Source organism: Streptomyces viridifaciens (assembly GCF_001888885.2).
GTDB classification, from domain to species: Bacteria; Actinomycetota; Actinomycetes; order Streptomycetales; family Streptomycetaceae; genus Kitasatospora; species Kitasatospora aureofaciens.
Window position 1 is genome coordinate 4976942 of record NZ_CP090841.1, and the last position, 227348, is coordinate 5204289.

At 72.6% G+C, this 227348-nt stretch carries 205 protein-coding genes, 9 tRNA genes and 2 pseudogenes (2 of these 216 running past the window's edge); 127 read left to right on the top strand and 89 right to left on the bottom strand.

Going from position 1 to position 227348, the window contains the following annotated elements:
- Positions 1-1916, bottom strand: the 5' portion of a protein-coding gene (gene pepN, locus BOQ63_RS29385) for an aminopeptidase N (protein ID WP_030283735.1). Its footprint begins 649 nt before the window's first position; 1916 of the gene's 2565 nt are visible here — the first part of the coding sequence; its start codon is at positions 1914-1916; its stop codon lies off the left edge, out of view.
- Between the two features lie 241 nt (positions 1917-2157).
- Here pepN and BOQ63_RS29390 point away from each other — a divergent pair, with 241 nt between their 5' ends.
- Positions 2158-2790, top strand: a complete 633-nt coding sequence (locus BOQ63_RS29390; RefSeq protein WP_030283737.1) for a DsbA family protein — start codon at positions 2158-2160, stop codon at positions 2788-2790.
- 95 nt (positions 2791-2885) lie between these two features.
- Here the strand turns inward: BOQ63_RS29390 and BOQ63_RS29395 are convergent, their stop codons facing one another.
- On the bottom strand, positions 2886-4298 hold the full coding sequence (locus BOQ63_RS29395) for an amino acid permease (RefSeq protein ID WP_030558000.1): 1413 nt from the start codon (positions 4296-4298) through the stop codon (positions 2886-2888).
- A 267-nt stretch (positions 4299-4565) separates the two neighbouring features.
- Between BOQ63_RS29395 and BOQ63_RS29400 the strand changes: the two genes are divergently transcribed.
- The 4 genes from BOQ63_RS29400 (at position 4566) to BOQ63_RS29415 (ending at position 8040) form a co-directional block, all read left to right on the top strand.
- Positions 4566-5165 carry a biotin transporter BioY gene (locus tag BOQ63_RS29400; protein WP_030283741.1) on the top strand — a complete coding sequence of 200 codons (600 nt, stop codon included), beginning with the start codon at positions 4566-4568 and terminating at the stop codon, positions 5163-5165.
- A gap of 53 nt (positions 5166-5218) precedes the next feature.
- Positions 5219-5704, top strand: coding sequence for a ribose-5-phosphate isomerase (locus BOQ63_RS29405; protein ID WP_030283744.1), 486 nt, complete (start codon positions 5219-5221; stop codon positions 5702-5704).
- Positions 5705-6002: 298 nt separating this feature from the next.
- A complete protein-coding gene (locus BOQ63_RS29410) occupies positions 6003-7229 on the top strand; it encodes a PP2C family protein-serine/threonine phosphatase (protein ID WP_078656767.1) in 1227 nt (408 codons plus the stop codon).
- Between the two features lie 613 nt (positions 7230-7842).
- Positions 7843-8040, top strand: a complete 198-nt coding sequence (locus tag BOQ63_RS29415; protein WP_030283748.1) for a hypothetical protein — start codon at positions 7843-7845, stop codon at positions 8038-8040.
- A gap of 67 nt (positions 8041-8107) precedes the next feature.
- Here BOQ63_RS29415 and BOQ63_RS29420 read toward each other — a convergent pair whose 3' ends face one another.
- Positions 8108-8902, bottom strand: a complete 795-nt coding sequence (locus BOQ63_RS29420; protein WP_030557942.1) for a DUF6348 family protein — start codon at positions 8900-8902, stop codon at positions 8108-8110.
- 190 nt (positions 8903-9092) lie between these two features.
- Between BOQ63_RS29420 and BOQ63_RS29425 the strand changes: the two genes are divergently transcribed.
- Positions 9093-9671, top strand: coding sequence for a DUF6197 family protein (locus BOQ63_RS29425; RefSeq protein WP_050366790.1), 579 nt, complete (start codon positions 9093-9095; stop codon positions 9669-9671).
- Between the two features lie 47 nt (positions 9672-9718).
- Here the strand turns inward: BOQ63_RS29425 and BOQ63_RS29430 are convergent.
- Positions 9719-9789 (bottom strand) — tRNA-Gly (locus tag BOQ63_RS29430).
- 158 nt (positions 9790-9947) lie between these two features.
- Between BOQ63_RS29430 and BOQ63_RS29435 the strand changes: the two genes are divergently transcribed.
- The 5 genes from BOQ63_RS29435 to clpX all read left to right on the top strand — a co-directional run bounded on the left by BOQ63_RS29435 (position 9948) and on the right by clpX (position 14858).
- A tRNA-Pro gene (locus BOQ63_RS29435) sits at positions 9948-10021 on the top strand.
- Positions 10022-10313: 292 nt separating this feature from the next.
- The gene (gene tig / locus BOQ63_RS29440) at positions 10314-11717 is read left to right on the top strand and encodes a trigger factor (RefSeq protein ID WP_072655228.1); all 1404 of its coding nucleotides are present in this window, start codon (positions 10314-10316) and stop codon (positions 11715-11717) included.
- Positions 11718-11984: 267 nt separating this feature from the next.
- Positions 11985-12602, top strand: a complete 618-nt coding sequence (locus BOQ63_RS29445; RefSeq protein ID WP_046386806.1) for an ATP-dependent Clp protease proteolytic subunit — start codon at positions 11985-11987, stop codon at positions 12600-12602.
- A gap of 56 nt (positions 12603-12658) precedes the next feature.
- On the top strand, positions 12659-13321 hold the full coding sequence (locus BOQ63_RS29450) for an ATP-dependent Clp protease proteolytic subunit (protein ID WP_030283759.1): 663 nt from the start codon (positions 12659-12661) through the stop codon (positions 13319-13321).
- Between the two features lie 247 nt (positions 13322-13568).
- A complete protein-coding gene (gene clpX / locus BOQ63_RS29455) occupies positions 13569-14858 on the top strand; it encodes an ATP-dependent Clp protease ATP-binding subunit ClpX (protein ID WP_030283761.1) in 1290 nt (429 codons plus the stop codon).
- A gap of 72 nt (positions 14859-14930) precedes the next feature.
- Here the strand turns inward: clpX and BOQ63_RS29460 are convergent, their stop codons facing one another.
- Both BOQ63_RS29460 and BOQ63_RS29465 read right to left on the bottom strand, forming a co-directional pair.
- On the bottom strand, positions 14931-15734 hold the full coding sequence (locus BOQ63_RS29460) for a hypothetical protein (protein WP_030557945.1): 804 nt from the start codon (positions 15732-15734) through the stop codon (positions 14931-14933).
- 91 nt (positions 15735-15825) lie between these two features.
- Positions 15826-16650 carry a hypothetical protein gene (locus tag BOQ63_RS29465; protein ID WP_030283765.1) on the bottom strand — a complete coding sequence of 275 codons (825 nt, stop codon included), beginning with the start codon at positions 16648-16650 and terminating at the stop codon, positions 15826-15828.
- Between the two features lie 189 nt (positions 16651-16839).
- Between BOQ63_RS29465 and BOQ63_RS29470 the strand changes: the two genes are divergently transcribed.
- The gene (locus tag BOQ63_RS29470) at positions 16840-19476 is read left to right on the top strand and encodes a valine--tRNA ligase (RefSeq protein ID WP_030283768.1); all 2637 of its coding nucleotides are present in this window, start codon (positions 16840-16842) and stop codon (positions 19474-19476) included.
- 712 nt (positions 19477-20188) lie between these two features.
- Here BOQ63_RS29470 and BOQ63_RS29475 read toward each other — a convergent pair.
- Positions 20189-21337 carry a UDP-N-acetylglucosamine 2-epimerase gene (locus tag BOQ63_RS29475; protein WP_150476167.1) on the bottom strand — a complete coding sequence of 383 codons (1149 nt, stop codon included), beginning with the start codon at positions 21335-21337 and terminating at the stop codon, positions 20189-20191.
- Between the two features lie 233 nt (positions 21338-21570).
- Between BOQ63_RS29475 and folC the strand changes: the two genes are divergently transcribed.
- From folC to rodA, 8 genes are all read left to right on the top strand, one after another.
- Positions 21571-22962, top strand: coding sequence for a bifunctional tetrahydrofolate synthase/dihydrofolate synthase (folC, locus tag BOQ63_RS29480; protein ID WP_030283773.1), 1392 nt, complete (start codon positions 21571-21573; stop codon positions 22960-22962).
- A gap of 1 nt (position 22963) precedes the next feature.
- Positions 22964-23308, top strand: coding sequence for a DUF4233 domain-containing protein (locus BOQ63_RS29485; protein ID WP_030283774.1), 345 nt, complete (start codon positions 22964-22966; stop codon positions 23306-23308).
- 106 nt (positions 23309-23414) lie between these two features.
- A complete protein-coding gene (ndk, locus tag BOQ63_RS29490; protein WP_030283775.1) occupies positions 23415-23828 on the top strand; it encodes a nucleoside-diphosphate kinase in 414 nt (137 codons plus the stop codon).
- A gap of 321 nt (positions 23829-24149) precedes the next feature.
- A complete protein-coding gene (locus BOQ63_RS29495) occupies positions 24150-25175 on the top strand; it encodes a rod shape-determining protein (RefSeq protein ID WP_030283777.1) in 1026 nt (341 codons plus the stop codon).
- 100 nt (positions 25176-25275) lie between these two features.
- Positions 25276-26229: a rod shape-determining protein MreC gene (mreC, locus tag BOQ63_RS29500; protein ID WP_030283779.1), complete on the top strand. Its 954-nt coding sequence runs from the start codon at positions 25276-25278 to the stop codon at positions 26227-26229.
- 3 nt (positions 26230-26232) lie between these two features.
- On the top strand, positions 26233-26871 hold the full coding sequence (gene mreD / locus BOQ63_RS29505; RefSeq protein WP_030597871.1) for a rod shape-determining protein MreD: 639 nt from the start codon (positions 26233-26235) through the stop codon (positions 26869-26871).
- Between the two features lie 57 nt (positions 26872-26928).
- Positions 26929-29298 carry a penicillin-binding protein 2 gene (mrdA, locus tag BOQ63_RS29510; protein ID WP_078867301.1) on the top strand — a complete coding sequence of 790 codons (2370 nt, stop codon included), beginning with the start codon at positions 26929-26931 and terminating at the stop codon, positions 29296-29298.
- Positions 29295-30494 carry a rod shape-determining protein RodA gene (rodA, locus tag BOQ63_RS29515; RefSeq protein ID WP_030283785.1) on the top strand — a complete coding sequence of 400 codons (1200 nt, stop codon included), beginning with the start codon at positions 29295-29297 and terminating at the stop codon, positions 30492-30494. The genes mrdA and rodA overlap by 4 nt, the downstream gene beginning before the upstream one ends.
- 80 nt (positions 30495-30574) lie before the next feature.
- On the opposite strand, the gene BOQ63_RS29520 is transcribed toward rodA, so the two are convergent.
- The gene (locus tag BOQ63_RS29520) at positions 30575-31882 is read right to left on the bottom strand and encodes a M14 family zinc carboxypeptidase (protein ID WP_051746852.1); all 1308 of its coding nucleotides are present in this window, start codon (positions 31880-31882) and stop codon (positions 30575-30577) included.
- A 451-nt stretch (positions 31883-32333) separates the two neighbouring features.
- Here BOQ63_RS29520 and BOQ63_RS29525 point away from each other — a divergent pair, with 451 nt between their 5' ends.
- From BOQ63_RS29525 to obgE, 6 genes are all read left to right on the top strand, one after another.
- On the top strand, positions 32334-34262 hold the full coding sequence (locus BOQ63_RS29525; protein WP_072655233.1) for a TIGR03960 family B12-binding radical SAM protein: 1929 nt from the start codon (positions 32334-32336) through the stop codon (positions 34260-34262).
- 287 nt (positions 34263-34549) lie between these two features.
- A complete protein-coding gene (locus tag BOQ63_RS29530; protein ID WP_030283823.1) occupies positions 34550-35311 on the top strand; it encodes a TIGR03936 family radical SAM-associated protein in 762 nt (253 codons plus the stop codon).
- A gap of 435 nt (positions 35312-35746) precedes the next feature.
- On the top strand, positions 35747-39271 hold the full coding sequence (locus tag BOQ63_RS29535; RefSeq protein WP_150476168.1) for an Rne/Rng family ribonuclease: 3525 nt from the start codon (positions 35747-35749) through the stop codon (positions 39269-39271).
- Between the two features lie 229 nt (positions 39272-39500).
- Positions 39501-39818 carry a 50S ribosomal protein L21 gene (rplU, locus tag BOQ63_RS29540; protein ID WP_030233759.1) on the top strand — a complete coding sequence of 106 codons (318 nt, stop codon included), beginning with the start codon at positions 39501-39503 and terminating at the stop codon, positions 39816-39818.
- A 14-nt stretch (positions 39819-39832) separates the two neighbouring features.
- Entirely contained in the window at positions 39833-40090 is a 258-nt protein-coding gene (gene rpmA, locus BOQ63_RS29545) for a 50S ribosomal protein L27 (protein ID WP_030058248.1), read from the top strand.
- A gap of 119 nt (positions 40091-40209) precedes the next feature.
- Entirely contained in the window at positions 40210-41688 is a 1479-nt protein-coding gene (gene obgE, locus BOQ63_RS29550; protein WP_030283827.1) for a GTPase ObgE, read from the top strand.
- A gap of 100 nt (positions 41689-41788) precedes the next feature.
- Here the strand turns inward: obgE and BOQ63_RS29555 are convergent, their stop codons facing one another.
- Positions 41789-42583: a hypothetical protein gene (locus BOQ63_RS29555; RefSeq protein ID WP_150476169.1), complete on the bottom strand. Its 795-nt coding sequence runs from the start codon at positions 42581-42583 to the stop codon at positions 41789-41791.
- Between the two features lie 309 nt (positions 42584-42892).
- On the opposite strand from BOQ63_RS29555, the gene proB reads away from it, so the two are divergent.
- From proB to BOQ63_RS29580, 5 genes are all read left to right on the top strand, one after another.
- A complete protein-coding gene (gene proB, locus BOQ63_RS29560; protein ID WP_046385975.1) occupies positions 42893-44029 on the top strand; it encodes a glutamate 5-kinase in 1137 nt (378 codons plus the stop codon).
- A 166-nt stretch (positions 44030-44195) separates the two neighbouring features.
- Positions 44196-44720, top strand: a complete 525-nt coding sequence (locus tag BOQ63_RS29565; RefSeq protein ID WP_033351368.1) for a DUF8830 family protein — start codon at positions 44196-44198, stop codon at positions 44718-44720.
- Between the two features lie 64 nt (positions 44721-44784).
- Positions 44785-46068: a glutamate-5-semialdehyde dehydrogenase gene (locus BOQ63_RS29570; protein ID WP_030283836.1), complete on the top strand. Its 1284-nt coding sequence runs from the start codon at positions 44785-44787 to the stop codon at positions 46066-46068.
- A 108-nt stretch (positions 46069-46176) separates the two neighbouring features.
- Positions 46177-46758, top strand: a complete 582-nt coding sequence (locus BOQ63_RS29575) for an SCO2584 family spore wall biosynthesis protein (protein ID WP_030597867.1) — start codon at positions 46177-46179, stop codon at positions 46756-46758.
- 102 nt (positions 46759-46860) lie between these two features.
- On the top strand, positions 46861-47922 hold the full coding sequence (locus BOQ63_RS29580) for an SCO2583 family membrane protein (protein ID WP_030557590.1): 1062 nt from the start codon (positions 46861-46863) through the stop codon (positions 47920-47922).
- Between the two features lie 72 nt (positions 47923-47994).
- Here BOQ63_RS29580 and BOQ63_RS29585 read toward each other — a convergent pair whose 3' ends face one another.
- Positions 47995-49065 carry a M48 family metallopeptidase gene (locus BOQ63_RS29585; protein ID WP_030283843.1) on the bottom strand — a complete coding sequence of 357 codons (1071 nt, stop codon included), beginning with the start codon at positions 49063-49065 and terminating at the stop codon, positions 47995-47997.
- Positions 49066-49326: 261 nt separating this feature from the next.
- Between BOQ63_RS29585 and BOQ63_RS29590 the strand changes: the two genes are divergently transcribed.
- The 8 genes from BOQ63_RS29590 to BOQ63_RS29625 all read left to right on the top strand — a co-directional run bounded on the left by BOQ63_RS29590 (position 49327) and on the right by BOQ63_RS29625 (position 54030).
- Positions 49327-49473 carry a hypothetical protein gene (locus BOQ63_RS29590; protein WP_157846575.1) on the top strand — a complete coding sequence of 49 codons (147 nt, stop codon included), beginning with the start codon at positions 49327-49329 and terminating at the stop codon, positions 49471-49473.
- A gap of 153 nt (positions 49474-49626) precedes the next feature.
- Entirely contained in the window at positions 49627-49782 is a 156-nt protein-coding gene (locus tag BOQ63_RS29595; protein WP_167344932.1) for a hypothetical protein, read from the top strand.
- Positions 49783-49906: 124 nt separating this feature from the next.
- Positions 49907-50539: a nicotinate-nucleotide adenylyltransferase gene (gene nadD / locus BOQ63_RS29600; RefSeq protein ID WP_030283845.1), complete on the top strand. Its 633-nt coding sequence runs from the start codon at positions 49907-49909 to the stop codon at positions 50537-50539.
- A 13-nt stretch (positions 50540-50552) separates the two neighbouring features.
- Positions 50553-52403: an LCP family protein gene (locus tag BOQ63_RS29605; RefSeq protein WP_150476170.1), complete on the top strand. Its 1851-nt coding sequence runs from the start codon at positions 50553-50555 to the stop codon at positions 52401-52403.
- Between the two features lie 171 nt (positions 52404-52574).
- Positions 52575-53033, top strand: coding sequence for a ribosome silencing factor (gene rsfS, locus BOQ63_RS29610; RefSeq protein ID WP_030597865.1), 459 nt, complete (start codon positions 52575-52577; stop codon positions 53031-53033).
- A complete protein-coding gene (locus BOQ63_RS29615) occupies positions 53030-53677 on the top strand; it encodes a histidine phosphatase family protein (RefSeq protein ID WP_030283851.1) in 648 nt (215 codons plus the stop codon). The genes rsfS and BOQ63_RS29615 overlap by 4 nt, the downstream gene beginning before the upstream one ends.
- Before the next feature lie 150 nt (positions 53678-53827).
- Positions 53828-53900, top strand: a tRNA-Ala gene (locus tag BOQ63_RS29620).
- A 57-nt stretch (positions 53901-53957) separates the two neighbouring features.
- A tRNA-Ala gene (locus BOQ63_RS29625) sits at positions 53958-54030 on the top strand.
- Positions 54031-54132: 102 nt separating this feature from the next.
- Here the strand turns inward: BOQ63_RS29625 and BOQ63_RS29630 are convergent.
- Complete coding sequence (locus tag BOQ63_RS29630; RefSeq protein WP_046385974.1) at positions 54133-55032, bottom strand: helix-turn-helix transcriptional regulator; 900 nt, start codon at positions 55030-55032, stop codon at positions 54133-54135.
- A 103-nt stretch (positions 55033-55135) separates the two neighbouring features.
- Here BOQ63_RS29630 and BOQ63_RS29635 point away from each other — a divergent pair, with 103 nt between their 5' ends.
- The 8 genes from BOQ63_RS29635 (at position 55136) to BOQ63_RS29670 (ending at position 67492) form a co-directional block, all read left to right on the top strand.
- Entirely contained in the window at positions 55136-56575 is a 1440-nt protein-coding gene (locus BOQ63_RS29635; RefSeq protein WP_030597859.1) for an MFS transporter, read from the top strand.
- 234 nt (positions 56576-56809) lie between these two features.
- Positions 56810-56882 (top strand) — tRNA-Ala (locus BOQ63_RS29640).
- Between the two features lie 97 nt (positions 56883-56979).
- A complete protein-coding gene (locus BOQ63_RS29645) occupies positions 56980-58275 on the top strand; it encodes an NsdA family TPR-like regulatory protein (protein WP_030283857.1) in 1296 nt (431 codons plus the stop codon).
- Between the two features lie 353 nt (positions 58276-58628).
- Positions 58629-61526, top strand: a complete 2898-nt coding sequence (gene leuS / locus BOQ63_RS29650; protein ID WP_030283859.1) for a leucine--tRNA ligase — start codon at positions 58629-58631, stop codon at positions 61524-61526.
- A gap of 363 nt (positions 61527-61889) precedes the next feature.
- Positions 61890-62729, top strand: a complete 840-nt coding sequence (locus BOQ63_RS29655) for a hypothetical protein (RefSeq protein ID WP_072655238.1) — start codon at positions 61890-61892, stop codon at positions 62727-62729.
- Between the two features lie 32 nt (positions 62730-62761).
- Positions 62762-63607 (top strand): DegV family protein, encoded by an 846-nt coding sequence (locus tag BOQ63_RS29660; RefSeq protein WP_030283864.1) that lies wholly within the window; start codon positions 62762-62764, stop codon positions 63605-63607.
- A 218-nt stretch (positions 63608-63825) separates the two neighbouring features.
- Positions 63826-64812, top strand: a complete 987-nt coding sequence (locus tag BOQ63_RS29665; RefSeq protein WP_079183807.1) for a ComEA family DNA-binding protein — start codon at positions 63826-63828, stop codon at positions 64810-64812.
- 82 nt (positions 64813-64894) lie between these two features.
- The gene (locus tag BOQ63_RS29670) at positions 64895-67492 is read left to right on the top strand and encodes a ComEC/Rec2 family competence protein (RefSeq protein WP_150476171.1); all 2598 of its coding nucleotides are present in this window, start codon (positions 64895-64897) and stop codon (positions 67490-67492) included.
- Positions 67493-67687: 195 nt separating this feature from the next.
- Here the strand turns inward: BOQ63_RS29670 and BOQ63_RS29675 are convergent, their stop codons facing one another.
- From BOQ63_RS29675 to BOQ63_RS29685, 3 genes are all read right to left on the bottom strand, one after another.
- The gene (locus BOQ63_RS29675) at positions 67688-68812 is read right to left on the bottom strand and encodes a DUF4185 domain-containing protein (protein WP_030283870.1); all 1125 of its coding nucleotides are present in this window, start codon (positions 68810-68812) and stop codon (positions 67688-67690) included.
- 460 nt (positions 68813-69272) lie between these two features.
- Complete coding sequence (locus BOQ63_RS29680; RefSeq protein ID WP_030283872.1) at positions 69273-69872, bottom strand: cysteine hydrolase family protein; 600 nt, start codon at positions 69870-69872, stop codon at positions 69273-69275.
- Positions 69873-69949: 77 nt separating this feature from the next.
- Positions 69950-71242: an MFS transporter gene (locus BOQ63_RS29685; protein ID WP_191093599.1), complete on the bottom strand. Its 1293-nt coding sequence runs from the start codon at positions 71240-71242 to the stop codon at positions 69950-69952.
- A 137-nt stretch (positions 71243-71379) separates the two neighbouring features.
- On the opposite strand from BOQ63_RS29685, the gene BOQ63_RS29690 reads away from it, so the two are divergent.
- Complete coding sequence (locus BOQ63_RS29690) at positions 71380-72315, top strand: LysR family transcriptional regulator (protein WP_030283875.1); 936 nt, start codon at positions 71380-71382, stop codon at positions 72313-72315.
- A 47-nt stretch (positions 72316-72362) separates the two neighbouring features.
- On the opposite strand, the gene BOQ63_RS29695 is transcribed toward BOQ63_RS29690, so the two are convergent.
- Positions 72363-72656, bottom strand: coding sequence for a hypothetical protein (locus BOQ63_RS29695; protein ID WP_030558037.1), 294 nt, complete (start codon positions 72654-72656; stop codon positions 72363-72365).
- A 155-nt stretch (positions 72657-72811) separates the two neighbouring features.
- Here BOQ63_RS29695 and holA point away from each other — a divergent pair, with 155 nt between their 5' ends.
- Positions 72812-73810, top strand: a complete 999-nt coding sequence (gene holA, locus BOQ63_RS29700) for a DNA polymerase III subunit delta (RefSeq protein ID WP_030283877.1) — start codon at positions 72812-72814, stop codon at positions 73808-73810.
- A gap of 78 nt (positions 73811-73888) precedes the next feature.
- On the opposite strand, the gene BOQ63_RS29705 is transcribed toward holA, so the two are convergent.
- The 3 genes from BOQ63_RS29705 to BOQ63_RS29715 all read right to left on the bottom strand — a co-directional run bounded on the left by BOQ63_RS29705 (position 73889) and on the right by BOQ63_RS29715 (position 75792).
- Positions 73889-74752: a hypothetical protein gene (locus BOQ63_RS29705; RefSeq protein ID WP_107488568.1), complete on the bottom strand. Its 864-nt coding sequence runs from the start codon at positions 74750-74752 to the stop codon at positions 73889-73891.
- 268 nt (positions 74753-75020) lie between these two features.
- Positions 75021-75290 (bottom strand): 30S ribosomal protein S20, encoded by a 270-nt coding sequence (rpsT, locus tag BOQ63_RS29710; protein ID WP_030283880.1) that lies wholly within the window; start codon positions 75288-75290, stop codon positions 75021-75023.
- A gap of 196 nt (positions 75291-75486) precedes the next feature.
- Positions 75487-75792, bottom strand: a complete 306-nt coding sequence (locus BOQ63_RS29715) for an antibiotic biosynthesis monooxygenase family protein (RefSeq protein WP_030283882.1) — start codon at positions 75790-75792, stop codon at positions 75487-75489.
- A gap of 202 nt (positions 75793-75994) precedes the next feature.
- On the opposite strand from BOQ63_RS29715, the gene lepA reads away from it, so the two are divergent.
- Positions 75995-77863: a translation elongation factor 4 gene (lepA, locus tag BOQ63_RS29720; protein WP_030283884.1), complete on the top strand. Its 1869-nt coding sequence runs from the start codon at positions 75995-75997 to the stop codon at positions 77861-77863.
- 67 nt (positions 77864-77930) lie between these two features.
- On the opposite strand, the gene BOQ63_RS29725 is transcribed toward lepA, so the two are convergent.
- Both BOQ63_RS29725 and BOQ63_RS29730 read right to left on the bottom strand, forming a co-directional pair.
- A complete protein-coding gene (locus BOQ63_RS29725; protein WP_191093675.1) occupies positions 77931-79829 on the bottom strand; it encodes an ABC transporter ATP-binding protein in 1899 nt (632 codons plus the stop codon).
- Positions 79830-79987: 158 nt separating this feature from the next.
- Entirely contained in the window at positions 79988-81721 is a 1734-nt protein-coding gene (locus tag BOQ63_RS29730; RefSeq protein ID WP_030283888.1) for an ABC transporter ATP-binding protein, read from the bottom strand.
- Positions 81722-82032: 311 nt separating this feature from the next.
- Here BOQ63_RS29730 and BOQ63_RS29735 point away from each other — a divergent pair, with 311 nt between their 5' ends.
- The 3 genes from BOQ63_RS29735 to BOQ63_RS29745 are packed head-to-tail and all read left to right on the top strand — an operon-like array spanning position 82033 to position 85856.
- Positions 82033-83970 (top strand): AMP-dependent synthetase/ligase, encoded by a 1938-nt coding sequence (locus BOQ63_RS29735; RefSeq protein WP_072655243.1) that lies wholly within the window; start codon positions 82033-82035, stop codon positions 83968-83970.
- Between the two features lie 57 nt (positions 83971-84027).
- Positions 84028-85257 carry a radical SAM family heme chaperone HemW gene (hemW, locus tag BOQ63_RS29740; RefSeq protein WP_030283892.1) on the top strand — a complete coding sequence of 410 codons (1230 nt, stop codon included), beginning with the start codon at positions 84028-84030 and terminating at the stop codon, positions 85255-85257.
- A gap of 41 nt (positions 85258-85298) precedes the next feature.
- Entirely contained in the window at positions 85299-85856 is a 558-nt protein-coding gene (locus BOQ63_RS29745) for a Uma2 family endonuclease (protein ID WP_030283894.1), read from the top strand.
- On the opposite strand, the gene BOQ63_RS29750 is transcribed toward BOQ63_RS29745, so the two are convergent.
- The 3 genes from BOQ63_RS29750 to htpX are packed head-to-tail and all read right to left on the bottom strand — an operon-like array spanning position 85847 to position 88238.
- A complete protein-coding gene (locus tag BOQ63_RS29750; RefSeq protein ID WP_030283896.1) occupies positions 85847-86680 on the bottom strand; it encodes a DUF3097 domain-containing protein in 834 nt (277 codons plus the stop codon). The two genes, BOQ63_RS29745 and BOQ63_RS29750, sit on opposite strands and share 10 nt — an antisense overlap.
- Positions 86681-86703: 23 nt before the next feature.
- On the bottom strand, positions 86704-87288 hold the full coding sequence (gene pspAB / locus BOQ63_RS29755) for a PspA-associated protein PspAB (protein WP_030558031.1): 585 nt from the start codon (positions 87286-87288) through the stop codon (positions 86704-86706).
- A gap of 29 nt (positions 87289-87317) precedes the next feature.
- Positions 87318-88238: a zinc metalloprotease HtpX gene (gene htpX, locus BOQ63_RS29760; protein WP_030283903.1), complete on the bottom strand. Its 921-nt coding sequence runs from the start codon at positions 88236-88238 to the stop codon at positions 87318-87320.
- A gap of 270 nt (positions 88239-88508) precedes the next feature.
- Between htpX and hrcA the strand changes: the two genes are divergently transcribed.
- The 15 genes from hrcA (at position 88509) to era (ending at position 102817) form a co-directional block, all read left to right on the top strand.
- A complete protein-coding gene (hrcA, locus tag BOQ63_RS29765; RefSeq protein WP_030283905.1) occupies positions 88509-89543 on the top strand; it encodes a heat-inducible transcriptional repressor HrcA in 1035 nt (344 codons plus the stop codon).
- Between the two features lie 75 nt (positions 89544-89618).
- Positions 89619-90761, top strand: a complete 1143-nt coding sequence (gene dnaJ, locus BOQ63_RS29770) for a molecular chaperone DnaJ (RefSeq protein WP_030283907.1) — start codon at positions 89619-89621, stop codon at positions 90759-90761.
- Between the two features lie 93 nt (positions 90762-90854).
- A complete protein-coding gene (locus BOQ63_RS29775) occupies positions 90855-91604 on the top strand; it encodes a 16S rRNA (uracil(1498)-N(3))-methyltransferase (protein WP_030283910.1) in 750 nt (249 codons plus the stop codon).
- A 120-nt stretch (positions 91605-91724) separates the two neighbouring features.
- Positions 91725-94961 carry a S41 family peptidase gene (locus BOQ63_RS29780; protein WP_223886072.1) on the top strand — a complete coding sequence of 1079 codons (3237 nt, stop codon included), beginning with the start codon at positions 91725-91727 and terminating at the stop codon, positions 94959-94961.
- Between the two features lie 122 nt (positions 94962-95083).
- Positions 95084-95827, top strand: coding sequence for an RDD family protein (locus BOQ63_RS29785; RefSeq protein WP_072655245.1), 744 nt, complete (start codon positions 95084-95086; stop codon positions 95825-95827).
- A gap of 56 nt (positions 95828-95883) precedes the next feature.
- On the top strand, positions 95884-96237 hold the full coding sequence (locus BOQ63_RS29790) for a histidine triad nucleotide-binding protein (protein ID WP_030290760.1): 354 nt from the start codon (positions 95884-95886) through the stop codon (positions 96235-96237).
- 6 nt (positions 96238-96243) lie between these two features.
- Complete coding sequence (locus tag BOQ63_RS29795; protein ID WP_030290761.1) at positions 96244-97167, top strand: ribonuclease Z; 924 nt, start codon at positions 96244-96246, stop codon at positions 97165-97167.
- A 198-nt stretch (positions 97168-97365) separates the two neighbouring features.
- Positions 97366-98493 (top strand): PhoH family protein, encoded by a 1128-nt coding sequence (locus BOQ63_RS29800; RefSeq protein ID WP_030290762.1) that lies wholly within the window; start codon positions 97366-97368, stop codon positions 98491-98493.
- A gap of 14 nt (positions 98494-98507) precedes the next feature.
- Positions 98508-99002 (top strand): rRNA maturation RNase YbeY, encoded by a 495-nt coding sequence (gene ybeY, locus BOQ63_RS29805; RefSeq protein ID WP_030061268.1) that lies wholly within the window; start codon positions 98508-98510, stop codon positions 99000-99002.
- 19 nt (positions 99003-99021) lie between these two features.
- Positions 99022-100344 carry a hemolysin family protein gene (locus BOQ63_RS29810; protein WP_030290763.1) on the top strand — a complete coding sequence of 441 codons (1323 nt, stop codon included), beginning with the start codon at positions 99022-99024 and terminating at the stop codon, positions 100342-100344.
- A gap of 33 nt (positions 100345-100377) precedes the next feature.
- Entirely contained in the window at positions 100378-100614 is a 237-nt protein-coding gene (locus BOQ63_RS29815; protein WP_030290765.1) for a hypothetical protein, read from the top strand.
- Positions 100615-100656: 42 nt separating this feature from the next.
- Complete coding sequence (locus tag BOQ63_RS29820) at positions 100657-101205, top strand: DUF4383 domain-containing protein (RefSeq protein ID WP_030290767.1); 549 nt, start codon at positions 100657-100659, stop codon at positions 101203-101205.
- 23 nt (positions 101206-101228) lie between these two features.
- Positions 101229-101594 (top strand): cytidine deaminase-like protein, encoded by a 366-nt coding sequence (locus BOQ63_RS29825; protein WP_030290769.1) that lies wholly within the window; start codon positions 101229-101231, stop codon positions 101592-101594.
- Positions 101595-101647: 53 nt separating this feature from the next.
- Positions 101648-101830 (top strand): hypothetical protein, encoded by a 183-nt coding sequence (locus BOQ63_RS29830; protein ID WP_141763866.1) that lies wholly within the window; start codon positions 101648-101650, stop codon positions 101828-101830.
- A gap of 57 nt (positions 101831-101887) precedes the next feature.
- Positions 101888-102817, top strand: a complete 930-nt coding sequence (gene era, locus BOQ63_RS29835; RefSeq protein ID WP_030290771.1) for a GTPase Era — start codon at positions 101888-101890, stop codon at positions 102815-102817.
- A gap of 61 nt (positions 102818-102878) precedes the next feature.
- Here era and BOQ63_RS29840 read toward each other — a convergent pair whose 3' ends face one another.
- Together BOQ63_RS29840 and BOQ63_RS29845 are read right to left on the bottom strand one after the other, a co-directional pair.
- Complete coding sequence (locus BOQ63_RS29840; RefSeq protein ID WP_030290773.1) at positions 102879-103145, bottom strand: protealysin inhibitor emfourin; 267 nt, start codon at positions 103143-103145, stop codon at positions 102879-102881.
- A gap of 79 nt (positions 103146-103224) precedes the next feature.
- Positions 103225-104247 (bottom strand): M4 family metallopeptidase, encoded by a 1023-nt coding sequence (locus tag BOQ63_RS29845; protein ID WP_030290774.1) that lies wholly within the window; start codon positions 104245-104247, stop codon positions 103225-103227.
- 334 nt (positions 104248-104581) lie between these two features.
- On the opposite strand from BOQ63_RS29845, the gene leuA reads away from it, so the two are divergent.
- The 4 genes from leuA (at position 104582) to BOQ63_RS29865 (ending at position 109114) form a co-directional block, all read left to right on the top strand.
- Entirely contained in the window at positions 104582-106378 is a 1797-nt protein-coding gene (leuA, locus tag BOQ63_RS29850; protein ID WP_030290775.1) for a 2-isopropylmalate synthase, read from the top strand.
- A gap of 239 nt (positions 106379-106617) precedes the next feature.
- Complete coding sequence (locus BOQ63_RS29855; protein WP_078867760.1) at positions 106618-107319, top strand: TerB family tellurite resistance protein; 702 nt, start codon at positions 106618-106620, stop codon at positions 107317-107319.
- A 204-nt stretch (positions 107320-107523) separates the two neighbouring features.
- Positions 107524-108270 (top strand): DNA repair protein RecO, encoded by a 747-nt coding sequence (recO, locus tag BOQ63_RS29860; RefSeq protein ID WP_030290777.1) that lies wholly within the window; start codon positions 107524-107526, stop codon positions 108268-108270.
- A 4-nt stretch (positions 108271-108274) separates the two neighbouring features.
- Complete coding sequence (locus BOQ63_RS29865) at positions 108275-109114, top strand: isoprenyl transferase (protein ID WP_030290779.1); 840 nt, start codon at positions 108275-108277, stop codon at positions 109112-109114.
- Positions 109115-109240: 126 nt separating this feature from the next.
- Here the strand turns inward: BOQ63_RS29865 and BOQ63_RS29870 are convergent, their stop codons facing one another.
- The 4 genes from BOQ63_RS29870 to BOQ63_RS29885 are packed head-to-tail and all read right to left on the bottom strand — an operon-like array spanning position 109241 to position 112400.
- A complete protein-coding gene (locus BOQ63_RS29870; protein WP_030290780.1) occupies positions 109241-109651 on the bottom strand; it encodes a Fur family transcriptional regulator in 411 nt (136 codons plus the stop codon).
- Positions 109652-109686: 35 nt separating this feature from the next.
- Positions 109687-110646, bottom strand: a complete 960-nt coding sequence (locus BOQ63_RS29875) for a metal ABC transporter permease (protein WP_078867761.1) — start codon at positions 110644-110646, stop codon at positions 109687-109689.
- Entirely contained in the window at positions 110643-111407 is a 765-nt protein-coding gene (locus BOQ63_RS29880) for a metal ABC transporter ATP-binding protein (RefSeq protein ID WP_030290783.1), read from the bottom strand. Before BOQ63_RS29880 ends, BOQ63_RS29875 begins: the two co-directional genes overlap by 4 nt.
- A gap of 12 nt (positions 111408-111419) precedes the next feature.
- Positions 111420-112400: a metal ABC transporter substrate-binding protein gene (locus BOQ63_RS29885; protein WP_223886073.1), complete on the bottom strand. Its 981-nt coding sequence runs from the start codon at positions 112398-112400 to the stop codon at positions 111420-111422.
- 191 nt (positions 112401-112591) lie between these two features.
- Between BOQ63_RS29885 and BOQ63_RS29890 the strand changes: the two genes are divergently transcribed.
- On the top strand, positions 112592-113974 hold the full coding sequence (locus BOQ63_RS29890) for a glycine--tRNA ligase (RefSeq protein ID WP_030290785.1): 1383 nt from the start codon (positions 112592-112594) through the stop codon (positions 113972-113974).
- A gap of 73 nt (positions 113975-114047) precedes the next feature.
- Here the strand turns inward: BOQ63_RS29890 and BOQ63_RS29895 are convergent, their stop codons facing one another.
- The 3 genes from BOQ63_RS29895 to BOQ63_RS29905 form a co-directional block, all read right to left on the bottom strand.
- Positions 114048-115175, bottom strand: a complete 1128-nt coding sequence (locus BOQ63_RS29895; RefSeq protein ID WP_191093600.1) for a hypothetical protein — start codon at positions 115173-115175, stop codon at positions 114048-114050.
- A 233-nt stretch (positions 115176-115408) separates the two neighbouring features.
- Positions 115409-115987: a riboflavin biosynthesis intermediates N-glycosidase gene (ybiA, locus tag BOQ63_RS29900; RefSeq protein WP_030553477.1), complete on the bottom strand. Its 579-nt coding sequence runs from the start codon at positions 115985-115987 to the stop codon at positions 115409-115411.
- Between the two features lie 72 nt (positions 115988-116059).
- Positions 116060-117193: a threonine aldolase family protein gene (locus BOQ63_RS29905; RefSeq protein ID WP_030597927.1), complete on the bottom strand. Its 1134-nt coding sequence runs from the start codon at positions 117191-117193 to the stop codon at positions 116060-116062.
- 337 nt (positions 117194-117530) lie between these two features.
- On the opposite strand from BOQ63_RS29905, the gene BOQ63_RS29910 reads away from it, so the two are divergent.
- Positions 117531-118469, top strand: coding sequence for an alpha/beta hydrolase (locus BOQ63_RS29910; RefSeq protein WP_030287657.1), 939 nt, complete (start codon positions 117531-117533; stop codon positions 118467-118469).
- A gap of 10 nt (positions 118470-118479) precedes the next feature.
- Entirely contained in the window at positions 118480-119220 is a 741-nt protein-coding gene (locus BOQ63_RS29915; protein WP_030287655.1) for a helix-turn-helix transcriptional regulator, read from the top strand.
- A 7-nt stretch (positions 119221-119227) separates the two neighbouring features.
- Here BOQ63_RS29915 and BOQ63_RS29920 read toward each other — a convergent pair whose 3' ends face one another.
- Both BOQ63_RS29920 and BOQ63_RS29925 read right to left on the bottom strand, forming a co-directional pair.
- Positions 119228-120088 (bottom strand): DUF3626 domain-containing protein, encoded by an 861-nt coding sequence (locus BOQ63_RS29920; protein WP_030287653.1) that lies wholly within the window; start codon positions 120086-120088, stop codon positions 119228-119230.
- 63 nt (positions 120089-120151) lie between these two features.
- Positions 120152-120385: a hypothetical protein gene (locus BOQ63_RS29925; protein WP_030287651.1), complete on the bottom strand. Its 234-nt coding sequence runs from the start codon at positions 120383-120385 to the stop codon at positions 120152-120154.
- A 95-nt stretch (positions 120386-120480) separates the two neighbouring features.
- Between BOQ63_RS29925 and BOQ63_RS29930 the strand changes: the two genes are divergently transcribed.
- Entirely contained in the window at positions 120481-121749 is a 1269-nt protein-coding gene (locus BOQ63_RS29930; RefSeq protein WP_072655247.1) for an MFS transporter, read from the top strand.
- A gap of 50 nt (positions 121750-121799) precedes the next feature.
- Positions 121800-122411 (top strand): alpha/beta hydrolase, encoded by a 612-nt coding sequence (locus tag BOQ63_RS29935; protein WP_072655248.1) that lies wholly within the window; start codon positions 121800-121802, stop codon positions 122409-122411.
- 6 nt (positions 122412-122417) lie between these two features.
- Here BOQ63_RS29935 and BOQ63_RS29940 read toward each other — a convergent pair whose 3' ends face one another.
- The 3 genes from BOQ63_RS29940 to BOQ63_RS29950 form a co-directional block, all read right to left on the bottom strand.
- Positions 122418-122852: a type II toxin-antitoxin system VapC family toxin gene (locus tag BOQ63_RS29940; RefSeq protein WP_072655249.1), complete on the bottom strand. Its 435-nt coding sequence runs from the start codon at positions 122850-122852 to the stop codon at positions 122418-122420.
- A complete protein-coding gene (locus BOQ63_RS29945) occupies positions 122849-123142 on the bottom strand; it encodes a type II toxin-antitoxin system Phd/YefM family antitoxin (protein ID WP_030597929.1) in 294 nt (97 codons plus the stop codon). The genes BOQ63_RS29940 and BOQ63_RS29945 overlap by 4 nt, the downstream gene beginning before the upstream one ends.
- A gap of 212 nt (positions 123143-123354) precedes the next feature.
- On the bottom strand, positions 123355-124800 hold the full coding sequence (locus tag BOQ63_RS29950; RefSeq protein ID WP_037830581.1) for an MFS transporter: 1446 nt from the start codon (positions 124798-124800) through the stop codon (positions 123355-123357).
- Positions 124801-124911: 111 nt separating this feature from the next.
- Between BOQ63_RS29950 and BOQ63_RS29955 the strand changes: the two genes are divergently transcribed.
- A complete protein-coding gene (locus BOQ63_RS29955) occupies positions 124912-125790 on the top strand; it encodes a helix-turn-helix transcriptional regulator (protein ID WP_030287644.1) in 879 nt (292 codons plus the stop codon).
- 21 nt (positions 125791-125811) lie between these two features.
- On the opposite strand, the gene BOQ63_RS29960 is transcribed toward BOQ63_RS29955, so the two are convergent.
- Entirely contained in the window at positions 125812-126189 is a 378-nt protein-coding gene (locus BOQ63_RS29960; RefSeq protein WP_043388503.1) for a hypothetical protein, read from the bottom strand.
- Positions 126186-126743, bottom strand: coding sequence for a hypothetical protein (locus BOQ63_RS29965; RefSeq protein WP_030287641.1), 558 nt, complete (start codon positions 126741-126743; stop codon positions 126186-126188). The genes BOQ63_RS29960 and BOQ63_RS29965 overlap by 4 nt, the downstream gene beginning before the upstream one ends.
- A 134-nt stretch (positions 126744-126877) precedes the next feature.
- Here BOQ63_RS29965 and BOQ63_RS29970 point away from each other — a divergent pair, with 134 nt between their 5' ends.
- The 8 genes from BOQ63_RS29970 to BOQ63_RS30005 all read left to right on the top strand — a co-directional run bounded on the left by BOQ63_RS29970 (position 126878) and on the right by BOQ63_RS30005 (position 135665).
- A complete protein-coding gene (locus BOQ63_RS29970; RefSeq protein ID WP_030287639.1) occupies positions 126878-128107 on the top strand; it encodes a sensor histidine kinase in 1230 nt (409 codons plus the stop codon).
- Complete coding sequence (locus BOQ63_RS29975; protein ID WP_072655252.1) at positions 128095-128739, top strand: response regulator; 645 nt, start codon at positions 128095-128097, stop codon at positions 128737-128739. The genes BOQ63_RS29970 and BOQ63_RS29975 overlap by 13 nt, the downstream gene beginning before the upstream one ends.
- Positions 128736-129509 carry a DUF4097 family beta strand repeat-containing protein gene (locus BOQ63_RS29980; RefSeq protein ID WP_050366800.1) on the top strand — a complete coding sequence of 258 codons (774 nt, stop codon included), beginning with the start codon at positions 128736-128738 and terminating at the stop codon, positions 129507-129509. The genes BOQ63_RS29975 and BOQ63_RS29980 overlap by 4 nt, the downstream gene beginning before the upstream one ends.
- 66 nt (positions 129510-129575) lie before the next feature.
- Positions 129576-130787 carry a tRNA dihydrouridine synthase DusB gene (gene dusB, locus BOQ63_RS29985; protein WP_223886074.1) on the top strand — a complete coding sequence of 404 codons (1212 nt, stop codon included), beginning with the start codon at positions 129576-129578 and terminating at the stop codon, positions 130785-130787.
- 563 nt (positions 130788-131350) lie between these two features.
- On the top strand, positions 131351-134059 hold the full coding sequence (ppdK, locus tag BOQ63_RS29990) for a pyruvate, phosphate dikinase (protein ID WP_030287631.1): 2709 nt from the start codon (positions 131351-131353) through the stop codon (positions 134057-134059).
- A gap of 248 nt (positions 134060-134307) precedes the next feature.
- Positions 134308-134799 (top strand): ribonuclease, encoded by a 492-nt coding sequence (locus tag BOQ63_RS29995; RefSeq protein WP_072656383.1) that lies wholly within the window; start codon positions 134308-134310, stop codon positions 134797-134799.
- Positions 134800-134880: 81 nt separating this feature from the next.
- Positions 134881-135354, top strand: coding sequence for a hypothetical protein (locus tag BOQ63_RS30000; protein ID WP_030287627.1), 474 nt, complete (start codon positions 134881-134883; stop codon positions 135352-135354).
- A complete protein-coding gene (locus BOQ63_RS30005) occupies positions 135354-135665 on the top strand; it encodes a transcriptional regulator (protein WP_030287625.1) in 312 nt (103 codons plus the stop codon). The genes BOQ63_RS30000 and BOQ63_RS30005 overlap by 1 nt, the downstream gene beginning before the upstream one ends.
- Positions 135666-135678: 13 nt before the next feature.
- On the opposite strand, the gene BOQ63_RS30010 is transcribed toward BOQ63_RS30005, so the two are convergent.
- Positions 135679-136674 (bottom strand): putative endonuclease domain-containing protein, encoded by a 996-nt coding sequence (locus BOQ63_RS30010; protein ID WP_051747105.1) that lies wholly within the window; start codon positions 136672-136674, stop codon positions 135679-135681.
- Between the two features lie 125 nt (positions 136675-136799).
- On the opposite strand from BOQ63_RS30010, the gene BOQ63_RS30015 reads away from it, so the two are divergent.
- Positions 136800-138065, top strand: coding sequence for an ADP-ribosylglycohydrolase family protein (locus BOQ63_RS30015; RefSeq protein ID WP_072655254.1), 1266 nt, complete (start codon positions 136800-136802; stop codon positions 138063-138065).
- Here the strand turns inward: BOQ63_RS30015 and BOQ63_RS30020 are convergent.
- A complete protein-coding gene (locus BOQ63_RS30020) occupies positions 138055-138789 on the bottom strand; it encodes a GNAT family N-acetyltransferase (RefSeq protein ID WP_033348951.1) in 735 nt (244 codons plus the stop codon). The genes BOQ63_RS30015 and BOQ63_RS30020 overlap by 11 nt on opposite strands.
- 678 nt (positions 138790-139467) lie before the next feature.
- Here BOQ63_RS30020 and BOQ63_RS30025 point away from each other — a divergent pair.
- From BOQ63_RS30025 to BOQ63_RS30045, 5 genes are all read left to right on the top strand, one after another.
- A complete protein-coding gene (locus BOQ63_RS30025; protein WP_030287616.1) occupies positions 139468-140412 on the top strand; it encodes a PAC2 family protein in 945 nt (314 codons plus the stop codon).
- A gap of 163 nt (positions 140413-140575) precedes the next feature.
- Positions 140576-141586: an SGNH/GDSL hydrolase family protein gene (locus tag BOQ63_RS30030; protein ID WP_051747104.1), complete on the top strand. Its 1011-nt coding sequence runs from the start codon at positions 140576-140578 to the stop codon at positions 141584-141586.
- A 196-nt stretch (positions 141587-141782) separates the two neighbouring features.
- A complete protein-coding gene (locus BOQ63_RS30035; protein WP_072655255.1) occupies positions 141783-143093 on the top strand; it encodes a deoxyguanosinetriphosphate triphosphohydrolase in 1311 nt (436 codons plus the stop codon).
- Between the two features lie 79 nt (positions 143094-143172).
- The gene (dnaG, locus tag BOQ63_RS30040; RefSeq protein WP_072655256.1) at positions 143173-145089 is read left to right on the top strand and encodes a DNA primase; all 1917 of its coding nucleotides are present in this window, start codon (positions 143173-143175) and stop codon (positions 145087-145089) included.
- 145 nt (positions 145090-145234) lie between these two features.
- A complete protein-coding gene (locus BOQ63_RS30045) occupies positions 145235-146443 on the top strand; it encodes an RNA polymerase sigma factor (protein ID WP_078867500.1) in 1209 nt (402 codons plus the stop codon).
- Positions 146444-146450: 7 nt separating this feature from the next.
- Here the strand turns inward: BOQ63_RS30045 and BOQ63_RS30050 are convergent, their stop codons facing one another.
- The 3 genes from BOQ63_RS30050 to BOQ63_RS30060 form a co-directional block, all read right to left on the bottom strand.
- Entirely contained in the window at positions 146451-147533 is a 1083-nt protein-coding gene (locus BOQ63_RS30050) for a helix-turn-helix domain-containing protein (RefSeq protein WP_072655257.1), read from the bottom strand.
- A gap of 430 nt (positions 147534-147963) precedes the next feature.
- Positions 147964-149400: an FGGY family carbohydrate kinase gene (locus BOQ63_RS30055; RefSeq protein WP_030287604.1), complete on the bottom strand. Its 1437-nt coding sequence runs from the start codon at positions 149398-149400 to the stop codon at positions 147964-147966.
- Between the two features lie 107 nt (positions 149401-149507).
- The gene (locus tag BOQ63_RS30060; RefSeq protein ID WP_033349027.1) at positions 149508-149804 is read right to left on the bottom strand and encodes a hypothetical protein; all 297 of its coding nucleotides are present in this window, start codon (positions 149802-149804) and stop codon (positions 149508-149510) included.
- A 240-nt stretch (positions 149805-150044) separates the two neighbouring features.
- On the opposite strand from BOQ63_RS30060, the gene BOQ63_RS30065 reads away from it, so the two are divergent.
- Together BOQ63_RS30065 and BOQ63_RS30070 are read left to right on the top strand one after the other, a co-directional pair.
- Positions 150045-150117 (top strand) — tRNA-Asn (locus BOQ63_RS30065).
- A 63-nt stretch (positions 150118-150180) separates the two neighbouring features.
- A tRNA-Asn gene (locus BOQ63_RS30070) sits at positions 150181-150253 on the top strand.
- Positions 150254-150378: 125 nt separating this feature from the next.
- Here BOQ63_RS30070 and BOQ63_RS30075 read toward each other — a convergent pair.
- Positions 150379-151128: a trypsin-like serine peptidase gene (locus BOQ63_RS30075; RefSeq protein ID WP_050366802.1), complete on the bottom strand. Its 750-nt coding sequence runs from the start codon at positions 151126-151128 to the stop codon at positions 150379-150381.
- Between the two features lie 128 nt (positions 151129-151256).
- A complete protein-coding gene (locus tag BOQ63_RS30080) occupies positions 151257-152105 on the bottom strand; it encodes a trypsin-like serine peptidase (protein WP_072655258.1) in 849 nt (282 codons plus the stop codon).
- A gap of 189 nt (positions 152106-152294) precedes the next feature.
- Between BOQ63_RS30080 and BOQ63_RS30085 the strand changes: the two genes are divergently transcribed.
- The 5 genes from BOQ63_RS30085 to BOQ63_RS30105 all read left to right on the top strand — a co-directional run bounded on the left by BOQ63_RS30085 (position 152295) and on the right by BOQ63_RS30105 (position 155865).
- Positions 152295-152368 (top strand) — tRNA-Ile (locus tag BOQ63_RS30085).
- A gap of 483 nt (positions 152369-152851) precedes the next feature.
- Positions 152852-153799 (top strand): SPFH domain-containing protein, encoded by a 948-nt coding sequence (locus BOQ63_RS30090; protein ID WP_197697996.1) that lies wholly within the window; start codon positions 152852-152854, stop codon positions 153797-153799.
- 9 nt (positions 153800-153808) lie between these two features.
- A complete protein-coding gene (locus BOQ63_RS30095; protein ID WP_030287590.1) occupies positions 153809-154036 on the top strand; it encodes a type II toxin-antitoxin system antitoxin in 228 nt (75 codons plus the stop codon).
- 60 nt (positions 154037-154096) lie between these two features.
- On the top strand, positions 154097-154765 hold the full coding sequence (locus BOQ63_RS30100; RefSeq protein ID WP_030287588.1) for a GOLPH3/VPS74 family protein: 669 nt from the start codon (positions 154097-154099) through the stop codon (positions 154763-154765).
- A 191-nt stretch (positions 154766-154956) separates the two neighbouring features.
- The gene (locus tag BOQ63_RS30105; RefSeq protein WP_030553436.1) at positions 154957-155865 is read left to right on the top strand and encodes a 1-aminocyclopropane-1-carboxylate deaminase/D-cysteine desulfhydrase; all 909 of its coding nucleotides are present in this window, start codon (positions 154957-154959) and stop codon (positions 155863-155865) included.
- 6 nt (positions 155866-155871) lie between these two features.
- On the opposite strand, the gene BOQ63_RS30110 is transcribed toward BOQ63_RS30105, so the two are convergent.
- Positions 155872-157386, bottom strand: a complete 1515-nt coding sequence (locus tag BOQ63_RS30110; RefSeq protein WP_030553434.1) for an LCP family protein — start codon at positions 157384-157386, stop codon at positions 155872-155874.
- A 118-nt stretch (positions 157387-157504) separates the two neighbouring features.
- Positions 157505-157969, bottom strand: coding sequence for a MarR family winged helix-turn-helix transcriptional regulator (locus tag BOQ63_RS30115; protein WP_030287583.1), 465 nt, complete (start codon positions 157967-157969; stop codon positions 157505-157507).
- Positions 157970-158075: 106 nt separating this feature from the next.
- Here BOQ63_RS30115 and BOQ63_RS30120 point away from each other — a divergent pair, with 106 nt between their 5' ends.
- On the top strand, positions 158076-159101 hold the full coding sequence (locus tag BOQ63_RS30120) for an NADP-dependent oxidoreductase (RefSeq protein ID WP_030287581.1): 1026 nt from the start codon (positions 158076-158078) through the stop codon (positions 159099-159101).
- A gap of 354 nt (positions 159102-159455) precedes the next feature.
- Positions 159456-159950 (top strand): DUF3145 domain-containing protein, encoded by a 495-nt coding sequence (locus tag BOQ63_RS30125; protein ID WP_030287579.1) that lies wholly within the window; start codon positions 159456-159458, stop codon positions 159948-159950.
- A 131-nt stretch (positions 159951-160081) separates the two neighbouring features.
- Here the strand turns inward: BOQ63_RS30125 and fabF are convergent, their stop codons facing one another.
- The 5 genes from fabF to BOQ63_RS30150 form a co-directional block, all read right to left on the bottom strand.
- Complete coding sequence (gene fabF / locus BOQ63_RS30130; protein ID WP_030287577.1) at positions 160082-161344, bottom strand: beta-ketoacyl-ACP synthase II; 1263 nt, start codon at positions 161342-161344, stop codon at positions 160082-160084.
- Positions 161345-161525: 181 nt separating this feature from the next.
- A complete protein-coding gene (locus BOQ63_RS30135; RefSeq protein WP_030287575.1) occupies positions 161526-161771 on the bottom strand; it encodes an acyl carrier protein in 246 nt (81 codons plus the stop codon).
- Positions 161772-161852: 81 nt separating this feature from the next.
- On the bottom strand, positions 161853-162884 hold the full coding sequence (locus BOQ63_RS30140; protein WP_030287573.1) for a beta-ketoacyl-ACP synthase III: 1032 nt from the start codon (positions 162882-162884) through the stop codon (positions 161853-161855).
- Positions 162881-163831 (bottom strand): ACP S-malonyltransferase, encoded by a 951-nt coding sequence (locus BOQ63_RS30145; RefSeq protein ID WP_030287572.1) that lies wholly within the window; start codon positions 163829-163831, stop codon positions 162881-162883. The genes BOQ63_RS30140 and BOQ63_RS30145 overlap by 4 nt, the downstream gene beginning before the upstream one ends.
- A 79-nt stretch (positions 163832-163910) precedes the next feature.
- Positions 163911-165119: a PucR family transcriptional regulator gene (locus BOQ63_RS30150; RefSeq protein ID WP_046386013.1), complete on the bottom strand. Its 1209-nt coding sequence runs from the start codon at positions 165117-165119 to the stop codon at positions 163911-163913.
- 207 nt (positions 165120-165326) lie between these two features.
- Between BOQ63_RS30150 and BOQ63_RS30155 the strand changes: the two genes are divergently transcribed.
- Positions 165327-166103: a pirin family protein gene (locus tag BOQ63_RS30155; RefSeq protein ID WP_030553429.1), complete on the top strand. Its 777-nt coding sequence runs from the start codon at positions 165327-165329 to the stop codon at positions 166101-166103.
- A gap of 4 nt (positions 166104-166107) precedes the next feature.
- Here the strand turns inward: BOQ63_RS30155 and BOQ63_RS30160 are convergent, their stop codons facing one another.
- On the bottom strand, positions 166108-166950 hold the full coding sequence (locus BOQ63_RS30160; protein ID WP_072655262.1) for a serine hydrolase domain-containing protein: 843 nt from the start codon (positions 166948-166950) through the stop codon (positions 166108-166110).
- 118 nt (positions 166951-167068) lie between these two features.
- Between BOQ63_RS30160 and BOQ63_RS30165 the strand changes: the two genes are divergently transcribed.
- Both BOQ63_RS30165 and BOQ63_RS30170 read left to right on the top strand, forming a co-directional pair.
- Positions 167069-167572 carry a MerR family transcriptional regulator gene (locus tag BOQ63_RS30165; protein WP_063737966.1) on the top strand — a complete coding sequence of 168 codons (504 nt, stop codon included), beginning with the start codon at positions 167069-167071 and terminating at the stop codon, positions 167570-167572.
- Positions 167569-168582 (top strand): aldo/keto reductase, encoded by a 1014-nt coding sequence (locus BOQ63_RS30170; RefSeq protein WP_072655263.1) that lies wholly within the window; start codon positions 167569-167571, stop codon positions 168580-168582. Before BOQ63_RS30165 ends, BOQ63_RS30170 begins: the two co-directional genes overlap by 4 nt.
- Positions 168583-168638: 56 nt before the next feature.
- Here BOQ63_RS30170 and BOQ63_RS30175 read toward each other — a convergent pair whose 3' ends face one another.
- Positions 168639-169217 (bottom strand): TIGR03086 family metal-binding protein, encoded by a 579-nt coding sequence (locus BOQ63_RS30175; RefSeq protein ID WP_030287560.1) that lies wholly within the window; start codon positions 169215-169217, stop codon positions 168639-168641.
- A gap of 114 nt (positions 169218-169331) precedes the next feature.
- Between BOQ63_RS30175 and BOQ63_RS30180 the strand changes: the two genes are divergently transcribed.
- On the top strand, positions 169332-170324 hold the full coding sequence (locus BOQ63_RS30180; RefSeq protein ID WP_030287558.1) for a helix-turn-helix transcriptional regulator: 993 nt from the start codon (positions 169332-169334) through the stop codon (positions 170322-170324).
- On the opposite strand, the gene BOQ63_RS30185 is transcribed toward BOQ63_RS30180, so the two are convergent.
- From BOQ63_RS30185 to BOQ63_RS30215, 7 genes are all read right to left on the bottom strand, one after another.
- Positions 170321-171535 (bottom strand): alpha/beta hydrolase, encoded by a 1215-nt coding sequence (locus BOQ63_RS30185; RefSeq protein ID WP_030287556.1) that lies wholly within the window; start codon positions 171533-171535, stop codon positions 170321-170323. The two genes, BOQ63_RS30180 and BOQ63_RS30185, sit on opposite strands and share 4 nt — an antisense overlap.
- Positions 171536-171667: 132 nt before the next feature.
- Positions 171668-172069, bottom strand: coding sequence for an MmcQ/YjbR family DNA-binding protein (locus BOQ63_RS30190; protein ID WP_046387369.1), 402 nt, complete (start codon positions 172067-172069; stop codon positions 171668-171670).
- Between the two features lie 75 nt (positions 172070-172144).
- The gene (locus BOQ63_RS30195; RefSeq protein WP_030287552.1) at positions 172145-173374 is read right to left on the bottom strand and encodes an acyltransferase family protein; all 1230 of its coding nucleotides are present in this window, start codon (positions 173372-173374) and stop codon (positions 172145-172147) included.
- Between the two features lie 117 nt (positions 173375-173491).
- Positions 173492-174613, bottom strand: coding sequence for an alpha/beta hydrolase (locus tag BOQ63_RS30200; protein ID WP_079183811.1), 1122 nt, complete (start codon positions 174611-174613; stop codon positions 173492-173494).
- Between the two features lie 143 nt (positions 174614-174756).
- Positions 174757-175431 carry a response regulator gene (locus tag BOQ63_RS30205; protein WP_030553420.1) on the bottom strand — a complete coding sequence of 225 codons (675 nt, stop codon included), beginning with the start codon at positions 175429-175431 and terminating at the stop codon, positions 174757-174759.
- Complete coding sequence (locus BOQ63_RS30210; protein ID WP_046386994.1) at positions 175428-176750, bottom strand: sensor histidine kinase; 1323 nt, start codon at positions 176748-176750, stop codon at positions 175428-175430. Before BOQ63_RS30210 ends, BOQ63_RS30205 begins: the two co-directional genes overlap by 4 nt.
- 105 nt (positions 176751-176855) lie before the next feature.
- A complete protein-coding gene (locus tag BOQ63_RS30215) occupies positions 176856-177536 on the bottom strand; it encodes a TetR/AcrR family transcriptional regulator (protein WP_051747101.1) in 681 nt (226 codons plus the stop codon).
- Between the two features lie 218 nt (positions 177537-177754).
- Here BOQ63_RS30215 and BOQ63_RS30220 point away from each other — a divergent pair, with 218 nt between their 5' ends.
- Positions 177755-179359 (top strand): MFS transporter, encoded by a 1605-nt coding sequence (locus BOQ63_RS30220; protein ID WP_030287542.1) that lies wholly within the window; start codon positions 177755-177757, stop codon positions 179357-179359.
- Between the two features lie 77 nt (positions 179360-179436).
- On the opposite strand, the gene aceE is transcribed toward BOQ63_RS30220, so the two are convergent.
- Positions 179437-182187: a pyruvate dehydrogenase (acetyl-transferring), homodimeric type gene (gene aceE, locus BOQ63_RS30225; RefSeq protein WP_030287539.1), complete on the bottom strand. Its 2751-nt coding sequence runs from the start codon at positions 182185-182187 to the stop codon at positions 179437-179439.
- A 518-nt stretch (positions 182188-182705) separates the two neighbouring features.
- Here aceE and BOQ63_RS30230 point away from each other — a divergent pair.
- From BOQ63_RS30230 to BOQ63_RS30250, 5 genes are all read left to right on the top strand, one after another.
- A complete protein-coding gene (locus BOQ63_RS30230) occupies positions 182706-183146 on the top strand; it encodes a DUF3052 domain-containing protein (RefSeq protein WP_030287538.1) in 441 nt (146 codons plus the stop codon).
- Positions 183147-183447: 301 nt separating this feature from the next.
- Positions 183448-183906, top strand: a complete 459-nt coding sequence (locus tag BOQ63_RS30235) for a peroxiredoxin (protein ID WP_030287537.1) — start codon at positions 183448-183450, stop codon at positions 183904-183906.
- A gap of 235 nt (positions 183907-184141) precedes the next feature.
- Complete coding sequence (locus BOQ63_RS30240) at positions 184142-184717, top strand: TerD family protein (protein ID WP_030287535.1); 576 nt, start codon at positions 184142-184144, stop codon at positions 184715-184717.
- 205 nt (positions 184718-184922) lie between these two features.
- Positions 184923-185501 carry a TerD family protein gene (locus BOQ63_RS30245; protein WP_030287533.1) on the top strand — a complete coding sequence of 193 codons (579 nt, stop codon included), beginning with the start codon at positions 184923-184925 and terminating at the stop codon, positions 185499-185501.
- Positions 185502-185662: 161 nt separating this feature from the next.
- Positions 185663-186757 carry a DUF475 domain-containing protein gene (locus BOQ63_RS30250; RefSeq protein WP_030287531.1) on the top strand — a complete coding sequence of 365 codons (1095 nt, stop codon included), beginning with the start codon at positions 185663-185665 and terminating at the stop codon, positions 186755-186757.
- 83 nt (positions 186758-186840) lie between these two features.
- On the opposite strand, the gene BOQ63_RS30255 is transcribed toward BOQ63_RS30250, so the two are convergent.
- Positions 186841-188016: a DUF2637 domain-containing protein gene (locus BOQ63_RS30255; RefSeq protein ID WP_030287529.1), complete on the bottom strand. Its 1176-nt coding sequence runs from the start codon at positions 188014-188016 to the stop codon at positions 186841-186843.
- A gap of 373 nt (positions 188017-188389) precedes the next feature.
- Here BOQ63_RS30255 and BOQ63_RS30260 point away from each other — a divergent pair, with 373 nt between their 5' ends.
- Positions 188390-189145, top strand: coding sequence for a Tellurium resistance (locus BOQ63_RS30260; RefSeq protein ID WP_030287527.1), 756 nt, complete (start codon positions 188390-188392; stop codon positions 189143-189145).
- A 51-nt stretch (positions 189146-189196) separates the two neighbouring features.
- Here the strand turns inward: BOQ63_RS30260 and BOQ63_RS30265 are convergent, their stop codons facing one another.
- On the bottom strand, positions 189197-190480 hold the full coding sequence (locus BOQ63_RS30265) for a TerD family protein (protein ID WP_150476174.1): 1284 nt from the start codon (positions 190478-190480) through the stop codon (positions 189197-189199).
- Between the two features lie 318 nt (positions 190481-190798).
- Here BOQ63_RS30265 and BOQ63_RS30270 point away from each other — a divergent pair, with 318 nt between their 5' ends.
- The 3 genes from BOQ63_RS30270 to BOQ63_RS30280 all read left to right on the top strand — a co-directional run bounded on the left by BOQ63_RS30270 (position 190799) and on the right by BOQ63_RS30280 (position 195456).
- Entirely contained in the window at positions 190799-191992 is a 1194-nt protein-coding gene (locus BOQ63_RS30270) for an HpcH/HpaI aldolase/citrate lyase family protein (protein ID WP_030555509.1), read from the top strand.
- Positions 191993-192130: 138 nt separating this feature from the next.
- Entirely contained in the window at positions 192131-194644 is a 2514-nt protein-coding gene (locus BOQ63_RS30275; protein WP_030288780.1) for a phosphoribosyltransferase, read from the top strand.
- Positions 194644-195456 carry a hypothetical protein gene (locus BOQ63_RS30280; protein WP_030288777.1) on the top strand — a complete coding sequence of 271 codons (813 nt, stop codon included), beginning with the start codon at positions 194644-194646 and terminating at the stop codon, positions 195454-195456. The genes BOQ63_RS30275 and BOQ63_RS30280 overlap by 1 nt, the downstream gene beginning before the upstream one ends.
- A gap of 100 nt (positions 195457-195556) precedes the next feature.
- On the opposite strand, the gene BOQ63_RS30285 is transcribed toward BOQ63_RS30280, so the two are convergent.
- Both BOQ63_RS30285 and BOQ63_RS30290 read right to left on the bottom strand, forming a co-directional pair.
- Positions 195557-195787, bottom strand: coding sequence for an FmdB family zinc ribbon protein (locus tag BOQ63_RS30285; protein WP_030288775.1), 231 nt, complete (start codon positions 195785-195787; stop codon positions 195557-195559).
- A gap of 22 nt (positions 195788-195809) precedes the next feature.
- Positions 195810-197183 carry a hypothetical protein gene (locus BOQ63_RS30290; RefSeq protein ID WP_223886075.1) on the bottom strand — a complete coding sequence of 458 codons (1374 nt, stop codon included), beginning with the start codon at positions 197181-197183 and terminating at the stop codon, positions 195810-195812.
- A gap of 148 nt (positions 197184-197331) precedes the next feature.
- Between BOQ63_RS30290 and BOQ63_RS30295 the strand changes: the two genes are divergently transcribed.
- A tRNA-Val gene (locus BOQ63_RS30295) sits at positions 197332-197406 on the top strand.
- Between the two features lie 68 nt (positions 197407-197474).
- On the opposite strand, the pseudogene BOQ63_RS30300 reads toward BOQ63_RS30295, so the two are convergent.
- The 3 genes and pseudogenes from BOQ63_RS30300 to BOQ63_RS30310 form a co-directional block, all read right to left on the bottom strand.
- Positions 197475-197763, bottom strand: a pseudogene (locus tag BOQ63_RS30300) (tyrosine-type recombinase/integrase); the annotation flags it as partial.
- Positions 197764-197947: 184 nt separating this feature from the next.
- Positions 197948-198688, bottom strand: coding sequence for a hypothetical protein (locus BOQ63_RS30305; protein WP_223886338.1), 741 nt, complete (start codon positions 198686-198688; stop codon positions 197948-197950).
- 294 nt (positions 198689-198982) lie between these two features.
- Positions 198983-199312: pseudogene (locus BOQ63_RS30310) on the bottom strand (helix-turn-helix domain-containing protein); the annotation flags it as partial.
- Between the two features lie 206 nt (positions 199313-199518).
- Between BOQ63_RS30310 and BOQ63_RS30315 the strand changes: the two are divergent.
- Together BOQ63_RS30315 and BOQ63_RS30320 are read left to right on the top strand one after the other, a co-directional pair.
- A complete protein-coding gene (locus tag BOQ63_RS30315; RefSeq protein WP_051747173.1) occupies positions 199519-200787 on the top strand; it encodes a L,D-transpeptidase in 1269 nt (422 codons plus the stop codon).
- A gap of 510 nt (positions 200788-201297) precedes the next feature.
- Entirely contained in the window at positions 201298-201753 is a 456-nt protein-coding gene (locus BOQ63_RS30320; RefSeq protein ID WP_223886076.1) for a hypothetical protein, read from the top strand.
- A 35-nt stretch (positions 201754-201788) separates the two neighbouring features.
- On the opposite strand, the gene BOQ63_RS30325 is transcribed toward BOQ63_RS30320, so the two are convergent.
- The 15 genes from BOQ63_RS30325 to BOQ63_RS30395 all read right to left on the bottom strand — a co-directional run bounded on the left by BOQ63_RS30325 (position 201789) and on the right by BOQ63_RS30395 (position 214300).
- Complete coding sequence (locus tag BOQ63_RS30325; protein WP_030555513.1) at positions 201789-202106, bottom strand: winged helix-turn-helix domain-containing protein; 318 nt, start codon at positions 202104-202106, stop codon at positions 201789-201791.
- Positions 202103-202567: a hypothetical protein gene (locus BOQ63_RS30330; RefSeq protein WP_030288764.1), complete on the bottom strand. Its 465-nt coding sequence runs from the start codon at positions 202565-202567 to the stop codon at positions 202103-202105. Before BOQ63_RS30330 ends, BOQ63_RS30325 begins: the two co-directional genes overlap by 4 nt.
- 40 nt (positions 202568-202607) lie before the next feature.
- A complete protein-coding gene (locus BOQ63_RS30335; protein WP_197697997.1) occupies positions 202608-203372 on the bottom strand; it encodes an ABC transporter permease in 765 nt (254 codons plus the stop codon).
- On the bottom strand, positions 203369-204379 hold the full coding sequence (locus BOQ63_RS30340; protein WP_072655268.1) for an ABC transporter ATP-binding protein: 1011 nt from the start codon (positions 204377-204379) through the stop codon (positions 203369-203371). The genes BOQ63_RS30335 and BOQ63_RS30340 overlap by 4 nt, the downstream gene beginning before the upstream one ends.
- A gap of 170 nt (positions 204380-204549) precedes the next feature.
- The gene (locus BOQ63_RS30345; RefSeq protein WP_143174801.1) at positions 204550-205398 is read right to left on the bottom strand and encodes a thiopeptide-type bacteriocin biosynthesis protein; all 849 of its coding nucleotides are present in this window, start codon (positions 205396-205398) and stop codon (positions 204550-204552) included.
- Complete coding sequence (locus BOQ63_RS30350; RefSeq protein WP_072655269.1) at positions 205395-207824, bottom strand: lantibiotic dehydratase family protein; 2430 nt, start codon at positions 207822-207824, stop codon at positions 205395-205397. The genes BOQ63_RS30345 and BOQ63_RS30350 overlap by 4 nt, the downstream gene beginning before the upstream one ends.
- Positions 207821-208918 (bottom strand): zinc metalloprotease, encoded by a 1098-nt coding sequence (locus BOQ63_RS30355; protein ID WP_050366804.1) that lies wholly within the window; start codon positions 208916-208918, stop codon positions 207821-207823. Before BOQ63_RS30355 ends, BOQ63_RS30350 begins: the two co-directional genes overlap by 4 nt.
- Positions 208919-209129: 211 nt before the next feature.
- On the bottom strand, positions 209130-209309 hold the full coding sequence (locus BOQ63_RS30360; RefSeq protein WP_030288756.1) for a thiocillin family RiPP: 180 nt from the start codon (positions 209307-209309) through the stop codon (positions 209130-209132).
- Positions 209310-209355: 46 nt separating this feature from the next.
- Entirely contained in the window at positions 209356-209535 is a 180-nt protein-coding gene (locus BOQ63_RS30365; RefSeq protein WP_030288754.1) for a thiocillin family RiPP, read from the bottom strand.
- A 37-nt stretch (positions 209536-209572) separates the two neighbouring features.
- Positions 209573-209743, bottom strand: a complete 171-nt coding sequence (locus BOQ63_RS30370) for a thiocillin family RiPP (RefSeq protein WP_106973767.1) — start codon at positions 209741-209743, stop codon at positions 209573-209575.
- Positions 209744-209765: 22 nt separating this feature from the next.
- Positions 209766-209951: a thiocillin family RiPP gene (locus tag BOQ63_RS30375; RefSeq protein ID WP_030288753.1), complete on the bottom strand. Its 186-nt coding sequence runs from the start codon at positions 209949-209951 to the stop codon at positions 209766-209768.
- Between the two features lie 31 nt (positions 209952-209982).
- Positions 209983-210714 (bottom strand): nitroreductase family protein, encoded by a 732-nt coding sequence (locus BOQ63_RS30380; RefSeq protein WP_050366805.1) that lies wholly within the window; start codon positions 210712-210714, stop codon positions 209983-209985.
- Positions 210711-212327: a hypothetical protein gene (locus BOQ63_RS30385; protein ID WP_030288749.1), complete on the bottom strand. Its 1617-nt coding sequence runs from the start codon at positions 212325-212327 to the stop codon at positions 210711-210713. The genes BOQ63_RS30380 and BOQ63_RS30385 overlap by 4 nt, the downstream gene beginning before the upstream one ends.
- A 53-nt stretch (positions 212328-212380) precedes the next feature.
- On the bottom strand, positions 212381-212992 hold the full coding sequence (locus BOQ63_RS30390) for a TOMM precursor leader peptide-binding protein (RefSeq protein WP_072655271.1): 612 nt from the start codon (positions 212990-212992) through the stop codon (positions 212381-212383).
- A 9-nt stretch (positions 212993-213001) separates the two neighbouring features.
- Positions 213002-214300 carry a YcaO-like family protein gene (locus BOQ63_RS30395; RefSeq protein WP_051747171.1) on the bottom strand — a complete coding sequence of 433 codons (1299 nt, stop codon included), beginning with the start codon at positions 214298-214300 and terminating at the stop codon, positions 213002-213004.
- A 396-nt stretch (positions 214301-214696) separates the two neighbouring features.
- Here BOQ63_RS30395 and BOQ63_RS30400 point away from each other — a divergent pair, with 396 nt between their 5' ends.
- The gene (locus tag BOQ63_RS30400; protein ID WP_094743019.1) at positions 214697-215209 is read left to right on the top strand and encodes a SigE family RNA polymerase sigma factor; all 513 of its coding nucleotides are present in this window, start codon (positions 214697-214699) and stop codon (positions 215207-215209) included.
- Between the two features lie 190 nt (positions 215210-215399).
- On the opposite strand, the gene BOQ63_RS30405 is transcribed toward BOQ63_RS30400, so the two are convergent.
- Positions 215400-215585 carry a hypothetical protein gene (locus BOQ63_RS30405; protein ID WP_033348160.1) on the bottom strand — a complete coding sequence of 62 codons (186 nt, stop codon included), beginning with the start codon at positions 215583-215585 and terminating at the stop codon, positions 215400-215402.
- 293 nt (positions 215586-215878) lie between these two features.
- Between BOQ63_RS30405 and BOQ63_RS30410 the strand changes: the two genes are divergently transcribed.
- From BOQ63_RS30410 to BOQ63_RS30440, 7 genes are all read left to right on the top strand, one after another.
- Positions 215879-216583, top strand: a complete 705-nt coding sequence (locus BOQ63_RS30410) for a VIT1/CCC1 transporter family protein (protein WP_030288744.1) — start codon at positions 215879-215881, stop codon at positions 216581-216583.
- Positions 216584-216747: 164 nt separating this feature from the next.
- Positions 216748-219306 carry an ATP-dependent Clp protease ATP-binding subunit gene (locus BOQ63_RS30415; protein WP_370863331.1) on the top strand — a complete coding sequence of 853 codons (2559 nt, stop codon included), beginning with the start codon at positions 216748-216750 and terminating at the stop codon, positions 219304-219306.
- A gap of 154 nt (positions 219307-219460) precedes the next feature.
- Positions 219461-220753, top strand: a complete 1293-nt coding sequence (locus BOQ63_RS30420) for a sensor histidine kinase (protein ID WP_499504593.1) — start codon at positions 219461-219463, stop codon at positions 220751-220753.
- Entirely contained in the window at positions 220750-221427 is a 678-nt protein-coding gene (locus BOQ63_RS30425) for a response regulator (RefSeq protein ID WP_072655272.1), read from the top strand. The genes BOQ63_RS30420 and BOQ63_RS30425 overlap by 4 nt, the downstream gene beginning before the upstream one ends.
- 205 nt (positions 221428-221632) lie before the next feature.
- Positions 221633-221935 carry an SHOCT domain-containing protein gene (locus tag BOQ63_RS30430; RefSeq protein WP_030288734.1) on the top strand — a complete coding sequence of 101 codons (303 nt, stop codon included), beginning with the start codon at positions 221633-221635 and terminating at the stop codon, positions 221933-221935.
- Positions 221932-222687: an ABC transporter ATP-binding protein gene (locus BOQ63_RS30435; protein WP_030288732.1), complete on the top strand. Its 756-nt coding sequence runs from the start codon at positions 221932-221934 to the stop codon at positions 222685-222687. The genes BOQ63_RS30430 and BOQ63_RS30435 overlap by 4 nt, the downstream gene beginning before the upstream one ends.
- On the top strand, positions 222684-225257 hold the full coding sequence (locus BOQ63_RS30440; RefSeq protein ID WP_150476175.1) for an ABC transporter permease: 2574 nt from the start codon (positions 222684-222686) through the stop codon (positions 225255-225257). The genes BOQ63_RS30435 and BOQ63_RS30440 overlap by 4 nt, the downstream gene beginning before the upstream one ends.
- A 63-nt stretch (positions 225258-225320) precedes the next feature.
- On the opposite strand, the gene BOQ63_RS30445 is transcribed toward BOQ63_RS30440, so the two are convergent.
- The 3 genes from BOQ63_RS30445 to BOQ63_RS30455 form a co-directional block, all read right to left on the bottom strand.
- Complete coding sequence (locus tag BOQ63_RS30445) at positions 225321-226211, bottom strand: metallophosphoesterase family protein (RefSeq protein WP_094743017.1); 891 nt, start codon at positions 226209-226211, stop codon at positions 225321-225323.
- A 160-nt stretch (positions 226212-226371) separates the two neighbouring features.
- Positions 226372-226671, bottom strand: coding sequence for a hypothetical protein (locus tag BOQ63_RS30450; protein WP_046386699.1), 300 nt, complete (start codon positions 226669-226671; stop codon positions 226372-226374).
- A gap of 50 nt (positions 226672-226721) precedes the next feature.
- Positions 226722-226877, bottom strand: coding sequence for a hypothetical protein (locus BOQ63_RS30455; RefSeq protein ID WP_157846532.1), 156 nt, complete (start codon positions 226875-226877; stop codon positions 226722-226724).
- A 120-nt stretch (positions 226878-226997) separates the two neighbouring features.
- Here BOQ63_RS30455 and BOQ63_RS30460 point away from each other — a divergent pair, with 120 nt between their 5' ends.
- Positions 226998-227348, top strand: the 5' portion of a protein-coding gene (locus tag BOQ63_RS30460; protein ID WP_030288724.1) for a TetR family transcriptional regulator. 282 nt of this gene lie beyond the right edge of the window; only the first 351 of its 633 coding nucleotides appear in the window; its start codon is at positions 226998-227000; its stop codon lies beyond the right edge, outside the window.

A 227348-nucleotide genomic window follows, 5' to 3' on the forward strand; every position in this document is an offset into this window, starting at 1 on the left:
AGGGCGCCGTCGGCGAGCTTCCGCGCGCCCTCGGCGCGCCACTCGGGGGCGGCGTACAGGTCGACGGCGGTCTTGGACTGGGCGTGCAGCGACTGCAGCACGCCGATGTTGCCCTCCTGGCCGGCGAAACGCAGCACCAGGGCGACGTAGTCGCGGGCCGGCATCAGGCCGTCCCGGGTGAGGTTCCAGACGGCGGACCAGGCGAGCGCCCGGGCCAGTTCGTCGCGGATGTCGCCGAGGCCGGTGCGCAGGGTCTCCAGCGAGTCGGCGTCGAAGCGGATCTTGCAGTAGGTGAGGTCCTCGTCGTTGAGCAGGACCAGGTCCGGGCGGCGGCGGCCGACGGCCTCGGCGACGACGGTGCGGGCGCCGGTGACGTCCAGCTCGATCCGCTCGGTGCACAGCAGGGCGCCGTCGGCGTCCCGGTCGTACAGGCCGACCGCGATCCGGTGCGGGCGCGGTACCTCGCCGTCCTGGAGGACGGCCAGTTCGGTGATCCGGCCCTCGGCGTCGGTGGTGACCTGCGGGGTGAGCGCGTTGACGCCGGCGGTCTGCAGCCAGGCGGCGGCCCAGCTCTTCAGGTCGCGCCCGCTGGTCTCCTCCAGGACGTCCAGCAGGTCGCCCAGTTCGGTGTTGCCGAAGGCGTGGCGCTTGAAGTAGCGGCGGGCGCCCTCGAAGAAGGCCTCCGAGCCGACGTACGCGACCAGCTGCTTGAGGACGGAGGCGCCCTTGGCGTAGGTGATGCCGTCGAAGTTGAGCTTGGCGTCCTCGAGGTCGCGGATGTCGGCGGTGATCGGGTGGGTGGTGGGGAACTGGTCCTGCCGGTAGGCCCAGGCCTTGCGCTGGTTGGCGAAGGTGACCCAGGCGGAGGAGTACCGGGTGCGGGCGCCGATCAGGGCGTAGGAGCCCATGAAGTCGGCGAAGGACTCCTTCAGCCACAGGTCGTCCCACCAGCGCGGGGTGACCAGGTCGCCGAACCACATGTGCGCCATCTCGTGCAGCACGACGTTGGCGCGCGCCTCGTAGGCGGCGTCGGTCACCTTCGAGCGGAAGACGAACTCCTCCTTGAAGGTCACGCAGCCGGGGTTCTCCATCGCGCCGATGTTGTACTCGGGGACGAAGGCCTGGTCGTACTTGCCGAAGGGGTACGGGTAGTCGAACTCCTCGTGGAAGAAGTCCAGTCCGAGCTTGGTGACGCCGAGGATCTCCTCCGCGTCGAAGTGCGGGGCCAGCGACTTGCGGCACAGCGCGGCGAGCGGGATCTCCAGGGCGGTGCCGTCGGGGAGTTCGCGGCTGTAGTGGTCGTTCACGACGTGGTACGGGCCGGCCACCACGGCGGTGAGGTAGGTGGAGATCGGCGCGGTCGGCGCGAACTCCCAGGTGCGGGTGCCGCCTTCGGTGCGGACCGCCTCGTGCGCGGCGTTGGAGCGCACGTCCCAGGCGGCCGGGGCGGTCACGGTGAAGGTGAACGGGGCCTTCAGGTCGGGCTGTTCGAAGTTGGCGAAGACCCGGCGGGCGTCGGCCGGCTCGTAGTGGGTGTACAGGTAGGTCTCGCCGTCCACCGGGTCGACGAAGCGGTGCAGGCCCTCGCCGGTGCGGCTGTAGGCGCAGTCGGCCTCGACGGTGAGGACGTTCTCGGCGGCCAGGCCGTCGACGTGTACCCGGGCGCCGTCGTAGGCGGTGGCCGGGTCGAGTTCGCGGCCGTTGAGGGTGACGGAGCGGACGGCGGGGGCGAGCAGGTCGAGGAAGGTGCCGGCGCCGGGCTGGGAGCAGCGGAAGGTGATCGTGGTGGTGGAGCGGAAGGTGGCGGCGGCCGGGTCGGGGGCCGAGGTCACGTCCAGCCGGACCAGGTAGCCGTCGACGGCCAGGACGCCGGCTCGCTGTTGTGCTTCCTCGCGGCTCAGGTTCTTGCCCGGCACGGCGGTACTCCTTTGTCCGGCTCGCACGGTGGTGCGCGTGTGGGTGGTGCGTGTGTGGGTGGTGCGGGTCCGCGCGCGGGGTGCCTCGCGCACGCAGGGGCATCCTTTCACGGCCTCCCCGGCCGGTACCATTGCACAGGCCGCCGCGTCCGGGCCGGAATCAGCGGCGGCGCGCGGGTGTTGGGGTTCGGATGGGGCTGTGCCCCGCCGCCTCGGAACACCTCACGAAGGACGAGACCCAGTGACGACTGCCGCTGAGCGCAAGACCGCCGACTTCTGGTTCGACCCGGCCTGCCCCTGGGCCTGGATGACGTCCCGCTGGCTGATCGAGGTCCAGCAGCTGCGCCCGGTCGACGTGAACTGGCACGTGATGAGCCTGTCGGTGCTCAACGAGCACCGTGACCTGCCGCAGAACTACCGCGAGCTGCTGGACAACGCCTGGGGCGCGGTGCGGGTGTGCATCGCGGCCGCCCAGCAGCACGGCGAGGAGGTGCTGGGCCGCCTCTACACCGAGCTGGGCCTGCGCTTCCACAACCAGGGCCTGCCGCAGAACCGGGAGACGGTCGAGGCCGCCCTGGTGGCCGCGGGCCTGCCCGTCGAGCTGGCGGACGCGGCGGACACCGACGCGTACGACGAGGCCCTGCGCGCCTCCCACAAGGAGGGCATCACCCTGGTCGGCGAGGACGTCGGCACCCCGGTGATCGCGGTCGAGGGCGCGGACGGCGAGCGGGTCGCCTTCTTCGGCCCGGTGGTCACCCCGGCGCCCAAGGGCGAGGCCGCGGCCCGGCTGTGGGACGGCACCCTGCTGGTGGCCTCCACCCCGGGCTTCTACGAGATCAAGCGCACCCGTACGGCGGGCCCCTCCTTCGAGTAGGCCCGGAGGAGTCGGCCCGGAGGAGTGGGCCGGGACGAACGCGGAAGGGGCCCGGAACCGAGTGGTTCCGGGCCCCTTCCGCGTTCCCGCCGGGGTCAGCCCGCGGCCGCGTCCCGGCGCTGCTTGAGCAGGCCGCCCGTGATGAGCAGGGCTACCAGCACCCCGGCCGCGTACAGCTGCTGGCGGTTGCCCTCGGTGGTGGTCATCAGCGCGAGGATGCCGGCCACCGCGGCCATGGCGATCCAGGTCAGGTACGGGTAGCCCCACATCTTCACGGTGAGCAGCTCGGGCGCCTCGCGCTCCAGCCGGCGGCGCATCCGCAGCTGGACGATGCAGATGAACAGCCAGACCACCAGGATCGCGACGCCGGTGGTGTTCATCAGCCAGGTGAACACGGTGGCGGGCCAGAACTTGGCGGCCAGCACGGCGCCGAAGCCGAACAGGCAGGAGGCGAGCACGGCCCGGCGCGGCACCCCGCCGCCGACCTTGGCCAGTGCCTTGGGCCCCTGGCCGCGGCCGACCAGCGAGTACGCCATCCGGGAGGCGCCGTAGATGTTGGCGTTCATCGCGGACAGCAGCGCGACCAGCACCACCACCTCCATGATCGCCCCGGCCCCGGGGACCCCGAGGTGGCGCAGCACAGTGACGTACGGGCCGTCGGCGACGACCGCCGGGTCCGTCCAGGAGACCAGGGTGACCACCAGGGCCATCGAGCCGATGTAGAAGATCGCGATCCGCCACACCGCCGTGCGCACCGCGTTGGCGACGTTCCGCTTGGGGTCGTCGGACTCGGCCGCGGCGATGGTCACGGTCTCCAGGCCGCCGTACGCGAAGACCGAGGCGAGCAGGCCGACGATCAGTCCGCTGACGCCGTTGGGCAGGAAGCCGCCGTGGCCGGTGAGGTTGGTGGCGCCGGGGGCGCCGGGGCCGATCACGCCGGCGATGCCGAGCCCGCCGAGGACCAGGAAGGTGACGATCGCGGCGACCTTGACGGCGGCGAACCAGAACTCGAACTCGCCGAAGTTCTTCACCGCGGTCAGGTTGCTGGCGCAGAAGAAGACCATGAACAGGCCGACCCAGACCCAGGAGGAGACCCCGGGTATCCAGCCGTTGACGATCTTCCCGGCTGCGGTGGCCTCGGCGGCGACGCCGCAGCAGAGCATCACCCAGTACATCCAGCCCGCCGTGATCCCGGCCCAGGGGCCGATCTCCTTCTCGGCGTGGACCGAGAAGGAGCCGGAGGCCGGACGGGCGGCGGACATCTCGCCGAGCATCCGCATGATCAGCATGACCAGCAGGCCGGAGAGGGTGAAGGCGAGGATGATCGCCGGACCGGCGGCGGCGATGCCCGCCCCGGAGCCCACGAACAGGCCGGCGCCGATGACGCCGCCGAGGGCGATCATCGACAGGTGGCGCTGCTTGAGCCCGTGGCTGAGCTGCTGGCCACCGGACGCCTGTGGGCTGCTGTCGGTGGTCCCGGGTGCCGGGGGCGCGGGAGTGGGGGCCATAGGGCTGGATCCAGACTGTGCGGTATGCGGCATGAGTTGTCCAATATCCGGGGCCCCGCCGCCCATGCCAAGGGTGCCCGCCCCGGCGCCCACCATGCGGACCGGCCGGCCACCGTACGGGTCGGTATGTTGACGGAACGTCGCTCTGGGCCGGTTCCGACAACGCCCGGGGGCGCTGCTTTGTCCGAAACCGTGGCGGCGGCGCAGTGGATCACCACGTAAGTTCACAGTTGTTCACTCACCTGGACCCTTACCGAGGAGCCCCCGATGGCCACTGCCACCACCCCGATAGCGCGCCGCGCCGTCCTCGCCGACCTGCTGCCCACCGCCTCCACCCGCCTCGGCGCCCAGGCCCGCGACCTGGCCCTGGTGGCCGGCGGCGCCGCGCTGACCGGCGTGGCCGCCCAGCTGTCGGTGAACATCCCCGGCTCGCCGGTGCCGGTCACCGGCCAGACCTTCGCCGCCCTGCTGGTCGGCACCGCGCTCGGCGCTCGCCGCGGCGTCGCCTCGCTCGCGCTCTACCTGCTGGCCGGCATGGCGGGCCTGCCCTGGTTCGCCGAGGGCACCTCCGGCTGGGCCATGCCCTCCCTCGGCTACGTGCTCGGCTTCGTCCTCGCCGCCGCCCTGACCGGCGCGCTCGCCCGCCGCGGCGCCGACCGCACCCCGGTGAACACCGCCGTCACCATGGTCCTGGGCAGCCTCGCCATCTACGCGGTCGGCGTCCCGTACCTGGCCCTCAGCCTGCACGTGTCGCTCGCCCGCGCCGCCGAGCTGGGCCTCTACCCGTACCTGGTCGGCGACGCGCTCAAGGCCGCCTTCGCCGCCGGCGCCCTGCCGCTCGCCTGGAAGCTGCTCGGCCGGCGCTGACACCGGCGCCCCCGTTGTCGGGCCCGGGCGCGCCCGCATGCCACACTCATGGCATGCGCGTGTACCTGGGCTCCGACCATGCCGGATACGAACTGAAGAACCACCTGGTGGAGTGGCTGAAGGGGGCCGGCCACGAGCCGGTCGACTGCGGGCCGCACATCTACGACGCCGAGGACGACTACCCGCCGTTCTGCCTGCGCGCCGCCGAGCGCACCGCCGCCGACGAGGACGCCCTGGGCATCGTGATCGGCGGCTCGGGCAACGGTGAGGCGATCGCCGCCAACAAGGTCAAGGGCGTCCGCGCGGCGCTGGCCTGGAGCGTGCAGACCGCCGAGCTCGGCCGGCAGCACAACAACGCCAACGTGATCTCCATCGGCGGGCGGATGCACACGGTCGAGGAGGCCACCAAGTTCGTCGAGGTCTTCCTCAACACCCCCTACAGCGGCGAGGCCCGGCACACCCGCCGGATCGAGATGCTCAGCGAGTACGAGACCACCGGCGAGCTCCCGCCGATCCCGGCCCACCACCCCCAGGGCTGACCCCGCCACCCACCACTCACCGACGGCCGGCCGCACCCTCCGTGCGGCCGGCCGCCGTCGTCCCCGGCCCCCGCGCCACCTGTGGGATCGGCCACAGGCCCCGGCGCACCCGTGTCCCCGCACGCGGGGCGCACGCTCCGCCCGCAGGCTCCCTACGCCCAACCGGCGCACGCCTCCTGACGCCGTGCCCGCCACCTCCCCGATCGGCCGAAACCCGCCGAGCGGTCCGCGCCCCCGCGCCACCGCCCGCCCCCGGCCCGTCGACGCCGGGCCGCACCCGTGGATAGGGTCGGACCCCATGGCTGGCAGACCGCCGGGCGCACCGCCCCAGACGACTGCGACGAGGCCCGGCGCCGCCCCGGCGTCCGAGCCCGTGACGGCCCGGCTGCGCAAGAGGCTCCGCCGGGCCCGCCGAAGGCTGCGCACGGCAGGGGTCGACTACTTCCGCGGCGGCGCCGCCGACTGGCCGGTGCTCTGCGCGCTGGCCCTGCTCGTCCCGCTGATGATCGTGCTCAACATCTGGATCCCCGACTGGGCCCCGCCCACCGCCCTGGTCCTGCCGATCCTGGCCGGCGCGCTGCTGCTGCGCCCCGGCAGCCTGGTGGTGCTCTACGCGCTGGCCGCCCTCGGGCTGTCCGCCGAGTCCGTGATCCACACCGGCCAGCGGGTCGCCAGCGAGAACCCCGAGGCCTACGTCTACGGCGTGACCCCCGGCGCCGCCCTGGTGGTCGGCGCCGCCGGGGTGGGCGGCCTGCTGCTGGCCCAGTTCCGGGCCCGGGTCGGCGTCCCCTGGTGGGGCGGCTCCACCATGCTGTTCGACCTGCGCGAGCGGCTGAGGGTGCAGAGCCGGGTGCCCGCGCTGCCGGCCGGCTGGCACGCGGACATGGCGCTGCGCCCGGCCGGCGGCCAGTCCTTCTCCGGCGACTTCGTGGTGGCCGCCCGCACCGGCCCCGGCCAGCGGCTGCTGGAGGTGGTCCTCGCGGACGTCTCCGGCAAGGGCATGGACGCGGGCTCGCGGGCGCTGCTGCTGTCCGGCGCCTTCGGCGGGCTGGTCGGCTCGCTGCCCGCGCACGACTTCCTGCCCGCCGCCAACGGCTACCTGCTGCGCCAGTCCTGGGAGGAGGGCTTCGCCACCGCCGTCCACCTGGTGCTCGACCTGGACACCGGCGAGTACGAACTGCTCTCGGCCGGGCACCTGCCCGGCATGCAACGCCTGGCCGGCGCCGGGCGCTGGGAGGTCAAGGAGGCCGAGGGCCCGCTGCTCGGCATCTACGACGGCGCCAAGTTCGATGGCGTGCGCGGCCGGCTGAACCGGGGCGACGTGCTGATGCTGTGCACCGACGGAATGGTCGAGGCACCCGGCCGGGACCTCGCCGAGGGCATGGACCGGCTGATGGGGGAGGCCGACCGGCTGGTCCCCGGCGGAGCCCCGGGCAGCGGCGCGGGCGCGGCGGCCGCACTGATCGAGACGGTGGCCCGGGACATCAACGACGACCGCGCCGTCCTGCTGCTCTGGCGCGACTGATACTCACCCGCTCGCCTCCGGGCGGTGACTCGCCCGCTCGCCTCCGGGGCGCTCCGACCCGGTGCCGACGGTCGGCGCTCCCCCGCTTCTCCCTTTCGGCACCGGCGCCCCCCTTCGGCTCGGGGCGGTGACTCGCCCGCCCGCCCGCGAGGGGCACATGCCGCAGGCAGTCGCTGTCAAGCCTGGCAGCTGATCTTCGGCCATATCGGACGCCCCGTCGGCTGACCGGATCAGCGGCTTCCGTTCCCTGCTCCCGGGCGTTTCCCGGCCGCTCAGCACCGCCCCGCCGATGATTCGTCAGAACGGCTCCGCTATCGTCCCGGTCGGCGGAAACTCGTCTCGCATCGCAGGATGTCGGCGCTGGGCCGACAGTCAGACCTTTACGCAATCGGCACGGTCGACCACACTGAGTCCGGGCGGGACTGTTCAGGATTCGGGGGATGGGGGGCGACACGTGCGACACACCACACGGCTGGCCGACGCGGGCCCCCTCACCGGCGCTGCGCCGGACGGTCCGCGATTCCGCCTCGGGACCGTCGGACAGGCCGGGGTCCGGCTTCGCAGGTGCCGCCGGGCGGCGGCACCACGCTATGAAACGAGGAAGTGAGTCCGGGTGGCACTCTCCGTCTCCGCGCTGGTCCTGTTCGCGATCCTGTGCATCATCTTCATCCGGAACAAGCAGATGAAGATCCCGCACGCGATCGTCGCCGCCCTGTTCGGCTTCATGCTGCACGAGACCACGATGGCGACCTCGATCAACTCGCTGCTGGCCAACCTGGCGCACAGCATCTCCAGCATCACCGGCGGCTGACCGGGTACGGGCCGACGGTCGGCCCCGCCCGCCCTTCGGCTCGAAGCGTGCGGACGAACAACCGCCGTTACCGGCCGGCCCGCCTGGCCTCCCGCCAGCGAGCGAACAGACCCCGGGGGCGCGCCGCCGCCGGGGCGGGGGGACGTACCGGAACGGGTGCCACGGCGCCCGCCGGCGCGGCCGCGAACGGTGCTGCCCGCTCCGCCGTCAGCAGTACGAACAGCCGCGCCCAGCACAGCCGTTCGCCGCGCGGCCAGTCCAGCGCGCGCAGCGCCGCGGAGGCCGCCTCCGACACCTCGCCGTCCACCCGGACCTCGGCGACGTCGTCGCCTGCCTTGCCGCCCAGGAAGAGCTTCACCCCGACCGGTCCCGGCCCGGCCAGTTCCCCGCGCAGCGCCGGCGCCAGCGCGGGCAGCACCCGGTGCTCGGCGAGCCAGGCCGCCAGGTGCTCGTTGCCGAAGCCGAACACCGCCGCCGGCCCCTGCACCGCCCGCCAGCCCGGGAGTTGCGGCAGGTCGGGGCGGTCGGCGTGCACGCCGTGCCCGTCCGCCAGCTCGACCAGCACCGAGGCGGTGGTGGTCGCCCACATCTTCACCGCGTTGGCGAGCTTCTCCTCCTCGGTCTTGCCGAGGCCGGCCGCGCAGTCCCACACCACCGGTGCGTCCGCCCGGCCCAGCTGCAGCACGAAGCCGAGGTCCACGTGCCCGGCGCCGCCGTCGTCCCCGGGGTGCTCGCGCACCGCCACCGCCGTGCTGCCCGGTCCGCGCACCACCTCGCCGTCCGGAAGGAACACCTGGCCCAGCCGTGCCATCTCCCGGATCACACAGCGCTGTATGACGGCCAGTCGCTCCTGCGGACCCACCGGGACTCCTCCACCTCGGGAGCGCGGCGCGTGAGGTCGCGCTCGAACTGCGCTCGAACGCCGCCGAGGCTATCGGCCCGACCGCCGTGCGGGAAACCGCGCGCGCAGTCCGAACCTCCGGTCGCGGAAATGTTCTGAATGCCCCACTTTGGGGAGCGGAAACCGAAGGCCGCCCGCCTGGAGAACCCGCATGCCCCGCCCCGCCGCGACACCCCGCCCCGCGCCGACATCCCGCCCGGCGCCGACGCCACCTCCGCCGTTCCCGCCCCTCCTCCCGGACGGTTCCGGCCTGGTCGCCGAGATCGAGGCCTACCTGGCCTCGCTGCCCGCCCCCGCCCGCACCCCCGGGCCGTACGTCTGTCCGTACGGGAGCACCCCGAGCCCGTGGCACGCCGGCCACCCGGCGCCCCGGGCCACCCTGCTCGACCGGGCCCTGCGCCGCCCCGCCCGGCCCGTCCCGGTCACCGCCGCCGACCACCTGCGGCTCGCCTCCCGCTACATCGGCGCCCACGGCTGGCTGCAGGGCGCGATGTGGGACGCGGCCGGCCGGGTCTGCCTGCTCGGCGCCCAGGCCGCCGTCCTGGCGTACGGCTACGGCACCCCGGCGACCGTGCGCACCGCGCGGGTCCAGCTGATGGAGGTGCTGCACGCCACCGGCCGCCCGGCGCGCTCCCCGGACGAGTACAACGACCGCCCCACCACCCGGGAGGGTGACGTGCACCAGCTGCTCGACCGGGCCGCCGCCCGGGCCGCCCGGCTCGGGCTCTGAACGACGACGGCCCCGGTGCGCTGGGCGCACCGGGGCCGGTCTGTCGGAGCGGGCGACGAGAATCGAACTCGCGTGACTAGTTTGGAAGACTAGGGCTCTACCATTGAGCTACGCCCGCGCGACCCCCCAGCCGTCTCCGGCCGGAAGTTCGGGAGACAGCGTACCTGCTCCGGCCGCTTCCGTGCACACCGCATTCCCCGGGATCCCTCTTCCGCCGCGCCCCGAATAACTCGGCGAGCCGTACAGGCCCGGCGTGTACGCTTCCTCTCGGCACCACGGGGTGTGGCGCAGTTTGGTAGCGCGTCCGCTTTGGGAGCGGAAGGCCGTCGGTTCGAATCCGGTCACCCCGACAGTGCGGCAGGGTCTCGCCCACCGGGGCGGGGCCCTGTTCTGTTGGGCGGTACGGTGGCGTCTGGCGTCCGCCTTTCGTGCTACCGGTAGGATGGGGCGCTGGCGGTAGTCCCTGTGGCGTCCACCCAGGTCAACCGCACGAGGGCGAGGAGTCAAGCTCACCGTCCACCCACACGGGAGATGCAGCTCCAACCGCCCATCGCCCGTCTCGCCCGACCCATCCGTTCCGGCTCCGGCCGGGCCGAGGGACGGGCGGAGGCAACCGACCGCAAGCCCATAGGAGACCTAACCGTGAAGAGCGCCGTCGAGACTCTGAACCCGACCCGGGTTCGACTCACCGTCGAGGTGCCCTTCGAGGAGCTCAAGCCCAGCCTCGACGCGGCGTACAAGAAGATCAACCAGCAGGTCACGGTTCCGGGCTTCCGCAAGGGCAAGATCCCGGCTCGCGTCATCGACCAGCGCTTCGGCCGTGGTGCCGTGCTGGAGGAGGCCGTCAACGACGCCCTGCCGCGCTTCTACACGCAGGCCGTCGACGAGGGCAAGATCGAGGTCCTCGGCCAGCCCGACATCACCAACATCGAGGGTGTCGAGACGATCGCCGACGGCGGTGACCTGAAGTTCACCGCCGAGGTGGACATCCGCCCGGAGATCACCCTGCCGGAGTTCTCCTCCATCGAGGTGACCGTCGACCCGATCGCCGTCTCCGACGAGGACATCGAGAAGTCGCTGGAGCAGCTGCGCGAGCGCTTCTCGTCGGTCAAGGACGTCGAGCGCGCCGCGGCCGCCGGTGACATCGTGGTCGTCGACCTCGTCGCCAAGGTCGACGGTGAGGTGCCGGAGGACGGCACCGCCACCGGCGTCAGCTACGAGATCGGCTCGGGCCGCCTCATCGACGGCATCGACGAGGCCGTGACCGGCCTGTCCGCCGGCGAGGAGAAGACCTTCGAGACCGAGCTCAAGGGTGGCACCCAGGCCGGCAAGACCTCGGAGGTCACCGTCACCGTCACGGCCGTCCAGGAGAAGGAGCTGCCGGAGCTGGACGACGAGTTCGCCCAGCTGGCCAGCGAGTTCGACACCCTGGAGGACCTGCGTGCCGACTCCCGCAAGCGCCTGGAGCGCATGAAGGAGTACGACCAGGCCACCCAGGCCCAGGAGAAGGTCCTCGACGCGCTGCTCGCCCTGGTTGAGATCGAGTACCCCGAGAAGCTCCTGAAGGACGAGATCGAGACCCGCAAGCACAACGTCGAGCACCACCAGCTCGAGCCGATGGGCCTCAACCTCGAGACCTACCTGGAGACCCAGGGCAAGACCCGCGAGGAGTGGGACGCGGAGATCGAGGAGCAGGCGAAGAAGGGCATCAAGACCCAGTTCGTCCTGGACCAGATCGTCGCCAACGAGGAGCTGGGTGTTAACCAGGAGGAGCTCACCGAGCACCTCATCCGCCGCGCCGCCGGCTCGGGCCTCACCCCGGACCAGTTCGCGCAGCAGGTCGTCCAGGGCGGCCAGGTTCCGCTGCTGGTCGGCGAGGTCGCCCGCGGCAAGGCTCTGGCCACCGTGGTCGAGGCCGCCAAGGTCGTCGACACCGAGGGCAACGAGATCAACTTCGACGACGACGAGGACGAGACGGCCGAGACCGTCGACGCCTCCGCCGCCGAGACCGTCGAGGACAAGGCCGAGGAGGGCACCGAGGCCTGAGCGCCCCGGTAGCCCCTCGAGGCGACACAGCGGGCCCGGACGCCGTACGGTGTCCGGGCCCGCTGTCGTCCCCCGCGCGCGACGCGACCCTGCGCTCACAGCGAACAGTTCTGCGTGAGGGATTCTGCGGCCGGGCCTGCGCGTTAGGGTCCTTGGACAGCAACAATCACGACGTGATACCCGGAAGCTGTGCGACACCGTGAGAGCCGTGGAGCGGCCCTCCAAATCGACTGAGCAGGTGGCTAAGTGACGTTCCCGCAGATGCAGATGCCTGGCCCGATGGCGCCGCACGCCGCCGCTGGTGACGTGCTCGGCGGCCTTGGCGACCAGGTCTACAACCGGCTGCTCAACGAGCGGATCATCTTCCTCGGCCAGCAGGTCGACGACGACATCGCCAACAAGATCACCGCCCAGCTGCTGCTGCTGGCCGCGGACCCCGAGAAGGACATCTTCCTCTACATCAACTCCCCGGGTGGCTCGATCTCGGCGGGCATGGCGATCTACGACACCATGCAGTACATCAAGAACGACGTCGTCACCATCGCGATGGGCATGGCCGCCTCGATGGGCCAGTTCCTGCTGACCGCCGGCGCCAAGGGCAAGCGCTTCTCGCTGCCGAACGCCAACATCCTGATGCACCAGCCCTCCGCGGGCCTCGGCGGTTCCGCCACCGACATCCGCATCCAGGCCGAGCAGCTGCTCCGCACCAAGAAGCGGATGTCCGAGCTGATCGCGTTCCACAGCGGCCAGTCCTTCGAGCAGATCACCCGGGACTCGGACCGCGACCGCTGGTTCACCCCGGAGGAGGCCCTGGAGTACGGCCTCATCGACGCGATCATGCACAGCGCCGCGGACGTCCCCGGCGGCGGCGGCACGGGCGCCTGAGCCTCGGCCCGGCCCACGAGACCACAGCCACAACGCCCCGGAGGACAAGAACCCCCATGAACATCCCCAGCCTGTCGGCCGCGAAGGCCCGCGTCGAGGACATGCGCGCCGAGGGCCGCTACATCGTCCCGCGCTTCGTCGAGCGCACCACGCAGGGCATCCGCGAGTACGACCCGTACGCCAAGCTGTTCGAGGAGCGCATCATCTTCCTCGGCTCGCAGGTGGACGACGTCTCGGCGAACGACATCATGGCGCAGCTGCTGTGCCTGGAGTCGATGGACCCGGACCGCGAGATCCAGATGTACATCAACTCGCCCGGCGGCTCGTTCACGGCCCTGACGGCCATCTACGACACCATGCAGTACGTCAAGCCGGACATCACCACGGTCTGCATGGGCCAGGCGGCCTCCGCCGCGGCCGTGCTGCTCGCCGCCGGCACCCCCGGCAAGCGGATGGCGCTGCCGAACGCCCGCATCCTGATCCACCAGCCGTACACCGAGACCGGCCGCGGCCAGGTGTCCGACCTGGAGATCCAGGCCAAGGAGATCTTCCGGATGCGCGAGCAGCTGGAGGAGATGCTCTCCAAGCACTCCAACAAGTCGGTGGAGCAGGTGCGCGACGACATCGAGCGCGACAAGATCCTGACCGCCGAGGAGGCCGTCGAGTACGGCCTGGTCGACCAGATCATCTCCACCCGCAAGACCTCGCTGACCTCCTGAGGCCGGCACCGACGGGGCGGGGCGCGCACCCGGTTGCGCGGCCCGCCCCGACCCGTCGGCGGGTTCTGCCACGGCATCTGTTCGGTATCAATTCGCCCAGGGCGTAGGGCAGACCCGGCGAAGAGGACGGAATCACGGGCCGGGCAGAGTACCGTCGGATAGCGAGACCGAGCGCCGTCGGCGCTGACGGTCCACAGCACCAGGCCCCGGAACCGCTGCGGGGCCCCTGGCGAAGGGGAAGCACCTCGTGGCACGCATCGGAGACGGTGGCGACCTGCTCAAGTGCTCGTTCTGCGGCAAGTCCCAGAAGCAGGTGAAGAAGCTGATCGCCGGCCCAGGCGTGTACATCTGCGACGAGTGCATCGACCTGTGCAACGAGATCATCGAGGAGGAACTCGCCGAGACCTCCGAGGTGCGCTTCGAGGAGCTCCCGAAGCCGCGTGAGATCTACGAGTTCCTCGACCAGTACGTGGTCGGCCAGGACCTCGCCAAGAAGGCCCTGTCGGTGGCCGTCTACAACCACTACAAGCGCGTCCAGGCGGGCGAGGCCGGTCGCAGCGGCGGCAACGGCCGCGAGGACGCCATCGAGCTGGCCAAGTCGAACATCCTGCTGCTGGGCCCCACCGGCTCCGGCAAGACGCTGCTGGCGCAGACCCTGGCCCGGATGCTGAACGTGCCGTTCGCGATCGCGGACGCCACCGCGCTGACCGAGGCCGGTTACGTCGGCGAGGACGTCGAGAACATCCTGCTCAAGTTGATCCAGGCGGCCGACTACGACGTCAAGAAGGCCGAGACCGGGATCATCTACATCGACGAGATCGACAAGGTCGCGCGCAAGAGCGAGAACCCGTCGATCACCCGTGACGTCTCCGGCGAGGGCGTGCAGCAGGCGCTGCTGAAGATCCTGGAGGGCACCACCGCCTCGGTGCCGCCGCAGGGCGGGCGCAAGCACCCGCACCAGGAGTTCATCCAGATCGACACCACCAACGTGCTGTTCATCGTCGGCGGCGCGTTCGCCGGCCTGGAGCGGATCATCGAGGGCCGGGCGGGTGCCAAGGGCATCGGCTTCGGCGCCAACATCCGCTCCAAGCGGGAGTCGGACGCCAGCGACCACTTCCGCCAGGTGATGCCCGAGGACCTGGTGAAGTTCGGCATGATCCCCGAGTTCATCGGCCGTCTCCCGGTGATCACCAGCGTGCACAACCTCGACCGCGAGGCGCTGCTGCAGATCCTCACCGAGCCGAAGAACGCGCTGGTCAAGCAGTACCGCAAGCTCTTCGAACTGGACGGCGTGGAGCTGGAGTTCTCCCGGGACGCGCTGGAGGCGATCGCCGACCAGGCGATCCTGCGCGGCACCGGCGCGCGTGGTCTGCGGGCCATCATGGAGGAGGTGCTGATGTCCGTGATGTACGAGGTCCCCTCGCGCCAGGACGTCGCCCGCGTGGTGGTCACCGGGGACGTGGTCTCCAAGCACGCCATCCCCACCCTGGTCCCGCGCGACATGATCAAGCGCGAGCGGCGCGACAAGAGCGCCTGACACCGAGGAAGTACGAAGGGGCCCCGCACCGGATCCGGTGCGGGGCCCCTTCGTCACGTCGGGGGCCGCTGCCTACTTCGCCACCTCGGCGACCGCGCGCAGGTCGCGGGTGTCGGCGGCGAGCTTGTCCACGTCGGGCTGGCTGCCGTCGTCGGAGCCCTTCAGCACCATGACGACGCTGCTGTTGTCGGCCCAGGCGCAGAGGGCGAGCTTGCTCTCGCCGTCCTCGGACGTGGCGCAGTCCATCTGACCGCCCTTGGGGCCCGGGTCGACCGAGTGCCGGTCGGTGACCTTGGCGCCCGCGCCGGTGAAGCCGCTGAACATCTGGTCCAGCTCCTGCTTGGGCAGCAGCACCTTGCCGTAGACGCCCACCGCGATCAGCTGGGGGTTGGAGTCGGAGTCCTGGTAGACCCCGGCGACGCCGGTGGGCTTCCAGTTTCCGTCGCCCTGGCCGATCTTCGAGGTGAGCTCGTCCTGGATCTTCCCGGTCACCGCCGGGTCGTCGTTGGCCTTGAGGTCCTTGAAGGTCGCCGGGAAGACGATCTTCTGGGTGCCGGCGTTGCTGGTCGTGTCCCAGATGAAGTAGCCGAGGGCTCCGCCGACGATCACCAGCACGGCGGCGATGGTGCCGAGCACGATCCACAGCGTCCTGCGGGACTTGCGCGGCGGCACCGGCGCGTACCCGCCGTAGCCGGGGTAGGCCCCGGGCGCCGCCTCCGCGTACCCCGGGTAGCCGTCGGCCCCGGGCGCGCCGGGCGCGGGGTAGCCGGGCGGCGGGGCCTGCGGCGGGACGGCGCCGTAGCCGGGGGCGGCCGGCGGCGGCGTCGCCGGGTAGCCGGGCTGCGGCGGGGGCCCGTACGGGTTCTGATCGGACATGCGAGGCCCTTTCTGGGACGTCACGCGTGGATGCCGCCGGAAGTTCCGGCGGTGCGGTGGTGCTGCGGCATGCCCCGGGTGCGGGCCCGGGTTACTTGGCGACCTTCATGGCGTCGCGGACGGCGCGGGTCTTGTCCGCGGCCTGGGCGGGGGTGAGGGCGGTGCCGCCGCCCCCGGTGAGGCTCGCGTTGGTGAAGGTCACACGGGCGTAGGTGGACTTGTCCGCCCAGATGCACACGGTGGACTGGGCCTTGCCGGCGAGCAGCGAGAAGACGCCGCAGCTGAGCCGGCCCGAGGAGCTGTGGCTGTCCTGGGCCGGGAAGTCGGCCAGCGGGGTGGACCAGGTGAGGCCGCTCCCGCCCTTCTTGGAGTCCTCGATGATCTGGTCGGGGCTGTTGATCGTCCCGTAGAAGCCGGCCACGGAGAGGCCGGCCGTCACGTCGCCGGCCTTGGAGTAGGTGGCGACCACGACGGTGAGGTTGCTGCCGTACTTGTCGGCGTCCTTGGCCTCCGGCTTGGAGGTGTCGACCGCCTCCTCCTTGGCCGTCTTCTGGGTGTAGCCGTCGGGGAGGGTCTGCGGCGTGGAGATCTTGTAGCTGCCGCCCGAGTCGCTGCCCGCGCCGAGGAACTTCCACGCGGCGAAACCGCCGCCACCGAGCACCAGGGCGCCGATGACCAGGCCGATCACCAGACCGCCCTTGCCCTTGCGCGGCGGCGCCGGGTAGCCCGGCTGGCCGTACGGGCCCTGCGGGGGCACGCCGTACTGGGGCTGCGGGGCGCCGTAGGGCTGCTGGGGCGGGTAGCCGTACTGGGGCTGCGGGGCGCCGTACGGCTGCTGCGGCGGCGGTGCGCCGTACGGCTGCCCCCCGTAGGGCTGTCCCTGCTGCGGATACTGCTGCTGCCCCTGGCCGTACATCAGTCCTCGTGCTCCCCCCGCCGCGCCCGCGGCCGATCTGGTGGTGGTAGTTCCGTGCACGTCCGGTCACCCGGACGAGTGCCCGGGCACGCTACCGCACTGCGCCCGCCCCGGCGGTGTCCGGGCGGGGGAGCCAGCGGACCGAAAGCGGTTCGTAACCAGCGCCCCCGGTTACGTAAACTGTGCGTCGTGACCGACACGACGAACCAGCGCCCCGTGAGCACCACCGGGGACGATGCGGCAACCCTCCCGACGACCTACACCCCCGCGGACGTAGAGGGCGAGCTGTACGAGCGCTGGGTGGAGCGTGGGTACTTCACCGCGGACGCGAAGAGCGACAAGCCCGCGTACACGATCGTCATCCCCCCGCCGAACGTCACCGGCGTCCTGCACCTGGGCCACGCCTTCCAGCACACGCTGATGGACGCGCTGACCCGCCGCAAGCGCATGCAGGGCTTCGAGACGCTCTGGCTGCCCGGCATGGACCACGCCGGAATCGCGACCCAGAACAAGGTCGAGCAGCAGCTCGCCGAGGCCGGCCTGTCCCGGCACGACCTGGGCCGCGAGGCCTTCGTCGAGAAGGTCTGGGAGTGGAAGAAGAGCTACGGCGGCCGCATCCTCGGCCAGATGCGCCGCCTCGGTGACGGCGTGGACTGGTCGCGCGAGCGCTTCACCATGGACGAGGGCCTGTCCCAGGCCGTCCAGACCATCTTCAAGCGCCTGTTCGACGACGGCCTGATCTACCGCGCCGAGCGCATCATCAACTGGTGCCCGCGCTGCCTCACCGCGCTCTCCGACATCGAGGTGGAGCACGAGGACGTGCCCGGCGAGCTGGTCTCGATCCGCTACGGCGAGGGCGAGGACTCCATCGTCGTCGCCACCACCCGGGCCGAGACGATGCTGGGCGACACCGCCGTGGCCGTCCACCCGGACGACGAGCGGTACAAGCACCTGGTCGGTCGGACCATCAAGCTGCCGCTGACGGACCGGGAGATCCCGGTCGTCGCGGACGAGCACGTCGACCCGGAGTTCGGCACCGGCGCCGTCAAGGTGACGCCCGCGCACGACCCGAACGACTTCGCCATCGGCCAGCGCCACAACCTGCCGAACCTGACGGTGATGGACGACCACGGCGCGATCACCGTGCACGGCCCCTTCCTCGGCATGGACCGGCTGGAGGCCCGCTCGGCCGTCGTCGGCGCGCTGCGCGAGCAGGGCCGGATCGTCGCCGAGAAGCGCCCGTACATGCACGCCGTCGGCCACTGCTCGCGCTGCCACACCGTGGTCGAGCCGCGGCTGTCGTTGCAGTGGTGGGTCAAGGTCGAGCCGCTGGCCAAGGCCGCCGGCGACGCCGTCCGCGACGGCAAGGTGGAGATCCACCCGAAGGAGCTGGAGCGCCGCTACTTCGACTGGGTCGACAACATGTACGACTGGTGCATCTCGCGCCAGCTCTGGTGGGGCCACCGGATCCCGGTCTGGTACGGCCCCGAGGGCGAGGTCGTCTGCGTCGGACCGGACGAGCAGCCGCCGACGGGCGAGGGCTGGCACCAGGACCCGGACGTCCTGGACACCTGGTTCTCCTCCGGCCTGTGGCCGTTCTCCACGCTCGGCTGGCCGGAGCAGACCGCCGACCTGGAGAAGTTCTATCCGACCGACGTCCTGCTGACGGGCCACGACATCATCTTCTTCTGGGTCGCCCGGATGATGATGTTCAGTCTGTACGCGATGGACGGCCAGGCGCCTTTCAAGACCGTCGCCCTGACCGGTCTGGTGCGCGACGAGTTCGGCAAGAAGATGTCGAAGTCCTCCGGCACCGCCGTGGACCCGCTGGACTGGATGGACGCCTACGGCGCCGACGCCGTCCGCTTCACCCTGGCCGGCGGCGCCAACCCGGGCGCCGACGTGCCGATCGGCGAGGACTGGGTCAAGGGCTCGCGCAACTTCTGCAACAAGATCTGGAACGCGACCCGCTTCGCGCTGATGAACGGCGCCACCGTCGAGGGCCCGCTGCCCGCGCCGGAGGAGATGACCGCGGTCGACCGCTGGATCCTGTCGCGGCTGAACACCACCGTCGCCAAGGCGGACGCGCTGTACGACGACTTCCAGTTCGCCAAGGTCTCGGACGCGCTGTACCACTTCGCCTGGGACGAGGTCTTCGACTGGTACGTCGAGCTCTCCAAGACCACCCTGGGCAAGGGCGGCCCGCAGGCGGACGCCTCGCGCCGGGTGCTGGGCGAGGTCCTGGACGTCACCCTGCGGATGCTGCACCCGATCGTCCCGTTCGTCACCGAGGCCCTGTGGACGGCGCTCACCGGCGCCGAGTCGCTGGTCGTCGCCGAGTGGCCGAAGGACAGCGGCTACCGTGACGCGGCCGCCGAGGCCGAGATCGCCACGCTGCAGCAGGTGGTCACCGAGGTCCGCCGGTTCCGTTCGGACCAGGGCCTGCAGCCCGCGCAGCGCGTCCCGGCCCAGCTGGAGCTGGCCGGCACCGTGCTGGCCGTCCACGAGGACGCGATCCGCTCGCTGCTGCGGCTGACCGTCCCCGAGGAGGGCTTCGCGGCCACCGCCTCGCTGCCGGTCGCCGGTGCCACGGTCGCGCTGGACCTCTCCGGGACCATCGACGTCGCGGCGGAGCGCAAGCGCCTCGCCAAGGACCTTGCGGCCGCCGAGAAGGAGAAGGCCCAGACCACCGCCAAGCTCGGCAACGAGGCCTTCCTGGCCAAGGCACCGGACGAGGTGGTCGCCAAGATCCGGACCCGCCAGGAGGCCGCCGAGGCCGACATCGCCCGGATCACCGCCCAGCTCGCGGCCCTGCCGCAGGGCTGAGCCGCCCGTAGGCCGAGGAAGGGCCGCACCCCGCGACGCGAGGGGTGCGGCCCTTCGGGTTTTCCGGCGCGCGCGCCGGGTGTGTGCTCTTCGGTGTCCTCTTCCTGCGACTAATAGGGAAGCTGCTACGCCTAATAGAGCAGCAACATTGCTCCCTTCCGGCGAATATTCATCCTGGACCGGGTGTGGTCTTATCCGAGCGAATTGATTCCGGTCTTGCCCGCGCGCGTTCGCAGAAGTTTCCAGGTCGGATGTGTACGGTGTGTACGGAGTTTCCGAAGGCATTTCCGCTGAGCGTTCTCGCTGAGCGGCGGACGGGAGGGCATGGCGTGGTGGTGACCGAGGAGTTGGCCCAGGAACTGCCTGCCGAGGCGGTCGAGGAGGCCAAGGCCAGGGCGGCGACACTGCTGCTCGCCTTCCGGCACGGGAACCAGCTCGCTTTCGACCACGAGCTGGACCTGCTGCTGGCGGAGAACGTCGAGCGGGAGGTGACCACCCTGCTCACCTGGATCGCCGCCGAGGCCGTCCGCAAGGCCTACGCGCCGGAGGTCGGCGACCGGGTGCTGCGGGCGATGGCCCGGCGGGCCCCGCAGGACAGCGCGGCGGTCCAGGTGGACGAGGAGACCGCGAACGCCGCCCAGCTGATCGAGGCGGTCGCGGGTGGCCGGGTGAACGAGGTCCGCGGCCTGGTCGCCGCGACGGCGGACACCACCTACCTGCTCGGCGGTCTGCTGCAGGGCGTCGCGATGATGCTGCCGCTGCTGCCCGAGGGCGAACTGGCCGAGATCACCGCGGAGTTGCGCCGCCGGCACGGCGGCACCGCGCACGTCCCGGAGGCCCGGGCCGGGGTCTGACCCCCACGCCCGGCCGCCCGAACGGCCGCCGCGGCCAGCGGCACCACGGGCTCCGCGCCGCGCCCGGCCAGTGCGGCGGTCAGCGCGGCGATCCGGGCCGAGGCCAGGCCGTCGCCGTACGGGCTCGGGGTGGCGGCCAGCCGGGCCAGTCGTTCGGGGGTGTCGGACAGCCAGGCGCGGGCCAGCCCGCCCAGCTCCTCGCCGGGCTGCACCAGGGCGGCGAAGCCGGCCTCCATGGCCTCCGGGCGCTCGGTGGAGCGGCGCACCACCAGCAGCGGACGGCCGAGCACGGTGCACTCCTCCTGCACCCCGCCGGAGTCGGAGACCAGCAGCGCGGCGTGGTTCGCCAGGCCCAGGAAGTCGCCGTAGCCGACCGGTTCGGTGACGGCCAGACGCTCCAGCAGGCCGGCCAGCCCGAACCGCTCGACGGCGGCCCGGGTGCGCGGGTGCATCGGGAACAGCACCGGGGTGCCGGCCCGGGCGATCCGGTCCAGCTCGGCGAGCACGGCCCCGAGCGCCTCGGCGGTGTCGGTGTTCTCCGGGCGGTGGACGGTGGCCAGCACGTACCCGTCCGGGCGCAGCCCGTGCGCGGCGAGCAGCGCGGCGCCCTTGCCGATCCGGGCGTGCGGGCGGCGGCGCTGGACGAGGTGGACGCGCGGGTCGCGGGCCGCGGCGGCGAGGACGAGTTCGCGGGTGGCGTCCTCGCTGTCGTCGTCGATCACCCACAGGTGGGCCTCGGGCGCGGCGGCCCGCAGGCCGTCCAGGGTCTGGGTGACCACGGCCTCCTCGTCGCGGCAGGGGATGACCAGGTGCCACTGGAAGGCGGACGGGTCGCCGGGCTCGGCAGGCCGGTTGTGCCGGAAGGCGTGGCGGGAGCCGGCCCAGTACACGAGGAAGCGTCCGAAGACGAAGGCCATGTAGCCGACGAGCGCCAGGGAGATCAGTCCGGCGAACCAGACGACGGCGTCCTGGTGGAGCACGATCCGGTCGTGCAGGGCGTCGGGCATCGCGCAGCTCTCCTCGTTAACTGGGCCTCATGATCAAAGGCTGTCAGCTCCTGAAATTCGCGAATCGATGATTCATTGCCGTCCAAACTTGCTAAATCAATAGTAAAGGGAGCAAACTGGACCTTGAGGCAAAGCCGGGGCAAAGTGGCCGTTCTCACCCTGGCGACCGTCGTGTTCGCGCCATGACACTCACCCTGTGAGGCCGGGCCGCCACCGCTCCGTAGACTGTGGTCGTGAGCGACAAGGCCGACCCGAACCCGTACACCCTCCGCCCCGCCGAGGGCGACACCGGCGACGCCCTGCGCGACGTCGAACTCGAACTCTCCAAGCGCTGGCCGGAGAACAAGCTGGAGCCCTCGCTCGACCGGATCGAGGCGCTGATGGACATCCTGGGCCAGCCCCAGCGGGCCTTCCCGTCCATCCACATCACCGGCACCAACGGCAAGACCTCCACCGCCCGGATGATCGAGCAGCTGCTCAACACCTTCGAGCTGCGCACCGGCCGCTACACCAGCCCGCACGTGGAGACCGTCACCGAGCGGATCAGCCTGGACGGCGCCCCGATCAGCCCCGAGCGCTTCGTCGAGGTCTACCGCGACATCGAGCCCTACGTGCAGATGGTCGACGCCGCCCAGCCGGTGCCGATGTCCTTCTTCGAGGTGCTCACCGGCATGGCCTACGCGGCCTTCGCCGACGCGCCGGTGGACGTCGCGGTGGTCGAGGTCGGCATGGGCGGCTCCTGGGACGCCACCAACGTCATCGACGCCGCCGTCGCCGTGATCACCCCGATCGGGCTGGACCACACCGACAAGCTCGGCGAGACCACCGGCGCCATCGCGGTCGAGAAGTCCGGGATCATCAAGTCCGGCGCCGTCGCCGTGGTCGCCCAGCAGCAGCTGGACGCCGCCGAGACCATCCTGCGCCGGGCCGTCGAGGTGGACGCCACCGTGGCCCGCGAGGGCATGGAGTTCGGCGTGATCCGCCGTGAGCTCGCCGTCGGCGGCCAGCTGGTGACGCTGCGCGGACTCGGCGGCGAGGAGTACGAGGACGTCTTCATCCCGCTGCACGGCGAGCACCAGGCGCACAACGCGGCGCTGGCGCTGGCCGCGGTCGAGGCCTTCTTCGGCGTCGGCGGCGCCCGCGGCGGCCAGCTGGACGCCGACAAGGTCCGCCAGGGCTTCTCCGGCGTCTCCTCGCCCGGCCGCCTCGAGGTCGTCCGCCGCAGTCCCACGATCATCCTGGACGCCGCGCACAACCCGCACGGCGCCCGGGCCACCGTCGCCGCGATCTCCGAGTCCTTCGGCTTCACCCGCCTGGTCGGCGTGATCGGCACCTCGGGGGACAAGGACGTGGCCGGCGTGCTGGAGGCCTTCGAGCCGATCCTGGCCGAGGTCGTCGTGACCCGGAACTCCACCCACCGCGCGATGGACGTGGACGCGCTCGCGGCCCTGGCCGTCGAGGTCTTCGGCGAGGACCGGGTCCAGGTCGAGCCGCGGCTCGACGACGCCATCGCCGCCGCGGTCACCCTGGCCGAGGAGGAGGGCGACCTCGGCGGCGCCGGGGTGCTGGTCACCGGTTCGGTCATCACGGTGGGCGAGGCCCGCCTGCTGCTCGGGAGGAAGTGACATGAGGACGCTCTGTTCGTCGACGCTGATCGGCGAGGCGCTGCTGATCATGTTCGCGGCGCTGGTCGCGATGCAGCTCTCCAGCGTCTCGACGGCCACGGTGTGGATCGTCAGCGGCATCGCGATGGCGCTGTGCGTCGCGCTCTGCGGCATGATCAACCGCCCCGGCGCGGTGCAGATCGGCTGGGCGCTGCAGATCGGCCTGATCGCCAGCGGCTTCGTCCTGCCGACCATGTTCGGCCTCGGCGTGGTCTTCGCCGGCCTGTGGTGGTGCTCGGTGCACTACGGCCGCAAGGTCGACGAGTTCAAGGCCGCCCGTGCGGCGGCCGAGGCCCAGGCCGCCTGACGGCTCGGCCGGCCGCCCGCCGGGACGGGCGGAACCGACCGGTCGTTCACGCAAGGTAACCTCTGCCCCGTACCGCATGCCGCACCAAATCCCCAGGAGACGCACCGTGTCCCAGCGCACTCTCGTCCTGCTCAAGCCCGACGCCGTCCGCCGCGGCCTGGCGGGCGAGATCATCAGCCGCATCGAGCGCAAGGCCGGCTGGCAGCTGACCGCCGTCGAGCTGCGCACCTTCGACCGGGAGACCCTGGAGCACCACTACGCCGAGCACGTCGGCCGCCCGTTCTACGAGCCGCTGCTGGAGTTCATGACCTCCGGCCCGTCGATCGCGATGATCGTCGAGGGCGAGGAGGTCGTGAAGGGCATCCGCATGCTGGCCGGCGCCACCAACCCGCTGGAGGCCGGCTCCGGCACCATCCGCGGCGACTACGCGACCATCACCCGTGAGAACCTGATCCACGCTTCCGACTCCCCGGAGTCCGCCGAGCGCGAGATCAAGATCTTCTTCCCCGCGCACGCCTGACCCCGGCGGGCGACGCGCCCGGCAGGACGTTCGTGCCGCCCCGGTCGGGACCATTGACCCGGCCGGGGCATTCTTATCGTGAAATAGGGAACTGGGGAGGCCGACACGGCGTCCCAATCCTGGGAGAAGCGATCACGCTCCGGACAATGGACGTCATGCCCCCACGTCAACGTCCGTACCGCACGGCGTGACTACGATGGACGCGACTCAAGGGCCCGGTAAGGCAGCTCAGCTGGTCTCCGCCCAAGCGTGGGCGCACGCATCCGTCCACCCCCATGAACTCCGAGCCCGGGAAGGCACCCACACCCCATGGCGAGCAACCTGTCGTTCATCGGCCGCGACTTGGCGATCGACCTCGGAACAGCCAACACGCTGGTGTACGTCAGGGGCAAGGGGATCGTCCTCAACGAGCCGTCAGTGGTGGCGGTCAACACCAACACCGGCGGCATCCTGGCGGTCGGCGCCGAGGCCAAGAAGATGATCGGCCGAACCCCCGGCAACATCGTCGCCATCCGCCCGCTCAAGGACGGCGTGATCGCCGACTTCGAGATCACCGAGCGGATGCTGCGCTACTTCATCCTCAAGATCCACCGGCGCCGCTACCTCGCCCGCCCGCGCGTGGTGGTCTGCGTGCCCTCCGGCATCACCGGGGTCGAGCGCCGCGCCGTCATCGAGGCCTCCTCGCAGGCCGGCGCCCGCCAGGTGCACATCATCGAGGAACCGATGGCCGCCGCGATCGGCGCCGGACTGCCCGTCCACGAGGCCACCGGCAACATGGTCGTCGACATCGGCGGCGGCACCACCGAGGTCGCCGTCATCTCCCTCGGCGGCATCGTCACCGCCCAGTCCATCCGGGTGGCCGGCGACGAGCTGGACAACGCCATCGTCCAGCACATCAAGAAGGAGTACTCCCTCCTCCTCGGTGAGCGCAGCGCCGAACAGATCAAGATGAGCATCGGCAGCGCCTACGGCCTCGAGGGCGAGAAGGACGAGCACGCCGAGATCCGCGGCCGCGACCTGGTCAGCGGCCTGCCCAAGACCGTGGTCATCTCCGCCGCCGAGGTCCGCGCCGCCATCGACGAGCCGGTCAACTCGATCATCGACGCCGTCAAGACCACCCTGGACCAGTGCCCGCCCGAGCTGGCCGGCGACGTCATGGACCGCGGCATCGTGCTCACCGGCGGCGGAGCCCTGCTGCGCGGCCTGGACGAGCGGCTGCGCCGCGAGACCGGCATGCCGATCCACATCGCCGAGAACCCGCTCGACTCCGTCGCACTCGGCTCCGGCAAGTGCGTCGAGGAGTTCGAGGCGCTCCAGCAGGTACTGGACGCCTCCCCGCGCCGTTAGCACCAGCACAGCGAAGATTCCGACACTCAACTGAACGGGCCGCCGCCCGGGCCCCACGGCCCCGGGCGGCCGCCGGGTACGAAGGGGCAGTACCAGCACCGTGAGGGACACACGAGAGAGCCGGCTGCTGCTCATCCTGCTGGTGGCCGTCGCCTTCGCACTGATCACCGTGGACATCAAGGGCGGTGAGGACTCCCCGCTCGGCCCGGCCCGGCACGCGGCCGCCGACGTCCTCGGACCGGTCGAGCGCGGCGCCGCCAGCGTCGTCAACCCGGTCGCCAACACCGTCCGCGCCTTCCGCGACACCGCCACCAACAGCGGCCGCACCGACCAGCTCGCCCGCGAGAACACCGAACTGCGGCAGAAGCTGGCCTCCTCCGACATGGCCGCCGGGCGCACCAAGCAGCTGGACGACCTGCTGCGCACCGCCGGCGCCGGCGGATACACCGTCAAGGCCGCCCAGGTCATCGCGATCGGCCCGGCCCAGGGCTTCTCCTGGACCATCACCATCGACGCCGGCAGCGACGACGGTCTCACCCGCGACATGACGGTCGTCAACGGCCAGGGCCTGGTCGGCCGGGTCACCACCGTCGCCCCGACCACCGCCACCGTGCTGCTCGCCTCCGACCCCGGCTTCTCGGCCGGCACCCGGCTGGAGGGCAGCGGCGAGATCGGCTTCGCCTCCGGCGGCGGAGACAGCCCGATGAAGGTCTCCCTGCTCAACGGCAAGGCGCAGGTGAAGAACGGCGACCGGCTGGTCACCTTCGGCTCGCAGAGCGGCCGCCCCTTCGTGCCCGGCGTCCCGGTCGGCAAGGTCGTCGAGGTCCAGGCCAACGCCGGCCAGCTGACCAAGACCGTCCTGGTCGAGCCCTTCGTCCAGTTCACCCGGCTCGACCTGGTCGGCGTGGTCGTCGTGCCGCCGCGCACCGACCCGCGCGACGCCGTGCTGCCGCCCGCCCCCACCCCGGGGCAGAGCCAGACCCCGGCCACGTCCGCCCAGCCGTCGGCCACCGCGCCCGCCGCCCCGCCCGCCAAGCCCAATGGGGGGAACTGAGCCATGCGCCTCGCCCGCATCCCCGTCTCCGCCGCGCTGATCCTGCTCGGCCTGATCCTCCAGGTCAGCGTCTTCGGCCGGCTCCAGCTCCCGGGAGCCACCCCGGACATACTGCTGCTCATCGTGGTCGGCCTGGCCATGGTGTACGGGCCGGCCGGCGGCTGCCTGGTCGGCTTCGCGGGCGGACTGCTGGCCGACCTCGCACCGCCCTCCGACCACGCGATCGGCCGCTACGCCCTGGTGCTCTGCCTGATGGGCTACGCCGCCGGGCTGCTGCGCCCCGAGCACGGCCGCCAGCGCTCCGTCTCCAGCGCGCTGCTGGTGGTCGGCGCCGCGGCGATCGCCTCCACCCTGCTGTACGCGGTGGTCGGCGCCCTGGTCGGCGACACCGCGGCCCGGCACGTCGGCCTCAGCGGCCTGGTGATCAGCGCCCTGCTGTACGACCTGCTGCTGGCCCCGTTCGTGGTGCCGCTGGTGATGCTGCTCGGCCGCCGCTTCGGGCGCGACCCGGTGGCCGCCAGCGACGACGACCAGAACGGCCCGGGACTGGGCACGCTGGCCCGCTACCGCACCACTCGTGAGGTCTCGGCCGGCCCGTCCTACAAGAAGCGGCGCATCCCCGGCTTCGCGCGGCGCCCGTAACGACCCGTCGAGGCACCTGACCTCCTGACCCTCCCGCATCCCTGGAGCGCACGAGACGTGAGCAACATCCCCGAGACCGGCCGTACCCGGCGGGTGACGATCCGTCTGGTGGTGCTGCAGATCCTGGTGCTGTCGCTGCTCGCCACCCTCGGCGGACGGCTGTGGTACCTGCAGATCCGCAACGCCAAGGAGTACACCGCCAAGGCGACCGGCAACCACATCCGCGAGGTGGTCGAACCGGCCGTCCGCGGCGAGATCCTGGACGCCTCCGGGCGGATCCTGGCCGGCAACGAGACCCGGCTGGTGGTCTCCGTCAGCCGCACCTCGCTGCTCCAGCAGAAGGACGGCGGCAAGGCGGTGCTGGGCCGGCTGGCCGAGGTGCTCGGGATGCCCGCCAAGGACGTGCAGGAGAAGGTCCGGCTCTGCGACGCCAAGACGCCGCAGCCGTGCTGGAACGGTTCGCCGTACCAGCCGATCCCGGTCACCAAGGAAGCGACCACCCAGCAGGCGATGCAGATAATGGAGCGCCGCGAGGACTTCCCCGGGATCACCGCGCAGCCCACCGCCGTGCGCCGCTACACCGGCGCCGAGGGCGCCAACATGGCCCAGGTGCTCGGCTACCTCTCGCCGGTCACCGACGACGAGGTCAGCAAGACCGCCGACAAGACCGGCCTGGACCGCTACCTGCCGGCCGACCAGATCGGCCGGGCCGGCCTGGAGTCGGTCTACGACCGCGACCTGCGCGGCACGGCCGGCATCACCAAGCTGGAGGTGGACAACCTCGGCCGGGTGATCGGCAACGCCGGCACCGTCGCCCCTCAGACCGGCAACAACCTGGTCACCAGCATCGACGCCCGGGTGCAGAAGGTCGTCGAGGACAACCTGGCGCAGGCCATGAGCGACGCCCGGAACACCTTCGACAAGGTCACCAACCGCAACTACGAGGCCGACTCCGGCGCCGCCGTCGTGATGGACGTGCACACCGGCCGGATCATCGCGATGGCCAGCGCCCCGACCTACGACCCCAACCTGTGGGTGGGCGGCATCAGCGGCAAGGACTACCAGTCGCTGACCAGCAAGGACTCCAACTTCCCGCTGCTGAACAGGGCCATACAGGGTCAGTCCGCCCCCGGCTCGACCTTCAAGGTCGTCTCCACCACCGCCGCCGTGCAGGCCGGCTACTCGCTGGACGGCACCTACCCGTGCCCGAAGGCCATGACCATCGGCGGCCGTGAGTTCAAGAACTTCGAGAGCGAGAGCTTCGGTTCCATCTCCCTGGAGAAGGCGCTGGAGGTCTCCTGCGACACCGTCTTCTACGGCCTGGCGTACGACCAGTGGATGAAGGACGGCGGCATCAAGCCGAAGAAGGACGCGGCCGACTGGTTCTTCAAGACCGCCCACGAGTTCGGCCTCGGCGCCAAGACCGGCATCGACCTGCCCTCCGAGGTGCCCGGCCGGGTGCCGGACCGGCAGTGGAAGCAGTCCTTCTACGACAACAACAAGGACGCCTGGTGCGCGCAGGCGCAGAAGGGCGGCAACAGCTTCTCCGACCAGATCGCCAAGGAGAACTGCGTCGACGGCTACCAGATGCGCGCCGGTGACGCGGTCAACTACGCGATCGGCCAGGGCGACACCCTCGTCACCCCGGTCCAGATGGCCCGGATCTACTCGGCGCTGGCCAACGGCGGCACCTTCTACCGGCCGACCATCGCCAAGGCCGTGATAAGCCCGAGCGGGGACCTCGTCCGCGAGATCGCCCCGCACGCGGACGCCAAGTTCCCCGGCGACCAGAAGCTCCTCAGCTACATTGACCAGGCCACCGCCGGGGTCATCACCAGCGGTACCGCCGCCTGGAAGTTCAACGGCTGGCCGCAGGACAAGATCGCGCTGCACGCCAAGACCGGCACCGCCGAGGTCGAGGGCAAGCAGACCACCTCCTGGCTGGACACGTACAGCAAGGACTACGCGGTCGTCATGACGATCAGCCAGGGCGGCACCGGCTCCGGCGGCTCCGGCGACGCCATCCGCCGGATCTACCAGGCGCTGTACGGCGTGGACGACAAGGGCAACATCGACAACGGCAAGGCGCTGCTGCCGGCGCCGCAGGCCGACCTGCCGAAGTTCAACCCCGACGGCACCGCGATCATCAAGCCGGCCGCCTACACCGTCGACCCGGCGCAGGGCTCCGTCGCTCAGGCTCCGGCGCCGGCCGCGGCTCCGGCGTTCGCTCCGGCCCCGGCGTTGACCCCGGTTCCGGCGTTGGCCCCGGCCGCGGCCCCGGCTCCGTCGGACGCCGCCGCGGCGGTGGCCTGGGACGCCTCGGCGACCTTCCTCGACCCGGCACCGCCGGCCGGCAGCCCGGCCCCCTACACCGCGGTCGACACCGCGCTCGAACCGACCAACCGCCAGGGAAGGGGACGGGCATGAGCTCCTACGGCTCGTACCGGCAGCTGCGGCTGACCCCCCAGCGCAGCGGGGTCTCCAAGGCCCTGGCCAAGGACTCCCCGCTCTGGCGGCTGGACTGGATACTGCTGCTGGCCGGGCTGGCCCTGTCGGCCGGCAGCTCGATGCTGGTGTGGTCGGCCACCCGCGGGCGCGACAACCTCACCCACGGGGACCCGCAGTACTTCCTCTACCGCCACCTGACGAACTTCGTCATCGGCCTGGTGCTGTGCGCCGTGGTGATAGGGATAGGAGCACGGCGGGTCCGCACCCTGGTGCCCTTCGTCTACGTCGGCGTGATCGTGCTGCTGCTGGCGACGCTCAGCCCGGTCGGCTCGACCGTCAACGGCGCCCACTCGTGGATCCAGCTCGGCGGCGGCTTCTCCGTCCAGCCGGCCGAGTTCGCGAAGATCGCCATCCTGCTGGCGATGGCCGTCGTGCTGTCGGACCAGGTCGACGCGGGGGAGCGGGAGGTCCCCTCGCACCGGGCGGTGTTCCGGGGCCTGTTCTGGGCCTGCCTGCCGATGGGCCTGGTCCTGCTGATGCCGGACGCCGGGTCGGTCATGGTGATGTCCGCCGTCGTGCTGGGCATCCTGCTGGGCTCCGGCGCCGCCAACCGCTGGGTACTCGGCATCCTCGCGCTCGGCGTCGGCGGCAGCATCGCGATCTGGAAGCTCGGACTGCTGAGCCAGTACCAGATCGACCGCTTCGCGGCCTTCGCCAACCCCCAGCTCGACCCCAACGGCGTCGGCTACAACACCGCGCAGGCCCGGATCGCGATCGGCTCGGGCGGGCTGACCGGCAAGGGGCTGTTCCACGGCACCCAGACCGTCGGGCAGTTCGTGCCGGAGCAGCAGACCGACTTCGTGTTCACCGTCGCCGGCGAGGAACTCGGCTTCGTCGGGGCGCTCGCGATAATCGCGCTGGTCGGCGTGATCCTGTGGCGCGCCTGCCGGATCGCCCGCCAGGCGACCGACCTGTACGGGACGATCGTGGCGGCCGGGATCATCGCCTGGTTCTCCTTCCAGGCCTTCGAGAACATAGGGATGTGCCTGGGCATCATGCCGGTCGCCGGCATCCCGCTGCCCTTCGTCTCCTACGGCGGATCCTCGATGTTCGCGGTCTGGATCGGCATCGGTCTGCTCCAGGCGGTGCGCAGCCAACGGCCGGTAGCGGCCTGAGGGTTCGGCGGTCAGGGCCGGTCCGGGGAGTCCCCCCGGACCGGCTCTTTTCCTTGCGGTGGAGTCAGGTTGACGAGACGTCAGATCGGTAGCAACAGGCAGTCGGCGGTGCTGAGGATCGCCCGGGTCTGGTGGGCCAGCTGCTCCTGGACCGGGACCCAGCGGGCGCCGAAGCGGTTGCGCAGCCGGTCCAGGCTGTCCGCCACGACGGCCCGGGCGCGCTCCCGGGCGGCCTCGGCGGCCGGGCCGCGGGAGTCGGCGAGCAGCCGCAGCAGGATCGAGGCGACCCGCAGCGGCAGCCGGGCCGCGACCAGCCCGGCGGTGGTCGCCCGGGCGGCGCTCAGCGGCCCCGGACACCACAGCTCCAGCCACTCGGCGGCCACCCGCGGGGCCACCGCCAGGTTGAACTCGGCGGTGCGCGCCAGCGGTCCGTACGCCTCACGGGCCTGCGCCGGGACGCGGGCCAGCAGGGCGGTGAGCTCCTCGGAGCGGGTGGTGAGGTCGCGCGCGGCCTCGCCGACGGCCAGCGGCCCGGCCGGGTGGGTACGGGCGTCGCCGACCGCGTCCACCGCCCACATCGGCACCTCCAGGACGGCGGTCACCGCGCCGCGGCGGGCCGCGTAGGACCAGGTGGACAGCTCGGGCTCGTCCGGCAGCGCCCGGGAGGTGCCGGGGCTGCCGGGCGCCGGCATCAGATAGGTGCCGGGGGCCGGGCTGGTCCAGCCGACGGCGTCGTAGGAGTCCACGTCGAGCGGGATGCCGGCCCGGTCCGCGGAGCGGGCGAAGCGCTCGGCCAGGCCGCCGACCGGGCCGGTCAGCTGGACGAAGGCGCCGCCGAAGTCCACCCCGTGCAGCGAGCACTGGAGGAACGGGCGCAGCTCGTCGATCAGTCCGGTCAGCGCCACGCTCTCCGGCATCGGCGGGCGGCCGGAGCCGGGGGCGGGCAGCAGCTCGGGCTGCTCCTCGAAGGAGGGGCGGAAGAAGTGCTCGTAGTGGCGGCGCATGGTGAGCGGTCCGTCCAGCCAGCCGGCGTTGAGCGCGGCGCCGTCCGGGTCCAGGCACAGCAGCAGGTGCCAGGACAGGCCGGGCCGGGCCGGGCGCTCCAGCAGCACCTCGGCCAGCCGGACGGCGGCGGCGGTGCCGATCGGCTCGTTCGGGTGCGGGCCGCCGACCACCAGCACGGCGCGCGGTCCGCGGTCCACCGAGAGCAGCAGCAGCGGGCGACCGGCCCGCGAGCGGCCCACTTCGCGCAGTCGGCAGCGGTCCGGGTGGCGCAGGGCGAGCCGCCGGGCGGCGCACTCGGCCTGGGCCGGGGTGGGGTAGCGGGCCGGCCGGGCGTCGAGGGTCCGCGGGGACAGGGGCCGGACCCGCCGACCGGTGTCGGTCATGGTTCTCCTTGCGACCGGTCGTACGGCCGCCGGGGCGCGGGCGTGCTGCGCCGCCGGCCGCGGCCGGCGGGCCGGGGACGGGCTCTGCGGGGCCGGGGGGAGGGGGCCTCGCGGGGGGACGGGGAGGGCGTGCTGGGGCGAGCGGGCCGCCGGGGGAGTCGGCGTTGGCCGAGCGTACGACCCAACTCCCGTCTCGGGAAGGGGTACAGGCCTTGGGCAGGGCCCTGTCAGTAGCGCACGGGCCGTCCGGGGGTGTCAACGGCGGACGGCGCCGGGCGGCGGGCGCGCACCGCGCGTGCCGGGGCGGTCACCGGCGGGTGCGGATCGCGCCGGAGCGTGCGGGGGCCGGCTCCGGCGCAGACGGGTCGATCCCCGGATTGGGCTACCCTTGAGGGTCACCCCTCCCGTGCCGGCTCGCGGCACCGAATCACGTCGTAAGGGTTCCTAGTACATGACTGTCGAATCGGTCTTCCCACGCCTGGAGGCACTCCTCCCGCACGTCCAGAAGCCGATCCAGTACGTCGGCGGCGAGCTCAACTCGACCGTCAAGGACTGGGACGCCTGCGACGTCCGCTGGGCGCTGATGTACCCCGACGCCTACGAGGTCGGGCTGCCCAACCAGGGCGTCATGATCCTCTACGAGGTGCTGAACGAGCGCGAGGGCGTGCTGGCCGAGCGCACCTACAGCGTCTGGCCGGACCTCGAGGCGCTCATGCGCGAGCACCGCGTCCCGCAGTTCACGGTGGACGCCCACCGGCCGGTGAAGGCCTTCGACGTGTTCGGGCTGTCCTTCTCCACCGAGCTCGGCTACACCAACATGCTGACCGCGCTCGACCTGGCCGGCATCCCGCTGGAGGCCAAGGACCGCACCGACGAGGACCCGATCGTCCTCGCCGGCGGCCACGCGGCCTTCAACCCGGAGCCGATCGCGGACTTCCTGGACTGCGCCGTGATCGGCGACGGCGAGCAGGCCGTCCTCGACATCACGGAGATCATCCGCGCCTGGAAGGCCGAGGGCCGTCCGGGCGGCCGTGACGAGCTGCTGCTGCGCCTGGCCCGCACCGGCGGGGTGTACGTGCCCAAGTTCTACGACGTGGAGTACCTGGCCGACGGCCGGATCGGCCGCGTCGTGCCGAACGCCCCGGGCGTGCCGTGGCGGGTGTCCAAGCACACCGTGATGGACCTCGACGAGTGGCCGTACCCGAAGCAGCCGCTCGTCCCGCTCGCCGAGACGGTGCACGAGCGGATGTCCGTGGAGATCTTCCGCGGCTGCACCCGCGGCTGCCGCTTCTGCCAGGCCGGCATGATCACGCGCCCCGTGCGGGAGCGAAGCATCACCGGCATCGGCGAGATGGTCGAGCGCGGGCTCAAGGCGACCGGCTTCGAGGAGGTCGGCCTGCTGTCGCTGTCCAGCGCCGACCACACCGAGATCGGCGACATCGCCAAGGGTCTGGCCGACCGCTACACCGAGGACAAGATCGGCCTGTCGCTGCCGTCCACCCGCGTCGACGCCTTCAACATCGACCTCGCCAACGAGCTGTCCCGCAACGGGCGCCGCTCGGGCCTCACCTTCGCCCCCGAGGGCGGCAGCGAGCGCATGCGCAAGGTGATCAACAAGATGGTGTCGGAGGAGGACCTGATCCGCACCGTCGCCACCGCGTACGGCAACGGCTGGCGCCAGGTGAAGCTGTACTTCATGTGCGGCCTGCCCACCGAGACCGACGAGGACGTGCTCCAGATCGGCGAGATGGCGAAGAACGTCATCCAGAAGGGCCGCGAGGTCACGGGCCAGAACGACATCCGCTGCACCGTCTCCATCGGCGGGTTCGTGCCCAAGCCGCACACCCCGTTCCAGTGGGCCCCGCAGCTGTCCGCCGAGGCCACCGACGCCCGCCTGGCCAAGCTGCGCGACTCGATCCGCGGCGACCGCAAGTACGGCAAGAACATCGGCTACCGCTACCACGACGGCAAGCCCGGCATCGTCGAGGGCCTGCTCTCCCGCGGTGACCGCCGCGTCGGCGCGGTCATCCGCGCGGTCTACGAGGACGGCGGCCGCTTCGACGGCTGGCGCGAGTACTTCTCGTACGACCGCTGGATGGCCTCCGCCGAGAAGGGCCTGGCCGGCACCGGCGTCGACGTCGACTGGTACACCACCCGCGAGCGCTCCTACGAGGAGGTGCTGCCCTGGGACCACCTGGACAGCGGCCTCGACAAGGACTGGCTGTGGGAGGACTGGCAGGACGCCCTGGAGGAGGTCGAGGTCGACGACTGCCGCTGGACGCCGTGCTTCGACTGCGGCGTGTGCCCCCAGATGGACACCCACATCCAGGTCGGTCCGACGGGCAAGAAGCTGCTGCCGCTGACGGTCGTTAACAAGTAGGCGAACTGTGTGACGTAGTTCACGGCCCCGGGGGACTCGGGGTCGGTGCGGAGCCCTTCCCGGCGTTGTCGGGGAGGGCTTCCGTGTTGGGGGTGGGGAGGCGGCGCTGGGGGTTCCGGTGGGGGCTGACCAGGGGCGGAGCGAGGGGGGTGGCGGGGCGCGTACCCTTTGAGGTGACAGAGTCCGGACAGTGGCGGGAAAGCGCCGCGCCGGACGGGGACAATTGACTAAAGGACTGAGCGACCCTGGCACGCCGTACGCCCGATGGTCCGCCGCCCGCGCCGACGGTGCAGCGGATCCGTCTCCGCTACACCAAGCGCGGCCGGCTCCGCTTCACCAGCCACCGTGACTTCCAGCGCGCCTTCGAGCGCGCCCTGCGCCGGTCCGCCGTTCCGATGGCCTACTCGGCCGGCTTCACCCCGCACCCGAAGGTGTCCTACGCCAACGCCGCCCCGACCGGGGTGGCGAGTGAGGCGGAGTACCTGGAGATCGGCCTGGCCGCCGTGCGCGACCCTGAGCAGCTGCGGGCGCAGCTGGACGAGTCGCTGCCCGCCGGCCTGGACGTGATCGACGCGGTCGAGGTCCGGACGCCGAACTTCGTGGAGCGGCTGGAGGCCTCCGAGTGGCTGGTGCGCCTGGACGGTGTCGAGCCGGACCAGGCGGCCAAGGCGGTCCGCACGTTCCTCGCCGAGGAAAAGGTCGAGGTCGAGCGCCGGACCAAGAACGGCGTGCGGGTCTTCGACGCGCGCGGTGCGGTGGCGGCGCTCGAAGCCGTCGAGCCGCAGGTCGACGGTGGTACGGACACGGCCGCCGGAACCGACCGCGATGTTCGGACCGGCCGTCCCTGTGCGATACTGCGCCTGGTAGTACGACACGCCACACCCGCCGTACGACCCGACGACGTATTGTCCGGTCTCCGTGCGACGGCCGACCTGGCGCCGCCGGTCCCCGCAGAGGTGACCAGGCTGGCGCAGGGGCCGCTCGACGAGGAGTCGGGCACGGTGACCGACCCGCTGGCGCTCGACCGCGCCGCGGCCCCGGCCGGCTGAGAAACGGCCGCCGGGCCGCGCGCTACGCGTCCGCCTAGGGGGCGGAGGCCGGGTTCAGTGCCTCACTGGACCCGACGGTCCTCCAGGGTTCCCGCGGCTCCCCAGGGGAGCGAGCGTCGTCGCAGCACAGGCCGGCCTCTCGGGGCCCGCCGGCCAGGACGGTCGGTGGGCCCGGGACCCCCTCCGGGAGCCACCCGGGGTTGGGGGACGGCTCAGCTTGGGAAAACCTCAGAAGACTGGTCAGACCAGAAGACTTTTCGACACCCCGCGGAACGCGGGGCGCCGAGCGAGACTACGAGCCCCTGTGCGGCCTCGCGTCCGCACGGCGGCACCGTCAAAGGGTCCGGCCCGAGCATCCTCGCGATGCCGGCCGCCCACTGGTGCCGCGCCGTGCCCGGATGCGGAGCCCGGGGGCCTGACGGGAGATCCACCCGCATGCTCGATAACACCGATCCGCAGCAGCCTGCGGCCACGGAACAGAACGGAACCGCCGGGACCGGTGGCGAGGGCGCGTCCGCCGCGCCGCCGCGCCGTCGTCGCCGCGCGGTTTCCCGCCCGGCGGGCACCCCGCAGGGTGCGGCCGCCGAGGCGGCCGAGACGGTCGTCCCGGTCGAGACGACGGTCGTTCCGGCCGAGGCGCCCGCCGAGACCGCCCCGGCCGCCGAGAAGCCGGTCCGGGCCCGCCGGACCCGCAAGCGTGCCGAGGCCCCGGCCGGTGCTCCCGAGGAGAGCGCCATCGTGGTCACCGGGCCGGAGGCCGAGGTGTCGAAGACGGAGGCACCGCAGGCCGAGGAGAAGGCGGAGAAGCCCGCTCGGGCCCGCCGGGCCCGCAAGAAGGCCGAGGCCCCGGTCGAGGAGCCCGCGGTCGAGGCCGCCGCTCCCGTCGAAGCCCCCGCCGCCGCCGAGCCGGTGGCCGAGGAGGCCCCGGCCGCCCCGGCCCGCCGCACCCGCCGCCGTCGCGTGGCCGAGGCCGCGCCGGTGGTCGAGGCCCCGGTCGGGGAGCCGGTGACCACCGAGGAGCCCGCCGTCGAGGAGGAGGCCGTCGAGGCCGCCGCCGAGGCTCCGGCCGCCGCCGAGCCGGTTGCCGCCCCCGCCCCCGCCCCCGCCGCCGAGGCGGAGCCGCACCACCGGGTGCGCCGCCGCGCCGTCCGCCCGGCCACCGCGGTCTTCCAGGCCCCGGTGTTCCAGGAGCCCGCCCCCTACGTCGCGCCGCCCACCGCGCCGCAGCAGCCCGCCGCCGCCCCGGCGCCGGTGGAGGCCCCGGCCGCCGCCGAGCAGCGCTCGGAGGAGGACGAGTACGAGTACAGCGGTGTCGGCCGTCGCCGCCGGGTCCGTACCCGGGTCGAGCCGACCCGCCGCAAGCCGGCCGCCGAGGCGCCGGTGAAGGCCGCCGCCAAGGCCCCGGCGGCCAAGGCGCCCGTGGAGGCTCCGGCCGCCGAGGCGCCCGCCGTGGAGGCCCCCGCCGCCGGTCCGGAGACCGAGGGCGAGTGGGAGGAGGACGGCCGTCCGTCGCGCCGTCGCCGCCGTGGCGGCCGTCGCCGTCGCCGTGGCGAGGCCGAGGAGTTCGAGGCCGCCGAGACCGTCGAGGCCGAGCAGCCCGCCGTCGAGGAGCCGGTCCGGGCCGTTGCCGAGGAGGAGGACGAGGAGGACGACGACGACCTGGCCGCCGGCCTGTCCTCGTCCCGCCGTCGCCGCCGCCGTCGCCGCCGCAGCGGTGAGTCCGGCGCCGTCGAGACCACCGAGACCACCGAGGACGGCGTCCGCACGGTGGTGAAGGTGCGCGAGCCGCGCCGCCGCTCCACCGAGCCGTCCTTCGACCCGGACGAGGTGCAGTCCATCAAGGGCTCGACCCGTCTGGAGGCGAAGAAGCAGCGCCGCCGCGAGGGCCGTGAGCTGGGCCGCCGCCGGGTGCCGATCATCACCGAGGCCGAGTTCCTGGCCCGCCGGGAGTCGGTCGAGCGCGTCATGGTGGTGCGCCAGAACGGCCAGCGCACCCAGATCGGCGTGCTGGAGGACGGCGTGCTGGTCGAGCACTACGTCAACAAGGAGCAGGCCACCTCGTACGTCGGCAACGTCTACCTGGGCAAGGTCCAGAACGTGCTGCCGTCCATGGAGGCCGCGTTCGTCGACATCGGCAAGGGCCGCAACGCGGTGCTGTACGCCGGTGAGGTCAACTTCGGCGCGCTGGGCCACGGCGGCCCGCGCCGGATCGAGTCGGTGCTGAAGTCCGGCCAGTCCGTGCTGGTGCAGGTCTCCAAGGACCCGATCGGCCACAAGGGCGCCCGCCTGACCAGCCAGATCTCGCTGCCCGGCCGCTACCTGGTGTACGTGCCCGAGGGCTCGATGACCGGCATCTCGCGCAAGCTGCCCGAGAACGAGCGCGCCCGCCTGAAGCAGATCCTCAAGAAGATCGTCCCGGACGACGCGGGCGTCATCGTGCGCACCGCCGCCGAGGGCGCCTCCGAGGAGGAGCTGACCCGCGACGTCCAGCGCCTCCAGCAGCAGTGGGAGGACATCCAGAAGAAGGCCGCGACCGGTAACGCCCCGGCGCTGCTGTACGGCGAGCCGGACATGACCGTCCGGGTCGTGCGCGACATCTTCAACGAGGACTTCACCAAGGTCATCGTCTCCGGTGACGAGGCGTGGAAGACCATCCACGAGTACGTCTCCAACGTGGCCCCGGACCTCGCCGAGCGGCTCCAGCGGTGGACCTCCGAGGTGGACGTGTTCGCCACCTACCGGATCGACGAGCAGCTGATGAAGGCGCTGGACCGCAAGGTCTGGCTGCCCAGCGGCGGTTCGCTGGTGATCGACCGCACCGAGGCGATGGTCGTCATCGACGTCAACACCGGGAAGTTCGTCGGCCAGGGCGGCAACCTGGAGGAGACGGTCACCCGGAACAACATCGAGGCGGCCGAGGAGATCGTGCGCCAGCTGCGGCTGCGCGACCTCGGCGGCATCATCGTGATCGACTTCATCGACATGGTCCTGGAGTCCAACCGCGACCTGGTGCTGCGCCGCCTGCTGGAGTGCCTGGGCCGGGACCGGACCAAGCACCAGGTGGCCGAGGTCACCTCGCTGGGCCTGGTCCAGATGACCCGCAAGCGGGTCGGCCAGGGTCTGCTGGAGTCCTTCTCCGAGTCCTGCGTGCACTGCAACGGCCGCGGCGTGATCGTGCACATGGAGCAGCCGAGCGTCCACGTGCACGCCCCGGCGGCCGCGGCCGCCGAGGCGGGCCCGGGCAGCGGCAAGCGCCGTCGCCGGGGCAAGGGCGGCGCTGGCCACGAGGAGCCGCAGGCCGTCGAGACCGGGTCGCCGGTGGCCGAGGCCGTCGTCGAGGCGGCCGTGGAGCCCGCCGAGCCGGTGCGCGAGGAGATCGAGGGCCAGCTGGCCCTGGAGGTCCCGGGCGTCGAGGCGGAGGCCGTCGAGGCCCCGGCCGTCGGGACCGTGGTGGTCGAGGCGCCGAAGGCCGAGGAGGCGCCGGTGGCCGAGGCCCCGGCCGCTGCTCCGGCCGGCCGTCCGCGCCGGCGCGCGGTGCGCAAGGCGACGGCTCCGGCGGGTGCGCCGCAGGCCGCCGAGATCGTGGTGCTGCAGGCGAAGGCCGAGGCTGCCATGGAGGCGGCCCTGGCTGCCGCCGCCCCGGCTGCCGAGGCTGCCGCCGAGGCCGTGGCCGAGGCCGCGCCCGAAGCCGCGCCCGAAGCCGCCGAGGAGGCCGTCGTCGCGGAGGCCGTGGTCGTCGAGGTCCCGGCCGAGGCGGAGGCCCCTGCGGAGGAGGCGCCCGCCGAGGAGGCCCCGGCGCCCAAGAAGCGGGCCGCCCGCAAGACCGCCGCGAAGAAGACCGCGGCCAAGAAGACGACCGCGGCGGCCAAGAAGACCACCGCCCGCAAGACCGCGACCAAGCGGACGAGCGCGGCGGCCAAGAAGGCCGCGGCCGCCGAGGGTGATACGGCGGCCGAGTAGTGCCCACGCCCGGGGCGGGCGCGATCCGCCCCGGGCCGTACGGGCCGGTTTGCCCCAGAGGCGGCCGGTCCGTATTCTTGACCATCGGCGTGTCTACGCCACGCTCCCGAGCACATCACCTTCCCGAGAGCCCCGCGCCCAGCGCGGAGCGGTCGGAAAGAGGCCCCTGTGTCCGTACCCAGGTGGCTGGCGTCGGGAGTTCCGACCGAGTTGGGAAAGTAGGTACCGCATGTACGCGATCGTTCGCGCAGGCGGCCGCCAGCACAAGGTCGCCGTCGGCGACGTGCTGGAGATCGACCGTATCGAGGCCAAGCCGGGTGACTCGGTGGAGCTCTCGACCATCCTGGTCGTCGACGGTGACGCCGTCACCTCCGACCCGTGGGTCCTGGCCGGCGTGAAGGCTCACGCCGAGGTGGTCGACCAGACCAAGGGCGACAAGATCGTCATCCTGCGCTACAAGAACAAGACCGGCTACCGCCGTCGTCAGGGTCACCGTCAGAAGCACACCGCGGTGCGCATCACCAGCATCGACTCGGTCAGCAAGTAAGGGGTTAGCGAGATATGGCACACAAGAAGGGCGCAAGCTCTACCCGCAACGGCCGTGACTCGAACGCCCAGCGCCTCGGCGTGAAGCGCTTCGGCGGCCAGGTCGTCTCCGCCGGCGAGATCCTCGTCCGCCAGCGCGGCACCCACTTCCACCCGGGTGCCGGTGTCGGCCGCGGTGGCGACGACACCCTGTTCGCGCTGACCGCCGGTGCGGTTCAGTTCGGCAACCGTCGCGGCCGCAAGGTCGTCAACATCGTGGCCGTCGAGGCCTGAGTCCCCGCGGACTCGCGAGTCGCACCAGACTCACACTGAAGGGTGGGCCGGAATGTTCCGGTCCACCCTTCGGCTTTACGCAGCAAGCAAGCAGACTCATCCGCACTGGAGGCACAACCATGACCACCTTCGTGGACCGCGTCGAACTTCATGTCGCCGCGGGTAACGGGGGCCACGGCTGCGCCTCCGTGCACCGCGAGAAGTTCAAGCCGCTCGGCGGGCCGGACGGCGGCAACGGCGGTGAGGGCGGCAGCGTCATCCTCACCGTGGACTCGCAGGTCACCACCCTGCTCGAGTACCACCACTCGCCCAAGCGCAAGGCGACCAACGGCAAGCCCGGCGCGGGCGGCCACCGCACCGGCGCGGACGGCGAGGACCTCGTCCTGCTGGTGCCGGATGGCACCGTGGTCCTGGACCGCAAGGGCAACGTGCTCGCCGACCTGGTCGGCCACGGCACCAGCTTCGTCGCCGCCCAGGGCGGCCGCGGCGGCCTCGGCAACGCCGCGCTGGCCTCGGCCCGCCGCAAGGCCCCGGGCTTCGCGCTGCTCGGCGAGCCCGGCGAGGCCCGCGACATCGTGATGGAGCTCAAGTCCGTCGCCGACGTGGCGTTGGTCGGCTACCCGAGCGCCGGCAAGTCCTCGCTGATCTCGGTGCTCTCCGCCGCCAAGCCGAAGATCGCGGACTACCCGTTCACCACCCTGATCCCCAACCTCGGCGTGGTCACCGCGGGCGACACCGTCTACACCATCGCCGACGTGCCCGGTCTGATCCCGGGCGCGAGCCAGGGCCGGGGCCTGGGCCTGGAGTTCCTGCGGCACGTCGAGCGCTGCTCGGTGCTGGTGCACGTGCTGGACTGCGCCACCCTGGAGCCCGGCCGCGACCCGCTGACCGACCTGGAGACCATCGAGGCCGAGCTCGCCGAGTACGGCGGTCTGGAGGACCGTCCGCGCCTGGTCGCGCTCAACAAGGTGGACGTCCCGGACGGCCAGGACATCGCCGATCTGACCCGCGCCTCCCTGGAGGAGCGCGGCTACCAGGTGTTCGAGGTCTCCGCCGCCTCCCGCAAGGGCCTGCGCGAGCTGAGCTTCGCGGTGGCGAAGATCGTCGCCGAGGCGCGCGCCGCCAAGCCGGCCGAGGAGTCGACCCGGATCGTGCTGCGGCCCGCCGCCGTCGACGACGCGGGCTTCACCATCGAGGAGGAGGACGGCGCGTACCGCATCCGCGGCGTCAAGCCGGAGCGCTGGGTCCGCCAGACCGACTTCAGCAACGACGAGGCCGTCGGCTACCTCGCCGACCGGCTGGCCCGGCTCGGGGTCGAGGACCGGCTGTGGAAGGTCGGGGCGCACGAGGGCGACACCGTCATCATCGGCCCGGACGAGAACGCCGTCGTCTTCGACTGGGAGCCGACCATGGCCGCCGGCGCCGAGATGCTCGGCCGCCGCGGCGAGGACCACCGGATGGAGACCCAGCGTCCGGCGGTCGACCGCCGCCGCGAGAAGCAGAAGGGGCGGGACGCGGCCGAGGCCGAGTTCCTCGCCTTCGAGGCGCTCTCCAGCGGCCGGCAGTCCGCCATCGAGGGCGACGACGAGGACTACTGAGCCGGTAGCCGGTAGCCGGTAGCCGGTAGTTGCGAAGCGGACGGCCCTGCCACCTCGACAGGTGGCAGGGCCGTCCGCTTCGTGCTGCGGTGACGAAACGTCACTTCGTCCAGGCGGCCTGGACCTTGGTGATGTCGCTCGCGTCGCCGAAGCCGACCATCACCGGGGTGACTCCGGCCTGGAAGCTGACGATGGAGCAGCCCTTGAACGCGACGCCCTTGGTGGCGCCGGCCCAGCTCGGGGTATTGCACTTGGCGACCGGGGTCGACCCGACCGGGTCGGCGCCCATGCCGATGTTGCCCGAGGCGTCGTAGACCTTGAGCTTGGCGGCGGGGTCGCTGAAGGTCAGCTTGGTGTCGCTGAGGTTCGTCATGGTCCAGCTGACGTAGAACAGCGCGCGGCCGTCCAGGCCGGCGGTGTTGGCCTTGGCGTCCTGGAAGTCCTTGATCGAGCCCGGCTGGATCCCGGTGACGGTCCACTGCAGCTTGGCGGCGGCGTTGGACGTCTTGTCGGTGAAGTCGATGCTGGCCGGCTGGCCGAACTTCACCGAGGTGCCGGCCTGCGGCAGCTTGCCGCCGCCCGCGCCGCCGCCCGCGCCGCCGCCGGACGTGCCGGACGTGCCGGCCGTACCGGCACCGCCGGTGGCCGCGCCGCCGGTCGCCGTGCCGCCGGACCCGGCCCCGCCCGTGGCGGCACCACCGGTGGCCGCTCCCGACGGGGCGGCGGTCGAACCGCCGGCCGCGCCGCCGGTGGCCGCGCCGGTCTGGGCCGGAGCCGCTCCGGTGGCGCCGCCCGTGCCGGCCGGGTCCGAGTTGTCCGGACCGCAGGCGGCGAGCGAGAGGGCGGTGGCCGCCGCCAGGGCGGCGACGGTCAGCTTCGTGGTGTACGAACGCATGGTGCGCTTTTCTCCTGGGCGCGCGGCCGCGAACCGTTGCCGGCCTGCCCGTTGCGGCGCCGCCCCGTGTGACGGGAACGTCGAAGACGAGTGGGTACAGCGGGCAAGAAGCCGTCCCCCGATCTGGCTTTCGGTCAGGGACCATACCAGCCGTCCGGATTGACGTACTGGTTGTGGCGGGCCCGTGACCGGGCCGGGTCCAGCCGGTGAAACCCCGTGGGGGTGACCTGCGCGGATCGCGTAGATTTCGGACATGGCGGCCGGGCCCGGCCCCGTCGTACCCGCACCACCGGAAGGGCGTACAGCGAGATGAGCGAGGACTCACTGCGGGAGGAGGTGCTGACCGCACGGCGGATCGTGGTCAAGGTCGGCTCCTCCTCACTCACCACGGCGGCCGGCGGCCTGGACGCCGACCGGGTCGACGCCCTGGTGGACGCGATCGCCAAGGTGCGCAGCCGCCCGGACGCCCCCGAGGTCGTCCTCGTCTCCTCCGGGGCCATCGCCGCCGGGCTCGCCCCGCTCGGCCTGGACGGGCGCCCCAAGGACCTGGCCCGCCAGCAGGCCGCCGCCAGCGTCGGCCAGGGACTGCTGGTCGCGCGCTACACCGCCTCCTTCGCCCGGTACGGCATCCGGGTCGGCCAGGTGCTGCTCACCGCCGAGGACGCCAGCCGCCGCGCCCACTACCGCAACGCCTACCGGACGCTGGACCAGCTGCTGGCGATGGGCGCGATGCCGATCGTCAACGAGAACGACACCGTCGCCACCGCCGAAATCAAGTTCGGGGACAACGACCGGCTGGCCGCGCTGGTCGCCCACCTGGTCCGGGCCGACCTGCTGGTGCTGCTCTCCGACGTGGACGGCCTCTACGACGGCGACCCGGCCAAGCCCGGCACCAGCCGGATCGCCGAGGTGCGCGGCCCGCACGACCTGGACGGCATCGAGATCGGCAGCGCCGGCAAGGCGGGCGTGGGCACCGGGGGCATGGTCACCAAGGTCGAGGCGGCCCGGATCGCCACCGGCGCGGGCATCCCGGTGGTGCTCACCGCGGCCAGCCACGCGACCGACGCGCTGGCCGGGCGGCCCACCGGCACGCTCTTCCTGCGCACCGGCAGCCGCACCTCCGACCGGATGCTCTGGCTGGCCCACGCGAGCAGCCCGCGCGGGGCCCTGCACCTGGACGCGGGCGCGGTCGAGGCGGTCGTCTCGGCCGGCGCGTCCCTGCTGCCGGCCGGGGTGACCAAGGTCGACGGGGAGTTCGCCGCGGGGGATCCGGTGGACCTTCTTGCCGAAAACGGCCACATCGTGGCTCGCGGGCTGGTCAACTTTGATGCGAGGGAGTTGCCCCGCCTGCTCGGCCGGTCCACCCGCGACCTGGCCCAGGAGTTCGGCGCCGCGTACGAGCGCGAGGTCGTCCACCGCGACGACCTGGTCGTTCTGCGCGGCTGACCGGCCGTTCGGCCGGCACCGGCCGGACGGCGCAGCGCGGTCGGCGGGCCGCTCCGTACCGGGAGCGGCCCGGCCGCGGGCGAGGAGGGGCGCAGCCGTGCCGGTCGGCCGAGGGCCGGCGGGGGCGGTGGGGGACGACACGAGATCGCCGAACAGGAGGCCGCCGGTGGAACGCAGGCGCGAGGCAGCGCTGACCGGAGGGACGGCGGGCCGGCGGCTGACCAGTATCGACGGCGGACGCGGGGACGGCCCTGCCGAGCCGGCCGGTCCGCCGCCGCAGGGACCGGGCGGGGCGCGCGGGCTCCGGCCCCAGCGCGCGGAGGCGGCGGAACCGCCCGGTGTGCCGGAGCAGGCGCGACTGTGGCACGTGGTGCTGAGCGTGGCCGGGCAGACCACCCCGCTGTCCTCGCTACGGGCCTCGCTTGAGCGACTGGCGCACGACCACTCGTTCTTCCTGACCGCCCGCTACGCGGCGGACCACGCCGAGATCCGCTACTGGGAACAGGCCCGGGACCTGCACGACGCGGCGGCGATCGCGCTGCGGCTGTGGGGCGAGCACAAGGTGACCGCGAACCTGCCGCCGTGGGAGATCGTCGGCCTGGAGGTGGTCGATCGGGCGACGTACCACAAGCGGGTGGCCGAGGGCTTCGGCGGTCCGCCGCCGCGCCTCGGCGGCGTGTACCCGTACTGACCGGCCCTGTTCGGATGGCGAAACGGCGACCGGGCGCGCGGGGGCAGTCGCTACTCTTGGCGGCATGACCAGCGACCTCACCACCGCCGACAGCCCCGTCCTCGCCGTAGCGCGCCGAGCCCGGGAGGCCGCCGCCGCGCTCGCCCCGCTGCCGCGCCGGGCCAAGGACGCCGCGCTGCTGGCGATCGCGGACGCGCTGGTCGCCCGCAGCGCCGAGATCGTCGCGGCCAACGCCGAGGACGTGGCCCGGGCCCGTGAGGCCGGGACGGCCGAGTCGGTGATCGACCGGCTGAGCCTGACCGACGAGCGGATCGCCGCGATCGCCTCCGACGTGCGCGACGTGGCCGGCCTGGCCGACCCGGTCGGCGAGGTGGTGCGCGGCTACACCCTGCCGAACGGCCTGGACGTGCGCCAGGTGCGGGTGCCGCTCGGCGTGGTGGGCATCATCTACGAGGCCCGGCCGAACGTCACGGTGGACGCCGCGGCGCTCTGCCTGAAGTCCGGCAACGCGGTGCTGCTGCGCGGCTCCGCCTCCGCCTACCGCTCCAACACCGCGCTGGTCGCCGTCCTGCGGGACGCCGTCGAGGCGGCCGGGCTGCCGGCCGACGTGATCCAGCTCGTCCCGGGGGAGAGCCGGGACTCGGTGCAGGAACTGATGCGCGCCCGGGGCTACGTCGACGTGCTGATCCCGCGCGGCGGGGCCTCGCTGATCCGCACCGTGGTCGAGGGCTCGACCGTCCCGGTGATCGAGACCGGCACCGGCAACTGCCACGTGTACGTGGACGCGCAGACCGACCTGGCGATGGCCGTCGGCATCCTGCTGAACTCCAAGGCGCAGCGGGTCAGCGTCTGCAACGCGGCCGAGACGCTGCTGGTGCACCAGGACGTCGCGGACGCCTTCCTGCCGCTCGCGCTGGCCGCCCTGGCCGAGGCCGGGGTGACGGTGCACGGCGACGAGGCGGTGCTCAAGGCCGCCGAGGGCAGCGCCGCCACCGTGGTGCCGGCCACCGACGAGGACTGGGGCGCCGAGTATCTCTCGTACGACCTGGCCGCGGCCGTGGTGCCCTCGCTGGACGCCGCGGTGGAGCACATCCGCCGCTGGTCCTCCGGCCACACCGAGGCGATCGTGACCACCTCGCAGGCCGCCGCCCGCCGCTTCACCCAGCTGGTGGACTCGACCACGGTGGCGGTCAACGCCTCCACCCGGTTCACCGACGGCGGTGAGTTCGGCTTCGGCGCGGAGATCGGCATCTCCACCCAGAAGCTGCACGCCCGCGGCCCGATGGGCCTGCCGGAGCTCACCAGCACCAAGTACATCGTCACCGGTGACGGGCACGTCCGCGGTTAGGGCGTGGCTCTCGGATCACGCCGGGTCGGGGGAGCGGCCGTCACACGCGTGACGGACCAACTGCCGGGAGCCACAGACAAATCGTGCGGCCGGTAATACGCTGAATCCGTGGCTGAGGATGTGGGGGGCTTGCCGTACCCCGACGGCGCCGACCACGGTGGTGCGGACGACGAGTTCGCCACCGTGGTCTTCGATGAGGCCTTCGTCCGGTCCGCCGCGGTGCACGAGCCGACGGCCAGGGAGCGGCAGCTCGCCGCAGCCGAGGCGCGGTTCGAGCCGGACACCGCGGGATCGGGCTGGAGCTTCGACTTTCCGGCCGGGGACGGCCTGCCGCTGGAGCTGCGGCCGTACCCGAGCGGACTCGACGAGGACCACCTGTACCCCGACCCCTGGTCGGGCCCCGTCCGGGCGACCGGCTGCCGGGGCCGGCGCTGGGGGCGGCGCTACGATCCGGTGCGCGCCCGCGGGCGGTACGTGGCCCAGCAGCGCTGGCACCGGCCGGTGGCCTGGGTCCTGGCCGTGATCATGGGCGTCAGCCTGGTGGCGGTGGCGGTCGCGGCGGTCTACCAGGGCGTGGGCGGCGCCGCCGGCGCGCCCCGGCGGCCGGAGTCCGGCAGCAGCAGCCCGGGGGCGGACCCGCGGTCCGCGCCCGCCGAGCCGTTGCCGGTGGTCACGGCGCGCGCGGGCTGAGCGGTACGGGGGCGCACGCCCGGGGCGGGTGGTCACGGAGCGTTCCCGGCAAACTGCGCAAGGGCCCTCGTGGCGGGGCTGCCGTCCGCCTACCCTGGTGTTATGGGTGACCCGCGCGAGCCTCCTGAGGGTACGCCCGAGGGCGGTTCCGGCAACGAGGACGAGTTCCGGTCCGTCGTCTTCGACGAATCGTTCGTCCGTGCTGCCCGGATCCAGGAGCTGTCCGCCCGGGAGCGGCTGGCGGGCTCCTTCGGCAGGGCCACCCGGGCGCGGGTGCGGCTCGGGCCGCTGGGGACGGTGCCGCGCCAGGCGCTCGCCCTGCTGCTGCTCATCCTGCTGGCCTTCGGGGCCGCGGTGTACTTCGGGGTGAACTCGCCCAAGGGCCTCGCGTCACGGCCGGAGGGCAGTCAACTGACCGTCAGCCTGGTCGCGTTGAGCCCGGCTTCGGCCGTCCACCCGGTCGCCGACCCGGCGGATCCGTTCGCCGCGCTGCCGCCCGGGTACGGCGACGGGGCGGCCGGGCTGAACACCCCGGCCGGGGCCGCGACCGAGCACTTCAGCAAGGTCGAGGTGACCAAGGCGCTGGACACCGTGCAGCGCTACCTGGTGGCCTCCTCGCTGACGCCGGCCGCTCTGGTCCAGGGCGCCACCACGGATGTGCGGACCTTCGTGACGCCCGGTGAGCAGGCCCAGTTCGACGCCTCCGTCAGCCAGCCGGTGGACGACCGGCACCACGCGGTGACCGGCTGGATCGTGCGCTTCGACCCGGCGCAGGCCGCCCTGGCCTCCGACACCGTGAAGGTGGTCGGCGCGATGCGGGTCGACGAGGCGGACAGCGGGACGCTGCAGATCACCACCGACCACACCTTCGTCTACGCACTGAAGCCGGCCGGCGCCCCGGCCGGGGCGCCCGTCACCCTGGAGACCGTGCGGCGCGAGCTGACCTTCCAGTTCGACCGGGTGGACCTGGCCTCGGCGCAGCTGCGGCTGGTGGACTCGGTGGTGCAGGCCGGGCCGGAGCCGTGCACCGCCTCGATGGCGGGCTTCCTGCAGCCGGTGCTGGCCACCGCGCGGGGGGCGGTGGTCCCGCCGCCGCCAGCGGTGGACCCGGGTGACCACGCGCGGCCGGCCTGGCAGGTGTGCGGGGTCCTGTCGGGGAGCTGAGGGGCCCGCTGCCGCGGCGAGCCGGGACGGCCGGTGCCCCGGGCGGGCGCCGGCCGTCCCGGACCGGGCGGCTCAGCCGTCGGTGCGCTCCGCGGAGCCGTGGTCCGTCGGGGAGCCGGTGCGGCCGCCGCCGGTGAAGGTGTCGCGCAGCTTGCCGCCGACGGTCGCGGCGCCGCCGGCCACGTCGCGCAGCAGGCCCATCAGCGGGTCCTTGCTCTCCTTGACCGAGGTCGTGTAGTGCTCGGCGGCGGCCTTCCACTGCTCGCCGACCGAGGTGTCCCGGTCGTCGCTGCGGCGCGGGTAGGCGCCGGCCGTGATCGAGCGGTACTCGTCGCTCTCCGCCCACTTCTTCAGCTGGGCGACCCGGACCACCGCGAACGGGTGGGTCTGCGGCAGCAGTTGGAGCAGCTTGAGCACGCCGTCACGCAGGTCACCGGCCTTCTCGTACTCCTCGGCCTGCTCCAGGAAGGCGTCGACGTTCATCTCGGCCAGGTTGTGGCCGCCGGCCAGCTTCATCAGGGCCCGCATGGACGCCTGGAGGTCCTGCCCGGCGAGCAGGCCGGCCCGGTCGCTGGACAGCTCGGCCTTGCGGAACCACTCCTTGAGCGCGGTGACGAGCGCCATGATCGCGAGGTTGCCGAGCGGCACCCAGGCGATCCGGGTGGCGATGTTGGTGAGGATCATCAGCATCGTCCGGTAGACGGCGTGGCCGGACATCGCGTGGCCGACCTCGTGGCCGATGACGGAGCGCAGCTCCTCCTCGTCCAGCAGCTCGACCAGGCCGCTGGTGATCACGATGATCGGGGTGTCGATGCCGATGGTGAACGCGTTGACCGCCGGGTCCTGGGTGACGTACAGGTCCGGGACCTGATCCAGGTCCAGCACGTAGGCGGCGTCGCGGACCATGTCGTACAGCTCGGGGAACTGGCGCTCGGAGGTCTTCACGGCGGTGGCCAGGAACATCAGCCGGATCGAGCGCTCGGACACCAGGCCGGCGAGCTTCTTCAGGATGTCGTCGAAGCCGGACAGCTTGCGCAGGGCGACCAGCGCCGAGCGGTCCGCCGGGTGCTCCCAGGCCCGGGTGGAGATCTCGGGGAAACGCTGGCGGCGCCGGCTCGGGGCCTTCGCGGTCGTGTCGGTCATGGTGTGAGTGCCTCCTGTCGACGGCGGCTCCGGCGCAGTGGCCGGCCCCCCGCTGGTCTTCGCCTGCAACGACTCGTCTGCAACGACTGCCTGTGCAACGTCCGCGGTTGCGTACTCGTCCCCGGGTCAGCGTACGCGCGGGCCCGGGCGCGGTACGGGGCCCGGTGGGTGGCGCCGGTGTGAGGCCGGTTTACCCTGAATGCCCTGGAGAACCGGGACCGGACCCGGCCGCGGTACCGAGCAGTTCGAGGAGTCCCTCAGATGTCCACCGAAGCGCTGGTCAGCCTGGCCGCACCCATCTCCGACGAGGCCGGCCCGGGGCTGTTCCTGCGGATCATCGTGGTCGCGTCCTTCGTCGGGATCGGCCTGCTGGTCTGGATCATGGCCCGCGCCTTCCGGGGCCAGTAAGCCCCCCGTTCGACACCCGGGCCTCACGGCCGGTCAGCGGCGGTGGGCCGCCGAGCGGTTGCCGCGTAACCCCCCGTACGATGACGGGTGGGCCCTCACCGGCCCGGAACCACCCCCAGGTCCGTTCACCGAGCCGAGAAGGTCCCGCCGACCATGAGCACTGCTGCCGCACTCCCCGTCCTTAACCTGCTCGCCGAGGGCGAGGGGGGAAACCACGACAGCCTGAACCCGCTGCTGACGGGCGGCTCCGCGCTGTTCATCCTGATGCTCCTGCTCTTCATCGTCACCCGCTTCAACCGGGACCGCTGAGCCGGGACCACGGACCGCTCGGGGAGCGTCCGGCCAGTGGGCCGGCCGCTCCCTCACGCATCTGCGGGCAACCCCCACACGGCCGTTCCCGCACCGTGACGGGCGTCGCGTAAGGTGTGGCGGCATGGGAGAGCAGGCCGGGAATCCCGGCGGACCGGAACCGGTGAAGAAGCGCCTCGGCGTGATGGGCGGCACCTTCGACCCGATCCACCACGGCCACCTGGTCGCCGCCAGTGAGGTGGCGAGCGCGTTCCACCTGGACGAGGTGATCTTCGTCCCGACCGGGGAGCCCTGGCAGAAGAGCGACCGCCACGTCACCCCGGCCGAGGACCGCTACCTGATGACGGTCATCGCCACCGCCGAGAACCCGCAGTTCTCGGTGAGCCGGATCGACATCGACCGCCAGGGCCCGACGTACACCGTCGACACCCTGCGCGACCTGCACTCCCTCCACCCGGACGCGGACCTCTTCTTCATCACGGGCGCCGACGCGCTCGCCCAGATCCTGTCCTGGCACGACTCCGACGAGCTGTTCTCGCTGGCGCACTTCATCGGGTGCACGCGCCCGGGCCACACCCTGTCGGACGCCGGGCTCCCGGTGGGAGGGGTCTCCCTGATGGAGGTCCCGGCGCTGGCCATCTCCTCCACGGACTGCCGCAACCGGGTCGCCAAGGGCGAGCCGGTCTGGTACCTCGTGCCGGACGGCGTGGTCCGCTACATCGACAAGCGGGCGCTGTACGCGCCGCACGGGACCTGAGCCAGGAGCGGGCGTGAGCGATCGCAACGGCAACGGCGGGCAGCAGCCGGAGGAGTGGTCCACCGGGCAGTACCAGCAGCCGTACCAGGGCCAGGGCCACGGGTACCAGCAGGCGCAGCCGCAACCGCAGGCGTACGAGCAGTACGAGCAGCCGTACGAGCAGTACGACCAGTACGGGCAGCCGGTGTACGGCCAGGGCACGTACGGCGGCCAGGCCCAGGGGTACCAGCAGGACCAGGGCTACCAGCAGGGGTACCAGCAGCAGACCGGGCAGTTCCCGCAGCAGCACTCGTACGGGCAGCAGCACGAGCAGTACGACCAGTACGGGCAGCCGGTGTACACCCAGGACCCGTACGGCGGTCACCAGCAGCAGGGCTACCAGGGGTACCAGCAGCCGTACCAGGCCGCGCCGGTGGCCGCCGAGCCGCAGCCCGCGCCGACCGTCGCGCCGGAGGCGTCCGCGCCCGCTCCCGCTGCGCCTGCCTCCGCCGCGGTGCCGCCGCCGCGTCGCCGCTCGCCCCGGCCGGCCGCCGAGGCGGCCCCGGCCGCGCCGGAGTCGCCGTCCGAGCAGGTCGCCGGGGCCCGGTCCGGCAAGGCCGGCGGCCGGGCGCCCAAGGACGCCTACGCCACGGGAGAGTTCACCTTCGTCGACGAGGGGGAGGAGGAGTCCGAGGACGTCATCGACTGGCTGAAGTTCGCCGAGTCCCGCAGCGAGGTGCGCGCCGAGCGGCGCCGCAAGCTGAAGAACCGGCTGGTCGGCCTCGGTGTGGTGCTGGCGCTCGCGGCCGGCGGCGTCGGCGGCTACCTGTGGTTCACCGGGGACAAGCCGACCGCGGCCGCCGCGGCCGGCGGGCGGCAGGTCAACGTCGTCCACCTGCGCGACCTGCAGGGCAAGGTGTCCAGCGCGCTGCTGGTCGACGACGCCTCCGGGCACAAGGGCACGGTCCTGCTGCTGCCCGACGTGCTGCGGCTGCCCGGCCCCGGAGACCCGCCGGTGACCACCGTCGGCCAGGCCATGGACGCGATCGGCGCCTCGGCGACCCGCGACGGCCTGGCCACCGTGCTGGGCGCCCCGGTGGCCGGCACCTGGCGGCTGGACACCCCGTACCTGGAACTGCTGGTCTCCCAGCTCGGCGGCGTCCGGGTGGACACCAACGCGGCGACCCACGAGGGCGGCAAGCCGGACGGCAAGGAGCTGTCCCCGGCGGGCAAGAACACCCTGCTCAGCGGCAAGGCCGCGGTGGCGTACGCGACCCTCCAGGCGCCCGGCGAGAACCGGGACGCCCAGCTGGCCCGGTTCGGGCAGGTGATGGACGCGGTGGTGCGCACCATGCCGACCGAGTTCAAGGACGCCAAGGACGACGTGCACCGGATGAACGCGGTGCTCGACCCCTCGCTGCCCGAGGACGCCCTGGCCGGGGTGCTCGCCCAGCTCGCCCAACAGGCCAAGGACGGCCACTTCAGTACCACCGCGCTGACCGTCAAGCCGGACGGCACCCTGGACGAGGCGACGGCGGGCAAGCAGGTCAAGGACGTGCTCGGCGGCACCGTGAAGTCCGCGGCGGCCGGCGACGCCCCCGCCCGGGTCTCGCTGCAGGACGCCTCCGGCAACGACGCGGCGGGCGCCGCCGCGCAGGTCCAGATCATCAACTCGGGCCTGACGTTCATCCCGGGCGGCGCCAAGGCCGCGCCGCAGGCCAGTAGTGAGATCCGCTACACCGACGACGCCCGGCAGGCCGCGGCGAAGTCCCTGGCGACCAGCCTGGGGCTGCCGGACACGGCGGTGAAGAAGGTCGGCGACGCCCAGAACGCGGACCTGGTGGTCGTGCTCGGCAAGGACTACCAGCCGCCGAAGACCCAGTAGCCGCTCGGCCGGCCACCGGGGGATCCGGTGACCGGCCGGCGCCCGGTCCGGCCCCGCCGCCCCCGCGACCCCGGAAATGCGTTCCGAGGCCGCTGGGGCGGCGTGAGATCCTGGAAGGCGACCCCGGCCGCGCGCCGGGGCCGCCCCAAGCCGCCGAGCCGGAAGAACACCGTGACCGTCACCGACCACAGCCAGCAGCTCATCACCGTCGCCGCGCAGGCGGCGGCCGACAAGCTCGCGCACAACATCATCGCCTTCGACGTCAGCGAGGTGCTGTCGATCACCGACGCCTTCCTGATCGCCTCCGCGAACAACGACCGCCAGGTCCGCTCGATCGCCGAGGAGATCGAGGACCAGCTGCGCGAGCAGCTGGACATCAAGCCGGTGCGCCGCGAGGGCGAGCGCGAGGGCCGCTGGATCCTGCTCGACTACCTGGACATCGTCGTGCACGTCCAGCACTCCGAGGAGCGCTCCTTCTACTCGCTGGACCGGCTCTGGAAGGACTGCCCCGAGCTGCCGCTGCCCGCGGACGCCATCGAGTCGCGCAACCGCCCCGACGCCATCACCGACGAGGCCGGCAACGCCGTCGCCCCGGCCGACGACTTCGGCAAGCCCGAGGACCTGCACTGAGCAGGGACGCGCGCGGCCCGCGCATCGTCTTCTGGCGGCACGGCCAGACCTCCTGGAACCTCGAATCGCGGTTCCAGGGCACCACGGACATCGAGCTGACCGGCCAGGGCGTCCTGCAGGCCCAGCGGGCGGCCCGGCTGCTCTCCGGCCTGCGCCCCGACCTGCTGATCTCCTCGGACCTCAAGCGCGCCCGGCGCACCGCCGAGGAGCTGGCCGCGGTCACCGGGCTGGACGTGCAGCACCACGAGGGCCTGCGGGAGACGTACGCGGGCTCCTGGCAGGGGCTGACCAACGCCGAGATCCGCGAGCGCTACCCGGAGGAGTACGCGGCCTGGGCGGCCGGGGAGCCGGTGCGGCGCGGCGGCGGCGAGCTGTCCACCGAGGTCGCCGACCGTTCGGTGCCGGTGGTGCTGGAGGCCGTCGCCAAGCTGCCGGAGAACGGCACGCTGGTCGTGGTCAGCCACGGCGGCACCATCCGGACCATGCTCGGGCGGCTGCTGGGCCTGGAGCCGCCCGTGTGGGAGTGCTTCGGCGGCCTGTCCAACTGCTGCTGGTCGGTGCTCGGCAAGGGGGCGCGCGGCTGGCGACTGCTGGAGCACAACGCGGGCACGCTCCCGCAGCCGGTGATCGGCGACGACACCTGACGGCACCCGGCGGAGGGCACTCGGTGGAGGGGGCTTCGCGGGGGCCCGGAAGGAGCGGATTTCGCAGTTCCGGGCCTGACCAGCTAGAGTCTTCCTCGTTCGCAGGGAAGGAACGCGGCCCGGAAGGGAAGCGGGAGATCCGGTGAGTGCGGGGCTATAGCTCAGTTGGTAGAGCGCTTGCATGGCATGCAAGAGGTCTGGGGTTCAATTCCCCATAGCTCCACTCCGCATCGGCGGTCGTGGTCAGTCGGGGTTCCGCAGCCACGGTCGTCCGTGTCGCGGGGCTATAGCTCAGTTGGTAGAGCGCTTGCATGGCATGCAAGAGGTCTGGGGTTCAATTCCCCATAGCTCCACAGCAGTTCGAGAGGCCGTCACCCGGTGGGTGGCGGCCTCTCGGGTTTCGCCGGGCTCTCGGGCCCCCCGGGCTCTCGGGTTCCCGGGCTACGCACGGCTCGTCACGGCGTGCAGGTGTGGGTCCAGCCGCCCGGCGTCAGCGAGTCGAGCCGCTCGACCAGCTCCCGGTCCTCCGGGTTCTCCGGGACGTACACGACGATGTAGCACTCCGGCACGCCCGGCATCGTCAGGTAGGTGGCGTTCAGCCGCATCACGCCGAGCTCCGGGTGGCGGAAGGCCCGCCGCAGCGTGTGCGGCGGCGACACCTCCTGGCGGGCCCACAGCTCCCGGAACAGCTCGCTGCCGGCCGACAGCCGCTGCACGTGGTCCTCCCAGGCCGGCTCGCCGACGTGCTTGCCGTACGCCGAGCGCAGCACCGCCACCATCCGCGGCAGGGTCTCCTCCGGGTTCTCGCACGGGTTGCAGCACGCCGGTGCGGTCAGCATGCACCAGAGGCTGTTGAAGAAGACCCCGTGGGACGGGCGCATCCGCTCGGTGCCGAACAGCGACCGGTACGGCCGGTTGAAGCTCAGCACGTCGAACCGGGTGTTGGAGACCGCCGCGGGCAGCGGGGCCAGCGAGTCCAGGATCACCTGGATCGACGGGCTCAGCTCCGGCGGGGCCGGCTGCGCCAGCGGCGACGGAGCCATCCCGGCCAGCCGGAACAGGTGCTGGCGCTCGGTGCCGTCCAGCCGCAGCGCCCGGGACACCGCCAGCAGCACCTGCTCGCTCGCGTTGATCGGCCGCCCCTGCTCCAGCCACGTGTACCAGGTGACCCCGACCCCGGCGAGCTGCGCGACCTCCTCACGCCGCAGCCCCGGCGTACGGCGGCGCAACCCGGGCGGCAGGCCGACGTCCTCGGGGGTGACCCGCGCCCGGCAGGCCTTCAGGAAGCGGGCCAGCTCGGTCCGACGGCGTTCGCGGCCGCCCGCCGCGGTCGGGAGTTCCTCCAGGACGGTCATGCCGTCCATCGTGCCGCAGCGCGCCCGGGCGATACAGGTGCTGCCGGTACCAGGATCGGCAGGCTCTAACCACCAGTACCGGCACGGCCCCAGGCTGGTGGCCATGACGGACCTTCAGATCCGGCCCGGCGTGGCCGGAGGTACCACCGGGGCACCGGCCGTACGGCCCGGGCTGCTCCTCGCGCTCGTCCTGTGCGGGCAGTTCATGGCCGTGCTCGACGGCTCCATCGTGAACGTCGCCGTGCCCACCATCCGCACCGACCTGGGCGCCTCCGGCGCCGCCCTGCAACTCGTGATCGCCGGCTACACCATCTCCTACGCCGTACTGCTGATCACCGGCGCCCGGCTCGGCGCCCGCTACGGCTTCAGCCGGCTGTTCCAGCTGGGCCTGGCCGGCTTCACCGCCACCTCGCTGGCCTGCGGCCTCGCCCCGACCACCGGCTGGCTGATCGCCTTCCGGCTGCTCCAGGGAGCGGGCGCGGCGCTGATGGTGCCGCAGGTGATGAGCCTGCTCCAGCGGACCTTCACCGGCGCCGCCCGCACCCGGGCGATCGGCCTCTACTCGGCGGTGCTGGCCGTCGGCGTCGCGTTCGGGCAGGTGCTCGGCGGGGTACTGGTCAGCGCCGACCTCTTCGGTACGGGGTGGCGGCCGGTGTTCCTGGTCAACGTGCCGATCGGCCTGGTGCTGCTGGCGGCGGGCGCCCGGCTGCTGCCGAAGCTGCCCGGCGACGCCTCGCGCGGCTTCGACGTCCCCGGCCTGGTCGTGCTGGGCGCGGCGCTCGGCCTGCTGGTGGTGCCGCTGGTGCTCGGCAACGAACTCGGCTGGCCGGTCTGGGGCTGGGCGATGATCGCGGCCGGCGTGCTGCTGTCCGGCCTGTTCGTGGTGGTCGAGCGCGGCGTCGCCCGGCGCGGCGGGCAGCCGCTGATTCCCGGGCGGGTGCTGCGCGCGCCCGGGCTGCGCCCGGCGGCCGTCGGACTGTTCACGATCATGGCGGCCTACGCGGGCTTCATGTTCGCCTTCGCCCTGCACCAGCAGGCGGCCCTCGGCCACAGCGCGCTGCGGGCCGGGCTCTGCTCGGCGCCCGTCGCGATCGCCTTCGGCCTGGCCAGCCTGCGCTGGCACCGGTTGCCGGGCCGGCTGCACGCTCTGCTGCCGTCGGTCGCCGGACTGCTGCTCGGGGGCGGTTACCTGCTGTTGGGCGTGCTGCTCGGCGACGGCGCCGGGATCGGGGTGGTGGTGCTGGCCGAGACGGCCGCACTCGGCCTGGCCGCGGGCTCGGCGTACGCGCCGCTGTTCGCCCGGGCGCTCGCCGGGGTGGCACCCGAGGACGCGGCCGACGCCAGCGGGATGACGGTGACCGTTCTCCAGCTCGGGCAGGTGATCGGGGTCGCGGTGCTCGGCTCGGTGTTCCTCGGACAGGTGGACCTGCCGGCGCCGGCCGCCGACTCGGGGCACGCGCTGCTGATCACCCTGGCGGTCAACGCGGCGGTGGTGCTCGTCGGGGCGGGCTTCGCCGAGCGCAGCCGGCGGGTGGTGCGCTGACGGGGGAGCGCTCGTGGCCGGTCGGGTGGCCGTCGGGTGGCCGGTCGGGTGGCGGGCGGTTGCCCGGCGACGCTGCTTGCCCGGCTGTCCGGTGCGGCTGTCCGGTGCGGCTGTCCTGCTCGGCTGCCTCGGGAAACGGATTTCAGGAGCACGCCCCGGACCGTGTAAAGTAGTCGATGTCGCCGAGGGAAACCGGACGGAAACGACGGGAGACCCGGTGACATCGCAGGTCAAGGGGCTATAGCTCAGTTGGTAGAGCGCTTGCATGGCATGCAAGAGGTCTGGGGTTCAATTCCCCATAGCTCCACAGAGGTTGAGAGCCGCCTCCCGATTCGGGGGGCGGCTCTTCGCCGTTGTGTGCATGCCATCGGCGGGCGGGCCGCAAAGACCGCTACCGTCGTGCCATGGCCGATCTGCAGCGAAGGCGGAACGAGGAGCTGGCCCGGATACTGCACCAGCTCGGCTGGAGTCCGGAACGGCTCGCCCGTGAGGTGAGCCTCGCCCTGCCGCCGGGCCTGGCGATCAGCTCCACCGCCCCGTACAAGTGGCGTGACCGCGGCATGGTGCCGCGCAGCCCGCACGACCAGACCGTCTGCGAGGTGCTCAGCCGCACCCTCGGCATGGCCGTCACCTACGAGCAGCTCTGGGGCCGGATGGGCGGCCACCGCGGCGCCAAGATCCTCTCGCCCAGGCTGCTCACCGACCCGTGGACCGCCGACAACGCCCAGACCGCGCTGCGCGAGGCCGCCACCGACGCCGGCCCGGTCCGCCTGACCGACCTGTTCCGCAGCGCCGACCTCGACCATGCCGCCGAACGGCTCTCCTCGCCACCGCCACCGGTCGGCGGAGGTGAGGGCGCGCTGCGCGTCGACCCCTCGCTGGCCGGCGAGCTCGGACTGTCCTACCGCAGCAAGCAGCGCCTCGAACGCTCCTGCGGCGGCGGACTCGTCCTCGGCCCCGTCCGAGCCGAACTCGCCATGCTGGCCAAGCTGTTGGAGCTCGGCGCGTACGACGAACGGCTCGGCCGCGAGCTGTACGGCACCGCCAGCAGGCTCGCCCGCCTGGCCGGCTGGGCCGCGTACGACCTCGGCCACGACGCGGCCGCCCAGCGGGCCTTCGTCGCCGCGCTGCGCGCCGCCCACGTCAGCGGCGACCCCCGGCTCGGCGTCGCCGGACTCGGGGCGCTGGTGGTGCTCGCCACCCAGGGCACCGGCGGGCGCGGCCTGGACGCCGTCACCGCGCTGCGCACCGCCCTGGACGCCCACGGCCCCGCACTCAGCCCCGCCGGCCGGGCCCGCCAGCTCGGCCGGATCGCCCGCGCCCACGGCCGCCGCGGCGAGGCCGAGCAGGCCGAGGCGGCCGCCGCCCGGGCCTTCGCCGAACTCGACGGCGTGCCCGGCACGGAGGAGGCCCGGGCCGACCTCGCCGGGATGGTGGGGGAGGGGCGGCTCGCGCTCGGCCAGCACCGGATGGCCAAGGGGCTGCTCGCCGAGGCCGTCGCCGGGCTCGGGCCGGGGCGGGCCCGCGCCAAGGCGATGCTGATGGTCCGCCTCGCCGAGGCCCACCGGTGCCTCGGCGACCAGCGGGAGGCCGCCCGGACGGTGGGGCTGGCGCGGGCACTGGCGGCGGGGATGCAGTCGGAGCGGCTGGCCAGGGCGCTGCGGGACTTCGAGGCTGCGGGGCGGGCGGCGGCGCGGTGAGCTGCGGGGGCGGGGGGCTGCCCGGCCCCTCCGTCGAGGCGGGATACCCGGGGTGAGCGGTGGGGTGAGGGGCTGCCCGGCCCGTCCCTCCAGGCGGGATACCCGGGAGCGCCCTGACCTGCTTGCGGTACCCTGAGCCCATGCGAACCGTGCGCCTGCTCCTTAGCCGGCCGCGCTGACCAGGACCGGCTGCGCCCTCGGGCGGTGCCGGAGTCGGCGTGGCGTCCCCTCCTGCGAGGGGATTTTTTGTTTTCCGCCCCTTGTTTTCCGCCCCCGCCCGCGTCGTGGGACGGGTCCACGGACCGGTCGCGTCGCGCGGTTCGCCAACTGACACCGATGGAGCTTGAAGGACCATGAGCGAGACGACCCCTGCGTCCGGCGCGGCCGAGACCGCGACCGAGCCGTTCCGGTACAGCGCCGCGCTGGCGGCGGAGATCGAGTCCCGCTGGCAGGACATCTGGGAGAAGGAGGGCACGTTCCACGCCCCCAACCCCACCGGTGAGCTGGCCGACCCGTCCGCCGGTGACGTCGCCGCGAAGCCGCACAGCTTCATCATGGACATGTTCCCGTACCCCTCGGGCGCGGGCCTGCACGTCGGCCACCCGCTGGGCTACATCGCCACCGACGTCTTCGCCCGCTACCAGCGGATGACCGGCCACAATGTGCTGCACACGCTGGGCTACGACGCCTTCGGCCTGCCCGCCGAGCAGTACGCGGTGCAGACCGGCACCCACCCGCGGGTCTCCACCGAGGCCAACATCGCCAACATGCGCCAGCAGCTGCGCCGGCTGGGCCTGGGCCACGACCCGCGCCGCTCGATCTCCACGATCGACCCGGAGTACTACCGCTGGACGCAGTGGATCTTCCTGCAGATCTTCAACTCCTGGTACGACGAGGCGGCCGGCAAGGCCCGTCCGATCGCCGAGCTGGTCGCCCAGTTCGAGGCCGGCACGCGCGAGGTCCCGGGCGGCCGCGCCTGGGCCGCGCTGTCCGCCGCCGAGCGCGACGAGGTGCTGGGCGAGTACCGCCTGGCGTACGCCAAGGAGGTGCCGGTCAACTGGTGCCCGGGCCTGGGCACCGTGCTGGCCAACGAGGAGGTCACCGCGGACGGCCGCTCGGAGCGCGGCAACTTCCCGGTGTTCAAGTCCAACCTGCGCCAGTGGATGATGCGCATCACCGCGTACTCCGACCGGCTGATCTCCGACCTGGACCTGCTGGACTGGCCCGAGGCCATCAAGCTGCAGCAGCGCAACTGGATCGGGCGCTCCGAGGGCGCCCGGGTGGACTTCGCCGTCGACGGCGGGAAGATCACCGTCTTCACCACCCGGCCCGACACCCTGTTCGGCGCCACCTACATGGTGCTGGCGCCCGAGCACGGCCTGGTCGACTCGATCGTCCCCGCCGCCTGGCCCGAGGGCGTGCCCGCCGAGTGGACCGGCGGCGCCGCCACCCCGGCCGAGGCCGTCGCCGGCTACCGCGCCGCGGCCGCCGCCAAGTCGGACGTCGAGCGCCAGGTCGAGGCCAAGGTCAAGACCGGCGTCTTCACCGGCGCCTACGCCGTCAACCCGGTCAGCGGCGAGTCCGTGCCGGTGTTCATCGCCGACTACGTGCTGATGGGCTACGGCACCGGCGCCATCATGGCCGTCCCCGCCCACGACCACCGCGACTTCGCCTTCGCCCGCGCCTTCGCGCTGCCGATGCGCTGCGTCGTCGAGCCCACCGACGGCCGCGGCTCGGACCCGGCGCAGTGGGACGACGCCTTCGACACCTACGACTCGGTCATCGTCAACTCGGCGCGCGAGCAGGGCGATCCGGCGCTGTCCCTGTCCCTGGACGGGCTGAGCGTCGTCGACGCCAAGGCCCGCGTCACCGCCTGGCTGGCCGAGCGCGGCATCGGCGAGGGAACCGTCAACTACCGCCTGCGCGACTGGCTGTTCAGCCGCCAGCGGTACTGGGGCGAGCCCTTCCCGATCGTCTACGACGAGGACGGCGTGATGCACGCGCTGCCCGAGTCGATGCTGCCGGTCGAGGTCCCCGAGGTCGACGACTACTCGCCGCGCACCTACGACGCGTACGACTCCGCCTCCTCGCCGGAGACCCCGCTGTCGCGCAACGAGGACTGGGTCAACGTCGAGCTGGACCTGGGCGACGGCGTCAAGCGCTACCGCCGCGAGACCAACACCATGCCCAACTGGGCCGGTTCGTGCTGGTACGACCTGCGCTACGTCGACCCGACCAACACCGAGGCCGTGGTGGACCCGGCCAACGAGGGCTACTGGCTGGGCCCGACCGAGACCAAGCCGGGCGGCGGCGCCGACCTGTACGTCGGCGGTGCCGAGCACGCCGTGCTGCACCTGCTGTACGCGCGCTTCTGGCACAAGGTGCTGCACGACCTGGGCCACGTCTCCTCCGTCGAGCCGTTCCACAAGCTGTTCAACCAGGGCATGATCACCGCGGACGTCTACCGCGACGAGCGCGGCTTCCCGGTGCCCGCCGCCGAGGTCGAGGAGCGCGACGGCAAGTACTTCTGGCAGGGCGAACCGGTCAAGCGCGAAGCCGGGAAGATGGGCAAGTCCCTGAAGAACGCCGTCGCCCCGGACGAGATCGCCGACGAGTACGGCGCGGACACGCTGCGCCTGTACGAGATGTCGATGGGCCCTCTGGACGTCTCCCGCCCGTGGGACACCCGGGCCGTCGTCGGCTCGTACCGCTTCCTGCAGCGGCTGTGGCGCAACATCGTGTCGGAGGGCACCGGCGAGCTGGTCGTCACGGAGGAGGAGCCGGACGAGGCGACCCTGCGCGCCCTGCACAAGGCCATCGACGGCATCCGCGGCGACATGGCCGGACTGCGCTTCAACACGGCCGTCGCCAAGGCGATCGAGCTGAACAACTTCCTGGTCAAGCGCGGCTCCACGCCGCGGGCGGTGGCCGAGCAGCTGGTGCTGATGGTCGCGCCGCTGGCCCCGCACATCGCCGAGGAGCTGTGGCGCCGACTGGGTCACGGCGAGTCGCTGGCGCACGCCGACTACCCGGTCGCCGACCCGGCGTACGTGGTCGACGAGACGGTGACCTGCGTCGTGCAGATCAAGGGCAAGGTCAAGGCCCGGCTGGAGGTCGCGCCCGGCATCACGGACGCGGAGCTGGAGGCGCTGGCGCTGGCGGACCCGGCGGTGGTCGCGGCGATCGGTGACGCGGCGGTGCGGAAGGTGATCGCGCGGGCGCCGAAGCTGGTCAACATCGTGACCGGGTGAGCGTGACCGGGCGAGCGTGACCGGGTGAGCGTGACGACCGGATGAGGTCGGGGCTGTTCGTGGTTCGTGGCTCCATCAGGGCGTGATTGACCGGGCGGGTGTCCTTCGGGGCACCCGCCCGGTGCGTTTTCCGGGCCTTTCGGCGCGTTTTCCGGGCCGTACAGCGCGCGGTACGGGCGGTGGACGCGCTGTACGGGCGGTGGGGCGGGCCCTCGGGGAGATCCCCGATCTGTCCCTGATCTCCGGCCGCCGGGACCGTTCGGACCCCCTCGGGCCCGGTGCGGCGGCTACCGTGGAACCCTCGGCATTGCGGCCCGCGTTGGGCTCGTTGGGGGCCGGAACGGCGGCGGAAGGTGGCGCGCGATGGACGTGTTCGGCGTGATGATCGGCTTGGTCCTGCTCTTCGGGATCGCGACGCTCGTACTGGCGGTGGTCGGTACGGTCAAGGCCGCCAAGGCCGTCGCCGCGAAGGTCGAGAAGCACGAGGCCAACGCCCGGCGCGCCGTCGAGACCGCCACCCTCAAGGCGAAGACGTACACCAAGGTCGGCCCGCCGGCCCAGATCGCCAGCGTCCGGCTCAAGCTGCGGACCTCGCTGGACGGCACCAGGCAGGTGCTGGAGGGCGGACTGGCACAGGACGGCCAGCTCGGCGAGTCCCTCGCGCTGCTGACCAGGCTCGACGCGCACGCGGCCGAGCTGGACGGCGAACTGCGGGTCCTGGAACGCGAACCGGACACCGCGCGGGTCGCCGCCAAGCTGCCGGAACTGCGGGAGCGGGCGGAACGGATCACCCATGCGGCGGAGACCATGCGGTGGGCGGCGCAGGACCGGATGCACCGGTTCGCGGACGACGAGCTGAGCCGACTGAGCCAGGAGTGCGAGAGCGAGGCGGGGGCGCTGCGGCACTGGGACACCGGGGCCGGTTCGGGGTCCGCTTCTGGGGCTGCTTCGGGGACTGCTGCCGCTTCCGCTGCCGCTTCCGGTGGCGGCTCGGCCGGTGTGGGCGGTGCGGCTGGTGCGGCGGGTTCGTCCGGTGGTGGGGCGGGTTCGTCCGGTGGTGGGGCGGTCCGGGCCGGACTGACGGACGGGAAGGGGCGGCCGAGCGCGGAGGACCTGCTCGGGCTCGCCGACCCGCTGACGAAGCTGGCGCAGCGGCTGCGGAAGCCGTCGACGGGGCCCTCGGCAGGGCCCTCGGCGAGCTGACTCCCGGAGGAACGGGGAGTAACCTCCGGCTCATGCCCTCCGACCTCGCACTTGTCACCGATTCCACGGCCTACCTGCCGCAGGAGGCCCTCGACCGGCACGGGATCACGGTGGTTCCGCTGAGCGTCGCGGTCGGTGACTCGGTCCTCTGCGAGGGCGTCGAGATCTCCCCGAAGGACGTCGCCGAGGCGCTGCGCGCCAAGCAGCGGGTGACCACCTCCCGGCCCAACCCGGAGACCTTCGCCGCGGCGTACCGGGCGGCGGCCGAGGCAGGGGCCACCGGGATCGTGTCCGTGCACATCTCCGGCGAGCTGTCCGGCACGGTCGAGGCCGCGCGACTGGCGGCCGCCGAGGCGCCCGTGCCGGTGCGGGTGGTGGACAGCAGGCTGGTCGGCATGGCCCTCGGGTACGGGGTGCTGGCGGCGGCCGAGGCGATCGCAGCCGGCCGGGACCTCGCGGAAGCGGCCGAAGCGGCCACTCGGCGGGCGGCCGGGACCAGTGGCTTCTTCTACGTGGACACCCTGGAGCACCTGCGCCGCGGCGGACGGATCGGCGCGGCGCGGGCGATGCTCGGGTCGGCACTGGCGGTCAAGCCGCTGCTGCACCTGGACGGCGGGCGGATCGAGCCGCTGGAGAAGGTGCGGACGGCGTCGCGGGCGATCGCGCGGCTGGAGGAGATCGCGGTCGAGCGGTCGGGGGAGGGCGAGGTGGACATCACCGTCCACCACCTGGCGGCCGAGGAGCGGGCCGAGCCGCTCGCGGAGCGGCTGCGGGCGCGGGTGCCGGGGCTGCGGGACCTGTACGTGGGCGAGGTCGGGGCGGTGATCGGCGCGCACGTCGGGCCGGGGCTGCTCGCGGTGGTGGTCGCGCCGCGCTGAGGCGGGGGCGGTCGGGCGGGGCTGGGCCCGGCTTGGCCCGGCTTGGCTTGGCTTGGTCTGGGCGTGGCCTGGCCTGGCGTGGCATGGCATGGCTTGGGTCAACTTGGGCATGGGGCGACCACTCGTGTGAGTGACCGTTTTTATCCACAACCTCCGGGTTGTCCACAGGCTTTCGGTAATTTCTGCGCGCTCGCCGGGCGGCTTCTAGCGTCCTCGCCATGACGACCATGGGCCTGGGCGCGGCGAAGCGCCAAGCGATCAACGAGACGGTGCGGCTGCGGATGGCGGCGCTGCTGCCGACGGACGACGAGCAGGTGGGTGCTGCTGCGCCTGCTGCTCTCCCTCCGCCGATTTCTCCGTCTCCACCGTCGGCGGTCCCGCCTGCTCCCTCGTCCCCGCCCCCTCCCGCCTCGACGTCCGCGTCCGCGGCCCTGCCTCCGGCGTCCGCGGCGGCGGTGGGGAAGCCGGCGGCGCTGCCCCCGGGGGCAGTTGACGTACCCGATCCACCGGATGCCGGGGCGCGGATACGGCTCGCCTCCGTGCTGGCCCTCGACCGGCGCGCGGTGGCCGGGCTGGCCATCCTGCTGCTCTTCGCGGTGGGCTACGCCGTGCAGCACTTCTGGCTGGCCAGGCCGGAAGCGGTGGCCGTTCCGGCACTGGCGGCGGCGTCGGCGGTGCCGGAGCCGGGCCCGTCCGCCGCCGACAGCCCATCCGGCGGCGGGGCCGGTCCACCCGAGGCGTCCTCGGGGCCGGGCGCCGGGCCCGCCGTGGTCATCGACGTCGGCGGCCGCGTCCACCTGCCGGGCCTGCACACCCTGCCCGGGGGCTCCCGGGTGGCCGACGCCCTGCGGGCGGCGGGCGGTCCGCTGCCGGAGACGGACACCCGGGGGCTCAACCTGGCCCGCGTCCTGACGGACGGTGAACAGATCCTGGTCGGCGAGCAGGCACAGGCGCCGGTTCCCGTCCAGGTCCCCGGAGGCGCCGGCGGACTTCCCGGGGCCGGCGCGCCCCGAACGCCCGTCAGCCTCAACCGCGCCACCCTCGAACAGCTCGACGCCCTGCCCGGCGTCGGCCCGACCCTCGCCCAGCGCATCCTCGCCTACCGCGCCTCGCACGGCTCGTTCCGCTCCATCGACCAGCTCCGGCAGGTCAGCGGCATCGGCGCCCGTACGTTCGCGGAACTCCGCCCGCTCCTCACGCTCTGACACCCGCTCTGCTTCCGCCTGTTTCTCGTGCTCCGGCACCCGCTCTGCTACCGCTTGCCGACCCCCGGAGGGAGGTACCGCCATGTCCGCCACCACCGTGCCGCTGCCGCGCGCCCGCTCCACGGGTGCCGACTTCCGACTGCTGCTGCCCGCCGTTTCGGCCTGGCTGGTCACGGCGGTGCTCCTGCCCATCGAGCCGGGGTCCGAGGTGCTGCTCCTCTCGCTGGCGGGCGGCGCGGTGCTCGTGGCCGTGCTGCTGCTCGCCCGGCCGGGCCTCCTGCGCCGACGTGGCGCCGCGGCGGCGCTGGCGGCCGCCCTGCTCACCGGCGCGGCGGCCGCGATCGCGACCCCGCTGCACACCGCCGACCTGCACCGGGGGCTGCTGCCGGAGCTGGCCCGGGCGGCCGAGCACGCGCCGCCGCGCTCCCCGGGCACGCCCGCCCAGGAGGTGGCGGTGGAGCTGACCGTCGCGGGGGACCCGAGGGTCCACACCTCCCGGGGCGCCACCACCGGCGGGCAGACCCTCCTCACCGTCAAGGCCGTGGTCGACCGAGCCACCCTCCTCCCGGACGGACGGGCCGCCCGGACGCACACCCCGGTGACCGTCATGGTCCGCGGCGCGGAGAGCGAGTCCTGGCAGCGGCTGCTCCCCTCGGAGCGGCTGGCCGTCGAGGCCGAGGTGCGTCCGGCGGGGGAGGGCTACGACACCGAGTCCGCAGCGTTGCTCCTCGTCCACGGTCCGCCCCGGCAGCTCGCACCGCCGAGCCTGCCGCAGCGGATCGCCGGCCGACTGCGCGAGGGCCTGCGCACGGCCAGCGACGGACTCCCGCCGGACGCGCGCGGGCTGCTCCCCGGGCTGGTCGTCGGTGACACCTCGCGGCTGCCCGACGACCTGGTGGACGCTTTCCGGGCCACCGACCTGGTCCACCTGGTGGCGGTCAGCGGGGCCAACCTGGCGATCGTCCTCGGCGTACTGCTGGGCTCCCCCGGCCAGGCCGGTACCCCGGAACGCCGCGGACTGGCACCGCTGTTGGGGCTGTCGCTGCGCACCAGCGCCCTGCTCGGTACGGGGCTGACGCTGGCCTTCGTGACCGTCTGCCGGCCCGAGCCCAGTGTGCTGCGGGCGGCGGGGACAGGGCTGATCGGCATGCTGGCCCTGGCCACCGGCCGCCCCCGCCAGGCCGTACCGGCGCTCGCCGGGGCCGTTCTGGTGCTCGTCCTGCTGGACCCGTTCCTGGCCCGCTCCTTCGGTTTCCTGCTGTCGGTGCTGGCCACCGCCGGGCTGCTCGTTCTCGGGCCGCACTGGGCCGAGTCCCTGCGCGCCCGGCGCTGGCCGCACCACCTGGCGGGCGCGCTGGCGGCGACGGCGGCCGCGCAGGCGCTCTGCGCTCCGGTGACGGTGGTGCTGTCCGGGCACATCAGCCTGGTCGCGGTCCCGTGCAACCTGCTGGCCGAGCTGGCGGTGGCCCCGGCGACGCTGCTCGGCTTCGGGGTGCTCGTGCTGCAGCCGTTCTTCCCGTCCCTGGCGCGGCTGTTGGCCGAACCGGCCGGGGTGCCGGCCGGCTGGCTGGCCTTCGTCGGACGGCGCGGGGCCGAGCTGCCCGGTGGCCAACTGTCCTGGCCGGGCGGCTGGTTCGGTGTGGTGACGGTCGCGCTGGCGACTCTGGCCGCCTGCTGGGCGGCGCCCCTGCTGCTGCCCCGGCGGGCGGAGACCGGCCGGCACGCCCGCCCCCGCCGCCGTTGGGTCAGGGCGCTGGTGACGGGCGTCCTGCTGGTGGTGCTGCTGGCCGTACTGCTGCGCCCGCCGCAGCTGGCCCGGATCGCCACGGGCTGGCCGCCGCCGGGGTGGCGGCTGGCGATGTGCGACGTCGGACAGGGAGACATGTTGGCCCTTGCGACCGGTGCGCCGGACAGCGCGGTGGTGATCGACAGCGGGCCGGACCCCGAAGCGGCCGATCGGTGCCTGCGTGAACTCGGCATCACGGTGGTGCCGCTGCTGCTGTTGACGCACTTCCACGCGGACCATGTCGAGGGCGTGCCGGGGGTGTTGCGCGGCCGCCGGGTGGGCGCGGTCGAGGGTACGGCGCTGGACGATCCGCCGGGCGAGGCGGCCCGGGTGACGGCCTGGGCGACAGGGGCCGGTGTGCCACTGGTACGTGCGGGCCGCGGTGAACGGCGTTCGGCGGGTGCGGAGTTGTCCTGGGACGTGGTGTGGCCCGATCCCGGGGCGGCCGTCGAGGCGCCAGGCGCGAACAACGCGAGTGTGGCCCTGCTGGTGACACTGCGTGGAGGCCTGCGGATGGCGCTGCTCGGGGACCTCGAACCGCCTGCCCAGTCGGGCCTGTTGGGCCGCCTCGGCCGGGTCGACGTCCTGAAGGTGGCACACCACGGCTCGGCCCACCAGGACTGGGACCTGGCCGGTGCCCTACGGCCCAGGCTCGCCCTGATCTCCTGCGGCGAGGGCAACGCCTACGGGCACCCGTCACCTCGGACGGTCGACCGGCTGCGCGCGTTGGGCGCCACCGTCCTGCGCACCGACCGCGTGGGGGACATCGCCGTGACCGGCGACTCCCCGTCCACCCTTGCCGTTGCCGTGCACCCCCAGCCCGACCACGGCGCCCGTGCCGGCCACTCCGGCTCCGGGCGCTCCACCCGCAAGCCCCGGGCCCCGCCCCTGTGACCCCCGCTCTCCTCCTCCCTCCACGACGTGGGGTGGGCATGGGGTAGGGGTGGGGGAGGTGGAGGGAGGGTGGGAGGGGGAGGGGGCCCGGGGGAAGAGGATTGCGGTGCGCTCCGGGCCTGCCCGGAGCGCACCGCACGGAAACGCCCGCCGCCGGGGCCCCCGCCCCAGGGATGAGCCACCGAGCGGGCAGGCTCAGGACAGCATGTTGATCCGGTACTGCATGATCCGGTAGTTCTTCGGGTCGTACCACTGGCTGACGACGATGTGGAAGTTGCCGAACGTCGAGCCCGGGATCACGAAGCCGCCGTACGGGCTGGCGACGAGGTTGCCGATCTCCTGGCCCGGGGCACCGGGGAGGATCATGGTCTGCTCCAGCGTCCTGGTCAGGTCCGAGGTCGGGAGGGCGAAGACCATCGCCCTGATCGACAACGGGTCCATGTTCAGCCAGGTGAGCACGTACTTGCCGTCCATGGCCCGGAAGCACATCTCGCCCCACTTGCGGGTGCCGAAGACGGTCGTCGGGGCGGGCGCGTTCCACCGCCAGCCGCCGTCGGCGAAGCCCCAGGGCTCGTAGGCGTCCGGATTGCCGAGGCTCTCCTTCCGTACCCGGTGCAGCAGCATCCCCGATTGCACGTCGCGGTTGAAGACCGTGGAGAGCACGTAGCAGTAGCCGTCGTCGGCCACGGCGTAGGTCTTCTGCTGGAACTGGCCGCCGTGCAGGTCGCCCGGCCACTGGCACAGGTACTCCCAGCTCTCGCCGTTGTCGGTGGAGCGCCAGAAGTCGGTGTGGTGGGTGTCGTAGATGACGCCGCGCATCAGGTGCATGTACATCACCCCGTCGACGACGAACACGTCGGACGGGATCGCCGTCGTGAACTTGTCGCCGACCGGGTTGTGCGGCTCGTCGACGAGGCTGTTGGCGTGGCCACCGCCGACGCTGCCGTCGATGCGCAGGTTGTTCAGGTCCGCGCTGCTGGAGCGCAGGCCGACCGGGGCGCGCCAGTCGGCGGAGCCCACCTGGTCGCCGTCGAAGGTGTCGCCGCAGACGAAGAGCATGCTGCCGTTCGGGCACCGCACGGGGATGCCGAGGTCGGTCCATGGCGAGGCGAGCGGCCCGGTCTCGACCGGGCCGCTGAGGTTCTTCACCTTGGTCGCGATCGTCGGACTGGTGGGGTCGTACGGGCCGTTGGCGACGGCGGAGGGCGCACCCGGACCGATGGCCCCCGCTCCCACGGCGACGCCGATGCCGATCTTGAGGAGTTGGCGGCGGGAGGGCCCGCCGGTCGACTCGTCGTTTCCGTCCGCTGAGCGTGTCATGGGTGTCGGTGGCCTTCCGGATCGACGGATCCCGCACCTTCGCCCGGATCGCGCACCCGAGCGGCGACGGGGCGCCACCGAGGCTATGGCGGCCCGTCGCGTCCAGCCGATCAGTGGACAAACCTTCACCCGAATTGGCTATACCTTGCGGAGTTTGACGGTCCGGTTCCGGTCGGCGCGTCGCCGGGAACGCCCAGGGGGCGTCAAGGCGCATCCAGAGCAGCACGGAGACGGCGAGGGCCCCGCCGAGCACCGGCGGGGCCCTCGAGGGGCTGTCCAACGGTTGTGCCGCGGCGGTCCGCCCTGCGTCAGGGGGCTCCCGGAACGGGCGGAGGAGGGTTGTTGGGCAGCCGACTGCCGCCCGCCACTGTGGATCAGGAGGTCCGGGCATCGACGGCCGCGGGCTCCTGGCACACCGTCGATTCATCCCTGCGGTGTGCGCTCCCGGTCGTCGGGCGTGTCAGTCGGCCCGGAGCAGCTCGGGCAGTCCGGCGGTGTCGACGAGGTGCGCCCTGGAGGGGAGGACCCGGCGCAGCAGGAGGTCGTGGACTTCGGGGTCCGGGTCGGCGACGGCGTCGGAGAGGACGTGGAGCAGGTAGTCGCGGTCGGCCGCGTCGAGGACGGTGGACAGGACGGCGCCGGTGGTGCTGGTGCCGGCGACGACCAGGGTGGTGATGCCGCGTTCGCGCAGTTGCCGGTCGAGGTCGGTGGTGGACATGGCGCCGTACCGGGTCTTGCGGACGACGATGTCATCGCCGCGGGGTGCCAGGCGCTCGTGGAAGCCGGTGCTGGGGTCCTGGTGGTGCATGGCGCGGTGCCGGGCGAGTGGGCCGAAGGACTTGTTGGTGTCCGGGACGGCGTCCCAGTCGGCCTCGGTGAAGGCGACGCGCACGTGGGCGACGGTGCCGCCGGCTGCCCGGACGTCGGCGACGGCCCGTTCGATGCGGCCGAGCAGGGCCTCGCGGGCGGCGTCGTCGGGCAGGACGGCAAGGACGGCGGGCTGGCAGTCCAGGACGAGAAGAGCGGTGTGTGCGGGGTCGAGCGCGGGGGTGGTGCTCATGCGCGGGTCTCCTCCTTGTGGTTGGGGTGAGAGCTTGTGGATGGTGCGGGAGCGGCGGCGACCGGACGCCGGTGGTCTCAGGCGTGGCTGAGAGCGGCTTCCGGCTCCTGTGCCTGCTCGCGTCGGGGGAGCAGCAGCGGGGTCGCGAGGATGAGCAGCCCCGCGACGGCGAGGGCGGTGCGCGGGCCGGTGGCGTCGGCGAGCAGCCCGCCGAGGGCGGTGCAGACCGCGATGGACGCCTGCTGTCCGATCGACCAGGCCGACAGGGTGCGGGCGACCAGGTGCTTGGGTGTGCGTTCGAGCCGGTAGGTGGCGAGCACCGGGGTGTAGAGGCTCATGTTGACGATGATCGCCAGCTCGACGGCCATCACGGTGACCAGGCCGACGACGCCGGGGCGGACGAACACCAGGCCGATCAGCCACACGGCACGCAGGGTGCCGACGGTCCGGAAGACCCGGTGCCGTCCGTAGCGGGCCACGACGTGCCGGGCGAGCCGGGAGCCGATGAGCCCGCCGAGGCAGGGGGCGGCGAAGGCGAGGCCGTACTGCCAGGCGGGGAAGTGGAGTTGGCGCAGCAGGAGGACAGCCAGCAGCGGTTCTGTGGCCATGATCAGGCCGCTGACGAGCATGTTGTTGAGGTAGAGCGCCCGCAGGCCGGTGTCGCCCAGGATGTGCCGCCAGCCGTTGAGCAGCGCGCCCGCCCGGACCGGGGCCTTGGCGGTGGGCTGCGGGGTCTCCTCCCGGCCGCGGATCGCGGTGATGCCGAGGGCGGAGAGCAGGTAGCTGAGGGCGTCGGCCATGACCGTGGTGACCGGCCCGAACAGGCCGATCGCGGCTCCGCCGAGCGGCGGTCCGACGGCGATGGAGCTCCAGTTGGTGGATTCGAACCGGGCGTTGGCGACCAGCAGGTCGTCGGGCCGGACGAGGGCCTTGAGGTGGGCGCCGCTGGCCGCGTTGAACGCGATCTTGGCCGCGGCGACGACGGCCGAGACCACCAGCAGTTGGACGAAGCCGAGCAGGCCGAGGGCGTAGGCGAGTGGGATGGTGGCCATGGCCGCGCACCGGACCAGGTCCATCGCGATCATCACCGGGCGCTTGCGCCGGAACTCCACCCACGGTGCGAGCGGCACCGCGATCAGCGCGCCCACCGCGGGGCCCACCGCGGACAGTGCGGATACCTCGGCCGGTCCGGCGTGCAACGCCAGTACGGCGATCAGCGGGAGGGCTCCGAACCCCAGCCCGGACCCGTACGCGCTGACCGCGTACGCGGCCCAGAGCCAGCCGAACTGCGGCCCTAGCCGCTTCCTGCCCGTCCTGCGCCACCTGCCCGTCCTGCCTGTCCCGCCCGCCCCGCTCATCCTGTCCACCATGCCGCGCACTCCCTCGAGGTCCCGTTCGAACAAGCCGACGTTGACCGGTGAGAGCTAACCGAGCGGCACAATCGCAGGTCAAACAACCGTCCCGCCGTTTCTCCACAACCGTCCGTTGTTCACTAAGGTGGATCGGCGTGGACCTCGAAGCCGTACGCACCTTCGCCGCCGTCGTGGAAGCGGGCCAGTTCCAGAAGGCCGCCGCCGACCTGGCGATCACCCAGCAGGCCGTCTCCAAGCGCGTCGCCACCCTGGAGCGCGACCTCGGAGCCCGGCTGTTCACCCGCACCCCGCGCGGGGCCGAGCTCACCATCGACGGGCAGGCCTTCCTGCCCCACGCGCGCGAGCTGCTGCGGGCCGCCGAGCGTGCCGTGGCGTCCGTGGGCACCGGCCGCCGGCCGTTGCGGGTCGACGTGATCGCCTCGCGGGTCGCGCCGTCGGGCCTGATGCGCGACTTCCACCGCGCGCACCCCGAGGTCGACCTCGACGTGGTGATGCTGTTCGACGTCGAGGCGGCGGTCGGCGCCATCCGCTCGGGCGCGATCGACGCCTCCTTCCGCGCCGTCGCCGCGCCCGGCCGGTCCCTTCCCGAGGACATCGAGTCCGTCCGGGTGCTGGACGAGCCGCTCCAGCTCCTCACCGGCCCCGCCCACGCACTGGCGGGGGCCCGCTCGGTGACCGTTGCCCAGCTCGCCGGGCACCGGATCTGGATGCCCGGCATCGCGCCCGGCACCGAGTGGGCCGCCTACTACGACGACCTCGTCGCCGAGTTCGGACTCGGCATCGAGGTGACCGGCCCCAACTTCGGCTCCGACGCGCTCCTCGACACCGTCGCCGACACCCCGGCCCTGGCCACCTTCATGAGCGAGCACACCCGCGTCGTCTGGCCCGCCGGCCACGGCCTGCGCCGCATCCCGGTGACCGACCCGACGCCCGTCTACCCGCACTCCCTCCTCTGGCACCGGGACAACCCCCACCCGGCCCTGGCCGCCCTCCGCGCCCACCTCGCCGCGACCCGGCCCGCCCTCGACGCCCCGGGCACCTGGCGGCCGGGCTGGGTGCTCCCGCGCTGAGCGACTGCCGGGGCCCGGGACGGCGTCGAGGTGATCGGGAACGCTGGTCAGGCCTCCTCGCGCCAGCCTTCGTGGGAGGTGGCGAGGGTGTCGAGGACGTGCAGCAGGGCAGGGGTCCAGCCGTTGGCCGGCGGGTCGAGGACGACCAGCCACTGGGCGTCCTCGGCGTCGTCCTCGCCGGCCAGGGCGTCGCGGACGATCTCCGGCTCGCCGAGGTCCGGGTGGGCGGCGCCGAGCTCCTCGGCGGCCTCGTCGGCGGCGTCGCGGTCGGGCAGGACGAGCAGCTGGCGGACGAACGGGTCGTCGACGTCCGGGAGGTCGGGGGTGTGGTTCTCGGTCACCGGCCCATTCTCCAGGTCGGGCGGAACGGCCCGGCAGGGCGGTCGGCCCGTACGGAGGCCGGCCCGTACGGAGGCCGGCCCGTTCACGCCGAGGCCTGTCCACGCAAAGCCCGTCCGGGAGGGACTGTCCGCGGCGCGTGGGATGCTGGTAGGCGATGGCCAGGAAGAGTGCACCCGACGACCTGCTCGCCCCGCTGACCCTCGCGGTCGGCCAGGAGGAGCTGCTGCTGGATCGCGCGGTCGCCCAGGTGGTGGCCGCGGCGAAGGCCGCGGACCCGGACACCGACGTACGGGACCTGCCCCCCGGCGGGCTGCAGCCCGGCAGCCTGGCCGAGCTGACCACTCCCTCGCTGTTCGCCGAGCGCAAGGTGATCGTGGTCCGGGCCGCCCAGGACCTCTCCGCCGAATCGGTGAAGGAGGTCAAGGCGTACATCGAGTCGCCGGCCGAAGAAGTGATCATGGTGCTGGTGCACGCCGGCGGGGCCAAGGGCAAGGGGCTGCTGGACGCCGGGCGCAAGGCGGGCGGACGCGAGGTGGCCTGCGCCAAGCTGGCCAAGGCGAGCGAGCGACTGGCCTTCGTCAAGGGCGAGTTCCGCGCCCTGGGCCGCTCCGCGACCCAGGAGGCCTGCCAGGCGCTGCTGGACGCGCTCGGCAGTGACCTGCGCGAACTGGCGGCGGCCTGCAGCCAGTTGACCTCGGACGTCGAGGGAACCATCGACGAGACCGTGGTGGCCCGCTACTACAGCGGCCGGGCGGAGGCGACCGGCTTCGAGGTGGCCGACCTGGCGGTCACCGGCCGGGCGGCGGAGGCGCTGGAGCGGCTGCGCTGGGCGCTGGCCGTCGGCCAGCCGCCGACCGGCATCACCTACGCGCTGGCGTCCGGCGTGCGCAGCATCGGGCGGCTGGCCACGGCCGGGCGGAACATGCGCCCGGCCGATCTGGCCCGCGAGTTGGGCATGCCGCCGTGGAAGGTGGACCGGGTCCGCCAGCAGATGCGCGGCTGGACGGGCGACGGGGTGGCCACCGCGCTGACCGCGATCGCCCAGGCCGACGCGGCGGTCAAGGGCGGCTCGGACGACCCGGCCTTCGCCCTGGAGTGCGCGGTGGTCGCCGTCGCCAAGGCCGCCCGGGCCGGCTCCCGCCCCGCCTACTGACGCCGGCTGGCGGCCCGCCCCGCTTACTGACGCCCGGTAGCCCGCCCCGCCTTCTGAGGCCCGGCAGCCCGCCCCGTGCTACTTGCGCATCGCCCGTACGGCGCTGTCGGCGTCCGACTGCAGCATGGTGCGCAGCTCGTCCATGGAGGGCGGGGTGGCCTTCCCCTGGGTGTAGCTGGCGCTGTAGGTGATGTAGAAGGTCATCCCGCCGTCGCGGACGTCCACCTCGGCGTAGACGTCGCGGTACTTGTCCGACGAGCCGTCGTCCTTGTACACGAAGTACGCGTCCTCGCCGATGCCCGGGATGCTGGAGATCTGGTAGCCGCGCGTCCGGTAGGTCTCCTTGTTGGCGGAGAGCTCGGGCGCGGGGTTCACCGCCTTGTGCAGGTCGGCGCGCAGGTAGACCGAGGCGTACTCGCTGTCGCTGGTGCCGCCGGTCCGCTTGAGGGACATCGAGCAGTTCATGCTGTCCAGGGCCGGGTTGCGGTCGGTGTGGTGGCTCGGGGAGCTGCCGGTCGTGTTGACCGAGTACTTCTCCAGCAGCCGGTTGGGCTTCCCGACGGCGCAGAAGTCGTCCGAGACGTGGTAGCTGCCGAGGCCGCGCGGCGCGGAGTCGCCGCTGCTGCTGCCGACCATGCCCGGGACGACCAGTACGGCGGTGGTCCAGCCGGCCGAGGCGAGCAGCGCACCGACGAAGGCCCAGACGGCGTTGCGCCGCAGGTTGCCCCCGGAGCGGCCCCCGGGCGCCCCACCCGCAGGACCGGGACCAGCAGGACCGGGACCACCGGGCCCGGTCCCGGCGAGGGGCACGCCCGCGCCCGGCGAGGCGGGCAGTCCGGGCGGCGGACCGAAGCCGGGCGCCCCCGGTGCCTGCCGCGGGAACCCGTACCCGGGCCCGTTGGGTGCCGGGGCCGGCGGCTGCGACGGTGGTGGCGTGGTCATGGAGTTCCCCCCTCGGGACTTGCGCTCGGGATGCCCCCCGCATCCTCGGTCGCGCGTGATCGACCATAGCGGCCGGGGCGCGGAACGCGACAGGCGCCGCAGTCGGCCTCTGCGAAGAGGCCGACTGCGGCGCCTGCCGTACAGCTGGTGTGCACCGCACCCGCGTGGCGAACGCAGGCCGCGTGCGGTGCGAGTCTGGCACGCCTCTGGAGTCCGGGTAGAGGGCCGGTTCGTCCGGAGGCGGTGGGGGCCGGAGCCCCCGGCGGCGTCAGGCCTGGGCGGCCGCGTTGACGCGCTTGGTGATGGCCGACTTCTTGTTGGCGGCCTGGTTGGCGTGGATGACGCCCTTGCTCACGGCCTTGTCCAGCGCCTTGGAGGCGGCGCGGGCCAGCACGGCGGCCTTCTCGGTCTCACCGGCGGCAGCGGCCTCGCGGGCCTTGCGCAGAGCGGTCTTCAGCGAGGACTTGACGGCCTTGTTGCGCAGGCGCGCCTTCTCGTTGGTCTTGTTGCGCTTGATCTGGGACTTGATGTTCGCCACGAAGGAGCCTCAGTCTTGTCTAAAAGGTTTGAACGGGCTGCGCCTGATGGCCGTCGGACCAGCTGAGAGGGCATGCCGAGGCCAGGTGCAGCTGACCACGCTACCAGGGGCCCACCGCCCGCCCCAAACCGGCCGCCGGGCCGGACGTCCAGCCGGAGGTCCAGTCGGCGGGCCGGCCGCCGCACCGGCCGCCGGCTCAGGCGCTCAGCACCGGCTCCCCGTAGTGCTCGACCTCCGGGAACGGCCGGTAGAACCGGTGCAGCAGCTCCCGCCACCGCCCGTACTCGGCCGAGCCGCGGAACCCCTCGGTGTGGTCGGCGAGCGTCTCCCACTCCACCTGGAGCAGGAAGCGGGAGCCGCGCCCCTCGTCCAGGCAGCGGTGCAGCCGCAGGGTGCGGAACCCGCGCTGGACGGCGATCAGTGGACGGGCCTCGGCGAAGGCGGCGAGGAACTCGTCCTCCCGGCCGGGCAGGACGTCGAGCAGGGCGCTTTCCAGGATCACGGGAGGCCATCCTGCCCCCTTCGCGACCGGGGACGGAACAGCGCACGGAACACTGCGAGGTGCCCGAACGGTGTCCGGTGCCGAGGTCGTGGGAAGATGGGAGGAACTATTTCGATCGGACGAGACTGTCCGGTCCCCGGGATAGCCGGTCAGCGATGATCCGGACACCCCCGGCCCCGGACCAACGGAGAATCGGACCAAGGTGCCCGCGACCCCCAGCAATGTGCCAGAGCCCAGCCGTACCGACCCGGCGCTGATCCGCAACTTCTGCATCATCGCCCACATCGACCACGGCAAGTCGACGCTCGCAGACCGGATGCTGCAGATCACCGGCGTCGTCGACCCCCGGCAGATGCGTGCCCAGTACCTCGACCGCATGGACATCGAGCGCGAGCGCGGCATCACCATCAAGTCGCAGGCGGTCCGCCTCCCGTGGGCCCCGAAGACCGGGCCGGACGCCGGGACGACGCACATCCTCAACATGATCGACACCCCCGGCCACGTGGACTTCACGTACGAGGTGTCCCGCTCCCTCGCGGCCTGCGAGGGAACCATCCTGGTGGTCGACGCGGCCCAGGGCATCGAGGCGCAGACCCTCGCCAACCTGTACCTGGCGCTGGAGAACGACCTCACGATCGTCCCGGTCCTCAACAAGATCGACCTGCCGGCCGCCCAGCCGGAGAAGTACGCGGCGGAGATCGCGCACATCATCGGCTGCGACCCCTCGGACGTGCTGCAGGTCAGCGCCAAGACCGGCCTCGGCGTCGAGGACCTGTTGGACCACATCGTCAACACCATCCCGGCCCCGGTCGGCGCCGCGGACGCCCCGGCCCGCGCGATGATCTTCGACTCGGTGTACGACTCCTACCGCGGCGTCGTCACCTACGTCCGTGTCGTGGACGGCCAGCTCACCAAGCGCGAGCGCATCCAGATGATGTCCACCGGCGCCACCCACGAGCTGCTGGAGATCGGCGTCATCTCGCCCGAGCCGAAGGTCGCCGACGGCCTGGGCGTCGGCGAGGTGGGCTACATCATCACCGGTGTGAAGGACGTCCGGCAGTCCAAGGTCGGTGACACGATCACCTCGATGCACAAGGGCGCCACCGAGCCGCTCGGCGGCTACAAGGACCCGCGCCCGATGGTGTTCTCCGGCCTGTACCCGCTGGACGGCTCGGACTACCCGCTGCTGCGCGACGCCCTGGACAAGCTGCGCCTGAACGACGCCGCCCTGGTGTACGAGCCGGAGACCTCGGTCGCGCTGGGCTTCGGCTACCGCTGCGGCTTCCTCGGCCTGCTGCACCTGGAGATCATCCGGGAGCGCCTGGAGCGCGAGTTCAACCTCGACCTGATCTCCACCGCCCCGAACGTGGTCTACCGGGTGGTGATGGAGGACGGCACCGAGCACACCGTCACCAACCCGAGCGAGTTCCCGTCCGGCAAGATCGCCGAGGTGTACGAGCCGGTCGTGCGCGGCACCATCCTCGCGCCCAACGAGTTCGTCGGCGCGATCATGGAGCTCTGCCAGTCCCGCCGCGGCAGCCTCCAGGGCATGGACTACCTGTCCGAGGACCGGGTCGAGCTGCGCTACACCCTGCCGCTCGCCGAGATCGTCTTCGACTTCTTCGACCAGCTGAAGTCCAAGACCCGCGGCTACGCCTCGCTCGACTACGAGCCCATCGGCGAGCAGACCGCCGCCCTGGTCAAGGTCGACATCCTGCTGCACGGTGACGCGGTGGACGCGTTCTCCGCGATCGTGCACAAGGACAAGGCCTACGGCTACGGCGTGATGATGGCCGGCAAGCTGCAGAAGCTGATCCCGCGCCAGCAGTTCGAGGTGCCGATCCAGGCCGCCATCGGCTCCCGGGTGATCGCCCGCGAGACGGTCCGGGCGATCCGCAAGGACGTCCTCGCCAAGTGCTACGGCGGCGACATCTCCCGCAAGCGGAAGCTGCTGGAGAAGCAGAAGGAAGGCAAGAAGCGGATGAAGATGGTCGGCAGCGTGGAGGTCCCGCAGGAGGCCTTCATCGCGGCGCTGTCCACCGACGCCGAGTCGCCGAAGGACAAGAAGTAGCAACGACGGAAGGGCCCCGGGGCGATAACCCCGGGGCCCTTCCGCGTGTCCGGACCCGGCCGATCGGTCAGTCGACCTCGGCCACGGCCTCCGCGAACTGCGCCTGGTAGAGCCGCGCGTAGGCGCCGTCGGCGGCGATCAGCTCGTCGTGCGAGCCCTGCTCCACGATGGAGCCGTTCTCCATCACCAGGATGACGTCGGCGTCCCGGATGGTGGAGAGGCGGTGGGCGATGACGAAGCTGGTGCGGCCGGTGCGCAGCCGCGCCATGGCCCGCTGGATGAGCACCTCGGTGCGGGTGTCGACCGAGCTGGTGGCCTCGTCCAGGACCAGGATCGACGGCTGGGCGAGGAAGGCCCGGGCGATGGTGATCAGCTGCTTCTCGCCCGCACTGACGCCGGTGCCCTCGTCGTCGATGACGGTGTCGTACCCGTCCGGGAGGGTGCGGACGAAGCGGTCGACGTGGGCGGCCCTGGCGGCCTCGACGACCTGTTCGCGGGTGGCGGACCCGGCCCCGTAGGCGATGTTGTCGGCGATGGTGCCGCCGAACAGCCAGGTGTCCTGGAGGACCATGCCGATGCCGGAGCGCAGGTCCTCGCGGGACATCGCGGCGATGTCGACGCCGTCGAGGGTGATCCGTCCGGAGCTGACCTCGTAGAACCGCATCAGCAGGTTGACCAGGGTGGTCTTGCCGGCGCCGGTGGGGCCGACGATGGCGACGGTCTGGCCGGGTTCGACCTTGAGCGAGAGGTCGTCGATGAGCGGCTTGTCGGGGTCGTAGCGGAAGGACACGTCCTGGAAGGAGACCCTGCCGTGGACCGCGTCCGGCTTCTCGGGCATGGCCGGCTCGGGGCTCTGCTCGGGGGCGTCGAGGAGTTCGAAGACGCGCTCGGCGGAGGCGACCCCGGACTGCACCAGGTTGGCCATGCTGGCGACCTGGGTGAGCGGCTGGCTGAACTGCCGGGAGTACTGGATGAAGGCCTGGACGTCGCCGATGGACAGCGAGCCGCTGGCCACCCGCAGGCCGCCGACGACCGCGACCAGCACGTACTGCAGGTTGCCGATCAGCATCATCGCGGGCTGGATGATCCCGGAGATGAACTGGGCGCGGAAGCTGGCGTGGAACAGCGCGTCGTTGTGCTCGCGGAAGGTCTCGGCGGACTCGCGCTGGCGGCCGAACACCTTGACCAGGGTGTGGCCGGTGTACATCTCCTCGATGTGGGCGTTGAGTTGGCCGGTGGACTTCCACTGCTGGACGAACTGCGGCTGGGCCCGCTTGCCGACCTTGGCGGCGACGACCACCGACAGCGGCACCGAGACCAGGGCGATCAGCGCCAGCAGCCAGGAGATCCAGAACATCATCGCCAGCACGCCGACCACGGTGAGCAGCGAGTTGACGACCTGTCCCATGGTCTGCTGCATGGACTGGCCGATGTTGTCGATGTCGTTGGTGACCCGGCTGAGCACCTCGCCGCGCGGCTGCTTGTCGAAGTAGCTGAGCGGCAGGCGGGCGAGCTTGGCCTCGACGTCCTGGCGCAGCCGGTAGCTGGCCGACTGGATCGCCTTGGTGGCCAGTTGGCCCTGGAGGATGCCGAAGCCGGCGGAGGCGAGGTAGATGCCGAGCACCCAGAGCAGGACGGAGCCGATGGCGCCGAAGTCCATGCCGTGGCCGGGGGTGAAGTCGACGGCGGAGAGCAGGTCGGCGATGCCGCCCTGGCCGTGGGCGCGTAGGCCCTCGATGACCTCGGTCTTGGAGGTGCCGGGCTGGAAGCGGGCGCCGATGACGCCGGCGAAGATCAGGTCGGTGGCGTCGCCGAGGATCTTGGGGCCGGTGACGGCGCAGCCGATGCCGAGGACGCCGAGCAGCAGGACGCCGGCCAGCAGTTTGCGCTCGGGGCGCAGCAGGCCGAGGACGCGCTTGCCGGAGCCCTTGAAGTCCATGGACTTCTCGGCGCCCTGGCCGCCCATGAAGCGGCCCGGTCCGGCCGGGCCGCGGCGGGCGGCGGCGGCCTGGGAGTCGCTGGGCAGCTGGTCCTGGGGTTTCCCGGCGGGCTTGCCGGACGCCGGTCCGGGCGCGGCCGAGGCCGCCGGCCCGGCGGGGTTCCCGGCGGGCTTTGCTGGGGTGGTCACGCCGCCTCCTGCTCGGTGAGCTGGGAGAGCACGATCTCCCGGTACGTCGGGTTGTCGGCCATCAGTTCGTGGTGGGTGCCGGTGCCGACGACGGCGCCCTCGTCGAGGACGATGATCCGGTCGGCGTCGCGGATGGTGGAGACGCGCTGGGCGACGATCAGGACGGTGGCGTCGGCGGTCTCGCGGGCGAGGGCCTTGCGCAGCTTGGCGTCGGTGGCGTAGTCGAGCGCGGAGAAGGAGTCGTCGAAGAGGTAGACGTCGGGCCTGCGCACGAGGGCCCGGGCGATGGCCAGGCGCTGGCGCTGGCCGCCGGAGACGTTGCTGCCGCCCTGGGCGATGGGGGCGTCCAGGCCTTCGGCGAGCTTCTCGACGAACTCCTTGGCCTGGGCGATCTCCAGGGCGTGCCAGAGTTCCTCGTCGGTGGCGTCGGGGCGGCCGTAGCGGAGGTTGCTGGCGACGGTGCCGGTGAACAGGTACGGCTTCTGCGGGACGATGCCGACGCTGTCGGCGATGGCGTCGGCGGAGAGCTCGCGCACGTCCACGCCGTCGAGCAGGACCTGGCCGGAGGTGGCGTCGAAGAGCCGGGGGACGAGGCCGAGCAGGGTGGACTTGCCGCTGCCGGTGGAGCCGATGATGGCGGTGGTCTGGCCGGGGCGGGCGGTGAGGTCGATGCCGCGCAGCACCGGGGCCTCGGCGCCGGGGTAGCGGAAGTCGACGTCGCGCAGTTCCAGGTTGCCGCGGCGCAGCAGTTCGGTGACCGGGGCGGTGGGCGGGACGACGCTGGAGGAGGTGTCCAGGACCTCCTGGACGCGCTCGGCGCAGACCTCGGCGCGCGGCACCATCATGAACATGAAGGTGGCCATCATGACGCTCATCAGGATCTGCATCAGGTAGGAGAGGAAGGCGGTGAGCCCGCCGATCTCCATGTCGCCGCTGTCGATGCGGTGGGCGCCGAACCAGAGCACGGCGACGCTGGAGATGTTCACGACCAGCATCACGGCGGGGAACATGACGGACATCAGCCGGCCGACCTGCCGGGCGGTGTGGGTGAGGTCCTCGTTGGCGTCGGCGAAGCGGGCCTGCTCGTGGTCGTCCTTGACGAAGGCGCGGATGACCCGGATGCCGGTGATCTGCTCGCGCAGCACCCGGTTCACGGTGTCGATCTTCACCTGCATGCTGCGGAACTTGGGCCGCAGGGCGCGCACCAGCAGGACCACGACCACGCCGAGCGCGGGGATGACGGCGAGCAGCAGTCCGGAGAGCGGGACGTCCTGGTTGAGCGCCATGATGATGCCGCCGACGCACATGATCGGTGCGGCGACCATCAGGGTGAAGCTCATCAGGGCCAGCATCTGGACCTGCTGGACGTCGTTGGTGGTGCGGGTGATCAGGGAGGGGGCGCCGAACTGGCCGACCTCGCGGGCGGAGAAGCTCTGCACCCGGTCGAAGACGGCGGCGCGGACGTCGCGGCCGAAGGCCATCGCGGTGCGGGCACCGAAGTAGACGGCGCCGATCGAGCACAGTGCCTGGACCAGGGTGACGCCGATCATGACGGCGCCCAGGCGCAGGATGTAGCCGGTGTCGCCCTTGACCACGCCCTTGTCGATGATGTCGGCGTTGAGCGTCGGCAGGTAGAGCGCCGCGAGGGTGGACACCAGTTGGAGGACCACCAGCAGGGTGATCGGTCGGGAGTAGGGGCGTAGGTACGCCCGGAGCAGTCTGATCAGCACTGGCACACTCTTGTCGTCGCCGGTCGGGTTCGCACCCCAATTCTCGTGGTTCTGTGGCGTCGTCCAGACGATTCCGGGGCTGTCCGGCCGAGGTTTGCCGGGCCTTTGCCATTGCGTCCGCGGTGCCGGGCATCGGGCCCGTGATGGCGTGCCAGCTGGATTCGACCCCTTACGGAATGACCGGTTTCCCCCTAGGCTGCTGACTACGCCCTTGTTACTGACCGGTACCGCTCAGGTTAACGGGCCCGGCGGCCGCCCCCACGGACGCCGCGACAATCCCTCAGACGGCCACCCGCCCCCGGAGGTCCTCGTTGAGTTCCGCGCAGTCCCTGATCGACTCCGGCAAAGCCGACATCGTCGCCGGGCGTCCCGCCTCCGTCGCCCACCTCTTCCTCGAACGCGTCGCCGCGACGCCCAACCACGAGGCCTACCGCCACCCCGTGACGGTCGACGAGCAGGCCGCGGACGGCGCGCCCGGCGCCGAGCAGTGGCGCTCGCTCACCTGGGCGCAGACCGCCGTCCGGGTCAAGGCGGTGGCCGCCGGCCTGATGGCGCTGGGCATCCAGCCGGAGGACCGGGTCGCACTGGCCGCCTCCACCCGGCTCGAATGGATCCTCGCCGACCTCGGCGCCATGTGCGCGGGCGCGGCCATCACCACGATCTACCCGAGCACCAACGCGGACGAGACGGCCTTCATCCTCTCCAACTCCGGCTCCCGGGCCATGTTCGCCGAGAACGCCGCCCAGCTGGCCAAGGCCGTCGACCACATCGACCAGCTGCCCGAGCTGCGCACCGTGATCCTCTTCGACGTGCCCGCCGGGGCGCCCCGGCCGGAGACACTCCGGACGGCCGGCCTCGACCTGATCACCCTGGCCGAGCTGGAACGGCGCGGCGCCGAGTACCTGGAGCAGCACCCGGACGCGGTCGAGAAGGCCGTCGCGGCGCTCGACCGGGAGCAGTTGGCCACCCTCATCTACACCTCCGGCACCACCGGCCGCCCCAAGGGCGTGCGCCTGGTGCACGACTGCTGGGCGTACGAGGGCAAGGCCCAGGAGGCCAGCGGCCTGCTCGGCCCCGACGACGTGCAGTTCATGTGGCTGCCGCTGTCGCACGTCTTCGGCAAGACCTTGATCTCCGGCCAGATCGCCACCGGCCACGTGATGGCGGTGGACGGCCGGGTCGACCGGATCATCCACAACCTGCCGGTCATCCGCCCCACCGTGATGGCCTCGGCGCCGCGCATCTTCGAGAAGGTGTACAACGGCATCGCCGGCCGGGCCCGGGCCGAGGGCGGCGCCAAGTACAAGATCTTCATGTGGGCCGCCCAGGTCGCCCGCGAGTACGCCCGGGTGGTCCAGGAGAACCGGATCGCCACCGGAGCCGAGAGCGCCCCGCTCGGCCTGCGCCTGCAGCACGCGCTCGCCGACAAGCTGGTGTACGCGAAGATCCGGGCGGCCTTCGGCGGCCGGATGCGCGGCGCCGTCTCCGGCAGCGCCGCGCTCGCCCCCGAGATCGGCTACTTCTTCCTCGGCGCCGGGGTGCCGATCCTGGAGGGCTACGGACTGAGCGAGACCAGCGCCGGCTCCTGCGTCAACCGCAAGGAGGACGTGCGGATCGGCACGGTCGGCCGCGCGCTGCCCGGCACCGAGGTGCGGATCGCCGAGGACGGCGAGATCCTGCTGCGCGGCCCCGGCGTCATGCGCGGCTACCACAACCTGCCGGAGAAGACCGCCGAGGTGCTGGAGCCGGACGGCTGGTTCCACACCGAGGACATCGGCGAGCTCAGCCCCGACGGCTTCCTGCGGATCACCGACCGCAAGAAGGACCTGTTCAAGACCTCCGGCGGCAAGTACGTGGCGCCCAGCGAGGTCGAGGGCAAGTTCAAGGCGGTCTGCCCGTTCGTCAGCAACATCCTGGTGATCGGCAACGGCCGCAACTACTGCACCGCGCTGATCGGCCTGGACGAGTCGGTGCTGATGCCGTGGGCCGCCGACCACGGCCTGGCCGGGAAGAGCTACGCCGAGCTGGCCGTCGAGCCGGCCGTGCACCAGCTGATCGAGGGCTTCGTCAAGCGGGTCAACAGCGACCTCCAGCGCTGGCAGACGATCAAGAAGTTCCACCTGCTGCCGCGCGACCTCGACATCGAGCACGGCGAGCTCACCCCCAGCCTGAAGATCAAGCGCCCGGTGGTCGAGCGGACCTACGCGGACGCCGTGGCGGCGATGTACGCGGGCACCAACGAGGCCTGAGCCCCGCTCCCGTACGGCCCGCGCGGGGGTTCGCGGGCCGTACGGGACAATGGGGTCATGCCCTCCGCACTTCCCGACGGCGAACCGGTGCCGTCCGACGGTTCCCTGCCCACCGACGCCCTCACCGGGCTGGGCCGGCGGCCGTTCGGCTTCTACCTGCACGTGCCGTACTGCGCCAGCCGCTGCGGCTACTGCGACTTCAACACGTACACCGCCACCGAACTGCGCTCCTCCGGGGCGGTTGCCTCGCAGGAGACCTACGCGGACAACGTGGTCGCCGAGATCCGGCTCGCCCGCAAGGTGCTGGGCGACGCCGACCTGCCGGTGCGGACGGTGTTCCTCGGCGGAGGCACTCCCACCCTGCTGCCGGCCCGGGACCTGGTGAAGATGCTCGCCGCGCTGCGCGAGGAGTTCGGGCTCGCCCCGGACGCCGAGGTCACCACCGAGGCCAACCCGGAGTCCGTCGACCCGGCGTACCTGGGCGAACTGCGCGAGGGCGGCTACAACCGGATCTCCTTCGGCATGCAGAGCGCCCGCCCGCACGTCCTCCAGCTGCTCGACCGCCACCACACCCCGGGGCGCCCCGAGGCCTGTGTGGCCGAGGCCCGCGCCGCCGGCTTCGAGCACGTCAACCTCGACCTGATCTACGGCACCCCCGGCGAGTCCGACGACGACTGGCGGGCTTCCCTGGACGCCGCGATCGGCGCCGGGCCGGACCACGTCTCCGCGTACTCCCTGATCGTCGAGGAGGGCACCCGGCTGGCCGCCCGGGTCAAGCGCGGCGAACTGCCGATGATCGACGACGACGTGCACGCCGACCGCTACCTCATCGCCGAGCAGGCCCTCGCCGCGGCCGGCTACGGCTGGTACGAGGTCTCCAACTGGGCCACCACCCCCGAGGGCCGCTGTCGCCACAACGAGCTCTACTGGACCGGCGCCGACTGGTGGGGCGCCGGCCCCGGCGCCCACAGCCACGTCGGCGGCGTCCGCTGGTGGAACGCCAAGCACCCCGCCGCCTACGCCCAGGCCCTCGCCGAGGGCCGCACCCCCGCCCAGGGCCGCGAGGTCCTCAGCGACGAGGACCGCCGGGTCGAGCGCATCCTGCTGGAGCTCCGCCTGGTGGAGGGAGTCCCGCTCGACCTGCTGACCGGGACGGGCCGCAAGGCCGCCACCAAGGCCCTCTCCGACGGCCTCCTCGCCCCCGAGCCCTACGAGCGGGGCCGCGCCGCCCTCACCCTCCAGGGCCGCCTGCTGGCGGACGCGGTCGTGCGTGACCTCGTGGACTGACATTCGTTAACGTGGGCGTCAGCCGTCGGAGGGAGCGTGCGATGACCGCCATCGATGATCGGATGACCGGGATCTTCGAGAACCTGGAGGTGCCGGAAGGCGTCAAGGCCGAACTCATCAGGGGGGAAATCGTGATGATGGCCGGGCCGGACATGGTCCGCAACCTCATCGTCTCCGCGATTCAGCATCAGACTCCGTACGCCCGGTGGCGGGCACTCCAGACCCAGGACCTGATCATCTCCGGTGAGGCCAGCGAACCCCAACCGGATCTGGTCGTCTTCGAGCGTGGTGTCGTCCCGGAGGCGGGCCGTCTGCTGTCCGCCTCCGCGGTGACCCTCGTGGTCGAGGTGGTCTCCAAGACCAGCGTGCACCGGGACTACCGGATCAAGCGTGAGATGTACGCCCAGGGTGGCATTCCGGCGTACCTCATCGTCGATCCGCTCAAGGGCGTGTGCGTGCTCCTCACGGACCTGACCACCGACACGCCGTCGGGACTCCCGGTGTACTGGTCCGAGCGGACCACCAAATTCGGTGACCCGATTCGGGTGGACCTGCTCGACATCACCCTGGACACCTCGGAGTTCCAGACCTACTCCTGACCCGGCAGGGTCGTGAAGTCGATCAACTCCTCGACCCGGCCCAGGAGTTCGGGTTCCAGGTCCTTGTAGCTGTTCACCTTCGACAGGATGTGCTTCCAGGCGGCCGGGGTGTCCACCGGCCAGCCGAGGCGGCGGCAGGTGCCCTCCTTCCAGTCCTCGCCGCGGGGGACGGCGGGCCAGGCGGAAATGCCGACGGAGGACGGTTTCACGGCCTGCCAGATGTCGATGTAGGGATGTCCGACGACCAGGACCGAGTCGCCGGTGACCTGGGCGGCGATCCGGTGCTCCTTCGTTCCCGGGAGCAGGTGGTCGACCAGGACGCCGAGGCGGCGGCCGGGGCCGGGGGCGAAGTCGGCGACGATCGCGGGGAGGTCGTCGATGCCCCGGAGGTACTCGACCACGACACCCTCGATGCGCAGGTCGTCGCCCCAGACCCGTTCGACCAGTTCGGCGTCGTGCCGGCCCTCGACGTAGATCCGGGACTCGCGGGCGACCCGGGCACGGGCCCCGGGGACGGCGACGGAGCCGGAGGCCGTACGGCCCGGGGCGCGGGAGGGGGCCGGGCCGGCGGGGCGGACCAGGGTGACGACCCTGCCCTCCAGCAGGAAGCCGCGCGGGACCATCGGGAAGACCCGGTGCTTGCCGAACCGGTCCTCCAGGGTGACGGTGAAGCCCTCGGCGGTCTTCTCGCAGCGCACCACCGCCCCGCAGAAGCCGGTGGCCGCCTCCTCCACCACCAGGTCCCGCTCGGCGGGCACCTCGGGCGCGGGCTGCTGCTTCTTCCACGGCGGGGTGAGGTCGGGTCCGTACTGGTGGCTGCGCATGGGGGCGACTATAGGACGGCCCGTCAGAGGCCGGGCGCGCCCCAGACCGGGAACCAGCGGCTGAGGTCCTTCTCCAGCCGCAGGTCGTTCCCCAGCATCGCGTTGACCTGCAGCTCCAGCGGGCTGTTGCGCCGCTCGCCGCCGCCCGGCATCGGGGCGAAGGGGTAGAAGGTGCCCCGCTTGTAGAGGTAGACCAGGGCCAGCGACTGGCCCTCCCCGTTACGGAAGGCGACCAGCGAGCAGAGCAGCTGCGGACCGAAGCCGTTCGCCTCGAGTTCGCTGTTGACCGCGTGGAGGTCGTTCACCAGCTCCGGCAGTTCGTCGGGGGTGTGCCGGGCGAGCAGCCAGGAGTAGCCGTAGCCGTCCTTGGAGGCCTCCACCGGGACGCCACCGCGCTCGGTGTCGGCGTCCAGCAGCGCCCGGACCTGCTGCTCCACCTGGACGAAGGCCGCGCCCTCGACGGCCGCGAAGCAGACCGAGCCGAGTCCGGTGGGCAGGAACCCGGCCCCGGCCTCCAGGGTGAGCGCGGCGGACGGCAGGCCGAACAGCTGGTCGAGGTCGGGCTTGACGGGCTTGGTGCGGCCGAACAGGGCGTCCAGGAATCCCACGGCGGTCCTTTCGAAGCAGGCGGGGGTGTTCAGCGGCCGAGCTGCTCGGAGATCTTCGCCAGCTGGGCCAGTCGCTTCTCCAGCGTCGGGTGGGTGGAGAGCAGCTGGGAGGCGGTCTCCCGGGCGCTCAGCGCGGGGGCGAAGTAGAAGGCGTTGTAGGGCTGGGAGCGGCGCAGGTCCTCGGTGGGGATGGCGGCGATCTGCCCGGTCACCTTGGTGAGGGCGGAGGCCAGGGCGCTGGGGCGGCCGGTGAGCTGGGCGGCGGCCCGGTCGGCGGCCAGCTCACGGTAGCGGGAGAGCAGCCGGGTGAGCAGGAAGCTGATGGCGTAGACGACCATCGACACCAGCGGGATGACCAGCGCCGCGATGGCCGCGTTCTGGTCGTTGCTGTTGCGGTTGCCGCCGATGAACCCGCCGTACATGGCGATCCGGGTCATCGCCCCGGCGAGCACGCCGAGGAAGCCGGCGATGGTCATCACCGCGACGTCCCGGTGGGCGACGTGCGACAGCTCGTGCGCGAGGACGCCCTCCAGCTCCTCCGGTTCGAGCCGGCGCAGCAGGCCGGTGGTGACGCACACCACGGCGTTCTGCGGGTTGCGGCCGGTGGCGAAGGCGTTGGGCATGTCGTTGTCGGCGACCGCCACCCGGGGCTTGGGCATGTCGGCCAGGGCGCAGAGCCGGTCGACCGTGCCGTGCAGCTGGGGGAACTGCTCCGCGGTCACCGGCCGGGCGCCCATGGCCCGCTCGGTGATCTTGTCGCTGAACCAGAACTGGGCCACGAACAGCCCGCCGGAGATCAGTACGATCAGCGGCCAGGCCCCGCGCAGCAGCGCGATCAGCAGGCCCGTGAAGCCGACGTACAGCAGCCCGATCACGAACATCGTCGCGACCATGCGGCTGGTCAGGCCGCGGTCGGGCGCGAAACGGGTGTGCTGGCCCGAGCTCGACATCTCTTGCTCCTCCGTTCGCCGTCGCTTTCGATGCTGCCACCCGGACGGCCCCGGGGCACCACCCCCCGCACGCGGAGTGTCGCGGTGGCCGTCCGGAACTGCGGGCAGGATCACCCCGGCCGGGCCGTTCCTGCGGTAGGGGCCGGGCCGTACACTGGCACGTACGGTTTTGGCACTCGTGCGTGCAGAGTGCCAAGGTCGGGGCCCTCCGGGAGGAGCGGCTCGCAGCATCACAGACGGACAACGTGCGAAGACGGAGGTGCGTGCCCCATGGCCGGTGAGGTCCGCCAGCTGGACGACCGCAAGCTCGCCGTGCTGCGCGCGATCGTCCAGGACTACGTGGGCACCGAGGAGCCGGTCGGGTCCAAGGCCCTGGTGGAGCGGCACAACCTGGGGGTGTCCCCGGCGACGGTCCGCAACGACATGGCGGCGCTGGAGGAGGAGGGGTACATCCACCAGCCGCACACCAGCGCCGGGCGCATCCCCACCGACAAGGGCTACCGGCTGTTCGTCGACAAGCTCGCCGAGATCAAGCCGATGAGCTCCCCGGAGCGCCGGGCGATCCGGCACTTCCTGGACGGCGCCGTCGACCTGGACGACGTGGTCAGGCGCACGGTGCGGCTGCTCGCCCAGCTGACCCGGCAGGTCGCCGTGGTGCAGTACCCCTCGCTCACCCGCTCCACGGTCCGGCACATCGAGCTGGTGGCGCTGGCCCCGGCCAAGGTGATGCTGGTGCTGATCACCAACACCGGCCGGGTCGAGCAGCGGATGATCGACTGCCCGGGCACCGTCGGCGAGACGGTCCTGGCGGACCTGCGGACCCGGATCAACGCACGGGCGGCGGGCCAGCGGCTGCCGGACGTCCCGGGCCTCCTGGAGGAGCTGCCGGCGGCCTTCGAGCAGACCGACCGGCCGACCGTCAGTACGGTCCTGGCGACGCTGTTCGAGGCGCTCGCCGAACAGAACGAGGAGCGGATCATGCTGGCCGGCACGGCCAACCTGACCCGCTTCGGGCACGACTTCCCGCTCACCATCCAGCCGGTGCTGGAGGCACTGGAGGAGCAGGTGGTCCTGCTCCGCCTCCTGGGTGAGACCGCGGACCCCGCGATGACGGTCCGGATCGGGCGGGAGAACGCGTACGAAGGGCTGAATTCCACCTCGGTCGTTTCGGTCGGCTACGGTTCGGGCGACGAGAGCGTGGCCAAACTGGGTGTGATCGGACCGACCCGGATGGACTACCCGGGCACAATGGGGGCGGTGCGAGCGGTGGCACGGTACGTGGGCCAGATCCTGGCCGAGTCGTAGCAAGCAAAACCGTCGCCGGATGTCCGGCGGCGGTGTCCAGTCGCACTACTACAGGCGGAACAAGCGGAGCATTTGGTGGCCACGGACTACTACGCGGTACTCGGCGTCCGACGGGATGCGGGGCAGGACGAGATCAAGAAGGCGTTCCGGCGCCTGGCACGCGAACTGCACCCGGACGTCAACCCGGACCCGAAGACGCAGGAGCGGTTCAAGGAGATCAACGCCGCCTACGAGGTGCTCTCCGACCCGCAGAAGCGCCAGGTCTACGACCTCGGCGGCGACCCGCTGTCGCCCGGCGGCGGCGGTGGCGCGGGCGGCTTCGGCGCCGGCGCGGCGGGCTTCGGCTTCTCCGACATCATGGACGCCTTCTTCGGCGCCGCGGCCGGCCAGCGCGGCCCGCGCTCGCGCACCCGCCGCGGTCAGGACGCCATGATCCGGCTGGAGATCACCCTGGAGGAGGCCGCCTTCGGCACCACCAAGGAACTCCAGGTCGACACCGCCGTCACCTGCACCACCTGCAACGGTGAGGGCGCGGCCCCCGGCACCTCCGCCCAGACCTGCGACATGTGCCGCGGCAAGGGCGAGGTCTCCCAGGTCACCCGTTCCTTCCTGGGCCAGGTCATGACCTCCCGCCCGTGCCCGCAGTGCCAGGGCTTCGGCACCGTCGTGCCGACCCCCTGCCCCGAGTGCGCCGGCGACGGCCGGGTGCGGGCCCGCCGCACCCTGACGGTCAAGATCCCGGCCGGTGTCGACAACGGCACCCGGATCCAGCTGGCCGGCGAGGGCGAGGTCGGCCCCGGCGGCGGCCCGGCCGGCGACCTGTACGTCGAGATCGCCGAGACCGCCCACAGCGTCTTCCAGCGGCGTGGGGACGACCTGCACTGCACCGTCACCATCCCGATGACGGCCGCCGCGCTCGGCACCCAGGTGCCGCTGCAGACCCTGGACGGGCTGGAGGAGGTCGACATCCGGCCCGGCACCCAGTCCGGCCAGTCGATCCCGCTGCACGGCCGGGGCATCACCCACCTGCGCGGCGGCGGCCGTGGCGACCTGATAGTGCACGTCGAGGTGCAGACGCCCACCAAGCTCGACGCCGAGCAGGAGGAGCTGCTGCGCCGGCTGTCGATGCTGCGCGGTGAGGAGCGGCCGTCCGGCCAGTTCGCGCCGGGCCAGCAGGGCCTCTTCTCGCGCCTGAAGGACGCCTTCAACGGCCGGTAGTCGTCCGGGAAGGGGTGCCGGGGGCAGTCCCCCGGCACCCCTTCCGTGTTGTCCCCACCCGGCCGCTGGCCCCTCCCCGGAAAGGTCCTCCTCATGACCGCGCCCGTCTTCGTCGTCGAGACCGAGCGGATCGCCGCCGCCGCGCCCGGGGCCGTGGTGCGGCTCGACGGCGCGGAGGGGCGCCACGCGGCGGCGGTGAAGCGGCTGACGGCCGGCGAGGCGGTGACGCTGGCGGACGGGCTGGGCCTCGGCGTGGACGGCACCGTCGCCGAGGTGCTGGGCAAGGACGCGATCGACGTCACGGTGGACGCCGTGCGGCGGGAGGCGGAGCCGGCGCCGCGGATCGTGGTGGTCCAGGCGCTGCCCAAGGGCGACCGCGGCGAGCTGGCCGTGGAGACCATGACCGAGGTAGGCGTGGACGTGGTGGTCCCCTGGGCCGCCTCCCGGTGCATCACCCAGTGGAAGGGCGAGCGGGGCGCCAAGGCGCTCGCGAAGTGGCGGGCCACCGCCCGGGAGGCGGGCAAGCAGTCCCGTCGGCTGCGCTTCCCCGAGGTGCGGGAGCTGATGACCACCCGGCAGCTGGCGCCGCTGCTGGCGCAGGCCGCCCTGGCCGCCGTCCTGCACGAGGAGGGCGCCGAGCCGCTGGCGCAGGCCGCGCTGCCGGCCGGCGGGGACATCGTCCTGGTGGTCGGCCCGGAGGGCGGGGTCTCCCCGGAGGAGCTCGCCGCCTTCGCCGAGGCGGGCGCCCGGCCGTACCGGCTGGGCCCCTCGGTGCTGCGCACCTCGACCGCCGGGGTGGCCGCCGGGGCGCTGCTGCTGGGGCGCACCGGCCGCTGGTCCTAGGGCGTCTTTGACAGTTCCCGCCGGGCGCGAATTGCCGGATACGCCCTGACTCCCGTGCGCCGGGCCGGGGTTCTCGGGAAACCGGCGCGGATCGTACCCGCACCTGCTTACGCTGACCGGGTGACGGACTCCCTGAGCACCTCCGCGGGTGCCTACCTGCGCCATCCCCATCTGCACGGTGACCTGGTCGCCTTCGTCGCCGAGGACGACCTGTGGCTCGCCCCGCTGGACGGCGGCCGGGCCTGGCGGCTGACCGCCGATCACCTGCCGGTGCACCACCCCAGGTTCTCCCCGGACGGGCGGCTCATCGCCTTCACCTCCACCCGGGACGGCGCCCCCGAGGTGCACGTGGTGCCGGTGGACGGCGGGCCGTCCCGGCGGCTGACGTACTGGGGCAACGGCGAGACCCGGGTGCACGGCTGGACCGCCGACGGGCGCCCGATCGCCACCACCGGCGCTGGCGAGTCCGGCGTGCGGCGCACCTGGGCGCACGCCGTCCCGCTGGACGGCGGCGAGACGGCGCGGCTGCCGTACGGGCCGGTCGGCGGGTTGGCCTTCGAGCCGGACGGCGAGCGCGCGCTGCTGGTGACCGTCAACAACCGCGAGCCGGCCTGGTGGAAGCGCTACCGGGGCGGCCGGGCGGGCAAGTTGTGGATCGGTCAGGACCGGTTCACCCGCATCCACGAGGAGTTGGACGGGCAGCTCGACTCCCCGCTCTGGGTGCGCGAACGGATCGCCTTCCTCTCCGACCACGAGGGCGTCGGCGAGCTGTGGTCCAGCCGTCCGGACGGCTCCGACCTGCGCCGCCACAGCACCGACCCGGACGGCTTCTACGCCCGCAACGCCGCCACCGACGGCACCCGGGTGGTCTTCCACCGGGCCGGCGACCTCTGGCTGCTGGACGACCTGGACACCGCCGCGCCCCGCCGCCTGGACGTCCGGCTGGCCGGTCCGCGCAACGGGCGCCGCCCCCGCCCGGTGCCCGCCGCGCACTGGCTGGAGTCCGCCGCCCCCGACCGCACCGGCCGGGCCAGCGCCGTCGTGGTGCGCGGCAGTGTGCACTGGCTGACCCACCGGGAGGGCCCGGCCCGGGTGCTGGACGAGACGCCGGGCGTGCGCGCCCGGCTGGTCCGGGTGGTGCCGGGGGAGGACGGCGCCCAGGGCGTGCTCTGGGTGTCCGACGCCGAGGGCGAGGACGCCCTGGAGTACGCCCCCGCCGTCCACGACCCCGAGCGGCGCCGTCTGGCCGCCGGGCAGCTGGGCCGGGTCAACTCGCTGGTGGTCTCCCCGGACGGCAAGCAGGCGGCGCTCGGCGTCCACGACGGCCGGGTGCTGCTGGTCTCGCTGGCCGACGGCGCCGTGCACGAGCTGGACCGCAGTACCGACGGCGAGGTCAGCGGGCTGGCGTTCAGCCCGGACTCGGCCTGGCTGGCCTGGTCCCGCCCGGTGCACCGAATGGGCCCGTACTCCCTGCGCCAGATCGTGCTGGGGAACCTGGCGACCCGCACCGTCAGCGAGGTCACCCAGCAGCGCTTCGTCGACACCTCGCCCGCCTTCACCGCGGACGGCCGCTACCTGGCCTTCCTGTCGGTGCGCAACTTCGATCCGGTCTACGACGCGCACGCCTTCGACCTGTCCTTCCCGAACGGCTGCCGCCCGTACCTGGTCACCCTCGCCGCCGACACGCCGTCCCCGTTCGGGCCGCAGCGGGCCGGGCGCCCGCCGGGCGGGGAGGAGGACGAGCCCAGGGCCCGGAAGGCGGACGGCGAGGAGGGCGCGGACGGGGCCGCGCCGGCCACCAGGGTGGACCTGGACGGCATCGCCGACCGGATCCTGCCGTTCCCGGTCGAGGGCGGCCGGTTCCACGTGCTGCGCGCCGCCAAGGACGGGGTGCTGTGGACCAGGGCACCGCTGCTGGGAGAACTCGGCGACGAGGCGGCCTCGTTGGACGACGAACGGCCCCGGCCGGTGCTGGAGCGCTTCGACCTCAGGAAGCGCCGGGCCGAGCAACTGGTGCACGGGGTCGACGGGTTCGCGGTCAGCGGGGACGGCACCCGGGTGGCCGTGCTGGACGAGGGCGAGCTGCGGATCGTCCCGGCCGACCACAAGGCGGGCGGCGAGGACGACGAGACAGCCGTCGACCTCACCCGGCTGCGGGTGACCGTCGACCCGGCCGCCGAGTGGCGGCAGATGTACGCCGAGAACGGCCGCCTGATGCGGGACAACTTCTGGCGCCCGGACCTCGGCGGCCTCGACTGGGCCGGGATCCTGGACCGCTACCGGCCGCTGGTCGAGCGGGTCGGCTCCCACGACGAACTGGTCGACCTGCTCTGGGAGGTGCACGGCGAACTCGGCACCTCGCACGCCTACGTCGTCCCGTACGGCCGTTACACCGAGCCGGCCCGGCGCCAGGGCCTGCTCGGCGCCGACCTGGTCAGGGACGGCGAGCGGTGGCGGATCGCCCGGATCCTTCCCGGCGAGTCCTCCGACCCCCGGGCCCGCTCGCCGCTGGCCGCCCCCGGCGCCGCGGTCCGCCCGGGCGACGCCGTGCTGGCCGTCAACGGCCGCCCGGTGGATCCGGTCACCGGCCCCGCCCCGCTGCTGGCCGGCACCGCCGGGCAGCCGGTCGAGCTGACCGTGGCCGGCAAGGACGGCACCGACCAGCGCCACCCCGTGGTCGTCCCGCTCGCCGACGAGGAGGCGCTGCGCTACCACGACTGGGTGGCCGGGCGGCGGGCCGCGGTGCGAGAGCTGTCCGGCGGCCGGCTCGGCTACCTGCACATCCCCGACATGCAGACGGCCGGCTGGGCCCAGCTGCACCGGGACCTGTCCACCGAGATGGCCAGGGAGGGCCTGATCGTGGACGTCCGGGAGAACCGCGGCGGCCACACCTCGCAGCTGGTGATCGAGAAGCTGGCCCGGCGGATCGTCGGCTGGTACGCCATCCGGGACACCGACCACCCGGTGCCCTACCCGATGGACGCCCCGCGCGGGCCGGTGGTCGCCCTCGCCAACGAGCTGTCCGGCTCGGACGGCGACGTGGTCAACGCCGCCATCCAGGCGCTGGGGATCGGTCCGGTGGTCGGCACCCGCACCTGGGGCGGGGTGATCGGCATCGACAGCAGGTACCAGCTGGTCGACGGCACCCTGGTCACCCAGCCCAAGTACGCGATGTGGCTGGAGAACTACGGCTGGGGCCTGGAGAACCACGGCGTCGACCCGGACGTCGAGGTGCCGTTCGCCCCGCACCACTGGGCGGCCGGGGAGGACCCCCAGCTGGCCGAGGGCGTGCGGATCGCCCTGGAGACCCTCGCCGGAACCCCGGCCCGCTCGGGGCCGGGGCTGCCCTGGGCGTAGCCGGTGGGGGTACGGAGCGGGAAGCCGGCGGGGCCGACCTCCCGCTCCGCGGCGTGGGTAGGATGCGGGGCTGTCCTTGATCGCGATCTTGATCTGATCGGCAGCTCACGGGGGAGCACACCATGGCGCAGAGCTATCCACCGCCGCAGTACCCGCAGTACCCGCAGTACCCGCAGTACCCGCAGAATCCGCAGTACCCGCAGAATCCGCAGTACCCGCAAGGTCCGCCGAACGGCTACGGGCCGAACCCGTACGGCCAGGGGCCGTACGCGCAACCTCCGCAGCCGTACCCGCAGGCCCAGCAGCCGTACGCCCAGCCCCAGCCGTACCCGCAGGCCCAGCAGCCGTACGGGCAGGACATCTACCCGCAGGCGCGGCCCGCACTGCCGCCGTGTCCCCCGGAGGCGTACGCCGGACGGCGCTTCCTGGCGATCGTGCTCGACTTCGTCCTCGCCTTCGGCCTCGGCTTCGCCACCGCCATCGCCGACGACAACACCGCGAAGCACGCCAAGCCCGTCGTGCACGCGGCCGGCCACGCCGCCGTCCAGAGCCCGGTGGTGCCGTTCTGGGTGGCGTTCCTGGGAGCGGGCCTGCTCGCCTCCTTCCTCAACCAGGTGGTGCTGGCGCGGCTGACCGGCTTCAGTGTGGGCAAGGGGATCATGGCGATGCGGGTGGTGCGCCGCAAGCGGGTCATGCGCCCCAACACGTGGCGGCTGACCCGGCGCTGGCTGCTCGGCTTCGTCTACCTGGCGGTGGTCCTCATATCCGAGGACTTCGACGTGTCCGAGGGGGACATCGTCGGGATGCGGTCGGTGCGCTGGAAGCACCTGCAGGAGTACCAGCAGGCGGTCGGGCGGCTCGGCTAGGCTGCGGCCGTACGGCCCCAACGTCAGCGAAGACCGAGTGACCCGAGGAGAACCCGATGGCCGGCGAGCCGCAGTCCGACTGCCTGTTCTGCAAGATCGTGGCGGGCGAGATCCCGGCGACCGTGGTGCGCAAGACCGAGCGCGTCCTCGCCTTCCGGGACATCGCCCCCAAGGCCCCCGTGCACGTCCTGGTCATCCCGCATGTCCACTACCCGAACGCCGCCGCGCTGGCCGCCGCCGAGCCGGAGATCGCCGGCGAACTGCTCGCCGAGGCGGGCGCGGTGGCCAGGGACGAGGGCGTCGAGGACTACCGGCTGATCTTCAACACGGGTGCGGGCGCCGGGCAGACCGTCTTCCACGCCCACGTGCACGTGCTCGGCGGCAAGCCCATGACCGAGAGCATGGTCTGATCCCAGGTGTCGCAGCGCGAACTCGTCGTCCTGGGCACCGCCAGCCAGGTGCCCACCCGGCACCGCAACCACAACGGCTACCTGCTCCGCTGGGACGGCGAGGGTCTGCTGTTCGACCCCGGCGAGGGCACCCAGCGGCAGATGCTGCGCGCCGGGGTCTCGGCCACCCAGATCACCCGGATCGCGGTGACCCACTTCCACGGCGACCACTGCCTGGGCCTCGCCGGGGTGATCCAGCGGATCAACCTTGACCGGGTCCCGCACCCGGTGGACGTCTACTTCCCGGCCTCCGGGGAGGTCTACTTCGAGCGGCTGCGGCACGCCACCGCCTACCACGAGACCGCGGTGCTGCGGCCCCGGCCGATCGACGAGCCGGGCCCGCTGCCCGCGCCCGGCGCCCGCTTCGCGCTGGACGCGGTCCGGCTGGACCACCCGGTGGAGTCCTTCGGCTACCGGCTGTCCGAGCCGGACGGCCGCCGCCTGGTACCCGAGCGGCTCGCCGCGTCCGGCGTGCACGGGCCGGCCGTCGGCCGGCTCCAGCACGAGGGCGCGATCGAGGTGGACGGCCGCACCGTCACCCTGGACGAGGTCAGCGAGCCGCGGCCGGGCCAGCGGTTCGCCTTCGTGATGGACACCCGGCTGTGCGACGGCGTGCACGAACTCGCCGAGGGAGCCGACCTGTTGGTGGTCGAGGCGACCTTCGCCGACGCCGACGCCCAGCTCGCCGAGGACCACGGCCACCTCACCGCCGGCCAGGCCGCCAAGGCCGCCGCCGAGGCGGGGGTGCGGACCCTGGTGCTGACCCACTTCTCCCAGCGCTACCCGGACCTGGGCCAGCACCTGGCCGACGCCCGAAAGCACTTCGACGGGGAGCTGGTGCTCGCCGAGGACCTCGCCCGGGTGCCCGTCCCGGCCCGCCGCCACCGGTGACCGGCGCGCCACCGGCCGGGCGCGGTGCGCGGGGCCGACGGAAAAAGGGTTCGCGCCGCCCCGCGATCTGCCGCAGCATCGTCGGGTGCGGCCCCGCCGCCCGCCGCAGCGATCACGCTCGCGGCGTACCCTGGTGCCCCGGAGACCGAGCGGCACACGAGACCACGGATGGGATGAGGCAGGCCCCAGCGCCGACCTATGAGTGACACATCGCAGACCCGTACCGATGGGCAGTCGCGCCCGGAACCGGCTGACGACGGCCGGGTGAGCGCCCGGATCGTCATCCCCGAGAAGCACCCGATGGTCACCCTGCTCGGCACGGCGGACTCGCTGCTGCGCGTGATCGAGCAGGGCTTCCCCGCCGCCGACATCCACGTCCGCGGCAACGAGGTGACCGCCACCGGGACGCGCGCCGAGGTCGCCCTCGTGCAGAAGCTCTTCAACGAGATGATGCTGGTGCTGCGCACCGGCCAGCCCCTGACGGAGGACTCCGTGGAGCGCTCGATCGCCATGCTTCGCGAGGAGGACCCGGACAGCCCGGCGCCGTCCCAGGTGTTCACCGCGAACATCCTGTCCAACCGGGGCCGCACGATCCGCCCCAAGACGCTCAACCAGCAGCGCTACGTCGACGCGATCGACAAGCACACGATCGTCTTCGGCCTCGGCCCGGCCGGTACCGGCAAGACCTACCTGGCGATGGCCAAGGCCGTCCAGGCCCTCCAGGCCAAGGAGGTCAACCGGATCATCCTGACCCGCCCGGCGGTCGAGGCGGGAGAGCGGCTGGGCTTCCTGCCCGGCACCCTCTACGAGAAGATCGACCCGTACCTGCGCCCGCTGTACGACGCGCTGCACGACATGATGGACCCGGACTCCATCCCGCGCCTGATGGCGGCCGGCACCATCGAGGTCGCCCCGCTCGCGTACATGCGCGGGCGCACCCTCAACGACGCCTTCATCATCCTCGACGAGGCCCAGAACACCTCGCCCGAGCAGATGAAGATGTTCCTCACCCGCCTCGGGTTCAACTCCCGGGTGGTGGTCACCGGCGACACCAGCCAGATCGACCTCCCGGGCGGCACCCGCAGCGGTCTCAAGGTCGTCCAGGAGATCCTGGCCGACGTCCCGGACATCCACTTCTCCGTCCTCACCAGCACCGACGTGGTCCGCCACAAGCTGGTCGGCCGGATCGTGGACGCCTACGAGCGCTGGGACGCCCGGCAGGAGGCCGAGGAGAACGCCCCGGCCGCCCGCAAGCCCGCCCAGCGGCGCCCCGGCAAGACCGCCGCGGCGCGCGCACCCCGACAGTCCCATCGCACCGAAAGTTGAGCACACAGCCCGTCATGTCGATCGACATCGCCAACGAGTCCGGCTGGGACGCGGATGAGGAAGCCATCCTCGACGTCGCCCGCTTCGCCCTGGACAAGATGCGGATCCACCCGCAGTCCGAACTGTCCGTGATCCTGGTGGACGGTGCGGCGATGGAGGAGCTGCACATCCAGTGGATGGACCTGCCCGGCCCGACCGACGTGATGTCGTTCCCGATGGACGAGCTGCGTCCCGGCAAGGAGGGCGAGGAGCTGCCGCAGGGCCTGCTCGGCGACATCGTGCTCTGCCCCGAGGTCGCCGAGCAGCAGGGCAAGGCGGCCCCCTCCAAGCACTCGATGGACGAGGAGCTGCAGCTGCTCACCGTCCACGGCGTGCTGCACGTCCTCGGCTACGACCACGAGGAGCCGGAGGAAGAGGAGGAGATGTTCGCCCTCCAGAAGCGCATCCTGGACGACTGGCGGGCGGGCCGCGGCCTCGGCGGCATCTCGCCGGCCCCCACCACCCACTGAGCGCGGAGCCCGAACCCCTGTGAGTGGTGAGAGTACGAGCTACATCCTCGGTGCCGTCGCCCTGGTCGTGCTCGGCTGGCTGGCGGCGTGCGCCGAGGCGGGTATCTCCCGGGTCTCCCGGTTCCGGGCCGAGGACGCGGTGCGCAACGGGCGGCGCGGCTCCGCGCGGCTGCTGGCCGTCGCCTCCGACCCGTTCCGCTACCTCAACCTGGCGACCCTGATCCGGGTCGCCAGCGAGATGGCGGCCGCGGTGCTGGTCACCGCGGTGTGCGTGCACAACATCCACCCGACCTGGCAGGCCGTGCTGCTGGCCTTCGGCGTGATGGTGCTGGTGTCCTTCGTCGCGGTGGGCGTCTCGCCGCGCACGATCGGGCGCCAGCACCCGATCTCCACCGCGACCGCGGCCTCCTTCGTGCTGCTGCCGCTGGCCGCGGTGCTCGGTCCGATCCCGCGGCTGCTGATCCTGCTGGGCAACGCGCTGACCCCGGGCAAGGGCTACCGTGAGGGGCCGTTCGCCTCCGAGGCGGAGCTGCGGGCGCTGGTCGACCTCGCCGAGAAGGACGACCTGATCGAGGACGAGGAGCGCCGGATGGTGCACTCGGTCTTCGAGCTGGGCGACACCATCGTGCGCGAGGTGATGGTGCCGCGCACCGACCTGGTGATGATCGAGCGGCACAAGACCGTCCGGCAGGCGCTGACCCTGGCGCTGCGCTCGGGCTTCTCGCGGATCCCGGTGGTCGGCGACAACGAGGACGACGTGGTCGGCATCGTCTACCTCAAGGACCTGGTGCGCCGCACCCACATCAACCGCGAGGCGGAGGCCGAGGAGGTCGGCGCGGTGATGCGCCCGGCCGTGTTCGTCCCGGATTCCAAGCCGGCCGGCGACCTGCTGCGCGAGATGCAGCAGCGCCGCTCGCACGTCGCCATCGTGATCGACGAGTACGGCGGCACGGCGGGCCTGGTCACCATCGAGGACGTCCTGGAGGAGATCGTCGGCGAGATCACCGACGAGTACGACCGGGAGATCGCGCCGATCGAGGACCTCGGCGACGGCTCGTACCGGATCACCGCCCGCCTGCTGGTGGAGGACCTGGGCGAGCTGTTCGGCATCGAGCTGGAGGACGAGGACGTCGAGACCGTCGGCGGCCTGCTGGCCAAGCACCTCGGCCGGGTGCCGATCCCCGGTTCCTCCTGCGAGATCCCGCTGCCCGAGCCGGTCGCGGACGGCCTGACCGGCATCCTGCTGACCGCCGAGTCCTCGGCCGGGCGCCGCAACCGGATCGGCTCGATGGTCGCCTCGCCGGTGCGCGGGGCGGAGGCGGCGCAGGCCCCTGGCGAGTAGCGGGTGGGCGGTCGCCGAGCGACCATGGAGGGCATGACGCACAAACTGCGCGCGGAGTACGGCCCGCAGGGGCCGGCCGGCGGAGTCAGGTCCTGGCACGTGGTGCGGGACGAGGACCCGGCGACGGCCCTCTGCGGCCGGACCATGCCCGACGACGCCGAGACGCGGCCCGAGCAGGAGTGGGGCACCGGGCTGCGTTGCTGCCAGCAGTGCGGTTCGCTCTACATGCACGAGACGCCGCACATGCAGGGGAGCCATCCGTACAGCTAGCCGTCCCCACGGCTGGGGAGTCGCCGAAGCTCTGGAGGTGCCATGAAGCTGCAAGACGAACTGCCGACCGTCGATCGCCGGCTCGCCCTGGTGTGGCGGGTCGGGGCGGGGCTGGGGGGGATCTTCCTGATCGTGTTCGGGATCCTGGGACTGTCCGACCACCCCGGCTTCCTGGCCACCCACGGTGACCGGATCGCCGGGCTGTCCACCAACGGGGCGCTGAGCATCCTGTCCGTCGTGGCGGGGGTGATCCTGATGCTCGGAGCGGTGATCGGCGGGAACTTCGCGTCCAACCTCAACATGATCGTCGGCGTGCTGTTCGTCCTGTCCGGCTTCTACGGACTGACGGTGCTCGGCCGGCCGGACGCGAACATCCTCAACTTCCGGATGTCGAACGTGCTGTTCGCGTTCGTCTTCGGGATCGTCGTGACCACCTTCGGGATGTACGGCCGGGTGAGCAGTCACCTGCCGCACGACAACCCGTTCTGGCGCAAGCGGATCTCACGCGAGGAGCCGCTGCCCTCCGGACCGAAGACCTTCGTCAAGGTGATCAACCCGAACCGGGGGCGCACCCACCCGGTCGGCCACTGAGCTGCCTCTCGCCGGCGCCGCCTATGCTCGGCGGCATGAGTGACATCGTCGAGCTCGACCCCGAGGACAAGAAGATCATCACCCTGGCCCGCTCGGCCCGCGCCCGCAACGGTGTGGCCGAGGGGGCCGCGGTGCGTGACGAGACCGGCCGCACCTACGTCGCCGGGACGGTCGCGCTGGAGTCGCTGCGGCTGAGCGCGCTGCGGACGGCGGTGGCGATGGCGGTGGCCAGCGGCGCGAAGTCGCTGGAGGCGGCCGCCGTGGTGACCGAGGCCGAGCAGCCGGCCGAGGCCGACCTGGCGGCCGTGCGGGACCTGGGCGGGGCCGGGACGCCGGTGCTGCTGGCCGGCCCGGACGGGACGCTGCGGGTGTCGGTCGAGGCCCGCTGAGGGGCCACTGCGCCCCGTGCCCCCATGTGTTCAGCGGATAATCTCACCGGGGAGTGGACTCGGTGAGGGGCTGGGGCATGGGGGCGTTGGCGTTCGTCGCCGGGCTGGTGCTGTTCGTGATGGGGATGGGCAAGTGGCAGGAGACCGGCACGGTCTACTGGCTCTGGGGCTCGCTCGCCTTCCTGGCGCTGCTGGTGCTGTTCTCGCTGGTCGGCAGGGGCGGTGACAAGGGCTGAGCGCGTGAGGACCGGCCCCGGACGGCGGGGCTCCGTTGATCAGGGAGAATGGAGCCCATGAATGCCCCTTCCTCCTCGTACCGCTCCGGGTTCGCGTGCTTCGTCGGCCGTCCCAACGCGGGCAAGTCGACCCTGACCAACGCCCTGGTGGGGACGAAGGTCGCGATCACCTCCGACCGCCCGCAGACCACCCGGCACACCGTGCGCGGCATCGTGCACCGCCCGGACGCCCAGCTCGTGCTGGTCGACACCCCCGGTCTGCACAAGCCGCGCACCCTGCTCGGCGAGCGCCTCAACGACCTGGTCCGCACCACCTGGGCCGAGGTCGACGTGATCGGCTTCTGCCTGCCCGCCGACCAGAAGATCGGCCCCGGCGACAAGTTCATCGCCAAGGAGATCGCCGGGATCAAGAAGACCCCGAAGGTCGCCATCGTCACCAAGACCGACCTGGTCGACTCCAAGCGGCTGGCCGAGCAGCTCATCGCCATCCAGCAGTTGGGCGTCGAGCTGGGCTTCGAGTGGGCCGAGATCATCCCGGTCTCCGCCGTCGGCGACAAGCAGGTCGAGCTGGTCGCCGACCTGCTCACCAAGCTGCTGCCCGAGGGCGACCAGCTCTACCCGGAGGGCGACCTCACCGACGAGCCCGAGCAGATCATGGTTGCCGAGCTGATCCGCGAGGCCGCCCTGGAGGGCGTGCGGGACGAGCTGCCGCACTCGCTGGCCGTCGTGGTCGAGGAGATGCTGCCCCGCGAGGGCCGCCCCGCCGACCGCCCGCTGCTGGACATCCACGCCAACGTCTACATCGAGCGGCAGAGCCAGAAGGCGATCGTGATCGGCGCCAAGGGCTCGCGGCTCAAGCACGTCGGCACCACCGCCCGCAAGCACATCGAGGCGCTGCTCGGCACGCCGGTCTACCTGGACCTGCACGTCAAGGTGGCCAAGGACTGGCAGCGCGACCCCAAGCAGCTGCGCAAGCTCGGTTTCTGACGCACGGCCTCCCCGGGGAGCCGGGAAGCCCGGGGCCGGGGTCGCCGGTGCCGCGCGGGGGTCAGGCGCCCTCGCGCAGCACCAGCGACACCAGCTCCCGCTGGGAGTCGGTGAGTTTGGGGTCGGCACAGTGCACCGTCCGCCCGTCGACGGTGATCTCGTAGTGGAAGCCGTCCGGCACGCCGTACGAGGGGGCGCGCAGCCCGCCCGCGACGGCTTCGCGGGCGAGCGCGTGGACGTGCGGGGCGTCCGTGCGGTCGACGGTGTCGAGCTCCGCGTGGCGGACGATTCCGGCGAGGCCGCCGGTCCGGGTCACCTGGATACGCATGGTGTCCATGGTGCTGCCCAGGGAAGGCTTTTGCGGCACTTTTCCCGGACCGTGACCTTAAGTGCGACTCAACCCCTTCTCAACCGGGGCTGACCCCGACCTGGGCCCAGGAGGCCGACACGGTGTCCGCGATCGAGGACCGGTCGGGGTAGCGCGCCTTGGCGGCGGCCACGGTGGCCCGGGCGAAGGCGGTGAAGTCCGCGTCGGCGGACAGCCCGCCGCCGGTCAGGGCGTCGTACCAGATCCGCCCGGCGCGGTCCCAGGCCTGGCCGCCGAGGGCGGTGGCCAGCAGGTAGAACGCGTGGTTGGGGATGCCGGAGTTGATGTGCACCCCGCCGTTGTCCTGGGTGGTGTTCACGTAGTCCCGCATGTGCGCGGGCTGCGGGTCCTTGCCGAGCTGGGGGTCGTCGTAGGCGGTGCCGGGGGCCTTCATCGAGCGCAGCGCCACGCCCTGGATGCCGGGGGCGAGCAGCCCCGCGCCGATCAGCCAGTCGGCGTCGGCGGCACTCTGGTGCAGCGCGTACTGCTTGACCAGCGAGCCGAAGACGTCGGAGACCGACTCGTTCAGCGCGCCGGGCTGGTCCTGGTACTCCAGGCCTGCGGTGAACTGGGTGACGCCGTGGGTGAGCTCGTGGCCGATGACGTCGACGCAGGCGGTGAAGTCGCCGAAGATCCGGCCGTCGCCGTCGCCGAAGACCATCCGCCGGCCGTTCCAGAAGGCGTTCTCGTAGTTCTGGCCGTAGTGGACGCTGGCGTCCAGCCGCAGGCCCCGGCCGTCGATCGAGTCGCGGCCGAAGACCTGGGCGTACAGCGCGAAGGTGTCGCCGAGGCCGTCGTAGGCGTGGTTGACGGAGGGGTCGGCGACCGGGGCGTGGCCCTCGGTGCGGACGGTGCGCCCGGGCAGCCGCTGGCTGTGCCCGGTGTCGGCGATCACCCGGTTCAGCCCGCGGGCGCCGGCGGTCGGCGGGGGAGCGGTGAGACGGGCCGCGCGGTGCGCGGTGTCGAGGGCGAGGGAGCGGACGGCGGGCTCGTGACCGGCCTCGGCGAGGCGGTCCAGTACGTACGGCGGGACGATCGCGCAGATCGGTACTGCTGCAGTCATGTCGCCCAGAGTGAGGCATCGATGACTGGTTGTCACCACCCTTGCGTGACCGATCGCCGTCTCAAGGGGTGGAACGGAAGCCCGGATCACTTCGGGGGCGCGCGGCGCTGGGTTACGCTGGGTCCCATCATGCGCAACGGTCTGCTTCTTCTTAGCTGCCGCGTCGAGGGCCTGTAGTCCACGGGGCCGGCTCCCTCGCCGCGGGGAACGTGCTGTGCGCGGAATCGGCGATCCAACGGCGTATCGCGAGCGGCAGCAGAAGGCCGGCCAGTCGGTGTTGATCCCTCCCGACCCGCCCGCACCACGCATCCACAGGAAGCCGAGAGTCACCTCCATGACCGAGCAGACCTCCGCCGCGTCCGTCCCCGCCGCTCGCGCCTTCGTCGACCGGCCGACCCCGATCACCTCCGCCTCCGTCCGCCAGCGGCCCTCGGGCATGCGGCACGGGCGCTACCTGCCGTTCGGCACCGTCGACCTGCCGGACCGCACCTGGCCGGACAAGGTGATCACCAAGGCGCCGCGCTGGCTCTCCACCGACCTGCGGGACGGCAACCAGGCACTGATCGACCCGATGTCCCCGGCCCGCAAGCGGAAGATGTTCGACCTGCTGGTCGCCATGGGCTACAAGGAGATCGAGGTCGGCTTCCCGTCCTCCGGCGCCACCGACCACGCCTTCGTGCGGTCGCTGATCGAGGAGGGGGCGATCCCGGAGGACGTCACCATCTCGGTGCTGACCCAGGCCCGCGAGGAGCTGATCGAGAAGACCGTGGAGTCGCTGGTCGGCGCCCCGAGGGCGACCGTCCACCTGTACAACGCGACCGCGCCGCTGTTCCGCCGGGTGGTGTTCCGCAACGACCGGGCGGCCACGAAGGCGATCGCCGTGGACGGCACCCGGCTGGTGATGGAGTACGCGGAGAAGCTGCTGGGCGACGACACCGTCTTCGGCTACCAGTACTCGCCGGAGATCTTCGTGGACACCGAGCTGGACTTCGCGCTGGAGGTCTGCGAGGCGGTGATGGACGTCTGGCAGCCGGGCGAGGGCCGCGAGATCATCCTGAACCTGCCGGCCACCATCGAGCGGGCCACCCCGAACGTCCAGGCCGACCAGTTCGAGTGGATGTCGCGCAACCTGTCCCGCCGTGAGTTCGTCTGCCTGTCGGTGCACCCGCACAACGACCGCGGCACCGCGGTCGCCTCCGCCGAACTGGCGTACATGGCGGGCGCCGACCGCATCGAGGGCTGTCTGTTCGGGCAGGGCGAGCGGACCGGCAACGTCGACCTGGTGACGCTGGGGATGAACCTGTTCTCGCAGGGCGTCGACCCGCAGATCGACTTCTCCGACATCGACGAGGTGCGCCGCACCGCCGAGTACTGCAACCAGATGGAGGTGCACCCGCGCCACCCGTACGCCGGCGACCTGGTGTATACCTCCTTCTCCGGCTCGCACCAGGACGCCATCAAGAAGGGCTTCGACGTCCTGGAGGCCGACGCGAAGGCGGCCGGGGTGCCGGTCGAGGAGCACACCTGGGGCGTGCCGTACCTGCCGATCGACCCCAAGGACGTCGGCCGCACCTACGAGGCGGTCATCCGGGTCAACAGCCAGTCCGGCAAGGGCGGTGTCGCGTACGTCCTGAAGAACGACCACAAGCTGGACCTGCCGCGCCGGATGCAGATCGAGTTCTCCCGGATCATCCAGGCCAAGACCGACGCCGAGGGCGGCGAGGTCACCCCGGCCGAGATCTGGCGGGTCTTCGAGGACGAGTACCTGCCGACCCCGGCGAACCCGTGGGGCCGGCTGTCGCTGACCGGCTCGCGCAGCCTGACCACCGAGGACGGCCGGGACGCGCTGACCGCCGAGGCCGTGGTGGACGGCGCCCCGGTGACCCTGACCGGCACCGGCAACGGCCCGGTCTCGGCCTTCGCGGACGCGCTGGGCCGGATCGGCGTGGACGTACGGGTGCTGGACTACGCCGAGCACGCGCTGAGCGAGGGCGGCGACGCCCAGGCCGCCGCGTACGTGGAGTGCGCGGTGGACGGCAAGGTGCTGTGGGGCGTGGGCATCGACGGCAACACCGTGCTGGCCTCGCTGAAGGCGATGATCAGTGCCGTCAACCGCTCGCAGCGCGGCTAATTCGTACGGGTGGTACGCGAAGGGCCGTCCCGCCGGGCGGCCCTTCGCCGTGTTCGGCGCCCTTTGTGGCCTGCGCCACATTTTTTCGGATCGGAAGCCGTTCGAGGTACTGACACGTGCCGGTAACCATGGCAACATCGATCCACCGGAAAGCCGGGGTCGGTGGGACGGCTCGGTGTCCGGTCGCGTGACCTGCCCATAGTTGTGCAGGCCGCCTGCCATGTCTGGGGAGTGGCGCCGTGACCAGGTTGTGGGGTGTTCGCCCGAAGTGGCGGACTGACGTTCTCGGTGACTTCTTCTGCCCGGGCTGCGGCGGGGACCGCAACTACCGGCGGCAGCACGGCCGGCGGTGGCTGCGGCTGCTGGGCACGCCCCTCCTCCCGCTCGGGCCGGTGATCGGCAGCGTGCAGTGCACCAGCTGCCACGGGCGCTACGGCGTCGAAGCGCTGGAGCAGCCCACCAGCGTGCGCCTCGGCGCGATGCTGCGGGACGCCCAGTACACCATCGCGCTGGCCCTGCTCGCGGCCGGCGGCACCGCCCACCGGGCGGCCCGCGAGGCGGCCTGCACGGTGGTGCGCGAGGCCGGGTTCGAGGACTGCGGCGAGGCCCAGGTGCTGGCCGCGCTGGCCGCGCTGTCCGGGCTCGGTGGAGAGCTCCACGACGCCCACGAACTGGGGGCACCTTTCGGCCAACGGCTGGGGGAGGCCGGCGGCTTGGCCGTGGAACTGCACGCGGTGCTCGAACCGCTCGCCCCGCACCTGGCCCAGCAGGGCCGGGAGCGGCTGCTGCTGCAGGGCGCCGCGATCGCCCTGGCGGACGGGCGCTACCTGCCGCAGGAGCGCGACGCGCTGGCCGCGGTCGGGAGCTGTCTGGACCTGCCGAAGAGCCAGGTGCCGGCGCTGCTGGAGGCGGCGACCAGGGCGCCGTACGAGAACCTGTAGGACCCGGCGCCCGGGCGCCCGTAGACCTTCCGCATCCCCCACAAACGGGTCCGCCCCCCCTCCGGGCCCGCCGTGACCCGCACCGCAGTGGTCCTCCCCCACGGCCCCGGTGCGGGCAACACGGCTGTCCGGCGCCGTCCGCGGCTGCCCATGGCCGTCCGCGGCCGTCCGTGGCTGTCCGTGTCTGGGGGGACAATGGTTCCCATGAGTCTTTTCCGGGACGACGGCGTCGTGTTGCGGGCGCAGAAGCTCGGCGAGGCCGATCGGATCATCACCCTGCTGACCCGCCAGCACGGCAAGGTGCGCGCGGTGGCGCGCGGGGTGCGGAAGACCAAGTCCAAGTTCGGCGCCCGCCTGGAGCCGTTCTCGCACGTCGACGTGCAGTTCTTCAGCCGGGGGAGCGAGCTGGTCGGCCGCGGGCTGCCGCTGTGCACCCAGGTGGAGACCATCGCCCCGTACGGCGGTTCGATCGTCACCGACTACGGGCGCTACACCGCCGGAACGGCGATGCTGGAGACGGCCGAGCGCTTCGCCGAGAACGAGGGCGAGCCGGCCGTCCAGCAGTACCTGCTGCTGGTGGGCGGGCTGCGCACGCTGGCGGCCGGGCTGCACGAGTCGCACCTCGTACTGGACGCCTTCCTGCTGCGCTCGCTCGCGGTGAACGGCTACGGCGCGAGCTTCACCGATTGCGCCAAGTGCGGCCTGGAAGGGCCGAACCGTTTCTTCTCGCTCCCCGCAGGGGGCGTGCTGTGCCCGGACTGCCGAGTGCCCGGATGTGCCGTACCCTCCCCTGAGACACTGGTACTGCTCGGGGCGCTGCTGTCAGGGGACTGGCGGACGGCCGACGCCTGCGAGCCGCGGTACTGGCGGGAGGGCAGCGGCCTGGTCGCGGCCTATCTGCAGTGGCACCTGGAGCGGGGCATCCGCTCGATGAGATACGTGGAGAAGTGAGCACATGGCAGCGCGACGGCTCTTCGGCGGCGGCAAGCAGCGGAACTACGTTCCCCCGACCCCGCACCCCAGCGGCGCACAGCCGCCGAAGATCCCCGGCGAGCTGGTGCCCGAGCACGTCGCCATCGTGATGGACGGCAACGGCCGCTGGGCCAAGGAGCGCGGACTGCCGCGCACCGAGGGCCACAAGGTGGGGGAGTCCGTCGTGCTGGACGTGCTCAAGGGCGCGATCGAGCTCGGCGTCAAGAACATCTCGCTGTACGCGTTCTCCACCGAGAACTGGAAGCGTTCGCCCGACGAGGTGAAGTTCCTGATGAACTTCAACCGGGACGTCATCGCCCGCCGCCGGGACGAGATGGACGCGATGGGCGTGCGGATCCGCTGGGCGGGCCGGATGCCCAAGCTGTGGAAGAGCGTCGTCCAGGAGCTGCAGGTCGCCGAGGAGCAGACCAAGGGCAACGACGCGGTGACGCTCTACATGTGCGTCAACTACGGCGGACGGGCCGAACTCGCCGACGCCGCACAGGCGATCGCGCGGGACGTCGCGGCCGGGAAGCTGGACCCGAAGAAGGTCAACGAGAAGACCCTCGCCCGCTACATGTACCACCCGGACATGCCGGACGTGGACCTGTTCCTGCGCCCCAGCGGCGAGCAGCGCACCTCCAACTTCCTGCTCTGGCAGTCCGCGTACGCCGAGTTCGTGTTCCAGGACGTGCTCTGGCCGGACTTCGACCGCCGCGACCTGTGGCGCGCCTGCGAGCTGTTCGCGATGCGCGACCGCCGCTTCGGCGGGGCGATCCCCAACGAGCTCCCCGCGCCGGGCGTGCTGCCCTCCCAGCGCTGACGCGCCCCGGGCTGACGCGCCCCGGGCACGGGAAAGCCGACACCCCCGGGCGCGGGAAAGGGGCCCGCAGGAACGATTCCTGCGGGCCCCTTCCGTTCGCCCGTACCGGCTGCCCCGGTACGGGCTTCAGTCCTTCTTCGCGCAGTCCGCGCAGGTGCCGAAGATCTCCAGGGTGTGGGCGATGTCACTGAACCCGTGCTCGGCGGCGACCGCGTTGGCCCAGCGTTCGACCGCCGGGCCCTCGACCTCGACGGTGGCACCGCAGTGCCGGCAGACCAGGTGGTGGTGGTGCCCGCTGCTGCACCGGCGGTAGACGGCCTCGCCGTCGGCGGTGCGCAGCACGTCCACCTCACCGGCGTCGGCGAGCGACTGCAGGGTGCGGTAGACCGTGGTCAGACCGACGGAGTCCCCGCGGTGCTTGAGCAGGTCGTGGAGCTCCTGCGCGCTGCGGAAGTCCGCGATCTCGTCCAGGGCCGCCGAGACGGCGGCACGCTGCCGGGTCGAGCGGGCGCGCGGCGACGGGCCTGCGGTGGTCACCGTGGGTCCTCCTGGGGTCGTGGGCGTCACGCACCTCATTGTGCCAGCCCGGCCCGCCGCTCCGGGGTGGTCGTGTCGGAGGAAGTCTTTTCCGGGGCTTGGCCGGGGTTTTGGCTTCGGCCCGGTCCCGGGATCCGGACGTCGCAGACCTGCGGCCCCGGCTCGGTGCCGCCGCGGCGGTGGCGGCGGCGGGCGAGCGGGCCGGCGATCACGCTGAACACCGCGAAGACCGCGATGGCGAGCAGCACGATGGCCGGGCCGGAGGGCACGTTGAGCTGGTAGGAGCCGGTGACGCCGGCCAGCGAGACCACCACGCCGAGCGCGATCGAGGCGGCCTGGGTGGCGGCGAAGGAGCGGGTGAGCTGCTGGGCGGCGACCACCGGGACCACCATCAGGGCACTGACCAGCAGCAGCCCCACCACCCGCATGGCGACGGTGACGGTGACCGCGGCCATCACGGCGAGCAGCAGGTTGAGCGTGCGCACCGGCACGCCGGTGACCCGGGCGAAGTCCTCGTCCTGGCAGATCGCGAAGAGCTGGCGGCGCAGGCCGACCGCCACCGCGATGACCACCGCGCCGAGCACCGCGATGGTGACCAGGTCCTCGGGGGCGACGGTGAGGATCGAGCCCCACAGGTAGCTCTCCAGGGAGCCGGCCCCGGCCTGGGCGGACACCGAGACCAGCAGCTTGCCGCAGGCCATGCCGCCGTAGAAGAGCATCGCGAGGGCGATGTCGCCGCGCTGGTTGCCGCGCGAGCGGACCAGTTCCATGGTGATCGCGCCGAGCACGCAGACCAGCACGGCCATCCAGACCGGGCTGGTCCGGAAGACGAAGCCGAGGCCGACGCCGGTCATCGCGACGTGGCCCATGCCGTCGCCCATCAGGGCCTGGCGGCGCTGCACCAGGTAGATGCCGACGGCGGGGGCGGTGATCCCGACCAGCACGGCGGCGAGCAGGGCCCGCTGCATGAAGTCGTAGGAGAGCATCTCGGTCATGCGAGCAGCCTCGGTGGGGTGAGGTCGGCGTGCGGGTGGACGTGGTCGTGGCCGGGCAGTGCGTGCAGGCCGGTGTTGGGCACGGGCGGGCCGTCGTGCGCGACGCAGCCGTCCCGCAGCACCACGGCGCGGTCGATCAGCGGCTCCAGCGGCCCGAGTTCGTGCAGGACGAGGAGGACGGAGGCGCCGCGCCCGACCTCGCTGCGCAGGGTGTCGGCGAGCACCTGCTGGCTGGCGGCGTCCACGCCGGCCATCGGCTCGTCCATGATCAGCAGGTCGGGCGTGCCGACCAGGGCCCGGGCGATCAGCACCCGCTGCTGCTGGCCGCCGGACAGGTCGGCGACGCCGTCCCCGGCCCGGTCCAGCATGCCGACGGCGTCCAGTGCGCGGTCCACCGCGGCGCGGTCCCGGCGGCGGAAGGGCAGCAGCCGGTGCTGCGCCAGCCGTCCGGTGGAGACCACCTCGCGCACGGTGGCAGGGACGCCGGAGGCGGCGGTGGTGCGCTGCGGGACGTAGCCGATCCGGTGCCAGGCGCGGAAGGAGCCGTACGGGGTGCCGAACAGCTCCAGGGTGCCCTGCTCCAGCGGCACGGAGCCGATCACGGCCTTGACGGTGGTCGACTTGCCGGAGCCGTTGGCGCCGAGCAGGGCGACGACCTCGCCCGGTCGGACGGTGAGGTCGACGCCGCGCAGCACCGGCCGACCGCCGCGCGAGGCGACGGCGTCACGGAGGCGGACGGCCGGGGGTATCGGGTCGGTCATGGTGGTGTCCCGTCAGCTCGCGGGGGTGGGGGTGGTGCTCGGTGCGCCGAGGGCGGCCCGGAGGTTGGCCAGGTTCTGCTTCATGACGGTGAGGTAGTCGTCCTTGGAGGGGTCCTTGACGCCCTCCAGCGGGTCCAGGACGGCGGTCTTGAGGCCGAGGTCCTTAGCGACGGTGTCGGCGAGCTTGGGGCTGACCAGGGTCTCGAAGAAGATCGTGGTGACGCCGTTGTCCTTGGCGGCCTTCTGCACCTCGGCGAGGCGGGCCGGGGTGGGCTCGGACTCCGGGTCGACGCCGTTGATGGCGACCTGGGTGAGGCCGTAGTGGTCGGCGAGGTAGCCGAAGGCGGCGTGGCTGGTGACGAAGGTCCTGGTCCTGGCGTCCTTCAGTCCGGCCTGGAACTCCTGGTCCAGGGCGGTGAGCCGGGTGACCAGCTCGTCGGTGTTCTTCCTGTAGTCCTCGGCGTGGGCGGGGTCGGCCTTGGCGAAGCCGTCGCCGACGCCCTTGGCGATCGCGGCGTAGCGGGCCGGGTCGAGCCAGATGTGCGGGTCGCCGGCCGGGCCCTTGCCCTGGTGGGTGTCGCCGCCCTCGGCGCCCTCGTCGAGGTGGTGGTCGACCAGCGGGCTGGCGGCGGTGGCGTCGATCTTCGTCCTGGCGGACGACTGGTCGACGGCCTGGTCGACGGTGGGCTGCAGGCCCTTGAGGTAGAGGATCGCGTCGGCCTTCTGGACGCCGGCGACCTGCTTGGCGGTGAGCTCCAGGTCGTGCGGCTCGACGCCGGGTGCGGTGAGGTCGGTGACCGAGACGTGGTCCCTGCCGATCTGCTGGGCCAGGAACTCCATCGGGTAGAAGGAGGCGACGACGTTCAGCTTGCCGTCCGTGCCCTTGGCGCTGCTGCTCCCGCCGCAGGCCGTGAGGGCCAGCGAGGCCGCGAGGGCGGTGGCGGTCAGGGCGATGGTGGTGCGGGTCCGGCGTCCAGGCAGTCCGATCATCATGACAATCATTCTCATCTGAATTGGAAATGATTGTCAAATCACTCGGATGGGTGAACGGGAGGTGGCCATGGCTGGAGGGTGCCGGACGATACCGATTTGAACCCCGTACCCGTCTGGCCGGTAACCTGAGGTATTCGGGTACGCGCAACCAGCCGTGCCCTGACCGTGCCGTACGTACTGAAGAGAGCACTGTGGCCGCCGACAAGATCGACACGATCGTCAGCCTGAGCAAGCGCCGTGGCTTCGTCTACCCCTGCAGCGAGATCTACGGCGGCACGCGTGCCGCCTGGGACTACGGACCGCTGGGTGTCGAGCTCAAGGAGAACATCAAGCGCCAGTGGTGGCGCGCGATGGTCCAGGCCCGTGAGGACGTCGTCGGACTCGACTCGTCGGTGATCCTGGCCCGCGAGGTCTGGGAGGCCTCCGGCCACGTCGCCACCTTCAACGACCCGCTGACCGAGTGCATGTCCTGCCACAAGCGCCACCGGGCCGACCACCTCGAGGAGAAGTACGAGGCCAAGCACGGCTTCCCGCCGCCGAACGGCCTCAAGGACGTCAACTGCCCCGACTGCGGCACCAAGGGCCAGTTCACCGAGCCCAAGGACTTCTCGGGCATGCTGAAGACCCACCTCGGCGTCACCGAGGAGGCCGCCGGCCTGGCGTACCTGCGCCCGGAGACCGCCCAGGGCATCTTCACCAACTTCAGGGCCGTCCAGACCACTTCGCGCAAGAAGCCACCGTTCGGCATCGCCCAGACCGGCAAGAGCTTCCGCAACGAGATCACCCCCGGCAACTTCATCTTCCGCACCCGCGAGTTCGAGCAGATGGAGATGGAGTTCTTCGTCAAGCCGGGCGAGGACGAGCAGTGGCACGAGTACTGGCTCCAGCAGCGCTGGGACTGGTACGTCGACCTCGGCCTGCGCACCGAGAACATGCGCTTCTTCGAGCACCCGAAGGAGAAGCTCTCCCACTACGCCAAGCGCACGGTGGACATCGAGTACCGCTTCAACTTCGGTGGCAGCGAGTTCTCGGAGCTGGAGGGCGTCGCCAACCGCACCGACTACGACCTGCGGGTGCACAGCGAGGCCTCCGGCCAGGACCTCAAGTACTTCGACCAGGAGAGCGGCGAGCGGTACTTCCCGTACGTCATCGAGCCGGCGGCCGGCCTCAACCGCGCCATGCTGGCCTTCCTGATCGACGCCTACTTCGAGGACGAGGCGCCGAACGCCAAGGGCGTCATGGAGAAGCGCGTCGGCATGCGGCTCGACCCGCGCCTGGCCCCGGTCAAGGTCGCGGTGCTGCCGCTGTCGCGCAACGCGGACCTCTCCCCGAAGGCCCGCGGCCTGGCCGCCGACCTGCGCACCGCGTGGAACGTCGAGTTCGACGACGCCGGCGCGATCGGCAAGCGCTACCGCCGCCAGGACGAGATCGGCACGCCGTTCTGCGTCACGGTCGACTTCGACACCCTCGAGGACAACGCGGTGACCGTCCGCGACCGCGACACCATGTCGCAGGAGCGCGTGTCGCTGGACCAGGTGAAGGGCTACCTGGCGGCCCGTCTGATCGGCTGCTGAGGCCGTACCCCGGGGAGCCCCCGGCCGTCCTCCTTCGTGGGGGGCGGGCGGGGGCTTCTGCTTGTGCGGAGCGCTACCGGCGGCCCCAGCGGGAGCGCTGGGCGCCCGGCAGGGCGGTCGGCAGGCCGGCGCTGCGCAGTGCGGCCAGGGTGGTGCGGTGGCGGCAGTCGTCGGCGAGCAGGGCGGCCAGCAGCTGCCCGTAGAGGTCCGGGCGGCCGTCCAGTGCGGCGGCCAGGCGCACTAGTTCGACCGTCGGGCGCAGGGTGGCCAGCTCGTGCAGCAGCAGGGTGGCGAGCGCGGGCGGCAGCTCCGTGGCGAGGCCGGCGAGGTCGGCGGTGGGGCGCCCGGCGGCCTGGCGCAGCAGGGTCCGGACGTCGGTGGGGCGGCCGTGCTGCTGGAGGCGGGCGGCGAGGGAGGTCAGCTCCGGTGTCGGGGCCGAGCCCCACTCCCAGAGCAGGGTGGCGCAGTCGGCGTGCTGCCCGGCCCGCTCCAGGGCGGCGAGCAGAGCGGGGACGGCGGATGCCGGGTAGGTCCGGAACGCGTGGAACAGCTCGGCGGCCTCCTCGGCCAGGCCCAGTTCGCGCAGCTCCGCCAGTACGGCGACCGCGTGCTCCGGGGCGCCACCGGCGGCGGTGCGGGCCAGGCGGAGCGAGGCGCCCGTCGGGCCGCGCCGGGAGAGCATCCCGACCAGGAGCGCCGTGTCGGCGGGGGCGAGGCGGGCGGCGGCCTGGTTCAGCAGCTCCTCGGCCTCGGGGGAGGCGCCGCGCCGGTGAAGGCCGGTGATCCGCTCGCTGAGGGCGCCGAGGTCGGGCCGGGTCGGCGGCGGTGGCGTCGGGGCCGGGCGGGGCTGCGGCTCCGGGGGGAGCGGCGGTTGCGGGGGCGGTGGGGGCTGCGGGGGCCGAGTGGGCTGCGGGTGTTGCCGCTGTCTCAGGTGGGACTCCAACTCATGGAGTTCGTCGCTCAGTTGGAGGCAGCGTGCGCCCAGGCCCTCGCGGAGGGTGCGGGCCTGGGCGAGCTGCCGCAGCAGGTCGCCGTCCGGGCGCCGGCGGCCCGGGGCCGCCCGTATCGCCTCGTTCAGCCGCCGTTCGCGCTGGCCCGCGTAGCGGCTCGCGCTGAGCAACTCGTCCAACTCTGCCCGGAGTTCGGCGGCCCGTTGCTCGCCCTCCGGCTGCTGGCCTGCGGATTCTTCCGTCGACCGCATGCGCATGATCGCCCCAACCTGTCCATCTGAACCCTGACTGCGGGCCATCCTGGCGTCGGAATGTGGCGAAGGAGTTACGGGAGCGCGACCAGTCCTACCCGAGTGATGTCAAGGAGCGTGCGGGGGGCGGCCGTTGCGCGAAGTGCGCCGGTCGGGCTCCGGGGGAGGGTCGCCCCGTGGTGCGGGCCGGGGGGTGGGGCCGGAGGCGCGGGCCGGGGGCGTGGCGACCGGCCTCAGTCGGCCAGCCGCGCCCGCGCCTCCATCAGTGCGAAGCCCAGCAGGTTCAACCCCCGCCACTCCAGCGGGCGTTCGGCCCGGATGTCGTCCGCGGCGAGCCCGATGCCCCAGATCCGGTCCAGCGGGCTGGCCTCGACCAGGACGCGACCGCCGGTGCTCAGCAGGTACTCCCGCAGGGCCTCGTCCTGGCCGAACTTCGCGACGTTCCCCTCGACCACCAGGTCGAACCGGCCCGCCGTCCAGGTCTTCTCGTCGAAGCCCTTGACGAGTCGGCCCAGCTTCTTCGCCTCGGCGGGCGTACGGGCCTCCAGCACCCGCTGCTCGACGGCCTCGTCCCCGAACATCCGGGCCTTCCCGGCCATCATCCAGTGCTCGGCGGAGGCATACGTCACCCCGTCGACGGTGAACCGCCCGGGCCACCACTGGCTCAGGCACTCGTGCCGCACCGCACCGCCCTTGCGAACGGTGTGCCCCCAGAACATCACCCACTTCGGCCGCGCCCCGGCGGCCATCAGGGCCGCCAGTTCCTCGCGGTCACGGACGTCGGCGAGGTCCCCCACATGCTGCTTGCTCATAATCGTCATTCTGACACAAAGGGTCGGGCGCCTGCCAACCCTTTGCCGGTGGGGTCCCGGTGATGTCGCCGCTCAGGCCTGCCGGGCGGCGGGGCCTCCGCTCCCGGCCGCGACCAACTCCAGCAGGCGGAGTCCGACTTCGGTGACCTCCTGCGGTGTCCAGTCCTGCGCCGGCCCTTCCAGGCTCACCTCGGCCATGGCGAGGCCGGGGGCGGCGTCGGTCCAATCCAGGAACCAGGTCTTCTCCTGCTCGGCGAGGGCGAGGGCGGCGGCGTTCAGGGTTTTCGCGGAGTGCGGCAGCCAGAGCTGGAACTCGTGGGTGGGTGGCGCGGCCGGGTGGACGCGGGCGCCGGGGAGGGCGGCCAGGGCGGGTACGAGCGTCGCGGCGTGGGCGGTGTAGCCGGCGAGCCGGGGGAGTTCGGTGTCCAGCCCGGAGAGTGCGGAGAGGGCGGCAGGCCACTGCTGGTAGAGCTGTCCGCCGTAGCGGTGGCGCCAGGTGCGGGCGTAGGCGGTGAGGGCCTTGTTCCCGGCCAGGGCGGCGCCGCTGATGCCGCCGAGGTCCTTGTAGAAGGAGACGTAGACGCTGTCGGCGAGCGCGGCGATCTCGTCGAGCCGTTTGCCGAAGTGGGCCGTGGTGTTCCAGAGCCGGGCGCCGTCGAAGTGCACCCGGGCACCGGATTCCCGGGCCGCGGCGGTGAGTTCGGTCAGCTCGTCCCAGGTGGGGAGGATGTAGCCCGGGTCCCGCAGGGGGAGTTCGACCACCAGGGTGCCGAAGGGCTCGCCGAGGGCTCGGAGTTCCTCCGGCGTCGGCTGGCGCTGTTCGGTGGTGGGCCAGAGGCCGCGCAGGCCGGTGAGCTGGGTGTGGGCGTGGCGCTCGTGCCGCTCGATGTGGCTGAGCGGGTGCAGGGCGACGGCCCGGTTGCCGGCCCGCTCGGCGTGGTAGCGCAGGGCCACCTGCTGGGCCATGGTGCCGGTGGGGAAGAGGACCGCGTCCTCCGTGCCGAGGAGCGCGGCGGTGCGCTCCTCCAGCTCGCCGACCGGGCCGCCGTCGCCGTAGAAGTCGGGGCGGACGTCCGGCTCGACCGCGGCGGTGAGGGCGGTGAGCCGCTCGTGGATGGTGAGGGGGCGGCTGCCGGAGAGCAGGCGGGTGCACGCCCGTCGGGCCGCGCGCAGGCGCCCCCAGTCGATCTGATCGTCGTGGGTCATCCGGCGATTCTCGGACGCCGTACGACGGTCGGACCACCGGATTTCAGCAACGGCGGACTGGTCCGGAGCCGGCGGACGGGGCAGCGAACCGTCGGGCCGGCCCGCCGTCCGCCCTCCTGGGGAGCCGCCGTGAACCGTGCCGGGTCAGGCGGGGGCCGGGCGATGACCGCCTGCCGGCCCGACCTGGACGGACGTGGCCGTCGGGCCGACGGCGTCCCGGGGCTCGATCACCCACGTGCCGCCGCGGCGCGGGCGGCGCCGAGCCCTGGGGAGTGTGACACGGGTCACTGGAAAAGGGTGACACTGGGCTGTCGCGGACGGACGTCAGGATCGGCTCATGACGATCACCGACGAGGACTGCCTCACCGAGACCCTGGCTTTCAACGAGCAGTTCGAGGCCGCCGCCGCGCTCCGCCCGCCACGCGGGCGGACCCTGGACCCCGCGACACTCGAACACCTGCGGACCAACCGCCTCGGCGGCGACACGCCCCCGGTGCGGCTGCCGCAGGGCCGCGACCGCGGCCTGCCGGGCGGGGTCACGGTCCGGATCTTCGTTCCCGAGCACGTCGACGGCGTGTACCTGCACATCCACGGTGGCGGCTGGGCCTTCGGCTCGGCGGGCGGGCAGGACGAGAAGCTGTGGCGCCTGGCCACCGACGCCCGGCTGGCCGTGGTCAGCGTGGACTACCGCCTGGCGCCCGAGCATCCCTTCCCCGCCGGGCCCGACGACTGCGAGGCGGCCGCCCGCTGGCTGGTGGAGCACGCCGAGGCCGAGTTCGGCACCCGGCGGCTGCTGATCGGCGGCGAGTCGGCCGGCGCCCACCTCACCGTCCTGACTCTGCTCCGCCTGCGCGACCGGCACGGCCTCACCGGCGCGTTCCGGGCCGCCCACCTGGCCTTCGGTCCGTACGACCTGTCGATGACGCCCAGTCAGCGGCTGTTCGGCTCGCGACGGCTGCTGAGCAACTCCGAGTCGCTCAAGGGGAGTTACGAGCTGTTCACGCCCGGTATGACCCCCGAGCAGCGCCGCGACCCGAAGGTCTCCCCGCTGTACGCCGACCTGACCGGCCTGCCGCCGGCCCGGATGGTCGTCGGCACTGAGGACCCGTTGCTGGACGACTCGCGCTTCCTCGCCCAGCGGTGGCGGGCGACCGGTGCGCCCGTCCGACTCGACGTGGTGGCCGGCGCGATGCACGGCTTCACCCTGTTCCCGCTGGCCGTCACCGAGCGCGAGCACCGGCGGGAGCGGGACTTCCTGGCGGCCGCAGGACGGTAGCGTCGGCCGCATGGATCGCACCCCCCGGCTCTACGCACTGGTGGAGGAGCTGCGCGCGGCGGCGCCCCGGCCCCTGACGGTCGCCGCGCTCGCCGCCCGCTTCGAGGTGAGCACTCGCACCGTACAGCGCGACCTCCAGGCGCTGATGACGGCGGGCGTTCCGGTGCGCACCATCACCGGGCGCGGCGGCGGCTGGTCGATCGACCCGGCGATGACCCTCCCGCCGATCCGCTTCACCCCCGAAGAGGCCTCCGCCCTGGTCACCGCGCTGGCGGCGGCCGACGCCTCCGCCCCGTACGCCGGGGCGGCCCGTACGGCCTCGCAGAAGATCACGGCCTCGATGAGCGGCCCCGCCTCCACGGCGGCCCGGGACCTCGCCGCCCGGATCGTCGCGCTGCCGGCCCGCTCCGCCGAGTCGGTCCGCACGGCCGTCGAGCGGGCCCTCACCGAGAGCACGGTGCTGCGGCTGTCCTACCTGGACGCGGTCGGGCGGGAGAGCGACCGGCTGGTCGAACCGGCCGGGCTGCTCACCGCCGACGGCAAGTGGTACCTGATCGCCTGGTGCCGCACCCGGCAGGCCGGCCGGGGCTTCCGGCTTGACCGCATCACGGCGGCGGCCCCGACCGGGGAACCGGCGCCGCCGCACGACCTGTCCGCCCTGCTGCTCGGCTCGACCGCCGCGGGCGCGGTGCGGCCGGCGGCGCTGGGAGCGCTGGTGGCGCCGGGGGTGTCGGGACCCCTCCGGCCGTGAAGGTCGCTCAGCCCGCCACAGTGGCGTTCGCCGCGGGTGCGCCGAAGCGGGCGAGGTAGTGCCACACCTTCTTGACCGCCTGCGGGTCGTGCCGGCCGGCCTCGGCGGCGGCGCCGACGATGCGCGGATCGAGCAGGCCGTCCACGGCGATCTGCGTACCCAGGTCGACGAACTCCTGCCCGCGGTAGCCGGGGTGCCGACGGAGCTCCTGGACGGTGAGCCGGAATCCGGGGTGCCACTCCACCGGGCAGGGGAGGCGGCGGGCCGACTCCTCGACGGCCGTGCCCCGGTAGCACGGGTCCAGCACCAGGGCCTCGATGTCCCGGGCGAGCCGGACCGGGCCGTGGACCTGCGCCTCGATGTAGTCGTCGAGGGCGTCCTGGCGGTCGGCCAGGGCGAGTTCGACCAGCCGCATGCGGTCCGCGGTGCCGAAGTCCTCCGGCTCCAGGAAGCTGTCCGGGTAGCAGAAGGTGGTGCGCTCCAGCGCGTGGGCGGCGAGCCGGAAGTGGGCGGAGCCGAAGCGCGGCGCGGCGCCGACCGGCTTGCGGCGGTAGTCCAGCGCCCCGTAGGCGGGCCGTTCGGCGGGCGCGGCTTCGTCGTAGGCGCGGTCGAAGATCCGACTCTCCCACCGCCACCGGTCCCCGCCGGGGTGGGCGGTCAGGCCGCCGTTGCTCGTGCCGGTGGCGAACTGGGAGAGGTAGACGCCGCCCTCGGCGAGGGCGTCCAGGATCGGCCTGCCGTGGGAGGAGCGGTCCGGGTGGAAGTTGAGGGTCACCCGCAGGGTCGGATCGACGGGCGGGCCCGAGGACAGCGCGGCCACGTGGTCGAGGGCCCGCTGCTGCGGTGTCCGGACGGCTTCGGAGGTCATGCGGGTAGTGTCGCGCGGGGAGGCTGGCCGGTGCACCGGGTTTCCGTCCGCCCCCGGGCGCCCTCAGGGGTGGTGCTTGTGCAGGTCGTCGGTGAACAGGCCGTGGCCGTTGTGGACGGCCACGCTGGTGTAGGTGCTGCGCATCTGGGCGGCCTGGGCGGTCCGGTGCTGCTCGACCGACAGGCCCTCGATCTCGCCCGCCCAGTGCCGGCGGGCCCGCTCCCGCCGCACCAGGAACAGGGTGGTGCCGACGACGGTGGCCACCAGCGCGACCAGGAACACGAGAACGAAGCCCATGGAATCCCCTTCCCCTCCGGGCCTGATCATTGCACGAACCAGCGTGGCGCGGTAAGGGCCGCCGCACCTCGACGGAATGAAGTAGCTTGAGGCGCATGGCAGATGACAGCCCGGGAGCCGCATCCGAGGTCACCGCTCCCTCCTCCCGCGGGGCCGTGGCCGCCCTGATGTTCTCCCAGGGCGTCGGCGTGGCGGGCACCCAGGTCACGGCGCTGGCGCTGCCCACGCTGGCGATCCTCCTGCTGGACGCCGGACCGCTGGCGGCCTCGCTGGTCTTCGCCCTGGAGTACGGGATCCAGGGGCTGACCGGGCCGTTCGCCGGGGTGCTGGTCGACCGGGTCGCCTCCCGTCGGCGGCTGCTGATCGCGGTGGACGTCGTCCAGCTGCTGCTGGTCGCCACCGTCCCGCTGGCCCATGCCGTCGGCGCGTTGACCCTGGTCCAGCTCTATGCGGTCGCGGCCGTCTCCGGTGCGCTGGGCGGGGTCACCGCCATCGCGGTGCCGACCGTGGTGGCCGACTTCGTGCCCCGGGACGGCCTGGTGGCGGTCAACGCCAAGCTGGCCGGGGCCCGTTCGGCCGGTCAGATCGCCGGGCCGGGGCTGGCGGCCGCGCTGGTACAGGCGGTGGGCGCGGCCACCGCGATGGTGGCGGACGCGGTGAGCTACGGGCTGTCCGCGCTGGCCATGAGCCTCCCCCGGCTCCGGCGGGACGAGGAGCCGGAGCGGGCGGCGGCGCGTCCCGGGATCGCCGATTCGCTGCGGGAGGGGATCGACGTCCTGCGCGACCAGCCGCTGCTGGCCCGGCTCGCCATCGCCGCGGCCGCCCTCAACCTCGGCGGGGCCGGGCTCGGCGGCCTCTTCGTCTACTTCGCCTACCAGGTCGTGGACCTGGGCCCCGGTGAACTCGGGCTGACCCAGGCCGTCTACAGCATCGCCGCGGTGACGGCGGTGTTCACCGCGAAGCGGGTCGTCCGGCGCGTCGGCCTGACCAGGGTGATCCCGCTCTTCGGTCCGCTCGCCGCCGGCGCCCTGTTCCTGATCCCGCTGGCTTCGCTCGGGGCCGCGCTCCCGGTGCTGATCACCTACCAGCTGGTGTTCGGGTTCTGCGCGACGGTCTGGAGCGTCAGTTGGGTGACCATCCAGCAACGCCTGTCCCCGCCAGAGCAGTTGGGGAGGGTGCTCGGACTGTCCCGCTCGATCGGCCAGCTCGTGGTGCCGGTGGGAGCGTTGCTGGGCGGCGCACTGGCCGGCGCGGTCGGTACCACCGGGGCGCTGGCGGTCTTCGCCTCGATCGCCCTGGCCGGCACCCTCGCGGTGGCCGCCACCCGCTCCCAGTCGGCCCTGCCCGGGGCCGGTCGGGCGTGAAGTGCCAAGCGCCCTCCGGTGCAGGGCAGTTCGGCGGGTAGCCTGCGCTCATGTCCTCTCCTGCCGCCCTCGGTCTTCCCACCCGTCTGGACGGCGACCCCGACCGGGTCGCCCTGGTCATCCCCGGCGTCGGCTACTCGCCCGCCCGCCCGCTGCTGCACTTCGCCGGCTCCGTGCTCCAGCGGCACGGCTGGACGGTCCAGGAACTGTGGTGGCATGTTCCGGACGCCTTCCGCGAGTTCACGACGGACGACCGGATCGACTGGGTCGAACGGCAGGTCGCCGAAGCGGTCGACGCCGAACACGGCGCCTGCCGACTGCTGGTCGGTAAGTCACTGGGCAGCTTCGCCGCCGGGCTCGCCGCCGACCGGAACCTCGCGGCCGCCTGGCTGACCCCCGTACTGACCCTCGACCACGTGACCCGCGCCCTCCACCGGGCCTGCGCCCCTACCCTCCTCATCGGCGGCAGCGCCGACGACCTGTGGAGCCGCACCGTCGCCGACTCGACCGGCCACCAGGTCCTCGAACTCCCCGCCGCCGACCACGGCCTCGAACTGCCCCACGACCCGGTCGGCTCGGTCGACACCCTGCGCGAGGTCGTCGCACGACTGGATGGCTTCATCGGCTCGCTGGCGCCCGGCGACGGGCCGACACCGGGCTGATGGTTGCTATGCGGGACTTCCGCCGGGCTCGGCGCCCGGCACCCAGCCCGGCGCGGTGACCGGCAGGTCGCGTTCGTCGGCCGCTTCGGCGAGGCGCTTGTCGTAGGTGACGAAGGCGGTGAGCGCGTGTTCCAGGTGCTCGGCACTGGCGAGGTGAATGGCGTCGAGCGTGCGCGGGTGCCGGGTGGGGAAGCGGCTGGCGGCCCGAAGGACCGGGTCGGACAGGCGGACGCGGAGCACGCGGTCCAGTAGGTCCGCCGCGGCATCCAGCACCTGCTGCGGCGCGCCGACCCGGATGAGCGCGCGCGGGACTTCGACCTGGGCCAGGGCACTGGTCGCATGTCCCTCGGAGCCGTGCGACGAGAGGAACGTGCGGAGCGCGGCGGACTCGGTTTCCGTAACCAGGAGCTTGAGGAGCGCGCAGGAGTCGAAGTAGATCAACGGTCTTCTTCCTCGCGCATCCTGTGCAGGGCCTCGCTGGCGGACGGGAGCCGGACGTCGACCGTGGGCGGGGTCCAGTCGGCCAGTCCACGCGCGGTGGCGGCGTTCTCCGGGTCGATGGTGCCGTCGCGCACGAGGTCCTCCAGCACCCGCTGCTCGGGGTCGGGTGGCGAGAGCACGGCGATCAGCCGCCCGTTTCGGGTGATCTCGACACGCTCCCCGGCCGCGACCCGGTCGATCAATTCGCTGGCGTGCTGCTGGAGCTGCCGGATGGGAACTCTGGCTGTCATACGACTCACGGTAGGGCGGACCGTGCGGCGACCGTGAGCAGTGTGCGTCGATTTCACCCTCATGAGCGTCATCCCCTCCCGGGAAGCCGGTCGGCCGCTGGCTCGACGGGCTGCACGCGTGGAGAAGGGGACACGGAAGGAAGCGGCCCCGCGACCGGAGGAACCGGTCGCGGGGCCGTACGCCGTCGCCCTGGGCCCGTGGCCCCTGGGGCTCAGCCGATGGAGCGGGGCAGGCGGGTGGTCAGGTACAGCACGGTGAAGGAGCCGAGCAACTGGATGCCCAGGCACAGGGCGAGCGCGCGGCCCATGCCGAGGCTGGGGGAGAGGGAGAGGTAGAGGGTGCCGAGGGTGGCGACGCCGAGGGCGAGACTCGACTGCTGGCTGGTGGCGAGGACGCCGCTGCCGACGCCGGCCCGGGCGGCGGGCACCTTGGAGAGGACGACCCGGAACAGCGGGGTGCCGATCAGGCCCTGGCCGATGCCCGCGAGGGCGACGCCGGGTGCCATCCGCAGCGGGGAGAAGTGGTCCGCGTCGGCGAGGACGGTCAGCGCGATGGTGGTGAGACCGACGGCCTGGATGACGGCGCCGGCGCTGAGCACCCGGCTGCCCCAGCGCCCGATCAGCCGCGGGCCGGAGAGCGAGGCGGTGAAGTAGCCGACGGCCATCGGGACGAGCGCCCAGCCGGCCGCGACCACGCCGAGCTGGAGGCCCTGCTGGAGGGCGACCGCGATGACGAACATGAAGCCGCCGAAGCCCGCGAAGTAGGGGACGGCGATGCCGAGTCCGCGCCGCATCTCGGGGATCTGCAGCAGGGTGGGCGGCACCAGCGGGACGGCCCCGCGCTGTTCGGCGCGGCGCTCGACCAGGGCGAAGGCGGTCGCGAACACCGGGAACAGGGCGAGCAGCACCCAGGACCAGAGCGGCCAGCCGGCCGCCCGGCCCTCCATCAGCGGGACGAGCAGCGAGAGCAGGGTCGCGGTGAGCAGGGCGGTGCCGGGCACGTCCACCGCGGCGGCCTGGGTGGCCCGGCTCTCCGGCACGTACCGGACGGCGAGGACGACGGCGAGCAGCGCGAACGGCACGTTCAGCAGGAAGACCGAGCGCCAGCCGGTGCCGAACACGTCGGCGGCGACCAGCATCCCGCCGAGCACCTGCCCGATCACCACGGAGATGCCGCCGACCGCGCCGTAGACGCTGAGCGCGCGGCCTCGCCGGGCGCCGTCGGTGGCGGCGGTGATGGTGCCGAGCACCTGCGGGATCAGCAGCGCGGCCGAGGCGCCCTGGGCGGCCCGGGCGGCGACCAGGGACCAGGCGTCGGGGGCGAGGCCGCAGGCCAGCGACGTGAGGGCGAAGGTGGCGGCACCGACGACGAAGAGCCGGCGGCGGCCGAAGATGTCGCCGAGCCGCCCGCCGAGGACGAGCAGGACGGCGAAGGCGATGCCGTAGCCGGCGGCGACGAGTTCCAGGACGGCGGGTCCGGCGGCCAGGTCCTTGTCGATGGTGGGCAGGGCGACGTTGACGATGAAGAAGTCGAGCATCGGCAGGAACGCGCCGAGCAGGACGGTGACCAGTCCGGCGGTGCCGAGGGTGGGGGTGTGGGGAGCGGCTACGGGGGCGGTCCGGGTCGGGGCCGGGGCGACGGCGAGTTGTTGAGTCACGGGTCATACGATCCGCCGCTTCGTACCCTGGTACCAGAGTGTGGTTATCCAGGTATAAGAAGTACCTGGCAACAGGCTGCGGCGTGCCGCATGCTGGGGAGCATGAGCCTGATGACCCCGGCCGCGCAAGCCCGTCCCGCTGTCGCCGGACCGCACCGCGGCACCCCGGACGAGGCCCGCCGACACGACCTGGCGGCGTTCCTGCGCAGCCGCCGCGAGCGCATCGCGCCCGAGCAGGTGGGCCTGCCGATGACCGGCCGCCGCCGTACGCCGGGGCTGCGCCGCGAGGAGGTGGCGCAGCTGGCCGCCGTCGGCGTGACCTGGTACACCTGGCTGGAACAGGGGCGGGACATCCAGGTGTCCGCCCAGGTGCTGGACGCGGTGGCCCGGGCGCTGTTGCTGGACCCGAGCGAGCGGGCGCACCTGTTCACCCTGGCCGGCGCGGAGGACCCGGCGCCGGTGACGGAGTGCCCCTCGGTGACCCCGAGCGTGCGCCTGGTGCTGGATCAGCTGGCGCCGTACCCGGCCGCGGTGGTCAACTCCCGCTACGACATCCTGGCGCACAACGCGCCGTACTCCGCGCTGGTCGGCGACCTCCGCGAACTGCCCGTCGAGGAGCGGAACCTGATGTGGCTGGCGTTCACCCCCTCGCGCTTCCGCGAGGTGCTGATCGACTACCGGACGGAACGGATCGGCATGGTGGCCCGGTTCCGCGCCGCGATGGCCGACCACTCCGCCGAGCCGGCCTGGAAGGCGCTGCTGGCCCGGCTGCGCAAGGCCTCGCCGGACTTCGAGGAGGAGTGGCAGCGGCACGAGGTGATGGGGCCGGGCAACGGGATCAAGCGCTTCCTGGTGCCGGGCGTGGGCCTGCTGCGCTGCAGCTACACCAACTTCTGGCTCGGTCCCCGGCTCGGCACGCGCCTGATCAGCTACACCCCGCTGGACGACGAGACCCGCGTCCTGATGGACGAGCTCCCGGCCCAGCGTTAAGCGTCGGAAGCTGTCCGGCGCTCAGCCGCGTATCGCCTCGCGCCCGAGCAGCACGCACACCGCCGCCAGCGGCAGTTCGACGCAGCACGCCATCACCAGCGCGGCGAGCACCGCGTGCCCCGGCCCGGCGCAGGCGGTGTCGGCCAGTGCGTCCCCGGCCAGCAGCAGCGCCACCGCCCCGCCCAGCCAGGGGGCGGCGGCACTGCGCCGGCGCAGCAGCGCGTCCAGCGACAGCAGGGCGGCGAACTCCGCGAGGTCCAGCACCACCCACGGCGTCTCGTGGTTGACGGCCAGCAGCATCAGCCAGGGCAGCAGGGCGAAGGCCGCCAGCCGGGGCAGCTGCCGGAACCGCTCCGGCAGCGCGAACGCCGCTGCGCCGTGGAGGACGGCCGTGGTCATGCCGCACCCCCGACCGCCGCCGCCCGCCGGACCCGAACCCGCCGCTCCCGCACCCGCTGCAGCGCCAGCCGCTCGGCGCCGCCGCCCGCCGGGTGCTCGACCAGCACCGTGTCGTACGGCCCCTCGGCCCAGGCAAGCCAGAACACCCCGGCCACCGTGACCACCTCGGCCGCCGCCGCCCGGAACGTACGGAACGGCCGCCACCCGCCGGTGAACACCACCGAGGGAGTCGCGCCGTCGGCGGGCAGCAGCCCCCAGGCGAGCACGTGCGAACCGCGCCCGGCGGACGGGCTGCGCCGCGCGCCGCGCACCAGCTGCGGCGCGAGCCGGGCAGCGACCAGGACGTCGGCCAACTCGCCGTGCTGGTACAGCTCCAGCGCGGCCCGGCCGCGGCCGGGACCGACGCTGCGGACCGACCAGGGCCCGGCCCCGGTGGGCAGCGACCCCTCCGGCCCCGGCGCCGGGCGAAGCGCGCCCCCGGGAACACCCCCGTGGTCCCCGGGGACGGGCCGCCCGTGCGGCGGAGTGGCGGAGTGCGATGCGGTGCTCGTCATGGCCCCAAGCCTTCCGCGGCGGGGGCCGCTTGTCGGTGGTGCTCCACACCGAATCGGGGGTGTAGCCAGATACACCCCCACCCGGCACCCCTCTTCATGGCGGTTCTTGATCACTACGTCCTACGCTGTCCGCCATGTCCTTCAGCCCCTCCACCACGTGGCGCCGAGCGCTCGTCAGGAGCCTGCGGCGCCCTCCGTGGTCGCCGGAGGCCTGGCGGGACGCGCGCTTCATAGCCGCCGGGATACCCCTGGCCCTTCCCGTCTGGGGGGCCGTCACCACATCGTCGCTGCTGTTCCCGGTCCTCGCTGTCGTGCTGGTCTGCACGCGCTGGCTCACCGGTGTCCAACGCAGCCGGTTGCGCGCCCTGTACGGAGTGGAGGTGCCGCCCCCCGGCAAGCCCGCGACGGTGCGGCTGCGCTGGCTGCGGATCGGTCTGAGCTGGCGTCAGATCACCTACCACCTGCTGGTGGGTCCGGCCCTGGCGGTCGGCGCGCTGGCCGTCGTCTACCTCTGGGGCGTCGCCCTGGCGCTGGCCACCCTGTACGCCTGGATCTGGCTGATGCCGCTCGAAGTCGGGCTGCGCGCCCAGCTGGCCGGCCTGGACGTGGCGCTCACCGTGATCGGCGTGCTGCTGCTGGTGGTGACGCCGTGGCTGGCGACGCTGACCGCCTGGCTCGAGGTCCGCTCGGCGCAGATCCTGCTCGGGCCCAACCGCGCCGAGGCGCTGGAGCGCCGGGTCGAGGAGATCGCCGAGTCCCGGGCGGGCCTGGTGGACGCGGTGGACGCCGAGCGCCGCCGGATCGAGCGCGACCTGCACGACGGCGCCCAGCAGCGCCTGACCTCCCTGGCGATGAACCTGGGCCTGGCCCGGCGCACCCTCAAGGACTGCCCGCCCGACGCCATGGAGGTGATCGTCGCCGCGCACGAGGAGGCGCAGGCGGCCATCGACGAGCTGCGCGACCTGGTCCGCGGTCTGCACCCGGCCGTGCTGGAGGACCGAGGCCTGGACGCGGCGCTGTCCGGCGTCGCCGCCCGCACCCCGTTGCCGGTCCGGCTGGACGTGGACCTGGCCGAGCGGATCGCCCCCACCGTCGAGGCGGTCGCCTACTTCACCATCTCCGAGGCGCTCACCAACGTCGCCAAGCATGCCCGCGCCTCCGCCGTCGACGTGTCCGTGCGGACTGCCGGCGGCAGGCTGCGCCTGGTCGTCACCGACGACGGCGTCGGCGGTGCGGACGCCTCGCGCGGCACCGGGCTGACCGGTTTGCGCAAGCGCGCCGCCTCGGTCGACGGCACGCTGTCCGTTCTCAGCCCCCTCGGGGGTCCCACCACCATCACCGTGGAGTTGCCGTGCGCGCTGTGATCGCCGAGGACTCGGTCCTGCTCAGGGTCGGCCTGGTCAAGGTTTTGGAGGCGGTGGGCTTCGAGGTCGTGGCCGCCGTCGGGGACGCCGACGAACTGCTGGCCGCGGTCGAGGAGCACCACCCCGACGTGGTGGTCGCGGACGTCCGGATGCCCCCGGGCTTCCATGACGAGGGCGTCAAGGCCGCGATGGTGATCCGTCGGCAGTGGCCGGAGGTCGCCGTGCTGCTGCTCTCCCAGTTCGTGGAGGAGCGCTACGCCGCCGATCTGCTGGCTACCAACACCAGCGGCGTCGGCTACCTGCTCAAGCAGCGGGTGGCCAATGTGGACGACTTCCTCGACGCGCTGCAACGGGTCGCCGAGGGCGGCACCGCGCTGGACCCGGAGGTCGTCGCCCAGCTGCTGGTGCGTCGCAAGCAGGACCCACTGGAGAAGCTGACCCCGCGTGAGCGGGACGTCCTCGCGCTGATGGCGGAGGGCCGGTCCAACGCGGCCATAGCCGCCGCCCTGGTGGTCAGCGACAGCGCGGTGGCCAAGCACATCAACTCCATCTTCACCAAGCTGGACCTGCCGCCGGCCGACGACAACCACCGCCGGGTGATGGCGGTGCTGCGCTTCCTGGAGATCGCGTGAGCGCCCGGGCCGCCAAGGCGTGGCGGCTCACCGGGGTTCTCACCGTCGTGTTCGTGGTGGTCATGGGCGGCGCACAGGCCCTGGCCACGGTGGCCCGGCAGGACCGGACCGAGCAGCAGACGTACACCGCCTCCATTCACAAGCTGCAGCTCTCGACGAGCAGCGCGGCCGTGAAGATCAAGGCGGGTGCGGAGGACCGGGTCGTCATGCGCAAGAACCTCGACTGGACGGTCTCCGAGCCGCAGGTGCGTGCCGACTTCGTCGGCGACACGATGACCGTCGGCGTGACCTGTCGGCGTTCCCTCCCCTTCTTCAACTGCGGCGCCTCGATCGAGCTGGAGGTGCCGACCGGCACCTCGGTCTCCGGCTCGGTGACCTCGGGCGCGGTCGAGGTGAAGGACCTCACCGGCGAGGTGCGGCTGGACGGCACCTCCGGGGCGATCACACTGCGCAGGCTGACCGGACCGGTCTACGCGCACGCCACCTCCGGACAGGTGGAGGGGGAGGACCTCGCCTCGGACCGGGTGGACGCGGCCAGCACCTCGGGAGCGGTGGACCTGACCTTCTCGTCGGCACCGCAGGACGTCAAGGTGAGGACCGTCTCCGGCGGGGTGACCGTGTCTGTGCCGAAGGGCAGCCACTACCGGATCAACGGCCGGACGGGCTCGGGCAACAGCGACATCGACGCGGCCCTGGGCGACGCGGCGAGCACCAACACCCTGGATACCGAGGTCGGCTCGGGCTCACTGTGGATCGGCTACCGCTCCTGAGCCCGGCCGCTCACCCGGGTGGGGGACAATGGAGAGTCCCGTCCCCCTACCCGAGGTCAGCCGCGCATGACAGCCACGCCCGCACCCACCGCGCTCGAGACCACGCCCGCGCCCGCGCCCGCGACCGCGACCGAGGCCGCGCCCGAGTTCGCGCCGCTGGACATCGGCCCGATCAAGGTGTGGCCGCCCGTCGTGCTGGCGCCAATGGCCGGCATCACCAACGCGCCGTTCCGCACCCTGTGCCGCGAGCAGAGCGGCGGCAAGGGCCTGTACGTCTCGGAGATGATCACCACCCGGGCCCTGGTCGAGCGCAACGCCAAGACCATGCAGCTGATCAAGTTCGACCCGAGCGAGAAGCCGCGCTCGATCCAGCTGTACGGGGTGGACCCGGTGACCGTCGGCAAGGCGGCCCGGATGATCGCGGACGAGGGGCTGGCCGACCACATCGACCTCAACTTCGGCTGCCCCGTCCCCAAGGTGACCCGCAAGGGCGGCGGCTCGGCGCTGCCGTACAAGCGCAACCTGCTGCGCGAGATCCTGCGCGAGGCCGTGGCCAACGCCGGCGACCTGCCGGTCACCATGAAGATGCGCAAGGGCATCGACGACGACCACCTCACCTACCTGGACGCGGGCCGGATCGGTGCCGAGGAGGGCGTGGCCGCGATCGCCCTGCACGGCCGCACCGCCGCCCAGCACTACGGGGGGACGGCCGACTGGTCGGCGATCGCCCGGCTGCGCGAGGCCGTCCCGGGACACGTGCCGGTGCTGGGCAACGGGGACATCTGGTCGGCCGACGACGCGCTGCGGATGATGCGCGAGACCGGCTGCGACGGCGTCGTGGTGGGCCGCGGGTGCCTGGGGCGGCCGTGGTTGTTCAGGGACCTGGTGTCGATCTTCGAGGGGGACGTCGACTACGCCCGCCCCGACTTCGGCTACGTCGCCCGGGCGATGGTGCGCCACGCCCAGCTGCTCGGGGAGTGGCTGGGGGACGAGGCGCGCGGCGTGATCGACTTCCGCAAGCACGTCGCCTGGTACACCAAGGGCTTCTCGGTCGGCTCGGAGCTGCGGGTGAAGCTCGCGAACTCCTCCTCGCTGACCGAACTGGCCGAGACGCTGGCCCAGGTGGAGCAGACCCAGACGTGGCCGATCGGCGCGGACGGCCCCCGCGGGCGCACCAGCGGCAACGGTCGGGTGGTCCTGCCCGAGGGCTGGTTGGACGATCCGTACGACTGCGCCCGCCCGGGCGAGGATGCCGAATCGGACACCTCCGGCGGATGAGCTAGCCGTACTGGCAAAATGGCCCCTCCCGGGTCGCTGGCCACCCGGTCACAGCCATCTTGTCCATTCTGGACAAGATGGCTCCTTTTTGTCCTGCTGATGTGACTTGACGGGCACGGTTCACCACCGAGTGCGACGATTGGCGCAGCCGTCCTACGTCCGGGCCGAGAGGCGGGCTGGTGACGCTTGCCACACGAGGGTGCGGCTGACGGCCGGTCAGTGGACGAAATGGACAGGTGGCGTGTGAATCGCTTCCCGAAGCCGGTTCGACGCCGATCGGCCGATCCGGGTGCAGGAAATCAAGCCGGGGCAACGCGACCGACCCACGGTGGCTACCCAGCGTCCGGATCGCGCGATCTTCCGTTTCCTTGACTTCAAGACTTGAACGCGGACTCGCGTCAGGGGGACGATTTCACCAACAGAGGTGAACGCCTTTATGTGCATTCGATCTAGCGGGTTACCCCTCGGTACCGGCCTCGTGTGGCCTATTCAGGGCAGAGAAGTGCCTTCGAAATGGGTATGTTCTCCGGCGTCAGGGCAACCGCGTACGAGGAGACCGACCCGTGCCGTCCCAGCAGAAGTTTGTTTACTCCTTCACCGAAGGAAACAAGGACCTCAAGGATCTTCTTGGCGGCAAGGGCGCGAACCTGGCCGAGATGACCAACCTGGGGCTCCCCGTGCCTCCGGGGTTCACCATCACCACCGAGGCCTGCAAGGTCTTCCTGGACACGGGTAGCGAGCCCACCTCGCTGCACGAGGAGATCAGCGCCCACCTGGACGCCCTCGAGCAGGAGATGGGCAAGAAGCTCGGCCAGGCCGACAACCCGCTCCTGGTCTCCGTCCGTTCCGGTGCCAAGTTCTCCATGCCCGGCATGATGGACACCGTCCTCAACATCGGCCTCTCCGACACCTCGGTGGTCGGCCTCGCCGCTCAGTCGGGCAACGAGCGCTTCGCCTGGGACTCCTACCGCCGCCTGGTCCAGATGTTCGGCAAGACCGTGCTGGGCGTCGACGGCGAGCTGTTCGAGGAGGCCCTCGAAGAGGCCAAGCACGCCAAGGGCACCGTCAACGACCTGGACCTGGACGCTTCCGACCTCCGGGAACTGGTCGAGGTGTTCAAGGGAATCGTCGAGCGCGAGACCGGCCGGGCCTTCCCGCAGGACCCGCGCGAGCAGATGGACCTCGCCATCCACGCCGTCTTCCACTCCTGGAACGGCGACCGCGCCCGGCTGTACCGCCGCCAGGAGCGCATCCCGAACGACCTGGGCACCGCGGTCAACGTCTGCACCATGGTCTTCGGCAACCTCGGCGAGGACTCCGGCACCGGCGTCGCCTTCACCCGCGACCCCTCCACCGGCACCCAGGGCGTCTACGGCGACTACCTGTCCAACGCCCAGGGCGAGGACGTCGTCGCCGGCATCCGCAACACGCTGCAGCTGTCCGAGCTGGAGAAGCTCGACAAGAAGTCGTACGACGAGCTGATGGCGATCATGCAGACGCTGGAGAACCACTACCGCGACCTCTGCGACATCGAGTTCACCATCGAGCGCGGGAAGCTCTGGATGCTGCAGACCCGCGTGGGCAAGCGCACCGCCGCGGCCGCCTTCCGGATCGCCGTCCAGCTGGTCGACCAGGGCCTGATCGACCTGGACGAGGCCCTGATGCGCGTCACCGGCGGCCAGCTGGCCCAGCTGATGTTCCCGCGCTTCGCCCCGACCGCCGAGTCCAAGCAGATCGGCTGGGGCCTGGCGGCCTCGCCCGGCGCCGCGATCGGCAAGGTCGTCTTCGACTCCTACACCGCCGTCAAGTGGTCCCGCTCCGGCGAGAAGGTCATCCTGGTCCGCCGCGAGACCAACCCGGACGACCTGGACGGCATGATCGCAGCCGAGGGCATCCTCACCTCGCGCGGCGGCAAGACCTCGCACGCCGCCGTCGTCGCCCGCGGCATGGGCAAGACCTGTGTCTGCGGCGCCGAGGAGCTGGAGGTCGACACCAAGGGCCGCAAGTTCACCACCGCCGACGGCCTGGTGGTCCACGAGGGCGACGTCGTCTCGATCGACGGCGCCAGCGGCAAGGTCTACCTCGGCGAGGTACCCGTGCTGCCGTCCCCCGTGGTCGAGTACTTCGAGGGCACCCTGCACGCCGGCGCCGACGTCCAGGGAGGACTGGTCCAGGCCGTCCACCGGCTGATGTCGCACGCCGACGGCCGCCGCCGCCTCGCCGTGCGCGCCAACGCGGACAACGCCGAGGACGGCTCGCGCGCCCGCCGCTACGGCGCCCAGGGCATCGGCCTGTGCCGCACCGAGCACATGTTCCTCGGTGAGGAGCGCCGCAAGGAGGTCGAGCACCTGATCCTCGCGGACAACGACAAGGACCGCGAGCTCGCCCTCTCCACCCTGCTGCCGCTGCAGAAGGGCGACTTCCTGGAGCTCTTCCAGGCGATGGACGGCCTGCCCGTCACCGTCCGTCTGCTCGACCCGCCGCTGCACGAGTTCCTGCCCGACATCACCGAGCTGTCGGTGCGCGTCGCCCTCGCCGAGGCCCGCAAAGACCCGAACGAGAACGACCTGCGCCTGCTCCAGGCGGTGCACAAGCTGCACGAGCAGAACCCGATGCTGGGCCTGCGCGGCGTGCGCCTCGGCCTGGTCATCCCCGGCCTGTTCGGCATGCAGGTCCGGGCCATCGCCGAGGCCGCCGCCGAGCGCAAGCTGGCCGGAGGGGACCCGCGCCCCGAGGTGATGATCCCGCTGGTCGGCACCGTCCAGGAGCTGGAGCTGGTCCGCGACGAGTGCGAGCGGGTGCTCGCCGAGGTCGCCCGGTCCACCGGCGTCAAGCTGGACATCAAGCTCGGCACCATGATCGAGCTGCCGCGCGCCGCGGTGACCGCCGGTCAGATCGCCGAGGCCGCCGAGTTCTTCTCCTTCGGCACCAACGACCTGACCCAGACGGTCTGGGGCTTCTCCCGGGACGACGTGGAGGCCTCGTTCTTCACCGCCTACCTGGAGAAGGGCATCTTCGGGGTCTCCCCGTTCGAGACCATCGACCGCGACGGCGTCGGCTCGCTCGTCAAGCACGCCGTCGAGGCCGGCCGGGCCACCCGCCCCGACCTCAAGCTCGGCGTCTGCGGCGAGCACGGCGGCGACCCGGACTCGGTCCACTTCTTCCACGAGGTGGGGCTGGACTACGTCTCCTGCTCCCCCTTCCGCATCCCGGTGGCGCGCCTGGAGGCAGGCCGCGCCGCCATCGAGTCGGCGGGCAGCGACTCGCGCTGAGAGGGTAGGCATCCCCTACTCACGCGCGGGTACGACTGACCGCTTCCCCTCCCGTCGGGAGGGCGTACACCGGAGCTCGGCGCAGGAGAACCGGCGTACGTAACACGGCCGGGCGGGAACGGACAACGGCGTCCGTTCCCGCCCGGCCGTACGTCCTTGTGGTGTCCGTCGGGCGGTGCCCGTCGCGTGGTGTCCGTCATGTGTGGGACACGGCCGTCCGGGCGCGGGCGCCTGCCAAGCTGGACCGCATGACCAGAAGCAAGAGCCCGCTCGTCGTCGTGGCCGTCCTGATCCTGGCCGTGCTCGCCGGGGTCGGGTACCTGCTCGCCGGCAGGGGCGGCAGCACCCACCCCAAGGCCGCCGCGAGCTCCGCCGCCGCGGGCACCTCGGCCCCCAAATCCTCGGCTCCCAAGCCGTCCCCGCCCGCCGGCGGCGCCTGGACGCCCGCCGACCCGGCGCTGGCCGACGTCTGCCGCACCAAGCTGCCCAGCCAGGCCCAGGACACCCTCGCCCTGATCGCCAAGAACGGCCCCTACCCGTACAACCGGGACGGCATCGTCTTCGAGAACCGCGAGAGCCGCCTGCCGAAGAAGGGCAACGGCTACTACCACGAGTTCACCGTGGTCACCCCCGGCTCCAACGACCGAGGCACCCGACGGGTCGTCACCGGCGGCTCGGGCGAGCAGTACTGGTCCCCGGACCACTACGCGACCTTCCAGGAGATCGACCCGCGCTGCTGAGCGCTTGCCTCACAGAAAATACTTTCCAACCTGGAAAGGGTGTGGCACAGTGGAGCCACCGTCACTTTCCGAGGGGGAAACATGAGTGACTCCGCTCCCACCCCGCCGTCCGCCGCCGAGGCACTGCGCCTGGCCGACCGGGCCGGCGCGGCCGCCCGGCGCCCGGGCGAGCTGCCCCGCTGGTACGGGCCGGCCTTCGCCTTCGCCTTCGCCGCCTACGGCCTGGGGATCGGCCACGTCATCGAGACCGGGCAGATCGCCGTGATCGGCGGGCTCGCCGGCGGCTTCGCCGCCCTGACCGGTGGCCTCGCGCGCTTCGCCATGCGCAGCGACGGCATCGTCCGCCGGGGCATGCCGGACGGCATCGGCGGGCCGGTCGCGTCGGCGGTCCTCGCGGTCTGCGCCGCGTCGGGGGCCGCGATGGTGCTCGCCTGGTGGGCCGGCGGCGGCCCGCGCTGGATCGGCGGGACCGCCGGGCTGGCGGCGGGCCTGACCTTCTGGGCGGGCACCAGCCGGCTCAACCGCCGGGTCCGGCGGCTGCAGGAAGCCGGCTGATGCCCACTGCCCTCGACCCGCTGCTCCAGCACGCCACCCGGCTCACTGTGCTCGCCTTCCTCGGTGCCTGCCGGGAGGCCGAGTTCGCCGCCGTCCGGGACCACTGCGAGGTCTCCGACTCCGTCCTCAGCAAGGCCGCCACCGCGCTGGAGGAGGCCGGGTACCTGGTGGTGAAGAAGGGGTACGTCGGCAAGCGCCCGCGCACCTGGCTCGCCGCCACCCGCGAGGGCCGCGCCGCGCTCGCCGCCCACCTCGCCCAACTCCAGCGGCTGGTGGCCGCCGCCGAGGCGGCCGGGGCCCAGCACGCCTGACACTGCGGTGAGTTCACCGCGCCCGCCGCCAGCTGATCCGGCCGTGCGGGCCGTGCGGGCCGGTGGTGACCAGGGCGGTCAGCTCGTGCAGCACCGGCGCCGGGTCGCGCCGCAGCTGGGCCGGGGTGGCGCGCACCACCGGCAGGCCCGCGGCGGTCAGCCGGTTGGCGCGGGCCAGGCCGCGTTCGTGGTCGGACGGGCGCAGGTGGTAGGCGCGGGAGTCGATCTCCAGGGCCACGCAGGCGTGCGGCCAGTAGGCGTCCGGCGCGGCGAGGAACCGGCCGTCCAGGAAGAGCACCGGGTTCCACAGCGGTTCCGGCAGGCCCGCGTGGGCGAGCACCTCGCGGGCCTCGCCCTCCACCACCGAGCGCGCCCCGGCGGTCAGGTCCTCCACCGCCCGGGCCACCTGCGGCAGCGCCAGCGCCCCCGGCCGGGCGAGCAACTGGTCGAGCAGCTCGCCCAGTTCGCAGCGCCGACGCTGCACCGCCTCGGCGCACAGCGCCCGGAACCGGCGCTGCCCGGTCTCCTGCGGCGCCACGTCCGCCAGTGCCCGAGCGACCGTGGCGCTCCACAGCCCGTCGTCCCGCTGGAAGCCTCCCGGCATCGCCCCGGATGCCCGGTGCACCCGGACGAACTCCCGGTCGCCCACCCGGCGTTGGGTCGGAATCAGGACTTCGACCTCGGCCAGGTCGGCCGGGTGCCCGGCGCTCGGCAGCCCGGCCTCCGCCAGCACCGTGAACCCGGTCAGCAGCACCTCTCCGGGCTGCGGCTGCCGCCCTTTCGGGCTCGCGTACGCCAGGGCGGCCCGCAAGCGCTGATGGATCGTCAGTCGCCCGTTCTGCAGGCAGATCACCCGCGGCAGCACCTGCTGCCAGGGCCCGCCGGGCCGCAGCCGGTGGGCGATCGTGCCGGAGGGCACGCCGAGCCGGCGCAGCTGCGCCCGGGTGGCGATGTGCTGCTGGTCGGCGCCGAGCAGGGCGACGGGGTCGAGCGGGTTCGCGCAGGTCATACCCGGGTGCCTGCCCGCCCGGATCGGCGGTATGCGAAACGTCCCTCGCCGGGGGCGTCCCGGAACGGAGGTTGACGGAACGGAAGTTGACGGAACGGCCGCCGACCCGCTGAGCTTGGTCCCACATGATGACCGAACCCAACGGCCCGGCGCTCGACGCGCTCAACGGCCTCTCCGTCGGTGACGCCCTCGGCGCCCAGTTCTTCGTCCCGGAAACCGCCCGGGCCCACTTCACCGGCCGCACCGACCCGCCCGGCCCCTGGCCGTGGACCGACGACACCGAGATGGCCTGCTCGGTGTACGCCGCCCAGCGCGAACGCGGCACCATCGACACCTTCGACCTCACCCACGCCTTCGCCCTCCGCCACGACTTCGACCGCGGCTACGGCCCGGCCGCCAACCGGATGCTCCGGCTGATCCGCGAGGGCGGCGACGCCAAGGCCCTGGCCGCCGAACTCTTCGACGGTCAGGGCTCGTACGGCAACGGCGCCGCGATGCGGGTCGCCCCGCTGGGGGCGGCGTACGCGGACGACCTGGACGAGGTCGTCCGGCTGGCCGCCCGTACGGCGGTGATCACCCACACCCACCCGCAGGCCGTGGACGGCGCGATCGCCGTCGCGGTGGCGGCGGCGATCGCGGTGCGGGCCCGGACCGGGACCATGACGCCGGAGACGTTCCTGGGCGAGGTCGTCTTCCACACGCCGATCGGCGCGGTGCGCAACGGCGTGATCGAGGCGATCGCCCTGCTCGCCGAACCGGACCCGCTGGTCGCCGCGAAGGTCCTCGGCAACGGCAGTCGGACCTCAGCCGCCGACACCGTCCCGTACGCCCTCCGGTGCGCCGCCCGTCACCTGACCGACTACCGGGCGGCCGTATGGGAGGCGATCGCGCCCGGTGGCGACATGGACACCGTGGCCGCGATCACCGGGGGAGTCGTCGCCTCCTGCACCGGCACGCGCGGTATCCCGGCCGAGTGGATGGCCGCCCGCGAACCGCTGCCCGGCTGGGCGTTCCCGGAGCCGGGCGGCGTCACCGGCGGCCGGGGCCGCGCGGACATGCTGGTTCCGCGCTCGCATCCCGTCCCCGACGTGGAGTGGACCGACGAACAGTGGCAGCGCCTCCGGGCCGGGCGGCACACGGACACGCTGGACCACCGCTGGGCGGTGCACACCCGCGAGGGTTCGGTCAGGATCTGCCGCCCCGGGGGCGGCCACCCGGTCTGGGAAGTGGCGGTCACCAGGATCCGTGGTGGCCGGCGTCCGGTTTCGGCGGTCGTCGAGACGAGCCACCACCGGTGGTCCGTGCTGCCCACGGACCCCCACGGCCTGACCACACTGAGCTGGATCCTGAGGACCGCCGCCACCGGCGAACGGTCCGCCCTCAGGCCGTGATCATCAGCTGCCCGGCGCCGCTGCCGCCCTGTCTAAGACACTCCTGGTTGATCGCCGGATCCGGGGCGCTCGGCGAGGTGGCGGCGGCGATCCGCAGCTCGATGATGTCCCGGACGGCGGGCCATTCGGAGTCCAGGATCGAGTAGAACGCGGTCGAGCGCACCACCCCGTCCAGCCCGCGCGAGTGCGCCCGGCGGACGCCCTCGGAGGTCGCGCCGAGCCGCTCGATGGCGGCCCGGGAGCGCAGGTTGCGGGCGTCGGCGCGCAGCGAGATCCGCTGCACGCCCCAGGTCTCGAAGGCGTGCCGGAGCATCAGCAGCTTGGCCTCGGTGTTGATGCCGGTGCCCTGGGCGCGCGGCGAGAGCCAGGTGTTGCCGATCTCCGCGGCGTCGGGGACGGCCGTCGCCGGATCACCGAACGGCACGCCGGGCGTGGGCGGCCACACCAGCGGGCCCTGCCAGTAGTCCAGTTCGAGGAACCGGGTGGAGCCGACCACCCGGCCGTCGGCGACGTTGACCGTCGCGAACGCCATCGACCGCCCCGCGGCCTGGTCGGCGAGGGCCCGCGCGACGTAGTCGCGGGCCGCTTCCAGGCCGTGCGGCACGGCGGTGAAGGCGTAGGTCGTACGGTCCTCGGCGCCGGCCTCGGCGATGGCCTCGGCGTGGTGCGCGGCGAGGGGCTCCAGCCGCACGGTGCGGCCGGTGAGGATGACAGGTACGGGCACGGAACCTTCGGTCCTTCATCGGTCGTAGGGCGCGGTCCGCGCCGGGGTGCGGCACGGGCTGCGGGGTGACTGGCTTCGCCCCGGCCCGGTTTCCGCCTCCGGGTACCCGTGCGCGCCGGAGGGCTTCCGGTCGGGCGGGGCGGGGGCGGCGGCCCGGAACGGGCGGCGCGTGGTGCCGGAACGGACACGGGTCCTCGGACCGGTCCGGCGGGGAGAGCGAGGGGACAGTGTGCGTCCGCGAAATGGCCGAGGAGGAAACGAGAGCGCGAAGGGAAGCAGGCGGCCAGGTGAAGGCAAGATGCGTCGTGGGTGGCTGTCCGAGCAGCGATCCGGGTCGTGGTCGACGGCGTTACGGACGACGTGACGACGACGCGACGATGCGAGGCAGCGAGAGGACGATACCCGCCAGAACGCGGTGCGTCACTTCGCGGCACGCGAATGGCGGTGCGGGCCGCCACCGCGTGCTCCGGACGGGGCGGTTGAACACCCGTGACCAGGGGCTTCTCCTCCGGGTGCGATCATGTTCCGGAGCGGCCGGCGACGGCTGCCGGCCGTGTCGTCGGGCGGGTCGCGCGCCGAGCGGTCGGCCGGAACGGGAATTCCGGCGCGGCCCGGCACGCTGGAGAGGACGAGAAGCCGGTCGGATCGGGACGAGCAGAGAACGGGGTTGGGTGCGCGGTGCGAGACTTCCAGGCGCTGTACGAGCTGGATGAGCGGGGCGTGGCCGCCGTGGCCGAGGCCAACGCGGAGCTGCGTGACACCGGCGCCGGCCTGGTGCTGCTCCACCACTTCGAGGGGTTCATGGACGCCGGCGAGGCCGGCGGCCAGGTGGTGTCCCACCTGCTGGAGACGGGTTCGCCGCAGGTGGTGGCCCGCTTCGACCACGACCGGCTGGTCGACTACCGGGCCCGCCGCCCCGCGATGGTCTTCGACCACGACCACTGGACGGCCTACGACCCGCCGGAGATCCTGCTCCAGCTGGTCCGCGACGCAGCCGGGGCCCCGTTCCTGCTGCTCAGCGGCCCCGAGCCGGACGTCGAGTGGGAGCGCTTCGCGCGCGCCGTCCGTGCGCTGGTCGAGCGCTTCGAGGTGCGGCTCAGCCTGGACTTCCACGGCATCCCGATGGGCGTGCCGCACACCCGCCCGGTCGGCCTGACGCCGCACGGCAACCGGCTCGACCTCGCGCCGGGCTACCCGCAGTGGTTCGAGCAGGCGCAGGTCCCGGGCAGTGCCCAGGCGCTGCTGGAGTACCGGCTGGCAGAGGCCGGGCACGACGTGCTGGGCTTCGCCGTGCACGTCCCGCACTACGTGGCCCGCTCGGCCTACCCGGCCGCCGCCGTGCTGATCCTGGAGGCGGTGCAGTCCGCCAGCGGGCTCGTCCTGCCCGGCACCCGGCTGCGCGAGCGGGTCGGCGAGGTGTACGCCGACATCGAGGAGCAGCTGGCCCAGGGGGACGGCGAGTTGCGCTCGGCGATCCGCGGCATGGAGGGCCAGTACGACGCGGTGGCGGGCGCCGAGGGCCGGGAGAGCCTGCTGGCCGAGCCGGTCGACCTGCCCTCGGCGGAGGAGCTGGGGCGCCGCTTCGAGGAGTTCCTGGCCGAGCACGAGCGCGGCGCGGAGTAGCGGGGTAGCGGGGGCGGGGTGGCGGAGTAGCGGTCCCGCTCCTCCCGGACGGGTGCGGCGCCGACGGGAGTCATCGGCGTCGCCCGTACGTTGGACACGGCGGTGCCCGGGGGACGGGCCGCCGTACGGAGCAGCCCGTGACTCGCACCCCCGGGGGGATGCCATGCCGAGGACCACACGCCCGGCCGTCGTCGTGACGGCCGGGCTCGCCGCCCTGCTGCTGGCCGGACTGGCCGGGTGCAGCGGCGGGGGCGGTGCGGACGGTTCGGACGGTTCGGACCGGGGTTTCGCTGGCGCGCTGCCGGGCCGCGCCCCGGCCGGTGCCACCCCGACGCCGACCCCCACCCCGCCCAGCGGCCCGTACGTGGCGCTCGGCGACTCCTACACCGCCGGGCCGAAGATCGCCCCCCAGGTCGGCGAGCCGGGCGGCTGCGGCCGCTCCGGGGTCAACTACCCCGCGCTGGTGGCGAAGGCGCTCGCCCTGGCGCCCGGGCAGTTCCGGGACGTCAGCTGCAGCGGCGCCCGCACCGGGGACCTGAAGGCGGTGCAGAAGACCGACGACGGGGCCAACCCGGCCCAGCTGGACGCGCTGACCCCGGCCACCCGGCTGGTCACCCTGGGCATCGGCGGGAACGACGCGGGCTTCATGCAGGTCATGACCGAGTGCGCCAAGGACACCCTGGTGGGCGCGGTGAAGGACCTGGTCGGCGGGAAGACCTCGGCCGCGCCCTGCCGGGAGCACTACGCCTCCGGCGGTGCCGACCAGCTGCAGGCCAGGGTGGACGAGGCCGGCGGCAAGGTCGCCGACGTCCTCCGGGAGATCAGGCGCCGTTCCCCGCAGGCCCGGGTGTACGTGGTCGGCTACCCGGCGCTGCTGCCGACCGACCCGGTGAGCTGCGGGCCGGTGCTGGGCACCACCATCGCGGCGGCGGACCTCGGCTTCCTCGCCGAGAAGGAGCGGCAGCTCAACGGGATGCTCAAGCAGCGCGCGGAGGCCGCCGGGGCGGTGTTCGTGGACACCGCCGGGCCGTCGGCCGGACACGACATGTGCGCGGGTGAGGACTCCCGCTGGATCGAGCCGCCGTTCCCGGCCCACGGGCTGACCCCGATCCACCCCAACGCCAAGGGGGAGGAGGCGGTGGCCGGCGTCGTGCTGAAGGCCGTCCGGGGCTGAGCGGGCCGGGTGGGCTGAGCGGGCCGGGTGGGGGCTGACCGGGTTGACCGGGCGGCTCCGGAAGGGGGCCGTTCGGGCACGAGTGGTTCGAGGCGGCCGACATCGGCGCGCCTCCCACGGTTCACGCCCCGGCCCGCACCCCTTCGCGCGCGGCACATCCCGCGTGTCGGCGGTGCGGCGTACCGTGAAGGGTCATATGGATGACACCACGCACCGCCTCGCCGCCCCGATCCCGTACGACCACGCCGCCGAGGCCCGCTGGGTCCCAGAACCGGACAAGCGTCCCGGCCGCACCGCCTTCCAGCGCGACCGCGCCCGGGTACTGCACTCCGCCGCACTGCGCCGACTGGCCGGCACCACCCAGGTGGTCGCCCCGATGCGCAGCGACTTCCCGCGCACCCGGCTCACCCACTCGCTGGAATGCGCCCAGGTCGGGCGGGAACTGGGCGCGGCCCTCGGTTGCGACCCGGACCTGGTGGAGACCGGCTGCCTGGCCCACGACATCGGCCACCCGCCCTTCGGCCACACCGGCGAGGAGGCCCTCGACCAGGCCGCCGAGGCCTGCGGCGGCTTCGAGGGCAACGCCCAGTCGCTGCGCATCCTGACCCGGCTCGAACCCAAGCGCTTCGCGCCCCAGGACGACCAGCCCGCCGCCCGGCTCGCCCCCTGGCCCGGCCGCAGCGTGGGCCTCAACCTGACCAGGGCCGCCCTGGACGCCGCCACCAAGTACCCGTGGACCAAGGGCGCCCACCCCGTCGACCCGGCCTCGCCCAAGTACGGCGTCTACGCCGACGACCTGCCGGTCTTCCGCTGGCTGCGGGCAGGCTCCCCGGCCGGCCGCAAGTGCTTCGAGGCCACCGTCATGGACTGGTCCGACGACGTGGCCTACTCCACCCACGACGTCGAGGACGGCCTCCAGGCCGGCCACATCGACCCGGCCGCGCTGCGCGCCCCCGGCGAGCGCGCCGAACTGTTCAAGGTCGCCAAGCGCTACGCCCCGGACGCCGAGCCGGAGGAGTTGGCCGCCGCGCTGGACCGGCTGCTCGCCCAGGACTGGTGGCCGCAGGCCTACGACGGCACGGCGCGTGCCCGGGCCGGTCTCAAGGACCTCACCAGCCAGCTGATCGGCCGCTTCTGCCTGGCCGCCGAGCAGGCCACCCGGGCCCGCTACGGCCCCGGCCGGCTCACCCGCTACGCCGCCGAGCTGGTGGTGCCGAGGGGCGTCCGGCTGGAGTGCGCGGTGCTCAAGGCGGTCGCCGTCCGCTTCGTCATGATGCGCGACGAGCAGGCCCAGCTGCGGGCCCGCCAGCGGATCGTGATCGCCGAGCTGGCGTACGTCCTGACCCAGCGCGCCCCCGACGGGCTGGACCCGGTGTTCGCCGCGATGTACCACGAGGCCGAGGACGACCGCGCGGCCCTCCGCACGGTCGTCGACCAGATCGCCACCCTGACGGATGCCTCGGCCCTCGCCCTGCACGCCAAACTGGTCGGCGCCGCCTGGGCGTAGCCCGCGGGCCGGACCCCGGCCCCGGACCCCGGCCCGGACGGCCGGCTCGAAACCCCGGCCGCCCCAGTAGACTTCCGGGGTGGCCGGGCGGATCAGGGACGAAGACGTACAGGCGGTGCGCAGCGCACTGCCGATCGACGCGGTGGTCGGCGACTACGTACAGCTCACCAACGGTGGCGGCGGCGAGTACAAGGGCGTCTGCCCCTTCCACGACGAGAAGTCCGCCTCCTTCTACGTCAACCCGGCCAAGGGCGTCTTCCACTGCTTCGGCTGCCAGGAGAACGGCGACACCATCGCCTTCCTGATGAAGATCGAGCACTTCACCTTCGCCGAGGCCGTCGAGCGGATGGCCGCCCAGGCCGGCATCACCCTGCGCTACGAGGAGGGCGGCTACAGCCCCCGCCACCAGCAGGGCGAGCGCACCCGCCTGGTCGAGGCGCACAAGGTGGCGGCGGCTTGGTACCAGGAGCAGCTGGCCTCGCCGGAGGCGGAGATCGGCCGCCGGTTCCTGGCGGAGCGCGGCTTCGACGAGGCGGCCGCCAAGACCTTCGGCGTCGGCTACGCCCCCGCGGGGTGGGAGCACCTGGTCCGCTTCCTGCGCGGCAAGGGCTTCACCGACAAGGAGATCCTCCAGGGCGGCCTGGCCTCGCAGGGCCAGCGCGGTGGCCTGATCGACCGCTTCCGGGGCCGGCTGGTCTGGCCGATCCGGGACATCGCGGGCGAGGTGGTCGGCTTCGGCGCCCGCCGGCTGCGCGAGGACGACAACGGCCCGAAGTACCTGAACACCCCCGAGACGCCCATCTACAAGAAGTCCCACGTGCTGTACGGGATCGACCTGGCGAAGAAGGAGATCGCCAGGTCGGGCCGCGCGGTGGTGGTCGAGGGCTACACCGACGTGATGGCCTGCCACCTGGCCGGGGTCACCTCGGCGGTGGCCACCTGCGGCACCGCCTTCGCCGAGGACCACATCAAGATCATCCGCCGGCTGCTGATGGACACCTCCCAGTACCGGGGCGAGACGGTCTTCACCTTCGACGGCGACGCGGCCGGCCAGAAGGCCGCGCTGCGCGCCTTCGAGGACGACCAGAAGTTCGCCGCCAAGACCTCCATCGCGGTCAGCCCGGGCGGCATGGACCCGTGCGAGCTGCGCCTGGCCCAGGGCGACGAGGCGGTCCGGCAGCTGATCGACAACCCGGTCCCGCTGTTCGAGTTCGCGCTGAACACGGCGGTCTCCAAGCACCGGGTCGAGACGCCCGAGGGGCAGGCCGCGGCCATGGAGGAGGCGGCCCTGATCGTCGCCAAGATCAAGGACCCGTCGATCCGGCACGGCTACGCGATCCGGCTGGCCGGCATGCTCGGCGTCAACCCCGGCGACGAGCAGTTCGTGGTCCGCCGGATCTCCCAGCTGGCCCGCTGGGAGCGGGAGAAGCAGCAGAGCCCCCGCGGCAACGGCCAGCAGCGGCGCACCGAGCAGCCCGTCGCGGCGGCCCGCCCCGCCCAGCCCGCGTTCCGGCTCAACCCGCGCGACCCGGCCCAGTTCGTCGAGCGCGAGCTGCTCAAGCTGGCGCTCCAGTACCCGGACCTGGTCAGTCCGGCCTTCGACCACTACGGCGACGACGAGTTCCCGACCCCGCCGTACACCGCCGTCCGGCAGGCCATCGCCAAGGCCGGCGGCGCCGCGTACGGGGCGACCCTGCCCGACTTCACCAGCGCGGTGCGCGAGGCGGCCCCGGACGACCAGGTGCGCTCGCTGGTGACCGAGCTGACCGTCGAGCCGGTGCGCTCGCTCCGCAAGGCGGACGCGGTCTACGCGGGCGAGTTCCTGGTGAAGCTGCGCCTGTTGGCCGTCGACCGCCGGATCGCCGAGGTCCGCGGCTACCTCCAGCGGCTCGGCCCCCGGGCCGACGCGGAGCAGCTGCACGCGGTGCAGACCGAGCTGTGGCAGCTCCAGCAGTACGGGCAGCAGCTCCGCAGCCGGGGCGCGGCGGCGCTGTAGCCCCGGTGGGCCCGGGGAGCCCTGGAAGTCCTGCGCAGAAAGTCGGCGCACGAGTCTCGGCCACGGAGCGTGGCGTACCGCACACTGGAGGGCGTCCCACCTCCGTACAACGCGGGTCCGCCAGAGTCGCGCCCGCCCCGAGGGGATGCCCGTGGACCGAGGCCTTGCCGCAGCGACCACCGCCACCAGACGAACCGATCCCACCGGACCGCCGGCCCGGGAGCAGGAGACGGACCACGGCCGGGCCGGGGCCGCGTCGCCGGGCGGCGCGCGGATCCCCGCCCAGGGGCTGCCGGAGGGCCACCCCGACAGCCGGGGACCGGAGACCGACCCCGAGGCCGAGCATGCGCCCGAGCCGGAGCCGGAGCATGCGGCCGAGCCGGACGTCGAGCCGGAGGCCGATGACGGCGGCGACGGACCGCCCGAACCCGCCGGGGGCGATGGCCCGGCAGCCGACCTGCTGCGCCAGTACCTGCGCGAGATCGGCCGGATCCGGCTCCTCACCGCCGCCGAGGAGGTCGAGCTGGCCCGCCGGATCGAGGCCGGCCTGTTCGCCGAGGAGCGGCTGGACGGTGATCCACCGCCGTCCGACCCGCTGGCCCGGGAGCTGGACACCCTGGTGGTCCTCGGCCGGACCGCCAAGCGCCGACTGATCGAGGCGAACCTGCGGCTGGTGGTGTCCATTGCAAAGCGCTACGTCGGCCGCGGACTGACCCTGCTCGACCTGGTCCAGGAGGGCAACCTCGGCCTGATCCGGGCGGTGGAGAAGTTCGACTACGCCCGCGGCTACAAGTTCTCGACGTACGCGACCTGGTGGATCCGGCAGGCGATGAGCCGGGCGCTGGCCGACCAGGCCCGGACGATCCGGGTGCCGGTGCACGTGGTCGAGCTGATCAACCGGGTGGTCCGGGTGCAGCGCACCCTGCTGCAGGAACGCGGCCTGGAACCGACCCCGGCCGACATCGCCACCGCCCTGGAACTCACCGAGGTGCGGGTGCGCGAACTGCTCCGGCTGGCCCAGGAGCCGATCTCGCTGCACACCCCGGTCGGTGAGGAGGACGACGTCGCGCTCGGCGACCTGATCGAGGACGCCGACGCCGCCTCGCCCGCCGAGTCCGCGACCTTGCTGCTGCTGCGCCAGCACCTGGACGCGGTGCTGGCCACCCTGGGCGAGCGCGAGCGCCAGGTCGTCCAGCTCCGCTACGGCCTGGACGACGGCCGCCCGCGCACCCTGGAGGAGATCGGCGCGGTGTTCGGCGTGACGAGGGAGCGGATCCGTCAGATCGAGTCCAAGACGCTGGTCAAGCTGCGCGACCACGCCTACTCCGCCCAGCTGCGCGGCTACCTCGACTAGCGGGGATTCACGGGGCCGACGGGCTGGGTGACGGCTGGTCGGTGGGCGGAGCCTGCGACGGCGGGGCCGAGTCGCTCGGCGTCGCCGCCCCGGCCCCGGCGCCCGGGGGAGGAGAGGCGGGGCCGATCGGGATCGGGGTGGAGGCCACCACCGAGGCCAGGTCGGTGACGGTCGAGGTGCAGTCGTGACCGGCGGGCTGGGAGCCGCAGACCTGGAAGCCGACCGAGGGGTCGGCCGCGTTGAGCATCGCCGAGTAGTTGTCGTAGCCCCAGTGGATCATCGCGGTCTCGCTGTCCCCGGTGCTGTCGGTGATCACCGCGTAGTCCTTGGGCTCGCCCTCGGTGATCGCCGCCCAGGCGGCCTGGCAGGTCCGGCTGTACCGGAGGTAGACGACGACCTTGCCGATCACCTGGGTCTGCAGCGTCCGGGCGTCCTTGCCGCAGCCGGTGGTCTTGGGGTCCTTGTGGGCGCAGCCGACGGCCCGGCAGGGCGGGTCGGAGGGGGCGGGCTTGGCGGTGGCCGGGGTGGCGGTCGCGGCCGGTGCGTCGGCCGCCGAGGCCTGGTCGTCGTGCCGGCTGACCCGCAGGCCGACCAGCACCAGCAGCAGCCCCAGCAGCACCGCTCCGGAGACCAGCGCCGCCGGGCGCCGCCACCACGCGACAGCGGCCTCGGGAGCCTCCTCGGCCGTCGGCACCGGTTCACCGGCGGGCTCGGCCGCCGTCCGGGCCGACGGTCCTTCGACGGTCTCAGCAGTGGGCTCGTCAGTGGTGGGCTCCTCGGCGTCGGCCACTTCCGCGTCGGCCACCTCGGCGCCGGCCACCTCGGGGGTGCGTTCCGTCGCCCGCCGCCACAGCCGCCGCAGCGCCGCCGCGTCGCAGTCCACCGCCCCGATCAGCGCCTCCAGCGCCTGCTCGGTGACCACCCGCTTGCCGTTCAGCCAGCGCTCCCAGGAGGCTCGGCTGTAGTGGGTGCGGCCGGCCAGCTCGGACAGCGAGAGTCCGGCGGTGTCCTTGATCGTCCGGAGTTCCTCCGCCAGCAGCCGTGCGGGCTCTGACAGCTCCTCGGGCAGGTCCTTCCAGGCGGAAGCCAATACTCGACCCTCCATGACTCGCGAGACGGGACGACGGTGGACGGGGCGGGAGGGTGCGCGCGCCCGGTCCGGCCGTTCGGTGTCTCCCCTTCTCCAACCCCAGCGGCCCGGCGTCCCAAACTCCAGGTCATGGCGTTGGGACGGACGGAAGTGTCTCACAACCCCCCGAACCGTCGACCAGTCACCTGTCCGTCGTGCAGAGTTCTTCTCGCCGGTGCGTTCCGCCGCCCCGGCCGCTTCGTTCGGGCCCGGCCGGTTCGGCCGTGCCGGCCCGACACGAGGTCCCGGACACCCCCACCGGTCGGGGCAGCCTCGCGGGGGGAGGCTGCCCCGACCGACCGGGACCACTCGGCGGGAGGGCGCTTCCTCTGCGCCCTCCCGCCGCGGCATTTCCGGGCCGCCCTACGGCCTTCCGGCCGTCGGCGGCCCGCTACGCGGAGGCCGCCTCCGGGTGGACCTGGTCCCGGGCGGCGCGGTACTGCTGGCGCACCGCCGAACCGATCGCCAGGTCCTGCTCGCCGCCGGGTTCGACCGTCTCGGCATCCGGCAGCTCCCACTCCGGCGGCTCCGCGGTGCCCGCCAGCGCCCAGGCGGCCTGCCGGGCGGCGCCGCGGGCGGCGTGGGCGCCCGGCGGGGGCACCACGACCGGGACGCCGAACAGCATCGGGGCGGCGTGCCGTACGGCCGGCAGCCGGCCGGCCGCGCCGAGCAGGAACACCCGCTTGATCTCGACGCCCTGGGCGCGCAGCACGTCCAGGGCGTCGGCGGTGTTGCACAGCATGCCCTCGACGGCGGCCCTGGCCAGGTGCTGAGGGGTCATCGCCTCGGCCCGCAGACCGGTCAGGGTGCCGGCGGCGTGCGGCAGCGCGGGGGTGCGCTCGCCGTCCAGGTAGGGGAGCAGCACCAGGCCGTAGGCGCCGGGGGAGGAGTGCAGGGCGAGGTCGCTCAGGCCGTCCAGGTCCGTGCCCAGCAGGGCGGCGGTGGAGCGCAGCACCTGGGCGGCGTTGAGGGTGGCGACCATCGGCAGGTGGCGGCCGCTCGCGTCGGCGAAGGAGGAGACCAGGCCGGAGGCGTCCACCACGGCCTTCTCGTGCACCGCGAAGATCGTCCCGGCGCTGCCAAGCGAGACCACCGCGTCGCCCGGGCGGAGGCCGAGGCCCAGGGCGGCGGCCATGTTGTCGCCGGTGCCGGCCGAGATCAGCAGGCCTTCGGGGGTGTGCCCGGCGGGTTCGGCGGGGCCGAGCACGTCCGGCAGCCTGAGCTCGTGGCCGAGCGCAAGCTCGACCAGGTCCTGCCGGTACTCGCCGGTGATCGGGGACCAGTAGCCGGTGCCGGAGGCGTCACCGCGGTCGGTGGTGCGGCGCTTGGGGTGGCCGAGCAGCTGCCACACCAGCCAGTCGTGCGGCAGCAGCACCTCGGCGACCCGGCGGGCGTTGACGGGCTCGAACTCGGCCAGCCAGCGCAGCTTGGCGATGGTGTACGTCGGGCTGGGCACCGCGCCGATCGCGGCGGTCCAGGCGGCCGGTCCGCCGAGGGCGTCCAGCAGCTTGGCGGCGGCGCCGCCGGAGCGCGGGTCGTTCCACAGGATCGCGGGCCGGACCAGCACCCCGCCCGCGTCGAGGCCGATCATGCCGTGCTGCTGCGCGCTGACGCCGATCGCCCGGACGCCCTCCAGCAGGCCGCCGGCCGCGGCGTCGCCGAGCGAGTGCAGCCAGACCTGCGGGTCGGTCTCGCCGGGGCGGAGGCCCTGGTCCTCGGGGACGGGGTGCGGCGCCTTGCCGGAGCGGAGGACGGCGCCGGTGTCGGTGTCGCACGCGACGATCCTGGTGCGGTTGGTCGAGCTGTCTATCCCCGCGACGATGGCCATGTCGAGATCATGCCTCAGCCCGGCCCGGTACGCGTCCGGGCCGGGTGAGCCGTTGCCGGTTCGGGACCCCGCGTTGGGGTCTCCTTTGCTCTGGCCTCACCGCCCCGTCACGGGCGGAAGGTACCCCAGCCGTCGTCCTCCGTCCGGGACCGGCTGAAGTACGGCACCCGGTCGGTGACCGCGTTCGGCAGTCGGTCCCCGACCCGGTCCGCGACGGCGCCGGCCGCCTTCCCGGCCACCGCGCCGGCCTGCTGCCGCGCCCGGTCGGCCGCTCCCTGGACCGCGGGGTTCCGGGCGATCTGCCGGGTGACCTTGCTGATCTGTTCGTAGCGCTGGCGCCCGGCCCGCGAGCCGAGGACGTAGCCGGCCGCGAAACCCACAGCCAACGACAGCTTCCACATGATCGGACCCACCCTCTCCTGGCGGCCTTCTGCCGCATTGCCCTACCCGTTGCTCGGGACGGTGAACCGTCCGCCTTCCCCAGCATCCCCGGGTGTCGTCGGGGGCGCGCGCGGGGCACGCCGGACCGGCGGTCCGGGGCGGCCGGGGAAAGCGATTGGCGGACCACCCCCCCGAGTGCGCTAATGTATGTCCCGCAGCGAGCGCCGAGGAGCCCGGGAGACGGGGGCCGAGGCGGAAGCCGATCCCCCATAGCTCAATTGGCAGAGCAGCCGACTGTTAATCGGCAGGTTATTGGTTCGAGTCCAATTGGGGGAGCTCAGGAGGAGCGCTCTTCGGGAGCCCGATTCCTGTGCGTGGTACGGAAGTTGAGTACCGCGATCCCGCATAGCTCAATTGGCAGAGCAGCCGGCTGTTAACCGGCAGGTTATTGGTTCGAGTCCAATTGCGGGAGCTGCACCGGGTCCGCCCGGTGACTGCTCAGAGCGAAGGCCCCTCGGACGACCGGGGGGCCTTCGTGTTGCCCGGGAGGGTGTCGCGTGCGTCACTCCGGGGCGCGCCGCCCCGGGGCCCGCGGGTTCAGGTGGTCGCCCTCCGGTAGAGGTCGGAGACCCGCTGGTCGAAGGCGACGCTGTACGAGGTGCCCGGGGTCTCTCCGCCCTCCTGGTAGCCGCCGATCACGCCGACCACCGCGCCGTCGGCGGTCACCCATGGGCTGCCGCTGGTGCCGTCGGTGTAGCCGCCGCAGTCGAAGCGTTCCTGGGTGGCGCTCTGCGACTTGGTGCGGACCGAGCAGGTGATCGGCTCGTCGCTCTCGTTGGGGTAGCCGGTCACGGAGACCGCCAGTCCGACGCCCCGGCCGGTGCCGAGCGGGTTGCCGCCGACCGCGTCCTCGACCTGTCGGCCGTCGACCGGGCGGACGGTGACGAAGGCCACGTCGTAGTCGGGGTCGTCGTCCGAGGCCCAGCGCGGATCGACGGTGATCGACTCCACCTCCCAACTCCCGTACGGGGAGTACCCGTTGCGGTAGCCGGGGGTGAACACCAGGCCGTCCAGCAGGCCGACCCGCTGGTTCTGCACGCAGTGCGCGGCGGTGACCAGCAGGTTGTGCCCGGGGCTGTGCACCACGCTCGCGGTGCAGGCCCGGGAGCCCTGCGGGCCGTGGACGGACAGGGTGCCGATCCGGTCGCGGGCCGGGCTCTGCTGGGCGACCTCGGCGTTCGGCGACGCGTCCGCGCCGCCGCCGCACGCGGTGCCGGAGGCCAGCAGCAGGGCGGCCAGCGCGGTCGCTCCGGCCGCACGCGGGGGCGGCACCGGGCGGGGGGCCATCGGCGCTCCGTCTCGTTCCTCGGGGCGGGCATCCGGGCCGTGCGTTCCGCCGTTCGAGAGGAAGATCTACCAGGCCGTGCCCGGCAGCGCCACCGCCGGCTGTTCGACCGGGGCCCGTCCCGTCCCCGTCAGCCGGTGGCCCGGTCGTAGAGGGCCTGGACCCGGTCGCCGAAGTAGCTGCTGTACGAGGTGTTCGGGCTGTCGCCGCCCTCCTGGTAGCCGCCGATCACACCGACCACGGTGCCGGTCCTGGTGCTCGGGTCGAAGTCGGTGACCCACGGGCTGCCGCTGGTGCCGCCGGTGTAGTCGGGGCAGTCGATCCGCAGCTGGGTGGCGCTCTGCTCGGTGGTGGTGTTGGAGCAGGTGATCGGGACGTCACTGCTGCCCGGGTAGCCGGTGATCCGCACCGGGAGCTGGTAACCGCGGTTGACGCCGAGCTTGTTGGCACCGAGCACCTGCTGCACCTGCTGCCCGTTCTGGGCCTGGACGACCGCGAAGGCGACGTCCACGTCCGGGTCGGCGTGGTCCTTCCAACCGTCGTCCACCGTGACGGACACCAGCGGCCACACGCCGCTCGGGGTGTCGCCGTTGCGGTAGCCGGGGACGAAGACCAGGTCGCTGCGCCGGCCGATCTTCGGGTCCCAGACGCAGTGGGCGGCGGTGACGATGAGGTTGAGCCCCGCGCTGTCCACCACGCTGGCGGTGCAGAAGTGGTCGCCGCCGGCGTTGCGGGTGAACACCGCGCCGACCAGGCCGTTGAGCACGGTGGGCTTGGCGGTGCGGGTGACCCCGGTGTGCCGGCCGGCCGCCCCCCGGAAGCGCTTCTTGGTCCAGCCGTGGCCGTTCGCGGTGTCGGTCGGCGGTGCCGAGGTGACCGTCGGGGCGATGCTGCCGGGCTGCGCCGCGGTGGTGCAACTTGCCGCCGCGAGCGCCAGCACCAGGGCCGCGGCCGCCGCTCCCGTCCCACGCCTCGTCATCGGCCCAGGCTGCCCTGTCCGGCCCCTCGCCCGCCACCCGGGGCCAGCCGCCCGGAGAGGCGCGCGCAGTCGGCACCCAGCTGCGCCCCCGGCGCGCACCACGGGTGATCGACCGGCTATGCTGCCCGGGACGGCCTCGCGGGGCCGTCTGCTGCTGCCGTGGCCGGGAACCGGCGCGCGCGGCCAACCGGGGCGGTAGCTCAGCCGGTTAGAGCAGGGGACTCATAATCCCTTGGTCGTGGGTTCGAGTCCCACCCGCCCCACTTCTGATCCCCGTTCGGCCCTGAGGCCGACGGGTTCTTGCGGCGCGGTGAGAACAGACTGTACGCGCGCCGGCACGCTGCGTGGCGATGACGCGCCGAAGTTCACCCGCGTTGGGGAATTCACCGGGACCGCACGGGGCGCTCGCAGCCTTCGGGAACGCACCGCGCGACTTGTGGCGGCCCGGGTCGCCGTGGACGCCGCGGTCGAGATGTGGATGTGGCCTTCCCGCTGGACGGCGATGACGGGCCCACCGGGATCCTCTCGCAGCACACCCGCGCCATTCGCGCCGGACCGGACAACCGGAAGCCCCGTCGAACGGCGCGAAGGACGGCTGACGGCCCGCCGACTCCGCCGGTGTCGCCACGGTGTTGGCGGAGTCGGTCGATGCTCCTCCTGTTGCGTTGCCGCGAAAAAGTGATATCACTTTGACAGCAGCCGCAAGCACACCCGCGGCATCCATCGCACTGGGGGGAGTCGGTCCCGTGACCGCACCGCACATCGCCGTCGAGGACGGCCCTGACATCGACCTGCCGGCCCCGAAGATCACCGAGCGGGTCATCACCGGCGCCGCCGGCCTGCCGGTGCTCGGCGCCGCGCTGCTCGGCCTGCTCGCCGGGTTCGGCGCGCTGATCGCCGGAGGGGTCCAGATCAGCGGCGGCAGCAAGGGGGTGGGGATTCCGCTGGTGGTCGTCGGGCCGCTGGTGGTGCTCGGCTCGCTGCTGCTGCTGTGCGGGCTGACGGTCATCTCGCCCGGCCAGGCCCGGGTGGTCCAGCTGCTCGGCCGCTACCGCGGCACCATCCGCGCCGCCGGCCTGACCTGGGTGAACCCGTTCACCAGTCGCCGGCGGATCTCCACCCGGATCCGCAACCATGAGACCGAGACCACCAAGGTCAACGACGCGGACGGCAACCCGATCGAGATGGCCGCCGTGGTGGTGTGGCAGGTCGAGGACACCGCGATGGCGGTGTTCGAGGTGGACGACTACGTCGACTTCGTCGCCATCCAGACCGAGACGGCCGTACGGCACATCGCCACCAGCTACCCGTACGACGCCCACCACGAGGGGCAGTTGTCGCTGCGCGACGGTGCCGACGAGATCGCCCGCAAGCTCTCCGCCGAGATCGCCGCCCGGGTCGCCTCGGCGGGCGTACGGGTCATCGAGTCCCGGATCACCCGGCTCGCCTACGCTCCCGAGGTCGCCCAGGTGATGCTCCAGCGGCAGCAGGCCGGGGCAGTGGTGGCCGCCCGGCGGCTGATCGTCGAGGGTGCCGTCGGTATGGTCGAGGAGGCGCTGGACCGGCTCGCCGAGCGGGACGTGGTGGAGTTGGACGAGGAGCGCAAGGCCGCCATGGTGAGCAACCTCCTGGTGGTGCTCTGCGGCGACCGGGGCACCCAGCCCGTCGTGAACACGGGCTCCCTCTACCAGTAAGGGCGTGCGTTGGCGACGGAACGGAAGAAGCTCCTGCTGCGACTGGACCCTTCAGTTCACGACGCGCTGGCCCGGTGGGCCTCGGACGAACTGCGCAGCACCAACGCGCAGATCGAGTTCGTGCTCCGACGCGCCCTCACCGACGCGGGCCGCATGCCCAGCGGCGCGGCCGGGCTTCCCCGGCGCGGCCGACCGCCCAAGGAGGACCGGGGGAGCAGCGGTTCCGAAGAGGACTGACCGCACCTGCCGGGCCACCCAACAGATCTGCCGGATCGTCAAGATCTTTCGGAGACCGAGATGGACCTGCCCGTCAATCTGCCCGAGAAGCTCTACCTGCTCGCCCACGACCCGCGCCGCGGGCGGACCACCCAGCACTCCTCGCTCAACCTGCTGCTCCAGGCGGCGGCACTGACCGAACTGCTGCGCCGGGGCCTGCTCTACGAGGAGGGCCGCAAGGCCGTCGCCCGGGTCCGCGGCGGGGCCGCCGAGGACGGCCTCGACCCGTACAGCGCACGGCTGTTGGGCCGGATCAGGGAGTCCCGGCCGCACAGCTGGAGCACCTGGGTCGGCCGCGCCAGGAGCACCGGGCGCGACCAGCCCATCCGCTGGGTCCGGGACGGCCTGGCGGACGCGGGCCGGATCACCCTGCGGCCGCACCGGGTGGCCGGGCTGTTCCCGGTGACCCTGGTCACCCTGGACGATCCCGGGGCGCGCGAGGCCCTGGCGGCCGCCGTCGCCGGGGCACTGAAGGGCCCGCTGAGCCGGGTCGACCCGGCCGACGCGGCGCTGACCGCCCTGGTCGCGGCCGGGCGGCTGCGCTCCGTCCTGAGCGCCCGGCAGCGCCGCGAGCACCGGGCCCGGATCGCGAAGCTGGCTCCCGCCGCCGGGCCGGTCCCGCGCGCCCTCGGCAGGGCGCTGGCCTGGCAGATGGCGGGCCACGCGGCGCAGAGTGCGGCCGCGGGGTGACGGGCCGTCCACGGGGGTGACGGCCCGTCCCGGGGTAGCGGAGCCCGGTCGCCGGACAGGCGGCCGGGCCCCGGCTGTCCGGGGCCAGGGATCAGAGCCGCAGGCCAGGACCGCGGGCCGGGGCCGCGGGCGAGGGCCACGGGCCGGGACCATCGGTCAGGGCCACAAGCCAGGGCCCCTAAGCTGGTCGGATGCTCGAACCCGCCCTGCTGCCGACCCCGCTGGTGGACTGCACCGACGAGGCCTTCGCCCGGGCCGGGGTGGAGCTGCGGCTCAAGCGGGACGACCTGCTGCACCCGAGCGTCCCGGGCAACAAGTGGCGCAAGTTGGCGCCCAACCTGGCCGTCGCCGTCGAGCATGGCCACACCCGGCTGCTCACCTTCGGCGGGGCCTACTCCACCCACCTGCGGGCGGTCGCGGCGGCCGCCGGGGCGCTCGGACTGGAGAGCGTCGGGCTGGTGCGCGGCGAGGAGCTGGCCGACCGGCCGCGGAACTGGTCGCTGCGGGCCGCCGAGGAGTCCGGGATGCGGCTGGAGTTCCTCACCCGGGCCGCCTACCGGGAGGCCACCGGCCGGGCCGGCGACGGCGACGGTGCGGAAGTGCAGCGCCGCTGGGGCCCGTGCCTGGTGCTCCCGGAGGGCGGCTCCAACGCCCTGGCGGCGGTCGGCGCGGCCGCGATCCCGGCCGAACTGCCGGACCTGGACCGGCGCGACGTGGTCTGCTGCCCGGTCGGCACCGGCGGCACCCTGGCCGGCATCGCGGCGGGCCTGCCGCCGGGCGCGCGGGCGCTCGGGGTGGCCGTGCTGCGCGGCGGCGAGGGCTACCTGGAGGCGGAGGTCGCCCGGCTGCACCGGGCCGGCTTCGGGCGCGAGTTCGCCAACTGGCGGATCGACCACGGCCACCACGGCGGCGGTTACGGCAAGGTCCCGCCCGAACTGGCCGCCTTCGCAGGGGAGTTCGAGCGACGCCACGGCATCCCGGTGGAGCGCCGGTACGTCGCCAAACTGCTCGCCGCACTGGCCGACCTGGCCGGGGCGGGCGCCTTCCCGCGCGGCACCCGCCTGACGGCCGTGGTCACCGGCCTGCCGGACCCGGAGTAGGGCTCGCTACGACCCGAAGGTCAGGTCGGCGCACGGGTCGGTGTCGGCGCCCCGGGTGTTCTCCGCTATGCCGGTCGGGACCCCGCTGGGCGCGGTGCTCGGTGCGGCGGTCGGCGCGCCGCCGGGGGTCGCCGAGGGGGAGGAGACCGAGTTCAGCTGGGTGCCGGCGGCCTGGTAGTCGGCGCCGAGGGTGACGGTGACGGCGCCCGAGCCGGCTTCCTCGACCGTGCGGGCGCCGGGGAAGAGCGCCGCGACCTGGTCGGCGGTGGCCTTCAGGGCCGGGTCGTAGGAGACCTCGGTGTGCTGCTTGCCCGGCTGGTTGGCGCCCAGCACGACGTTCTGGAAGCCGCGTCCCTTGAGGGTCTCGGCGCCGGAGCCGGCCAGTCCGGCGGTGCCGACGCCGTTGACCACCGTGATCGGGGCCGCGGCCTGGTCGGGGGTGAGCGGTGCGTTCGCGCTGGGCGAGGCGGAGGCGGACGCGGAGGCGGTGGCCGCGCCGGTGCCGGCGGTGCTGTGCCCGTCCAGGGTGCGGTCCTCGCGCAGCAGCTTCCACAGGTCGTCGGCGTCCGGCTGGACCAGCCGCACCCGGTCCCCGGCGAAGCGCCAGGGGGCGGTCACGAAGGTGACGTCCGAGAGCTTGATGTCCTCCAGGGAACGGGCGAAGTCGACCAGCTTCATCGCGGTGCCGAGCCCCTCGTCCACGGTGAGCGACTTGGTGGCGGCGTCGGCCAGCGGCAGCAGGGTGGGCAGCGAGAAGCCCTGGTCCTGGACCTTCTTGATCATCGAGGAGAGGAAGGCCTGCTGGCGCTTCATCCGGCCTATGTCGGAGTTGTCGCCGATGCCGTGGCGCGCCCGCAGGTAGTCCACCGCGGACTTCCCGGAGAGGTTCTGCAGCCCCTTCTTGAGCTGTATGCCGTACTCGTTGACGTCGTTGGGCACGCAGGCCTGCACGCCGCCGATGGCGTCGGTCATCGCGGCGGCGCCCTTGAAGTCGACGACGATGGTGTGGTCGACGCGCAGCCCGGTGAGCTTCTCCACGGTGTTCTGGGTGCAGGCCGGGTTGCCCTTGGGGAGCTCGCCGAGGCTGAACGCCGAGTTGAACATCTGGTCGTTGCGCGGCTTGCTCCAGGTGCCGTCCGCCAGCTTGCAGGACGGAATGGTGACCAGGGTGTCGCGGGGGATGGAGACGCCGACGGCGTGCTTGTGGTCGGCGTAGACGTGCACCAGGATCGCGGTGTCCGAGTTGCCGACGCCCTCGTCGCCGCCGCCCAGCGAGTTGTTGCCGTCGTCCCGGGTGTCGGAGCCCAGCAGCAGCACGTTGACCGGTACCTGGGCGCCGGGGCTGGCCGGGACGGGCGCCGGCGGGCGCTCGGTTGCGACGCCGGCCGCGGAGAAGGTCGTGATGTTGCTGTCCAGCCGGTGGTAGAACCAGGCTCCGGCCCCCACCACCGACAGCACCAGAACGGCGGCCAGGCCGATGGCGGTCCGCAGGTAGCGGCGACGGCGCGTGCTGCTGCTCATCCTCCGTGCCCCCCGTCTTCAGTTTCCAGCGTTCGATGTTCGAACGTTAGACGTTCCGGAAGGCTGTTCGGTTACCTCCGGAGGGGAGGGGAATCGACCTGCGGGGCTGTGATGCTGGTCACGCCCCCGGGCCGGAGGCGCCGGTGAGCATCCGTCGGAGCAGGTCGCGCAGCATCGTCCGCTCCTCCGGGCCGAGCGCGGCGAGCGGCTCGCGGGCGAAGTTGAGCGACTCGCGCAGCTCCTCGGAGGCGGCCGAGCCGGTCTCGGTGGCGGCGACCAGCTTGACCCGGCGGTCCTGCCGGTCGGCCTCGCGGGTGACGAAGCCGCGTGCCTCCAGCCGGTCGACGATGCCGGTGATGTTGGAGGGCTCGCAGCTGAGCGTCTGGGCGATGTGCCGCATCGGCAGCGGGCCGCGCCGCAGCAGGGCGAGCACCTTGGCCTGGGCGCCGGTGAGCGAGCGGGCGGCGGCGGCCTCCTCGTACTCGCGGTGGAAGAGCGCGACGAGGTTGGCCATCAGGTCGACGACCTCGCGGGTGATCTCGTCGGACTGCGGCGTGGCGACCTCGGTCGGCTGAGTGTCCATGGCCCAGAGTCTAACCTGAAAAGTTGACAAGGTGAACCTTTCATGCCCATCGTTACTTCAGTTGCTCAACCTTTCACCTCCGCAACCCCCTCCAAGGAGCACCTCCATGGCAGAACAGGCCGCCCCCGCCACCGCCCGTGAATGGCACCTCGCCGCCCGCCCCCAGGGCTGGCCGGTGCCCGCCGACTTCGCCCTGGTCGAGGCCCCGGTCCGGACCCCGGGCCCGGGCGAGATCCTGGTCCGCAACACCCACCTCTCGGTGGACCCGTACATGCGCGGCCGGATGAACGACGTGAAGTCGTACGTGCCCCCGTTCCAGCTCGGCCAGGCCATGGACGGCGGCGCCGTCGGCTACGTGGTCGCCTCCGAGGCGGAGGGCTTCGCGCCGGGCGACGCCGTGCTGCACGGGCTCGGCTGGCGCGAGTACGCCACCCTGGACGCGAAGCACGCGGTCAAGGTCGACCCGGAGGCCGCCCCGCTCTCCGCCTACCTCGGCGTGCTCGGCATGCCCGGCCTGACCGCCTACGCCGGGCTGCTCGCCGTCGGCGGCCTCAAGGAGGGCGACAAGGTCTTCGTCTCCGGCGCGGCCGGCGCGGTGGGTTCGCTGGTCGGCCAGATCGCGAAGCTCAAGGGCGCCTCGCTGGTGGTCGGTTCGGCCGGCTCGGCGGAGAAGGTCGCCAAGCTGGTGGACGAGTACGGCTTCGACGCCGCGTTCAACTACAAGGACGCCCCGGTCGCCGAGCAGCTCGCCAAGGCCGCCCCGGAGGGCATCGACCTCTACTTCGACAACGTCGGCGGCGACCACCTGGAGGCCGCGATCGGCGCCCTCGGCGTGCACGGCCGCGCGGTGCTCTGCGGCGCGATCGCCCAGTACAACGAGACCACCGCGCCCGCCGCCCCGCGCAACCTGGCGATGGCGATCGGCAAGCGGCTGCGCCTGGAGGGCATGCTGGTGCGCGACCACGCCGCCCTGCAGCCGCAGTTCGTCACCGAGGTGGCCGGCTGGCTGAGGTCCGGCGAGCTGCGCACCGAGGAGACCGTGGTGGACGGCTTCGAGAACGCCGCCCAGGCCTTCATCGACCTGCTGCGCGGCGTCAACACCGGCAAGATGGTCGTCCGCCTGGACGGCTGACCCCTCGTCAGGAGTCGACGACCGCCCCGCCGCCCCGACCGGGGCGCGCGGGGCGGCTCGCGTGCACGGCGCAGAGGATCCGGCCGCACTACCCCATTCCGGCCGGATCCGAAAGTGTGTCATCCATCGCGCGGCGCCGCGCGGTACGGTGGTCCCGCCCGGCGATGGGGCCGTTCGGGGGAGAGATCCGGCCGAGGGGTAGACCTCGTTGAGGATTCGACTAGCATTGAGCGAAAGCCTGTCCGTTTTGCTCAATTTAGTAGCTTAATGTCGGCTAACGTGAGTAACTGCGGATCAACTGCAGGCACGAGGCAGCTGGGGAAGGCGACCCTCGTCCACAGCCTGGAGGTCCCGGTGACGACACGTGGAGTTCTGTACATCCACTCCGCGCCCCGCGCGCTGTGCCCGCACGTCGAGTGGGCCGTCGCGGGGGTGCTCGGTGTGCGGGTGGGCCTGGACTGGATCCGCCAGCCGGCCGCACCCGGGCACTGGCGCGCCGAGCTCTCCTGGCAGGGGGAGCCCGGCACCGCCTCGAAGCTCGCCTCCGCGCTGCGCGGCTGGCAGCTCATGCGGTACGAGGTGACCAGCGAGCCCTGTGCCACGGCGGAGGGGGAGCGCTACAGCAGCACGCCCTCGCTCGGCATCTTCCACGCCGTCACCGGCATCCACGGCGACATCCTGATCCCCGAGGACCGGCTGCGGGCCGTCCTGCTGCGCGCCCGCAGCGAGGGCGCGGACCTGGAGGCCGAGATCGCCCGGCTGCTGGGCAAGCCCTGGGACGACGAGCTGGAGCCCTTCCGGTACGCGGGCGAGGGCGCACCGGTGCGCTGGCTGCACCAGGTGGTCTGACAGGCGGACGGTCCGAGGCCGGCCGGCCCGCACACCCGGTGTCCGCATACCTGGTGTCCGCACGGCCGACGGGTGCGCCGAAGGGGCCGGCGCTCACGGAGAGCGCCGGCCCCTTGTGTTGACGTCGGGCGTCAGCGGGTGCGGAAGGCCAGCACCACGTTGTGGCCGCCGAAGCCGAACGAGTTGTTCAGCGCGGCGATCCGGCCCTCGGGCAGCGGGGTGGCCTCGGTGACGATCTTCGCGTCCACCTCGTCGTCGAGCTCCTCGACGTTGATGGTCGGCGGGGCGACCCGGTGGTACAGCGCCTGCACGGTGGCGACGGTCTCGATGCCGCCGGCGCCGCCCAGCAGGTGACCGGTCATCGACTTGGTGGCCGAGACCAGGATGTGGTCGAGGTCCTCGCCCAGTTCCTTGCGCAGCGCCTTCAGCTCCGCGGTGTCGCCCTGCGGGGTCGACGTGGCGTGCGCGTTGACGTGCACGATCTCGGACTTGTCCAGCGGGTTGCGCTCGAACAGGTCGGCCAGCGCGCGGGCCACGCCGGCGCCGGTCGGCTCGGGCTGGGCGATGTGGTGGGCGTCCGAGGACAGGCCCTGGCCGACCGCCTCGCAGTAGATCCGGGCGCCACGGGCCTCCGCGTGCTCCAGCGACTCCAGCACGACCACGCCGGCGCCCTCGCCCAGCACGAAGCCGTCGCGGGCCTTGTCGTACGGACGCGAGGCGCGCTCGGGGGCGTCGTTGTTCTTGGACATCGCCATCATGTTGGCGAACGCGGCGATCGGCAGCGGGTGGATCGCCGCCTCGGTGCCGCCGGCCACCACCACGTCGGCGCGGCCGCTGCGGATCATCTCGATCGCGTAGCCGATCGCCTCGGCGCCGGAGGCGCAGGCGGAGACGGGGGTGTGCACACCCGCGCGGGCGCCGACCTCCAGACCGACGTTGGCCGCCGGGGAGTTGGGCATCAGCATCGGGACGGTGTGCGGGGAGACCTTGCGGGCGCCCTTGTCCTTCAGTACGTCGTACTGGTCGAGGAGGGTGGTGACGCCGCCGATGCCGGAGGCGATCACGGCGCCCAGGCGCTCGGGGGCGAGCTTGGAGGACTCGTCGGTGGCCGGGGTCTCGAAGCCGGCGTCAGACCAGGCCTCGCGGGCGGCGATCAGCGCGAACTGGGCCGAGCGGTCCAGCTTCCGGGCCAGCGGGCGGGGCAGGATCTCGCCCGGCTCGACCGCGACGCGCGCGGCGATCCGGACCGGCAGGTCCTCGGCCCACTCCTCGGTCAGGGCCGCCACGCCGGAGCGCCCGGCGACCAGGTTCTCCCAGGTCGTGGCGGCGTCGCCGCCCAGCGGCGTGAAGGCGCCGATACCCGTGACGACCACGGCTCGGTTCTCAGCGGTCACTGGTTTGTCTTCTTTCACGTTCGTGCGGGGTCGGCGGCGAGCCGAAGAAGGGCCCGGCCGGGCGCCCGGTGGGGCGTCCCGGCCGGCGGGTCGGTCTGGCTCGGGGAGCCGGACCGACGGGTCAGCCGTCCGAGGCGTGGCTCACGCCGGACGGGCTGGGCGATTCGAACGAGTCGATCGCTCAGGCGGCGTTGGTGAGGATGTAGTTCACCGCGTCGCCGACGGTCTTCAGGTTCTTGACCTCGTCGTCCGGGATCTTGACGTCGAAGCGCTCCTCGGCGGCCACGACGACCTCGACCATGGACAGCGAGTCGACGTCCAGGTCGTCGGTGAAGGACTTGTCCAGCTGGACGTCCTCGACCGGGATGCCGGCGATCTCGTTGACGATCTCGGCGAGACCTTCCTGGACCTCGTTCTGCGTAGCCATACTGGCTGCTCCTCTTCGGTGTTGAACGTGTCCGACCGTCGGCCGAACACGGGCTTGTGGATGGATGGGGGCGAAACGCGCCTAGGGGAGCGTAACGACTGCCGCGGCGTAGACGAGACCCGCCCCGAACCCGATGATCAGCGCGAGGTCGCCGCTGTGGGCCTCGCCGGACTCCAGCATGCGTTCCATCGCCAGCGGGATGGAGGCGGCGGAGGTGTTGCCGGTCTCGGCGATGTCACGGGCGACCGGCACCGACGCCGGCAGCTTGAGCGCCTTGATCATGGCGTCGGTGATCCGCATGTTGGCCTGGTGCGGGATGAAGGCGCCGAGCTGGTCGGCGGTGATCCCGGCGGCGTCCAGCGCCTGCTGGGCCACCTTGGCCATCTCCCAGACCGCCCAGCGGAAGACCGGCTGGCCGTCCATCCGCAGGGCCGGCCACTTCTGCTCCTCGCCCTGGCCGTTGATCGCGTCGGGCTTGGCGAAGGCGGTGTCCCAGGCCTGGGTCTGGCTGATGACGTCGGCCTGCGAGCCGTCCGAGCCCCAGATCAGCTTGCCGATGCCGGGCGTGTTCGACGGGCCGACGATCGCGGCGCCGGCGCCGTCACCGAAGATGAAGGCGGTCGAGCGGTCCGACTTGTCGGTCAGGTCGCTGAGCCGCTCGACGCCGATCACCAGCACGTACTCGGCGTTGCCACCGCGGACCATGCCGTCGGCCAGGCCCAGGCCGTACCCGAAGCCGGCACAGGCGGCCGAGATGTCGAAGGCCGGGGCGGTGCCGCAGCCGAGCCGCTGGGCGATCTCGGTGGCGATCGCGGGGGTCTGCTTGAGGTGCGAGACGGTCGAGACGATCACGCCGCCGATCTGCTCGGGGGTGATGCCCGCCTGCGCGATGGCCTTGCCGGCGGCCTGCACCGACATCTCGGCGACGCTCTCCTCCGGGCCCGCCCAGCGGCGCTCGGCGATCCCGCTGCGGGTGCGGATCCACTCGTCCGAGGAGTCGATCCACTCCAGCACCTCGGAGTTGGGGATGACCCGGACCGGGCGGTAGCCGCCGACACCGTGGATGCGGGAGTACTGCGCGCCGGTGGCGGGACGGATCTGCGGCTTGGTCATGCCTGCTCCTCCTGGTCCTGACCGCCGTGCTCGGCGACGAGCTCGCGCGCCTTGTCCAGATCGGCCGGGGTCTTCAGGGCGAGCGTGGCCACCCCCTTGAGGTTGCGCTTGAGCAGCGCGGTGAGCGTGCCCGCGGGGGACAGCTCGATCACGGCGGTCGCGCCCAGCCGGCCGAGGGTCTCCATGCAGAGGTCCCAGCGGACCGGGTTGGAGACCTGCGACACCAGGCGCGCCAGCACCTCGGCGCCGGAGTCGACGACGCCGCCGTCCTTGTTGGAGACGTAGCGGACCTGCGGGTCGGCCACGGTCAGGCTCGGGGCCAGCGCGGCCAGCCGCTCGACGCCGGGGGCCATGTGCTCGGTGTGGAAGGCGCCGGCCACCTTGAGCGCGATCAGCTTGGCGCCGGCCGGCGGGTCCGCCTTCAGCGCCTCCAGCTGGGCCAGCGTGCCGGCCGCGACGATCTGGCCGCCGCCGTTGTTGTTGGCAGCGGTCAGCCCGTGCTCGGCCAGCTTCTTCGCGACCTCCTCCGCGTCGCCGCCGAGCACGGCGGTCATGCCGGTCTCGGTGACGGCGGCGGCCTCGGCCATGGCCCGGCCGCGCTCGCGGACGAAGGCCAGCGCGTCGTGGGCGCTGAGCACCCCGGCACCGGCCGCGGCGGTGATCTCGCCGACGCTGTGGCCGGCGACGGCGCCGACCAGCTTGCGGGCGTCCGCCTCGTCCGGGAACAGCTCACGGGCGGTCACCAGACCGGCCGCGACCAGCAGCGGCTGGGCGACGGCGGTGTCCTTGATCTCCTCGGCGGACGCCTCGGTGCCGGCGTGCACCAGGTCGAGACCGGCGACCTCCGACCAGCCGCGCAGGCGGTCGGCGACACCGTCGAGCTCCAGCCAGGAGCTGAGGAAACCGGGGGACTGGGCACCCTGTCCAGGGGCGACGATTACGAGCACGGTTCAACCCTCTCTCGCCAGGCGCCCAGGGGCGGGTAGGCGACGGTAACGAAGAAAACCATCCGGGATTGTATGGTCCCTACACCCCGGCCCGGCCCGGCTCCGCGGCGGAGGTCAGTCGGCCGAGGGCCAGTGCGATCCGCAGGGTGAAGGCCGAACGTACGTCGGAGGGCGCGTACCCCGTGACGTCGGTCACACGTCGTAGCCGGTAGCGCACCGTGTTGGGGTGCACGAAGAGCATCCGGGCCGCGCCTTCCAGCGAGGACGCCTGCTCCAGGTAGACGCTCAGCGTCTCCAGCAGGGCGGAGCCGGCCTCGTCCAGCGGTGTGTAGATCTCCTCCACCAACTGACGGCGGGCGGCCTGGTCGCCGGCCAGCGCCCGTTCGGGCAGCAGGTCGTCGGCGAGCACCGGGCGCGGGGCGTCCGGCCAGGCGGCACAGGCGCGCAGACCGGCCGCGGCGGCGTGCGCCGAGCGGGTCGCCGAGAGCAGGTCCGGCACGGTCGGGCCGATCACCACCGGGCCCGGCGCGAACTGGCCGATCAGCGCCCGGGCGGCGTGCACCGGCTCCTTGTCGCCGCCGACCACGACCACCAGGCGCTTGCCCAGCACCCCGGTCAGCACGTTCAGCTTGGCGTACCGGGCGGCCCGCCGGATCGCCTCGACCACGAGCTCGCTGTCGCCGTCCGGGGCGCTGCCCATCACCACCCGCACCTGGCTGGGCTGCCCCCAGCCGAGGGCGGCGGCGCGGGACAGCACGCCCTCGTCGGCGTCGCCGGACAGCAGGGAGTTGACCACCAGCGCTTCCAGCCGGGCGTCCCAGGCGCCGCGCGCCTCGGCGGCCTGGGCGTACACCTGGGCGGTGGCGAAGGCGATCTCCCGGGCGTAGACCAGCACGGACTCGCGCATGTCCGCCTCGTCGCCCGGGGCGGCCACCTCCTCGATGGCCTCCTCCATCACCTCGATCGTGGTGCGGATCAGCTCGACGGTCTGGCGCAGGGTGATCGCCCTGGTCAGCTCGCGCGGGGCGGTGCCGAAGACGTCGGTGGAGATCGCCCGGGCGGCCTCGGGATGGCGGTACCACTCGGTGAAGGCGGCGATGCCGGCCTGGGCGACCAGGCCGATCCAGGAGCGGTGCTCCGGCGGCATCCGCCGGTACCAGCCGAGCTGGTCGTCCATCCGCGCGATCGCGGCGGTGGCCAGCTTGCCCGAGGACTTCTCCAGCCGCTTGAGCGTCGCCGCCCGGCGCTCGGCGCGCTCGGCGGCGTTTCTGCGCTCCTGCGCCGTCAGGCGGGGCGCCGGGCGGCCGGGGCGGTCGCGGCCGGCCCGGGGAGCGGGGCTCTTCCCGGAGGGTTCGGTCGTGGGACTGGGTTCGCTCTTGGAGTTCGCGGAAGCGGCTGGCACAAGGACAAGACTGCCTCACGCGAGTGGCTGCTCGTGCACACCCCCCGGCGCAGGGGCGCGGTGGCCGCGGTCGCACCGGCTACGGTGAGGAGCGTGACCGACGCACCTGAACGCCCCCGCGCCGACCTGCGCCGCACCGCCGAGCGCTACCGCTCCACCCCCGCCGAGGGCATCGAGACCCGACACGCGTTCTCCTTCTCCGGCCACTACGACCCGAAGAACACCCACTTCGGCGCGCTGCTGGCGTGCAACGAGGAACTCCTCGCGCCCGGCGCCGGGTTCGAGGAGCACAAGCACCGGGACACCGAGATCCTCACCTGGGTGCTGGAGGGCGCGCTGGCCCACCGGGACTCGCGCGGTCACAGCGGCGTGGTGCGCCCGGGCATGATCCAGCACCTCAGCGCGGGCTCCGGGGTCACCCACACCGAGCGCAACCTCGGCGGCGCCACCGGGCCGGTGCGCTTCGTCCAGATGTGGCTGCAGCCGGACGAGCTCGACGCCACCCCCGGGTACGGGCTGCGCAGGGTGGAACCGGCGGACGGCGGGTTGACGCTGCTGGCCTCCGGGATGGAGCGGGACGCCGGAACGGACGCCCTGCGGCTGCGCCGCCGCGACGCCGCGCTCTGGCTGGCCACCGCCGGCCCGTGGCAGCCGCTGCCCCAGCTGCCGGCGGCGCCCTGGCGGTACGCGCACCTGACGGCCGGCTCGCTGGGGTACCGGACGATTCCGGGGCCCAAGGGCGGCGGCCGTTCGATGGAGCCCGGCGACAGCGTGCGGATCACCGGCGAGGCCTTCGCCGACCCGGCGGCGGGCGGGACCGGCGCCGAACTCCTGCTCTGGGAGATGCACTCGCCGGTCTCGTACGGCTAGCCCCTCAGCTGTCCAGCTGGGCGAGCTCGGCCAGGACGGCGTCGGACAGCTGCGGCCAGGCGTCGACCGACCAGGGGCCGAAGTCCTGGTCGGTGAGCGCGACGCAGGCCACGCCGGCCTGCGGATCGACCCAGAGGAAGGTGCCGGACTGGCCGAAGTGGCCGAAGGTCTCGGGGGAGTTGGCGGTGCCGGTCCAGTGCGGGCTCTTGCCGTCGCGGATCTCGAAGCCGAGGCCCCAGTCGTTGGGGCGGCGGTGGCCGTAGCCGGGCAGCACGCCGCTGGTGCCCGGGAAGGCGACCTCGCGGGTGGCCCGGCGGACGGTGGACGGGTCGAGCAGCTTCGGGGACTGGAGCTCGGCGGCGAACCGGGCGAGGTCGGCCACCGTGGACAGGCCGCCGGCGCCGGCCGGGGACTTGCTCGCCGTGTTGATCACGGTGTCGCGCATGCCCAGCGGCTCGAACACGGCCTCGGCGGCGTACTGGTGGAAGGCGATCCCGGCGGCCTCGGCCAGGGTCAGGGCGAGCACGTCGAAACCGGCGTTGGAGTAGAGCCGGCGGTTGCCGGGCTCGGCGAACACCCGGTTCTCGTCGAAGCCGAGGCCGGAGGTGTGGGCGAGCAGGTGGCGGACGGTCGAGCCGGGCGGGCCGGCCGGGTCGTCCAGCTCGAACACGCCCTCCTCCAGGGCGACCAGTGCCGCGTAGGAGGTGAGCAGCTTGGTCACCGAGGCCAGCGGGAAGAGGTGCTGCTGGGGCCCGTGGGTGCCCAGCACCGCGCCGTCCGATCCCCGGACGACCGCAGCGGCGGCGTGGGGCACGGGCCAGTTCTCGATCATCCGCAGGCTCTTCATGCGGTCGACTCTAGCCGGGGCCGGAGCCGGGTGGTGGGGCCACCCGGGTGGATGGCTTGCTTGGAGTGCACTCCAACTCGGTAGCGTCGTGGTCGTCACAGGACAGGGGGAATCGATCATGGCCACACCCGTGCGTGCCCAGGCCGGTCTGCGCAGCTGTGCGGAGGTGTTCAACCACCCCGTCGGCGACGCGGACCGGACCGCGCGGCACACCATCAGCGAGGTCGCGGCGGCCAGCGGGCTGACCGCCCACACCCTGCGCTGGTACGAACGGATCGGCCTGCTCGACCCGGTCGACCGCGCGGTCGGCGGCCAGCGCCGCTACAGCGACGGCGACCTGCACCGGCTGGCCTTCCTGGGCCGGCTGCGGCTGACCGGGATGTCGGTGGCGGACATGCTCAAGTACGTCGACATGGTCCGCCGCGGCGAACAGACCTACGTGGAGCGCCGACATCTGCTGGAGGCGCAGCGCGAGGAGGTCCGGCAGCGGATCGTCGACCTCCAGGCCACCCTGGCCGTCCTGGACCACAAGATCGATCTCTACGCCGGGATGATCGCCGACGCCGCCGGCGCCCCGGCCCAGTGCCAGTACTACCGAGCAGAGGAAGAGCAGAGCGCATGACTCACCCCCTCCTTCCCACCGCCCCCCTCGGCACCGACGGCCCGCTGGTGGGCGTCCAGGGCCTCGGCTGCATGGGCATGAGCGAGTTCTACGGCCCGACCGACTCCGACGAGGCGCTCGCCACGCTGGACGCCGCCCTGGAGCTGGGTGTCACGCTGTTCGACACCGCGGACATGTACGGTTCCGGCCGCAACGAGGAGTTCATCGGCCCGTTCGTCCGGGCCAACCGGGACAAGGTGGTGCTCGCCACCAAGTTCGCCATCGAGCGCGACCCGGCAGACCCGACCAAGCGCGCCATCCGCAACGACCCGGCGTACATCCGTACCGCCGTGGAGGGCTCGTTGCGCCGCCTCGGCGTGGACGTGATCGACCTGTACTACATGCACCGCCGCAACCCGGAGGTGCCGCTGGCCGAATCGGTCGGCGCCATGGCCGAGTTGGTCCAGGCCGGCAAGGTGCGCCGGCTGGGCCTGTCCGAGGTGACCGGGGCCGAGCTGCGCGAGGCGCACGCCGTCCACCCGATCGCCGCGGTGCAGTCCGAGTGGTCGGTGTTCGCCCGTGACGTCGAGCGCTCGGCGGTGCCGGCCGCGGCCGAGCTGGGCGTCGCCTTCGTGCCGTACTCGCCGCTCGGACGCGGCTTCCTGACCGGCGCCTTCCAGGACGCCGCGACGCTGGCGGCGGACGACTTCCGCCGCACCCACCCGCGGTACACCGGTGAGAACGCCGTCGCCAACGCCGAACTGCTCAGCCCGATGCGGAAGATCGCCGAGGCCCACGAGGCGACGCTCGCCCAGGTCGCGCTGGCCTGGGTGCACCAGCGGGCCGAGGTGCACGGGCTGACCGTCGTGCCGATCCCGGGCACCCGCAAGCGCAACCGACTGGCGGAGAACACCGCGGCGGCGACCCTGCGGCTGAGCGCGGAGGAGCTGGCGCTGCTGGAGCCGCTGGCCGGCCAGGTGGCGGGGGACCGCTACGCGGACATGCGCAACACCTCGGTCGGACGGGAGTAAGTGCCCGCGGGGTCCGGGGGATCGGCGACTCCCCGGACCCCCGGGTCCCGAGGCACTCAGGCCTTGCGGCCCAGCCAGGCGGCCAGCCGGGTGTGGACGTCGGCGTCCTCGGCGGCCGGCCGCACCGCCCCGAACGGGACGCCCTCGACCCGGCTCTCCGGCGGCAGGATCAGCTGGGCGACGGCCAGCGCGGTGCCGGCCACCTCGTCGTCCAGCACGAAGCCGTTGTCGAGGGCGGTCGCGATGTCCCAACAGTGGGTGCCGAGTTCCATCACGTAGCCGCCGACCGCGACCGCTCCGGGCACCTCGCCCCAGGGGGCGACGGTCGGGCGGCCCAGCTTGCTGTCGTCCGCCCAGGCGGCGGTCACCCGGGCGCGGGCCCGGTCCAGCACGGCCGTCCAGCCGTCGTCCGAGGGGTCCTCGATGGCGGCCACGACGTCCTGGGCGTGACCGCCCTCGCCCATGTACGCGAAGCGGTGGATGCCGCCGATCACGTGGTTCAGCAGCTGACGCAGCGTGTACTCCTCGCAGGGAGTGGGCCGGTCGAGGTCGGCGGGGGTGATGGTGGCGAACAGCCGGTCCAGCTGGGCGAGGGCGGTGAGGTACTGCGGGCGGGCGTCCTGGACGGCGCTCATCTGTGGTCAGCTCCCTTGTGGGGTCGGGTGGTTCGGGCGGCCCTCGCGGGCTCGGAACGCAATCTGCCAGTAAAACCTGACAACGGCCGTCAGGATTTTTGGGATCCTGGCGTCATGAAGGCCGACCGCCTGCTCTCGATCCTGCTGCTGCTCCAGACCCGCGGCCGGGTGCCCGCCACCGAACTGGCCGAACGGCTGGAGGTGTCCGTCCGCACCATCTACCGGGACGTCGAGTCCCTCTCCGCCGCCGGGGTGCCGGTGTTCACCGAACGCGGCCGGCACGGCGGCATCAACCTGCTGCCCGGCTACCGCACGGACGTCACCGGGCTGACCGCCGACGAGGCCCGGGCCCTGTTCGTGCTCTCCACCCAGGGCGCGCACAGCGACCTCGGACTGGACGGCGCGCTCGGCTCGGCGCTGCGCAAGGTGATGGCGGCGCTGCCCGCCCCGCACCGCCCGGCTGCCGAGCGGGTCAGCGAGCGCATCCTGGTCGACCCGGCCCGCTGGATGCAGAACTCCCAGCCGGGCGCCGCCGGGCTGCCGGACCTGGGCGAGCTGCAGTACGCCGTGTTCGCCGACCGGCGGCTGCGGCTGCGCTACCGGCACAGCGGCACGCCCGCGCCGGTGGAGTACACCGTCGACCCGTACGGCCTGGTGAACAAGGCCACGGTCTGGTACCTGGTGGCCGATCTGCACGGCGAGCCGCGGCTGTTCCGGGCCGACCGGGTGCTGAGCGCCGAGACCACCGAGGAGACGGTCCGCCGCCGGGCCGGGGTGGCGCTCGGCGAGGTGTGGGCGGCGCTGCGCGAGCAGGTGGAGCGACTGCCCAAGGACGTACCGGCCCGGGTGCGGGTCCGGCGCGGGCGGCTGGACCTGTTCCTGCGCCTCCACGGCGGCCGGGTCACGGCTCCGCCGCCGGAGTCCGGGGCCGGTCCGGCCGAGGAGTGGGTGGAGCTGGCGCTGGCCTTCCCGGCCGCGGCGGCCGTCCGCGCGCTGCTGGCCTTCGGCGCGGACGTCGAGGTGCTGGCCCCGCCGGCCGCCCGGCGCGAGCTGGCCCGGGCGGCGGCGGAGGCCCTGCGGCTCTACCGGGACGAAGACGGAACCTAGGTGTTGGGCTGCGCCCGGACCACGTCGCGGTAGTCCCCGAGGGAGATGGCCGCGAAGTTGTGCAGGCTGTCGGTGCCGTCGGTGAGGTAGCCGTTGTGGCCGGCGGCGCGGGCGGAGGAGATCTGCTCGGCGCCGAAGCCGTTGCCGGTCGGGTCGGCGCCGTGGCCGAGCTTGCCGACCTCCAGGAACGGGACGTTGCCGATCCAGTCGCTGGGGTTGCGGGTGGCCCACACGTGCACGCCGCCGCCGAGTTCGCCGGCGGACTGGACGCCCATGCCGGGGCTGCCGAACACCATCATGTCGGTGATGCCCGAGGTGTCGGACGGCGAGGCGGCCGCGCGCGGGATCTTCGGGGCGGCGGTGCCGCAGACCACCGAGCCGTAGGAGTGGCAGAGCAGCGCCGGGGGAGCGTCCGGCCGGGTGGTCTCCTTGAGGCCGGCCAGCAGGCGCTGCAGCCTGGGAGCGGCGACGTCGGCGAGCCGGGAGGTGGCCGCGTCCGGGCCGAGGCCGGAGGGGGTGACGTACCCGGTCCAGGCGATCACGGCGGTACGGGTCTTCGGGGCCTGGCGCTGCTCCTCGGCGTACAGGGCGCGGGCCATGCCGGCCGCGCCGCGCAGCGGCTCGGCCGACTGGTCGAAATGGCCCAGGTCGGCGTCCGAGCCGGGGACGACCACGGAGACCCGCTCGGCGTCGGCGAGGTCGCCCCAGACCTCGGTGACCAGGCCCCGGCCGCGCGGGTCGAAGGCGAGGATCTGCCGGCCGGGGGCGAGCAGGCGGTCGACGTCGTTGGCGCGGGAGACGGCCAGTGCCCGGGTGTCGGCGTCCAGCTTCTTGTCGGCCGCGCGGACCCGGGCGGCGTCGCGCTCGTCGGCGAGCGCGATCCGGTTGGCGCGGTAGCGCAGGTCCAGCGGGGCGCCGTCGTAGTTGCCGACGACCAGCGGGTACTGCTTGACCAGCCGGTCCAGCTCGGTGGGGGCGAGCGAGGCGAAGAAGGCGGCGGCGTCGGCCGGGCTGGTGGTGGCCGGGTCGGGCAGGGAGCGGCCGAAGGAGTGGTCCTGCACCCAGGCGGAGCTGCCGGCCGGGGGCGTGGAGATCGCCAGCTGCTCGGAGGAGACCGCGGCCGCGGCGGCCGAGGCACCCGCGTCGGCGAGCACGGCACAACCCGCGAACGCCCCGATCAGTACCCGCTTCCAGCGTCGGGGCTTGCGCACCGCACCAACTCCCTCGGGGCCCGTCACCGATTCTCGGGCGGTGCCCGGAGGGTGCGATATGGACTGCTGACTTCCCTGCGCAAGCGTAGAGGTCACGAGACGGTGACGGGCGCGCCTAAACTGTGGGATGGATCACATGAACCGTGCGTGTCCTTCCGGCGTCCTTGTGGGGCCCTTCGAAGGGTGCTGAGCGGAGTTCCGGGCGTCGAGCTCGCCGACCAGCCGCTTGGGTGCCGTCCGCCGCCAGGCCTCGGTGACCAGGTCCTGCAGCTCCTCCGGGTCGACCAGGTCCAGCCGGACGCTCACCCAGCCGTGCCGCCCGACGTACCGGGCGAAGGAGAACACCTCGGGCTCGGCGGCGATCAGCTCGGCCTGGTCCTCGCGCGAGGCCTTGACGGTGACGCTGTCGCCGTCGGGCGAGCCCATCGCGAAGACCTTGCCGCGGACCCGCAGCGTCTCGATGCCCCAGGTCGGCTCCTGGGCGGCCTCCGGCAGGGTCAGGGCCATCGCGCGGAACTCGTCGAACGTCACCATGGGGGGAGGTTAGAGCAGGGCGCCGACAGCGCGCGCCGGTCCGCGCCCCGCGCGTGCCGTGGTCGACGGCGTGCGTCACACCATCCCCAGCGCGTACACGGCGAAGAGCGCCGCCGCGGCGCCGGCCAGCGCCTTGCCGATCCGGGAGAAGGCCGTCCAGGGGCCGTCGAAACGCCGGGCGAACCACCCGATCGCCACCAGGGCGGCGCCGAACAGCGGGAGCAGGGCCAGTCGGGCGGCCACCCAGCCGAGCGAGTCCGGCGCGGTGGTCAGACCGGGCAGGGCGCCGAGGCCGGCCGCACCGGGCACCGCCACGGCGAGCATCGCGCTCTGGTGCCAGCAGAAGATCGTCATCGCCGACAGGTTGACCACCACCACCGGCAGCCAGAGAAGCGGACGGCGGCTCAGCAGCCGTCCCAGCCGCTCCCGCAGCAGCACGGCGGCGCCGCACTGAACCGCCGCCAGGGCGAGCACCAGCAGGGACGGCGGGTGCGAGTTGGTCCGCTCGGCGCCCGGTACACCCACCATGCTGGCCGGGTAGTGGAACACGACCAGCAGCGCGGCGAACAGCGCGCCGCCACCGAGCAGCAGCGCCCGGGCCGCCGGACGGCCGAGCCGGCCCTGCGCCCACAGCACGCCCAGCTGGTAGCCGAACATCCAGCCCGGCAGCAGGTTCAGCAGCCCGACCCAGGACGGCACCGCCTCGGCCCACGGCCCGTACCGCAGCAGGTCGACCACGGCGACCGCGGCCACCAGCAGGCCCGCCGACCAGAGGCCGAGCCGCCGCCCGAAGGCCGCGCAGAGCGGAGTGAGCGCGGTCAGCGCCAGGTACACCCCGATGTACCAGAGCGGCTGCACCACCAGGGTCGCGCCGGTGCGCAGGGTGTCCGCGGGCACGCCGAGCCGGGGCAGCAGCGGGATCAGCAGCGCCCACACCGCCGTCACCCCGAGCACCGGCCGCAGCAGCCGGACGGTCCTGGCACGCAGCCAACTCCCGTACGGCAGGCCCTTCTCCCGGGCCCGCTCGAGCGAGCGGACCGAGGAGTGGCCGCCGACCAGGAAGAACACCCCCAGCATCTGGAGCACCCAGCTGGCCGGGGCGAAGAAGCCGAGCGAGGAGAGCGGGCTGGCGTTGTGCAGGGCGCCGTCGGGGGAGAGGGTCAGGCCGCCGAGCATCCAGTGGCCGATCGGGACGGAGAGCAGGGCGAGGGCGCGCAGCCCGTCCAGGGCGCGGTCGCGGGTGGCGGGGGTCTTCGCGTCGACCTTCTCGGCGGCGCGGCGCAGGGCGGTGAGCGGGTGGGCCATGGTGGTGCTCCTTCCGGTGCGAGGTGTCGGAGGGCGGTGTGGGAGGGCGGTGCGGGGCGGATCTCGGAGGGCGGTGCGGGGCGGATCTCGGAGGGCGGTGCGGATCTCGCAGAGCCCTCAGTGCCCGAGGGCGATCGCGGCGTAGGCGGCGAGCGAGGCGGTGCCGGGGGCGAAGTAGCCGGTGTGGCCGTGGGATCCGGTGGAGGGCAGCGGGCGGGCGCCGAAGCCGGGACCGGTCGGGTCGGCGCCGTGGCCGAGACCGAACAGCCGGACGTTGGGCACGTTGCCGATCCAGTCGGAGCCGTTGCGGGTGGTGGCCCAGAGCGGGACGTCCGGGTCGAGGTCGGCGGCCGAGTCGACGCCCATGCCGGGCGAGCCGAGCACCACCAGGGCGGAGGCGCGGGCCCGGGTGGGGTGGGCCAGGCCGCAGACCACCGAGCCGTAGCTGTGGCAGAACACCGTGGGCGGGGCCTGCGGGTGGGTGCTGACGGCGAGTCCGTCGAGAAGCCGGGTGAGGCGGGTGGCGCCGGCCCGGGCGAGGTCCTCGGTGGCGGCGTCGACACCGACACCGACCGGGGTGGTGTAGCCGGCCCAGGCGATCACGGCCGTTCCCCCGTCGGTGGCCTGCCGCAGGGCGCGGGCCATGCCGGCGGGGGTGCCGTACGGGTCGGTGGCGCGGTCGAAGGTCAGCAGGTCGATGTCCGAGCCGGGGACGATCACGGCCGTGCGGGCGGCGGTGGCGAGGTCGCCGAACACCTCGGCGACCTGGCCGCGGCCGCGCGGGTCGAAGGCGAGGATCTGCCGGTCGCCGTTCAGCTGGGTGCGGTAGCGCTCGGCGCGGGTGCGGGCGGCCTGCTGGTCCTGCGGGGTGAGGGCCGGGTCGGTGGCCCGGGCGAGTTCCCGGGTGCGTTCGGCGGTGAGGGCCAGGGTGTTGGCGCGGTACCGGAGCCGGGCCGGGGCGCCGTCCAGGTTGCCGACCACCAGGGGGTGCCGGGCGGCCAGGGCGTCCTGCTGTGCGGGCGTCAACCCGGCGAAGAACGACGCGACCTGGGCCGGGGTGCTGGTGGCCGGATCGGGCGGTTGGAGGCCGAGCGCGGTGTCGGCGGTCCAGGCGGCGCTGCCGGGCGGCGGGCCGGTGACGGCGCTCTGGGTGTCGGCGGCCCAGCCGCCCGCGCCGAGTACGGCCGCCAGTGCCACCGCGGTGGCGGCGATCGCCCGCCTGGTCCGGAACCTGCGCATGTCCCTGCTCTCCCTCGCCCGTTGGGCCGGCGACCGGATTCGGTTGCCGACGGGGAGGAAGGTAGGAATGCGACGGCCCCGCGGACGTCACACCGCGGGGCCAACTCCCGGGTGCTACCCGGGTATGAGGGGGATGTCCCCCCTCATTCGCCGGGGGTCACCAGGCCCGACTCGTACGCCAGCACCACCGCCTGGGCGCGGTCACGCAGGTCGAGCTTGCCGAGGATGCGCCCGATGTGGGTCTTGACGGTCTGTTCGGCGAGCACCAGTCGGGCGGCGATCTCCTGGTTGGACAGGCCGCGGGCGATCAGCTCCAGCACCTCGGTCTCGCGCGGGGTCAGGCCGTTGAGCCGCAGCCTGGGGTCGCGGCGCTTGGCGGGCCGGTTGCGGGCGAAGTCCGCGATCAGCCGCCGGGTGACGGAGGGGGCGAGCAGCGCCTCGCCGGCCGCGACCACCCGGACCGCGGCGATCAGGTCGGCGGGCGGGGCGTCCTTGAGCAGGAAGCCACTGGCCCCGGCGCGCAGCGCCTCGTACACGTAGTCGTCCACGTCGAAGGTGGTCAGCATCAGCACCCTGGGCCGGTGCGCCCCCGGGACGGCGGGGTCGAGCAGCTTCCGGGCGGCCTCCAGGCCGTCCATGACGGGCATCCGGACGTCCATCAGCACCACGTCCGGGTGGGTGCGGCCGGTGACCTCCAGGGCCTGGGCGCCGTCCGCCGCGTCCCCCACCACGTCGATGTCGCTCTGGGCGTTGAGCAGGGCGGCGAACCCGGCCCGCACCATGGCCTGGTCGTCGACGATGATCACGCGGATGGTCATGCGGGCTTCTCCCCCGGGGTTCCTGGTCGGTCGGACGGGTCGAGCGGCAGGACGGCGGCGACCTTGAAGCCGCCGTCCGGCAGCGGACCGGTGTCCAGCCTGCCATCGACCAGCCGCACGCGTTCCCGCATTCCGACCAGACCGTGCCCGGTGCCCTCGACCGAAGCCTCCAGCGACTCGGTGCGCTGCGGCGGGGCCGCGTTGACCACGGTGAGCCGCAGTTCGGGGCCGTCCGCCGACAGCGACACCCAGGTCCGCGCGCCGGGGGCGTGCCGGACCACGTTGGCCAGCGCCTCCTGGACGATCCGGTACGCGGAGAGGCCGACGGCCTGCGGCACCCGTTCGGTCAGTCCCTCGTCCACGGTCAGTTCGGCGGGCACGCCGGCCCGCCCCACCGTCTCGACGAGCTGGGCGAGTTGCCCGACCCCCGGCTGCGGGGCGGTCTCCCCGGCGGACTCCTCGCTGCGCAGCACGCCGAGCAGCCGGCGCATCTCGGCCAGGGACTCGCGCGCGGTGCCGGCGATCGCGGTGAACTCCTCGGCGGCAGCGGCCGGGACGCCCTCGATCCGGTACGGCGCGCTGGCGGCCTGCACCGCGATCACCGACATGTGGTGGGCCACCACGTCGTGCAACTCCCGTGCGATCCGGGCGCGTTCCTCCAGCAGGGTGCGCCGCTCGCGCTCCACCTCGCTGATCTGCTCCTGCTCGGTGAGCAGCCGCCGGGCGACCGTGCGATCCCGGACGGCCCAGCCGAGCAGGAGGACGGCGCCGCTGAGCGCGATCAGCAGCACGGTGGTGCCGTCACCGGCTCGGGGCAGGCCGAGGGTGGTGGTGAGCACGGTGAGCAGGAAGGTGGCCACCCAGACCGCGATCACGGTGGCCCGGCGCTCGCGCAGCCCGAGGGCGAGCAGCAGGAAGAGATAGGACAGGATCATCGGCGCCGTCCACGGCCAGCTGCCCTCGACCTGGTGGTGCCGGGCGGTGATGGCGGCGGTGGTGACCAGCGTGGCGGCGCTGATCCACCAGGCGGCCAGCGGCCGGGTGATGGCCAGGAACAGCGGGATGGTCTGGCTGACGGTGAGTGCGGCGGCGACCGGCAGGACGAGGCCGTAGAAGTTGACCAGGTTGGCGATTCCGGTGGGGATCAGCACGGCCTGGAGGATGACCACGACGATGTAGGGGAGTCGGCGGACCCAGGGCCTGCGGGAGTCCCCGAGCAGCGGGGTGTGGTCATCGCTCGGAGTGGTCAGGTGGTGCCGCAGGGTGCGCAGTTGGCGCATGGCGAACCCGCGGGCGTCGGCGGTGGTGAGCGTCTTCATCGCCGGCCAGCCTAGGAGCGTGGGCCGGTGCGGGGCGTCGGACTGGAGCCCGAACTTCCGGGGGCTGGCGGGGTACGGGGTGATACTCCGGTATGACAGCGGGGACTACGGCCGCCAGTGCCCCGCCAGGGCGGGGCCGAGCTGGTCGAAGTACCGCTCGATGATCGCGACCATGCCCTCGGGCCCGGCCGGTTCCTGCTCGGCGGTCCAGGACAGGTGGGCGGCGCGCAGCAGGCTGCCGAAGACGGCTGCGAGCACGACCGGGCGCAGGTCCCGGGCCGGGTCCAGCCCCTCGCGCTCGGCGAGCACCTGGACGACCAGGCGCTCCTGCTCGGTGACCCGGCGCAGGTGGGCGGCGAGCAGTGCGGGCGTCTCCTCGATGATCCGCAGCAGTTCGAGGGCGCTGCTGATCGAGCCGGGTCCGGAGGTCCGGGCGTTCCCGAGGTCGCGCCAGGCCTTGACGATCGAGGCGCGCAGGGCCTGGAGCGGGGTCTCCTCGGCGGGGCGGTGGCGCAGGCAGTGGATGAAGTAGTCCTCGGCCTCGGCCATCACGGCGAGGGCGACCTCGTCCTTGTTGGCGAAGTAGCGGAAGAAGGTGCGCTGGGAGACGTCGACGGCGGAGGCGATCTCGTCGACGGTGGTCCGGGCGAAGCCCTGGCCGAGGAAGAGCGCGTGGGCGGCCTGCACCAGGGCGTCCCGGGTCTGCTGCTTCTTGCGCTCCCGCAGGCCGGGTGCCCGGCCGAGGTCCTCCGGGGTGCCGACGGGGTGAGAGGTGCGAGCGGCCATGGAGGGGGCCTTCCGGGGGCGCTGGGGCGGGGGGTGGGAGGACAACCTTAGCCGCCTGACAAATGTCAGTTCAGGTCAGTAGTCATCGTTTGCCGAATGTCAGTGACTGACATAATCTGCCGGAGTGGCGCTCGTCGGCCGGGCACTCGTGGGGACGGGTGGGTCGTCGCAGCGCCACCGTCATGTCCCGGTCTCTGCCACGCCCACGGAGGGCCAAGATGAGTCAGTTCGTCGTCAAGAACTCCGAGGCGGACGCACCGCCGCCACCGAACCCGTCGTCCGGGGGGCTCAAGGGGCACCCCTGGCTGACCCTGCTGACCGTCGCGGTCGGCGTCATGATGGTCGCCCTGGACGGCACCATCGTCGCCATCGCCAACCCGGTGATCCAGGAGAAGCTGGGCGCCGCGCCCTCCGAGATCCAGTGGGTCACCAGCGGCTACCTGCTGGCGCTCGCCGTCTTCCTGATCACGGCCGGCAAGATCGGCGACCGCTTCGGCCACAAGAGCACCTTCCTGGTCGGCGCGGTCGGCTTCGCCGCCACCTCCGCCGCGATCGGCTTCGCGGGGAACATCCAGACCGTGATCGCCTTCCGGGTGCTCCAGGGCCTGTTCGGCGCGCTGCTCCAGCCGGCCGCGCTCGGCCTGCTGCGTGGGGCCTTCCCGGCCGAGCGGCTCAACATGGCGATCGGCATCTGGGGCGGCGTGATCGGCGCCTCCACCGCGGCCGGCCCGATCGTCGGCGGCCTGCTGGTCGAGCACGTCAGCTGGGAGTCGGTCTTCTTCATCAACATCCCGGTCGGCCTGATCGCGCTGGCCCTCGGCCTGTGGGTCCTGCGCGACGTACGGGCCGAGAACGCCGCCAGGTCCTTCGACCTGCCGGGCATCGGCCTGCTCTCGGTCGGCATGTTCGCCCTGGTCTTCGGCATCATCAAGGCCCCCGAGTGGGGCTGGGGCGACAGCCGGACGCTGCTGTTCCTGGGCGGCGCCGTGCTGCTGATGGTGCTCTTCGCGCTCTGGCAGGGCCGGGCGAAGGAGCCGCTGATCCCGCTCAGCCTGTTCCGCTCGGTGCCGCTGTCGGCGGGCGTCCTGCTGATGGTCCTGATGGCCTTCGCGTTCTTCGGCGCGATCTTCTTCGTGACCTTCTACCTGCAGAACGTGCACGGCATGAGGCCGGTCGACGCCGGCGTCCACCTGCTGCCGATGACCGGCATGATGATCGTCGGCTCGCCGCTGGCCGGCATCGCGATCGGCAAGCTCGGCCCGCGGATCCCGATCATGGTCGGAATGCTGCTCACCACCGGCGCCATGGTCGGCATGTCCACCCTGGACACCGGCTCGGGCACCGGCGTGATGTCGCTCTGGTTCGTCCTGATGGGCCTCGGCATCAGCCCGGTCATCGTCGGCGCCACCGAGGTCATCGTCGGCAACGCCCCGCTGGAGCTGTCCGGCGTGGCCGGCGGGCTCCAGCAGGCCGCGATGCAGGTCGGCGGGAGCCTGGGCACCGCCGTGCTGGGCGCCCTGATGGCCGCCAAGGTCGGTGACGTGCTGCCCGGCAACTGGGCGAAGGCGGGCCTGCCGCCGGTCGCCGACCCGCAGCAGGCCGAACTGCTCAAGCAGGGCGCCCAACTGGGCATCGCCCCGCCCGCCCAGCCCGGTATGCCGCAGCAGGCGGTGGACGCGATGGCCGGCGCCGTGCACCAGTCCTTCGTCAGCGGCATGTCGCTGGCCTTCGTGGTGGCCGCCGCGGTGGCCTTCGCCGCCGCCCTGCTCGCCCTGCTGACCCGTCGCGGCAGCAACGACGCGGGCCCGGCCGTGCACATCTGACCCGCCTCGGCGGAGGAAACCGAAAGGGCCGGACCCCCAGCACGAGGGGTCCGGCCCTTTCGGGCACTAGCGGGTGATCAGGCGTCGCCGCCGGCGGCACCCGGGTCGGCCGCGGCCACGTCCAGCAGCTGGTAGCGGTCGATCGCGTCCTTCAGCACCGAGCGCTCCACCTTGCCCTGCTTGGCGAGCTCGGTGAGCACCCCCAGCACGACCGACTGGGCGTCGATGTGGAAGAAGCGACGGGCCGCGCCACGGGTGTCGGCGAAGCCGAAGCCGTCGGCGCCCAGCGACTGGTACTGGCCCGGCACCCAGCGGGCGATCTGGTCCGGAACGGCGCGCATCCAGTCGGACACGGCGACGACCGGGCCCTCGGCGCCCTGGAGCTTCTGGGTGACGTACGGCACGCGCTGCTGCTCCTCGGGGTGCAGCAGGTTGAACTCCTCGGCCTCCACCGCGTCGCGGCGCAGCTCGTTCCAGGAGGTCGCGGACCAGACGTCGGCCCTGACGTTCCACTCCTCGGCGAGGATGCGCTGGGCCTCCAGGGCCCACGGCACGGCCACGCCGGAGGCGAGGATCTGGGCCGGGATCTGGCCGGCGGTGCCCGGCGCGTACTTGTGCAGACCCTTGAGGATGCCCTCGACGTCCACGTTCTCGGGCTCGGCCGGCATCTTGATCGGCTCGTTGTAGACGGTGAGGTAGTAGAACACGTCCTCGCCGTGCGGGTGCTCGGCCGTGGAGCCGTACATCCGGCGCAGACCGTCCTGGACGATGTGCGCGATCTCGAAGCCGTACGCCGGGTCGTACGCGACGACGCCGGGGTTGGTCGAGGCCAGCAGGTGCGAGTGGCCGTCGGCGTGCTGCAGGCCCTCACCGGTCAGGGTGGTGCGACCGGCGGTGGCGCCGAGCACGAAGCCGCGGGCCAGCTGGTCGGCCATCTGCCAGAACTGGTCGCCGGTGCGCTGGAAGCCGAACATCGAGTAGAAGACGTACACCGGGATCAGCGGCTCGCCGTGGGTCGCGTAGGACGAACCGGCGGCGATCAGCGAGGCGGTGCAGCCGGCCTCGGAGATGCCGTCGTGCAGCATCTGGCCGGTCGGCGACTCCTTGTAGGCCAGCAGCAGGTCACGGTCGACCGACTCGTAGGTCTGGCCCATCGGGTTGTAGATCTTCGCCGACGGGAACAGCGAGTCCATGCCGAAGGTGCGGTACTCGTCCGGAGCGATCGGCACGAAGCGGTTGCCGATGCCCTTGTCCCGCATCAGGTCCTTGAGCAGCCGGACGAACGCCATAGTGGTGGCGATGGTCTGGTTGCCGGAACCCTTCTTGACCGCCTTGTACGCGTCGTCGCCGGGCAGCGTGAGCTGGCGCGGGCGCACCTTGCGGGTGGGCACGAAGCCGCCGAGGCCCTGGCGGCGGTCGTGCATGTACTGGATCTCCTCCGAGTTGCGACCCGGGTGGTAGTACGGCGGGTAGCCCTCGTCCAGCTGCTTGTCGGTGATCGGCAGGTGCAGCCGGTCGCGGAAGCGCTTCAGGTCGTCGACCGTCAGCTTCTTCATCTGGTGGGTGGCGTTGCGGCCCTCGAAGTTGGGGCCCAGCGTCCAGCCCTTGACCGTCTGGGCCAGGATGACCGTCGGCTGGCCCTTGTGCTCACGGGCCGCCTTGAACGCCGCGTAGATCTTCTTGTGGTCGTGGCCGCCGCGACCCAGGTGCTGGATCTGCTGGTCGGTCATGTTCTCGACCATGGCGCGCAGGCGCAGGTCGCCGCCGAAGAAGTGCTCGCGGATGTAGTCGCCGGTCTCGGTGGCGTAGGTCTGGAACTGGCCGTCCGGCGTGGTGTTCATCTTGTTCACCAGGACGCCGTCGCGGTCCTGCGCGAGCAGCGGGTCCCAGCTGCGGTCCCAGATGAGCTTGATCACGTTCCAGCCGGCGCCCCGGAACTGGGACTCCAGCTCCTGGATGATCTTGCCGTTGCCGCGGACCGGGCCGTCCAGGCGCTGCAGGTTGCAGTTGACCACGAAGGTCAGGTTGTCCAGGCCCTCGCGGGCGGCCAGCGACAGCTGGCCGAGCGACTCGGGCTCGTCCATCTCGCCGTCGCCGAGGAAGGCGTAGACGTGCGAGTCGGAGGTGTCCTTGATGCCCCGGTGCTCCAGGTAGCGGTTCATCCGGGCCTGGTAGATCGCGCCGAGGGGGCCGAGGCCCATCGAGACGGTCGGGAACTCCCAGAAGTCCGGCATCAGCCGCGGGTGCGGGTAGCTGGACAGGCCGTACGGGGCCTTCGACTTCTCCTGGCGGAACGCGTCGAGCTGCTGCTCGGTGAGTCGGTCCAGCAGGAAGGCGCGGGCGTAGATGCCGGGGGAGGCGTGGCCCTGGAAGAAGACCTGGTCGCCGGACTCGCCCTCGGCGTCCTTGCCGCGGAAGAAGTAGTTGAAGCCCACGTCGTACAGCGACGCGGAGGAGGCGAAGGTGGCGATGTGACCACCGACGCCGATGCCCGGGCGCTGCGCCCGGGAGACCATCACGGCCGCATTCCAGCGGGTCGCGTTGAGGATCTTGCGCTCGATCTCCTCGTTGCCGGGGAAGAAGGGCTCGTCCTTGGTCGCGATGGTGTTGACGTAGTCCGTGCTGCGCATCTCGGGCACGGCGACACGCTTCTCGCGGGCGCGCTCGATCAGCCGCAGCATCAGGTAACGGGCACGCTCACGCCCCCGCTCGTCGATAGCCGCATCGAGCGACTCCAGCCATTCCGCGGTCTCCTCGGGATCGAAGTCCGGGACCTGACTCGGAAGGCCGCCAATGATGATCGGGTTGCGATCGGATCCGGAAGCCACGCTGTTCCTTCACTGTCGGTCGAAACTAGAGGTGTGTCGCGCCGCCTCCATCGTGCTACCGCGCTCGGAGATCCGTCATCTCTACCGATCGGTAACCGTTCCGCCTGGTGGGCGGAGCGGCTTGGTGGCGTGCGTCGCGGGCGTCTTCGTCCGCTCCGAACACCCCCGGGTGTTACGAACAGAGGTGGTCCGACCTGGTGTCCCGTCCGCCCGATGGCGGGCGGCCGGGGTGAGGGCCAACAGGAGACTCTACGCCCGCGCACACGCGGACCCCGAATGCCGTTCGCATCTCGGGCACGCGTACGGCCTGTGGGCCGGGACCACCCGAAGCATCCTTGTCCCACGCAGAGAAGGGCAAATCGGTGTGATTCCCGACACGTCGACCGGCGTGTCCCGCTGTGACACGTCAACCTTTGGAGGGGATCGGCGGTCGGGTACTTGCGCGAACCGCCGCGCCCGTGTGGACTACGGCCACAGCCTCGGCATGGATGCCGAGCCGAATACTGGAGGTTATTCCCGTGAGCGCGACCGCGGACCCCGCGGACAAGTCCAACCCGGCGACCCGTCTCGGCTTCGAAGAGGGCCAGATCGTCCAGGAGCTGGGGTACGACGACGACACTGACCAGGATCTCCGCGAGGGCATCGAGGAGATCACCGGGACGGATCTCGTCGACGAGGACTACGACGACGTCGCGGACGCCGTCCTGCTGTGGCACCGCGACGACGACGGGGACCTCACCGACGCCCTCGTCGACGCCCTGGAATACCTGGCCGAGGGCGGTCTGATCTGGCTGCTGACGCCCAAGACCGGGCGGGACGGCCACATCGAGGCCTCCGACATCGCTGACGCGGCGAAGACCGCCGGTCTCTCGCAGACCAGCTCGATCGCGATCGCCAAGGACTGGGCGGCCACCCGTCTGGCGACCAAGTCCACGGCGAAGCAGCCCAAGCAGCGCTGAGCGGACCCCTGAGCCCCGTGCCGGGCCCCGCCGGAGACCTCCTCCGGCGGGGCCCGGTGCGTTTCCCGGGTCTGGCCCCCGGGCACGGTTCCCGGAGCGCGTTTCCCCGGGTGCGTTTCCCGGGGCGCGTCCCCGGGGCGCGTTTCCACGGCCCCGCTCGCGCGTTCGCTCAGGGCGGAAGGACGGGCCTCCCGGCGGAGCGGGTCATCCGTTCGGCGGAACGCGGGTGAACGGATGCGAGGATGGCGCCTGCCGCGCCCGTCGCGCGGCCCGCTCGCGTCAGATCAGAAAGGTCCCGCTCATGGCCATCGAGGTCGGCACCCCGGCTCCGGACTTCGAGCTCCGCACCCAGCACGGGGAGACCGTCCGGCTGGCCGACTTCCGCGGCCGCAAGCACGTCGTCCTGGTCTTCTACCCGTTCGCCTTCACCGGCGTGTGCACCGGCGAGCTGGGCGCGATCCAGCGTGAGCTGGCCGGGCTGCAGAACGACGACGTCCAGGTGCTCGGCGTCTCCTGCGACTCGCAGTTCGGCCAGCGCGTGTTCGCCGACCGGGAGGGCCTGGAGTTCCCGCTGCTGGCCGACTTCTGGCCGCACGGCGAGGTCGCCCGCGCGTACGGCGTCCTGGACGAGGAGAAGGGCTGCCCGCTGCGCGGCACCTTCGTGATCGACAGGGCCGGGACGGTGCGCTGGAGCGTCGTGAACGGCCTCCCGGACGCGCGGGACGAGCAGGAGTACCTGAAGGTCCTGGCCGGCCTCTGAGGGCCGTCCGGCCCGACGCGCGTCCGGTCCCGTGCGCCCGCTGCGTGCGGCCCGCCGGCCGGCCCCGTACGGCCCGCGCGACGCGTCCGCGTCGCCCGTTCGGCCGTGCGTGCGGGAACCCGGTACTACGCTCGGGCCGTTGGCGGAGTGGGGCGTACGTCCGTTTTCGGCGGTCGGCGCCTCGAACCGCACCACCGGGGGCACCGGCCGGTGCCTCCTGATTCTTGGAGGACAAGTGGGAGTCAGCCTCAGCAAGGGCGGAAACGTCTCGCTCACCAAGGAGGCCCCCGGGCTCCAGGCCGTCGTGGTCGGCCTGGGCTGGGACGTCCGGACCACCACCGGGACGGACTTCGACCTGGACGCCAGCGCGCTGCTCTGCAACGAGCAGGGCAAGGTCGGTTCGGACGGCAACTTCGTGTTCTTCAACAACCTGAAGAGCCCGGACGGCTCCGTGGAGCACACCGGTGACAACCGGACGGGTGAGGGCGAGGGCGACGACGAGGCGATCAAGGTCAACCTGGCCGGCGTCCCGGCGGACGTGCAGAAGATCGTCTTCCCGGTGTCGATCTACGACGCCGAGAACCGGGGCCAGAACTTCGGCCAGGTGCGCAACGCGTTCATCCGCGTGGTGAACCAGGAGAACAACGCGGAGCTGGCGCGCTACGACCTCTCCGAGGACGCCTCCACCGAGACCGCGATGGTCTTCGGCGAGCTGTACCGCAACGGCGGTGAGTGGAAGTTCCGCGCCATCGGCCAGGGCTACGCCTCCGGCCTGCGCGGCATCGCCCAGGACTTCGGCGTCAACGTCTGAGTCCCCCTGCGGCGCAAGGGTTTTGCGCCGGATCCCCGGGGCGGCCCCGGACCCCAGCGGTCCGGGGCCGCCCCGACTTCGTCGGGGTCCGTGGCGCTGCGAGTATGTGAGTTCAGGAAGTTCAGCCGGCCGAAGCGGGCCGGCCGGGGCCGCGGGGGACTACACCTGTAAGGCGCCCCGGGAGAAGCAAGGGAGGAAGAACACCATGGTGGTCACGCTCGCCAAGGGCGGGAACGTCTCGCTCACCAAGGCCGCGCCGAACCTGACGCAGGTCCAGATCGGCCTCGGCTGGTCCGCCCGTTCGACCACGGGCGCACCGTTCGACCTCGACGCGAGCGCCCTGATCTGTGGTGGCGGACGGGTGCTCGGTGACGAGTACTTCGTCTTCTACAACAACCTCAAGAGCCCCGAGGGCTCGGTGGAGCACCAGGGCGACAACCTCGTGGGCGGCGACGACACGGGTGACGACGAGCTGGTCCTGGTCAACCTGGAGCTGGTTCCGGCCCAGGCGGACAAGGTGGTCTTCGCGGTCTCGATCTACGAGGCCGAGGCCCGGCTGCAGAACTTCGGGCAGGTCCGCAACGCCTACATCCGGGTCGTCAACTCCGTCGACGGCCAGGAGATCGCGCGCTACGACCTGTCCGAGGACGCGTCCAACGAGACCGCGATGATCTTCGGCGAGCTGTACCGGTACGCGGGTGAGTGGAAGTTCCGCGCGGTGGGCCAGGGCTACGCCTCCGGCCTGCGCGGGATCGCGCTCGACTTCGGCGTCAACGTACAGTGAGGGTGTAAATCGGACTTATCGCACCCGATCGACGATCAACGATCAACGATCATGAGAACAGAGGGCAGTGCGGGGGTGACCTGACCGGGCCCGGCCCGGTCGGGCGTCTCGGGACCAGGCCGCCCCCGGCACGGCCAGAACCCGAAAGGTAGCCAACTCCCGTGTTCCTCCGCACATTCGGCTGGTCGTTCGCGATCACCGCAGTAGGCCTGATCGCGGCCGGACTGCTCTGGGGAGCCCAAGGCTTCGGCATCGTGCTGATCCTCTCCATCCTGGAGATCTCCCTGTCCTTCGACAACGCAGTGGTCAACGCCACGGTGTTGAAGCGGATGAACCCGTACTGGCAGAAGATCTTCCTGACGGTCGGTGTGCTGATCGCCGTCTTCGGGATGCGGCTGGTCTTCCCGCTGCTGGTCGTGGGCCTCACCGCGAAGCTCAATCCGGCGACGGTCATCGACCTCGCCCTGCACTCCGACAAGACCCACGACGGCCTGACCTACGGCCAGTACCTGGAGGCGGCCAACCCGGCCATCGCGGCCTTCGGCGGCGTCTTCCTGCTCATGATCTTCCTGGACTTCGTGTTCGACGAGAAGGAGCACAACTGGCTGGGCTGGCTGGAGCGCCCGCTGGAGAAGGTCGGCAAGCTGGACGCCCTCTCCAGCGTCGTCGCCCTGGTCGCGCTGGTGCTCGCCTCGCGCTTCTTCGCGGCGGAGCACGCTGAAACCGTTCTGCTGGCCGGTGTGCTCGGCCTGATCACCTACCTCGCGGTCAGCGGCCTCTCCTCCATCTTCGAATCGGGCCTGGAGGAGGAGGCCGAGCGCGAGGAGGAGGCGGAGAAGTCCGGCAAGTCGGTCGTCCAGGTGGCCGGCAAGGCCGCCTTCTTCCTGTTCCTCTACCTGGAGGTGCTGGACGCCTCGTTCTCCTTCGACGGCGTGGTCGGTGCCTTCGCGATCTCCAACGACATCTTCCAGATCACCCTGGGCCTCGGCATCGGCGCGATGTACATCCGCTCGCTGACCGTCTTCCTGGTCCGCAAGGGCACCCTGGACGACTACGTCTACCTGGAGCACGGCGCCCACTACGCGATCGGCGCGCTGGCGGTGATCCTGCTGGTCGGGATCAAGTACCACATCCCGGAGATCGTCACCGGCCTGATCGGTGTCGCCTTCATCGGGCTGGCCCTGGCCTCCTCGATGATGCGCAACCGGCGCGAGGCCCCGGAGGACGAGAAGGAACTGGTCGGCAGCGGGCAGTAACCCGTGCCGGGCCACGGCGAAACGCGACGGCCGCCTCCGGGGTCTCCCGGGGCGGCCGTCGCGCTTCGTTCTGCGGTGCCGGGTCAGCCCAGCTGCTGCTCGATCGCGCGCAGCTTGCGCTCCAGCGAGTCCAGCTTGGGCATCGACAGGGTGTCGTCGTCGACCGTCAGGTCGATCGTCGAGCGGTGGGAGGACGAGGCCGAGCCGCTCGTGGAGCCGCTGGTCGAGCCGCTCGCGGAGGAGGAGAAGGAGTAGGACGAACCCACGGCGGCGCGGGGGCGGCCGGCGTCCAGGGCGGTCGGCTCCAGCGGGCTCGTCGAGGCGGACGAGCTGCGCGCGGTCATCGGGGCGAACGGGTCCTGGCCGATCGGGGTGGCGCGGTCGCTCCCGGCGGCTAGGGCAGGCTCCGTAGCGCTCGGGCCGTCTCCGGCAGCCGTGAGCGCGGGCACCTGACGCCCGCCGCGGGCCCGGGCGAGCATGCCGCCCTGGCGGGAGATGGCCTTCAGCTCGGCCCGCTCGCGGCGGTCGGCGGAACGGGCGCGCACCTTGGCGTCCATCTTCGCCTGGCGCTCCTCGCGCACCTCCTCCACCGCTTCGTCCAGGCTGCGGACGTTCTCCAGCAGCATCAGCGACCAGGCCGCGTAGGTCTCGCGCGGGGCGCGCAGCCAGCGGACGATGCGGATCTGCGGCAGCGGACGCGGCACCAGGCCCTGCTCGCGCAGCGCGGCCTTGCGGGTCTGCTTCAGCGCCCGGTCGAACAGGATCGCGGCCGAGATCGACATGCCGGAGAAGAACTGCGGGGCGCCGGCGTGGCCCAGACCGCGCGGGGCGTGCACCCAGTTGAACCAGGCCGAGGCGATCGCGAACACCCAGACCAGCAGGCGGGAACCGAGCGCGGCGTCACCGTGGCTGGCCTCGCGGACGGCGAGCACCGAACAGAACATCGCGGCGCCGTCCAGACCGAACGGGACGAGGTACTCCCAGCCGTTGGACAGGCCGAGGTTCTCGATGCCGAAGCCCACCAGGCCGTGGAACGACAGCGCGGCCGCGACACCGGCGCAGCAGAACAGCAGGGTGTACGAGGAGATGCCGTAGATCATCTCCTTGCGGCGGCGGCGGTCCTCGCTGCGCTCCCAGGAGTCGGCGGACTCGTCCTTCTTCGAGTTCTTGAATCGCAGCGTCGCCAACAGGACGGAGACGAACAGCAGGGCTGCGCCGCCGATGACGGTCCAGACCAGCTGTATGGAGGTCAGGTTCATTGCGGGTCGGGCCTCGGGTTTCCGCAGGGGACAGGTTCACAGTGCGACACAGGCGGTCAGGGCCCGCCGAGCGGGAACCGCCTGACGGGCCGTTCGTCACCGCACGGTGTGCCCACCGCGCCCGCGCGGGGGCGGACGGGACACCTGTGCGGCAAGACGATATCGCGTCCGAAGGGGCGGCATGTTACGGGAGGGCGGCTTCCCCGGGCCAATCGACTCACCGGTTCGCGTCACGGATGGACGTGAACGGCCGTACGGGGTAAGGAAAGGGGAGGTCCGGGTATCCGTCGCCCGGGCCGATGCCCGATCATGGACCGGCGGATCGGTCGTCGGTTCGTCAGTTCGTCCGACGGTGGCAGGGGGAGAGGACTGGATGGTCTCGATCTGGGAGTACCTGCGCGGGGACAGGAGCTACACCTTCGACAATCCGGGTGCCCAGCACAAGGTCACGCTCACCAAGTCGGCGCCGCAGCACGCGCTCACCGGCTCGGCGGCCACCACCGGCTACCTCTACGTCAACCTGCACTGGACCATGCGCTCGGGCGCGACACGGCCGAGCACCCGGGACACCGTCAAGCGCTTCTTCAGCCCGCGGATCCTGAGCCCGCTGGAGCCGGACTCACCGGGGGGCAACGAGCAGGTGAACGTCGACCTCGACCTGGCCTGCATGTACGAACTCTCCGACGGCACCCGGGGCGTGGTGCAGCCGCTCGGCGAACTCTTCGGCGACCTGCGCGAACCGCCGTACATCAAGCTCAGCGGCGACGACCAGTACGGGGCGCCGTCCGGCGAGACGATGTACGTCAACCTGGAGAAGAAGGAGAAGTTCAAGCGGCTGCTGATCTTCGTCTACATCTACGACGGCACCCCGGCCTTCGAGCAGACCCACGCGGTGATAACGATCGTCCCGCAGAGCGGGCCGCGGATCGAGATCAAGCTGGACGAGCGGGCCCGGGCGGCGCGCTCCTGCGCGGTGGTGCTGATCGAGAACGCCGGGGACAACCAGCTGATGGTGCGCCGTGAGGTGCGGTACGTCAACGGGTTCCAGGCGGACATCGACCGGCTGTACGGCTTCGGGATGCAGTGGCAGCGCGGGTACAAGGGGCAGCAGCCGGGGCGCGCGGACTGAGCTCCGGCGGGGCCGTTGTGGTGCTGCGGCGGCCCCGTCGGGGTGGCTGGCTCAGTGGGGCTGGAACTGCGGGCCCTGCGGGGGCAGTGCGAACTCCTCGCCGGCCGGGGCCGGGGCCGGAGCTTGAGCCGGGGCCTGGGCCGAAACGGAGGGTTGCGGCGGGACGGGCGGCTGCTGGCCGGTGCCGGGCAGCTGCTGGGGCGGGTAGCCGTAGCTGCCGGGGTGCTGCTGCGAGGGAATGGGCGGGTTCGGCTGGGGGTAGCCGTAGCCGGCGCCCGGCTGGGGCTGCGGCGGGTACGGCTGGGCGGGCTGGGGGTAGCCGTAACCGGTCGATGGCTGCTGCTGCGGGTAGCCGTACCCCGTGCCCGGCTGCTGCTGGGGGTAGCCGTAGCCGCCCGGGTGGTGGGTCGGCGGGGCGGGCGGGGCCGGCGGGACGTTCGGGGGCGCGGTGGGCGGGGCCACCGGCGGGGGCGTCATGGTCGGCGGGGTGGTGGGCGGCGGGGGAGGGGTCGGCGGAGCGGCGGGCGGCGGGGTCGTCGGGCCGGTCGCGGCGGCGGCGCCGGTGTTGGCCGGGGCCGGGGCGGTCGTGGGCTGCGCCGGCGGCTGGGGGTGGGACTGGGGGTGCGGGACGGCCGGGCTCAGGGTGAAGGTGCCGGGCTCGGGCCGGGCGTCAGGGCGGGCCTCCGAGCGGGGGTCGCGCAGCGGGGTGGCGCGCGGGTCGACGGCGCCGGTGGGGCCGGAGGTGGACGCGGGCGCCGGGGCCGCAGCCGCCGCGGCCTCCTCCGCCTCGTCGTCGACGGTGATGCCGAAGTCGGTGGCCAGGCCGATCAGGCCGGAGGTGTAGCCCTGGCCGATCGCCCGGAGCTTCCAGCTGCCGTTGCGCCGGTAGAGCTCGGCCGCGACGAGCGCGGTGACGCTCTCGGCGTCCTCGATCGCGAACTCGGCGAGCGGCACCGCGCCCTCGCCGCTCGCGGCGTCGAACAGCAGCAGCCGCAGCCCGGGGACGGCGCGGAACGGGCCGCCCTCGGAGGAGCCGGCCAGCACCACCCGGTCCACCTCGACGGGCAGCTTGGCGAGCTCGACCTCGACCGTGTCGATGATCTCGGCACCGCCGGAGGTGTGCTGCTTGGGCAGGTGTCGCACCAGCCCGGAGGGGTGCCGCGGCTGGTTGTAGAAGACGAAGTCGGCGTCCGAACGGACCTTGCCGTTGGCGCCGAGCAGCAGCGCGGACGCGTCCACGTCCGGCGCACCGGGCGTGGCGCTCCAGCGCAGCACGGCGCGGACCGCCGCCGCCGGCAGTGCGATGTTGGCGCCCTTGGCCATCACGTGCGTCATAGCGGACCATCCTGCCTGTTCGCCACCGCTTCGGACAACGTGACCCGGAGCGCCTCAGCGGGGGCGGACTTTGCCAAGACTTGCGGTTGGCCGAGGTTTGCCGCGCGCGGTCCCACGACCGTCGGATGATCGTCCCCCTGGGCGCCGAGGGCGCCCGATGTTCCGGGAGTTCAGTGCCCCGGCGTGGGGAACGGCCGGAATCCGTCCGTACGATGGGCGTTCGAACAGGCCCCCGCAGGGTCGGCGGAAGGGAGTCCGCCGGCGGTGCGTCCAGGTGAAACCGCGGGCCGGAGGCCGTCCATCCCCGAGGAGACCACCTTGCGCCATTTCGGCCACCTCGCCGACGACGTCCGCGCCCGGCTGTTCCTGGAGCAGCCGCGGACGTTCACCGCGCAGAGCGAGCCCGCGGTGCTCGCCACCGCCCTCGGCGGCACCCTCTACAGCCCCGCCACCAGGCCCGCACTGGCCGCCGACATCCGCAAACTGGCTGCTCGGGGCGTGGTTTCGATGGTGCTCTGCCTGGAGGACGCGATCGCCGACCACGAGGTGGACGCGGGCGAGCGGAACCTGGTCGAACAGATCGCCGACCTGGTCAGTGATTTCACCGACTGCACACAGGATCATCCACTTCTCTTCATCAGGGTTCGCACCGCCGCGCAGATCCTCGACCTGGCCGAACGACTCGGCCCCGCCGTCGGGCTGCTGAGCGGCTTCGTGCTGCCCAAGTTCACGGCCGAGGACGGCGGTGCCTACCTGGCCGCCCTCGCCGCCGCCGAGGCCGCCACCGGGCGGCGGCTGTTCGCCATGCCCGTCCTGGAATCGCCCGAACTCGCCCACCTGGAGACCAGGCGCGAGCAGCTCTTCGGCATCGCCGAGCTGCTCGCCGCCCACCGTGAACGGGTGCTCGCCGTCCGGCTCGGCGTCACCGACCTGTGCTCCGCCTACGGGCTGCGGCGCTCGCCCGACCTCACCGCGTACGACGTGGCGCTGGTCGCGGCGGTGATCGGGGACGTGGTCAACGTGCTCGGCCGGGCGGACGGCACCGGGTACACCGTGACCGGACCGGTCTGGGAGTACTTCCCGGTGCAGGAGCGGATGTTCAAGCCGCAGCTGCGCCGCACCCCGTTCGCGGCGAGCGCCGGGACGGCCCGGGCCTCCGGTGAGGAGGTCCGCCGCCGGATCATCGAGCACGACCTGGACGGGCTCATCCGCGAGGTCGAACTCGACCGCACCAACGGTCTGTTGGGCAAGACCTGCATCCATCCCAGCCACGTCCCCGCGGTGCACGCGCTCTCCGTGGTCACGCACGAGGAGTACTGCGACGCCCGCGACATCCTCCGGCAGGAGCAGGACGGCGGCGGGGTACTGCGCTCGGCGTACACGAACAAGATGAACGAGGCCCGGCCGCACCGCGCCTGGGCGGAACGGGTGCTGCTGCGGGCGGAGGTCTTCGGGGTCGCCCGCGAGGACGTGAGCTTCGCGGAGCTCCTGTCGGCCTGTCTGTGCGGCTGACCGACCCCTGAGCGACCGAGCCCCGACCGGCCTCCGACCGACCGGCGTCCGACTGGCCTCTGACCGACTGACCTCTGACCGACTGACCTCTGACCGACACGCACGACCTGATCAGCACCATCGAAGGCGGGACCAGCAGTGACGAGCAGTATTCAGCAGACCACGTGGACCGGGCGCTGGGTCGCCGAGCGGGCCGGGGTGGCGCTGACCGGATCGGAGCGCCTGCCCGAACTCGTCGGCCTGGCCCTGCGCTCCGGCAACCCCAGGCGCGCCCACCTGCTGGTCTCCAGCGTGCTCGGCAAGCACGTCCCGCAGCGGCCCGCCGTGGTGCACGGCGCCGGGCTCGAACTCGGCCGCCGGGTCAAGGAACTGCTCGGCGACGAGGCGGCCGGGCGGGCCGTCGTGCTGGGCTACGCGGAGACGGCCACCGGCCTCGGCCACAGCGTCGCCGACGGCCTCGACGCGCCCTACCTGCACTCCACCCGCCGCGCCGTCCCCGGGATCCCCCCGCTCGGTGGCTTCGAGGAGGAACACTCGCACGCCACCGGGCACCTGCTGCTCCCCGCCGACCCCGAACTGCTGGCCGGCGGTGGCCCGTTGGTGCTGGTGGACGACGAGCTGTCGACCGGGCGGACCGTCCTCAACACCATCCGCGAACTGCACGGCCGCCACCCGCGCGACCACTACGTGCTGGTCGCCCTGGTCGACCTGCGCCCGGCCGAGGACCGGCGCCGGCTCGCCGCGGCCGCCGCCGAACTCGGCGCCCGGCTCGACGTGGTGGCCACCGCGAGCGGCGGCGTCGACCTGCCCGAGGACATCGTGGCGCGGGCCGAGCGGCTGATCGCCGCGGTGCCCCCGACCGCCCCGCCCCCGGCCGTCGACCCCGCCCCGCTGGTCCGGGTCGAACTGGACTGGCCCGCCGGGCTGCCGGACGGCGGCCGGCACGGCTTCACCGCCCGCGACCGCGAGCGGCTGGACGCCGTACTGCCGTCGTTGGCCGAGCAGTTGGCGACGGCCCTGGACGGTGCGCAGGCTCAGTCCGGCGCGGCGGAGCGGGTGCTGGTGCTCGGCTTCGAGGAGCTGATGTACGCGCCGCTGCGGCTGGCCGAGGCGCTCGGCCAGCGGCTCGGCGGCGACCGCGTCCGCTACTCCACCACCACCCGCTCGCCCGTCCTCGCCGTGGACGACCCCGGCTACGCCATTCGCACCCGGCTGGCCTTCCCCGCCCACGACGACCCGCAGGACGGCGCCCCGCGCGAGCGCTACGTCTACAACGTCGCCCCCGGCGCCGACGGGGCCCGCCGCTTCGACGCCGTGGTGCTGGTGGTGGACGACGTGGCCGACACCCCGGCCCTGTACCGGGGGGAGTACGCGCTGCTGCGCCAGCTGCGGCAGGTCACCGGCCGGGTGGTCCTCGCGGTACTGCCGTCGCACCAGCCGGCTGCCCCGTCCGGCCCGCTGCTCAGCTCGCCGTCCGGCCCGCTGTCCAGCTCGCCGTCCGGCCCGCTGCCCAGCCCGCTGTACGGCCCGGCGTTCTCCTCGTACCGCCCGGAGGACGTGGCCTGGCTGCTCAAGGACCTCTCCGGCGTCCGGCTGGAGGCCCCCACCGAGGAGCGCGAGGAGGCCGTCCAGAACGGCGGCGCGCACTACGCCGAGTCGCTGCCGGTCGAGTACCGCCCCAGCCCCGAGTACCAGGAGCTGTTCCACCGGGCGCTGCGCGGCTCCGCCGGCCGGATCGCGCTCGCCGTCGGCACCGTCGCCGAGACGCTGCTGCGCGAGCGCGGCCCCGGACTGGTGCTGGCCTCGCTGGCCCGGGCCGGGACGCCGGTCGGCATCCTGGTGCGCCGCTGGCTGGCCTTCGCCCACGGCCTGGACGTACCGCACTACGCGGTGTCGATCGTGCGCGGCCGGGGCATCGACCGGGTCGCCCTGCGCTACCTGGCGGCCCACCACCGGGCAGCGGACGTGGTGTTCGTGGACGGCTGGACCGGCAAGGGTGCGATCACCCGCGAACTCGCCGACGCCCTGGCCGGCACCGGCTTCGACCCGGACCTCGCGGTGCTCGCCGACCCCGGCCGCTGCGTGCGCACCCACGGCACCCGGGACGACTTCCTGATCCCCTCCGCCTGCCTCAACTCCACGGTCTCCGGGCTGGTTTCGCGCACCGTGCTGCGCGCCGGGCTGATCGGGCCGGACGACTTCCACGGGGCCAAGCACTACGCCGAACTGGCCGGCGGCGACGTGTCGGAGGCCTTCCTGTCCACGGTGGCCGCGTGCTTCGGCGACGTCCGCGCGGCCGCGGTCGAAGGCGCCGAGCGGCTGGCCACCGACCCGGACCGCGCCCCCGACTGGGCCGGCTGGGCCGCCGTCGAGCGGATCAGCGCCGAGTACGGGATCGACGACGTCAACCTGGTGAAGCCCGGGGTCGGCGAGACCACCCGGGTGCTGCTGCGACGCGTCCCCTGGCGGGTGCTGGCCCGACGCGGCGCCGGTGCCGACCTCGACCACGTACGCCTTCTCGCCGCGCAGCGCGGAGTCCCGGTCGAGGAGGTGGACGGGCTGCCGTACAGCTGCGTGGGCCTCGTCCACCCCCGCTACAGTCGGGGCGCGACGGGGGCCGGCGGGCTGGCCGTGCGGGGGAGGGAGTCCTGATGAGCGGTGCGCTGGTGGCCAGCGATCTCGACCGTACGCTGATCTACTCCGAGCGGGCGCTGGCCCTGGACGGCCCCGACCGGGCGGCCCCGCGGCTGCTCTGCGTCGAGGTGCTGGACGGGCGGCCGCTGTCCTACCTGACCGAGCGGGCGGCCGCGCTGCTGACCGAGCTGGGCCGCACGGCCGGCTTCGTGCCCGCCACCACCAGGACCGTCGAGCAGTACCGGCGGGTCAACCTGCCCGGCCCGCAGCCGGCTTACGCGATCTGCGCGAACGGCGGACAGCTGCTGGTGCACGGCGAGCCGGACCCGGACTGGCGCCGCGAGATCACGGCCCGGATCGCGGCCGGCTCGGCGCCGACGGAGGAGGTCGTCCGGCAGCTCGCGCTCCGCGCCGACCCGGAGTGGACCCGCAAGCGGCGGGTCGCCGACGAGCTGTTCGCCTACCTGGTCGTCGAGCGCGACCGGCTGCCCGACGGATGGCTGGCCGAACTGACCGGCTGGTGCGCCGAACACGGCTGGCGGGTCTCGCTGCAGGGCCGCAAGGTTTACGCCGTGCCGCAGCCGCTGTGCAAGAGCGCGGCGCTGGCCGAGGTCCTCCACCGCAGCGGCGCGGGCACCGTGCTGGCGGCCGGGGACTCGCTGCTGGACGCCGACCTGCTGCTCGCCGCCGACGCCGCATGGCACCCCGGGCACGGCGAACTGGCCGACTGCGGATGGACGGCCCCCGGCGTCACCGCCCTCGCGGAGGTGGGGGTGGCGGCGGGGGAGGAGATCGTCCGTCGGTTCCACGCGGCCGCTGCGGCCGGCTAGCCGCCGCGGTCGGCCAGGGCCTGCCCGGCCCTGGCCCCGGAGCCTGCCCGGCCCTGGCCCCGGAGCCTGCCCGGCCCTGGCCCGGGAATCTGTTCCGGTCCTAGCCGCAGCACCCGCCGCCGCAGCACCCGCCCCCGCCCGGGGCCTGCTGCTGCGGCGCGCCGCCAGCCGTGCCGCCCGCAGCGGCTCCGGTCACGGCGACGGTGGACAGCAGCTTCACGGTGTCCTGGTGGCCCTGCGGGCAGGCGGCGGGGTCATTGGCCTGCGCCATCGGGCGGCTGAGCTCGAAGGTGGCTCCGCAGGAGCGGCAGCGGAAGTCGTAGCGTGGCATACCGGCAGGGTACCCACCTCGCTCAGCGGTGCTGGCCCAGGTCTCCACGGATCAGGCCGATCACCCGCGCCGCCGTCTCCCGCACCGCCGCCAGCTCGGTCAGGAAGTACCAGTAGTCGGGGTGCCGGCCGGCCGCCTGGAGCGTCGCCACCGCCCGGTCCAGGCGGGCCACCGCCTCGTCCAGCGGCGCGGCGTGCCGCGGGTCCGGCGCGCTGCGGCCCGCCATCGCCAGGCGCTGGGCGTCCCGCACGGCGAAGCGGGCCCGCTCGACCTCCCGGTTCGGGTCGTGCTGCACCTCGTTCAGCTGCCGCAGCCGGTCGTTCACCGCCTGGACCGAGCCGTCCGCGGTGTCCAGCAGCGCGCGGACCGTACCGATCGCGGCCGTGGCGTCCGCCCAGCGCTGCTCGTCCCGGGCCCGGGCGGCCTCGGCGAGCTTGCGCTCCGCGGCCCGGCCGGCCTCGGCGACCTGCTCCGGCACCGGCTGGAGGTCCTGCCAGCAGGCGGTGCTGAACCGGCGGCGCAGCTCGCTCAGCGCCGGGTCGACGGTCGCCGCCTTGGTCTCCAGCGCCTGGATCCTGGTCCGCAGGCTCGACACCCGCCGGTCGAGCTCGCGGGCCCGCTCGGGCAGCTGGGCGGCGTCCGCGCTGATCGCCTCCGCCCGCCGCCTCACGTCCTCGGCCCGCTGCAGCGTGGCGGCCACGCCGTGCCGGGCCGCGCCCTCGTTCAGCCGCCCCAACTCGGGCGCCAGCTCGGCCAGCCGGGCCGCCGGCTCGTCGGCCCGCAACCCGACGCCGCGGACCTCGTCCAGCGTGGTGGTGGCCTGCAACAGCGCGCGCTTGGCCTGCTCGACGGCCGGGGCGACCCGCATCAGCTGCTGCTCGGCGTGCTGGACGGTGGGCTGGAGGCGACGCAGGAAGTCGGTCAGCTCCGCGCGGGCGGAGCGCAGCTGGCCCTTCACGTCTTCCAGCAGGCGCCGCGCCTGGGCGGCGGAACCGGCGTCCAGGGCCTCGTTGTCCAGGTCATGGGCGTCGAGGGCAGCCAGGTAGTTCACCGTGACCTGCTCGACCCGGCCGGAGATCGCCGGCAACTCGGCCAGCAGCCGCTGCGCCCCCGCGCCCTCCTCGCCGGCCCGGACGGTCTCCACCGCGAGCTGCACCTCGCGCTGCGTCTCGTCCAGCTCGTAGAACGCCTCCTGCGCCGCGGCCCGGGCCTCCTGGGCCTCCGCCCGCACGCCCTCCCCGGCCCCGCGCCGACCCCACCAGCCGCCACTGCCCGCCGACGCCAGCCCCACAGCCCCCAACGCACCCGCCAGCACCACCGGCAACACCAGCGCATCGCCCAGCGCACTCTCCGCCCGACGCCGCCCCCGCTGCCCGCTCCCGCCGGCCACCGCCACTGCGCGCTCCCTGCTCGACCCGCTGATCCAGCGCCATTCTCCCCGATCCGCCCCACCCGGCGGCACCCCGGGGCCCGCCCCACACCACACCACCCCTCCGGACCAGGTACCCTAAGCTCTCGTCGTGCGCCCACCGGGCCACGACCGGGGGCGCGTAGCTCAGTGGTAGAGCGCTGCTCTTACAAAGCAGATGTCGGCGGTTCGAAACCGTCCGCGCCCACCAGCACAAAAGGCCCGCAGCGATCACGCTGCGGGCCTTTTGACTGCACTGATTGACGGCAACCGCTGATGTCAGTCGGTCTTGCGGCGCCTCTTGAGCAAGCGGTCCATGTGCCCGAGGGCCTCGCGTTGCGTCTCCTCCGAGACGTGCGTGTAGACGTTCATGGTCACGGCGATCTGGGAGTGCCCCAGGATCTCCATCACCACCCGCGGGGCGACGCCGGCGGCGAACAGGATGGTCGCGCAGCCGTGCCGCGTGTCGTGGAGGCGGATGCGCGGCAGACCGGTGTCTGCACCGGTCCGCTCCGAAGGACCGGCTGAGGTTCCGGGGCTCGAGCGGCCGGCCGGTCCGGGTGGTGAATCCGTGCCACAGGTCCGCCGGATCGAGGGGTACGTGGCGGTCGTGCACGAGAACCGGCTTGGCGATAGGCGCGGAGCGCCGCGACGCGCGGGGAGCAGGACAGCCTCACCCCCGGCGCCGATGCCCGGACGCCCGGCAGGCGCGGTTGACGTCCTCCGCCGGCCGGTCGGCGGAGGACGTCCCGTCACTCCTGGAAGGGGCTTGGTTCCCAGGCCTTCCCGCCGGGCGGGTATCTGTACAGCGGCCGGCCCTTGAGCGCGCTGGTGCGGAAGGGCATGCCCGCGCCGGGGCCGATGGTCAGCGTGCCCGTCCGGTTGCCGCTGGACCACTCCAGTTCCAGGTACCAGCTGACGTCATGGGAGGTGGTCGCGGCGTTGACCTCGATGACCTCCGGGTCCCGCTCGCTCACCTTGAGCGGCAGGCCGGTGCTGCCCTCGAACACCACCGGGCGGGGGTGGGCCGCGTCCAGGTCGAGGTCGTACGAGTGGACGCCGACTCCGCCGCCGCAGCCCTCGCCCATGGAGTAGGCGTTCCAGGGCAGCGGGGCCGCGATCCGGGCGATGCGGACGTTGAGGGCGGTCAGCACGACGGTGTCGCTGCCGGTGCCCTGCACGATGAGCTCGATCGACTGGTACTGACCGGGGACCGCACCGGTCTTGGCGGCCCAGGCGGGGGCGTCCGCCACCGCGGGCGGGCGGGGGACTTCCGACGGTGGGCGGTCGATCACGTACTTGTCGCACTCGGGGTCGTCCCGGCGGGACGGGCGGACCGTGACGGTGATCGGGGCACTCGCACCCCGGTCCACGGCGCCGGTCGCCCCGGCGTCCGCCGCCGGGGCCGGAGCGGACGTGGGGTCACCGCTCGGGTGAGTCTTCAGTCCGGTGGCGACGGCCCCGAGGGCGGCGAGGATGGCGGTGGCCGTCACGGCGGCGAGTAGGCCCCGGTGTACTCGCCGCCGTGACGGCACGGCGGGGGTACGCGCAGGGGCGGCCGTCCCGATCTCCACGACGCCTTCGGCGGCCGGTCGTGCTTCCGGTTCCGGTTCGGGGACCGGACACGCGACCGGTGCCGGTGCCGGTGCCGACGCCAGTGCCGGTTCCGGTTCCGGTGCCGTCCCCGCAACCGCTGGCGGGGCCTTCGGCGCGGGGGCGGGTGCGGACGCCTGCCGGTTCCCCCGCGACGTGTGGGCGACGACCCACAGCCGGTAGAGCTCGGTGCGCTCCTCCGGGGTCGCCCGGCACAACCGCGCGAGGCGCTCCAGCGGATCGAATTCCACCGGCATCACGTCGCCGGTGCAGTAGCGGTGCAACGCGGACGTGCTCACGTGCAGTCGCTTCGCCAGCACGCCGTAACTGAGACCCGAACGGCTCTTCAGTTCCTGGAGCAGCCGTGCGATCTCCTGTGCCTCCCTCAACTCCCCGGTCCCCTCCGCACTGATCCTCCACCCGTTCGCGAACCCCCTCGGAGCTACCGCCGCGGTGATCCGGCCCGTCGCCGGCAACCGGATCGCCGGGACTCCGACCCGACGTGAGCTCCGGCAGGCAAGCACGCCGCAGACCGTCTCACGGTTCCCCCAAGGTCGCCGGCGGCGCCGGCCGCGCCATCCCGAGCCCCTGCCGGCGCGTCCCAGGAAGGTTACGTCTTCCCAGCTCAAACAGGGTAGAGGCGTCCCCGCGTCCCAGATCGCCGGCCCACCGTTGCGGCGGGGACGAACCGGCGCACAAGCTGACGGCGAAACACCTGGAGGGAGCAACTGTGAGCACTGTTCGGGCGGCCCGGGCCGCGATACGCACCAACGACCGATTCCACCGCGGTGTGGTGGCGCTGGCGGTGGGCGGGGTCCTGCTGATGTCCGCGGCCTGCGGCGACGGCGACGGCCGGGACAAGGGCGCTGACGCCGCCGGCCCCGTCACCTCTGCCACCCCCGCCACGCCCGGCGCCCCCGGCGGGACGGCGGCCACGGCCGCGCCGAAGACGTCGACCGCAGTGCTGGACGTGGAGCCGAAGGACGGGGCCCGGGGAGTCGCACCGACCGCGCTCCAGGTGTCGGTGTCCCACGGCAAGCTCACCGCCGTCGACGTGACCGACAAGGACGGCAAGCCCGTCCAGGGCTCGATCACGGCGGACGGTACCGGCTGGAAGCCCGCCGCCGCGCTCGCCCCCGGCGCGGCGTACACGGTGAACGCCCAGGCCAAGGACGCCGAGGGTCTGATCGCCGCAGCCACCAGCGCCTTCACCACCGCGTTGCCCGGCAAGCAGGTGTCCACCGACGACAACATCGCTGACGGCCATACCTACGGGGTGGGCATGATCGTCAAGGTGGAGTTCAGCAGCGGGATCGTGAACAAGGACGCCGTCGCCAAGGCCATCACCTTCGAAACGGACAACGGGACGGAGGTGAAGGGCCACTGGTTCGGCGACAACCGGATCGACTTCCGCCCGGCGGACTACTGGAAGCCGAACACCAAGGTCACCGTCCACTACCGGCTGAAGAACGTCGAAGTCGCCCCCGGTGTGTGGGGCGACGTCGACAAGGACGAACCGTTCACCATCGGCCGGTCACAGGTCACCACCGCAGACGCCGCCGCGCACCAGATGACGATCAGGCGGGACGGCAAGTCCACCACCGTGCCCGCCACCCTCGGCGACGACAAGCATCCCTCCTGGGGCGGGACCATGGTCATCATGTCCAAGGAGAAGGTCACCCACATGAACTCCCAGACCGTCGGCCTGGGCGACGAGTACGACATCCCCGACGCCCCGCACGCGATGCGGCTGACGACGAGCGGCACCTACGTCCACGGGAACTACTGGTACAAGGTCGACCTGTTCGGCAAGGCCAACACGAGCCACGGCTGCGTCTCGCTCAAGGACGTGGAGGGCGGCAGCGACACTTCCCCCGCCGGGTCGTTCTTCAACAGCTCGCTGATCGGCGACGTCGTCACGGTGGTGAACACCAAGGAGAAGACCGTTTCTCCCGACAACGGCCTCGGCGGCTGGAACGTCTCCTGGGCCAACTGGTAGCACCCGCCCGCTGAGCAGCCGTCCTCCGCCCGGCGCACCGGGCCGGCCTGGCGGCCGTTCAGTCGGTCGAGGTCCTCATGAATCGATCGATCACGTGACCGATCAACGGCCTCGGCGGCCCGGGGCCTGGTCACCAGGCCAGGGATGTCGGCGGCTCGAAACCGTCCGCGCCCACCAGCGCGAAGGGCCGGTTCGGAGGCTTGATCCTCGAACTGGCCCTTGAGCGTTTCCAGGTTCTACTCGTTCCGTGCCACCGGCGTGCCAGATGCCCCCCGGCGCCGCCCTCCGCTCGTCGAGGGCCTGGCGGACGGCCCGTACGGTCGGCGATGGCGCGGTGCCGGTCGCTGGTCATGTGCTGGTAGACGGCGCGGGCCCGGGTACTGCGGTACTGCCGTGGCCCGTCCGGACATGAGGCCGGCTTTGCCGCTGGGACCCGTCGGGGATCATGGGTGTGTGACTTCCAGGGAAGAGAGTGCCGCTCGGCTTCAGGAGCAAGCAGCGCGGTGGAGCGTGGGCACGGGCTCCGCCAATGAGGTCGTTCTCGCGGCCTGCGATGCACTGGCGACCGGCTTGGACGGCCCGGCCTTGCGTGCTCTGGCCGCGTGCGAGAAGGCGGAGGCAGACCGAGAGCTTCCGAACCTGCTGCCGGCCGCTCTCGAAGAGCAGGGTTTGACGTACTACACCTTCGGAAGCGACGAGGCTTCCGAAGCCGGGGTTCGTCTCCTGGCCTCCCTGATGCTGGATGGTCGGCTCACTCCCCGTGAACTGGCCGCTCAAGTCCAGCGGCGGTTCGGGTATGACCTGGAGCTGGCTGTTGGCCTGTCATCGCTCGACGACGAGTACGACCTCCTCCGGGTGACCGGTCGCACGGTCGACGAGATCGACGCGGAGGTCATCGCCGAGGCCCGGAGGGTCCTTCGGGTGGAGGGGAACTTGGACGACCGAGCACGAGAGCGCATTTCCTGACGGTGCCGGGACCGACCCCCGGCCGTTTGGGGTGCTCAGTGCGGCCGGGTGTCCTCGGCGTCCCAGCCGGCGATCTCCCGGAGGGCGTTCAGGTGGCGGTCCAGTGCTGTCCGGCCGGCCTTGGTGAGGGAGAGCCAGGTGCGGCCGCGCTTTCCGACGAAGGTCTTGCGCACCTGCACGTATCCGGCCTCCTCCAGCAGTGCGATCTGCTTGGACAGCGCCGAGTCCGTGATCTCGACCGCCTCGCGGATGGACTTGAAGTCGGCCTCGTCGACTGCGGCCAGTGCGGCGGTGATCGAGAGCCGGATCGGCGCGTGTATGACGGTGTCGAGTGACCACCGTGGATGGCTCATGTGTTTCCCGATCCGGCAGGCTTGGCTCTGTGGTCCAGGAGTGCGACCAGGAAGAACGGAAGGGCGCACAGGACCGCTCCTGGCAGCCACCACAGCGGCTCGCCGGAGAATTTTACGGTACCGATGAGCACGGTGAGGCTGTAGATACCTGCTCCGGCCGAGGTGATGACGGCGTACCGCGCCCGGTGGTGCCGTGGTACGACCGGGCGCGTCGCCGTGTAGATGCCCAGGAACAGGAGGGGGAACAGGAGCCCGAACGGCATCGAGTACCGGGTGGACGGCTGGATCAGTAACCCGTACACGGCCGTCGAGACCATCATCGCGAGGCCCAGCAGGACGACGCCGACGACATGGGACCGGGCACCCCTGCGCATCCGCGAGGCCAGCACTTCGGCCGAGGCGAGCGCCTGCTCCGCTTCCTGCTTGTCCACCGTTACGCCTTCTTCCTTCTCTTCCTTCATGGCTTTCGCACTGGTTGGTGGTTCCCGTGACCGGCCGGAACTATCCGGCCTCGCCCTGGTCCCACCTGAACGTGCGGACGGCCAGGAACGTGACGGCCACCGCGGTGACGGCGACGACCGAGGCGGAGAGCCACGCCGGGTGGTACGGCTCTCCGGCGGACATCTGGGTCGTCATCAGGTCCGCGAAGCACGTCGTGGGCAGGACGCTGAGGGTCTTGGCGAGGGCCGCGGGCATGAGGTGCAGGGGGAAGGCCAGGCCGCTCAGGAACAGTGACAGGAGCTGGACGAGGGTGCCCACGTTCGTGGCGGCGTCGGGAGAGGACAGCCTTCCGCCGATCAGGTAGCCGATTCCGCCGAACATGGCGAGGCCGAGGAGGGTGATGCCGAACAGGGCTGGGAGCCGACTCGCCTCGACCTTTCCCATGGCGTACGCGAGGACGAGCAGAGCGAGCGCCTGGCAGACGACCATGACGATCCGGGCGGACATGTGGGTGAACACCAGTCGCGCCCGGCCGACGGGGGTGGTTCCGAGCAGTCGGAGCGTGCCCTTGGAGCGCAGGTTGGCCAGCGGGCCGGTGGTGACGGTCAGAGCCGTGCTGGTGACGGCCAGGAACAGCGCCATCGGGATCACCAGTTGCATGAAGTCCGGCGTGCCGGAGCTCTTGGGGGCGATGGCGCCGATGGTCAGGAAGATCCCCGTCATTCCGAAGGGGAAGAACAGCGCGAAGTAGAAGTACCGGCGGTCCCGCAGGAGTTCGCGCGCGTGCAGGAGGGCCAGTTCGCGTGTGGCGGAGGAGGTGGTCACGATGCCACGCTTTCCGCATCGACGTGTTCCGCACCGACGCGTTCCGCATCGTCGGTGCCTCGGATGCCGTCGTTGCCGTCGAAGTCGGTTCCGGTGAGCCGGCGGAAGACCGCTTCCAACCCGGCCTCCTTGATCTGGATGTTACGTGCGCCGATCGGGCCGGCGAGCAGGCCGACCACCGCGTCGGAATCCGTGGTGCGGACCGTCACCTGGGTGCGGCCGTCGACGTCGTGTGCACTGAGCTGCGTGATCCCGGCCCGGTTCCGCAGGAGGGTGAGATCGCCACCGGTCGGGATGCTGAAGTGCAACTCCCGTTCGGGGGCGTGCTCGGCGATCAGGTCCGCGGGCGCTCCGCAGGCCACGACCGCACCCTTGTGGAGGATCGCCACCCGGTCGCAGAGCGCTTCGGCCTCCTCCATCGAGTGGGTGGAGAGCAGGACCGTGCCACCCGCCTTGCGGAAGTCGCGGATGGCGCTCCACAGGTCCTGCCGGGCGTTGGGGTCGAGGCCGGTCGACGGCTCGTCGAGCACCAGCACCCGCGGACGGGAGATCAGTGCGGTACCGACGAGCAGTCGCTGCCGTTGGCCGCCGGAGAGCTTCGCGACCCTGACGTTCCGCGAGTCCTGGAGGCCCATCCGGGCGATGATGGAGTCGGGGGTGTCCGGGGCGGGATAGAACGAGGCCCAGACGCGGAGGAGTTCGGCCACCGTCTGTTGTTCGAACAGGGCGGCCTGCTGCGGCTGGATGGCCACGTGTTTGCGAATTTCGTCCCGCTGACCGACCGGATCGAAGCCCAGGACGAGGACCTTTCCCTCGGTCGGGTGGCGTAAGCCCGCCAAGGTCTCGATGCTGGTGGTCTTCCCGGCACCGTTGGGGCCGAGGAGTCCGAAGACCTCTCTGTGACGGACGGTCAGGCTGATTCCCCGGATGGCGGAGATTTCCCCGTGTGGTCCCGGATAGCGCTTGGTGACGTTCTCGAACAGGATCGCTGGGTCGTGTGCCGGCATTCCGCGTCAGCCTCTCGTCGCGTCTCGCTGAGTCGGGCCTTGCTGAGTCGGGCCTTGACGGGCCGGGCCTTGATCGGCCGGGCCTTGTTGGGCCGAGTCTTTTCTGAGTCGAGTCCCGCAGCTTGCGTATTTCAGACTGGCATCAGGATGCCAACTTGGCAAGTGCTTCCTCAATTGGAATGTCGACGGGCCGCGGCGACGATCCCGAGCAGGCTCTCCTCGGCCGGCACGAAGCCCCAGCGGTTGAGATCCATGTGCAGGTAGTGCAGGAGGAGTACCTGACGGTCGACCGGATTCCCGTCCGCCGCAGCCCGGTTGAGGGTCAGTACGACGTGGTCGACGTGCTCCTCGACTCCGCGCCGAAGACGCTCGGGAACCGTCGTGCCGGTGTTCACGTCCGCGGCCCGGCGGGTGAGGAGGGCGCGCAGCTCGTCCCTTCCCGGAACGGCGGTCCTGAGCTGCCGGCCCCACTGGCGCCGGTGCGCGGCCCAGAACTCCTGCCGGTGCTCCGCCGGCAGTGCCGCGCGCACCAGGGAGTCCATGTACGTCACCGCGAGGGCCGCACGCTCCCGGAGCGGGTCCAGTGCGGCCAGGTCGTCCTCGGAGTACCAGGACGACGAGGCGGTGAACAGTTCCTCGGCCCGGGAAACGCCTCGGATCCCGCCGTACTTGGCCAGTTCGGGGGCGTACAGGCAGCACCTGACCCGCCGGCCGGCCGGCAGGCCCTGCGGTACCGAGCCGGGGACCAGCCGCTCGGTCACCACCGGCCTGCCGAGCGAGTCCATGAGTGCGACGAGTTCGGGCAGCCGGCCGTGGATGCGGTCCGCCCCCTCCTCGGAACACTGGATCCGGAGCCGGAGGTGATGTCCGGTCATGTCCCAGTAGCGGGTGAAGAACCACTTCGGGGCGGACTCCTCGGCCGCCAGACCGGCGAGCCAGGGGACCAGGACGCGGGTGGCCGGGTCCATCAGGTCCGGGTGTCCGGGATACGCGCGGACGTACCACCAGTCCACGGTCACACCTCCTTGGGCCAGTGCAGAAGGGCCGCGTGCTCGGTGACCCGGGGCCGTCCGACGGCGTCGGTCTGCGGGTGCAGGTGCCGTTCCGGCAGGGCCTCGACCATGCGGACATGGCTGGTTTCCGGGCTCAGCCACTGCCGGAGGACCCCGGCCGAGAGCGGGGACGCCAGCGAGACCCACATCGGCTTCCGGTCGCCGGTCACGCTGAAGCCGGGGAGGCCGAGTTGGTGGACGAAGACCTCCTCCGGAATGCCGTGGGCACGCCGGAACGCGTCCAGCCGGAGGGCCAGCGAGGCCTCGTCCCGGTCGCCGGGGCCGGGCCGGGGAACGGCGTCGACCGGGACGATCCACGAGGCCCTGCGAGTGACCAGCCGACCGTCCGCCAGCCGCGGCAGGGCCACGACCTCCGCACCGCAGTGCGCCCGCAGTTCGAACGCCTTGGTCATCGTGTAGTCGGAGTGCGGCGACCCGTTCACCCACGGGTCGGCCAGCACGGCGAGCAGCCGGAGGTACGACTGCAGCAGGTGCTGCGGGATGAGGCCCAGGTAGGCCAGGCCGACCGGGTCCCCGAGCCGGTCGAAGAGGGACAGGGTGTCGTCCGCCGGGTCGTGGGCGAGCACGGTCTCGTCGAGCGTGATCCCGTCGTCCGAGCCGACCTCGCCGGGCAGCAGCAGGGGCGGCAGCAGCCCGCTGCACTCGGCCTGCACGGTGTTGCAGTCCGTCCAGACCACGAGCTCCCGGCACCGGACTCCCGGCCAGCAGCGCTGGACGTGCGCGGCGAGCTCCCGCCGGAAGTCCTCGCCGAGCAGGCGGCCGAAGCGGGTGAACAGTCCGCCGCTGCCGGCGCCGAAGTGGTTGACGACCAGTCGGTACCGTCCGTCGGCGACCCCGGACCGGTCGGCCGCCTCCAGTTGGAACAGCACCCCGGCCGTCGGTGGAGCGCTGGTCGGTCCGACCGGCAGCCGGGAGCGGTCCCCGGGGTCGTTGCGGCTCACCATGTCCGCAGCCGTGGCGCGGTCGAGCGGAGGGTTCGAGTCGCCGTCCACGGTGAGCCGCATCAGGAAGCCGAGGGGATCCCGGCAGACTCCGCCCGGACCGAACTCGGCGAGGAACCGCTCCAGCAGGAGGTCGTAGACGTGGGAGCGGAAGACGTACGGCCGGATCTTGGCGCCCAGGGCCTCCAGGTCCGCACGGACCTGGGGCACCGCCAGCGGGTCCGGCAGCCGGAGATCGGTTTCCCGGTCCTCGTAGATGAGCCCGCTGGGCCTGCGTTCGTTGCGGTCACTGTGCTCGGTCCAGTCGGCGGTGATGCTCTGGAGCCGGGTCGTGGCCTCGATCCGACCGGTCACGCCGTCCCGGTGGGCGTGGGCGCCGAGCTCGTGCGCCCGGAGGAGGTCGGCGTGGGGGACGGGTGATTCGGCGCCCACCGGCTCGGCCAGGGCTGCCAGGGCCGCCAGGGGGTCGTCACCCCGCTGCCAGGGCGGGATCGGATGGAGGAGACCGGCGTCGAGCAGTCGCCGGAAGCGGGCGAACGGGTGCTCCCCGCCGAGTGTTTCGAGCAGTTCGTAGAGGGTCGTGGTTTCCGGCAACCGGCTCAGCCACGGGAGGGCGTAGTCCGCCTCGACCGTGCGGTCATGGCGCCAGATGACCCCTTCGGCGGCCGTCACCTCGCTGTGCAGCAGCAGCCCGTCGGGTTCGGTCGGGCCGCCCGGGCGAACCGGGGCGGTCCGGTACCGCAGCAGGCCCGCGGTCCGGACGTCGCGCGCGAGACGGTGCAGGGCCAGGTGTGCGAGGGCGGCGGAGGTGCGGCTGCGCGCCCGGCCCAGCCCGGTCGTCCCGGCCACTCCGACGGTGGTCAAACCCGAGAAGGGGCTGGTCTTCACCGCGGCCCGGGCGACGTAGGAGTAGAGGGTCTTCAGGTTCCTGGCCGACCCCGCCCGGCGCCGGCCGTGGACGGTCCAGTCGGGTGCCGCCAAGGCGAGGGACTCGGCGAACTCCGTCGACCGCAGTGCGTGGTCCAGTCGCTGGACGGCCCGTTCCCGGTCCTCGGCCAGCTGCTCGCCGAGTTCGGCCGCCAACTCCTGCCGGGCCAGGGTGAGTCGGATCCAGCTCTCGATGGTCGAGACCTGCTCGGGAGGAATGCGCTTCGCCAACCGCCGCAGCACCTCGGCGTCCCAGGGCAGCGGATCGAGCCGGTTGACCGCCCGCTTGCCGGCCAGGACCTTTCGGCGCAACGACACGTCGTCGTCCAGTCGGGGGACCAGGGAGAAGAGGAGTTCGGTGAGCTCGGGGGCCAGGGCGTCGAGCCGCTCCGCGCCGGCGGAGAGCTCGGACAGCAGTTTCCGGGTGGTGGGGCCGACCAGGTCGAGCGAGTCGGCGGGAAGGCCCGCCACCCGGGTCAACAGGACGGAGGCGACGGCGGTCATCGGCCCACCGCCGAGAGTGCCAGGTGGATGCTGACCGGGACGGCCCGGATCATCGAGAAGGCCAGGAAGCAGACGTAGCCGACCGAGAACAGCCCGTAGACCACGTAGGCCGCGCGGGCGCGGGTGGTCAGGTTCTCCAGGTGGGGTGGAAGCGGCTGTCGCTTGAGGATGCCGCGGAGCAGCGCGAAGGCCCGGCCGCGGGCGTTGGTCCGGCCGCTCGCGGCCTCCAGCGCGGTGTACCCGTCGCTCGGCATCAGCGGGTTGAGGTTGACGATCAGCATGAGCAGCTGCATGCCCAGCACGAAGGTCGCGGTGTGCTGCACGAATCCGGTGGAGTGGGTGGCCACCACCCCGGTGAGTCCGCAGAACACGCCGTCGCTCAGGATCCCGGCCAGCGCCAGGACGACCCTGCCGCTGCGGGCGCGGACCCGGTAGGCATCGGTGCGGTCGACGTAGGCCACCGGCATGAAGTAGAAGAGCAGCGCGACGCCGAGCCCGCGGATCGGGGCCCTGAGCATCTGGGCGACCAGGGCGTGCGCGGTCTCGTGCAGCAGGACGAGGAACAGCATCACGCCGGTGGCCACCAGGAAGGCGGGGCCGGCCAGCTGCTGGAGCGACGGTGTGGCCGTGAACAGGGTGTGGAAGCCGGTCGCGTACCCGACCAGCGCCGCGAGCACGGCGACGGAGACCAGCAGCCGTGCGGGCGCTGCGCGCAGGAGCCGGGCGACGGGTTCCAGAACGGTCGGCAGGGACTTCGTCAGTACGATCCGCGGCATCAGCATCGAGGTGCGGACCCGGTTGCCCCCGGGCTTCTCCGGCGGCTGCGAGCCTTCCAGCAGACCGCTCTTCTCCAGGCTCGCCAGGAAGGAGTCCAACTGCCGGGTGAACGCCTCGGATCCGGATCGGCCGTGGCTCGCGAAGAAGTCGACGAGGTCGTCCCTGGTGCGGGTCCCGTCCAGGTAGGTGAGCACCACCTCGCTGGCCCGGGTGATGCGGTGGTAGTTCCCGGTGACCGGATCAAAGATCAACGGAATGTCGTCCATCCCGCGGATGACTTCGAGTTCCTCCCGGAGCTTCGGTGGCGAACTGATCACTGCTCTCTGCCTCTCCCTGTACACCTGGACGCCCGGGGTGACCGAGTCGCTCCTCGGCCACCCCGGACGTGTCATTGCGGAGGATGCTGCGGGATGGTGCGATGTCCTTCCGGCCCACGGCGCTTCGCTCAGCGCCGTGGGCCGGTCGGGCCGGGCCCGGCGGGACGGTGTCAGGTGGTCACGGCCGTACGACACCGCCCGCCGGGATCGGTCAACCGATGGTGGAGGCGGACGTCAGGCTGGAGGCGGAGGTCGCCGGGCAGGACGCGGTCGACGCGGACGTCGCGCTGGAGAAGGAGCCCAGGGCGTTGCCCTGCGGCAGCTCCTCCAGGGCGAGGTCGCCCTCCAGCACGTAGAGGTCGAACTGGCCGTCGGCGGTGTTCTCGGTCATGCGGATTTCCCTTCCTTCCGTGGGGTGGTGGGTTGCGCGGGTCCGGTCAGCCGAAGGTGGAGGCGGTGCCCACGGTCGCGGCCGAGCTGCCCGGGCAGGACGCCGTGGACGCGGAGGCCGCGGAGAACCAGGAGCCCAGGGCGTTGCCCTGCGGCAGCTCCTCCAGGGCGAGGTCGCCCTCCAGGGCGTAGAGGTCGAACTGGCTGTCGGTGGTGTTCTCGGTCATGGATCGACATCCCTTCTCTGGGAGTGGTGCCTGGGGATCAGGTGTACGAGGAGAACGACGTGAACGAGGACGCGGAGGTGGCCGGGCACGACGCGGTGCCCACCGAACCCGCGGTGGAGACGGACGAGAGGGCGTTGCCGTCCGTGAGGGTCTCCATCTCGAGGGCGTCCTCGAGGTCGCCGAGCACGTAGAGTTCCAGTTCGGTCATGGGTTTCCCCTTCCTTTCCGTACTAGCCGGTGCAGTTGGCCGTCATCACGCTGCCGGCGCTGCTGGCGGGGCAGGACGCCGTCGACGCCGTCGAGGTGGTGCTGAAGGTGCCCAGCGCCACCCCGTCGGGGACCTGCTCCAGGAACAGGCCGTCCTCCGGCAGTTCGACGGTGTGCAGGTCGAGTTCCGGCGGAGTCGCGTCGTTCATCGGAATCACTCCTTCCGTTCTTCCTTGTGGATCACCGGTGGCCGGACGGCCCCGGGGGTGTGTGGGGTGGCTGCACGGGTGCGCCACCGAGGGCCAGCGCGAAGAGCTGGTGGCGGCTCGTGCCGTCACTGCGGAGCGGTCCACGGACCGAGGCGGGGATGAACCCCGCGAAGACGGTGCCGACCAGACCGGCGGCCACGGCGTCGAGCCACATCGTGTACGCGGCGGCGGACGCCCGGCCCATGAGCTTGCGGTAGCCGTGCGCCCCGTGCAGCTCGCTCGCCCGGTCGAGGTCCGCCGCTATCGAGACGATCGCCGCGGAGTCGCAGAACTCCCACTGGAGGGTCAGGTCGTGGAGCGCCTCCGGCGCCGGCAGGGGAGCCACCGGGGTGTACTCACGCTGCCCGGCGTCGAGCCCGAACATGCCGGGCTCCAGTCCGTCCAGCCGGAAGGCCACCACGTCGACCTGCAACGCGGACTGCTCCTGCTCCTGCGGCCAGGAGTCGGCGTCGGCCCTGATTCCGCGCGCGACGACGTCGGCCAGTAGGGCGGCGGGAACGGCGTCGGGGCTGAAGAACCGTTCGGACCTGCGCCTGCGGAGTGTCGTCAGCAGGTCCGTCCGGGGCCGGTCGACCGGGTCGAACCGGGTGGGCGGCCGGAGTGGACTCGGCGCCGACCGTTCGCGGGCGGGGCCCGGCGCGGAGCCGGCGGTCGTCCTGAAGGCGCCGATGAGTTCCGCTGCCAGCTCGTGCGGGCTGCTCACCGATTGCCTCCCAGGTCGATGACCGCCGTGATCGGTTCCACATCGGGGTTGATCCCGAGCCCCGCCGCGATGCCGTCGTCGTCCCAGTGCGGGCGCAGGGCGAGGCCGAGGCCCAGGGTGCGGGCGGCTTCGCGGGCCGTGGCCTGCGCGCAGCCGCTGTCCAGCAGGACGATGCGCAGGGCGAACGCCGAGTACTTCTGGGCCACTTTGGGGAAGTCGCCGGTCAGGACGACGGTCGCCGGTGAGTCCCCGGGGACCGTGCCGATCCCGGAGGAGAGCCTGGCGAGCCGGTGTTCCGTCGCCACGTACCCGTAGATCCCCGGTTCGACCCCCGGCACGTCACGGACCACCGCGTAGGCGGTCACCGAGCCGATGTTGCCCCCGCTCGCCGTCCACCGGGCCACCCGCTCCGCACTGTCCGCCCGGATCCCGGCGGTGACGGACAGCAACAGCGAGAGCGTGCCGGCGGTCGGCTCCGAGGGCGGCCACTGCCGTGACAGCCGTTCGTGCGAGGGCGGCGGAAGCTCGACGGCCGGCGCGACCGGCCAGGTGCGCGAGACCCGTTGCAGTGCGAGGTTGGAAGGCTTGTAGTGCATCTGATGGGCCTTCAGGTCGGCGAACTCCTTCGGCGGCATGGCCACCGAGGCCTCGAACCGGGTCGCCAGCGAAGCGCGCTCCGCGGTCGGCCCCTCGGCGATCGAGCAGCGTGGGCAGCCCGGCCGCGTCGCGGAGGAGGTGTCCCGGTGCGCCAGGGTTTCGAGGTCCACCAGCCTCCAGCGCATCGGCAGCGGGGACGGTGTCGTCCGGGAGACCGCCGCGAACAGGTCGCGGGCGAACAGCGCGACGGCCAGCTCGACGTCGCCGTCCAGGGGCGTACGCTCGTCGGTCTCGTCGTCCACGGTGAGACAGTCCAGGCACGGAGTCGTCCGCGGATCGACGAAGGGGCCGAGGGCAGCCCGGCGACCGCTCAGCCGCAGGCGCAGCAGTGGCACCCCCTTGTTCCAGCAGTGTGCGGCCAGCGCCTGGCGGCGGTCGGCGGGGGCGTGGTCGTCCGGGGTCTCGATCAGGACGGCGAGGGTCGTCCCCGCCGAAGGGAGGCAGTCGTCGCCCACGGCGGCCGGGACCGAACCGGTGAGCTCGCGGCGGAGCAACCCGGACACCGTGGCCGGGCCGAAGACCTCCACCCGCGTGGTCTGGAGCCGGGCGGCCGCCTGCTCCCAGGCCGGATTGGCCTCGGTGGCGCTTCCCACCCGGGACAGGAAGTCGGCGAGCTCGTCCTCGACTTCCCGGGCCAGTGGCCGGTCGGGCGGCCCCTCCTCGACCACGCCGCACGTCCACAGCAGTGAGAGCGCCTTGAAGACGACTTCCTCGGGCCGCCCGAGTTCACGGGCCAGCTCGTCGTGGTTCCGGGTGCCGTCGAGCCGTTCCAGGAGCGCGGGGAGCAGATCGGTGGCCGACCTGCCGCGGAACAGCTGCTTCTTCGGCGTGCCCAGGACCACCACCTGATCGGGCTCGTAGCCGACCACCAGTCCGCGGCGCAGGCGGGGATGCCGCGGTACCCGCAGCTGGGGGTCGAACCGTGCTGCCGTGCCGATGGTTTCCGCGGTGATCACAGGATGGTCGCCGGTAACCACAGGGTGGTCGCTGGTGATCACAGGGTGGTCGTTCAACGGGTCCGCCCTTCACCGAGCGCGGCGAACTCCGGCCAGAGCGCGTCGCGAGTGGATCGGGTGCGGCAGCGCGGGCAGCGGTCGACCGCCAGCACCGAGGCCTTGCTGGTGGCTCCGCTGATCTGGTCGAACCGCCGTACGGTGCCGCCGATCCCGTTGCTCGGCCGCGGGTCGAACACCTCGTGGACGGCCTGGCGGGCGAAGCCCACGGCGATGCCCACGTGGTGCTCCGGGTGACCGGACGGGTGCCGGTCGTCGCCGGCCGTGGCGTGCTCCGGGCGCTTGTGCTGGTTCCGGCGGCGTTCGAAGCACTGGTGGCAGGCGGTGCGGCCGGGGACCACCACCGGTCCGCACTGGACCTCCGTGGCGCTGGTGCGCACGGCGAACCACGGGCGGCGCCAGGCGAAGGAGGCCCGGTCCAGGGCCTCGGCGATGCGGGGGCGCTCATGGGAGGTCGCGAGCACGATCAGGTCGGCGGACGGCCACAGGCTCGGATGCGTCCCGTCGTCGATCTCCTGCAGAGCGGTGCGGTGGAGCCGGCTCAGGCGGGCGGCGACGCTCTTGCCGAACGGTCCTGAAGCGAGGACGAGCAACTGGGGGTTCATCATGGTCGGTCCTCACGCGAAGGGCTGCGGACAGGGATTGACGTCTTCCTCGTCGTGCACGGGCAGGCCCATGGCGCGGGGAGCCCGGTAGAGGCGCGGGTGGGCGAGGTACCGGGCCCGGTGGGCGAAGGAGAGCGGCATCAGCTGCGGCACCAGCACCCGGACGACGGTGGCGCCGACCTGCCGGGCCTCGTCGGTGGTGATGTCCACCACCACGACCTCGCAGCCGGCCAGGCTCATCCGCCGCAGCAGCCAGGGGAGTTCGGGGGAGCCGGCGGCCGGGCGGGGGAGGTCCGCCAGGTTCCGGACCGGGCGTTCGCCCTCGAGCAGGAAGTCGAACCGGTGTCGCTGGTCGCGAGGCCCGGCCCGCAGGGCTCCGCCGATCACGCTCAGCGTGTCCTCGGGCGCTTCCGGAGGAGCTCCCCGGCCCGAGAGCGAGCGGAGCGCGATGCGCAGCGAGGCGGCCTCCCGGTACAGCTTCGCGATCGCCCGGCCCGGATCGACGTCGCAGGTGGCGACCACCAGCTGGGCCAGGGCCCGGTCGTGGTCGGCCAGTTGGAGCCCGTAGACGACCGGGATCCCCAGATCCGTCGTGGCGTCGAAGAGCAGCGTGCGGATGTTCTCCGAGGACGCCCGTTCGGCGTACTCCCGGTGTTCGGGGAGCAGTTGGTCCGGGCTGAAGCCCAACCGGGGAAGTCGCAGCCGCTGGAGCCAGGTCAGTGCGATCGAGTCGCGTTCGACGACCTCCAGCAGTCCGTTGGTGACTGCTGCGAGCGGATCCGAGTGGGTGGCGCAGCCGGTGGAGACGGGGTGGAGGTAGCGCTCGGACGCGGACTCCGGAGAGCACTTCAGATAGACCTGGACGGCGGGCACGTACACCTTGCGGTTACGGGCGAAGGACCAGCCTTCGAGCCAGCGGAGCGGTACCCGTGGGTCGGCGGGCGCCAGTCCGCAGCGGGGGTCGGCGAGTTCGGTGGGCGAGCAGTTCGGCCACTCCCAGGGCGGTATGGCGTCGTCGCCGAGCTCGGCCGCGGTGGCCCAGATCATGTCCGACGGGTCCCAGGCGCAGGAGGAGTACCGTTCGAGGGACTCGGCCGCAGCCAGGTGGGCCGCCGTCTCGCGGTCCAGGGCGCCGCCGGCGCCGTCGAAGTTGCCGGAGGACGGGTCGTGCGCCCACTCCGCCTGGGCCGAGAGGACGGCTCCCGGATTCCCCAGGGAACCGGAGAAGATCGGGAAGTCGGGCTCCCCTTCGGTGACCGGCAGCCAGGTCAGCCTGGAGACCAGGCCGAACGGGGAAACCAGCTTCCCCATGGCGAGCAGGGATTCAGGAACGGCCCTATTCCCGGGTGCCTTGTCAGACGTTCTCATCCTTATCCTCTTTGCTCGTTCGTGACCTTGACCGAATCCCGCCGGGGATCAAGATCTTTGCTGCGATGAGGGGTGGGAGTTCGGTGCATGTAGACGGTTGAATTCCGCTTCGTATCGGAACTCGTCGCTTCGAACACCCTGCTCGACTCAGCCACTGGCGGGATGGCGCTCGGCCTGGTTGACTCCTCCGCAGTGGCATCCAATTGACAGAGCTCCTGCTTTGTGGTGAGCGCCTTCACTCCCTACACGCGTCGGACCCGCAGGGGCGCTGCTCGGGAGTCGCAGGTTTTTTCGATCGGGCCAAGACGGGGATGGCGGGGGATGACGGGGATACGGCTCGTGGACGAGGCGTTCGACGACGGGTTCACCCAGTTCGTCAAGGAGGTCAGGCCGAGGCTTCGGCGCAATGCGTTCGTACTGGTGGGGGACTGGTTCGAGGCGGACGACCTGGTGCAGCGCACACTGATCGCCGTCTACCGGCGCTGGGACCGGCTGGAGCAGCGCGACGATCTGAACGCCTACACGAGGACGGTGATGGTGCGGCAGTTCATCAGCGAGCGCCGGGGGCATCGCTGGTCCCGCGAGTTGATCCAGAACCCCTTGCCGGAACCGGAGCCGGCTCCGGAGGACGTCGCCTGCGTCGGCGACCGGGTCCTGTTGCTCGGCGCGCTCGCCGAACTCGCGCCCAGACAGCGGAGCCTGGTGTTTCTGCGGTACTGGGAGGACTTGAGCATCGAGGAGACGGCCCGGACCGTGGGGTGTTCGCCCGCTACCGTCCGGAGTTCCACATCACGGACGTTGCGCATTCTTCGGGAGCGTTTGGGGGCTCTTTACTCGGACGACACGGCCTGATTCGACAGCCGAGGGAATTGTCCGCAGGGGTGGATGTTTCCGCGTCGACCGTCGAGCCCGGAAGAGAAGGCGGGGGACGGAAGGCGGAAGGCGGAACGGACGCCGCCCGGGTGATCCGGCGGAGCCGGGAGCGGTCCCGGCGTGCGCCCGACGGCAGCCGACTACCAGGAATGTCCCCCGTCGGGGAGGCTCACCGGGAACCCCGCTCCGGGCCGCCCTCGGCGGACGCCTTGCGGACTTCGGCGACCAGTTCCTCGTCGCTGAGATCGGGAATCGGCGCGGGGGCGGAGCCGAGGACGGACTTCAGGAGACGGCGTAGCGGCTGCTCGCCTTCCCGGCCGTCACCTGAAAGAGGGTGGTGCTGGCTGTTGCCCATGATTCATCCGACCTGGAAAACCTGGCTCGCACATGACTGTGGAAGCGTACTCGCGTTCGGCGGCGCTACTGCGGAAGCATCTGAAACTGGCACGCATTTCACCGGGGGATGCCACCGCGCACCACGGGGCCTGCCCGCGGGGACTGCGACGCGACGCGTGGGGCGAGCGGCGTGGGGCGACCGCGACCGCGACCGGCGCGCGCCCGATCGCCGGACGGCGGCAGGTGGCGGGGCAGGAGGGGGCGGGCGAGGATCGGGGGGACCGTACGGACCCCTGAGGGCGGTGGACGCGGATGGCGGAGCAGGTGGGGGAGACCCGGGCGGAGCTGTCGGCGCGGCTGAACTGGCTGCGGGCGGCCGTGCTGGGCGCCAACGACGGTGTGGTGTCGACGGCCGGGATCGTGACCGGGGTGGCCGGCGCGGCCGGTTCCCGTACGGCGCTGCTCGCGGCGGGGGTGGCAGGGCTGCTGGCGGGGGCGATGTCGATGGCGGTCGGCGAGTACGTCTCGGTCAGCACCCAACGGGACACCGAGCGCGCCGCGTTGGAGAAGGAGCAGCGCGAGCTGACCGAGGACCCGGAGGGCGAGCTCGACGAACTCACCGACTACTACCGGGACAGCGGGCTCGCCGCCGGCCTGGCCCGGGAGGTGGCGGCGGCGCTGACCGAGCGGGACGCCCTGGCGGCGCACGCGCAGACCGAACTGGGCATCGACCCCGAGGCGTTGACCAATCCCTGGGAGGCCGCGCTGGCCAGCGCGGCCGCGTTCACCCTGGGCGCGCTGGTGCCGCTGCTGGCGGTGATGCTGCCGCCGGAGTCGTGGCGGCTGGGGGTGACGGTGGCCGCGGTGGTGCTCGCGCTGACCCTCTCGGGCTGGACCAGCGCCCGGCTGGGCGGGGCCGGGCCGGGGCGGGCGGTGGTACGCAACGTCGCGGGCGGGCTGCTGGCGATGGCGGTGACGTACAGCGGCGGCGTGCTGCTGGACTACGTCACCGGGTGAGGCGCTCGGGACGGTGCGCCGGCGGGTGGCGCTCGGGCGGAGGCCTCCACGGCGGCGTGTGTTCGGAGCGGCCGCGCGCGGGACGGATGCGCTCGGGAGGCGGGCTCCCGTGCCCTGTGTTTGTGTGGCTGCAAACCGCTTCGGAGAGGTGAAGTGCCGTGACCATGCCCCCGTTCGGATCGAGTGACCCGTTCTCCGACCTGCTCAGCCGGTTCTTCGGGATGAGTCCGCTGGCCTCCCCGCCCGCCGTGCAGCGGGTGCCGATCGGGCGGTTGCTCAGCGAGTCCTCCCAGGAGCTGCTGGGGCTCGCCGCGCGGCGCGCGTCCGAGGACGGGAGCAGCGACCTCGACACCGCGCACCTGGCCTGGGCGGCCAGCCGGGTGGAACCCTCGCGGCGGATGCTGGAGCGCGCCGGCGTCGACCCTGACCAGCTGTCCGAGGCCCTGGAGCACGCGCTGCCGTCCGGGGGCCCGTCCTCGCCGGACGGCCGGCCCGCGCTCACCCCCTCGGCCAAGCGCGCGCTGCTCGCCGCGCACGCCCGTTCGCAGGCGGTCGGCGCCTCGTACATCGGCCCGGAGCACATCCTCGGCGCGCTGCTGGAGCAGGAACGTTCCGGCGCGGGGACGGCGCTGCGCAACGCCGCGCCCTCGCAGGAGGCGCTGAAGTCGGTGCTGGAGGGGCGCGGCACCGGCGGTGAGCGCAGCAGTGCGGGGGCGCAGCCGAGCGGGACGCCGACGCTGGACGAGTACGGGCAGGACCTCACCGAGGCGGCGCGCTCCGGCCGGCTGGACCCGGTGGTCGGGCGGGCCGAGGAGATCGAGCAGACCGTCGAGATCCTCTCCCGGCGGACCAAGAACAACCCGGTGCTGATCGGCGAGCCGGGGGTGGGCAAGACCGCGATCGTCGAGGGCCTGGCGCAGCGGATCGTCTCCGGGGACGTGCCGCAGAGCCTCAAGGACAAGCGGGTGGTCACCCTCGACCTGACCGCCCTGGTGGCCGGCTCCAAGTACCGGGGCGAGTTCGAGGAGCGGCTGAAGAGCGTGATCGACGAGGTGACGGCGGCCGGGAAGAGCGTGATCCTCTTCCTGGACGAGCTGCACACCGTGGTCGGCGCGGGCGGTGGCGGCGAGGGCTCGATGGACGCCGGCAACATCCTCAAACCGGCTCTGGCGCGCGGTGAGTTGAGCGTGGTCGGTGCCACCACGCTGGACGAGTACCGCAAGCACGTGGAGAAGGACGCCGCGCTGGAGCGCCGCTTCCAGCCGGTGCTGGTGCCGGAGCCGACCGTCGAGGAGACGATCGAGATCCTCCGGGGGCTGCGCGACGCCTACGAGGCGCACCACCAGGTGCGGTTCAGCGACGAGGCGCTGGACGCGGCGGCGACGCTCTCCGACCGCTACGTCAGCGACCGCTTCCTGCCCGACAAGGCGATCGACCTGCTGGACCAGGCCGGCGCCCGGGTGCGGCTGCGCAGCCTGACCGGCTCCACCGAGGCGACCTCCGTGCAGGACCGGATCACCAAGCTGAGGCGGGAGCTGGACGAGGCCGTGGCGGACGAGGAGTTCGTACGGGCCGCCAACCTGAAGACCGAACTGCGGCAGACCGAGGACGAACTGGCGGCGATCTCCGAGTCCCGCGAGGAGGTCGTCGACGTGACGGCCGACGACATCGCGCAGGTGCTGTCCTCCCGTACGGGCATCCCGGTCGCGGAGCTGAACGCGACCGAGAAGGAGCGGCTGCTCAAGCTGGAGGAGCACCTGCACCAGAAGGTGATCGGCCAGGACGAGGCGGTCACCGCCGTCGCCCAGGCGGTGCGCCGCGGCCGGGCGGGGATGGGTGACCCGGAGCGGCCCACCGGTTCCTTCCTCTTCCTCGGGCCGACCGGCGTCGGCAAGACCGAGCTGGCCAAGGCGCTGGCCGCGCTGCTGTTCGGAGACCCGGACCGGATGATCCGCTTCGACATGAGCGAGTTCCAGGAGAAGCACACCGTCTCCCGGCTGGTCGGCTCCCCGCCCGGGTACGTCGGCTACGAGGAGGCCGGGCAGCTGACCGAGGCGGTGCGGCGCAAGCCGTACAGCGTGCTGCTCTTCGACGAGGTGGAGAAGGCGCACCCGGACGTCTTCAACCTGCTGCTCCAGGTGCTGGACGACGGGCGGCTGACCGACTCCCAGGGGCGTACGGTCGACTTCCGCAACACCGTGGTGATCATGACCAGCAACATCGGGTCGCAGCGGATCCTGGACCGCTCCGGGAACGTCGACCCCCGGAGCGGAGCTCCCGACCAGGCACTGCGGGACGACCTGATGCGGGACCTCCGCCAGCAGTTCCGGCCGGAGTTCCTCAACCGGATCGACGAGGTGATCGTCTTCCACGCACTCACCCGCAAGGACCTGGTGTCCGTGGTCGACCTGCTGCTGGAACGCACCCGGCGGCGGCTGCGGGCCCAGGACGTGCGGCTGGACGTCACCGACGCGGCCAAGGAGTTCCTGGTCAACCGCGGCTACCAGCCGGAGTTCGGGGCCCGGCCGCTGCGCCGGACGATCCAGTCCGAGCTGGACAACCGGATCTCCAACCTGCTGCTGGACGGCACCGTGCGGGAGGGGGACACGCTGATCGCGGACGTCAGCGACGGTGAGCTGGTGGTGACGCTGGCGCGGCCGGAGCCGTCGGCGACCTTCGAGCAGGCGGAGGAGAGGGCGCAGGCCGCGGCGGAGGGGGCGTAGACCGCGGCGGGGAGGGCGCAGGCTGCGGCGGAGCGGGCCGAGGGCTGGGCCCTCTCGTGCTGCCCTTCGGTTCGGGCGTACTCCAGCGGGAGTACGCCCGAACGCCACTGGTGGAGGACGCGCGGGGGCGGGGCGCGGGTCTAGCCTTCCGGGCATGATGCCGCCCACGTCACAGCCGCCGGAGCCGTCGCCGGTGCCGCCGTCGGAGTCCCCGTCGGGGGCGTCGCCGCCGTCGCTGTCGTCGTCGTCGCCGTCGCCGGGTGGGCCGCCCGAGCCCTGGCGCCCGCCGTGGGTGCGCGCCGCCCGGGCGGGCCTGCCGGTGGGGCTGGCGGCGGTGGTCGCGCTGGTCCAGGTGGTCGGTTCGGGCTTCGCCGCGCGGCACCAGGGCGAACGGGTCCCGCTGGACGCCTTCGGCTACCTGTTGCTGCTGGTCGGCCCGGCCCTGCTGGTGCTGCGCGGCCGCCGGCCGGTCGCGGCGGTGGCGGGGACGTCGGTGGTCACCGCCGCGTACCTGGCCGCCGGGTACCCGTACGGGCCGGTCTTCGCGAGCTGGGTGATCGCCTGCTGCTCGGCGATCGGCCGCGGGCACCGCCGGGCGGCGTGGGCGGGGGTCGGCGGGGTGTACCTGGTGCACGTGCTGGCCACCTTCGTCCTGCCGGACGGCTGGCAGCGCGCGCCGCGGTCGAAGTTCGTCTGGCAGGAGGAACTCGGGCTGCTGGCCTGGCTGTTGCTGGTGCTGGCGATCGCCGAACTGCTCCGCTTCCGGCGCGAGCGGATCGCCGCCCACCGGGCCTACCGGCAGCAGCTGGATCAGCGCCGGGCCAACGAGGAACGGCTGAAGATGGCTCGGGAGTTACACGACATCCTGGCGCACAGCCTGTCGCTGATCAACATCCAGGCCGGGGTCGCGCTGGCGCTGCTGGACCGGCGGCCGGAGGAGGCCCGTACCGCGCTGGTCACCATCAAGTCGACCAGCAAGGAGGCGCTCGGTGAGGTCCGCCAGGTGCTCGCCACGCTGCGCGGGCCCGGGGAGGCGCCGCGCGGGCCCGCTCCGGGGCTGGGGCGGCTGGACGAACTCACCGAGCAGGCCGACCGGGTGGGCCTGGCGGTCGAGGTGCTGGAGGACGGTGAGCGCCGCCCGCTGTCCGCCACCGTCGACCTCACCGCCTTCCGGATCGTCCAGGAGGCGCTGACGAATGTCATCCGCCACTCGGTGGCCCGGGAGGCGGTCGTGGTGCTGGACTGGCGGGACGCCGCCGTGCTGGTGGTCCGGGTCGAGGACCCGGGGCCCGCGGTGGTCGGCGACGCCGGCGGGTCCGGCAGCGGACTGGTCGGGATGCGGGAACGGGCGGCCGCGTTCGGTGGCACCATCACGGCGGGACCGCTGCCGGGCGGCGGCTTCCGGGTCCGGGCGGAGCTGCCGACACCGAAGGCGGAGAGCGATTGATTCGGGTACTGCTGGCGGATGACCAACTGCTGGTCCGGGCGGGCTTCCGGGCCCTGCTGGACCTCCAGGACGACCTCACCGTGGTCGGCGAGGCGGACGACGGCGAGGCGGCGGTGCGGCTCGCCCGCGAACTGGTGCCGGACGTCGTGCTGATGGATGTCCGGATGCCCCGGATGGACGGGCTGGAAGCGACCAGGAGGATCGCCGAGGACCCGGCGCTGTCCTCCGTACGGGTGGTCGTGCTGACCACCTTCGAGCTGGACGAGTACGTCTTCGAGGCACTCCGGTCGGGTGCGGCGGGCTTTCTGGTCAAGGACACCGAGCCGGCCGACCTGCTGCGGGCGGTCCGGGTCGCGGTGGCCGGGGACGCGCTGCTCTCGCCGGGCGTGACCAGGCGGCTGATCGGCGAGTTCGCGGCCCGTTCGAAGGGGCCGGAGACGGCTCCGGAGGGGCTCACGGACGTCTCGGTGCTGACCGAGCGGGAGCGCGAGGTGCTGGCGCTGGTCGGGATGGGGCTGTCCAACGAGGAGATCGCCCGGCGGCTGGTGGTCAGCCCGCTGACGGCCAAGACGCACGTCAGCCGGGCGATGGTGAAGCTCGGGGCGCAGGACCGGGCGCAACTGGTGGTGCTGGCCTACGAGTCGGGGCTGGTGCGGCCGGGCTGGCTGGGCTGACGGGGCAGTCGGAGCAGTCGGCGGGGTGGGGCCGGCTCCCCGCGGCTACTCCCGGCCCGGCGTGTCGCAGGACGGCCGTACTCTCCGGGGAGTATCCCAACTGCCGCTGCTGGTAGGACGCGTGATGAGACCCCTCGGCGGGACGCTCAAGGCACCTCGGGAAGACCCCGGGGCCGTGGAGCCGACCGCGAGGAGATGAACCACGATGTACACACAACTGGCAGATTGGCACGGGCCGGGCGCCTGGATCCTGCTGGTGCCCCTGTTCTGGATCGCCGTGGTGGTTCTGGTGATCACGATGCTGCGCCGGTCGGTGTGGCGGCGGTACGGCGCCTGCGGGTTCGGGACCGGGTTCGGCGCCGGGGCCCCGGGCGTGGTGGAGCACCCGCTCGCCGTCCTGGGCCGCCGTTTCGCAGAAGGCGACATCGACGCCGAGGAGTACCGCGCCAAGCGGGCCGTGCTGACGGAGCCGACGAAGGACGTCCCCGGGGGCGGTGGCGCCAGGTGACCACCCTCGACGTCGTAAGGGGCACCGCCGCGCGGGTCGCCGACGCCGTGAAGATCTACGGCGTCGGCGGCACCGAGGTCCGGGCGCTGGACCACGTGACGGTGGAGTTCCCGGCCGGGCGGTTCACCGCGATCATGGGGCCGTCCGGCTCGGGCAAGTCCACCCTGATGCACTGCGCGGCCGGGCTGGACACGCTCACCGCCGGCAGCGCCTGGATCGGCGACGCCGAACTCGGCTCGCTGAACGACCGGCGGCTCACCCTGCTGCGCCGGGAGCGGATCGGCTTCGTGTTCCAGGCCTTCAACCTGGTGCCGACGCTCACCGTCCGGGAGAACATCACCCTCCCGCTGGACCTCGCCGGGGCCGCTCCCGACCAGGCCTGGCTGGAGTCGCTGATCGAGGTCGTCGGCCTCGGTGACCGGCTGCAGCACCGCCCGAGCGAGCTCTCCGGCGGCCAGCAGCAGCGGGTCGCCGTGGCCCGGGCGCTGGCAGGGCGGCCCCAGGTGGTCTTCGCCGACGAGCCGACCGGCAACCTCGACTCCCGTACCGGCACCGAGGTGCTCGGCCTGCTGCGCCGCGCGGTGGACGAGATGGGGCAGGCCGTGGTCATGGTCACCCACGATCCGACGGCGGCCGGTTTCGCCGACGAGGCGCTGTTCCTCGCCGACGGCCGACTGGTGGACCGGATGGAGCGGCCGACCGCCGCCTCGGTGCTGGACCGGATGAAGGCCTTCGAACGGAGGCGGTCATGACGTCGGTGACCTTCCGGCTCAGCCTGCGCTCGCTGCGCGCCCACAAGCGTCGGCTGGCCGGCACCCTGCTCTCCATCCTGCTCGGCGTCAGCTTCCTGACCGGCACGATGGTGCTCGGGGACACCCTGCGCGCCAACTTCGACACCCTCTTCGCCGACGCCAACGCGGGCACCGACGTGGTGGTCCGCAGCGCCGACGTCCTGGACTCCCCCGGCTCGGCCGGCGGGGTGCGGGCCCCGGTCGACGTCGCACTCGCCGACCGGCTGCGCACGATCCCCGGAGTGGCGGCCGCCGAGCCGTCCGTCCAGGGCGCGGGCCAACTTGTCGGCAGCGACGGCAAACCGATCGGAGGCCAGGGCCCGCCCACCCTGGCGGGCAACTGGCTCACCGACGGTCGGCTGAACCCCTACCGGCTGGCCGAGGGCCGGGCACCGGCCGCCCCGGGCGAGGTGGTGATCAACCGGGGCGCGGCGAAGACGGGTGGGCTGCACGTCGGCTCGACCACCGTGCTGCGCACCCCCGATCCGGTGCCGGTCACCGTCGTCGGCATCGCCACCTTCGGGGCGAACGCGGACGGCATGGGGCCGAGCACCTTCACCGCCATGACCTTCGCGGACGCCGAGCACCACCTCACGACCAAGGGCGCGGGGCAGGCCAGCTCGATCCAGGTCCGGGCCGCGGGCGGGATCTCCCAGCAGGAGCTGGCCGACCGGATCGGCCCGCAACTGCCCTCCGGCGTCCAGGCGGTCACCGGAGCGGCGGCCACCCAGGAGAGCACCCAGCAGCTGTCCGGGCGGTTCCTGAGCATGTTCACCACGCTGCTGCTGGTCTTCGCCGGGATCGCACTGCTGGTGGCGACCTTCACCATCCACAACACCTTCGCCATCGTGGTCGCCCAGCGCACCAGGGAGAACGCGCTGCTGCGGGCGCTCGGCGCGGTGCGCGGCCAGGTGCTGGGGGCGACGCTCGCCGAGGCCTCGGCGGTCGGCCTGCTGGCTTCGCTCGGCGGCCTGCTCGGCGGGATCGGGGTGGCGGCCGGCCTCAAGGCGCTGTTCTCGACGCTCGGCTTCGCCCTGCCGACCGGAGGCATGGTGATCAGCGCGGCCGCCGTACTGCTGCCGCTGCTGGTCGGGACGCTGGTCGCGGTCGGCTCGGCGCTGCTACCGGCCCTCCGGGCCGGGCGGCCGGCTCCGCTGGCCGCCCTTCGGGAGGCGGGTGTCGACCGGGCGGCCCAGGGCAGGGCGGGCGCCGTCCGGGTGGTGCTCGGCGGAGTGCTGCTGGCCGGGGGAGCGCCGGTGGCCGTCCTGGGAGCCACCGACGGTCCGTCGGTCCTGCTGACGGCGGGCGGGGCACTGGCGGTGCTGGCCGGCACGGTGGTGCTCGGCCCGGTCGCCGCGGCCCTCGCGGTCCGTGTGCTGGGCGCGCCGCTGCCCGGACTGCGCGGGGTCTCCGGCGTACTGGCCCGGCGCAACGCGGCCCGCAACCCGCGCCGGACGGCGGCCACGGCGAGCGCGCTGATGATCGGCGTCGCGGTGGTCACCCTGTTCACCGTCTTCGGGGCGTCGATCAAGGCCACCCTGGACGACACGGTGAGCAAGTCCTTCGCGGGTGACCTGGCCGTCACCACCGCCTCGTTCGGGGCGGGCGGCAGCGGGATCAGCCCCAAGGTGGCGGACGCCCTGGCGGCCCTGCCCGAGGTGCGGCAGACGGTCGGGCTCGGTCGGGGCGTCGCCCGGATCGACGGGCACGGCCGTACCTTGGACGTCACCGACCCGGCCCGGCTGTCCGGGATCGTCGACCTCGGCCGGGTCGACGGCTCGCTCGACGCGCTCGGCACGGACGGGCTCGCGGTCTCGCGCAGCGAGGCGCAGCAGAACGGCTGGAAGCTCGGACAGTCCGTCACCGTGGGCTTCACCGACGGAGCGAGCGGGCCGTTCACCATCCGCGCGCTGTACGAGGGCGGAACGCTGGCCGGGGACTACCTGATAACCAGGCAGGCCTGGGCCCCGCACCGGGTCCAGGACGCGGACACCATGGTCGCGGTCGGGCTCCGTGGCGGCGTCCCGCTGAGCGTCGGCAAGGCGGCGGTGACCAAGGCACTGCTCCCCTTCGGCAGTCCCCAGGTGCAGGACCGGGCCGAGTACGCCAAAACCGCGGCCTCCGGCGTCGACACGATGCTCTCGGTGGTCTACGCGCTGCTGGCGCTGGCGGTGCTGATCGCGCTGCTGGGCATCGCGAACACACTGACCCTGGCGGTGCACGAGCGGACCAGGGAGCTGGGGCTGCTGCGGGCGGTCGGTCAGACCAGGGGACAGTTGCGCGGGATGGTCCGCTGGGAGTCGGTGCTGGTGGCGGCCTTCGGGACGGTCGGCGGGCTGGGGCTCGGCGCCTTCCTCGGCTGGGCGCTGGTGGAGGCCTCGGACAGCGCCGGGACGGGCTCGTTCGCGATACCGCCCGAGCAACTGGTCGTGGTCCTGCTGGCCGGGCTGCTGGCGGGAGCCGTGGCCGGGCTCCGCCCGGCGGGCCGGGCGGCGCGGCTGGACGTGCTGCGGGCGATCGCGACGGACTAGGAGGACCGGGAGGAGTCGGAGGTGAAGCCGGGACAGGAGGGAGAGACCCCCGCGCCGCTCCGCTCAGGACCTCGCGGCCTGCGGGAACACCTCCCGCAGGAGCGGGTCCGGCAGGCCGCGCTTGCGCCACTCGCGCGGGTAGCCGAGCGAGACCTCCTCGAACGGGACTCCGTCGTAGCTGGTCTTGCGCGGGATGTGCAGGTGTCCGTAGATCATCGCGGCGGTGTTGAAGCGGCGGTGCCAGTCCGCCGTCAGCTCGGTGCCGCACCACTGGGCGAACTCGGGGTACCAGAGGACCTCGGTGGGGTGGCGGACCAGCGGGTAGTGGTTGACCAGGACCAGCGGGACATCCGGGTCGCAGGCCGCGAGCCGCTGCTCGGTCAGCCGGACGCGCTCGCGGCACCAGGAGTCGAGGTCCGGGAACGGGTCCGGGTGGAGCATCCGCTCGTCCGCGCAGACGATCCCGCTCTCGTAGGCGGCCGCCAGGGACTCCTCCTTGGTGGCCGTGCCCGGGGCACGGAAGGAGTAGTCGTACAGGAGGAAGAGCGGGGCGATCCTGACCGGTCCGCCGGCGCCCTGCCAGAGCGGGTACGGGTCCTCGGGGGTGACGACGCCGAGGGCGCGGCACAGTTCCACCAGGTGGTCGTAGCGGGCCACACCGCGGAGCTGGACCGGGTCCTCGGGGTGGGTCCACAGCTCGTGGTTGCCGGGCGCCCACACCACGCGGGCGAAGCGTTCGGCGAGCAGGCCGAGCGCCCACTCGATGCTGGTGGTGAGCTCGGCGACGTCCCCGGCGACGAGCAGCCAGTCGTCGGGGTGGGTGGGCTTGAGCTTCTCCACCAGGTCGCGGTTCTCCTGGTAGGAGATGTGCAGATCGCTCACCGCGAGCAGTCGCCCGCCCTCGCCCGTCCCGCTGGGCGTCGACTGCGCGTCGCTGCGGATCTCGGTACTCACTCCTGCCCCCTGGGTTCACCCGGCCGATGTGGCCACCCTACGTGGCGGGCGGGGGTTGTGGGCCGGGTTGTCGCGATCAGCTGTTCGACGCGGACGCGGGGGAGCCGAGGTGAGCCGAGGTGAGACGAGACGAGTCGATGCGGAGTGAGGTGAGCTCGGATCAGGAACTGACGTCGATGAGCACACCGTGGGAGGTGGCAGTGGTGACGGCGAGGATGGCCAGCGAGGCGATGCCGAGGGCCAGCCCGAGGAAGGCGCGGCCGCGGCGGCTGGTGCCGCGGACCAGGGCCAGTGTGGCCAGGGTGATGGCGATCGGCCCCAGGACGATGTTGAAGAGCAGTAGGCCCGGGAGGCCGAGGAGGAAGGAGGCGACGGCCAGGCTGTCGGCCTCGGCCTCGGCCGTGCGCCGGCGGTCGGTGCCGGCGGGGTCGGTGATGCCGCGGTCGGTGGCGGTGCTCATGACGGTGCTGGTCCTCTCAGTAGGAGTGGACGGGAAGGCGGCTGCCCGGGTCAGCGGTGCCGCAGTCGGGCGATGCCCTCGCGGGCGCCGAAGGCGAGCAGCCAGGTGGTGATGGCGGCGGAGGCGGCGAGGAACACCGGGAGGGGGAGGTGGGCGGCGGTGCCGATCAGGACTCCCATGGCGACCAGTGCGGAGAACAGGATCACGGCTGGCTCCTTCAGCTGAGGCTGCTACTGCGCCGATTTCGGTTGACAAGTGTTCGCTGACTTCGAGTCCCACTGTACGCCCGCTGGCCAAGTTCGGCAAACGACTGTTTACTGAATGGCGTGAGTCACACCGTTGGGGCCAGGCAGGCCCAGAAGCAGCAGAGTCGACGGGCCTTGATGGACGCGGGTCTGCACCTGTTGGCCGATCAGAACCTGGCGAGCCTGGGCGTCCGCGAGGTCACCCGGGAGGCTGGGCTGTCCCCCGCAGCCTTCTACCGGCACTTCCCCGACCTCGCCGCCCTCGGCGTCGTACTGGTCGAGGAGTCGCTGGCCAGCCTGCACGTCATGATCCGCTCGGTGCTCGCCGAGGCCGACGGCGCCGAGGAGCTGATCGACCGTGCGGTGGAGGTGATACGGCAGCACGTCCGTGAGCACCGGCCGCACGTGCGCTTCCTGGCGCGCGAGCGGCAC

Coding starts and splice junctions, on each gene's coding strand:
- BOQ63_RS29395 (WP_030558000.1), bottom strand. CDS start 4,298: ATGGCCCCCACTCCCGCGCCCCCGGCACCCGGGACCACCGACAGCAGC.
- BOQ63_RS29400 (WP_030283741.1), top strand. CDS start 4,566: ATGGCCACTGCCACCACCCCGATAGCGCGCCGCGCCGTCCTCGCCGAC.
- BOQ63_RS29405 (WP_030283744.1), top strand. CDS start 5,219: ATGCGCGTGTACCTGGGCTCCGACCATGCCGGATACGAACTGAAGAAC.
- BOQ63_RS29410 (WP_078656767.1), top strand. CDS start 6,003: ATGGCTGGCAGACCGCCGGGCGCACCGCCCCAGACGACTGCGACGAGG.
- BOQ63_RS29425 (WP_050366790.1), top strand. CDS start 9,093: ATGCCCCGCCCCGCCGCGACACCCCGCCCCGCGCCGACATCCCGCCCG.
- BOQ63_RS29445 (WP_046386806.1), top strand. CDS start 11,985: ATGCCTGGCCCGATGGCGCCGCACGCCGCCGCTGGTGACGTGCTCGGC.
- BOQ63_RS29450 (WP_030283759.1), top strand. CDS start 12,659: ATGAACATCCCCAGCCTGTCGGCCGCGAAGGCCCGCGTCGAGGACATG.
- BOQ63_RS29460 (WP_030557945.1), bottom strand. CDS start 15,734: ATGTCCGATCAGAACCCGTACGGGCCCCCGCCGCAGCCCGGCTACCCG.
- BOQ63_RS29465 (WP_030283765.1), bottom strand. CDS start 16,650: ATGTACGGCCAGGGGCAGCAGCAGTATCCGCAGCAGGGACAGCCCTAC.
- BOQ63_RS29475 (WP_150476167.1), bottom strand. CDS start 21,337: ATGCCCGACGCCCTGCACGACCGGATCGTGCTCCACCAGGACGCCGTC.
- BOQ63_RS29485 (WP_030283774.1), top strand. CDS start 22,964: ATGAGGACGCTCTGTTCGTCGACGCTGATCGGCGAGGCGCTGCTGATC.
- mreD (WP_030597871.1), top strand. CDS start 26,233: ATGCGCCTCGCCCGCATCCCCGTCTCCGCCGCGCTGATCCTGCTCGGC.
- rodA (WP_030283785.1), top strand. CDS start 29,295: ATGAGCTCCTACGGCTCGTACCGGCAGCTGCGGCTGACCCCCCAGCGC.
- BOQ63_RS29520 (WP_051746852.1), bottom strand. CDS start 31,882: ATGACCGACACCGGTCGGCGGGTCCGGCCCCTGTCCCCGCGGACCCTC.
- BOQ63_RS29525 (WP_072655233.1), top strand. CDS start 32,334: ATGACTGTCGAATCGGTCTTCCCACGCCTGGAGGCACTCCTCCCGCAC.
- BOQ63_RS29535 (WP_150476168.1), top strand. CDS start 35,747: ATGCTCGATAACACCGATCCGCAGCAGCCTGCGGCCACGGAACAGAAC.
- rplU (WP_030233759.1), top strand. CDS start 39,501: ATGTACGCGATCGTTCGCGCAGGCGGCCGCCAGCACAAGGTCGCCGTC.
- rpmA (WP_030058248.1), top strand. CDS start 39,833: ATGGCACACAAGAAGGGCGCAAGCTCTACCCGCAACGGCCGTGACTCG.
- obgE (WP_030283827.1), top strand. CDS start 40,210: ATGACCACCTTCGTGGACCGCGTCGAACTTCATGTCGCCGCGGGTAAC.
- BOQ63_RS29555 (WP_150476169.1), bottom strand. CDS start 42,583: ATGCGTTCGTACACCACGAAGCTGACCGTCGCCGCCCTGGCGGCGGCC.
- proB (WP_046385975.1), top strand. CDS start 42,893: ATGAGCGAGGACTCACTGCGGGAGGAGGTGCTGACCGCACGGCGGATC.
- BOQ63_RS29570 (WP_030283836.1), top strand. CDS start 44,785: ATGACCAGCGACCTCACCACCGCCGACAGCCCCGTCCTCGCCGTAGCG.
- BOQ63_RS29580 (WP_030557590.1), top strand. CDS start 46,861: ATGGGTGACCCGCGCGAGCCTCCTGAGGGTACGCCCGAGGGCGGTTCC.
- BOQ63_RS29585 (WP_030283843.1), bottom strand. CDS start 49,065: ATGACCGACACGACCGCGAAGGCCCCGAGCCGGCGCCGCCAGCGTTTC.
- BOQ63_RS29590 (WP_157846575.1), top strand. CDS start 49,327: ATGTCCACCGAAGCGCTGGTCAGCCTGGCCGCACCCATCTCCGACGAG.
- BOQ63_RS29595 (WP_167344932.1), top strand. CDS start 49,627: ATGAGCACTGCTGCCGCACTCCCCGTCCTTAACCTGCTCGCCGAGGGC.
- nadD (WP_030283845.1), top strand. CDS start 49,907: ATGGGAGAGCAGGCCGGGAATCCCGGCGGACCGGAACCGGTGAAGAAG.
- BOQ63_RS29630 (WP_046385974.1), bottom strand. CDS start 55,032: ATGACCGTCCTGGAGGAACTCCCGACCGCGGCGGGCGGCCGCGAACGC.
- BOQ63_RS29635 (WP_030597859.1), top strand. CDS start 55,136: ATGACGGACCTTCAGATCCGGCCCGGCGTGGCCGGAGGTACCACCGGG.
- BOQ63_RS29645 (WP_030283857.1), top strand. CDS start 56,980: ATGGCCGATCTGCAGCGAAGGCGGAACGAGGAGCTGGCCCGGATACTG.
- leuS (WP_030283859.1), top strand. CDS start 58,629: ATGAGCGAGACGACCCCTGCGTCCGGCGCGGCCGAGACCGCGACCGAG.
- BOQ63_RS29655 (WP_072655238.1), top strand. CDS start 61,890: ATGGACGTGTTCGGCGTGATGATCGGCTTGGTCCTGCTCTTCGGGATC.
- BOQ63_RS29660 (WP_030283864.1), top strand. CDS start 62,762: ATGCCCTCCGACCTCGCACTTGTCACCGATTCCACGGCCTACCTGCCG.
- BOQ63_RS29665 (WP_079183807.1), top strand. CDS start 63,826: ATGACGACCATGGGCCTGGGCGCGGCGAAGCGCCAAGCGATCAACGAG.
- BOQ63_RS29670 (WP_150476171.1), top strand. CDS start 64,895: ATGTCCGCCACCACCGTGCCGCTGCCGCGCGCCCGCTCCACGGGTGCC.
- BOQ63_RS29675 (WP_030283870.1), bottom strand. CDS start 68,812: ATGACACGCTCAGCGGACGGAAACGACGAGTCGACCGGCGGGCCCTCC.
- BOQ63_RS29680 (WP_030283872.1), bottom strand. CDS start 69,872: ATGAGCACCACCCCCGCGCTCGACCCCGCACACACCGCTCTTCTCGTC.
- BOQ63_RS29685 (WP_191093599.1), bottom strand. CDS start 71,242: ATGGTGGACAGGATGAGCGGGGCGGGCGGGACAGGCAGGACGGGCAGG.
- holA (WP_030283877.1), top strand. CDS start 72,812: ATGGCCAGGAAGAGTGCACCCGACGACCTGCTCGCCCCGCTGACCCTC.
- BOQ63_RS29705 (WP_107488568.1), bottom strand. CDS start 74,752: ATGACCACGCCACCACCGTCGCAGCCGCCGGCCCCGGCACCCAACGGG.
- BOQ63_RS29725 (WP_191093675.1), bottom strand. CDS start 79,829: ATGGGCGGCCAGGGCGCCGAGAAGTCCATGGACTTCAAGGGCTCCGGC.
- hemW (WP_030283892.1), top strand. CDS start 84,028: ATGCCCTCCGCACTTCCCGACGGCGAACCGGTGCCGTCCGACGGTTCC.
- BOQ63_RS29745 (WP_030283894.1), top strand. CDS start 85,299: ATGACCGCCATCGATGATCGGATGACCGGGATCTTCGAGAACCTGGAG.
- BOQ63_RS29750 (WP_030283896.1), bottom strand. CDS start 86,680: ATGCGCAGCCACCAGTACGGACCCGACCTCACCCCGCCGTGGAAGAAG.
- htpX (WP_030283903.1), bottom strand. CDS start 88,238: ATGTCGAGCTCGGGCCAGCACACCCGTTTCGCGCCCGACCGCGGCCTG.
- hrcA (WP_030283905.1), top strand. CDS start 88,509: ATGGCCGGTGAGGTCCGCCAGCTGGACGACCGCAAGCTCGCCGTGCTG.
- BOQ63_RS29775 (WP_030283910.1), top strand. CDS start 90,855: ATGACCGCGCCCGTCTTCGTCGTCGAGACCGAGCGGATCGCCGCCGCC.
- BOQ63_RS29785 (WP_072655245.1), top strand. CDS start 95,084: ATGGCGCAGAGCTATCCACCGCCGCAGTACCCGCAGTACCCGCAGTAC.
- BOQ63_RS29790 (WP_030290760.1), top strand. CDS start 95,884: ATGGCCGGCGAGCCGCAGTCCGACTGCCTGTTCTGCAAGATCGTGGCG.
- BOQ63_RS29800 (WP_030290762.1), top strand. CDS start 97,366: ATGAGTGACACATCGCAGACCCGTACCGATGGGCAGTCGCGCCCGGAA.
- ybeY (WP_030061268.1), top strand. CDS start 98,508: ATGTCGATCGACATCGCCAACGAGTCCGGCTGGGACGCGGATGAGGAA.
- BOQ63_RS29815 (WP_030290765.1), top strand. CDS start 100,378: ATGACGCACAAACTGCGCGCGGAGTACGGCCCGCAGGGGCCGGCCGGC.
- BOQ63_RS29820 (WP_030290767.1), top strand. CDS start 100,657: ATGAAGCTGCAAGACGAACTGCCGACCGTCGATCGCCGGCTCGCCCTG.
- BOQ63_RS29825 (WP_030290769.1), top strand. CDS start 101,229: ATGCTCGGCGGCATGAGTGACATCGTCGAGCTCGACCCCGAGGACAAG.
- era (WP_030290771.1), top strand. CDS start 101,888: ATGAATGCCCCTTCCTCCTCGTACCGCTCCGGGTTCGCGTGCTTCGTC.
- BOQ63_RS29840 (WP_030290773.1), bottom strand. CDS start 103,145: ATGCGTATCCAGGTGACCCGGACCGGCGGCCTCGCCGGAATCGTCCGC.
- BOQ63_RS29845 (WP_030290774.1), bottom strand. CDS start 104,247: ATGACTGCAGCAGTACCGATCTGCGCGATCGTCCCGCCGTACGTACTG.
- leuA (WP_030290775.1), top strand. CDS start 104,582: ATGACCGAGCAGACCTCCGCCGCGTCCGTCCCCGCCGCTCGCGCCTTC.
- recO (WP_030290777.1), top strand. CDS start 107,524: ATGAGTCTTTTCCGGGACGACGGCGTCGTGTTGCGGGCGCAGAAGCTC.
- BOQ63_RS29865 (WP_030290779.1), top strand. CDS start 108,275: ATGGCAGCGCGACGGCTCTTCGGCGGCGGCAAGCAGCGGAACTACGTT.
- BOQ63_RS29875 (WP_078867761.1), bottom strand. CDS start 110,646: ATGACCGAGATGCTCTCCTACGACTTCATGCAGCGGGCCCTGCTCGCC.
- BOQ63_RS29880 (WP_030290783.1), bottom strand. CDS start 111,407: ATGACCGACCCGATACCCCCGGCCGTCCGCCTCCGTGACGCCGTCGCC.
- BOQ63_RS29885 (WP_223886073.1), bottom strand. CDS start 112,400: ATGATGATCGGACTGCCTGGACGCCGGACCCGCACCACCATCGCCCTG.
- BOQ63_RS29895 (WP_191093600.1), bottom strand. CDS start 115,175: ATGCGGTCGACGGAAGAATCCGCAGGCCAGCAGCCGGAGGGCGAGCAA.
- ybiA (WP_030553477.1), bottom strand. CDS start 115,987: ATGAGCAAGCAGCATGTGGGGGACCTCGCCGACGTCCGTGACCGCGAG.
- BOQ63_RS29905 (WP_030597927.1), bottom strand. CDS start 117,193: ATGACCCACGACGATCAGATCGACTGGGGGCGCCTGCGCGCGGCCCGA.
- BOQ63_RS29910 (WP_030287657.1), top strand. CDS start 117,531: ATGACGATCACCGACGAGGACTGCCTCACCGAGACCCTGGCTTTCAAC.
- BOQ63_RS29915 (WP_030287655.1), top strand. CDS start 118,480: ATGGATCGCACCCCCCGGCTCTACGCACTGGTGGAGGAGCTGCGCGCG.
- BOQ63_RS29920 (WP_030287653.1), bottom strand. CDS start 120,088: ATGACCTCCGAAGCCGTCCGGACACCGCAGCAGCGGGCCCTCGACCAC.
- BOQ63_RS29925 (WP_030287651.1), bottom strand. CDS start 120,385: ATGGGCTTCGTTCTCGTGTTCCTGGTCGCGCTGGTGGCCACCGTCGTC.
- BOQ63_RS29930 (WP_072655247.1), top strand. CDS start 120,481: ATGGCAGATGACAGCCCGGGAGCCGCATCCGAGGTCACCGCTCCCTCC.
- BOQ63_RS29935 (WP_072655248.1), top strand. CDS start 121,800: ATGTCCTCTCCTGCCGCCCTCGGTCTTCCCACCCGTCTGGACGGCGAC.
- BOQ63_RS29945 (WP_030597929.1), bottom strand. CDS start 123,142: ATGACAGCCAGAGTTCCCATCCGGCAGCTCCAGCAGCACGCCAGCGAA.
- BOQ63_RS29955 (WP_030287644.1), top strand. CDS start 124,912: ATGACCCCGGCCGCGCAAGCCCGTCCCGCTGTCGCCGGACCGCACCGC.
- BOQ63_RS29960 (WP_043388503.1), bottom strand. CDS start 126,189: ATGACCACGGCCGTCCTCCACGGCGCAGCGGCGTTCGCGCTGCCGGAG.
- BOQ63_RS29965 (WP_030287641.1), bottom strand. CDS start 126,743: ATGACGAGCACCGCATCGCACTCCGCCACTCCGCCGCACGGGCGGCCC.
- BOQ63_RS29970 (WP_030287639.1), top strand. CDS start 126,878: ATGTCCTTCAGCCCCTCCACCACGTGGCGCCGAGCGCTCGTCAGGAGC.
- dusB (WP_223886074.1), top strand. CDS start 129,576: ATGACAGCCACGCCCGCACCCACCGCGCTCGAGACCACGCCCGCGCCC.
- BOQ63_RS29995 (WP_072656383.1), top strand. CDS start 134,308: ATGACCAGAAGCAAGAGCCCGCTCGTCGTCGTGGCCGTCCTGATCCTG.
- BOQ63_RS30000 (WP_030287627.1), top strand. CDS start 134,881: ATGAGTGACTCCGCTCCCACCCCGCCGTCCGCCGCCGAGGCACTGCGC.
- BOQ63_RS30005 (WP_030287625.1), top strand. CDS start 135,354: ATGCCCACTGCCCTCGACCCGCTGCTCCAGCACGCCACCCGGCTCACT.
- BOQ63_RS30010 (WP_051747105.1), bottom strand. CDS start 136,674: ATGACCTGCGCGAACCCGCTCGACCCCGTCGCCCTGCTCGGCGCCGAC.
- BOQ63_RS30015 (WP_072655254.1), top strand. CDS start 136,800: ATGATGACCGAACCCAACGGCCCGGCGCTCGACGCGCTCAACGGCCTC.
- BOQ63_RS30030 (WP_051747104.1), top strand. CDS start 140,576: ATGCCGAGGACCACACGCCCGGCCGTCGTCGTGACGGCCGGGCTCGCC.
- BOQ63_RS30035 (WP_072655255.1), top strand. CDS start 141,783: ATGGATGACACCACGCACCGCCTCGCCGCCCCGATCCCGTACGACCAC.
- BOQ63_RS30045 (WP_078867500.1), top strand. CDS start 145,235: ATGCCCGTGGACCGAGGCCTTGCCGCAGCGACCACCGCCACCAGACGA.
- BOQ63_RS30055 (WP_030287604.1), bottom strand. CDS start 149,400: ATGGCCATCGTCGCGGGGATAGACAGCTCGACCAACCGCACCAGGATC.
- BOQ63_RS30075 (WP_050366802.1), bottom strand. CDS start 151,128: ATGGCCCCCCGCCCGGTGCCGCCCCCGCGTGCGGCCGGAGCGACCGCG.
- BOQ63_RS30080 (WP_072655258.1), bottom strand. CDS start 152,105: ATGACGAGGCGTGGGACGGGAGCGGCGGCCGCGGCCCTGGTGCTGGCG.
- BOQ63_RS30100 (WP_030287588.1), top strand. CDS start 154,097: ATGGACCTGCCCGTCAATCTGCCCGAGAAGCTCTACCTGCTCGCCCAC.
- BOQ63_RS30105 (WP_030553436.1), top strand. CDS start 154,957: ATGCTCGAACCCGCCCTGCTGCCGACCCCGCTGGTGGACTGCACCGAC.
- BOQ63_RS30110 (WP_030553434.1), bottom strand. CDS start 157,386: ATGAGCAGCAGCACGCGCCGTCGCCGCTACCTGCGGACCGCCATCGGC.
- BOQ63_RS30115 (WP_030287583.1), bottom strand. CDS start 157,969: ATGGACACTCAGCCGACCGAGGTCGCCACGCCGCAGTCCGACGAGATC.
- BOQ63_RS30120 (WP_030287581.1), top strand. CDS start 158,076: ATGGCAGAACAGGCCGCCCCCGCCACCGCCCGTGAATGGCACCTCGCC.
- BOQ63_RS30135 (WP_030287575.1), bottom strand. CDS start 161,771: ATGGCTACGCAGAACGAGGTCCAGGAAGGTCTCGCCGAGATCGTCAAC.
- BOQ63_RS30140 (WP_030287573.1), bottom strand. CDS start 162,884: ATGACCAAGCCGCAGATCCGTCCCGCCACCGGCGCGCAGTACTCCCGC.
- BOQ63_RS30160 (WP_072655262.1), bottom strand. CDS start 166,950: ATGAAGAGCCTGCGGATGATCGAGAACTGGCCCGTGCCCCACGCCGCC.
- BOQ63_RS30165 (WP_063737966.1), top strand. CDS start 167,069: ATGGCCACACCCGTGCGTGCCCAGGCCGGTCTGCGCAGCTGTGCGGAG.
- BOQ63_RS30170 (WP_072655263.1), top strand. CDS start 167,569: ATGACTCACCCCCTCCTTCCCACCGCCCCCCTCGGCACCGACGGCCCG.
- BOQ63_RS30175 (WP_030287560.1), bottom strand. CDS start 169,217: ATGAGCGCCGTCCAGGACGCCCGCCCGCAGTACCTCACCGCCCTCGCC.
- BOQ63_RS30180 (WP_030287558.1), top strand. CDS start 169,332: ATGAAGGCCGACCGCCTGCTCTCGATCCTGCTGCTGCTCCAGACCCGC.
- BOQ63_RS30190 (WP_046387369.1), bottom strand. CDS start 172,069: ATGGTGACGTTCGACGAGTTCCGCGCGATGGCCCTGACCCTGCCGGAG.
- BOQ63_RS30195 (WP_030287552.1), bottom strand. CDS start 173,374: ATGGCCCACCCGCTCACCGCCCTGCGCCGCGCCGCCGAGAAGGTCGAC.
- BOQ63_RS30200 (WP_079183811.1), bottom strand. CDS start 174,613: ATGCGCAGGTTCCGGACCAGGCGGGCGATCGCCGCCACCGCGGTGGCA.
- BOQ63_RS30205 (WP_030553420.1), bottom strand. CDS start 175,431: ATGACCATCCGCGTGATCATCGTCGACGACCAGGCCATGGTGCGGGCC.
- BOQ63_RS30210 (WP_046386994.1), bottom strand. CDS start 176,750: ATGAAGACGCTCACCACCGCCGACGCCCGCGGGTTCGCCATGCGCCAA.
- BOQ63_RS30215 (WP_051747101.1), bottom strand. CDS start 177,536: ATGGCCGCTCGCACCTCTCACCCCGTCGGCACCCCGGAGGACCTCGGC.
- BOQ63_RS30220 (WP_030287542.1), top strand. CDS start 177,755: ATGAGTCAGTTCGTCGTCAAGAACTCCGAGGCGGACGCACCGCCGCCA.
- BOQ63_RS30235 (WP_030287537.1), top strand. CDS start 183,448: ATGGCCATCGAGGTCGGCACCCCGGCTCCGGACTTCGAGCTCCGCACC.
- BOQ63_RS30245 (WP_030287533.1), top strand. CDS start 184,923: ATGGTGGTCACGCTCGCCAAGGGCGGGAACGTCTCGCTCACCAAGGCC.
- BOQ63_RS30255 (WP_030287529.1), bottom strand. CDS start 188,016: ATGAACCTGACCTCCATACAGCTGGTCTGGACCGTCATCGGCGGCGCA.
- BOQ63_RS30260 (WP_030287527.1), top strand. CDS start 188,390: ATGGTCTCGATCTGGGAGTACCTGCGCGGGGACAGGAGCTACACCTTC.
- BOQ63_RS30265 (WP_150476174.1), bottom strand. CDS start 190,480: ATGACGCACGTGATGGCCAAGGGCGCCAACATCGCACTGCCGGCGGCG.
- BOQ63_RS30280 (WP_030288777.1), top strand. CDS start 194,644: ATGAGCGGTGCGCTGGTGGCCAGCGATCTCGACCGTACGCTGATCTAC.
- BOQ63_RS30285 (WP_030288775.1), bottom strand. CDS start 195,787: ATGCCACGCTACGACTTCCGCTGCCGCTCCTGCGGAGCCACCTTCGAG.
- BOQ63_RS30325 (WP_030555513.1), bottom strand. CDS start 202,106: ATGAGCCATCCACGGTGGTCACTCGACACCGTCATACACGCGCCGATC.
- BOQ63_RS30330 (WP_030288764.1), bottom strand. CDS start 202,567: ATGAAGGAAGAGAAGGAAGAAGGCGTAACGGTGGACAAGCAGGAAGCG.
- BOQ63_RS30340 (WP_072655268.1), bottom strand. CDS start 204,379: ATGCCGGCACACGACCCAGCGATCCTGTTCGAGAACGTCACCAAGCGC.
- BOQ63_RS30350 (WP_072655269.1), bottom strand. CDS start 207,824: ATGACCGCCGTCGCCTCCGTCCTGTTGACCCGGGTGGCGGGCCTTCCC.
- BOQ63_RS30360 (WP_030288756.1), bottom strand. CDS start 209,309: ATGACCGAGAACACCGCCGACGGCCAGTTCGACCTCTACGTGCTGGAG.
- BOQ63_RS30365 (WP_030288754.1), bottom strand. CDS start 209,535: ATGACCGAGAACACCACCGACAGCCAGTTCGACCTCTACGCCCTGGAG.
- BOQ63_RS30370 (WP_106973767.1), bottom strand. CDS start 209,743: ATGACCGAACTGGAACTCTACGTGCTCGGCGACCTCGAGGACGCCCTC.
- BOQ63_RS30375 (WP_030288753.1), bottom strand. CDS start 209,951: ATGAACGACGCGACTCCGCCGGAACTCGACCTGCACACCGTCGAACTG.
- BOQ63_RS30390 (WP_072655271.1), bottom strand. CDS start 212,992: ATGATGAACCCCCAGTTGCTCGTCCTCGCTTCAGGACCGTTCGGCAAG.
- BOQ63_RS30395 (WP_051747171.1), bottom strand. CDS start 214,300: ATGGGGAAGCTGGTTTCCCCGTTCGGCCTGGTCTCCAGGCTGACCTGG.
- BOQ63_RS30405 (WP_033348160.1), bottom strand. CDS start 215,585: ATGGGCAACAGCCAGCACCACCCTCTTTCAGGTGACGGCCGGGAAGGC.
- BOQ63_RS30410 (WP_030288744.1), top strand. CDS start 215,879: ATGGCGGAGCAGGTGGGGGAGACCCGGGCGGAGCTGTCGGCGCGGCTG.
- BOQ63_RS30415 (WP_370863331.1), top strand. CDS start 216,748: ATGCCCCCGTTCGGATCGAGTGACCCGTTCTCCGACCTGCTCAGCCGG.
- BOQ63_RS30420 (WP_499504593.1), top strand. CDS start 219,461: ATGATGCCGCCCACGTCACAGCCGCCGGAGCCGTCGCCGGTGCCGCCG.
- BOQ63_RS30430 (WP_030288734.1), top strand. CDS start 221,633: ATGTACACACAACTGGCAGATTGGCACGGGCCGGGCGCCTGGATCCTG.
- BOQ63_RS30440 (WP_150476175.1), top strand. CDS start 222,684: ATGACGTCGGTGACCTTCCGGCTCAGCCTGCGCTCGCTGCGCGCCCAC.
- BOQ63_RS30450 (WP_046386699.1), bottom strand. CDS start 226,671: ATGAGCACCGCCACCGACCGCGGCATCACCGACCCCGCCGGCACCGAC.